The following is a 227,034-nucleotide window of genomic DNA, read 5'->3' as shown; positions in this document are numbered from 1 at the left end:
GCAGTACCGCACGGCCTTCGAGACGCGCAAAACCGGTGATGATCGGCCGGCCGAAATTCGCCGCCATCTCGAAAAACGAGCCTTTGTCGACGACGGCGTCGATGATCGGGCGCATCTTGTAGACCTGCCGACGATTGCGCGGCACGGCCTTCAGCAGAGATTCTTCCGCACGTTCGGGATCGTCATTGCAGGCGATCGTGGGCGGCAAGTCATAGACGGACGATGGCAGATAGGACAGGAAGCGCCGCGCGCAGGCGAAGGCCTCCTCTTCTGTTTCCACGGCATGATCGACGCCGCCAGCGCGCGTCTGGATATCGGCGCCGCCGAGCTCCTTCTTCTCAAGCGACTGGCCGAGGCGCGCGACCACGGGAGGCCCGGCGACGAACATCGCCGAATTCTTCGTCATCACCGAATAATGGCTGGCTGCGAGTCGCGCAGCGCCGAGGCCGGCGACTGAACCAAGGCCGAGGCCGACGACCGGCACCTGCGCCAGATTGGACGTCGTGTACCAGTACCAGCGCGTGCCGCCGACGCCGCCCGGCAGATTGGCTGCGCCCCTGGTCTCGATGGTCTTGACCGAACCGCCGCCACCGGAGCCTTCGATCACGCGAATGATCGGCAGCCGGAAGTCATGCGCCATTTCCTCAGCCATCAGCGGCTTGGCCGAAATCGAGGCGTCTGCCGAACCGCCGCGCACGGTGAAGTCGTCGCCAACAACGACGACGGGACGGCCGTCGATCTTGCCGCGACCGAACACGCAATTCGCCGGCGTCAGATGCTTCAGCTCGCCAGACGCATCGTATTCACCGATGCCGGAGACTGCCCCGACTTCGTGAAAGCTTTTTGCATCTATCAGTCTGTCGATACGTTCACGAACTGTGAGCCGGCCTTGGTCATGCTGCCGCTTGACCTTGTCAGCGCCCCCCATCTCCCGCGCGAAGGCTTCGCGCCGGGCGAGGTCGTCGAGTTCCGGCTTCCAGTTCATTCATTCCCTCCGGGAGCATTTTTTTCTGAGCTGTTGGCGCGGGAGGCGCATCTGGAACGGGCGCACTGGTCAGGCCGCTATCTGCATTCTGAACCATCATGCTGATCGTGCTGCTGAGCTGGCGCAGGATCGGAGCGATCTCGTCCTGCAGGCGCTGCTCGTCATACATGGCGGCAAGCAGACCGATGGTGACGACCACATAGGTTTGATACTGCGGCGACCAGATCGGCGTCGCAATGCCGGTGATATGCGGTGACCAAAGGCCACCTGCGAGAACGTAGCCGTTGTCACGCAGACATTCGCGGTTCCCAGCGATCTTGCCGCGCAGGATCTTGGCGTCCTCGGGCATTTCGCGCGCGATATCGTTGATCAGGGCATTGCCGACGTCTTCGTCGAGCGCTGCGGCGTAGGCGTGGCCGGCTGCAGTCCGGCCCATGGCAATGCGGCTGCCGGTGGTCGAATGCAATCCGAGCGCGTGATCGGCGCGAGCATATTCGAGATAGACCATGTGGAAACGATCGGGGATCGTGAAGCCGATCGTGCCAGGTACCTGCTCCGCCACTTCTTGCAAACGCAGGCGGATCAGGTTGCGCACCTGAAGTCCCCGCATCATCGAAGCACTCATCGCGACCGCACTCGATCCGATGCGGTACTTCTGATCTGCCGGCAGATAGGCGAGCTGGCCCATGCGCGTCAGCGTATGCGTCAGGCGCGATACGGTGGAGCGCGGCAGGCCGCAACGATTGGAGATTTCGAGATTACCAAGCCGGGCATCATGGCCCTCGAAGCAGCGAAGAATATCAAAGGCGCGCGAGACCACCTGGATCACATCGCCGTCGCCTGCCAAGTCGCTGGCGAGCATGCCTTGTTTGCTGAGCCGTTCCGAACGTCGTCCCATGATGCGTTTCCCTTAAAACGACGCATCTCGCGGGGAGCCAATCCGTTGGATTGCCCCGATGTGCGCCGCCGTCCCGTTCCACTGTGCGGAATTATATTCCACTTGCGGGCTACGCTACCTCAGGCAATCTGCGGCGACAACACCAAGCTGCTCGTTTCTTCTCATTCTTAGGAATTGTCCGGTCGCGTCGGCGCTACACCTATAGCGAGCAGCCGCCCGCGTGATCGCGGAGAACACCATGCCCGAGATCAAGATCCTCAGCGAAGTCGCCGGCCGCATCTGCTCACTGCCGCTCGCAACCGGCGATTCCGTGAACGAAGGCGACGAAGTGGCATTTGTCGAAGCCATGAAGATGGAAATTCCGGTCGCCTCTCCTGCCGCAGGTAAAATCAAATCGATGATTGTCGCGGTCGACGACGTGGTCGCGGAAGGACAGTTGCTCGGCACAGTCGAGACGTGAGCAGACATGCAGTGGCGGCCTCGACTGCCGTACCAATGTGCTGCGGCATTCTGTCTGAGATGGTGACCGCTCCCATCATGCAGCGAACGGCCTCAGGACATTGCCAGCGCCTGACGGCGATGACATGATCGCCGAACAATAAAAAACAATTCGCAAAGCGAATGCATCTGGAGGGGAAAATGCTTCACCGGCTCATCGCGCTGGCGTCCGTTGGCGTGCTCAGTTCGACCGGCGCTGTATGTGCGCAGGATATCAAGCTTCCACCGACCATGGCGGTCACCGCCTATGACACCGGCACTGCCGGCTTCAACATCGCCGTCGCCGTCGGCAAGATGATGAAGGACAAATATTCCACCGACGTGCGTGTGCTGCCTGCCGGCAATGATGTCGCGCGGCTGGCGCCATTGCGCGCCGGTCGCGCAACGATCGCCTGGATGGGCTCGGGCATCTACTTCGCACAGGAAGGCGTGTTCGAATTCGGCGTCAAGGAATGGGGTCCACAGCCAGCGCAGGTCACGCTGTCGACCATCGACTGTAATGGCGCCTCGCTCGGCGTCGCTCGTGATATCGGCGTGAAGGAGATCAAGGATCTACGCGGCAAACGCGTCGGCTTCGTCGTCGGCTCACCTGCCCTGAACCAAAACTCGCTTGCGATCATGGCGTTCGGCGGTCTCACCAAGGCAGACATCAAGCCGATCGAGTTCGCAAGCTACGGTGCAATGTGGAAAGGCATGGTGAACAACGACGTCGATGCAGCCTTTGCTACCACCATCACTGGCCCGGCCAAGGAAGTCGAGACATCGCCGCGCGGCATCATCTGGCCGCCCCTCCCCGCGGAAGACAAAGCCGGCTGGGAGCGCGTCAAGCGTGTGGCACCGTTTTTCAATCCACATGTCGCGACCTGCGGCGCCGGCATCACGGCATCAGCGCCGGTCAACATGAGCACCTACCCCTACCCCGTCGCGACCGTCTACGGCTCGCAGGCGGAAGATCAGATCTACGCGATCACCAAGGCGATGATCGTCAACTTCGACGCCTACAAGGACAACGCACCAGGCGCTTTGGGCCTCGCCGTAAAAGCGCAGTCCATGAAATGGGTCGTTCCGTTTCATCCCGGCGCCGTGAAAGCGCTCAAGGAAGCCGGCAACTGGACGCCAGAAGACCAGACACACAATGACGGACTGCTGAAGCGGCAGGACGTCTTGAAGGCGGCATGGAGCGAATACGCCAAGGCCAGTGCATCAGCCGGTGAAAAGGAGTTTCTCGACGGCTGGATGACGGCCCGCGCGGCGGCGCTGAAGAAGGCCGGCATGCCGAACGGCTTCGAATAACGTCGTTATTTTTAGCTGTAACCGCGAACAATAATCGGGGCCATTATGTCAATTTCGTCACCCGATCATGCGCGGCCCGCATCCGACATTCCCGTAAAAATGGAACTCGATGATCCCCATGGAGTCGCCGACCTCCAGGAGTCCGAGGTCTCGCGCGTTCGCGCCTTGCACGGCGTGTGGCGCTGGGCACTGATACTAGCCACCCTCGCGACCATCCTACTCTGCATCAACCAGCAATTTTCGCTGCGTTTCTTCGTCGATGTCACGCAACTCAACACCGAATATTTCTATCTGCTAATCGCGCTGATGCTGCCGTTCACGTTCCTGATCTTTCCGGGAACGTCGAAGGCCGATCTCGACCGTGTGGCATGGTACGACGTCGTATTGTTCGTCGCCACTTTCGCGGCCGCGATCTTCCTGATGATGAACATCCGCAAAGCCGCGCAATTTGGCTGGGAATTCGACGGCGCACCTAAACCCGTGATCGCTGCAGGTCTCGTGATGTGGTTCGTACTGATGGAGGCGCTGCGCCGCACCGGCGGCTGGAGCCTGTTGCTCAGCGTCTTCCCCTTCACGCTGTATCCACTGTTTGCCGACGCCAAATGGCTCGGACCGTTCCGCGGCACCCAGTCGACGCTGGAGCAGACCACGGCCTATCACGTGCTGTCGGGCGAAAGCCTGCTCGGCATTCCGATCCAGGCATTTGCCGACACCGTGATCGGCTTCCTGGTGTTCGGCACGGCGCTGATGATGACAGGTGCCGGCAAGTTCTTCATCAACATTGCCTTCGCGATGTGCGGTACCTTCCGTGGTGGCGCGGCAAAGGTGTGCATCTTTGCATCCGGCCTGCTCGGCACCGTAGGCGGCAGCATCGTGTCCAATGTGCTCACCGCTGGAACGATGACGATCCCCGCGATGAAGAAAACCGGCTTCACGCCGTCCTATTCAGGAGCGATCGAAGCCTGCGCGTCCACCGGCGCCGTGCTGGCGCCACCGGTGCTGGGCGCGACGGCCTTCGTCATGGCACAGTTCATGAACACGAGTTACGCCGACGTCGCCCTCGCCGCCACCATTCCGTCGATCCTGTATTATTTTGGCCTGTTCGCGCAGGTCGATAGCTACGCCGCGCGTCACAAGCTCGAAGGCATCCCGCGCGAGGAACTGCCCCGCTTCATGGACGCGCTCAAGGAGGGCTGGTATTACCTCTTTGTCATCGCGATCCTTGTCGTGATGCTGCTGTACTTCAAACGCGAGAGCCACGCGCCATTCTACGCCACCGCTTTGCTGGTCATCCTGCATCAATGGTCAGGCCCGGCACCGTGGAAGAAGCGCAACACCGCCGTCCTGGCGCTCTCGATTGCGCTGACCGGGCTGATGATCTGGCTTGATCTGCAGAACGCCTATCTATGGGGAATGTGCATCCTCGCTGCGCTCAATGAATTCTTCCCTGGCAAGAACTGGGGTGGCGCGCGCTGGATCCACTTCCTCGAACTCAACGGCAAGACCTTCGTCGAGCTGATCGCGATCCTCGCCGGCTGCGGGTTGCTGATCGGCGCCTTCTCGCTCACCGGCGTAATCTCGAGCCTGGCCAACGACCTTCTGGCGATCGCCGGCGGCAACGTCTTCCTGTTGCTGATCATGTGTGCCTTCACCAGCCTGATCCTCGGCCTCGGCCTGACGACGACGTCCTGCTACATCTTCCTCGCTATCCTTGTCGCACCGGCGCTGGAGAAGCTCGGCCTCAACAAGATGGCCGTACACATGTTCATCTTCTATTGGGGCATGCTGTCGTCGATCACGCCACCGGTCGCCATCGCGTCCTTTGCGGCCGCCGGCATTGCCGGCGCACCGGCGATGAAGACCGGCTGGGAGTCGATGTGGGTCGGCAGCATCATCTATTTCATCCCGTTCTTCTTCGTGCTGAATCCGGCGCTGCTCTTGCAGGGCGACAACCCTTACCTCGAAGCGTTCGGCCTGACCGGCCTTGCCTGTCTCGGCATCGTCTTCATCTGCGGCGGCATCCAGGGCTATCAGGCCTATGTCGGCGATCTGCGCCGTGCGGGCGCAATGGAATGGCCGCTACGTGTGCTGCTGGTGATCGGCGGCTTCGTGATGGCGACACCCGGAGGCGGCATCAATCCGCTGTCGCAGTGGCAGATCATTGCCCTCGCCACCTGCATTCTCGCGCCGACGGTGCTGATCGCGCTGGCGCTGATCAGGCGCGGCGATGCGCGGCTCGCGGTGTCATGACCGCGAAGGCATTCAGGTCGTTTGAAGATTGAAAGCTAGAAAAACTCTTCCGGGCAGGGATCGACGATCTTCCAGAGATCCATGCCGTTCTTGATCTTCTTCATTTCCGGCGTGAGACCGCCGTTACGCGCAAGCCAGTCTTTCACCGGCGGCGGATAATAGGCCATCAGGTCCGAGGTGCCCTCGTAGCTAATCACCTTCATGCCGAAGGTGAAGGCCTTGTCGTAATAGGCCTGATGGAAGCCCAAGCTGGCGCGCGGCGTCACGCAGACCTTGTTCATCGGCACGATTCCGAACACCAGGGTGCAGGCCGAATTGCAGATGCCGTCGATGATCACCCGCTCCTTGCGGTCGCGGATGCGCTCATACTTGGCCTTGTATTCCTCGACATAGCCGCCGTGGTCCCGGGTGATGCGCAAATCTGCCCGTACCGGGGCTACAGACAGCACCAGCAGGGACATCAGAACAGGCAGCAGCGAAAGACGCATCGCGTGATGAAACCGGTAAGGGACCCCAAGCCAACGCCCATTTTCCGGCATCAGCACACCGCCCGACTCTGGCCGGACAGTGCTAGTATTCCGTTAAGCATCGCCTTTGAGCGAAAAAAAGGCAGAAACCGGTCCTGCCTCACTCTCTGCCCTACCCGGCCTAGCCGTTCAGGAACATCCGGTAGACCGGATTTTGCGTTTCGTCCTCATAGGGATAGCCGAGGGAGGTCAGCCGCTGCGTCAGGGTCGGCCGATCGGCCTGCGGGACTTCAATCCCAACAAGCACCCGGCCGTAATCCGCGCCGTGGTTACGGTAGTGGAACAGCGTGATGTTCCAGTCCGCGCCCATCTGGTCGAGGAATTTCAGCAAGGCGCCCGGACGCTCCGGAAACTCGAAGCGCAGGATAACCTCGTCCCGCAAAGCCGGCGGTGCTCGCCCGCCAACCATATAGCGGATGTGCAACTTGGCGGTCTCGTCCGCGCTGATGTCCAGCACCTTGTAGCCGAGCGCCTGCAATTGCCCGATCAGCTCGCCCTTGTCGTTCTTCGCGCCGCTCAGCTTCAGGCCGACAAAGACATTGGCTTCCTTGGCATCGGCATAGCGATAGTTGAACTCGGTAATGTTGTGATTGCCAATGGTCTGGATGAAGCGGCGATAACTGCCGGGCTGCTCCGGAATGGTCACGCCCAGCAGGATCTCGCGGGCCTCACCGACCTCGGCACGCTCTGCGACGTGCCGCAGGCGATCGAAATTCATGTTGGCGCCGCTGTTGATGGCAATTAGCGCGCCGGTGCGCGTGGGATTGTTCGCGGCATAGCTCTTCAGTCCCGCCAGCGCCAAGGCGCCGGCCGGCTCCGCAATCACGCGCATATCCTCGAAAATATCCTTGATGGCAGCGCACATCTCGTCGGTGTCCGCCGTGATCACATCATCGAGCAATTCGCGGCAGAGACGGAATGTTTCGACGCCGGCCTGGCGCACGGCCACGCCGTCGGCAAACAGACCGACGCGATTGAGAACGACGCGCTCGCCAGCATCTATCGCGGCTTTCATCGATGCGGCATCGACCGGCTCGACACCGATGACCTTGGTCTCCGGGCGCAGAAATTTGATGAAGGAGGCAACGCCGGCCGCAAGCCCGCCGCCGCCGATCGGCACGAACACCGCCTCGATGGGATCGGGATGCTGCTGCAGGATTTCCATGCCGATGGTGCCCTGCCCCGCGATCACGTCGGGATCGTCATAGGGATGCACGAAGGTCAGCTTCTGCTCGGCCTCGAGCTTGCGCGCATGCGCCGCTGCTTCGTCGAACGTGTCGCCGAACAGCACGGCATTGCCGCCCCAATATCTGACAGCATCGATCTTGATCGGCGGCGTGGTCACCGGCATCACGATGGTTGCCTTGATCCCGAGCCGCTGCGCCGACAGCGCCACGCCTTGCGCGTGATTGCCAGCCGACGCGCAAATCACGCCGGCCGCGCGCTGCTCCGCGGACAACCCTGCAATGCGGTTGTACGCGCCGCGAATCTTGAACGAGAAGACCGGCTGCAAATCCTCGCGCTTGAGCAGCACAGGGCTCCCCATGCGCGCGGTCAGCCGGACCATCGGGTCCAGCGGTGTCTGGATCGCGACGTCATAGACGCGGCTGTCCAGGATTTTGCGAACGTAGTCAGTCACAGTTAGTCCTCGAACGTGTGGCAGAGACCGAACTGGCCACAGAACGGCTTGCCGACAGCTTGTCGGCGCAGATGGGCACCGAAATGACCGAGAAATCAAGCCTGTTTTCCAGAAAAGCACCTATGAACGCCCGACCGCCATTTCATGGATCGGCGTTAACGATGGTGTACGGCTCTCGGCGTATGTTGTCTTGCTAATCCAAACATTCCGAACCAGCGATGTCCTACGATGCAACTATCGCCAGCCGAAGATGCAGAAGCACCAAGATCGCAGACCGATCGCACGCGTCAGGTCTGGATTGATTTTGCACGCGGTATAGGCGTCATTCTCGTGGTCTATGGCCACGTACTCGGCGGCCTGATACCGCCACATCTGTTTCCTGACGGACCGCTCGCGCAGTGGATGAGCTATACGCTCTACACGTTCCACATGCCGCTGTTCTTCTTTCTCGCGGGCCTGAACGTACAGCACAGCCTCACACGCGGCGCTCGGCCGTTCCTCGCCAGCAAGGCATGGACAATCGCCTATCCCTATGTGCTTTGGTCGCTGATCCAGGGCAGCGTGATCATGCTGATATCACGCAATGCGAATATTCCGATCACCACCAGCGATCTCGCGGCGATCTGGTATCGGCCGATGGCGCAATTCTGGTTTCTATATGCCCTGATGATCTGCCACGTACTGGCGGTGCTCATTCCCAATCGCATCATCATGATTGTCTTCTCACTCGCTGGCCTGATCGTATTCATGTTGTTGCCGATCCGGCCAGATCTTGCGCTCACGATGCATCACCTGCCGTTTTATGTCGCAGGTCTCTATGCAACACGCATCGTGATGGCGTGGCAGCCTCATGGGCGAACGGGCTGGACCATGTTGACCGTGATCGCCGCCGCTTTCGCTGCTGCGGTCACCGTTGGAGGACAGCTCTCCGGCTTCGACGCAAATGGCATAGCATCGCTTCCGGCATGTATTCTCGGCATCACCAGCGTGGTGCTGCTTTGCAAATTGCTGAACGAGACGCGGCACCGCTGGCTAGCGCTGGTCGGCGTGATGTCCATGACGATCTATGTGCTGCACATCATGGCGGGATCCGGCACGCGGATCATCATGCAGATGCTGCACGTGCCGCCAATGCCGTGGGTCTATCTCCTCGCAGGCACCGCGGCCGGCGTGATCTTGCCCATGGTAGCCCATGTCGTGTTGCAGCGGTTAAATCTGCTGGCGCCACTCGGCCTCGCGCCACTGCGGAAGCGCAAACCTGCAGCCGCTCCGCTTGTCAGCCAGGTGGCCCGATCGGACTAAACTCTGCCAGTCCGCACCTGCTCCGGAGGCATCGCTGTATCCTCGGCAGGTCTGACAGTCTGGTCGTGCGGACAGGCCATCGCGAAGATCATCCAGAACAGAGCGGATATCTCACCTGACGATATACTGGTCAGGGGCAAGTGAATCAGGATACCGCCGAGCGACAGAGCACCGAGCACCACGCCTTCTTTGGTCGGCATCCGCCATGCCGCAGACGTGCTCCAGACCCCGACCCAGATATAGGCTGCCAAACAAAGCAGCCCGACGGGAATGCCGAGCGTGAGCCAGCTCGCAATGATCTGGCCATCGACCGGCATGGTGCCCGCGACACCGATATCGGTGAAGCTGAAGCCAGATCCCACCACCATGCTGTCAGGTGTATTCCACAGCGTCACGAATTCTTCGAGACGCTCGTTGCCACTGCCATCCTCGGAGCCGCTGCCGAGCGACTGCAGCCGCTCGGTGATCACATCGCCGAAGGGCGTGAACAGGACCGCCGCCATGGCTGCGCCGACGATGCCAAGTCCGGTCGCAAGCGCCCGCCGCCGTGTGGATTGAAACACCATGCAGAACACCACGGCCAGCGCGAGCGCGATCCAGCCGGTCCGATACAGCGACAGCAACAGGCCCAGTGCCGCGGGCGCCAGGGCAATCAGCGACTGCCAGCCGGGTCTCAGAAAGCCCAACAACAGCAGTCCCGTTGCGGTGAAGGTCGCGTAAGTGGCGGGCCCGTTCATCGTGCTGAAGACGCGCACCATATAGGGCAGCGGATACCCTGCCGACAGGATCGAGGCGTAGTTCATCCAGAACCGATCCCAACTCGGCGGATCGACATATTGCCATATGCCGTAGAGACCCGTCAGCGGCAGCACCACCAGAAAGATGCGCGCCATGGCATTGACGAGTTCGCCATCAGACTTTGCGCGCTGCTGCAAAGCGATGCCGTAAAGCACGGGCGCCGCCCACTTCAACGCACCTGTCGCAGCGCTCATCCAGTCATTCTGAAAAACCGACAGCATGGCACCGTAAGCGATGCAGGCCAGCACGATAGCCGGCGCGATCAGCCAGGGATCGCGCAACTGCTCGCGGGACGACAGCAACGTCCACAGGCTCGATAACGGCGTCAGGATGAACAACAGCGGCCCGATCAGCATGATGCTGGCCGCGTCGTAGCCGACCGACACATCGACCACGCGCCGCACGAATGGTGCGAAGGCAAACAGCAGGATGGCCGACTGGATATGGGCCGCGGTGCTGCGTTGCCAGGCCAGCCAGCCAGCAGCGGCGCAGCCGACCACGAAGAGCGGACGCGACAATCCGCCCAGCGCGGGACCGACCACCAAGGTCACGATCAGAAGCAGCGCAGTCGGTAGCCACCCGGACAGGACGAAATCCACCGGACCGGATTTGAGTCGGCCTTGATTCATAAACGCAGACTATCGCGATCAGCCTCCCTAACGTTAGGCAAAACCCCTACGCTCCCCCATTGCGGGGCTAGCTTTTGCGACTTTCGCCGCTATGGTGCCGCCGTCGCACTCGTAGCTCAGCTGGATAGAGCATCGGATTTCGATTCCGAGGGTCGGGCGTTCGAATCGCTCCGAGTGCACCAGAAGTTTCCAAACAAAATCAGTGAATTAACTCGGTATCGGCTTCGTTCTTTTGCCGATTTCCGTGTTGCGTCTGGTATTCGCTAAACCCCTTTGATTTCAGGCTTTCCCGTCTAGTCACGATGAGTGCACGCAACACGGACGCAACACGATATTCATGAATCGTTCTTTGCGCGGTAACAACGTCGATGCGGCAAAATGCTGTGACGACACCTTCTGAAAACCGATCCATCCTGAGGTTCGCCGAACGGCCCGATTCCCCCAGGTCTAGGGTTCGAGCGCGTGGCGGGACCGTCTTCGTGGTTGTCGACGGTCCCGCTGTTCGTGCGCGGCCGCTAACGTCTCGTCAGCAAAATAGAACTGAACCTCTGCGACAGCTCGCCGCACCTATGAAGGCCAGCAACGCAGGAGGCCATCATGCCAGTCGCACTGAAGCAGCCAACGCCCTCGATCGTCACAGCACCCACAACGTCGCCTTGGATGCATCTTGTCTGGTTCGGGGCGGCCGGACTGTTCGTATCGATCCTTGCTATGACCTACGGCTTGGATCTCAGCCCGGGTTTCTTCTGAGCAAAGGAGACCCGCCGGGGGACTGGGAAAACCGGCGGATCGATATTTCAGTCAGTTCGCCGCATCAGCCGACGCGCAGGTTTTCTGCCGACGTCTTTCCGCGGTTTTCCTGCTCTTCGTAGCTGACCTTGGCACCCTCGTTGAGCGTGCTCAATCCAGCCCGTTCCACGGCCGAAATATGCACAAACACGTCCTTGCCACCAGTGTCCGGCTGAATGAAGCCGAAGCCCTTGGTCGCGTTAAACCACTTTACCGTACCAGTCGCCACGTCGCTCTCCCTGCTGCTATCGGTACAACGTCGCATGAAGCCACCGAGAGTCAAGAAATGCACGCATAGGATTCTAGGACGGCGAGTTATCGAATGCGGCCACGCCTGCCTCTATGACCTCGATCTCAGTCTCGACAGCATCTAACGGCACGCGAAAATCGAACCCGGTCCGGCTTCGCAGGTCCTTGGCGATGCGCTTTCGATGATCCAGCAGACCGACCAGCGCCGCCCGATCACCAACCTGGACGTATGCGCTGACAATAAGCTCGATTGTTGATGCCACTGTCGCCTCCAAAGAAAACCCGCCGGGTCGCTCCGGCGGGTTTGTCGCATACCTGCTAGCAGTCCGGCATTACTGGCCCGCTGCGAGCATGGTGTAGCTGATTCCTTAACGAACAGATGCCTGCCCGTCTTCTGGCTGCTGTCAAAATCCGATGGAAGCGCGAATGATCACGATGGACTTCGCCACCTCTCTGGTGCCAGAGCTCTCCAGAAATAGGCGATCCAGCATGTACAAAATGAAGGCTGTCGACGCGAGAAGGAACACTGAAGTTCGGAAGTCGAAGAACCGCGAACGACGTCTCGCCAAATGTGAGAATCGAGGCCCCTTTGGCCTAGGCTTTGGCTCTGGCGTAATTCCCGGCCTTCGATCTCTGGTAACATGCTCCATAGCGCTAGGAAGCAGCGTTCAGATTAAACGCAGGTTAAGGGGCAAGGAAAAACCCGCCGGAGACGAATCCAGCGGGTTTGTCGTTTCGTCTACCAGCTAGCGGTACGCATTACGGTGCCGCTTGAGATGAAGCTATCGGAGGAACCTTAAAGAAGGATTCCCGACCGCAGCGCGATGATGATGCGGTCGATGGTTTGGACCGCGCGCTTCACGACACAGGCCGGCTGTCGTATTCGCCGTCCGCCACCGGAAAGTCTGCAGCGTCCCAGTGCCGCCTGCTAACCTGCGTCGACTTCGTTTGATCGATCATCCTGTCGAAGCTGCCGAGGTCGTCTTCGAGGTCGCGGTCGCCGCCGGCGAGTCCGTCGGCGTGGATCCCGCACAGCGACGGCTCGTCGTTTTCAGTGACGCCCTCGCCGCCATGCTGCAGTTCGTCACCCTCCCTATCATCGGCGCAACCGTCGCCTTCTCGCTCGTCCGTGTTGCCACCGGCCCAATGCTCTTGGCTGCGGGTGACGCCACTGTCGGTGTAGCCGTTCGGGTGGTTTTCGATGGAACCTAGTGACGGTTCATCATCCGAGTCGTCGAGCTCCCTGTCGGAGAACCAACCGCACCCATCCCCGCCATCATGCCGCCTGGGATCGGCGTCGACGCCGCATAGCGAGGGTTCAAGCTCGTTGTCGTCGATGGGGCCATCGTCGACGGCGTCCTCGAGCTCCCGGCAGACATAGTCGTCAGTCTTGTCGAGGAACTGGATGAGCCGGTGGATTTCGTCCCGGGCTTCCTTCCGGAGGCTTCCAATCGCTTGAAAGACGACCTCAGGGGAAACGTCGGTTTTGAAGTATAGCGCTTCTGGAGCCATTTCTGGCCCGTGGTGGGTGGTGTTCATGGTGGTTGCTCACTGGTTTTGGCCTTTCAGAGCCATTGCCGGAACGGCCGGCAGCCGGAGGCTGAAAACCTGCCAGTGAGACAGGTGCGACGCTTTTAAGCCCCGAAGGACTCTGGACAGCACGACGCCCTCCGGCCATAATTCGGCCGTTCGGTGCCGAGCCGCTAAGCTCGTCCGTTGAGACCACAGGTCTCATATCCGCGTGGCCCCCGATTGGCGTCGAGGGCACGATCCTTAGATGGATTGCGGGTAGTCACTGGTCAGCGTTTTCAGACGCGCTGATATGCTCCACCTGTTCGGTTAATAAATCAACTCCCCATCAGGGCGCTTTGGCGCATCTGCGCGACCTGGCAAAGGGTACTCACAATGTGCGTATCCTTTGGGAGGTCCACGGTGTGGACACCCCTTCTATCCCCCTCGGGGCGCTTTCGCACGCTGCGGAGGATCTGCTAGCTTCGCAAAAAGGGAGCGGCCATGACACCAGATCAGAAAAAGGCTTTCGACGCTGTGATGGGCTATGTCCACCGGGGCGGGATGAAAATCGCTGAAATAGCTGATCCAAATGAAAGAGCCGTCGCTATTGAGTTGGCAAGACGGGCGATCACAGAGACGGCGGCCGAACAGGGGATGACGGACTCAAAATTGATTGAAGCCTGCACATCAGGCGTTGAATTCGTTGTCAGAGAAATCGTGCAGTCAGGACAGCGGCAAGGCGGCAATGCCTGAAGCCCGGTCCACGCTGATCGGTCTTCGGGGATTTCTACCCCCGCCCCCCATGCGGTGATTGACCGCACGCCACCACTCAGGTGCATTGCTCCCAACGCGCGGGCCCGACATGTTCAAGCAACGAACCGTCTTAGTCATCGGGGCCGGAGCTGGGGTCGAATACGACATGCCCCTTGGAAGCGCTCTCGTGACGAGCACGGCCAAAGACGTTCGATTCCGCTTCGACCCCATGCGCGGCGGGAACGAGCCTATTTCGGGCAACTACGACCTCTACCGAGTGCTTTACCGACGCTACAAGGATGACCGCGATCAGTTGAACAAGTACACGGTCGCCGGCAATGCCTTGGCATCGGTCTTGTCATCCGCCGTGTCGATCGATGATGCGCTCTACCAGCTCAGCGAGACACCCGAAGCAGTAACGCTCGGCAAGATGAGTATTGTACGGCTAATCCTGAAGGCTGAGGCGGACAGCACCATCCGATTGTCGGAGCGCTACGCGAAGCCTGACGACACTGCGGGCCGAGACGGCTGGATCGAACAGATATTTTCGATGGCGATATCTGGCGTGAAGCAGAGCGAGATAGAGCTAGCTTTCGATAAGGTCACGTTTGTGAATTTCAATTACGATCGTTGCGTTGAGCACTACATCTATTGGGCGCTCCAGCGGATCGGCATTGAAGAGCTGCGGGCAGCCGACATCGTGCGCAGTCTAAAGATCATCCGTCCATACGGTGGCATCGGGTCGGTTCTGCAGAACGACGCCGATTTCGTAAAATACGGCGGCGAGACCGACTTGTTCAATGCAATTTCTCGTATCCGAACCTACACCGAAAGCGATGCTATCCACGACGGCAGCGCACTGGAACAAGAAATTCTGTCTGCGCACATGGTGATGTTTCTCGGCTTCGGCTTTCACGCCCAGAATATGGAACTGCTTCGGGTGCCGAAAAGTGACTACCGCCATGTGATGGCGACGGTGAAGAAAGTTGACCCAAACAACCGCCAAGCGATTAGCAGCGACATCGTCAAAAATCTTCGATGTCAAGATACCGCTCGCGTCGAGCTATTCGACATGACGGCCCCGCAGATGCTTCGAGATCTACGACTACGAATTCAAATGACCGTAGGCTGATGCTGCTGAGCTAAGGCAGCACCGCACCGCGCCCCTGCGAACGAAGGTGCCATTTCTATGCTTGCCAAACTCGCCAAGTAGGAGCCTGCTGCTCCCGTCTCGAATCACCGTGCGTTGCGCTGTGTGCGTGTTGCCTGAAATGGCCACTCATTCGGAGACCCAGCATGTCCGCTCTCTCGGTTTGCTCGAGCTGCCCTCACGCGAGCGGCTGCTCCAGAGTCAGCAAATGCCTGTATGAACTTGCGGCCGAAGACTACGATAAGAAATACAATTCGCCGCGGTTCATGACGCCTGGGCAAGCGAACAATGTCATTCGGAAGATGCGCGGTGGAATGACACTGAAGCATCTGCACCAAGCTGATGAAAGTGGCCTAGCGATCGTCTCGGCGAGCAAGCTTAGAAAGCACTGCGCTACTTATCCGGAGTACGGCGCCGAGGTCGATCGATTAGCGGAGATCAATCGACGTAAGGCCGACGAGAACAAAGGCTCCAAGAGGCGAAATTCAACTCATTGCAAGCACGGACATCCGCTCTCCGGGAATAATGTTGGTGTTCATATCGTCGGAAAGTGCCGGGGCCGATACTGCAAAACGTGTCAGAAACGCCGCGGAGCAACTGGCGGGATAATGCGAGCTGATGTGCTACTCAAGGTGAAGGACCTGCTGTCGCGCGGGGTGCCGATCACCCAAATCCAAAGCAAAGCACTCGGCTCAAAGTACTACGCAGTTCCGTCCGCCATCCTTGCGACTTACCGCCGGGCAAACCCTGAATTCAACCTCTTTGTTCTCGATTCAATAAAGGGCAGCAACTGCCGAGGACAACAGTTCAGACATCAGCGAATACGAAGCGCCAGAGCTCGCGAAGAAGCAAACGACTATTATAGAATACAAGCACTGGTGCCGATGCATCTACCCGACTATGTGCGAGATGATATTACCCAGAATGTAATGACGGCTCTGCTGGAAGGAAGCCTTCTACGATCAGATGTTCGATCTCGGATTGGGAGATTCGTCGCTGACCACCAGCGTATGTTCCCAACCAAGTACGCGAAATTCGGCAATGCTACCCTGGTGTCGTTGGACGAGGTTATGTTCGACACCAGCTCGACCACCCGCGGCGACACCATTTCCGAGGGGTTGTGGTCATGATTCCCGGGTCATCAGTGCATAAACAGACCCTCGCGGCGCTGATCGAGGCGCGCATCGCATTCAGGAAGCGATGGGTGCTGAGCAACTGCTATAGGAAGCCCAAGCTCCATGCCCACCACATCGCTTGGGAGCTGGAATACGACGACGAGCACAACTTCGCTCATATAGGAGCCGAATTTGTCGAGGCGGATTGGGGCCGGCCGAAGCAAAAGCCTCTGAAGGTCGCAAAGCCAGCTAAGTCCAAGGCGCGGATGCCGCGGCCGTCGTTGCGCGCATCGTCGAAGCTACTGCAGGCGGCTGAGTGAGCTACGGTCCGCGCGCCCCTCTTGGTACGCAGCACGCAGGTGCGTACCGGTGCTGCGTACCTCATCACCGTAGGATGGGCTAAGTGTCAGATGCCGTTAGGTTTCCGCCTATTCGTTTTGCGGTACGCAGTACGCATTTTCTCCAGACAGGAAAAAATCTGCGCATGGTCCGGGAGGGGAGCACCTGAAATTTTTCAGGACTCCCCCCCTATGCCTATGGGTACTGCTGCCGCTCCTCCGAGTGGATCATCGGAGGAATTCTGCGTCCTGTAGAATTTAACCCGCAGTGCGCAGAGCGCGCCTCAATCTTTTACGCCGCAATAGATCGCGTAAGCCGTGACCGTTATATTTAGAGGGATGCTGGGAGGGTCGCCCGCAGCACATTTCCAGCCGGTTCGATCGTCGAGCGGTCGATTCTGCAACAGCGTCCCATTGTGGGGTAAAGCCGGATACTGATTCATCAAGCAGCCGCCTCCGGTAAGGACGGAATTATTTAGCGCGGAAGCAGGGATCTTTGCCTCCACCATTGGATAATGTCCCGTCCCGACATTCTGGACTAGATCGCAGCTCATCTTTCGTGAACCAGCTTTTGCGATCCCAGTTTCCAACTGCTTGATGCGCTCGCCGATTTCTGATGCATACTGGATCGGCATCGCTGCATCTGCCCCAACTGGCAAAAGCAAGGTGCCCCTGCTCGTTGCCACGGTGATCTCGACGGCTGGATAGAGCTTTGTTCCACCGGGGCCTGGCTGCGCGAGCCGCTCACACGCCAAAGGCAAATACGCCGTCTTCAGCGCTCTGTTTATGTTCTTGTCCGCTACGACTGCAGGTCCCTTACCATCTTCGGCTGGAAGATTGCATGTCACCAAGCTGTTGTCGTAGTGCACGCCGACTATCGCTGCATCTTCACCACCGCGCTTGATGTCGATAGCGACGTTCGTTTTTCCGATCAGAGGATTGAAGTAGATGTCACTGGCTGCAAGCCGAATACACGTATTGAACGCCTCTAGGGAGCTTCTCACAACAGTCGATCTATCGATCTGCTCCGACGAAAACTCTGCTCGGCGCTGGTCGTAAACTTTGCAAAAATTGTTGAGTTTCTCTTCGTTACTGGAACCGCCAAAGCTGAACTTGACGGGGACGGCCTTAACGACTGCCTCGAGACCAACATTCGTCGAGTTCGACTTCTTCGAGGTATTACCCTCGCAATGCTCGGAATATATGCTTGCAGCGATCGAGTTTTCACGAACCTCCGTGCTTAAGTCCCTACCCGTGTACGTCAGGAGGCCGGTGCAAATACTTTGAGAAAAGGCCGGCGTAATCACGGCCGAAAAGAGAAATGCCACAACTACCGTGCGCTTCATTGATCCCCCCCCAAAAAAAATTGTGTGTAAACACGACCATCGTTTGCTATTTAAGGTTGATCGTCAACTGTATTAGGATGAGGGCAGACTCCACATCCAGGGAGGCGAACTTGCCGTTAGCGCAAATCATCGGTGCCCTACCTGAAGGCTGGCCGTCTTTCGACTTGGCGTCCCTGGGCGCGAGCGTGCTAACGTTCGGAATCGCGGTGGGGCTTGTGATCTGGTTGCTTGAAATCCGATCGCATGAGCGTACAGAAAAACCCGCCGAGGACGAATTCGGCGGGTCTTAGTCGCGGTGCGAATACGAAGGCCGCTTGGGGCTAGCCTCTACGTCAAAGCTTAATGAACTGATCTCCTTGCCGCTGATTAAAACGCATCACCCACTTGGGTTACACGCCGCTAGATAACGACCATACTCCCGGAGCTTCGGCTCCTCGCTAAAACCAACGCAGCGATCTTCTTAGTCAGGCTCCCAGGGCCTCGAACAGTAACCGTAGGCTCACGGTAGCGACCGCCGCCAGCTGGACCGCCAGCGCGGCGGCGAGTTCCGCTTCTTGCCTCTGATCGTGCGTGTCTGTCCACCATTGACCGATTCTGCTCTGCATATCTGATCCTGACAATACGCACTTGATGACCGAGTGCGCATCCGCTTCGCTACGGCATGCGCGTGCTTTCAATGATGATAGCGGCGATGACAGGTGTGGCGCTCATTGCGACCGCAGTATTCTTGCTGTCAGTGGCCTGGCTCTAAGTTCACAAGAGCAATAGTGGCAAGCCCAGCACCAGCAGGAAAATGACGAGGACGCCAAGTCCTAGATTATCGTCGCCCTTTACGTCTCTTGAGGCCGTCGGTTCGACCGTCGACATTTTCAGCCTGACAATAAGCCAGCCACTTATCGACGAGCCATCCAATGCCCGTCTGCTGGCGCCTTAGATATATTTGATTTCCACCCATCACCATCGTTATGGCTCTCTACGAGGCTGCTTGAAGCGTGCGAGCCTCAAGAGCTTCCATGTATTGAGCAATGGCTCTGTTTGAGAGCAGCAGCCGGCTCCTTAACCCCTGCCGGATCATGGTTTCAACCGAGCGGAGCAGAATGTGCGAGCAGAACTCTGCGTCCTCGATCTCGCCTGCCCGTTCCAGATAATCCCAGGCAATTTGGATCGCCTCTTCCATGAGGACAGCGAGGTGAACCAGTTGGCCAGGATTGTTTCTCATGCCTATTCAAACGGCACGAATTGGATTCGTTCCGCGCAAACGGGGAACACACGATTAAACCGGAGGTTACGAACATCTAACTGAAAGGACTGCCCATGAGCGCCGAGAAAACAAACCCGCCAAGCGATGACGACCGCGATAAGCAAGACTGGGGTAAGCAATCACAGAGTAATGAGCCCTGGAAACAGAACGCTCAGAATACCACTGACCCGAGCCTGCCTGATACGCCAAAGCCGGACTTGGAGAAGTGGAAAGAAACTAAAACCCACTGACAATAAAAGCCCGCCGCACCGGAGGACTCCGATGCGACGGACCTTTTCGAAGTCGCGTTGGGGCGCGGCCTCACTGATTGCTACGCACGGACTCAGGCAAAGTTTCAAAAGATAAGTCGTCGGCTGTCGGAACGTAGCGTGCATCAGCCCATTACTGCAGTACGAAACAACCACGAGGATATTCAAATGAAGAAATTTGTCATCGCTGCCGCGATTGTTGGGCTTTCCGCCACTGCGTCCTTCGCTCAATCCGGCGCTAACCCGAGTGCTCCACAGCCCGGCTCAACCGGCGCAGGCGTCAATCAACCCGGTACTACTTCAACCGGGACGGCTGTTGATCGTCCTGACACCATGAAGAAGGATGGGATGTCCGGTACGAGCGGCATGAGCAACACTGGCGCGAACAACAATATACAGCAGGGCGGCGCGTCAAAGGATGGTATGGGCCAGCAGAACAAGGGCGGCATGTCCAAGTAAGGGCTAGGAGCCAGGGCCGTCCGGACATGGCACCGGGCGGCCTTCAATGCTGCCGGCGGCCATCGCCGGTGCCGCCGAACCCGCCTTGCCAAGCCAGCGACAGATGCCGAAGAAGACCGATGACGACGTTAAGCGGTGACGCCAGCGATGCGCCCGGTCTAGGGAAAATTCAGCCTAAGCGAACTCGTCTCGAGAGTTCTGCTGGCAATATTGGCACGGGCCAACCGAACAATTTCTAGCGAATTGTCCCGGAAAATTATCTCGGCTTGATCGCGAGTAGGAGATGCGACCGTTACCGCACAAGACAAGCGGCCTTTTCCGTCAGACATTTGAAAATAGAACGTGTAACCGGCTTTCGGTTCCTGTTCTTGCATTGCGCTTCCCCAAGCTGTGACGCCCCCACGCCACGCGGCAAAGGTGTTCGCGCTTTACGGCCAGACTATGGCCCGAGCCCCCGCGGCGCGTTCGATAAGCGTCAGGGGTGTCTCTTGGCGTAGCGGCGCGCGATCATTGCATCATGAAATGAATTTCTCGCTTCCACGGCGCAGGCAGCAGCTTCGTTCGCCGCGTTTAGCTTCGCGACACTTCAAGCCATTGGGCAGATGTTCGCAATTCACCCCCGACGTAGTGCTGGACCCATCCAACGCGCAAACTACGGACAACAAAATCCGATCTCCAGTCGTAGTCTGGGCCAGGGGCGGATTCAAAATTAGCGGCTCGAAGATCCTCCACGGATTCTCCCAGAGTACTGCGCATTACTTGATCACCGCCGTTGGGAAGCCGCTATTCGTCCTCTCGCCAAGCGCGACTACATCGCACCTGCAGCACCATCGGGAGATGGCGCAGAGCTCAGATAAGAAAGAACAACCACTCCCATCAAGCAGCAAATTCCCGCACTCTCCGCGCGGGCTTTTTTCGTTCAGCCTATCCGGCACTTTCTATGGTGCGGATCGGTACTTGGCGACAAGATAGTTCAAAACGAAAAGCCGAATGCTTGAGGTGAGATTCGCCTGAACTCGATCGCGGTCTTCGCTCGCTTGCCTTAATTATTGTATGTCGCTAGTAAATTGTCATCGCTCTGGACCCGGTGAAACCCCGGGTGGCTCTTCCGGCCGCCGATCCGCCGGACCACGCACGCCGGCCCGGCAGTCGTCCATCGCATCCTGCGGTGCACTGTTTGGCGCCACTGCGGAAACTATCCATGAAATCGTCGTCCTTTCCCCGCTACCACTCCGAGTGGGTTGGCGGCGCCATCAGCATTCGCCGCGACGTTCTCGCCGGCATGGTCGGCACCTTTGCTTTGATCCCCGAAGTCATCGCATTCTCCTTTGTCGCCGGCGTCGATCCGGAAGTCGGACTATTTGCGTCCTTCGTTATCGGCATCGTCATCGCCTTCGCCGGGGGGCGCCCGGCGATGATCTCCGGTGCCGCAGGATCAGTGGCGCTTGTCGCCGCGGCATTGGTGGGCAGCCATGGCCTAAACTACCTGCTGGCAGCCACGCTACTCGCCGGGCTGCTTCAGATCGTGTTCGGCCTGCTCAAGCTCGACGTGTTAATGCGCTTCGTGTCGCGCTCGGTGCGCACCGGCTTCGTCAATGCGCTGGCGATCCTGATTTTCTCGGCGCAGGTGCCGCAGATGCTCGGCGTCACCTGGCACACCTATGCGATGATCGGGCTCGGCCTCGCCATCATCTATCTGGTGCCACGCCTGACCACCGCCATTCCCTCGCCGCTGATCTGCATCGTTGTGCTGACAGTGGTCGCCGTCGCCTTCCCGATGCCAATCCACAGCGTCGCCGATCTCGGCCGCCTGCCGAATGCGCTGCCCACCTTCAGCTTCCCGGGCGTACCGCTGACATGGGCAACGCTCAGCATCATCGCGCCCTATGCACTGGCGATGGCCGCGGTCGGGCTGCTGGAGTCCATGATGACCGCCAGCGTCGTCGACGACCTGACGGAGACCACCAGTTCCAAGGCCCGCGAATGCACAGGGCTGGGCCTCGCCAACATTGCTGCCGGCCTGTTCGGCGGCATCGCCGGCTGCGGCATGATCGGCCAGACCGTCGGCAATGTGCGCTATGGTGGTCGCGGCCGGCTGTCGACGCTGGTGGCCGGTGTCTTCCTGCTGATTGTCATGGTGCCACTGCGGCCGTGGGTTGCGCAGGTACCCGTCGCCGCCCTCGTGGCGATCATGATCATGGTCTCGATCAGCACCTTCTCCTGGGGCTCGATCCGTGACCTTGCCCGCCATCCAAAGGTCTCGGGCATCGTCATGTTGGCCACCGTCGCGGTGACGGTGGCGACCCACGATCTGGCGATAGGTGTGGGGGTCGGTGTGCTGCTCAGCGGCGTGTTCTTCGCCTTCAAGGTAACCCGGTTGATGGAGGTACAGATCAGCCATGACGCTACGACGGACACCCGGATCTACACTGTATCCGGCCAGATATTCTTCGCCAGCGCCGACATCTTTGCCGATCACTTCGACCTGCGCGACACTGTCCGCACCGTCCGCATCGACCTGACCGCGGCTCACCTTTGGGACATCACCTCCGTCGCCGCGCTCGATGAAGTCGTCGGCAAGATGCGGCGGCACGGTATAGCGATCGAGATAATCGGCCTGAACCAGGCGAGCGCCGTACTAGTGGATCGCCACGCGCCGCTGGTGCGAGACACCACTGCATCATCTGGATGAGTGCACTTTCTCGATCCTCTAGACGCTCACGGCTCGACCCAATGCTACTGCGAGCCTGCAGGTTCTCGATGACGGCGGCAACATGATTGCGGAAATTTCGCTGGACCGGCCGATGCATTGAACACAAATGATCGTTGTGGTCTGCCCCGTGACGCCCTCACCGCCATCGGGTAAATGGGATATGGCCTCTTCCGAACTCAGTGGCTTACTTGGAATCTGCGAGTGGCGATGACGAATCCCCGAATAGCCATAGCGTGTTTAATTCTCGTGGTTCTGATGGCCGCCTTTTTCGTGGCCGATGTGCACACCTCCTGCAAACAAGAGCATGGGCCAGACTATAAGTGTTATCCGGGCGGGCGCCGCCTAGTTCGCTAGGTTCGGGCTCAACCACCCAACGAGATATCGACCATGTCGTTATGCATTGCATGCCATCTTACCAGCCCCGGTAAGGTCTCCCGAGTGCTATCAATAGAGTGCGAGACCGCTTGGGTCACCTCAGCGTAGATGAAATAGGAACGCGCTACTGTGCTCTTACTTCTCGCAATCTATTGCCTCCCTTCGATAGCCGTCTTGTCAGCGGTCGCTGTGGTCATCGGGGTGTTGGGCAATGCTCGCTGGGTGAATGTCTATTACGCGCTCGTAGCACCAGGGATCTTGGCAGTCTGGGTCTACGATCGAGTGACCCACGGGCCCGACAACAGCCCGCTAGGGGCGCTTGGGTATTTGATGTTCTATTCCTGGTGCCTCGGCTACATCATTTCCTTCGGAATCTTCCGAATGACGCTTTCTTGGTATCGTGCGCGTGTGGCCGCCAGATCGGGCCATTCCCTGGTGTCCGAGCCCCGCACTCCCGAATAACGATCAGTTAGGAGCGCGCTCGATAACTTCGACGATCGCGTGAGGAAGGACCTGAGGCGTGGCCTTTGTCCAACGGATGGCCTCTGCGGGGTTTGCTGTCATCAGATCGAAGTGCCAAACCAGTGGCTCCTTGCCCGATGGCATTGGTGTGGTGACGCGAACCGTGGTCGTCTGCATTCCAGTCTCCGAATCTGTTGATACGCAGACTTTAGCGTTGCATTTGCGAATCAGGAATACATCCATGGCCCATGACGCCACGTTGGACACGCGCATTCGTGCATGAAGTTACAGTACGAGCGCCCATAGTGGCGCGATCCTGACCAACTAGTGCGGGACCCCCGGCTCGCTGTTGATTAGAAGGCAAGCATTACGATTGAGAGTATGGACGCGCCTCTGCTTCAGCTTTCAGACGAGCCTCTCGTAATCCAGCCGGCTCGACCCAGTCAAAAAGCCCTAGTATCTGATCCGACAGGCTACGGCGCTCGATTGTAAACTCTTGAGAGGTCTTGTGATTTAGAGCCCTCCAGCCGATGCGCCCGTCGTGAGTAACGTGTGTCGGCATGATGTGGACTCGAGCAGGATCTTTGTTGTCATAGATAAATTCGCGCTCCGGCCCCGGACCGACCGAGCGCATTTGTAGCGGCTCCTTCATGGAAGGGTCCTTCGCAATCTCAAATTTAGCGATCGGCATGCGCAGCAACTCGAGTTTCTCGAACAGAGCTTTGAAGTTCTCGGACTCTGATACCGCGTCCGGCTCTGACGGCTTACCAGCTTTTTTCAGGAGATCTGCAGCCTCGCGATCGCGCTGCCTGAGCGCGCGCAAAAATTCGTAACAGGCGAGAACCCATGTTTCGGACAGCATTTTTTGATAGTGAAACGCGAACATGTCGCGATCAGCCTGTTGCGGGCTGAATTCGTCTTCCATGGCCCGGAGAAGAAGGTCGATCTCGCCAGCTTGTTGTATGCTGGCCGACATTGGCGCGATGCCAGCCCGGCCGGCCAGGACATGTGAAAGTCCAACCCACTTGCGGTTTTCTGCCGGATACTTCCCTCGAGCGACATGAAAAGAACCGGTAACAAGTTGAGTGACTGTCGGCACCGAAGGCCCCCCTGATGGATCTAGACTCGCGTTCAGCAGCCAAAAGCGTGGCCAGGCGTCAACGGTCACTAGGCCAAAGTGCGGTGCCGCGGCGACGCGCTTTCACGATATTACGCTACTTTACAAACTCGCTTGCCGGATCGAGCATCCTGGTCGCCGCAGACCCAAATTCTATTGGGTGAAGCAGATTTGATTTGATTTCGATTATCGGGTTGGATGGGTCCGGCTCGTGATAATCAGCCTCGATCTTTTCAACGGTTGCACCGTAGCCACCCGGGTTGAAAACGAAGAACACGAACGGTTTGTCCGAGGCGGCGTCTAGCCGCTGTGCAACAATACGGATTTTCCCAAACTGCTTAGCTGGCTCGATCTCGGAACCGTCACCATTTCGGTACTTGATCGGCAAGGTGATTGCGATGGCAGGTAGCGGCTTTCCGCTCAAATTTCTTACTTCGCAACGATACGCCATCGAATTTGGAGCCCACCCGGTCGCTTCGCCGGGTTCGCCGTAGCCCAACATTGATCCGCCTCCCCCGGGATATAGCATCACTACTGTAAAGCCATCGGGCGGCAACTTCGTTGGCATCACGGCCGGACTGCATCCGATCGTAAGATGCACTGGATCGGCGGTGCGCTTTGCCCAAGTGTAAATCATCGGAAACGTGACGAATGTCGTGAAGCCGAGAGCTGCGCCCTCAAGACCTCTAATCCACCATGCCTGTTGCAAAAAGCTGGCCAGGACCGCGCCGCCGATCGTGACCGCAACACTACTTTTGAACATTCGTCCCCCGCCCCCGAATAAAGAACGATAATGACATTGCCAACTCGCGCGATACGAAAGGCACTAAGCTCATCTCTTCAGGTCAGCGATCAATGGCAGCTTGCTGCATTGTACAGCGTCATGCCGGTTTCCTCCAATATGACGCAGGAGTGGCCGGGATCGCCCTGCGGCGCGGGTACGCCCTTCTGAATTCGAAACATAACCAGGTGTGCGCCGTGCAAGCCGGCGGGGAATCGAATGTTCTTACGGACCAAAAATTCCCGCGGGCCGGTTCGGGTGATAGCACCTTCCTGTTCAAGCTGACTCAGGCCATGCTCACCGCGAGATCAGGCGGGAGCGTAGAGCACTCTCAGTCACCGATGATTACCGAGGAACGGGCGATGATGGGGAGACTTTACACCTGTCGCCCGCTTCCAGATACAGGAACGCATGGACGGCTCTTATTTCCGCACAGACACTATTTGGGTGGCTGCAATTCGCCCTTTAACCAGCCTACCGCTTGATCTGTTTTAAGCGGATCGGGTCGATCGCAGTCGAAACATTGGAACGTGCGCGGCCCATTGCCGCCCGGCGGCAATGCCAAGATCAGATGAGCCCCACAGTGGGGACAGGATGGTCTTTCGGCTTGACCCATAGCGGCTAAATTCTGCCGCTGGTCGCGGATTTCGTCAATTTCAAACTAAGGCCAATTGTCGGTCGCAAGGCCTAAGCAAAGTTTTCCAAACTTGGTGCATCGCCGTGTCGAAGACGGCGGGGATCCGAAACGACATCGCCCGGCTCCGGTCATCCTGAAAAGTAATTGGGGCAACTATCAAGAACGCACGCCCTCCTCGGGGCGGGCTTTTCGCTGCCTATCCGCATTGGCGTCAGTTGCCGATCGGTATTTCGCAATAAAGTGCTCTAGGACGAAAAGACGTATTGTCGATGTAAGATTGCCTCGAACCCGGTCCCGATCAATTCGCCTGGTGAGGTCTGTCGGCGAGATACGTTTTTCGCTCGCGATCTCTTTCAACGCCTCCCAAAAGGCGTCCTCAAGGCTGATACTCGTCGACGTCCCGTCGGGTCTGGTAAACGACTGCTTTCGTGGTGTTGTGGGCCTCTTCAGCTCGGGCATGTTGAAGTTCCTTCGCGCAAGCAGCAAAAAGCCGCCCGGGCATGACACCGGGCGGCTCTTGCGGCTGCCGGTCCCCATAGTCGTCCGGTGCCACCGCACTCTTATAGGCTGATCCAGCATGGTTAACGAAAGGTTTACGATGCCGATCTGGGCCCATTGTAACCAACTTGGAACTGGCTGAAAGCATGCGCATTTCCTCTGCCGGAGGACGCGTATGCCCAAATATTACTTCCCCATTGTCGACGGTACGAAGCTTGTAGATCCGGTGGGACTGGAGCTCCAAAATGAAGAGCAGGCAAAGCGGCAGGCCGAGCTAATAGCCAAGTACGTGGCGCTGACCGGCGCTAAGCCCCGCCACATCGTTGTGGAAGACGACGAAGGGACAGAAATTCACAAAGAGCCGGTGAAGCCGGAAAGCCCCATTCGATGACCCCCGTTGCATCTCCGGATCCCTTCGCTGTGGTCTATGTTAAAAACAGCTTCTGTGGCACGGCAAGGTGCTGAGAGTGGTAGGCTCCCTAAAAGGCCTCCCGCGTAAACGGACCTGCGTCTCTATGAGCTCCGCCCATGCAGAATTCTAATTCCCGCTCAAGGATCCCGCCAATCGCTGTGCTGGCCGCTTGGATCGTCGCCGTCGCGGCTGCTGGTATTTTTCTGGTGCGCTTATAGCCTCGCGCTTCTCGGCTACCCCGAACCGACCCATCGGCGCCGGCGCTCCACCCGAGATTCAACCTCAGCGGACTCGACTTTTGTTCTTCTTATGTTCTAATTGAGGGCATGAGCGATAGACCCGCAAGCTGGCGCATGCCGACGCCAAAACAGATGGAAAGGCTGGCCGCCAAGCCCGGTCGACCGGCTGAGGCACCTATCCCGGCGCCCGGCCCCGCGGACGATCTCCCGGAGGCGTATTGGGACTCCATCGTCCGGGACCCTCGCGGTCAGATCCGCACCGGCGTCCCTATTCAGCAGCGACGCCTATCCGAGATTCCGCGCCATGTGCTGCGAGTGTCCTGCCGTCGCTGTGATCGGATCGTGGAGATTCAGACCGTGGATGCAGTGCGCGTGTACGGCGCCCACGCGGTCTGGAAAGACGTCGGGATGAAGCTGCTCGATGACGGCTGCAGAGAACGGACAGGACGCCTCGAGGAGGACGGTTGCTGGCCGTCATTTGAGACAACCTAGCGCTTTTGTTTTTTTCATTTTTTGACCGCCATGCTTGGACGTCCATATGGCTCCGAAATATCACCCCACGCCCCTATCCGGCGGTGACCGAAAAGCTCTCAGAAAGGAGCTGACGAAGGCACGCGGAGTGACGCTAATGCTTGCGCGCCAGTCGGACGACTTGCGCGCGAAGGGTGAGGCGCTGATCCGGGAAGCCGATAGGCTGTCCTGCGAAAGCTGGAACGAACGCATGTGGGCGGACGGCGAGCCGGTCGACCCGTCACCGACCGTCGACCAGGCGCTCAATGGCGGTTTCCCGTGGCTCGAGATTGAATGTTCAAGATGCCGGGCCAAGCGCGATGTCAGCCTGGCGGAGCTGCCGCACGTCAACACGACATGCATTCACGATCTCGCCACCCGCCTGCGCTGTCAGCGATGTGCGAAAGGCGGCAAGCGCCCACTCGCGACATTGCTGCAGTTGGCACCCGGACAACGGCACGCGCCGGAGGGGCTGTGATGAGCGAACTTACCCGCCATCGCGCCGACGCCCCACTTGAGACGTGGATAATCCGCTACGGCGACGTAGATGTCGGCACCATCGCTCAGCAAGACTGGGATCCGAACCCGGAGAGGTCCGGTATCTGGAAATGGTCTTGCGGCTTCTACCCGCTCCATCGCGATGAATGTTTCAGAGGCCAAGCGCTCGACTTCGAAAATGCCCGCGCCGGCTTCGATGCCGCATGGAAGGTGTTCCTGCCGAGGCGCACCGAGGCGGAGTTCGAGGCCTCGCGCCGTGAGAAACAGTGGACCGCCAACAAATACGCGCTATGGGATGCTGGATATCGGAACAACAGAGGTCCAATCCAGTGCGCATGTGGCGCGATGTTCAATCCGGGCATCCACGAAGAAACCATGGGACATATCGAACACATCACCGGAAAGCCTGCGGGAATGTAATGGCCAGGAGCGCCGCATGTGCAATCTCTACTCGATGACGAAAAACCAGGACGCCATACGCCGGCTGTTTAATTTCGACGTCGACAGCACGGGCAACCTGCCCGCTATGCCGGGCATCTTCCCGGACTATCCGGCACCCATCGTGCGCAACAATGCCAGCGGCACTGAATTGGCGCTGGCGCGCTGGGGCATGCCTTCGTCTCAGTTCGCGCAGATGCAGGCGGCGAAGAAGCGCGCCGCCAAGCTCCATGACAAGGGCATGCAGATCGACTTCAAGGAACTGCTGCGGATGGAGCCGGACAGCGGAACGACGAACATACGTAATCTCGACAGCAAGCACTGGAGGCGATGGCTCGGTGTTGAATCCCGATGCCTGGTGCCCTTCACGTCCTTCAGCGAGTTCAACAAAGCTGAGGGTGGCGACATATGGTATGCGTTCGACGAGACCCGGCCTCTGGCATTCTTCGCGGGAATCTGGACGAACTGGACGTCGGTTCGGAAGGTCAAAGAGGGCGAGACGTCCAACGACATCTTCGCCTTTCTCACCACCGAACCGAACGTCGAAGTCGGCGCAATCCACCCGAAAGCAATGCCCGTTATCCTGACGAAGCCCGAAGAACTGCAAGCCTGGATGAATGCGCCGACGGAAGAGGCGACGAAGCTACAGCGCCCTCTCCCCGACGGCGCACTTAAAATTATCGCTCGCGGAAAAAAGAAAGACGAAGCGCCTACCATATGAATAAGCAGTTCGAGCAATTCGTCAAAGACCGCCCCTACGCCAGGCCAGAAGCAGCCGCAGCACGTCTATGGGAGATCGCAAAGGCCATCGGAGCAGACCGGAGAGGCATGATCCCGGTCGGTGCATGGAACGCGACCTTTCTCAATCGGGACAAGGCTAATGCGGCCGAATACGCTCTTGGCCGGGATCATCTAATCGCAGCCGGCCTCATCGAGATGCACGGCAGCGGCGGCTACATCCTGTGGGGACCGAACTGCGACCTGGCAGACCGCACCGAGATGGGCGAAGAATTTAAGCTCCCGGCCGCCTCGCTAGGGCTTCAGCGCTGAGGGCGCGCCGGCGCCGCTCGCCGACGGCATTATCAAAATGCACGAGTGCGGCGGGTTTCTTTATGTGGAAAAACCAAACGCCCGAAGGTGAACTTCCCGGCACAGATCAACCGCAGGACGCCTAGTTTACTCTTGCTGTGCTTTGAAGGCTTGGTCGGGAGGCGCGCGGGTGCCAGAATCGCGCAAGATCAGCGCGCCTCCGAGCACTAGAAGAAGAAATACGGCGGCGATTACATATGGTCTTTGCCGCATGGGACACCCTGACCGCGGTTAATTTGGCTTTGCGGGCAATTTACCAAGGTCTTTTTCAGTCATAGGCGCATCGGCCGGTTTAACTTGTCCCGCCTCCTGCTCCTTTGCCGTCTGCGCGTGTTGCATATTCATGCCAACAAACGTTACGACGATTATCATCGCGACAATCGCCGCAGCGATAGCGGCGAACTTCCCTGCTCCGCGCGGTGGCGGCGTTGGCTGACCTGTCGGCATCGAACTTTCCGTTTCAGATTAAGTCGAACACCTCCGCTCGCACGATGTTCCGCCCATTTGTGCTGCGTTACGCCGCAGGGCTGATTGCTGGTTGCGGAACGACACCGGCCGCCGATCATTGAGGCCCTTGAAAAGGAGGCTCACATGGCAAACGAAATGCATACCGACGGCCGGGACCTGCGCAGCGGCACCTACGATCCCAATACCTCCGCGGGGAAACAGCAACCTCATCAAGTGAAAGACGCCACGACGGCCCATGAGGCCGCACAGCATGGCGCAGATGTCAGAAGCCAGCCACTGCCGGGCTCTGACGACCCCATCCCGGAAGAGCTGCTTCGCGAGCGCAAGGGGCCGCTCAATTCACACACTGGCCGCCGGCCTGCAGATTGATGAGGGACCCATGAAGTTTTTCAAACCGAATGACGATGGGAACGAGCCTGCCCCGCTGATACTAGTCGGAATAGCCTTAGTTCCCCTACTCGGTGTGCTTGGATGGGTCTTTGGGTTGTTTGGCTGAGCCGTCGGTCTAAGCCAAACAACCGTAGCTCTGCTCATCGCCTTCGCGTCTGCTTATAATGGTTTAGTGCAAAAATTCGCAGAGCAGACGACAGGTTTGCTCTATCGCGGCCTTCAGCGATGACATTGATAAGCTCGGTCAGTCGCTGTTCACGTTCAGCAGCGATCTCCTTGATCGACTCCCAGAACTGATCCTCCAGACTTACGCTGGTCTTGTGTCCATCAATCATGACCGACCGCTTACGGATTGTACCCGCCGAGCCGTGGCGACTTCCCACTTACTTTTTCTCCCGCCTAACGCCCTTAAACTTCTTAGCCACTGTTGTCTTCTTAGCGGTCTTCTTTTTTGCAGCCGCGGCTTTCTTCGGGGCGGCCTTCTTCGCTTTCTTGATCGCCATGAATTCGCCGGTCGTCTTGTCCCGCTTCGTCCAGGTGGTTGCATCACCCATCGTCGTCTTGGTCTGACTGCGTTTTTTCACCGCGCCTTTGCGGGCGTTATCGCCGGTTGGTTTGTTGGTAGCCATTCGTTTTCCTCTCGAGCACCGCAATACCGCGGCCACGGAAAAACGAGAATGCGATCAACAAGTTCCAAGTCGCCGCGGAACGAATCACCTGTGACTAGCTTGAATCGACCGTCAGTTGCGTTGGAGTACCGGTATGCGTCAGTCCCGTTGGACACCCTCTATTGTGCCGAATGTTAGCGATCAGAACGTCTATTTCGTTCTGGACTGCTTCGAGCGATCGGGGTGCGCATGGCGCGAGCCTGACATCGGTCAGACTGACTTAGAGACAGTCATCCACGATCTGATGTCTGGGCAGTACAATGATCCACAACGGGTTGTTCCCTTCAACACCTTCGAGCATTGGGCCGACGACGTTTCAGAGGATGTTGCGCGCGAGATCCGGCGCCGCGCTGACGCTGCCCATCAAGACCTGAGCTCCTCGATCGAAGACTTCGTGGTGCGTCACGCCGGCCGAGAGCGCCAGTTGAATTTGAGGCTCGCATGACCGATCCCCGTGCCGTCCGCTATCGTCGTCTTGCCCTAGCGGAAAAGGATCCGGAAAAGGCTCGCCTGTTCCGCTTGCTCGCTGACGAAGCCGAGCAAGGCATTCTATGCGTGTCGCAGCGGAAGGTGAGAGGTCCCGCCCAGCAGGCCACTCCAGTGCCTGAAGCTCCCAGGCCGTAAGATGCCCTATCCTAAACCAAAAGTCCCGGAAGGTGGCGTGAAAGCGGCCTTCCCTGGATTCGTCGCGCCCGCGCTAGCGTCTTCGATCGGCAAGGTGCCGTCGGGTGACCGCTGGATCCATGAAGTGAAGTTCGACGGCTATCGCGTGCAGTTGCACATCGCCAACGAGGGCATCCATATCTACACGCGCCGCGGCCATGACTGGACCGATCGCTTCAAGAAGGTCGCGACTGATGCTTGGCATCTGAAAACCAAGTCGGCAATCATCGACGGTGAAGTCGTTGTCCCGGCCGAGGATGGCACAACGGATTTTGCTGTCCTGCAGAAAGTGCTGCGCGCCGGCCGCCCCTCCGACATGCTGGTGATGTATGCCTTCGACCTCTTGTATTTAAACGGCTACGACCTGCGGAAAGCGCCGCTGGTGACGCGAAAGGCCGAGTTGGAGAAGGTGCTCAAGGGCAGCGATATTCTGCTCAGCCAGAGCTTCGATATCGACGGCGCGCACATGCTTAAGACCGCGTGCGAGATGGGCTTGGAAGGTGTGGTCTCGAAGCGACGCGATAGCCGCTACACATCCGACCGGACCGACGCCTGGGTCAAGATGACATGCCGACAGCGCGAGACGCTGCAGATCGTCGGCTTCGCTCTGAAGGAGAACCGCTTCGACGGACTCTACGTCGGACGCCAAGATGGCGACCAACTGATCTATGCGGGCAAAGTCGATCACGGCTTTACGCCCGGCACGGTGACCGATGTTCGTAAGCGCCTCGCCCCCTTGGTGCAAAAGGCTCAAGCCTACAGCCAGAAGATCAAGAAGCCTAATGCCGTCTGGGTAAAGCCATCCCTGCTGGCGGAGATAGAGTATCGAGCGAAGTCAGCCGAGGGAAAACTTCGCCATCCGGTGTTCAAGGGATTCCGGGAGGATTTGTGATGCGTGACATCGACATCATCATGAAGGCGATGCACGACGCTCAAGCACTGCTGGGCACATACATCGAGCCCGGCAAACGCGATCCAGAGGCTGTCTTGCAGAGCATGCTCGAGATACTGGACCGGGAAGACGTCATCGCTGCTCAGGACCGGTTGAGCAAAGGGTATGGGCGCCTGAAAGTTGTACAATAACGTAGACGAAAGGGAGAGACGCGTGGCTAAGAAAGCAAAGAAAACCGCAAAAAAGGCGTCAGCCGCAGGACCTCGCCGCGATTAGACCGAAGCCGAGCTGAAAAACATGAAGACGCTGGTGAAGCAGAATACCCCGACCCGACTGATCGCAATGAAATTGAAGCGGACTGTTACCTCGGTGCAAGGCAAGGCGACCCGTGAAGGCATATCGCTCGCGCCGACAAACCGAAGCCCGAGGGATTAAGCGGGGACAAAAAAGCCCCGCGGCTGGCGGACGGCTTTTCAATGTGGTGGTGCCGGTTCGATGACATCGCCGGCCGATTAAGCTGGTAGCCGACGGCATCAACGAGATGCACGAATGCGGCGGTTGTTTAGGCGGACCGCGCCGAAGTCTTGCCTGAAGAGCCCTCCAGAGACGGCGCGGATAGGCGATTAATACCTGCCGTGGGACAGGGCGTCGCCCAATTTCTCTCTACCCCATCCGGATCTAAGCGCCTCAAAGATAAATGCATCTCGTGCGCCCTAATCATGACCGCCGCTCGCGTCCGGCCGATCGCTTTGGCGATGTCTTCGGGCGGCCGGTTTCCGGCCAATGCTCGGAGCATTGCTGTTTCCTCGTCAGTCCAACGGCGGTGGATCATCGCCATCGTTCCCTCCTAATCTCGACCTAATAGTTCTGTCTCATGCAATTGCTAGACCAATAGGCGAAATCAGGTGTGCAAACGCGCAATGGTGGTCGCCTCCTCGTAGCGGTCAATACGATCCTGCGTGAAACTAACCGTTTGCCCAAATTGGTAGGCTGCTTAGTTACGCATTCGAGCTGGAGCATTCGCCACGGTCCCGCGACTGCCGTTGGGGGCGACAACGATCGGCGATTTCCGTTCCTGGTCGCGTAAGTTCTCAGCAAATGAGAAACCGCTTGAGTAACTATTCAGCGCGCATTCATTAGACTGATCTAAACCGCTTATTGGACGCATAGTCTGGCAAGTAGGTGAGGAAAGCATGTCCTTTGACCCGATGGCCGCAGTAGTAGATTGGCTCGACGCTTATCGCTCCGGCGACCTGGAAAGTATTCTCGGTCTCTATTCCGACATTGCGACCATCGAGTGTGGTTGCGGCGGCGCGACGACAATAAACGGCCGCGAGGCTTTGCGGGCATATTGGGAGCAGCGCCTGAGAGATGCGCCGGCGGCGAGCTTGAACGATCTCCAGCCGGCGCGTGATGGTGTAGCCGTCACCTACGTCTGCCACGGCTCCAACGTCCGCGCGGACTTTGAATTTGATGCTGCCGGACAGATCTTCTTCCAGACATGCGGACCATCGAACTAAGCTTTAGTGATCCGGCGAGGGTCATCACAGTTACTCGAATATCAAAATAGCCGCCTTGGCATGACCGGCGGCGCCCTAAACTGTTTTCGCGTCGAGCACACCGTAGGTGTTAGCTTGGCACTCTCTTTATCAAGAGCTCGATTATTCAGAAGCCGCCGAGCGATTGCAATTGCTGAGACCGCGACAATCGCGCCAGCAAGGGCGTCGCAAGCATAATGAGCCCCTTCTGTGATTGTACTAGCAAACATTATTCCGTTGGCTGCAAAGGAAAGAGGGAATACCCACCTCACGTTTTTCAAGGTCCAAGGGACCATGACAGCCACGACTGCGTGAAAAGAGGGAAATCCTAACAACCCGCCTAATTTTCCGGGGATAATCGCGGGATCGTCCGATCTCAAAAGCATCAGATGTTCAACAGGGGTCGCGCCGGAAAACTGCAACGTCTGAAAAATCGTGACATCGATTGACGCAAAATGGCTGGCGGCCGGTAGTACCGTGGCGATGACGATCGTCAAAAGCAGGGCAATTGACACACCAAGCAAATAAATTCGCAGATCTTCAATCCGGCGGAGGAAGGAGAGAACAACGACTGGTGCCGCTAACTGATAGCTGATGGTGCCGTAAGAAAAATTCAAAATCGCATTTATAGTCTGATGTCGATCGACCCATAGTGCTAGCGACATCCATTCGATACCCAAAGCACGGTCGACGGCGACAAACATCGCGTCTTGCAAAGGAAAACTAAAACGTTGGGTTACGTAAGTGGTCATTGCTCCGTAGATGCATACGGTGACAAGAAATAGAATGCCGTAGACCATCATCATCAGCGTTTTGATCACTCGGCTCTCCGGGTGGAAGCGGCAAGCAAGGTCGAGCAATATAACCCCGGCAACCGAGACCAATAGGTTTGGGGGCGCCAGAAAGACTACTTCGTTCAAATACGATGCTGCGGCGACAGCGACAGCGAAGACGAGCACTATGCCTAAGCTGTAGCCCGAAACTGGGCTCTCGCGTTTCTCAAGAAAGCACACGTTGGCCCCCCGGCCGAGTGAATGCTCAGCCTTGGCGCCAAGCTTATCTTGCGTCCGGGAAGTTGTACCTACGTACCGTTTACGTTTCGTTTCCAGGTTGAGTGAAAGCCGACATAAAATCCAGCGGCGATCGGCTAGCTGATCTCTCAGGAACCGTTCATATGGGCGCCGGGCAACTTTACAGAGACGAACAGGCCGGGTCGGGTCTCGTCGCCCTCTTGGGCCTCGGTGGCTACTGGACGGTGACGCGCGCTATGCCGCCCATACCAATTGCGTTGGCTGCTGCTCGAGTCAGGTCGATGCAGCGGCCCTTGATAAACGGACCGCGGTCATTGATCCGCACCCTCACCGATCGACCGTTGGCCGTGTTCGTCACTGTGACGTAGCTGCCGAAGCGCCTGGTGCGGTGCGCGGCCGTCAGAGTGTAGGTGTTGAACCGCTCGCCTGAGGCTGTCCTGCGGCCGTGGTAGCCAGCGCCGATGCCATACTGGCTGGCGATGCAGGTTTCTTGGTCATGGTGACGTTGATCGAGACGACGCCTTCAAGGAAGTTCTGGGCAGACGCAGGCGTGACGAAGAGAGCGCACAGCAACGCTGCCGCTGAGGGGCCGATCGTCATGGATTTTCCTTTTGGTGATGCAGGCTGTTGAGGACTGAAGCTTGACCTCAGAAGCCTCGCTTTGGTTGGCCCGGCGGTAGAGCGACCTATCGCCGGGCGCTCAAAAGGAACGATGCACGTTCGCTTTTCTTACTTGAGGAGCCGGATCACTCGTTCCTCCAAGGTCGTCAAAATCCGGTCAGGCCCGACTGCATTGCCCCCAGCGCCGTCGGGCCGCTTTCATTTGCGCCGATGCGGATGCTCGCGGCGGGCTTCGAAGGCCAGTCCTAAGGCAACCGACTAGTCGTACCCGCCCCCTGCAGCGTAGCATCCTCACTCGCCTTGAGTCGCGACACGAATGGAACCTGACGAGGCTCTAGACAAATCCGCTGCGGCTCTGTTGGATAGTTGAGTAATCACACTTTGGGAGAAATTGGCGTTGCCAAAATTTCTACCAGCAAGCGGCATGGAACGCGATTTTCTGGAAGTAGTGAAGTATATTATGACCGCCATGAAAGCTTTCATCGTCGGGGCTCTTATCTTTTTCGCCGTCCTGATATTTAGCGGATCCCTTCTCAGAGCGACGACCTTGGCGTTCATTTGCGTAGTTCTGTCGTGCTTCGCTACATGGCGTCGATACCTTGAGCCCCTTTCGTTTGCTGCTTTCATAGCCGCCGCGATTTTCTGGTGCCAACCCGACGTCTTAGCTTCGGCCAAAGTTGCAATTTGTGGATCAACCTAGCGCCCGCTAGCCTAAGATCGTTCGCAACATCAACTTTGGTGAGACCGCAGCGAAAGATCGGGAAGCTCATATGAAATTGATATTTGCGCTAGTCTGCATCGGATTGCTTGGCATTCCCCTGTCCGGTTGCGGTAACGAGCCACCGAAGAATGGCAGGGACGGTCGGGACGGCGTCAATGGTAAGGATGGAAAAGACGGAGCGCCCGGCCAAGACGGAACTATTTTCCGAGTCGTCGAGAAAGCTGGATCCGCTAACTGCGAGCCAAACGAAATCGCGATCAGCGCTCTCTGCATTCCCGTCGGAAGCAAAGGAACATCTGCTCTGCCTGTTTTCCAACCTCCGACTACGAACTCGGGCGCCGTCGTTATCAACTGTCCAAAGATGACCGCCAGGATCGTCTGTACGAAGTAAGTGCAACTAGTGTCATTCCCCTAATTGCTGCGGCGGAAGGAGAACTCCTCTTCGCGGCAAAACCTCCCAGCTGAGGATGCGCTACGGGCTTTTCAGAGAGAAGAGTACCGGCGGCGAGCGCGTAAGCACTAGTGACTAGTGCTGGTCACCGCGACTCACTTAACGAGAAAGTTGATATCTCGCGTGCCGCCTGTGATCGGCCATAGCCTCTGCAGCGGATTGCACACATAGATCGACGAAGTTCTATATTTGGCTGGCCCGGCCTCGACGCCTTGAGGAACCTTCACCGGCTGAACGAAGCGGTCTTCGCCAAGCGGAAGCCCAGCGTTCACGTTCAGATCTTCCAGCTCGTAGCGAGTGTTGAAGCGGTCGATGATGAAGCGGTCGATGGACACGGCGCACGAACGGTGCCGGCGCACAACATAATCGATCCTCAGTTCGGCGCCGGCTGCGACTACCGGCGTCACCGGCTCGGCCGCGATGATAATAGTCGGTATCTCCCGATCGATAACCCAGACCCCTGCCCCGCCGCCAACAGGATCGCGAAGAAGAACACGAGCCGATATGTCACCGTGCCTTGAGCCATGCCGACACTTTTCCCAAATGAGAACCATGCTGACGAAGACCCCGAAGAACGTAACCGCGCCCCACTTGCTAATGCGCCCGAGCAGTTGCAAAGCCACCACGAGCCGGATTTCCCTCCTGAAGATTAGCCACCTCCTCCGGCCGCGCCTCGGTCAGGAAGGTCAGCGTCTCGGGCTTCGCATGCGACAGAAAATTGTGAGCGCTTCGAACCGCGGGTCACCGAGGCGACGGAGGAATTCCAGCCCGTCGGCATTCATGTCGCCGATGATGTCCGCCAGGCTGAGCAGGTTCGCCACTCGCTGGTCGGTCAGCGTCGTCAGAAGCACGCGCTGGGGCTCGGTCAGGTGGACTGGCCTTGTGGTCATTTCCTGCCTTCTTCATTTCTCTCGCCCCGTGACGGCCCTGATGGTGGAAGCAACGACACCCTCCGGCGCCACGCCGGTGATTGCGGTCTGTTGTCGCGCGGTGTTGTCGCTGGCGACGTAGCCGAGCAGCGCAAAGAGGCCGGCGGTGAAGATGGCTGTGGAGTTGAACAAAGTGGCGAGCTGGTCGGGTGGCACGCCCTTGCCAAACATCGTGTATGCGATGGCCGCTACCTGCTCGACGCCATAGAGCAGCACCAGATATCCAAGGAGGTGCCACCAGTGCCACCACGGCACCTTGCCGGTTTCGGCACGGATCGTCTTGTTGATCTCGGAGATATTGGCCCGGTCGGTAAGCCCCTTCTCCTCAGCGAGTTTCGACAAATAGGCGTACCTCGCCTGAACATCGGTCTGTGCGTCCTCGAGCGCGGCCTTGGCCGTGTCTGGATCGGCGGCGATCGCCGTTTTGACGTCCTCCGGAGTTGCCGCTCCCGGCAGGTTCAAGGCCTTCTTGATGGCGCAGATCGCGTAAGCCGAAACGGGCCCCGGGATTCCAAGCGCGGTACCGAGGATTGGCAGACCGAAATCAACTGCCGTGCCGGCGATCCACGACCATTTTCCGAGATCGATAGCCATGTCAGGCCACCTTCTTCTTGGCGGTCGCCTTCGCCTTCTTCGGGGCACGCGTCCTTGCAGATGCCTTCTGGGCCTTGCGCGCGGCCGGCTTGGTAGCTTGCACGTCAGGGGCTGCCCACATTGCAGCCGGCGCAGGCAATGCTTCAGAAGCCGCCACGACGTCCGCAATGGCCTTGTCGTGGTAGGCGGGCTCAGCCGACTTGCGGGCTCGCCACCACCGCAGGCCGAAATACCCGGCGACACCGACGGCAACCAAGCCGATCAGCACCTCCGCATAGGCCCACCAAGGCCAGCCGGCATGCGCGCCGGCCGTGATCGTGGCCGACGTAGCCGCCAGCGCAAGAGCCCCGCCGCCCTGCTCGGCGGTCATAGGCGCTTTCTTGGCGTCCGGCGTTGCGGCAGTGATCGACGCCACGTTCTGGAGCCTGGCCAGGATCGGGTCGTTGCCGGCCATCAGGCTCTTGCGGTCAGCGAGGCCATTGGTCCCGCCGTTCCACGCCTTCACGCAGAAGGAAGTCGTTGGCGTCCGCAAACTTGTTCAGGACCTTCCAGGTCCGGCTGCAGGTCGAGACGCGATGCGACCTCCGGATTCGCGACGGCTGGCAGCCCTGTCAGCCGTTCCAGCGCCGCGTAGCCATCCCGGCCGGTCCATTGCGGGCCGCCTCGACCGATGTAGTTCGAGCCGTCCGACGAGCCCGGCCGGTTGCCCATCCGGCCGCCGTAGATGTCGTTGAAGGCCTTGATCTGCCATCCCTTGCCGGTGCCGTACTTGCGCTGGACATCGGCCGCACCGCCGGGGAACCGCTTCGGCCACACCGCCGCCATCCGAGCCGGCCTGTAGCTGATGTTTTCCGTCAGGTTCGGGATCGAGAACCCGCCGCACTCATGCTCGATGTTGGCGAAGAAATACGCCAGCCGGGTTTTCGTCGCGTTGATCCCCGCCTTGGTCAGCACGTCTTGCTTGGCCACGAACGCGTCGACCACCACCTGCGGGGCGCGCGGCAATATTCCGCGGACATCCGCGGCCGTCAGCCTGATGGGCATTGAGTGCATCTCCTATGGGAAATGGATCGCGGAACCGGGGTCGGTCGCGATTTCGAATTGGTTAACCAAGCAGAAGGGTTCGAGCTGCAGCTTCTAGAAAGCGGTCAGCACCTGACCTCGGTCGAAGACAGGCTGGAGTTCCTATGGACAGAGCCGCGGCAGCGCTGTTACCTACCCGTCATAGTTGTTTTTATTGGGGGTTCTATTTTGTCCCAATTTCCACCGATCGGCGATTTCGAACGCGAGCTTTGGTCTGACGCCAGCCGGCATATCCGGAACACGCTGAAAGCCTTCATTATCGGCGGCTTTCTCTTCTTCGCTGTATTGGTTTTCAGCGCGTCGATCTTGAAGGCGACCTTGATAGCTGTCCTTTGTTTGATCGCGTCAGCGTTCGCGACATGGCGGCGATACCTCGAGCCCGTTTCCTTCTGGGCCTTCGCTGCAGCGGCTGTCATCTGGTGCCAACCTGATTTGATCGCATCGGCCAAGGTACTCATGTCCGACACCAGGCTTCTCATCTTGCGATAGTGCGTGCCCACTTCGGTGGCCATACTGCCGCATCGTACCGTTGAGATGCGGGTCACGCGGACTTAAAGCCAGGCGGCCGACATGCTTATGACCACTACTGCGGCTCGCCTGGAATCGGATCACGCCTCACACATTCAGAGCATTGACGGCTTACGTGCGGTCGCTGTCTTCCTAGTCGTTATGTTCCATGCCGGCGCGCCGCATCTCGGAGGCGGCTACGTGGGTGTCGACGTCTTTTTCGTGATCTCCGGATTTGTCATCACGAGAAACATCACGCCATCGCTCGCTCGTGGTCGTTTTTCATATTTGTCGTTTATTTCCGGGCGATTCACGCGTCTCGCGCCCGCGCTCCTTTGCGTTATAACCGCAACACTTATCGCCGGAATCTTTGTGCTATCCCCTCGTCAAATCGAGGGCCTCGCCAAAGAAGCCGCATCGGCGTTGCTCGCAGCTTCGAACATCTACTTCTATCTTAATTCAGGATATTTCGACGGCGACGCAGCATCTAAGCCGCTGCTGCACACATGGTCACTTGGGGTCGAGGAACAATTCTACCTTCTATGGCCGCTGCTTCTGCTTGTAACGTTTAGATCGAAGCTTTCCGCCATAGCGACAATTTCGGTGCTCTCTGCGGTCTCATGTTTTGCGACTATTTTGCTGGCCGATAGCGCGACCAATGCAACCTTATATCTGATGCCATTCCGCGTGTATCAACTCGGCATTGGCGCCATCATCGCGCTAACTGGGCTGTCGATTCGCAACGCGGCAGGGTCAATCATCGCGACCACTGCCTTCGTGTGCATAATTGCTTCCGCAGTTTTGGTCGGACCAACCACGTCGGTTGCTTTATCGGGCATTGTCTCCGCTACGGCCACGGCCGCGCTCATTTCGACAGCGCGATCTGCCGCCGCTGAGCGGTGCTTGGGAAACCGATTTGTAACAGCAGTCGGAAGGCGAGCGTACTCGATTTACTTAGTCCATTGGCCCATTGTCGTATTAACGCGCGGCGAGATGCGGGTGCTTGATCCAAGCGCAACCATGGCTATCCTTGTCTTTGCGAGTTTCGCGCTGGGATTTATCCTTTACGCGATAGTGGAAACTCCGGTGAGGACATTGGCCCGGGCCTCCTCTTTCCAGAAGCAGAGACTCGCAATTTCCGCCACAGCGGCGTTCCTAATACTGGCTCTGTCTGCGTCCGTCACGCTGATTTCGGTGCGAGGTGTTGTCTTCCAGAGAGACCGGGACCTGACAAAGCTTGTCGACAAAATGTATTCCGAGCGTGGGGTGATCGGAAATGCCGCGGACTACGGCCGCTGCATCATGGCCACTAACGAAACGACATTTGACATGGACTCTTGCCTGGCAAGACCCCGAGGAGAGATCGGTTTACTGGGCGATAGCTACGGCATCGACACTATCGTAGCCCTGCGCGATAGGTTCAGCCCCAAGTTAGCGTTCGCTCACGCTAGCCTCCCGGGATGCCCGCCAATAATCCATCAAAGCAAGCGATTCAACATGCCTCCAAAATGCCTGGACTTCAACGCAAAGCGCTTCCGGCTGATTGAAGCAAATGGCTTCAAATCAGTTATCTTAGCATCCATGTGGCGCGATGAGTTTGCGCCAGAGGTTGCGGATACCGTGAAGTACCTGACGGCTAAAAACATCAGAGTTTATGTCGTAGGTGTTCGCAACGCGTTCGATAAGAACCCGGTAGACATTCTATTCGTAGGAGGAAGTGTCGAGAAGGCCAATGAACTGGCGCAATCTCATTTAGTGCCGCATCTCGAAGACCAAAACCGTTCCTTTGCAGCAATCGTCCAGAACGCAGGCGGAACCTACATAGACGTTCTGCCTAGTCAGTGCACACCCGGATGCAGGGCGACGGAGCTCGATGGCACCCTGCTTTACTCCGACCAGTCCCATCTTTCACGAGCAGGCATGGACGTTCTAGGCAGCGCTATATACGCAGGAACCCGCGGTGATTTCTGAACCAGCCGATCGGGCGTCCGGCGCGATGCCGTCTCCCCACACCAACTCGGTGGAATAGCCGACGCTCAGCTCGCGCTTCCCAGCGCGCACGGCATCGACCGCGTTCTTATCTGTGATCTTGAGCCCGATCTTTAGGCGCTGACCGTCGCGCAGCACCTCGTCGCCCCTGGTGCCGACCGCGTACTTCTTCCAATTAGCCGCGGTTACAGGCTCCGGCGAATGATCGACGCACAGCGGAATCTTCGAGAAGCTCTCCAGCGACCGCTTGGAGAAAACCTCCGCCTCGTCTCGGAACACGTTGACGAACAGCAGATCAGGCTTGCCAACTTCCCGACCGGCATAGGTCTGCACGCCGGTGCGCGCCGTGCGCTCGCTTCCAGATAGCCGCTGTCGTTCAGCCGCACGTCGGCGAGCGTCACTTGGTCAGTGATGTGCATTGTTCACCTATTGCAGCAGCTTGCGGTTGCGGCGAATATCGCTTTGAAATTGAGAGGCGATTCTGAATGTTTACGAACCGACAGCAGGCATGGCTATTTGGCAGCGCGATCGTCTTGGCAATCGCCATCTGGTTGGGCTGGGCTCTATTCGGCTTTAAATTGATCGGTCTGCTCGTCGCGCAGCAGGGAACTGTCGATAAGGCTGGGCAATGGGGCGACACCTTTGGAGGATTGAATGCCATTTTCGGCGCGGTGGGCACATGTTTAGTGTTAGCCACCCTTATGGCTCAACGCCAATCACTCCGCGAACAGCAGGTGGACTCACACAAAGAGCGGTTTGACACCACGTTCTTTGAGCTTCTCAAGCTTATGCGAGAGTTGAGCAAGGTTCAGCACGGGAACAGCAATAAGCTCGTAACCGCAGTTGCGCTCAACCAGATGAACAACATTGCTAACCACGCCCGCGAAATTTCGAATGATGCGGAGCTAAGTGCACGAGTGCTTGAGACCTATCAAGCGTTCGTGCACGAAGGTTTAGAATATCATCTGAGTCCGTATTTCCGCATCGTCTACACTATACTTCGGCGGATAAGAGACGACAAAGTTTTGTCCGAAACCGAAAAGGTCGACTACGCAAATTTACTGCGCAGCCAGCTAAACAGCGTTGAAGTTGCTCTGGCCGGCTACAACGGCCTGACGCCTCAATCGAACAATTTTCTTGATCTCTTGGTCCAGTTCAGAATGTTGAAGTACCTTCCCCAGAACATTCACCGGGATGTTTTGGTCCGCCTTTATTCTTCTGACGCGTTCGCTGCGCGTGCCGACGCCTCCTCCGCAGACTGATGGTCGTCATCCACTTCCGGCAGTGGCTCCGATTCCTTGGATTCGCACCTCAGCAGCATTGCCGGCCGAGGCTAGCTGTCATCTTCGTTGGCAGGATCGAGTCGAAGACCGGAGCACTATATGAAATCAATACTCGCCCTCGCCTGCATCGCGCTGCTTAGCGTCCCTCTTACCGGTTGTGGCAGGGAGCTGCCGAAAGATGGCAAGGACGGTCGGGACGGTGCTGCCGGTAAAGACGGCAAAGACGGGGCGCCGGGCAGAGACGGGACGGTCTTCAGGGTTGTCGAGAAAACTGGATCCGCCAACTGCGAAGCAGATGAAACTGTGGCAAGCGCGCTTTGCATTCCGATCGGGAGCAAAGGGCCATCCACTGTTCCGATCTTTCAGCCTCCGGCGACAGGAAGCGGCGCGATCGTTATCAGCTGTCCTAGAATGACCACGAGGCTCGTCTGTACGAAATAGGGGCAGCTGGATCGCCTCGGCCAAATTCACCCCAGAAACCCTCGGACGTTCATGCCCAAGAAGATTGCGACCGCTGACGATCTGATCTGGCACTTCCACGAGAAGCTCGTTGGAACCAATATGAGCTACGCCCGGATAGCCATCGTCCCCAAAGGAGGTCGTGGGGACTGGAGCGCACTGACGAATGCCAGGGAGTGCCGGCAATTTCCGAAGCTTACGAGTGCGGTAACGCGCATAGAAGCGAGCTACGGGATTACTACAGCTTGAAACACGACTGACTTCACGTCGGGCGACGCTAATACCGCCGGCTGCGGTCGTTTGCTGCTAGGGTTACTGCCAGAAGGCAGGGACCGATGGCAAAGAAGCCAATTTCCAAAGCCGACCTGGCGCAGCTTTTTCGCGAGCGCATGAACGAGCACCCGGAATGTCCGCCGGCAGTATCCGTCGAGATTCGAAAGGTAAGGACCTCCGAAGGTCCGGGCTGGAGCGCGGTGACGAGTCAAGCTGATAGCCTCGCCCACTTTACATGCGCTCGTTTCGTTGGAGCCCTCACCCTTGAGCTTCGGCAGAAGTACGAGCTGTTCGAAGACTGACATTTGGTATCGACGCTGAGTGAGCTTATTCCTCGGAACTAAGTTAGCAACTGCATGTTCTATGGTCTTACCGACCAAGGCGGCATTTTGACCAGTACGATCGAGTTTTACCGACAGAGCGCCCAAACGGGCGACGAACGGAGCCTCGTTAAAGCCCGCTACTGCCGATCGATCTTGAAGGTCGCCGCGATCAGCACCGATCGGGAAGCCCGCATTCTGCTTGACGGTTTGGCCACCGAGCAGGTCACCGCGAACACGTCTGCCTTGATGGCCGAAGCTGAACGGACAGCCCTCGCCGCCATCCGCGATCTGGCTGGATATCAACACGGGCGAAGCGTCCCCCAAAGCTCCAGCGAGTGGATGCGTGCCGCGCGAGCAATCCAGTCGTGGCTGAGCGTTGACGATCAATAGGTATCGTGCGCGCGTCATGCGGGGAAATTCTGTGTTGGCGCCGTTCTACGCTTTTCTTAGTACGCAGTACGCATTTTCTCCAGAGTGGAAAAAATCTCCGCCTGAGGTGAGAGCCGGTCCTGGCGATCACTCGCGTCCGGTGATCGCTCCTCAAGACAAAGGTCGGGTTGCTCTCGCGCAGTCGTTGCGCTTGGATGGCTGAGGGGGAAATCACATGTACCGAATGGTCATCGCCGCAATGTTGGCGCCTCTTGTCGTCGGCTGCGCGACGGTCGTGCGCGATACATCAGAGACGATCAACGTGATCACAGACCCACCTGGTGCAACTGCCCGCGCTGGCGGAACGGGCTCTCTGGCGACCTGCATAACGCCATGCGCCCTCTCAGTCCGGCGCAACGACGATGTCACCATCATTGTATCGAAGGACGGCTATGAAACCGAGGCGAAGCGATTGAGCTTCGCCTCGTCCGTCGCAGGCGCCGCCTCTGTTGGTGGCAACGTGATCGCCGGCGGGATCGTGGGCATCGGCGTCGACACCTATAACCTTGCCGGCTACCACCACGAGCCAAATCCGGTACACCTCACGCTTCAGCGCGCTCGCGGCCGATAGAAGGCTGCGATATAATCGCTCGCTTCACGGCCTGTGCCTTCTCACATATCGATTCCCTCGCGCTCATCTGAACGCCATCAACCGATGTTGTTGGCATTCGCGTAGTTGAAAGCGCCCGAACCTACGAGAATCCCGGAAGTCACATTGCCAACGCAGTTGTTGGCCGCAAGGATGAAGTTGCCACACGAGTTACCAACACGAATTCCATAGTACTGATGGCCAGCCGCACGGTTCCCGATTGAATTGCCAGTGATCGTGAAACCAGTTGCGCCATCAGCGACGCTGATACCTGCAAAACCTCCGCTATTACTGAGATTATTGTCGGAAATGATGTTGTCACTAACGATGATCTGGCGCTTCGGAGCGCCATCGTAGGCATTCCCAGCACCGATAACGATGCCATTGCCATAAGCGAGGTTGATATTACAGCCGATCAACTGAACGCCATCAGCATCACCTGCAATGGTCACACCATCAGCTGAGCCAGCGGAGTTCTGCCCATTGAAATGACATGCCGAGAAACGGATGTTCATGTAGGCGTGAGGAGCGTTGAATCCATTCACAATGACCGGTTGCTTAACGTTATCGACAAGACAATTAACAAAGTAGATGTCGTCGACGTTCTTAGAGCCCGTTCCTGCAACGTGGATACCTACATTCGGGCCGCCGATGCTGACATTTGCGAACTGAAGACCATCGGCGCAATCTATATATATGCCAGTTTGGAGCGTATGCGCAGCGCCCGCAGTGGAGATGATGACACAATTGGTGAAGTAAAGGTCGAAGTGGTGCTGCCCGACAATGGCGATTCCGTAGAAGCTATCGTTAACGACTCCATAGACACTGTCTTGAATATAACGGAAGTTATCGACTACTACGCGGGCCGACGTATCGCCGTCCACATATAGGCCGGTAGCGCCGTTCCATATATCTACATTGCGGATCGTAATGTCAGTCGCGAGGCCAAGATGGATACCGGCGCCATTTGTTGTATTTATGATACCGCTGGCATTATTGATGCGCAGGCCGGTGATGCTGCAAGGACCACTCGGATTATCTATGTTTAAGATATGCCCCGACGTGTACGTTGGCGCTCTTTGGAAAACGGCAGCGTATTGACCACGTCCATATAGTGACGCCGAGACACCGACCGTGCTTCCAAGATTAACAACAGAGCCAATCAAGTAGGTCCCGTCCGGAATGTAAAGAGGCTTCCCTGTTGAGCACGCCAAGTTAATCGCGGACGCGCTATCGGCAGCCGCGGTCGGATCGGCGCCAAACATGCAGATGTCCAACTGCTGCGACGCAAGAACCCACGTAACCGCACCGCCGTTGCTTGTAAAAGATCCTGGAGAAGTCGCGCCACGGACATAAAGAGCGCCGCCAATTCCCGCAGATGCATACCCGAGCGTCCGAACGAAATTCAATACCGCTGGGATTGTTGCGGCAATCGCCATCGCGCGAGTGTCGTACTGATGCACCTGGTTGCCGAGTGCCGACGCAGACGCTTGGGCTGAATCCGCAAAATCGCTGGCTGCACTGGCGTATCCGCTAGCATCATCACGAGCAGCCAGCACATCATATAGAACGCCGCTTGCATCCACAGGCAGAGACACGAGCAATTGCAGGTGGCCGCTTTGCCACATCATCAACACCGGTGATCCGGCGACTAAGGAATGAGCCGCGAGAGACGACCCTAGAACGTTAGTGATCGATATTGGCGCACCACCGTTCATCCCAGTAATGGTAACTGCGGCTGGCCCCGTGTTGTCAAACTCGGGAGTGAGCAAAAACAATTTTGATATCGGCTGTGAGGGCACTTGAGGGCTCGCGATCGCGACGATGGCGTCAGCCGTCCCTCCGGTGACCGAGAGCGTGATCAACTCATTCGGCAGATCGGCGACACGCAACCATGAGCCAGCGCCCGAGACCCCTTGCTTTTGATAGCTGCCATTCAGCGCTGGATTAGGGTCTGTGACGACCCAGGCCATGATGTTTGCAGCGTAAGCCAGATGAGAGTCTGCCTGGGATTTTGTCGTGAAGACGACGCCGCCACCTGCGCCACCAGCGAGGGCATCGTAAACGCCGAGGACGGCGCTCCTCGGGAATCGCTTGATCGACCGTTGGCCGCCTACTATTTCGTGCCCGAGAAATTCGCTGAGCTGCGTGCCAAGGGGAACGTTTGGCGTGCGGACGCCTTCAGTCATGATGCTGATCTCCTTGGATCAATTTGTAGTTTCCATGTTCATCGAGCCGATAAACACCAATCGAAACGAGATAGCTCAGGAGGTCGGTCACGGTTGAAAACTCCCTCCCATCGGAGCCGATGTCGCGAGCAATCCGCGCCTGATGGAGGTCAATTATCGCTGCTGTATCGGCCATGGCTTTCTCCTTGATCCGCGCCAGTACATCCGTGGTCACGCAAGATTAGTGTTACGGCTGCGCGATCCGGTATGGCATCGCAGTTTCGTCACAGGCTCTGGCTGCCGCTTCGCGAGGACCTCCGGAGTCCTGACCGCCTCGGCCTCTTGAAACTTTGCTCGCGGAAACAACATCGTCTGCCAACTACAGTCGGGTTTCCAGCGCTCTGACGCGTTCGCTCAATCCGCAAAGCGACTCCTGCACAGAACGCTCCACGAACTCGTTGATAACGGGTGCAAGCGCCCGACAAAGGCTAGCAACTGAGTGCGGAACGTCAGCTCTTCTCGACTTGCCAACTAAGCGTTCATCGTCGCTGGGAGACCCGACCGTTCGATTTTCAACCATTGGCTGCTCCTGTCTCAGCGGCTAATCATCCTCCGATAGCAGGATGCCTTGGCGATGAACGTCACGCGTGACGCGCAACAGGTCAGACCGCTCCAGCGCTCGAGCGAGCGCATTGGCTATCGCCTCCGCATCTTCTGCAGACCATTCCGGGAGGAACCCTGCATCCACTAGTTTGTCAGCGATGTCGCCCAGATTGATTGTCAGAGGGAGGACGCACTTTCCCAGCGCCTTCCTGGCCCGCCGGTTGCGCTGCCTTTCCGCGGCTGACCTAGCCAATGGCTTGACTGTCACTGGAGAGGGACCGGGCGCTTGCGAGGCTGTCGATCACAGACTCGGGACTGAAATGCGCGCTATGGACACGGCGTCTCTCTGAGGCGGTCATCAGACTGAACCGATCCAAGTAGGACGCCTGCGACTCAAATGTTGGGGGATTCTCTGGATTAATTGGTTCAATTTCGGGGGTTATCGATGCCTCTTCGTGGTCCTGCCAGTGTTTTGGAACGCCCAGATAAGTGACAGGCACGTATGCCAGGATATCGTGAAGCGCTGTTCCGACACCTCCGATGCGCAGCCGCGGCTCTGGCAGCATCCCATCCCAAAAGCAATTCTCGTATGTGCCCTGCGGAAGTCGCGGTGCGTCATACCGCCACCATAGCGACGGACGCGAACCTGGCCGGTCAAGTATCCAACGCTTCAACACGACGTCTCGGAATTGAGCCCAGAGTTCGGCCGGCGGTGGTCCCTTCAGAAACAAAGGCTGGTTCGCCTCCAATCCCCACCGCTCCCAGCTCGTACCGATGTCGTCTGTGAGAGCATCATTCAGGAAAGCCCACGCGGCTTCTGATACGGTACCTGCGCCGGCTCGTGGCCGTTTTCTCGGGGGGCTATTCATTATTCCAGATCCAAGTTTAATGACTTCATGCCGGCGAAGAACGCCGATCGGGCATCTCGCTCCGCAGCAAGCAACGGATGTGGTTTCAACTGCCCGAAACGATCCGTCACTGCCTCCCCATCCTTATCGATGGCCTCACGGCAGTGCCTTCCACGCTGATGCGCTTCAAGCGTCGTGCGAAGCAGAGCCAACGACGCCTCATCTTCGAACCGATGCGCCGCAGTCCAGTCTCGCCACATTCGACGCTCCGGCGTTTCGAGATGCTTTGGCGTGCTCGGCGCCTTTGCGCCTGGCTTCGGGGGCAAACCGCCGGTCGTCCTACTCACTGAGGCCACCAGAATTTTTCAAAGGAAAAGTGGTTTCGGTGCGTGTGAAGGGATAGCGCCGGTCTGTGCGCGAACGCTTCCAGACTTTCCGATGCCCCCCCGGGGATCCATAGACGCTCATGCCGCTGCTTCCTTTCGCCCTCTAAGGGACTTGAGACGCATCTCTGCGAGCGCAGTGCTATCAAGCTGCCCGCGCTGCTCCATCTCGATGAAGTTCTGAAGATCGCTGTCACTGAGAGATTGGAGAACGTCGTACCCGTCGGCGCCCAGCTTTGACGCTATCCGTGCTTCGACACGATCTCTCCGATTGTCGGACGCCGCCCCGCTCGCTACGGCGCTCCCTAACGGGCGCGCTTCGCGGGGCGTCTGCGTGGTGGTATCGACCCGAGATATAGAGGTAGTGATGGTTTTTGCCATTCCAGTAGTGATGGTTTCCGGCACTGGAGATTTGCCGTTTCGGTGACGATTATCGGCACCGGTAACTGGCATTTTCCGGCACTGGGATTTTGTTTTCTTGGCCGCCTTATCCTTTCTTGCTGCGTCAGCGATTTGCTCCGCTTCCTCGGTCGTGGTGATCCGACGCCATTCGTGGGTGCCATCTCCGGGCAAACCCTCAGCGTCTCGATAGGTCAGGCGGAACAGGTTGGGTGTGCGGTGCTCGGCGTTGCCTGCCCGGCCGTTGACGGTGACCACAAGGAAGCCAAGCGCTTCCGCTTCTCGAATCCCGGGCGCGATAGAATGGCGATGAATGCCGTACTCATGGAATTGATTGAACGTGACCGGAAGCTTGCCGTTGTCGTTACCGCCGTGGTGGGCATGTTCAATCTCGACCCGGTCAAGCACGCGACGGCATGACAGGCTGGCGACCCTCCACGCAGGAGACTCAACCATCTCCACCAAATGGGCGGAGAATTGGCCGCTAATCTTGTTGCGACGCCGCTTAGTCAAACGGCACCGCCCGGCGCGTCGAACACGACATGCCACATTGCCGCTCGGATCGCGGCTTCCATACTTTTCAGCTCACGCTGGACGATGTGATCGGGCACACCGCGGCGCGTTAGCGCGTTCGCCTGACACTGAAGCTGCCGGGCAATATGCCGCTCCGCCTTCTCAGGCTTAAGGCACAGGGCGTACTCGGCCTGCCTTTGAATCAGGTCCACACGGCGCGCCAATGGGAACGCCAACACCTCCGCCGTCATTTCGCACCGGCGCCGTCGATCATGGCGTGCAACGCGGCCTTGGGCACCCTGATCAGCTTGCCAATTCTGATCGTCGGCAGATCGCCCCGCTTCGCAGCGACATACGAAGCGTTCTTCGTGAGCCCGAGCAGCTTGCCGGCTTCGGGCACCTTGTAGACCAAGCAGCCCGCGTCTTCGTCTTTGGTTGTCATTCTGAGACCTTTGTTGACGCTGATTTGCGTCAATATCCTCAAAATGCCCGTTTGTTCTCCTTTGTCAATTTATTATGGCGTGATACAACGTCACTTAATGGGAATTATGGGTATAAGATTGGGGTCTTCGTGACAGAAGAAGAGAAAAAGCCTCGTGGCCGTCCACGAAAATACGCTGGAAAGCGGCCGACTTGGACAATTCGCTTGGAAACCGCGGTCGGCGACCGGGTCAGAAATCTCGCAGAGGCTAAGGGGCGATCTATTTCCGAGATATGCGAGATGCTCATTACCCGCATGCTTCAGGCCGACGAATTGATCGAGGGCTACGAGGACCTGATTCAAAAGCTTACAGCTCGGGCAAACGAGCAAGAAGCACGAGCGCAAGCAGCTGAGCGCGAACTCGCCGGTGCGAGGTCGCACCTCGCCCTGGTCGAAGCGGAGATCAGTAATCAATCCAATGAGATACTGGAAAAACGGGGGATGTCGTCTTTGCGTAAGATGGACCCTGCAGAGTTCGAGACCGTCTTCGAGGCCATGTTTCAGCGTTACCTTGCAGCGAAAAAGGGTTGAGCTATGGCCACAGTTCGAAAGCGCAAGCTGCCCTCCGGTCTAATCCGCTGGCAAGCTTCCTATGTGGACGGTGGCGGCAAGCGCCGTGCAAAACTCTTTGAGCGCAAATCCGATGGCGAAGCGTGGCTTGTCGAAGTTCAGCATGATGTGAAGCGCGGCCTGCACACGCCGGGCAGCGTGTCACCGACGGTGAAGGTCGCCGCTGCGCTATGGATTAAGCGCAGCAACGAGAAGGGTCTCGAGGCCACGACGGTTCGGCAATACGAAGAGCATGTGGATCTACATATCGTGCCGTTCATCGGCAGCAAGAAGCTCTCCGACCTCACTATGCCAGCCGTCAACGCGTTCGCAGATAAGCTTCGCGAAGCGGGTCGGTCTTCGGCGATGATACGCCGCGTGGTGGGGTCCCTCGGGGCGATATTCCGAGAAGCTCGTCGCCGAGGCCTTGCCGCAAACGACCCAACTGCCGGGCTCGACCTAAACCTGGCCGATCGCGAGGATCCCCGACCCGTCATCCCCACCAAACCGGAACTGCAACTGATCATAGCCGGCGCCGCTGGCCGCTGGCGACCGCTGATCCTGACCGCGATCTTCTGCGGCCTCCGAGGCAGCGAGCTGCGCGGCCTTCGTTGGATCGACGTCGATTTCGATGCGCGCAATATCAGCGTGGCGCAACGCGCGGACGCATTCCATGCCATCGGTCGGCTGAAGTCGAAGGCGGGTTACCGGTCCATCCCGGTTCCGTCGCTGGTGATCAATAGCTTGCGGGAGTGGAAGCTGCTCTGCCCGAAGGGCGATCTCGGCCTCGTGTTCCCGACCGGCAGCGGCAATGTCGAAAGTCACAGCAACATCGCCCAACGCGGGTTCGACCCTATTCAACTCGCTGCTGGCATCACGGTCCCCACGCCCGTGCTGAACGACGCCGGCCAGCCAATCATCAACAACGCTGGCGAAGCCGTCATGAGGGACGCTCCGCGCTATGGCATGCACAGCCTGCGGCACGCGTGCGCCTCGCTCTGGATCGAGAACGGCATGAACCCCAAGCGCATCCAAAAGCTCATGGGCCATTCGACGATCCAGATGACCTTCGACACCTATGGGCATCTGTTTGCCGATGCCGAGGCTGATCAGAAAGCCGCAGAGGATATTCAAGCGCGCTTGCTCGGCGCCTAGTTGCAACACCACTGCAACATCCAGCACCTAACTATCTGAAATTGTTCAGCGCATTACGGATTTCGATTCCGAGGGTCGGGCGTTCGAATCGCTCCGAGTGCACCATGACAGGTGCCCTTAAACACTTGTGTCCATTCGGCTTTTCCAGAGACTAGACGCTCGCTTCGCGCTTAACGCGCACCTCCACAACCGCCGCGTCTGAAACCCGTCGTTGCGGTTGCACCATTCAACCGAATAAGGCTGTGCGCCGCGGCGCTCTTTGAAAACAACATCTCGATGGCGTGCTGAACCGCAAAGCCTGCCGTCAGCGGCATTTACCAGCCGTTACCACCATCCAATTTAAAATCCCCGGCGCCAAGGAAGCGTCGATGACCCCTGAAAAACCAAATGCTGGCCGCGTCGCGTTCGAGCGCGGTTTCCCTGTCTGGCTCATGGCCATTGACGGCACATGGCGCCGCAGTTGCCGCATCATGGACGTGTCCGAGACGGGCGCACGCCTTATCGTCGAGAGTTCGATTGAGGGCATCAATCTCAAGGAATTCTTCCTGCTGCTGTCGTCCACAGGACTGGCGTTCCGTCGCTGCGAGCTGGCCTGGGTCAATGGCGAGGAGATCGGCGCGACATTCCTGCGACAGGGCGCCAAGAAGAAAGCCGCCCGGCCGGCCGACACCGAATCCTGATCTCCCTGCGACAATTCTGGAACCTGGTGCCCGACACGCGGCAGCCGACGCTGCTGCCCGGGTCTGCCCAACTTTGTGGCAGGAACATTCGCGCACTCGAACTCTTGTTGTCCCGTGAACAGTTGGGTGCGTTTATCCGTTTGAACCCGGGAGCCACCGTGAAGAATTTTTCCCATGCCGCGTTTCCGCCAGACACAATCTCAGTGATGAAACAAGCGCTGGACGGGGCTGTTTCAACGCTGCCGCATCCCGTCAACTCCGCTCACGTGCAATCCATCGCCGAAAGCATCCTGCGCACCACAAGCGAGGGTGAACGCGATCCCACGATGCTCCAGACCATGGCGCTGCTGGAATTGCGGATTACCCAGCGGGACTGACGGCCGACCGATCATCACGACCTCGTGGATAACGAAAGTCGGGCTTGCTGCAGTGCAACCAGATGCCATATTCGGCGTTATCGCCTCATCACGGAGGTTGCCGCATGCCCTACGCGCTGTTTTCAAATTCGGTCAAAGTCAGCAACGCCTTCCCCAACAAATCCGATGTCTGGCGGCATGCCGTCGAGAGTGGCTTGGTGACCGAGGTCGGCCTGGGCGAGGAAGATCCGCCGCGTCGTCTTCTCGATATCGGCTATGCGATCCACGCATGTGCTGCCGATCCAGTCGAGAAATCGGCCACTACAGGCATGAGCGAGCACGACATCAGCCAGATGATCGCCGCCTGTCAGCTCAATCAGCGGTGCGCAGCCGCCGCATCGTAAATTCGATGTCGCCGTCTGGCAGCTCGCGCCAGCGCTCAACTTCGCTCATGTAAGCTTGCTTCGGGAACCGATCCAGAAACGCCCGCGCCGTCTTGCGGGCATTTTCGCGTGGCTGTGTGAAGCTCTCGCGCACATAACCGTCATCGATGGCACGCCGCTGCTGGCGCGCGGCCATTCTCTCCGCCAGATCGCGCGGGGTTCCCGGCATTGCTGCTACTCCGGACACAAGCAACGTCTGATAGATTGTCACGGATGACCGGCAGATCAAGCGTCATGTTTCACGGCGCGACAAGTTTGCGCTCAGAAGAAAGGGCGCACCGATCACTCGGCGCGCCCCTTCCCTGTTCTCGCTGAACCAGGCGCCGAGACGCCCTTCCGAAGCTCAAAGAGTGAGCCTAGCGGGCGGCCTCAGCGAGGTGACAGCGCTTGGAATTAGACACTGGACCACCTCCTTTCATTGTTCGTGACAGCCTGAGTATAGGAAAGATTCGCGCCGTGTTAAGGGGCGCGATCCAGACGAGCCATGCAATCTCGCACAGGGCGCGCGAGCCAGCCGCCGTTGTGAAGGCTTGGCCATGCATGCATCATCTTTCTCTGCTGTTGCTCCGCGCATCACCTGAGCAAGCATTGGACAGCGGTAAAATCAATCAAGGACGGAAGCGACCATTGGGCTTGCCCCACCTTGTCCATTAGGTCTCTTCCCCGATGTCCAGCAATCTCGACGCCCGGCCGAAAGGCGTGATGACGCGTCGCGCTGCCATTATTTTTCAGATCGCAACGCTCGGCACTGTCGCCATGTTCGCCAGCGCACCGACACCACTCTACCGGATCTATCAGGACCACTGGCACCTCTCGCCGGTCATGGTCACGACGGTGTTCTCCGCCTATGCGCTCAGTCTGCTGGTTGCGCTGCTGACGGTCGGGGGATTGTCGGATTATATCGGTCGCCGGCCCGTGATGTTCTCGGCGCTGATCCTGAATGTCCTGGCGCTGCTGGTTTTCATTACGGCAGATTCCGTCGTGGCACTGATCACCGCCCGCACCATTCAGGGATTTGCAACCGGCATTGCCTTCGGCACCATCGGTGCTGCCATGCTCGATCTGAACCGCGCGCACGGATCGCTGATGAACAGCCTGACGCCCGTAACGGGCACGGGGATCGGCGCGTTGCTATCAGGCGTGCTCGTCAGCTACGCGCCAATGCCGACCCAACTGGTCTATCTGCTGCTCCTCGCAGCAACGCTCATACAAGCCATTCTGCTGTGGTGGATGCCGGAAACGGTTGCGCGTCGTCCCGGCGCATGGGCGTCGCTCCGACCGATCGTGACCGTACCGCCTCACGTGCGACAACCCTTGACCCTGGTCTCGCCGGGCAACGTTGCCGTCTGGGCGTTGGGCGGATTCTACTTGTCGCTGATGCCCTCGCTGCTCCGGCTCATCACCGGATCGAATTCGCCTCTCCTTGGTGGACTCGCCGTGACGGCGCTGACCTTGAGCGGTGCCGCCTCGATGCTGGTGGCGCGCAAATGGCCTGGCACCACCATTCTGATCCGCAGCATGGTGTGTCTTATTCTCGGCGTGGTGATCACGCTGGGCGGGGTCTACACACAGAGCATCCCGCAACTATTGGTCGGCACCGTCATTGCCGGTTTCGGCTTCGGCGCCGGATTCTTCGGTAGCATCCGGACCGTTGTGCCGCTTGTCCCCGCGCATGAACGCGCTGGATTGCTCTCCGTGATCTTCATCATCTGCTATCTCGCCTTCAGCCTGCCGACTATCGTCGCAGGCTTGGCGATCCCGACGCTCGGCCTGCCGCTCACGCTCGATATCTATGGCGCCGCGGTCATTGTCCTCGCGGCGATCTCGCTGATCGCCGCGCGCGCATCGGTCCGCCGGGCGTTGTGACCAGCTACGTCATGCTACCTGGCATGAAACAACGGATCACTGTGCCGGACGACCCCTGTATCGGCCACACCATGGTGCGACCGACGCGGTTCGGCACCGTGATGACAGCTTCGTCAGGTACGTCGAGCCACATCCCGTCGATCCGCACCTTGTAGTGTCCACTGTTGGATTCCCAATCCACATCGCTGACGGCGCTGCCGTCTGCATCGGAACAACACGGACCCTTGCCGCTGCGCAGACTATCGAACCAGGCTTTCAGATCGGGGCTGGTATTGGCGAATTGTCCGCGGTCGCGCGCAGCGACCGATTGCATTAGCGGCACTGATAACAGAACCGCAATACACAAGGTCGGCGCTCCCAGCTTCAGCCAGCCTGCACGACGCCGGACGCGTCGATCGTGAGAGATAGTAGTTGGCGAACACGGCGCGTCGGCGCCGGAAGTCATCCAGTCGCTCATTTGCTTGCTCCAGCCCCCGGCCGGCACAATGATGTTCAGGTTTGTCGCGGGCAAAGTACCCGCCTCTTCCGTAGTCACTCACGCAAAGCGCATCATACGACTATCGAAGAACGGCTGCGCTTCAACTTCGCGACAGACGCCCAATCAAACGATAGGCGATTCTCCATTAGCACCGGCAGGCTCTCTTCGCACTGCAGCGAATTTGTGGTGATAACTTCAATGGCAGAGGTATTTAAGAACGCCCTCGTTGCGAAGTGCCAGGGCGGCAAGCGAGCGCACCTGCGTCACTCGGTCTTTCGCTCATGCACTAACAGCGCCCGCGAATGCGTTGACGTTGGTATACGGTCTTTGCAATACTTCTGATTGCGCAACCAAGGGACGGGTTTGCGCCATCGGGCTATTATGAAGAATGGACTCTACTCGATCCATGTCGAGCTTCTCGACGGGCGTTCAGGCAAGGGCAGCGGTGTTGTAACCTTTCGCGAAGGCGAACTGCTCGGCGGCGACGCGTACCTGTTCTACGTCGGTACCTATGTTCTCAACAAGGAAGCCGGCACCTTCAAGGGCGAGGTTTCCGTCATGCAGCACACGCCCAGCCCTGACATGAGTCCACTGTTCGGTGGCCAGAGCCAACCGGTCGGCATCGGTCTGTCGGGTACTTTCACGGATACGTCGGCGACTATGAACGGCACAGCGCTCGTCGGCAAGCACAGCCAGATATTCCGCGCGACACTGCGCAAGCTTGCGGAATTTCAGCAGTAGCAGCGTCCGCTATTCCGCAGCCATCTCCAGCGGCGCGACGCGCGGCAGGATGATCTGGATGCGCGTTCCCTGCCCCGGATCGGACTGCAGATGCAGACGACCACCGAGGCGGCTGGTGACGATGCTGTAGACGATGTGCAGGCCCAGGCCTGTGCCCCCCTGATCCCGGCGCGTCGTGAAGAACGGGTCGAAAGCACGCCGCCGGACCTCAGGGCTCATGCCGACGCCGTTATCCGCGAAAAGAATTTCCACATGATCGTTGCCGGCTTCCTGCACCTTGATCTCGACCGAGCCACCATTGCCATCGGGAAATGCATGAGCGACGGAATTGAGGAACAGATTGGTCAGCACCTGACCATACGGGCCCGGATAGCTGTTCATCGTCAGTCCTGGCTTGCAGTCGACCGAAAGCGCCAGCTTCTGTTTTCGCAATCCCGGTTTCAAACTCATCACCACCTGCTCGGTGAGATCGGCGAGATCAAAGACGCGCTGGTCGGAATAATTGCGGTCAGCGGAAACCTGCTTGAACGACTGGATCAACTCAGCCGCGCGATTGAGATTAGCAACCAATTGTGCCGCCGCGTCGCGGTTGGACTCGATGAACTCAGTCAGGGTCGAGCGGCGCAGCTCGCCGCGCGCGACCTCCTCGCCGAACAGCGCAATCTTGCGTTCCAGCGATGACGCCACGGTCAGGCTGATGCCCACGGGATTGTTGACCTCATGGGCCACGCCGGCAACCAGCCGGCCAAGCGCCGCGAGCTTCTCCGCCTCGATCAGCGAATTCTGCGTCTCACGCAGATTGCGTAGCGCCGTTTCGGCGGCGTCCTTGGCCTTGAGCATCTCCTGCTCGCTGCGCTTGCGCTGGCCGATATCGAGCGCCACGGTCACGATGTTCTGGATATCACCATCGGTCGTCAGCAAAGGCAGCTTGTTGACCAGCCACTGCCGCATCACACCGGCAGCGTCCTTGTACTCTTCCTCGTAGAAACCGAGGCCCTTCCTGGTCGCCAGCACCATCTTGTCAGGCGAGTCGGTCTTTGACGCGCCAAAGCGCATCATCAACTCGCCAGTGGTTTTCCCAATCGCCTCACCGGGCTCGATGCCGAAAATCCCCGCCATATACCGGTTCATCAAGACGTATCGCAGATCGGTGTCTTTTACGTTGATGACGGCAGGAACGGTATCGATGACCTGCTGCAGCAACCTGCGACCTTCCCTGATCGCGGCTTCGGCATGCTTCTGGTTGGTGATGTCGCGGACTGTTCCCTCATAGCGCACAACCTCGCCATTCTCGTCGCGGACCGCCGTGGCGCTGTCGGACAGCCAGAGGACCGTGTCGTGCCGTTGACGGACCTGATACTCGAATTCGCGCACCATTCCGTCGCTTGCCATGCGCTGCTGATACTCGGCGCGCGCCGCCGGATCGACATAGATGTTGCGCGAGATATCCAGCGTGGCGCGGATCAGGTCTTCCGGTGAATCATACCCCATCATCCGCGCCAGTGCCGGATTGGCATTGAGCAGCGCACCTGCCGGCGTCGTCACATAGATGCCGTCGACGGATCCTTCAAACAGCTTGCGATAACTCTCTTCCGCCAGCCTCTGCTCGGCCAACGCATGCAAGGCCGCCTCGCGCGCGGCATCGGCATCGACCAGCGTCTTGCGGAACACCTCCGCGGCGCGCGCGATGTCACCGATTTCATTCTCCAGATCCATGGCTGGGATCGGCGTGTGCTTGGCGCCACCAGCTAGCGCACGGATCGACTTGGCAATCGCCTTCAGCGGCTTCACGATCCGCCGCACCACGAACAGTGCCGCCAACAGCCCGACCAGAACGCCCGCCGTGCCAAGGATGATGCTTTGCCATCTTGCCTCGGTCAGCGTGCGCGCGAACTCGCGCGACAGCACCCGGCCACGACGGGCGCTAAGCTCCCGCAACAATTCGGTCACCCGGCCGATCAATCGGCCTTCGGCGCCAAGCACATCCCTGTCGAGATCGGCGATCTCGCTCTCGGTTTCCGAGATCGAAATGATTGCATCGGTGTAGGCATCGGCCGCCGCACGAAGTGCGGGCGTGCTGATCGGCAGCGCACGCATGCGCTGTGCGGCCTGCTCGGCTCCGATCGGATCGCGTGCCAGCAAAGCCGCCGCGATCTCGTTCTGCGCCCGGAACATGGCCTTGGCGGCATTTGAATTCGTCACATCCGGAACGGCGTTCTCGAATTGCTCGCGGAGCGGCGGGAGCGTCGCCAGCATAGCGGAGCGACGTGCAATCAGCGATGAGACGCGCTCAATCCCTTCGCGGTACTTGGTCAACCGCGCGTCGACACCGTCGATCATGTCGCGCTGCTCGGGCGCAAGCTCGATCCGGGTCTTCTTCAGGAGATCGCCCAGCGCCGTGGCAGCCTGCGAGACCTTTTCCGGCTGTGCGTCGGGATCGGTGACGAAATCGCGTGCTGCCAGCCGCAGGCTGATCAGGCGGCGGTCGATGTTTTCGGCCAGATCGCCGACGCTCTGCAGCCGCTCAAGCTCGGCGAAGGTATTGTCAATATGACGGATCGCAACCACGCTGGCGATGCTGGTGATGAGGATCACCGTCAACACCAGCAGGAACCCGCTGAAAGTCAGCTGGCCGATCGAGAGCGAGGACGATCGGACCCGCTGAAGGAATGCCGTAATGGCAGAGGACATGGTTGTGGGACCGGACTTCAGAGCGTCCCAATATATCCCGACTTCAGCCGCCGGGGGAACATGCTGGACGGCCCGATCGGGCCGAACCGTCCAGCATGGTGTTTATTTCGGCCGTATCGCGTCGGCCGTGCCCTGGATGAAGGCCTGGATCTTGACCACATCCGCTTCGGTGAGCTTGCCGGTAAAATCCGGCATCCCCTTGTCCTTGAACGGCCCGTTGAACACGATGTCCTTCAGGTTGGTGATGGTCTCGGTGGAGACATAGCCCAGGTTGGGCACATTGCCGCCCTTGTCCACGCCCGGCACACCGTGGCAGGTCGCACAGGCATTAACGTAGATCGAAGTCCCCTCCGGCACGTGAGCGGGATCGTACTTGACCCCGGTCAGCAGATTGCCGATCTGGTACTTGGTGAAGGCCGGCAACGGCGCCTTGCCGCCAATGGCGAAGGTGTAGACCGTGCCGGGCGCCTCGCGATCGGTGGCGCGCTGGGTGATGCCGAATACGCCGCCCCATCCAACCGCCACCGAGACGTATTGCACGCCATCGACCACATAGGTCGCAGGCGCCGCCACCACGCCGGTGCCGACGGGCGTCTCCCAGAGTTTCTCGCCTGTTTTGGCGTTATAGGCGATGAAGCGGCCATCGGCGGAGCCCTGGAACACGAGATTGCCGGCCGTCGTGAGCGTGCCGCCATTCCAGGGTGCGATATACTCAGCGCGCCAGGCTTCCTTCTGCTTCACCGGATCCCAGGCGATGAGACGCCCGAACGGCAGATTCTTCGGTGGCGCCGCATTGAGCGAGAAGCCGACATTCCAGCCGGTGGTGCCGCCGAATTTGTTCTCCGCCGGCGCATTCTGCACTAGCGCCTTCTCGCCCGTGAGGTTCAAAGGCACACCCTGCGCCGGCAGATAGACCAGCCCGGTTTGCGGATTGAACGACATCGGATGCCAGTTATGGGCACCGAACGGTCCGGGAATGCTGTCGAAGGATTTGTCCGGCGAGCGGGCTTCCGGCACCTCGATCGGACGACCACTGGCGTCGTAGCCGGTAGCCCAGTTCACATCGACAAAGTTCTTGGCCGAGATGAACTTGCCGTTGGTACGATCGATGACGAAGAAGAAGCCATTCTTGGGCGCGTGCAGCACCACCTTGCGCGGTGTGCCGTCGATGGTGAGATCGGCCAGGATCATCGGCTGCGTCGAGGTATAGTCCCAGTTGTCGCCGGGCGTTTCCTGATAGTGCCAGAGATATTTCCCGGTATCGGCATTCAGCGCGACGATCGAGCCGAGATAGAGATTATCGCCGCCTCCCGGACTGCGCAGATTGCGATTCCACGGCGAGCCGTTGCCGGTGCCGATATAGACCATGTTCAGGTCGGGATCGAAGGTGATCGTATCCCAGGCCGAGCCGCCGCCGCCATTGACCCAGTATTTGCCAGCCGGATCCCAGGTCTTCGCCGCGGCAGCCATCGAGTCGTCCTCGAACGGCTTGGCCGGATCGCCGGGCACCGTGAACCAGCGCCATGCCTGATTGCCGGTCTCAGCGTCATAGGCCGTAACGTAACCGCGCACGCCATATTCGGCGCCACCATTGCCGATGACGACCTTGCCGTTGAACACGCGCGGCGCGCCGGTGATCGTATAGGACATCTTGCGGTCGATGACCGTGTCCTTCTCCCAGACCTTCGTGCCGGTCGCGGCATCCAGTGCGACCAGCCGACCGTCATAAGCCCCCACGAACACCTTGCCCTTGTAGAGCGCGACGCCGCGATTCACGACATCGCAGCAGCCACGATAGCCCTTCTCGCGATCTACGCCGGGATCGAAGGTCCATAGCCGCTTGCCGGTCCGGGTATCGACGGCATGCACCACGCTCCATGGCGCCGACACATACATGATGCCGTCCACCACCAGCGGCGTCGCTTCAACGCCACGGATGGATTCCAGATTATAGGTCCACATCAGGCCGATATCTTTGACGTTCTCGGCCGTGATCTGATTGAGCTTGCTGAAGCGCGTCTCGGCATAATCGAGGCCGTAAGTCGGCCAATCCTTGGACGTCGCCGTATTGGCCGTGATCGCTGCACTATCGATTGCCGATGTAACCGCCTTTATGTGATCCGGTGTGCCCTTGGTCTGTGCGTTGGCGGCACCGCCCAACAACGTCGCGCCGAGCGCTACTGCGATGGATGTTCGGAGCCAACGGTGCAGTATTCTATGTGAGTTGAGTGTCCCGTTGAAAAATGGACGCAAGGGCGCGCCCCGACGAGCAAGCTGTCTCATGCATTTCACTCCCAATGGCCTCTGGCGGGCCTGTCGCGATGTTACGCGCAGGAGTTGAATCGTCAACAGATGAGAACAGTTCCAGATTTTTCTCTGACGCGTTTTGCATCGCAAAGATCGCGGAGATCTTTTGAACCATCTGGTGAGATATAAGCGATCAACCGCGCTTGCCCGCCCCTCACCCATCGTTATGATCGCTCGACAGAGATGCGCACAGCATCCGCAGTATCGAGGGGAAAGGCCATGAACATCACGCAGGGCCTGCGCCGTGCGCTGCAAACCAGCCCGCAGACAATAGCTACTATCGACGGTGATCGCCGCCGGACATGGCGCGAGGTTGGAGACCGCGTCGCGCGGCTCGCCGGTGCGCTGCAAAAGCTTGGCGTCAAGCATGGCGACCGCGTGGCGGTGCTGATGCTGAACTCTGACCGCTATCTCGAACTCTATCTGGGTATCGCTTGGGCCGGCGCTGTGATCGTGCCGACCAATGTGCGCTGGAGTCAGGCCGAAATTCTCGACTCCCTGCTCGACTGCCGTGCCACGGCGCTCGTCGTCGACAGCGCCTTCGCCGCCATGGGCGTCGAACTCGCTAAGGCCATGCCGCTCACGCTGGTCTATGCGGACGACGAAAAAGGTCCCGCGGAAGCGCACAACTACGATGAGCTGGTCCAATCGACAGAGCCCGTGCTGGATGCGATGCGGACACGCGAGGATCTGGCGGGTATCTTTTACACTGGCGGCACCACAGGCCGTTCCAAAGGCGTGATGCTGAGCCACGGCAATATCATGAGCAACTCGCTGCACATGATGAGCGAAGGCCTGCTGCCCTATGGCTCGGTCTATCTCAACGCCGCACCGATGTTTCACGTCGCCAATGGCGGCGTGATGTTCACCTCGCTGGCCTCTGGCGGCACCAATGTCATCGTCCGGATGTTCAATCCGGAGTTGGTAATGCAGACCATCGCCCGCGAGAAAGTATCGGCGACGTTGATCGTCCCGACCATGATCCAGATGCTGGTCGATCACCCCGCTTTCGCGACCGCCGATCTGTCATCGCTGAAAATCATGATGTATGGCGCCTCGCCGATCAACGACGCGCTGCTGAAGCGTGCGATGGCGGGCATGCCGGGCACCGAATTCCATCAGCTCTACGGCATGACCGAACTGTCGCCGCTGGCGACGCACCTGCCGTGGGATCAACATTTCGGCGAGGAAGCCACCGCCAAGAACCGTCAACGCGCCTGTGGCCGCGCGGCGATCGGCTGCGAGGCGCGTATCGTCGACGCCAATCGCAAGCCTGTGCCGAATGGTGAAGTCGGCGAGGTCGCGGTCCGCGGCCAGAACGTCATGATGGGCTATTGGGAGCGACTGGAGGAAACCGCCAAGGCCGTGATCGATGGCTGGATGCATACAGGCGACGGCGGCTACATGGACGATGAAGGCTACATCTATCTCGTCGACCGGATGAAGGACATGATCATCTCAGGCGGCGAGAACGTCTACTCCACCGAGGTCGAGAATGTCGTCGCACAACACCCGGCCGTGGCGCAATGCGCCGTGATCGGCATTCCCGATTCGCAATGGGGCGAGACCGTACACGCCTTCGTCATTCCGAAACCCGGTGCGAGTGTCAATGCCGGCGAGATCATCGCTTTCTGCAAGGAGAAGATCGCCGGCTACAAGTGCCCACGCAGCGTGGACGTCCGCAGCGAGCCCTTCCCGCTGTCGGGTGCCGGCAAGGTGCTGAAGCGCGAGTTGCGGCGGCCATTCTGGGAGAATGCCGCAGCGGCGCCGCAAGCCAGGGCGGGATAGGCCCGAACTCTACGGCGCACCGGTGAGCTCGAACACCTCGCCGTCATAGCCGGCCTCGATCGGAATCCGCAACTGGCGCTTGTCGCCATCGCGCGTGACGATGGGTGTGACGCTGACGATCGTACTGCGGCTCGCGTCGTCAAGTGCCCCCGCGACGCTGGGCTGCTTGCCGAGCTTGATCAGATTCCGCGTGGTCGGGAACGGCAGCGTGAAACGGCCCGATGCGCCGCCTTCCAGCGCTTCGCGTGGCGACAGCCAGATCGAATCCGTGGACTCTTTGCCGTCATGCATACCGACCTGTTCAGGCGGCGCCTCGGCGAGAAAGAACCAGGTGTCGAATCGCTTCTTCATGCCCTCCGGTGTGATCCAGTGCGCATAGGGCACGAGCAGATCGAGCGCGAGCCCCAGATCGTTCTCGGCAATGATATCGGCGAATTTGACCTTGCCCTCATTCAACGCATCGCGATGCTGATCGGCGATGGTGCTCGCCTTCGTCGCAGCGATCAGGTCGTTAGAGCCGCGCGGTCGCGCCAGCAGGATGCGGCTTTCCTCGAACGTCTCGCGGATCGCGGCGATCTTGAATGCCAGCATGTCGGGATCGAGGCCGTCACCGCCGCTATATAGGTTCGGCTGCGTACCGATCTCGCGATCTCCGGCATCGACGCTGCCGCCGGGAAACACCAGTGCGCCCGATGCGAATTCGATCTGATAGTGCCGCACCATCATGAAGACGTCGATGGCGTCGGTTGCACCCTTGCGCAGCAGGAGGATGGTGGAAGCAGGACGCACAACGCCGGGCTCGCTTGGCATTCAGTTTCTCCCTGATCGGCATTCTTTGATGCCTGTTGTGCCGGCGATCGCCGACCTCTCGTTTGTCATGCCCGGACTTGATCCGGGCATCCATCTTTTACTTGGCAACCCTGAAGATGAATGGCCGGGTCAAGCCCGGCCATGACACCTCTGGGGAGTTATTAACCCGCAGCACTCGACTGCGGCGCGATGTTCGCGCGTTTGTCGTAGCGCGCGACGCGCGAGAGGAGATAATCGACCTCCGCCTTCGCCTGCGCCGTGATCGCCACACCCGGCTTGCGCTGCGCGCTTGATGCAATAACACCACGCTTCTGCAGCACGTATTTGCGGACTGCCAGACCAATGCCGAGCTGCTGCTCGTAGCGGATCAGCGGCAGATGAGCATCGAACAGATCGTGCGCCTTGTCGCGCTCGCCCTTCTTCGAGAGATTGACGACGTCGATCAGAAGTTCAGGGAAGGCATAACCCGTCATCGCGCCATCAGCGCCGCGTTCCATTTCGAAATCCAGGAACACGCCGCCATTGCCGGTGAGGATCGAGGTTTCGCGCAAGCTGCCGTCCTTCTGGAAGTTGCGCAGCGCGGTGATCTTCTCCAGGCCCGGCCAGTCCTCGTGCTTCAGCATCACGCAGGACTTGGAGTCCATGATGATCTTGCGGATCACGGCGGGGGTCATCACCACGGTCAATGTCAGCGGATAATCCTGCAGCACCCACGGAACGTCGTCGCCGATGGCCTCGACAGCGCCCTTGAAATAGTTGGTGATCTGATCGTCGGTGCGCAGATGCGGCGGCGGGGCGATCATAACGCCGGCAGCGCCGGCATCCATCGACTTCAGCGCCAGCGAGCGCATGGCGGCAAAGCCCGGCGCGGAAACGCCGACGATGATCTGCATCTTGTCGCCAGCACGCTTGATGAAGCGGGTGGCCACGGCCTCGGACTCGGCCCCCTCCAGCTTCGGCGCCTCGCCCATGATGCCGAGCACGGTCACACCGTTGCAGCCGACCCGGGCATAGAAATCCGTCAGGCCGTCGATCGATTTGTCGTCGATGCGGCCGTCGTCGAGGAACGGGGTCGGTGCGATGGCGAAGGTGCCGGCGGCTTTGGCGGTCAGTTTCATCATGGGCCTCTGTGAATGGATGCCGGCATTCTACCGGGAAATATCCGGTCTGTCCGCCCGAACCGGACCCAACTGCCCCTCAAAAACGCCGTGCCCCGTGCTGGCTCGCCTCCTCCGAGAAGAATATCTCGCCGGCATGGGTCACCACGTCCTGCGCGCTCCAGCCGTCATGGGGCGGCTTCCAGCCTTCCATTTCCATCATCTTCATCTCGCGAACGCCGCGCGGGCCGGACACGCCGAGAACCTTGCCGGTCTGGCTGCCGGAGAGATCGCTGACCATGTAGAGCACCGCCGGCGCGATACCGTCCGGACCCAGGGCCGCGCCGGGATTTTCGATATAGCGCGGCAGGTCCGCGGTCATCCGCGTCAGCGCGCCCGGCGCCAGCGTCCAGACGCGGATATTGTATTTGCGGCCCTCGATGGCCAGCACATTGGACAGGCCCCAGATGCCGCCTTTGGCCGCGCCGTAATTGCTTTGGCCGAAGTTGCCGATCAGGCCGGAAGTCGAGGACGTGTTGACGATGACGCCGCCGCCGTTTTCCTTCATCCATTTGAAGGCCGGCTGGGTGACGCAGAACGTGCCTTTGAGATGCACCTTCATCACCTTGTCCCACGCCGCCTCGGACGCCTTGGCGAAGGTCTGGTCCAGCAGGATGCCGGCATTGTTGACGAGGATATCGACCTTGCCGAACGCCTTGATGGCATCGTCGAACACCGACTGGCCGCCTGATATGGTCGAGATGTCCGAGCCATTGGCGACCGCCTTGCCGCCGGCTTTGGTGACGGCGTCGACGACTTGCTGTGCCATCGAGAGATCAGAGCCTGAACCATCGCGCGGGCCGCCGAGATCGTTGACCACGACGGATGCGCCTTCGCTCGCAAACAGTTTTGCGTAGGCTTCACCGAGGCCGCCACCGGCGCCGGTGATGATGGCGACCTTGCCGTCGAGAAGACCCATGACGTTCTCCCTGCGTGGTTTTTTGTCTTCTACTACGCAATCGACGTTGCGTTCGTTTTGTCGTCCCCGCGAAGGCGGGGACCCATACACGCCGTAGCGCTAGTTGAAGCGAGGTCGTGGTGGCTCCGCCGTTTCGACCGCGCTGCCTGAGGCTATGGGTCCCCGCCTTCGCGGGGACGACAGCCGAGAGGTTTAAGCCAGCACCGTCCTGCCGCTCTTGATCACGGTGACGCCGCGTTCCTTCACCTTGGCCTCGAACGACACCACGTTGCCGTCCTTCCACAGATCCATGCTGACGGTTTCGCCGGGAAACACCGGCGACGAGAACCGCACCGCATGCTGCTTGAAGGCGGAGGGATCGTAATCGGCATAGGTCTGCAGCACGCCGCGGCAGGTGATGCCATAGGTGCACATGCCGTGCAGGATCGGCCGCGGGAAGCCGGCGCGCTTGGCGAATTCCGGATCGGAATGCAGCGGGTTGCGGTCGCCGCACAGGCGATAGATCAACGCCTGATCGGGCCGCGTGGTGATATCGACCGTCTTGTCCGGCGCGCGCTTCGGCATCGCATGCGGCTCGGGCTGGCCTTCGGACTTGCCGCCGAAGCCGCCATCGCCGCGGGCGAAGCGTGAGGCTACCAAAGTCGCCAGCGCCTCCCCAGCTTCATCGCGCAGAATGGTCTGGTGCAGGATCACCGCGCCCTTGTCGGCGCCCTTGTCGAACACGCCGAGCACACTGCTATCGGCAGTGATCTTGGCCGCGACCGGCAGCGGCTTGTGGAAGGTGATGTCGCGCTCGCCATCGACAACGAGCAGCTTATTGAGACCCATCTCGCCCGGGCCCGAGCCCCATGCGGCAACCGATGCATAGGTCGGAACGACGTTCAGCGGACGCGGCGTATAGGTGCCTTCATTGACGAAAGCGAGTTCACGCTCGTCCATCGGATCGGCGCCCATGCCGATGCCGTAGGCGTAGAGCATCACTTCGCGATCGGTCCAGGAGTACTTCTGGCCGATATTCTTCATCGTCATCAGGGCTTCGTAGTTGATGGGCATTTGAGTTCGCTCCTCGATTGTTCTTTTTGCTTTGCGGCGCCGATAATTGCGCCCTCTCCCCTTGCGGGAGAGGGCAGCACAGGCGCCCACTCCACACTTTGCAGGGAGAGGGGTAGCGGAAAGCACCGCCCTCTCCCGTCTCGAACGCCCCTGCGAAGCGAAGCTTCGCTAGAGCGTTCGATCCACCCTCTCCCGCGGCGCGCGGCTTTGCCGCGCTGGGGGAGAGGGGAAGAAAGCGAGCGCTACGCCGGCGTGAAGAACGGCAGCGGCGCGCCGTCGGTGGGCTTCCACACCAGCTTCACCTTCTGGCCGATCTTCAGCTTGTCCGGCTCACAGTCGACGATGTTGGTTTGCACCGAGGGGCCTTCCTTCAGCGTCACATAGGCGATCACGTAGGGACCGGTCGCCGATTTGCGCATGTGGCTGTAGGTGTAGATCTCGCCCTCGCCCGAGCTCTGTTCCCATTCGGTCTTGTCGGAGAAACAGAACGGGCAGATCGCGCGCGGGAAGAAATGCGCTTCGCCGCAGGTCGTGCAGCGCTTGATCATGAACTTGCCGTCCTTGGCCGCATCCCAGAACGGCTGCGATTCAGGATTGCCGGCGGGCGTCGGATACTTCTTGGCTTCAGTCATTACACGCGCTCCAGAATAGCGGTCGATGCGGCGTGACGTACGCCGAGCAGGCCTCCGGTGCCATGGGCGATCGCCAGATCGCAATTCGGCACCTGCACCTTGGGATGGGCTTCGCCGCGCAGCTGGCGAACGGCCTCGAGAATCTTGGTCATGCCGCCGCGATTGACGGGATGATTGCTGCAGAGGCCGCCACCATCGGTGTTGAACGGCAGCTTGCCGACGCCCGAGATCAGGTTGCCGTCGGAGACGAACTTGCCGCCGTCGCCCTTCTTGCAGAAGCCCAAGTCTTCGAGCTGCATCAGAACGGTGATGGTGAAGCTGTCATAGATCGATGCGTATTTCATATCCTGCGGCGTCACGCCCGCTTCCTCGAAAGCACGCGGACCGGACCACACGCCGGCGGAGTAAGTGAGGTCGAGATCCTTGCCACCGCGCGGACCCTTCATGGCTTCGCCATGGCCGATCAGGCGCACCAGCGGCTTCTTCAGGCTCTTGGCGATTTCCGGCGTGGTCACGATCATCGCACCGCCACCGTCGGAGACGACGCAGCAATCCATGCGGTGCAGCGGATCGGAGATCATCGGCGAGTTCAGCACGTCCTCGACGGTGACGACGTCCTTGAGCATCGCGTGCGGGTTGTATTGCGCGTGATGCGAGGCTGCGACCTTGATCCAGGCGAGTTGTTCGCTGGTCGTACCGTAGTCGTGCATATGACGCATGGCACACATGCCATAGGCATTGTGCGTGGTCGCACCGTAAGCGGTCTCGAAATCGGCTTCGGCGCCCTGCAGACGCGGCGGCATCACGCCGGTGCGCGGCTTGCCGGCCAGCGTGACGAGTGCGATCGAGCACTTGCCGGCGGCAATCGCCTGCGCGGCATGGCCGAGATGGATGATGTAGGAGCAGCCGCCGGTCTCGGTGGAGTCGACGTGACGCGGCTTGAGGCCGAGATAGTCGACCATCGGCCACAGGCCCCCTTGCGCATCGCCCGCGCAGAAATAGCCGTCGACGTCCTTGTGCGTCAGGCCCGCATCCTCGAGCGCGCCCTTGGCGACTTCGGCATGCAACTGCGCGATGGATTTGTCCGGCGCGTGCCGGGTCGGGTGTTCGTAGATGCCGGCGATATATGCCTTGCCCTTGATGCTCAAACGTCTCTCCGATTGGTGTTTCGTCCCAGTTCAGTTTTTTGTGACCTTTCACGGCAGCCTTGGCAAGCGACAACATTTCACGCTGCGGACGTAAATTTCACAGAGCGGAATGGATGCAACACAGCCGGGGAGCTTTTTCGCCATTGATTTAGCTGTTTACCAATCTGGTCAGCGAGCTCTGACAAAAGCGGAGGTCAGGATTTCCGGAAGTGGTGGGCTGGCCGGTGCCGACGACAGCGCGCGTTACGCGCAGGCCGCGACGTTCGATGCGGATTCAACTGTCAAACAGCCACTGCCCTTCAGACATGCGTCATCGCCCCCATTGTTTGCGGCGCGGGGGCGCCGTCGTCTCTTGCATTCCCGCCCCTTGTGAGAGGGCGTGCGGAACGCCGGGTGCCCGTTGCACCCTTGGGCCTGATGCGAATGCGGTCTTCCGCAAGGGGTAATGCATCAGGACTTTCGGAGGCGCCGAGCAAGTGCCCGACGTTCCGCCTGCGGTGTTTTTCGGTTGCTTGCACTTTGCCTCGACGAACGCTCCGATCGCGAATTAAAGTCCCAAGGCGATGGGAAGGGAGCCTCAAGCGAGTAAGCCGAACGCGTTTCGAATTGGTCGTCCGTCACACTGTCCAGGAGTCTTTCCATCCGAAGGTCGGCCGTCTCCTTGCCAGTGGCAGTGCTGGCGCAGATCCGTCCTGCCCGAAGACAGACGTCACCCCCAAACCGCGTGACGCCGCATCTCCGGCGTCCACCGCATCCCACCCCGCGAACGTGACGATCGCGATCGCCCCTCTCGGTGGGGCAGGACATAGGGGAATATAAACCTGATGGGGATGTTGTCAACGGGAGATAGGAAAAAATGTTTGGGCACTGTCTTCCCGCCCCACACTCGTCATTCCGGGGCGCGGCCGGCACTTGCCGGACGCGAACCCGGAATCCCGGCATGGGAGTCTCCGATCGCGCCGAACACTTAGAGATTCCGGGTTCGCGCTTCGGCGGCATTGCCGCCTTCGCGCGCCCCGGAATGACGAGTATGGGTGGAATGACGAGCGAGCCCTGCCCTACAGCAGCCCCAGTTCCCGCAGCTCGCGCCGCATCGGCTCCGGCATTGCCTCGATACTCGCGGCAGCCTTGCCGAGATCCGGCGGGGCGTCCTTGTCGGTGAGATAGCGCCAGCCCTGGAACGGGCGCAGCGGGCGCGGCGCGACCGTGACCGGTTTCGGCTGCATCACCAGGCGACAGCGATTGATACCGTCGCTGTCGCGGAACGGTTCGATCGCAAGAATCTTTTCGCGCAAGGCGATCTCGCCCTTGATCACCCAGTAGAGCGAACCGCCATCGAGCAGTTCGACATCGCGTTTCGGCACCATGCGGGTGATGTGGATGTGATGCTGGGGCGCGCCGCGCGCTTTTGCTGCGCGCATCCGTTCAGCGAGATAGCTCTTGAAATCCGCGATGGATTCGCAGCCGACGGCGAGCTTGATGAGATGCAGGGGCATGGGTCAGAAATCAGCAGTGCGACGCGGTTTTACAAGGCGTTATCCACCGCTCAGTTATCGGCCGGCGGAGCCTCCGGTGCAAGCTGCACGGGCGCTGGGGCGGCAGGCGCCTGTGGACGAGCGGCGGTCTTCGGTGCGGGCTGCTTCTTCGCGGCCGCAGGTGGCGGCGTTGTCGACGTCGCGCGCGGCGGAGGCGCCTGCGCATTGGCGGCGGCCGGCGGCTTCACGGGCGTTTCCGTCATGATCGAGATCGGCGGAATCGAGGACGAGGACGGGAAATCGGCCGTGGTCGGCTTGCCGGTCGGAACCGACGCCGGCAATCCGGCCAGCGCGCCCGTCGCAGCGGCTGCAGCCGCAGGCGGCGCATTCCAGCCGGGCGCATAGCGCGTCACGAGGCCCTCATAGGTGCGCTCTTCCATATTCGCGGCAATCCGCTTGTGATCGGTCAGCGCGGCATAGGCAGCGCAGCTCTCCGGCATGCAGCGATCGCGCGATTGCAGCACATAGGCAATCAGACCGTAGCGATCGCGCTCGATCGCGCGGCGCAGCCCGGCCAGTTCAGGCGTCATGGATTTATTCGCTGCCGCGACATCGCCATAGGAGGTCAAACGATTGATCTGCGCAGCCGAGGCCGATACGGCAGCCGCCACCGAATCCGCGGAGCCAAACAGCACCTTCTCGCAGCCCGCGAGCACCATATCGCCGGCGAGATCGTCGAGGCAGGACAGCGCCGGCAGCGAGGCATTCACCTGAGGCATTGCAACGACGGCGTGCGAGGCGTCCTGCCCGGCGGTTTCGGATTTGCGCAGTGTCGCAGCAGCGGCAACGCCGATCGCCAGCAGCGTGATCACGGTCAGCGCGCCATTGGCGACAGACTTCTCGGCGCGCAGCAGCGTCGCCAGCACGATCAGGGCGAAGAAGATGGAGGCAGCCAGCGCGAGCCACATCGGAAGCGTCGGCGCGCGCCAGATTTGATCGAGCGAATTCGCCCATACCCCGTTCATCGAGTCGTCCCCGCATATGTGGAAGCCATATTTCCGAAAAAAATGCTTCCAAAGAAAGTCGGGCTGCCATGAACCCGCAATATGCGGTTGTTATGGCACGGCCCCGGTCATGACGAAATCGTGGCGGCGCGGGCCTGGATTCTGATGAAATCAGAACCTTGGCCCTATCCTTTTATTTTGACGCGTTTTCTGGACGCGAACCGCTGCCCACTTCGCTCGAAAACGCTTTAGTCATCCTCGAAGCGCGGAATGACGATGGTCTCGGCGAGGCCCTCGTCGGTCCATTGCCGAAACGCCGGCAGCGCCTGCATCGTATCCATATACGCACGGGCTTCCGGCGTGACATCGATGTCGTAGGTCAGGAACCGGTGCACCACCGGCGCATACATGGCATCCGCGCCGCTGAAGGCGCCGAACAGATACGGTCCATATTTGCCGTAGCGTGCGCGGCAATCGGCCCAGATCTGCTGGATACGCCGGATATTGGCCTTGGCATCGTCGGACAGCGCCTTCGCGCGGACCGGCCGGTGCAGGTTCATACCGCATTCGTTGCGCAGCGGCATGAAACCGGAATGCATCTCGGCGGATACCGAACGCGCATGGGCGCGCGCGGCCCGGTCTTCCGGCCACAGCTTTGCATCCGGAAAACGCTCCGCGGCATATTCGATGATCGCCAGCGAATCCCACACCGTGATCTCACCATCGACGAGCGCCGGCACCTTACCTGACGGGGTCACATCGAGAATGCGCTGCTTGTCGGCGGCATCCGTGTACAGCGGGACAAACACCTCCGCGAAGGGGATGCCGCAGGCCTTCAGCGCAACCCATGGCCGCATCGACCACGACGAATAATTCTTGTTTCCGATCACCAGCGACAGCGACATCAACCACTCCTTGCGACACCGGTAAATTGCCACGCATACGCCTCTGCAAGCAAGCCGCGTACACAGGCTTGTTGCTGCATCACGGCATGCGTGGCAGAAGTGCCAACTGATACAATAGGTGCTTCATGATCAACTATTCCTGGGTCGACGTCTTCGCGCTGGGCTTCTTCATCCTGGAGTGGACGACCTATGCGATCACGCTGGAGCACACCAAATACGGCCGCGACAGCCTGTCGGCACGCATGCACGCCTATCGTGAGGTCTGGATGCGCCGTCTGCTGGAACGCGAGGCGCGCATCGTCGATACCCATATCATGACATCGCTGCAGAACGGCACCGCGTGGTTCGCCTCGACCACGCTGATCGCCATCGGCGGCTCGCTGGCGCTGCTGCGCGCCACCAACGAAGTGATGCCGATGATGCAGAACCTGCCGCTCGGCTTCAACACGACGCCCGGCATGTGGGAGATCAAGTGCTTCGGGCTGATTTTGATTTTCGTCTATGCGTTCTTCAAATTCGCCTGGTCGTACCGGCTGTTCAACTACGTCGCGATCCTGATCGGTGCGATGCCGCTGGCCTCGAAGCGCGACACACCGGAGGCCGAAGCGCATGTGGTGCGCACCACGCGGATGTTTGGCGCGGCGGCCCGGCACTTCAACCGCGGGCAGCGCGCCTTCTTCTTCGCGCTCGGCTATCTCGGCTGGTTCGTCAGCCCCTGGGTGTTTTTGGTCTCGACGGCAGCCGTGGTGATCGTGACCTGGCGCCGGCAGTTCGCCTCCAATGCCTGGCAGGCCATGGCGCCAGATGTGGATATCAGGGCTACCCCGCGAAATCCTGCGGCGTAAAATCGAGATCGAGCACTTTCCACTCGTCGTATTTGTCGGCCGGCAGCATCGCATAAGGCTGGCAGGCTTCCAGCGCCTGCTTGGCCGCCTGCATCAAGAGCGCGGCCTTCGCCGGCCGCCGGACCTCGATCACCGTGGGCTCGGCAACCAGCCGGCCATCCGGCGAGAACACGGCGCGCAGCTTGACCTTGGCGTCATCGCCGCGCGCGACGGTGGCAGGCAATTTCGAACAGCTCCGCAGATGACGCCGAAAAGCGGCGATGTCGAGCTTGGACAGGTCCGCCTGCTCCGATGCGCCGCCGCCGAAGCCTTCAGGCAAGCCCAGCATGACGCCGTATTTCACGGTAATATCGGCCTCGGGCTGCGGCGGCACCTGCTGCGAGCCCGGCTGCGGCGCCGGCGGCTGAGCCTGCAAGGCGGCCTGCTGCTGCAACGGCGGCTGCGTAGCGGGAGGCGCTGACGGAGGCGGCGTTGCGGGAGTGGCCTGCGGCTGTTGCTGGGCTTGCTGCTGAGGTGGCGGCGGTTGCTGGGCGGCCTGCTGCTGCGGTGACGGCGCGGGTTGCTGCGGCGATGTCTTGTGCGGCTGCGGCGGGGTGTTCTGCGCCGATGACTGCGGTTTGGCCGCGACGGCCTGGGTCTTCTGCTCTTCGAGGGTGGGCTTGTTGGTCAAATCAGGCAGCCGAAATTCCGGCTCAGGCTTCTTCTCTGGCTTTTTCTCCGGCTCCGGCGGCGTCTCCTCGGCCTTCTTCTCCGCCTCTGCGAGCTGCTGCGGCGTTACCAGATCGACGGCAACGCTCTCCTCATGCTGCTCCATCGGCCGCGCATCGGCGAAATAGACCCCGGCCGCCAAAGCGAGGTGGCCGACCACCGAGACGGCGATCGCTGCGCGGATGAGGTGCCTTGGTTCCATGGGGCTAATGAGACTTCTATACGCCGACTGGCCCGATCATAGCGTCGTGCCCTCCCCCGCGCCATGTCCGCCAAGCCACAGCTTGCGTCGTGCGGTGCGATCGGTCATGGCAGTGCATGGCCAAATCCCCTCCGAAGACCCCGAAGCCGTCAGCCGCCAAGCTGGCCCCGAAACCGAAGCCCTTGCCGCTCGACGAGGCGATCCTTGACGCGCTCACCCGCAACGGCGCGGGCACGCTGAGCCCTCCTGAGATTGCGCATGTGATCGAGCCCGAGGGCGATTGGCACGCGCTCTTGATGCCGATCCGCCGCGCCGCCGTGACGCTAGCGCTCGCCGACCGCCTCGTGATCTATCGCAAGGGCAAGCCGGTCGAGGATCCCAACGACTTCCGCGGCGTGTACCGGCTGGGGCTGCCGAAGGCGGAGTGACGCATCACCGCTTCTTCGGCCCCGGCAGCAACTCGCTGCTGCGGCCGGCGAGCCAATAGGTGATCAGCCCCACCCATTCGTGAACCGCGATGTCGCTCCGGCCGAGGCCGGCGCTGGCGGAATCGAAGGTCTCGGTGGCATCGATCCAGCCGCGCGTGCGCCAGTCCACCGGATAGGCTTCGACATCGAATCCGACCCTGCGGAACGCGCCGATCGCGCGCGGCATATGCCAGGCGGACGTCACCAGCAGCCAGCGCTCGCCGGGCTTCGGCGTCACCAGGCCCGCGGTGAAGGCGGCATTTTCGTCGGTGGTGCGGGAAGCGGTTTCCAGCGTGACGCGTTCCGGGGCCACGCCGAAACGCTGCAGCAGCTCGCCGGCAACGGGCGCTTCGGACAGCGACTTTTCAATCAGGCTGCCGGCGCCGCCGGTGAAGACGATGCGCGCCTGCGGATAGCGGCGCGCCAGCTCCAGCATCGCCGTTATCCGCTCGCCGGCCGAATTGATCTCTAGCGAGCCGCGTGCCGCGGACGAATCCGAATCGATGGCGCCGCCAAGCACGATGATCCCGTCGGGTGCACGGCCATCGTCCTGCCATTTCGGAAAACGCTCGGTCAGCGACAGCATCAGCACGTTGCCAATAGGCGAATAGCCGAACAGCAGCAGCAACAGGATGCCAAAGGTCACCAGCAATGTTCCGACACGCTGGCGCTGCAGCAGCACCAGCACAATGCCGATCACGCAAATGATGGCGATCGCATTGGACGGCTCCGTGAAGAAGCCGAGCATCTTGGAGAATATGAAGAACATGAGGCCCTTGGCTTGCCGGACGGTGTCACTGCATGAGCCATCCCGTCCACAAGATCAATGCGGCAAATGCCGGCTGGCCTGATGGATCAATCCCATTTCGGCGCGAAGCCGTAGTCAGTCAGCCGCCCCTTCGGATGCGCCAGATGCGAAATCCGGGACATCTCGTTTTCGGACAACATGAAATCGAACACGTCGATATTCTCCGACAGACGTTCGACCTTGGAGGTGCGCGGGATCGCCACCGCGCCCTGCTGGACCAGCCAGCGCAGGCACACCTGTGCTGCGCTCTTGCCATGCGCCTTGCCGATGTCGGAAAGCGTTTCATCGCCGCGGACATTGCCCTGGGCGATGGGGCTGTAGGCGACCATGGCCAGACCATTCTGCCGGCAGGCGTCCTGCACCTTCGCCTGGTCGAGATAGGGATGATACTCGACCTGATCGCAGACCAGCGGCGCGGGACATGCGGCGACCGCCTGTTCGATCAGCGCCACGGTGAAATTCGACAGGCCGATATGTCTGGTCAGGCCCATCTGCCTGGCATGCGCCAGTGCGCCGAGGGTTTCCTCCAGCGGCACCTGCGGGTTCGGCCAGTGCAGCAACAGCAGATCGACCTCGGTCATCCGCAGCCTGGTCAGGCTCTCCTTCACGGAGCGTTCGAGATTGTGAGGCGCGAAATGGGTGGTCCAGACCTTGGTCGTCACGAACATCTCGTTACGGCGAATGTGCGACGCGTGGATGCCCTCGCCGACATCGCGCTCGTTTTCATAGACCTGTGCGGTGTCGATGTGGCGATAGCCGAGCCGGATCGCCTGTTCGACGGTGCGTGCACAAGCGCGGCCACGCAGTTCCCATGTCCCGAGGCCAATGGCCGGGATGCGGGCGCCGTTTGCTTCCACGAACTGCATCATCTTCTCCTCTGACAGAGGAACGATACGAACGCCGACAAGCTTTTCCCGGACATGGCCGGCGCGTCAGCGCAGGCGATGATCCGCAGTGATCGTTCAGGCGTCCGCAGCAACCGGTGCAAGCGCCGCGAACACCGTGTCCGGTGCATGTGCGATCACCGCCAGCAAGGCACGGGCTGGACCGCGCGGCATGCGCTTGCCCTGCTCCCAATTGCGGATCGTCTCGACGGGAACGCCAAGACGCGCGGCAAATTCCATCTGGGTCAGCTGCGCACGGCGGCGCAGATCGCGCACTTCGGCTTCGCCGGGTCGCACCGCGACCGGCTCCGGCACGACAGGCATATCGGGAACCAGCGGCACCTCGTGCCCGTCCCGCAATTCGACGATCCGTCCGTCAGCCTTCAACCGCAAGCGCATGTTCGACCTCATTGCGCGTGATGGTCGTCGATTACCGTTAAGGAGCGGTGAATGTTCCGTACCGCCATGACGAGAAGCCGTGGGGCGTCTCCGTGATGCCAAATGACGTCTTGGCGCTGCCGCGCCTGAGGCACCGATGGCTTGGGCCAACCGTTCTTCGTTCAAGGTCGAACGATCCCGTCGGAGCCGATGAATTCGCTCCGCTATCGAAGCAGCCCTCCGTACATCCGGCAACAGTGTTACGGTCTGGCACTCAGCCCCCATGACCGCGGTATCCCGCGCAATTCAACCCATGCCTCGGAAATGTAGTGGTGGGTGATTTTGAAATTTCCGAATGGACGGCAGCTTTCGACCCATGGCGGACTCATTCAGGATAGGAGCCAGCAATCCTGTAGACGGTGACGCCAGACATTGAGCACTCCTCCTTGGACGCGTCGCTCACAGCGACGGCCTGCACCAGCCTGCCGTCCTTCAAATGGAAGGCAATCTTGAAAACCTGCCGGTAAAGGTCTCTACCTATCCGTTGGCTTGCAATCTGCTGTACAGACGTGCGGCCAAAATCCACCTCGTCGTTTACGAGAACGCCAGCGTTTTTGAGGTGAACAAAGGTCATGCTGGCTGGCCAGCCCTCTGGTCCAGCACATTTCGGATCTGCAAGAGCGGATGAGGCAGAGAGAAGTGCGATGCAGAGGCCCGCGAGGGCGATGTATCTGGACATATGCTGACCACCTGAAAGGCTGTGCTATGGCTCAATTGGAGGGGCGATCGACGCCGCTCCGTAGAAATTTCCAACCTCGATCGGGTCCAGTATATTTGCATGCCGCCAAGTATCGACGAACGCATCGATGAGGAGCTGACTCGCTGAGGCCGGTCGGTGCTCAGGCCAGACGATCAATCGTTCTCGGCAAAATCCGTCAATTTCCAGCCGGAATCATCCTTGCCGAAAACGTAGATGAGCGAGCCGCAGAAAGCAGAATAACTGACCTTACCCTCGTGGGTGTCCTTAACGGGCTTCTGCTTGGCAAGACACGTCCGCTGTGCCGGTTTGAAAGCACCCTTCCAGATCACAGGGAAATCAGCCACTTGCCGTTGATCGATGTAAAAGACCGGATATTTGACCATCTGCGAGACGGCCTGCTGGTCGCTCTTGCCGACGGCAGCATTGAATTGCGTCCAGAACGCTGCGAAACCGTCATCGCTCCCCGCCGCCAGTGCCGATCCTGCCGATATCAGCAAGCCAGCCACAAGCAGTCCCCTGCCGATCACCGATCCGATCGAATTCATGTTCGCCACTCCATACAATAATCGAGACTCCAGGTAGGACGATGGTCGATGAGATTTGGTTCAATGGCACCAACGCGCACAACCCGCGCCAATCGTGATGACCTGTTAGCGAGGAAGGAGGTCTAGCTCGTCAAGAGCTGCGAACACTGCGATGAAGAAAACCAGCACGAGAACAAGCATCGAAAACTTCAGCGAGTCTACGGTGAGTAGCGAACGAAATGCTGCAGTCATCGAGGGGCATCGCCGGCCCCTGCTCATAGAGATCAGCACTCCGGGCCTCTCATCCTTGCAAGCTTGGTTCATACACCAAGAGGAAACTTCACTCAGGCTGCTGCCGCCAGGACATCCATTGCTGCGCTAGCGGGATGGGCTCTCGCATCCAAAATGAAGGGCGACACATCTTGAGCGCAGTTAGTCGTCTGACGGCGTTTAGCTAAGATTTGATTTGGCTGCACCCGACCGACCTGCGATCCGCCGGAATTGCGATCGAACATGGGAGTGACACGATCGATCGCCTTTCCTGACCAGTCTAGACGACGCCCTTCGTCCTAAGCGCCGCGATCCGTTCGCCGTCGTAGCCGATGGTGGACAGGATTTCGTCCGTATTGGAGCCGAGCAGCGGCGGCGCGCGATAGTCGGTGATCGGCGTGCCCGAAAACATCAGCGGATTGCGCACAAGCGAAAGCGCGGGATCGAAGGGATGGTTCGAGCTCACGCGCATACCGCGGGCCTTCACATGAGGGTCCGCGAAAACCTGATCGAAATCGTTGATCGGGCCGGACGGTACGCCGACCGCCTCCAGACGCTCCAGCCAGTAGACGACGGGCTGCTTCAGGAAAAGACCGGCGAAGATGGCCATGATCTCCTTGCCATGAACGACACGGTCGTTGTTCTTCAGGAAGCGCGGATCCTTGGCCAGGTCCGGCTCTCCGAGCACTTCGCAGGTCCGCTGGAACTGGCCGTCATTGCCATTCACGAGCATCAACTCGCCATCCGTGCAACGGAAGACGCCGGCAGGCATGCCGCCATTGCCCCAGGTTCCGCGCCGGGGCGGGACTTTTCCGCTGATGAGATAGGGTTGGAGCCAATGTGAAAGGGAGGCGATCACCGTATCGAATAGACAAGCATCGATTTGCTGTCCCTCGCCGCCGCCGGCATCGCGATGATAGAGCGCCGACATCACGCCGATGGTGGCATTCAAGCCGGTCATATAGTCCACGATCGAGGGACCGACCTTCATGGGGCCCTCGCCCGGCTCGCCATCGAGATGGCCCGTCACGCTCATGAGGCCACCCATCGCCTGCAGGATCGCGTCATAGCCGGCGCGTGTGGCGTAGGGACCCGTTTGTCCGAAGCCGGTCACGGAGCAGTAGACGATGCGTGGGTTGATGGCTTTGATCGCGTCATAGTCGAGGCCATAACGCTTGAGGTCGCCGACCTTGTAGTTTTCCAACAACACGTCGGCGGTCTTGACGAGTTCGCGAACGATCTCCTGGCCTTCAGGCTTGGCCACATTGACGGTGACCGATTTCTTGTTGCGATTGGCGCAAAGATAGAAGGAGTTGTCTCGCCTGCTACCGTCCGGATCGTTCAGATAGGGAGGGCCGAACGCGCGGGAATCGTCGCCAGTTCCAGGGCGTTCGATCTTGATGACTTCCGCGCCGAGATCGCCGAGCATCTGACCTGCTATCGGGCCGGCAAGCACCCGCGTCATATCGATAACCTTGATGCCCGAGAGCGGCAGAGCCGGCATGTATTCCTCCTGTATGTTGGTTCGTCACGTCGGCCACGGAGAACGTGTGAAGCGAGCGCTTACAGGAAAATCACCCCGAGTGCACCGCTTTGTGAGCATGAGGGCTATCCCATTCAAGAGGGCACAGCTCGTGAAGCAGATAGAGGCTTATCTGGACATCGGGCTTGCGCAGCCCGATGGCACGGCAGTCGCAAAGGGCAATTGAGCATAAGATGGATCAAGACGGCTGAAACGTCGCGAATGATCCCTACTTCAGCCCGAACCACAGCGTCGCGATCCCCAGGAACGCGAAGAAGCCGACCACGTCGGTCACGGTGGTCACGAATGTACCGGAAGCCACGGCCGGATCGGCCTTGACGCGTTCGAGCACCATCGGGATCAGGATGCCGCCGAGTGCGCCGGCGATCAGATTGCAGATCATTGCAAGGCCGATGACGATGCCGAGACCGGGCGTCCTGAACCAGGCATAGGCGGCGATGCCGGTGATCACGGCAAAGGCCAGACCATTGATCAGGCCGACAAGGCCTTCGCGGATCACGATGCGCATGGCGTTGTTGGGGTTGAGCTGCCGCGTCGCCAATGCGCGCACCGCAACCGTCATGGTCTGGGTCGCCGCATTGCCGCCCTGACTGGCGACAATGGGCGCCAGCACAGCCAGCGCCACCATCTGCTGCAGCTGGTCCTCGAACAGGCCGAGCACCGACGACGCGATGAAGGCGGTGGCGAGATTGATCAGCAGCCAAGTAAAGCGGCCCTTGGCGATGGTCCAGAAATTGTCCGACAGTTCTTCGTCCGACGTGACGCCGCCGAGCGCCTTAAGGTCCTCGTCGGCCTCCTCCTCGATGACGTCGACGACGTCGTCGATGGTGATGACGCCGACCAGCCGGTCATCGGTATCGACCACAGGCGCCGCGACAAGATTGTACTTGCCGAACATCCGCGCCACTTCCTCCTGATCGTCCAACACCGAGACGCGGCGGCGGTCCTCATCGATCAGATCAGCCAGCAGCACCGGACGGCGCGCGCGCAGCAGCGCGTCCAGCGACACTGCGCCCTGCCAGCGCTGATCGGCGCCGACGGAATAGATCTCGTAGAACCGGTCCGGCAGGTCTGGCGTTTCGCGCATATAGTCGATGACCTGACCAACATTCCAGTCCGGCGGGACCGCAATGAACTCGGTCTGCATCCGCCGGCCGGCGGAGTTTTCCGGGTAAGTGAGGCTCCGCTCCAGCGCCACGCGCTCGGACAGCGGCAGCTTCTCGAGAATCTCGTCCTGGACCTCCTCGTCGACGCCTTCGAGCAGTTCGACGGCATCGTCGGAATCGAGTTCGCGGACACCCTCGGCGACAGTTTCCGGCTCCAGTTCCTCGAGCAGTTCCTCGCGGACGGTGTCGTCGACCTCGTTGAGCGCCGAGAAGTCGAAATCGGCGCCGGTCAGCTCGATCAGGGGCGCGCGCTCGTCGGCATCGAGCGCTTCGATCAGGTCACCGAGATCGGCCTCGTGCAGCTCGCCGACGATCTCCTTGAGAAATGCGGTATCGGCTACCTGAACCGCGTGCGAGATCGCCTCGACAAATTCGGGGCGAATGTCGCCGTCATCGTCGCGCATCGGCATCTTGTCGAGCGCCGACAATTCCTCGGGAGCGACCGATTGGGCGAGATCGACGTCATCGGCCATGCCGCACCTCGCCTGCTTGTTTGGGGGGTGACGGAGCTAGCGCTATCCTGTCGGAAATGCGCTAATCCATCTGTGAACAGAAGCTCGCATCAGGCATTACCCAATGCGCAATGCCTGATGCAATCGGAAAAATGCGGTGCGCCAAATCAGCGGCCGGGAAAGTGTCGTGATCGTGTTGAAGGCCGCCATTCTTGCCTTGATTGCATCGACCGTTGTCGCCCATGCCGAAGACTGCCCGCGCAAGGATACGCTGGGCACTGCGCGCGTTCTGACGGTCGATCCGAAGACCACTCCGCGGGTCGGAACGCAGAGTTTTCCGGACACGCTGCCGCTGGAAGACCGCGAGGTCGTGCTGACCTTCGACGATGGCCCGAATGCGCCGACCACGACGAAAATTCTCACGGCGCTGTCGCGCGAATGTGTTCGCGCGACCTTCTTCCTGATCGGCAACAGCGCGATGGCCAATGCGGCGCTGGTGAAGCGCATGGCCGCCGAGGGCCACACCATCGGCCATCACACCCTCGCCCATGCCGACCTCAAGAAGATCAGCAATGCGGCTGCCGTCGAACAGATCGACCGCGGCATCAGCGCCGACGAAATGGCGCTGAATGGCAAGGCCACCACCGTGCCGACCACGCCCTTCTTCCGGTTTCCCTATTTCGAGTCGACGCCAGCCCTGCTGGACATGCTGCAGTCCCGCCGGATCGCGGTGTTCGGCGCGGATTTCTGGGCCAGCGACTGGAATCCCATGACCCCGCAGCAGCAACTGGAGCTGATTACCGGCAGGCTGAAGGCGGCCGGGCGGGGAATCATCCTGTTTCACGACACCAAGGCGCAGACTGCCGCGATGCTGCCCGATTTCCTGCGCTATCTCCGGGAGAACCGCTACCGCGTCGTGCATATCGTGCCGCCGGCCGCAGGGTCCGCCCGCTCCAGTTCCCAGTAGAACGCGCGACCATCAGGATGCGGAAAATACCGTCGGCGGGCCGACATGATTAACATTGCGTTCACAGCCGCCCCGGTAACTTCACAGCCGACATCAAAGCGAGTGACGGATCGACCAATGAACAAGGCGACGACTGACCGGGCACGACGCCTTCTGTGCCTGAGCCTGCTCACCGGCCTGACCCTGTTCACCGCCGCCGCAGCCTCCGCCACCAGCGCTCTGTCGGCCGAGGCGTGCCCGGGCAATCCCGGCGCGCTCGGCACCTCGCGCACCATCGTGGTCGATCCCCGCGAACACCCCAAGATCGGCACCATGCAATATGCCGAGACGCTGCCGCTGCAGGACAAGGAGGTCGTGCTGACCTTCGACGACGGTCCGATCCCGAAACACTCGAACGCGATCCTCGATATCCTGGCTTCCGAATGCGTGAAGGCGACGTTCTTCATTATCGGCCGGATGGCGAAGGAGCATCCCGAAGGCGTGCGCAAGCTGATCGCGCTCGGCCACACCGTCGGCACCCACAGCCAGAACCATCCGCTCAGTATGAACCGCATGCCGATCGAGAAGGCGCAGCAGGAAATCGAGGACGGCATCGCCAACACCACCGCGGCGCTCGGCGATCCCGCGCTGCTGTCGCCATTCTTCCGGATTCCCGGCCTGCTGCGCGCCAGCGTCGTCGAGGACTATCTCGCCTCGCGCGGCATCCAGACCTGGAGCGCCGATTTCCCCGCCGACGACTGGCGCCATGTGTCGTCGCAGAAGGTCCATGACCTCGCGATCTCGCGCATCGCCGCCAAGGGCAAGGGCATCCTGTTGCTGCACGATATCCAGCCGCGCACCGTCGCCGCCCTGCCCGGCATCCTGCGCGACCTCAAGGCCGGCGGCTATCGCATCGTCCATGTCGAGGCGGCAACGCCGGACAAGCCGAAGACGCCCACCGAGCCGCAGCAGTGGCAGTTGCATCCGGTGTCGGAGACCGTGGCTGTCACGCGCTGGCACAAGGTGCCGACCTTCGCCTTTGCCCATGACGAGATGCTGCCCGCGCCGGCGATCTCGGCCTCCGACCAGATGCTGTCGCTAACCGAGAATTTCGATCGCATGCGCCGGCCGCGTAATGCCGTCCCATTGCCCGAACAGGCTCCGTGGCCGCGCGCCGCGACGCTGCATGCGATGACCAGCAGTGCCTCGCTGCCGGTGCCGGCACAGGAGCTGTTCGAGCTCGCCGAACATCACGGCAAGCCGATCAAGGCACTCGTGCAGCTACCACATCACGCTCAACAGACGGCGCCTGCCCGCGGCAGCGATTCAGATGCGATTGCGAAACTGATCTCGCTCGATGCCAGCGCGGCCAAACGCACCATCCCCGGCGCCATTCCGCCGGGCCTGCATCCGACGGCAGTTGCCGTCCCGCGCTGAGCGCGACGGGATCAACTGACGATCTTGGCGATGCACAGCACCACGATGATGCCGAGGAACAGTAGGTCGATATAGGACTTCATCTCGCCGGCCTGGCGCTGCTCGACCACGTCCTTCACAACCATCTTGCGTGTTGCAACGGCAGCCGGGCCCTCACCGGACAAGCCGCCGAGCCGGCGTGCTTCGAGTTCGAGCTTCTCGATCGCCTTGAAGAAGACGAAGGAGCGCAGCGCCGAGATCGCCCGCATGCCGGCATAGGCCAGCACCAGCGCCGCCACGATGGCGCGCTGCTGATAGGCGCCGACGAAGTTCAGGCTGAAATAGACCAGCGCCAGAAAGGCAAAGTTGGAGATGAAACGATAGGCATAGCTCAGATATTTCATGTCCGCTCCGGAAGATCGACGCTACCGGCCATGTCTAGCTGCCGGACGGCGGCGTTGCTACTGGCAAGTCGTTACCCGAGCGCTAAAGGATGATGACAACTGCAATGCATCTGGAGATTTATCCGCAACGCGCCAACGGACTTTTGTCAACGACGGCGCGTGACAGTCAGCGCGCTGCGGCCGGCCGAGGAGCGGCTGGCATGCTCGGCCCGGCGCGATGATGTCTGCGGCGGCTTCGGTAGCAAGATCACGACGTCATGTTCGGGCACCGTGCCATAAGCGCGACCGTGCGGCAGCGCTTCCCGCACTATACAACCTTGACAGAGGAACCTGCTTCGCCGTAACCAGCCGTCATTGCAGGGTGTCTCCCCGCCGTAAGCGTTAACGTCACTCAACGTGCTCAGCTCCGGACAGCCCCAACGTGGCTGGCCGCCTCGAAAGCACGTCGACATGAATCAGAACGCTCCTCCAAAATTCCAAACTGCGTCCAAACCTGTGCCTCTCAGCCGCGACGATCGCGCCAGCCTGATCAAGCAGGTCGCGATCGTGTTTTTCGGCTTCCTCTCGGTCGGCCTACCGCTGCCGCCGATCTCGCTCTACATCCATGACCAGCTCGGTTTTTCGGCCGGCGTGATCGGCTTCGCCATCGGCATCCAGTCGGTGGTGACCGTGCTCACCCGGCACCGCGCCGGCACGCTGAGCGACCATCACGGCGCGCGCTACGCGATCCGGCTCGGCCTGCCGCTCTCAGCGCTGGCCGGCCTGTTCTATCTGCTTGCTGCCACCCTGCCGCTGCCGGCCGAAGGCAGGCTCACGCTGCTGCTGATCGGACGCGTCGCGCTCGGCTTTGGCGAAAGCCTGTTCATCACCGGCGCCATGAGCTGGTGCATCGGACGGCTCGGCCCGCACCGCACCGGTCTCGTGATGTCCTGGCAAGGCATTGCCATGTATTCGGCTATTGGATTGGGCGCACCGATCGGGCTCGCTGTCTACGCTTCGATCGGCTTTGCCGGCGTCGGCGCGCTTGCGGCCATCTCGCCACTGATCGCGCTGGGGATCGCCTACGCCATCCCTGACGTGCCTGTGTCGGGCAATACCGAACGCACGCCGTTCTACAAGGTGATCGGACTGATCTGGCGTTCCGGCACGGTCCTGTTTCTGGCCACCATTCCCTTCGCGGGGATCACCGGCTTTCTGGCACTGACCTATGTCGAACGCGGCTGGTCCGGCGCCGGCATCGCGCTCGCCGCCTTCTCGACCGGCTTCATCTTCGTGCGCCTGGTCGGCAGCCACCTGCCCGACCGGTTCGGCGGCGCGCGCGTCGCGATGACATCGCTGGCCATCGAGGCGCTGGGCCAGGCGCTGATCTGGCTATCCACGAGTCCGATGCTCGCACTGCTCGGCGCGCTGGTCACCGGCATCGGATTCTCGCTGATCTTTCCCTCGATGGGTGTCGAAGCCACGCGCCGCGTACCCATCGAACAGCGCGGCCGCGCGGTGGCGAATTTCATCGCCTTCTTCGACCTGGCGATCGGGCTGACTGCGCCGGCAGTTGGATATGCGGCGGGCGTTTTCGGCTATGGGACGGCGTTTCTGATCGGCGCCGTCGCAGCGATCTGCGCGCTGGTGCTGGCGATGTCAGGCTGAGAGCTCGCGACGGCATTTGCGCATCACCCCTCCCTCAAGATCGACAGCCGCACTTACCCTCTCCTTCTGGTTGATATTGGATGGAGAGGTACACTTTTAAGCGACAATCTTTTGGAGGACGGAAATGCTGGAATTGCCCATTGCAGCTTCGGGACTTTCAATACTTGCATCGCTGCTCAGCATCGGGCGTTCAGTGAAAGACCTGATGGCCACCCAGAACCTCAGCACAGATCAGGCACTGGACAAATTTAAGGGAAACGCATCCGGGACCAACGCAGAGGTGCTGGCGATGAAGGGAAGCGACAGCGCAATCAAATCGATTGTCATCATCCCAGGCCAACTCCTTGATCAACTCGTGTCCGAGATCAATGGCTGCGTGGACCGACAGGTCGAAGCACGCAAGAAAGCCAAGAATCAGGCTGGCAAGGACAAGGCCGACCGTGCCGCGGCAGTATGTGTGTGTAGCGGCTTGGGCAGCATCAAGCTGCACAATAGCGGGAAGCTACCAGAGGGCACGCTTCGCGACTTGTGGAAGGCCTATGGCTGCAACTAGCCTTTGGCGACTAGCTCAAGCAGACCTTCATTGCACAAGCCATTCATCCGGATCACGAGCAGTACGATACTGACTGACCATTTCTTCAAGATGCAAGGAAAGCAGGTCTTTCACCGATAGCCGTTCAACCTCTCGGGTCAATGAGGCGCTCGGCCACATCACGCGGCACATGCCATTTCCCAAAAAAGCCACTTCGACCGCTTTCATCTCATCATGCATTTGGACGAGCCACGTCAGAACCAATATTTGTTCTTGTGACGCTGCCGTCGCCCCTGAAATCAACGGGCGATAGAAATTGTCGGGAAGGCTATCGAGATAGTACTCGGCGTCCCTGATCGCGCTTTCGATATTCGGATCATGAGATTTGCGACTGGCGGCCGGGCGACCAGCGATGAAATAGGCTCGGTCTCGAATCATTTTGTGCGGAAGTTGCATTCGACCTGCCTCAGAGCCACAACCCTAGATTAAAGCAAGAATCCGTCCAGTCTTGTCACTTTCTTGCAACAGCACACGTTCAAAGTGTTTGCAGAACAAATCACCACAACGGCGATTTTAAGGATTTCCGATTACGAAACTCCCAATCGTCAACCTATACGATTCCGTCCGAAAAAACTATCGCTAGTAGTTACAGCGACGTCACACCACCACCGAATGTTGGCTCCTGCTCCGACGGCGCGAGGTTCTGGCCGTCGCCCGGACGGAGCTGTCAGGGGCGCAATACAAATCTCAGCCTATCATCCTACGATGAGAAAAGCCGGCTCGTTTACCCGATATGGCAGCAGTCTTTTGATGTGTGTGAGGTGTGGTGCGCTCGGAGGGACTCGAACCCCCACCCTGTTACGGACTGCCACCTCAAGGCAGCGCGTCTACCAATTCCGCCACGAGCGCTAAAGAAATCCGGCGAGGGCAAATCGCCCGGCCGGATCAACCGGCGCCGATGTAACAAACCAATGATGGGGAGACAAGGCCTCTTGGCCTCTCCGGGCTACCTATCTGTGGTCAGGCGACCGGGGCAGCATCTGCTTGACCTCAACCGCAATCCGGTTGCGATCGACCATCACCACGCCTGATGCGACAGGCAGGTTGTTGGCGAGGATTTTGACCTCGTCCTGCTCTGTGGCATCCAGTTCGATGATGGCGCCGCGGCTCAGCCGCATCACCTGATGGACGGGCATAGACGTGGTGCCGAGAACCACCATGATATCGACGGTAATTTTATCGAGGGTTGGCACGTCGGCCTCAAATTCCCAGATGCAGGATCGCACAGATGCAAGATTGCGGTGCCTGCGAGATCAACATGTTATGGTTAGCCAATGGTTAATGACCGCCAAACCCTCGATTTAACGGTGTTTTCTCGCGGCCTCCCCGGCCGGCCGGTGGAATGGCGGGTATCCGATGCCCCGATTCCCTATCCGGACGCCGTCGCCGAGATGGAAGCCCGGGCGGCGGCCATTGCCGACGGCACCGCGCCGGAACTGGTCTGGCTGCTGGAACACCCCCCGCTCTACACTTCCGGCACATCAGGCAAGTCTGACGACCTGCTGGATGCCCGATATCCGGTGTTCGAGACCGGCCGCGGCGGCCAGGTGACCTATCACGGCCCCGGCCAGCGGGTGGCCTACGTGATGCTCGACCTCAAGGCGCGCCGGCCCGACGTTCGGGCCTATGTGGCGGCACTGGAAGACCTGATCATCCGGACGCTGGACGCCTTCAACGTGAAGGGCGAACGGCGCGAGGACCGCGTCGGGGTCTGGGTCGCGCGCCCCGACAAGGGCGCGGGATATGAAGACAAGATCGCCGCCATCGGCGTGCGGCTGCGGCGCTGGGTCTCGTTCCATGGCATCGCCATCAATGTCGAACCGGACCTCGCGCATTTCGACGCCATCGTGCCCTGCGGCGTGGTCGATCCGCGCTACGGCGTCACCAGCCTGGTCGATCTTGGCCTGCCCGTTAGCATGACCGATGTGGACGTGGCGCTGCGGCAGGCGTTCGGGGAAGTATTCGGCGAGAGCGAGCAGCTCGCAGCGGAAACGGCGGTCTGAGCGACCCAATCCGAATTACAGCGTCGGCAGTTGCGAGAAAACCTCGCCGTTGACGCGTAGGGCAAGCATGTCGGACGTGGCATCGCTTGTCACGACGCTATCGACGCGCGCGGCCGTTGGACCACGGTGACACGCCTCGATCATGTCAGTGACAGTATCGGCCGGCCCCGCAAACACCGCTTCCACACTGCCATCGCGGCGGTTGCGCACCCAGCCTTCGAGGCCGAGCAACGAGGCTTGTTGGCCGGCCCAGTAGCGATAGCCAACGCCCTGCACGCGGCCGAGGATCATCACGTGACGGATCACGCCACTCATCTATTTCTTGAGTCCCAGGAAATCGATGCCGCGCTGTTTCACGACGGCACCACGGGTGACGCTGTCCATCAACTCGCTTGAGGCAAGATTCTTCAGATCCTTCGGCCCCGCACCTTCGCGTACCGCTTTAAGAGTCGCATGGACGGCGGCCGTCGCCGCCGAGATCGGCGCGTGCCCTTGAATGGCGATGCGGACGCGCTGGGCGCTGAGGAAATCCCAATCCATGTCATCGGTGGGACTGCCCAGCACGATGGGCAGCGTGGTCGCGGCTGACGCCGCCTGCAGCTCGGCGCGGCTCTTGAGGCCGGTGAACATCACTGCATCGACGCCGGCGGCTTCATAAGATTTGGCTCGCGCAATCGCGTCATCCACGGAGGTGATCGATGCAGCACCAGTACGCCCCACAATCACCAGCGCCGGATCCTGTCGCGCATTCAGTGCAGCCTTGACCTTGCCGAGCCCCTCTTCCGGAGAGATCAGCTGCGCCTTCGCTTCGCCAAAGGCGGCGGGCAGCAGCGTGTCCTCGATGGTCAGGCCGGCGGCGCCGGCGGCTTCCAGCTCTTCCACCGTACGGCGGACATTGAGCGCATTGCCATAGCCGTGATCGGCATCGACCAGCACCGGCAGCGAGCCGGCGCGCGACATCCGCCGCATCTGCTCGGTGAGTTCGGACAGCGTGATCAGCGCGATGTCGGGATCGCCGAGAATGGCGAGCGACGCCGCCGAGCCGCCGAACATGCCGACCTCGAAGCCGAGGTCTTCGGCGATACGCACCGAGATCGCGTCATAGACCGATCCCGGACGCATGCAGCGATCGCCGGACAGAAGCGCCCGGAGTCCGTAACGGCGTTGCCGGAAGGTCGTCACGCGAATTCAAGAATGAGCGCATCCACCGCCAGCGTTGCGCCAGCAGCGGCATGGATTTTCTTGACGGTGCCGTCGCGTTCGGCGCGGAGCACGTTCTGCATCTTCATCGCCTCCACAACGGCGAGGGTCTCGCCGGCCTTGACGTCCTGACCTTCGGTCACGGCAATCGAGACGACGAGGCCCGGCATCGGGCACAGCAGCTTCTTGCCGGTGTCGGCCTTGACGCCCACCGGCATCAGGCGCGCAGCGGTTGCCTCCGCCTCGGTGAAGACATTGACCGCGACTTCATAACCCTGATGCGCGATGCGGATGCCCGACGTCTGAGGGCGCACCTGCATGGCCACGTTGTGTCCGTCGATGGTGCCTTCCCAGACCGGCACGCCCGGCTTCCAGGACGACGAGAGCTTATGCGGCACACCCGTCTTGCCGTCAGCACCGACGAAGGCCACCGTCACGACATCGCCGTCACGGGCCACGTCGAGCGCGATCTCCTCGCGCTCCAGCCACACGGCGCGGCGACCGGCACGGGTCACCGGACGGCCGATCAACTGGCCGGAAATCTGCCGCTTGCGTTCGCCGTAGATCGAGTCGACGGCCGCCGCCACCGCGGCGATACGGCGGGCGACTTCGCCCTCCGGCGCCCTGGCGGCGAAACCCTTGGGGAATTCCTCTGCGATGAAGCCGGTGGAGAGATTGCCCTCGCGCCAGCGCGGATGGCTCATCAGCGCCGACAGGAACGGAATATTGTGTCTGATACCGTCGATATAGAAGGCGTCGAGCGCATGAGACTGCGCCTCGATGGCGGCGGCGCGCGACGGGGCGTGGGTGACAAGCTTGGCGATCATCGGATCGTAATAGATCGAGATCTCGCCGCCCTCCTGTACGCCGGTGTCGTTGCGCACGGTGATGTTGTCGGACTTGCTCTCGGCCGGCGGGCGATACTTCACGAGGCGGCCGATGGACGGCAGGAAGTTGCGGAACGGATCTTCCGCATAGACGCGGGACTCCACGGCCCAGCCGGTCAGCGTGACGTCCTTCTGTGCAAGCTGCAGCTTCTCGCCGGCAGCGACACGGATCATCTGCTCGACGAGATCGACGCCGGTGACGAGCTCTGTCACGGGATGTTCGACCTGCAGACGGGTGTTCATTTCGAGGAAGTAGAAGCTCTTGTCCTGGCCGGCGACGAATTCCACGGTGCCGGCCGAATCGTAATTCACGGCCTTGGCCAGCGCCACGGCCTGCTCGCCCATCTTGCGGCGGGTGGTCTCGTCGAGCAGCGGCGACGGAGCTTCCTCGATGACCTTCTGGTTGCGGCGCTGAATCGAGCATTCACGCTCGCCGAGATAGATCACGTTGCCGTGCTTGTCGCCGAGCACCTGGATTTCGATGTGGCGGGGATCGACGATGAACTTCTCGATGAAGACACGGTCGTCGCCGAACGACGACTTCGCCTCGGCCTTGGCGAGGTTGAAACCCTCGACCACTTCCGAAGTCGAATGCGCGATGCGCATGCCCTTGCCGCCGCCGCCAGCGGACGCCTTGATCATCACGGGATAGCCGATCTCGTCGGCGATCTTCACAGCATGCTTGTCGTCCTCGATGACGCCGAGATAGCCCGGCACCGTGGAGACGTTGGCCTTGGCTGCCGCCTTCTTGGATTCAATCTTGTCGCCCATGGCGGCGATGGCGCCGGGATTGGGGCCGATGAAGACGATACCAGCAGCTTCCAGCGCGCGCGGGAAGGCCTCGCGCTCGGACAGGAAGCCGTAGCCGGGATGCACCGCTTCGGCGCCGGTCTGCTTGCAGGCCTCGACGATTTTCTCGATCAGGAGATAGCTCTCGGCCGCGGCCGGAGGTCCGATGAATACGGCCTCGTCGGCCATCTCGACATGCAGCGCATCACGATCGGCTTCAGAATAGACGGCGACGGTCTTGATGCCCATTTTGCGGGCGGACTTGATGACCCGGCAGGCGATCTCGCCGCGATTGGCGATCAGAATTTTTTTGAACATGAGCTGTCTTACTTGCAACCTTGAGGCGGGATCGGAAAGATGGGGTCGACGGTACAATGTGGCATGGCGCCGCAGTCGTAACAATTCTGTCGCGGACAAAAACTAGAGAAGACGTCTGGACCGGATCGGCCGAGTTCTTTCGAAGCGAGGTTTTTCATGCGCTGCGCCACCATCCTCTCCCTCAGTCTTACTTTTATATCCGCAACAACGGCTTTCGCCCAAAACAGCCCTCCCCGCAACCTCATTTTGTTCGTACCTGATGGGCTCCGGGCGCTGAAAGTGACGCCGGAAACGGCGCCTGCGATGTCCGCAGTGCGGGATAAGGGCGTCAATTTCCGAAACTCTCATTCGCTGTTTCCGACCTTCACCATGGCCAATGCGTCGGGCATGGCGTCCGGCCATTATCTCGGCGATACCGGCGTGTTCTCGAACTCGATCTATACCGGCCACCCCACCCCGGTGCAGAACAACAGCCCGATCCCCTTCATCGAACACGACCAAGTACTGGGCGATCTCGACGAGCAGTTCAACGGCGACTACCTCAATGAGGAAACGCTGCTGAAGGCCGCGCGCAAGGCCGGCTATTCCACCGCCGCGATCGGCAAGGTCGGCCCGACGCTGATGTTCGATCACACCGAACGCACCGGCAAGGAGACGATCACCATCGACGACCAGACCGGCGGCATCGACAAAGCAGGCAAGCTGCTCGGCATTCCCCTGTCTGACGAGATGAAGGACGCTTTGGCCAAGGCAGGCCTGGCGGTGGAAACACCCGGCCGCGGCGACAATGGCAAGGCGGGCGACGCCAAGACGCCTGGCACCACGGAAGCCAATATCAAGCAGCAGGCCTATATGGCCGATGTCGCGAGCAAAGTGGTGCTGCCGATGTTCAAGGCACGCAACAAGCCGTTCGTGCTCATCTTCTGGTCGCGCGATCCCGACGGCACCCAGCACAATCAGGGTGACAGTCTCAACAAAGTGACGCCCGGCATCAACGGCCCTTCCTCACTCGCCTCGATCAAGAACGCCGACGACAATCTCGCGCAGCTGCGCAAGACGCTCGACGATCTTGGGCTCAGTGCCAATACCAACATCATGATCTCGGCGGATCACGGCTTCTCGACGATCTCCAAGGAGAGCAAGACCTCGGCGACCATCAAGGGCACCTATGCGGATACGCCGGAAGGCTTCCTGCCGCTGGGCTTCCTGGCCATCGATCTCGCCAAGTCGCTCGACCTGCCGCTGTTCGATCCCAACGACAAATTCGCCGCCGTTGCCGACAATGCGTATCCGAAGGCCGGCAACGCCTATATCGGCAAGGACAAGGACAAGCCCGAGCTGATCATCGCCACCAATGGCGGCTCCGACCTGATCTATCTGCCGACCGGCGACAAGGTCCTCGCCGGCCGCACCGTGAAGGCGCTGCTGAAGCAGGATTACATCAGCGGCATCTTCGTGGAGGACTCGCTGGGCTCCTTCCCCGGCGCGCTGCCACTGTCGTCGATCAACCTGTCCGGCAAGGCTGTCACGCCGCATCCCGCGATCGTCGTCTCATTCCGCTCCTATTCGGAGGGCTGCGAAGAGCCGGCGGCGTGCCAGGTCGAGATCGCAGACACCGTGCTGCGTCAGGGTCAGGGCATGCATGGTTCGTTCGGGCGCGGCGATACCCACAACTTCATGGCGGCGATCGGTCCGGACTTCAAAGCCGGCTTCGTCGATCCCCTGCCGGTCAGCAATGCCGATACCGGCATGACTGCCGCGCATCTGCTCGGCCTCAAGCGCGAGTCCAAAGGCAGCCTGATCGGCCGCGTGATGAGTGAAGCGACGGTGACTGGCGAAACGCCGACGGCAACGACCGACGTGATGCGTTCGGCGCCTGACGATCAGGGTCTGGTCACGGTGCTGCAATTGCAGAAGGTCGGCGAGCACAAATATTTCGATGTCGCCGGTTTCCCGGGCCGGACTGTCGGCCTCGACGCGAAGTAAGCGACAGCCCAAACAAAAAACGGCGGAGCCACGCTCCGCCGTTTTCGTATTCTGACGATCTTCGACCGGCTTACATGCCGATGTCGAACACATTCGGCAGTTGCAGCGTCGCGGCGCCGACCACAGTCGTGACCAGCGTCATGATGGCGGCATTGCTGACGCGCTTGGCGCGCATCTGCGACGCGATCCATTCGAGCACTTCGATATTCACGCCAACGGCCTTGGTCGGCGCCCAGGTCTCGATGGCCACATCGGGCGACAGCGCCACCGCACGCGGCGGCACCGGCAGGCCCGACGCGGACGCAGCGTGATGGACGACAGCCTTGGCGAACAGGTCGTCGAAACGTCCGTCATCGCTGCGCTCGGCCGCCGCTTCGTTGATCGCAAACAGTGCCTCGGCCTCGTCGCGGCTGACCGGCTGGCTGGCCAGTGCCGATGCACCCAGGATGCGCTCGCACCAGGCGGCGTCATCGGCATCAAGCGCACGGGAGAAATGGATACGGCCACGGGTGGTCGGGCCTTCGCCGGTGATGACGCCGTCGCGCACGATGGCGAGGGCCTGCGCCGCAGCGCGATGATCGTTGATGGAGGACGTTTCGATGGCGCCGAATACGTCGGCAGCGGCAGCGGATGACATTTCAAGCTCTTCTGTTTGCAGCATATTTCTCAACATAGCCCAGCAATTCCATGGGCGACTTAACGCTCGGTTAAGAGATCGACAGGAGTTCTTCTTATCCCTAACCGTTGCAGTTCAGTCGCGCCGGGACGCTGCTGGGTTCGATCAGATGTGGCGATGCGGTCAGGCGGGATTGCGCCGCGCGGGAGGCAACATCACGGCATCCGATAACATCATGTTGCGTGGGTATTTTGCCGCAGCCGCCTTGCGTGAAACTGAATGCCAGCGCGCGCTGAATTTGAAGAAAGTTCTTGTCCTTTTTGCTGGACAGTTCCATTTACCAACGTGCGCCTCTATAATCGGCTCACGAAATTCATCTGTAATCAGAATGACATGAGGTCCATCATGACGCTCCAGATCAACGCCGTCGCCCCCGATTTCGAGGCCGAAACCACGGCTGGCCGCATCAAGTTCCACGACTGGATCGGCGATAGCTGGGCTCTTTTGTTCTCGCATCCGAAGGACTTCACCCCGGTCTGCACCACCGAACTCGGCGCCCTCGCCAAGCTGCAGCCGGAATTCGACAAGCGCGGCGTCAAGCTGATCGGCCTCAGCGTCGACCCCGTGCACAAGCACGCGCTGTGGGTCGACGACATTAACGAAACCCAGGGCGCCCGCCCGACCTTCCCGATGATCGGCGACACTGACCTCAAGGTCTCCAAGCTCTACAACATGCTTCCGGCCGACGTGGCGGGCGATGCCGACAGCCGTACCGCCGCGGATAATGCCACCGTGCGCAACGTCTTCATCATCGGACCGGACAAGAAGATCAAACTGGTGCTGGTCTATCCGATGACCACCGGTCGCAACTTCCAGGAAATCCTGCGCGTCATCGATTCACTGCAGATGACCGCCAAGCATCGCGTCGCCACGCCGGCAGACTGGAAGCATGGCGAGGACGTCATCATCGCCGGCTCCGTCACCAACGACGAGGCCAAGACGATCTATCCGAATGGCTGGAAAGAACCGAAGCCCTATATCCGCATCGTGCCGCAGCCGAAGTAACGCTGCGACTGATTTGCAAGAACGAAAGAGGCGCCGCGAGAGATCGCGGCGCCTCTTTTCTTTGACTCGTCCAATCGATGCTGCAGGCACTCTCCGTCGTCATGGGTCCCTTCTCCACGTCCTTGCGAGGAGCTCTCGCAACGATGCCGAGGAAGAGCAGACCCAGCGGCAGCATGGCGGCGAACGTCGTCGCGTAGCGAATCGTGTATCGCTTCAAAACCGCTTCGAGTACCAATTCAGTAATAAATGTCCTGATACTAGGCGCCTATGAGCGCAGGGTTGCAAAGCCTCTCGCGGTATTCGCGGCCGGATCAATCACCCGACATCCGCGTTGGATGAGTGATGACCGATCAATCTTCGACCTCAACACCGACGCAGGCACCTATCGTCGTCTGGTTTCGCGACGACCTTCGTCTGTCCGATCACCCTGCCCTTCATGCCGCAGCCAGGCGCAATGCGCCGGTGATCTGTCTCTACATCCTCGATGAACAGAGCAAGGCATTGAAGCCACCGCAGGCGCGCTCGATGGGCGGCGCGACGAGGTGGTGGCTGGCGCAGTCGCTGCGCGCACTCAGCGCAAGCCTCGACGCCATCGGCGGCACACTGGTGCTGCGCAAGGGCGCTGCGGCCGACGTCATTGTCGATGTGGCGCGCGCAGTCGATGCCAGCCACGTCTTCTGGAACGAGATCGCGCAGGCGCCGCATCTCGCGGTCGCCGATGGCGTTACCGAAGCGCTTGCCGACCTCGATGTCGGCACGCAGAGCTTTCCGGGTGACCTCCTGGCGCATCCTGCGACAATCCGCGCCAAGGAGACCGGCACGAAGGAGAGCCGCGGCCTGCGCGTGTTCACACCGTTCTGGCGGCGCGTTCAGACGATGGGCGAACCGGCGAAGCCGCTTCCGGCGCCGAAGAAACTAATGCCCGCGCCGAAGGTGAAGAGCGACAGGCTCGCCGACTGGGCACTAGAGCCATCGAAGCCCGACTGGGCCGGCGGTCTGCGCGAGATGTGGACGCCAGGCGAAGCGGCTGCGCAGAAACATCTGAAGCGCTTCCTGAAGGAGATCGCGGGGTATAGCAGCGACCGCGATCGGCCTGACCGCGAGATCACGTCCCGCCTGTCGCCGCATCTTCGCTTCGGCGAGATCAGTCCGCGTCAGATCTGGACCGCTGCGCATTTCGGAGCTGCAGAACATCCGAAGCACAGCAGCGACATCGCAAAGTTCATGAGCGAAGTCGGCTGGCGCGAGTTCTGCCGCCATCTGCTGTTCGATGTTCCTGATTTGGCCACGCGCAATCTGCAATCATCCTTCGATGAGTTCCCATGGAAGACCGATCGCAAGGCGCTGCGCGCGTGGCAACGCGGTCTGACCGGCTATCCGATCGTCGATGCCGGCATGCGCGAGCTCTGGCACACCGGTGTGATGCACAATCGCGTACGCATGGTGGTCGCATCTTTCCTCGTCAAACATCTGCTCATCGACTGGCGCGAGGGCGAGAAGTGGTTCTGGGATACGCTTGTCGACGCGGATGCGGGCAGCAATCCCGCCAACTGGCAGTGGGTCGCAGGCTCCGGCGCGGATGCAGCACCCTACTTCCGCGTCTTCAATCCGATCCTGCAGGGTGAGAAGTTCGATCCCGGTGGTGTCTATGTCAGGCGCTGGATACCCGAACTGACAGAACTATCCACAAAACATATTCATCAGCCTTGGACAGCTTCACCGCTCGAACTCAAAAACGCGGGAATCACTTTAGGCAAAGACTATCCGTCGCCGATCGTCGATCACAAAGTCGGTCGCGAGCGCGCATTAAAGGCGTACACAACGATACGAAATAGTTGACTGTCGATAACACACTCTTCAACACGCGCCCGAATCGGACTAACGTGAAAAAGTCGACAATGTTGGGGGATGCTATGAACGACGACACTCCAGTCCTGGAGCAAGTGACGGACGCGCTTAGCAGCGCAGCCGACGCGACTAAGGAAGTCGCCACCTCGGTGGCGAAGAAGGTCAAGAAGGCCGCAAAGAAAGTCGCAAAGAAAGTGACCCCGGCTAAGAAGACGAAGAAGTCCACCAAGAAAACTTCTGCGAAGAAATCTTCAAAGAAGAAAACCCAGAAAGCGAGACCAATGGCTAAGAAAGCAGTGAAGAAGACCGTCAAGAAGGCCGCCAAGAAGACCGTGAAGAAGGCTGCCAAGAAGACCGTGAAGAAGGCCGCCAAGAAGGCCGCTCCGAAGAAGGCCAAGAAGGCCAAGAAGGCTGCCAAGAAGAAGTAAGCTTCTTCGCAGATGTGAAAGCCTCCGGGTCCAAGCCCGGAGGCTTTTTCATGTCCGGGGTCTGGATTGACGCAGGATGGCGTCAGGCCCTGGCGCGGTTGACCAGCAATACCGCAGCTCCGCAGGCAATCATGCCGATGATGGCAACGGCATCGAGCTTTTCACCAAACAGAACGAACGCCATCAGCGCCGTCACGGCCGGCACAAGATAGAACAGACTCGCCACCTGGCTCGAGGCCTGGCGCCGCAGCAGCCAGTAGAGCAGCCCGACGGTGCCGATCGACAGCACCACCGCGAGCCACACCACCGACAGCACGAACTCCGCCGACCAGTGGATCACATTGGTCTCAAGGGCCCACGCGCCGATGCCGAGCATGACCATTGCTGCGAGTTGCTGAATGAAGCTGCCCGTGCGCCAGTCGATGCCGCCGCAATAGCGCTTCTGATAGAGCGTGCCGACGGTGATCGTGATCAGCGAAATGGCGGACGCGAACCAGCCCCAGCCCGCCTCGCCCGTCATCGGCCGACCATGCAGGATCAGCAACACGCCGGCGAGACCGAGCGCCACCCCGCCCCATTGCAGCGGCGTGACGCGCTCGCCGAGAAACCGACTGGCGAGGATCGAGGTGAGGATCGGCTGCAGACCCGGGATCAGTGCCGACAGACCGACCGGGACCTCGTGCGCGACCGCAAACACGGTACCGGCGAGATAAAGCCCCTGCACCAGCAGCCCGGCGACGATGCTGTGGCCGATGCCCGCGCGATCCGGCCACGCCGGTCGCACCCATGCGACGATCACCGCCATGATCGCGACCACCAGCATCATGCGCACGGTCAGATAGGTCAGAGGTTCAGCGCCGTTCAGCACATACTTGGTGCCGATGAAACCGGTGCTCCACAGCAGCACGAAGACGATGGGTGCTGCGCGTCCGATCAGGATTTCAAGATCGCTTTTCTGAACCTGTTTCACGGGCTGCTCAGTGCCCCATCATGTGCTAAGCGGCAATGGCTGTTTGCGCGGACCTGCCGCCTGACATCACGACACCGAGACCATTACCGAAGGAATTTGCCATGGACGTTCGCGCCGCCGTTGCCATCAGTGCCGGGAAGCCGCTGGAGATCACCACCGTTCAGCTCGAAGGTCCGCGCGACGGCGAAGTGCTGATCGAGATCAAGGCCACCGGCATCTGCCACACCGACGAGTTCACCTTGTCGGGCGCCGATCCCGAAGGTCTGTTTCCGGCGATCCTCGGCCATGAAGGCGCCGGCGTCGTCGTCGATGTCGGCCGCGGCGTCACCTCCGTGAAGAAGGGTGACCATGTCATCCCGCTCTACACGCCGGAATGCCGCCAGTGCCCGTCATGCCTGTCGCGCAAGACCAATCTCTGCACGTCCATTCGCGCGACGCAGGGTCAGGGCCTGATGCCCGACGGCACCTCGCGCTTCTCGCTCGAGGGCAAGCCTGTTCACCACTATATGGGTACCTCGACCTTCGCGAATTACACCGTGCTGCCCGAGATCGCGGTGGCGAAAATCCGCGAGGACGCGCCGTTCGACAAGGTCTGCTATATCGGCTGCGGCGTCACCACCGGCATCGGCGCTGTGTTCAATACCGCCAAGGTCGAGCAAGGCGCCAAGGCGATCGTGTTCGGCCTCGGCGGCATCGGCCTCAACGTGCTGCAGGGCCTGCGGCTCGCCGGCGCCGACATGATCATCGGCGTCGACATCAATAATGACCGAAAGGCCTGGGGCGAGCGCTTCGGCATGACTCACTTCGTTAACCCGAAGGAGTTGGGCAAGGATCTGGTCCCACATCTCATCGACATGACCAAACGCGGCGCTGACCAGATCGGCGGCGCCGATTACACCTTCGATTGCACCGGCAATGTCACGGTCATGCGTCAGGCGCTGGAAGCCTGCCACCGCGGCTGGGGCGAATCCATCGTCATCGGCGTGGCGCCGGCCGGCGCTGAAATCTCGACACGCCCGTTCCAGCTGGTGACCGGCCGCGTCTGGCGCGGCTCGGCTTTCGGCGGCGCCCGCGGCCGCACCGACGTACCGAAAATCGTCGACTGGTACATGCAGGGCAAGATCCAGATCGACCCGATGATCACCCACGTGATGCCGCTCAGTGACATCAACAAGGGGTTTGATCTGATGAAGCGCGGGGAGAGTATCCGCGGTGTGGTGACGTTCTGATAGAGCGTCGACTTGCTTAACCCTCCCCCTTGCGGGGAGGGTCGGCCGAAGGCCGGGGTGGGGGTGCCCCACGTGACGTCATACCGTGGGGTACCCCCACCCGTCCGCGCTTCGCGCGGCCACCCTCCCCGCAAGGGAGGGTTTAACGGAGCATCCCTACTCCCCCTTGAACACCACGGCGTCCACCACGACGCAGCCGTTCGTATTCAGCATCACCGGATTGAGGTCGATGCTCATCACCCTGGCGGACGTATCCGCCATCAGCTCGCCGATCCGAACCATTGCATCCACGAGCGCATCGACATCCATCGGCAGCTCACCGCGGACGCCTTCGAACAGCGGCGCGATGCGCAGCTTCGCCATCGCGCGCATGGCATCGTCCCTGGTGAAAGGCGGCAGCAGCAGCGTGGTGTCCTTGAACGCTTCGACATATTTGCCGCCGTCGCCCACCATCACCACCGGGCCGAAGACGGGATCGCGATGCGCGCCGATCACGATCTCGCGGCGACCGCCGGTCATGGCGGCGATGATGACGCCGTCGAAGCGCGAGCCGTGCTTGCGGATGATCCCTTCCATCTCGGCATAGACCTCACCGACCGCCTCGCGCGAGGCGACGCCAAGCTTGACCAGACCAAGTTCACTCCTTGGCGACGCTGGGCTGCGTCGCGGCGACCACCAGCGGCTTGCCAGTTGGGATTTTCCGAGGCGCCGATGATGGCCACGGATTTCGGATCGAGGGCGAAGCGCAGACGGCTCATTGAGGAGTCTTTTCGAAGAACGGTACGAGGCGGCCGGTGAATCGCCGATAGCCGGCTTTTACCTTGTCGCCGATCACGAGATCGTTGGCGCCGTGGGCCATCATGCGAAAGCCTTCGGCGGTGTCGATGAGCAGGATATTATAGGGCACATGCTCGCGCGCTTCCGGCGTCCCGGCGCGCAGTACGAGCGATGTCGCATAGACGGTGCCCTCGCCGCTTGCGATTTTGTCGTCGAAATCGGACGAGCCGCAGGCGGCGCAAAAACTGCGGCGGAAATACTGGATCGACTGGCAAGCGCGGCAGGACTGATAGCCGATAGCTTCAGTCCCGGTGGTCCAGTCGGCGGCAGGCTTGAGCTCGCTCATGATACGCGCTCCAGGAACATGCTGACATGGGACGACAGCACACCGCCGTCACCGTGCAGCAGCGCGACGGAAGCATCCCTGACCTGACGGTTCTCGGCCCTGCCTGTCATCTGCAGATGTGTTTCGACGAGATGCGCCATGGCGCCACCGACGCCGCAATGACCGTAGCTCAGAAGACCACCGTGCGTGTTGAGCGGCATCACGCCGTGCTGGCTGAAATAGCCGGCGCGCACTTGCGCCGCCGCCTCACCGCGGCCGGCAAGACCGAGATCTTCCAGCAGCATCGCCAGAGTGATGGTGAAGCTGTCATACACCGCGGCGTAGCGGACATCGGAGATCTCGATACCCGTCGCCTTCTTCGCGCGCGCGATGGCAATCTCGGCGCCGAGTTCGGACAGCGCCGGCGCGGCGGTGATGTGTTGGTGGGTATGCGCCTGCGCAGCGCCGCGGACGCGGATTTTCGTTGAACTGGTCGGCTCATAGCTGACAACGAAGGCCGCGCCGCCATCGGACACCGGACAGCAGTCGAGCAGTTTGAGCGGCGTGGCAATGGTCTTCGAGGCCATCACGTCGGCGACGGTGATCGGGTCGTGAAACTGCGCACCAGGATGAGTCAGCGCGTGCTGGCGCATCAGCACGGCGAATTCGGCAAGGTCTTCCTGCGTCACGCCGTATTCATGCATGTATCGGTTAGCAACGAGGCCGTAATAGGCCGGGATGGTCGGGCCGAGCGGCACTTCGTAAGTGGGATGACCGACCTGCGCCAGCGCCTGGATCGACGCATCGCGGCTCTGGCCGGTCAGCCGGTTCTCGCCCCCGACCACCAGCACATGTTTGGCAACGCCGCCCTCGACCAGCTGATGCGCCAGCATCGCCATCGCCATGCCGGTGGCGCCGCCGACCTGGATCGCATGGGCATAGGATGGCGTGATGCCGAAATGCTCGGCGAACACGGTCGCCAGCATGATATGCGGCATGGTGGTGGAATAGCCGCACAGGAAGCCGTCGATGTCGCCACGCTTGAGGCCGGCATCGGCCAGCGCCAGCTCGGCGGCGCGGCTCATCAGGTCGATGGTCGATGAGCCCTCGTGCTTGCCGTAGGGAAGAAGACCAACGCCGGTGATGTAGCTCATGACAAACACTCCGGCAGCAGTGCTCCCCTCCCGCCAAGCGAAGCGAAGCTTCGCTTGGCGGCGACGGGTCGGGGGCGGGGGTAGCCGCGGATGACGTCGCCTGTGGTTACCCCCCTCCCTGACCCTCCCCCGCAAGGGGGGAGGGAATCGAGAGGCCGGTATTGCGACGCGACCACTATCGTCATCATCAATACGACTTCGGCAAACCGAGCGCCTTTTCGGCGATGAAGCTCAGGATCAGTTCGCGGCTGATCGGGGCGATGCGTGGGATCAGCGACTCCCTGAGATAACGCTCGACATGATATTCCTTGGCGTAACCAAAGCCGCCATGGGTCATCACCGCCTGTTCGCAGGCGTGATAGCCAGCCTCGCCCGCGAGATACTTCGCCGAATTCGCGGCGGGGCCACAGGGCAGTCCCTGGTCATATTGCCAGCCGGCCGACAGCACCATCAGCCAGGCGGCTTCAAGCTCCATCCAGTTCTTGGCGAGCGGATGCTGGATCGCCTGGTTCTGGCCGATCGGGCGGTTGAACACGTTGCGCACCTTGGCGTAGTCGGCCGCCTTCCTCAGTGCAGCCTTGCCGAGACCGACGGCTTCCGCCGCGATCAGGATGCGCTCGGGGTTCATGCCGTGCAGGATATATTCGAAGCCGTGGCCCTCTTCGCCGATGCGATCCTCGACCGGAATTTCAAAATCGGCAATGAACAGCTCGTTGGAGTCGACGGCCTTGCGGCCGAGCTTTTCGATCTCGTGCACGGCGATCTTGGAGCGGTCGAGATCCGTATAGAACAGGCTGAGCCCATGCGTCGGGCTCTTCACCTCTTCAAGCGGCGTGGTGCGCGCCAGCAACAGGATTTTCTCGGCGACCTGCGCGGTGGAGATCCAGACCTTCTGGCCGTTGACGATGTAGCGATCGCCCTTGCGCACGGCGCGGGTCTTGAGCTGCGTGGTGTTGAGGCCGGTATTGGGCTCGGTCACCGCGAAACAGGATTTCTCGGTGCCGTCCACGATGGGCGGCAGCATGCGCGCGCACTGTTCGGGCGTGCCAAACACCACCACCGGATTGAGGCCGAACACATTCATATGCACAGCTGACGCACCCGACATGCCGGCGCCGGATTCCGAAATCGCCCGCATCATGATCGCGGCCTCGGTGATCCCCAAACCCGAACCGCCATATTCCTCGGGAATACAGATGCCGAGCCAGCCGGCATCGGCCATCGCCTTGTGGAAGTCGATGGGGAAACCGCCCTCCTTGTCCTTCTTCAGCCAATAGGCATCGTCGAAACGCGCGCAGATCTTCTCGATGGCGTCGCGGATGGATTCCTGGTTGGCGTCGAGGGCGAAATCCATGTGTTACAGCTCCGACGTATCTGGGATAGCGGCCTGTCGGAGCACGCCATCCTTGTGCATTTTCTCGATCTGCTCGGCAGTATAGCCGACCTCAGCCAGCACTTCGGCATTCTGTTCGCCGAGATGCGAGGCAAGGCGCGTCGGATTGACCGGGGTCTTCGACCAGGTCGCCGACACCTTCATGCTGCGGATCGCACCTTCGGTCGGATGCTCGACCTGCTGGAAGAAGTCGGTCGCCAGCATATGCGGATCCTGCATCATGCTTTCCAGCGTGTGCATCGGGGTCGACGGCACGTCGGCGTCATCGAGCAGCTTCGCCCATTCCGCCGTCGTCCTGGTCGTGAAGATGCGCGACAGTTCGGCGTTCACCGTGTCGATATGCTGGATGCGCTGCGGAAAGGTCGCGAAGCGCGGATCGTCGAACAGTTCCTCGCGGCCGACATGCTTGAGGAAGCTCTTCCACTGCTTGTCGTTATAGACCATCGCACAGATATAGCCGTCCGAAGTCTGGTACGGCCGGCGGTCCGGCGAGAGGTGACGGCCATAGCCGCCCTTGTCGAGCGGCGGATCGTAAGTGAGGCCGCCCATGTGGTCACCCATCATGAAGCTCGCCATGGTCTCAAACATCGGGATGTCGACGCGCTGGCCCTCGCCGGTCTTGTCGCGATGCACGACGCTGGCAAGGATGGCGCCAAGCGCGGTGAGCCCGACGATGCGATCGACCAGCGCATTGGGCACATAGCGCGGCACACCGTCACTGCTGATGCGCGCATTCAACGCGGGCAGCGCGGTGGCGCCCTGGATCAGGTCGTCATAAGCGGGCTTGGCGGCATAGGGGCCGGCCTGGCTGAAGCCGAACACACCGGCATAGATCAGCCGCGGATTGACCTTGGCCATGACGTCATAGCCGAGATTGAGCCGCGCCATGGCCGCCGGGCGGACATTGTAAACCAGCACATCGGCGGTCTCGACCAGCTTGAGCAGCGCCGCGCGGCCCTCTTCCTTCTTGAGGTCGATACAGACGCAGCGCTTGCTGCGATTGGTATTCAGGAAAATCGGCCCCATGCCGGGATTGCGCATCGGCCCAATTGACCGAACCACGTCTCCATCGGGAGACTCCACCTTGATCACATCGGCGCCGTAGTCACCCAGAGTCTGGGTGCAATAAGGCCCCATCATCACCGAGGTCATGTCGATGATTTTGATCCCGTGAAGTGGTCCCGTCAAAGTCGTTTGCTCCCGAAAAGCGCGTGGTCAGGCGCCAATAGCGCCCCTGTTACCTTCGTCTTAGCGGGAGCGGCTTTACGGGCGCAAGGGCGCCAGACGCGGGGCCGTATGCGTGGGATGCCGGTACGCGTCAAAGTGGTAACGACTAGCCGGCCCCCGCCGGCGCCGAAGCGCGCATCATCTCCCGCAGCTCAGTCTTGAGCACTTTGCCATAATTGTTCTTCGGCAGCGCACCGAGATGAACATAGCGCTTGGGGCGCTTGAAGCGGGCGATATTGGCGAGGCAATGCGCGTCGAGCGCAGCATCGTCGGCGGATGCGCCGGGCTCCAGCACCACACAGGCCACCACGACCTCGCCCCAGTCCGGCTCGGGCACCCCGATCGCCGACACTTCCCGCACGGCGGGATGCGTCAGCAGCGCCTCCTCGACTTCGCGCGGATAGATATTGGTACCGCCGGAGATGATGACATCCTTGGAGCGGTCGGACAGCGTGAGAAAACCGTCGTCGTCGAGCCGGCCGACATCGCCGGTGCGGAGCCATCCGTCTTTCAATGTCTCGGCATTGGCCTTGTCGTTGTTCCAGTAGCCGAGCATCACAGCCGGCCCCTTGGCCTCGACCTCGCCTGTCTCGCCAACCGGCAAAGGCTTGCCGTCGGCATCGGTGATCCGCACTTCCATCACGCTCTGCGCCGGGCCGACCGAAGCGAGGCGTTCGAGATAGCGCGGGTGTTCGGTATCGGCGTGGAAGGCGCGCGGCAGCGAGGTGATCGTCATCGGCGATTCACCCTGCCCGTAGATCTGCACGAAGCGCTGGCCCATGGTGGCAATGGCGTCGCGGATGTCGGCCAGATACATCGGCCCGCCGCCATAGACGATGGTACGGATGCCCTCGCCGCTCTCGCCACGCTTCTTCGCCGCATCGACCAGACGGCGCACCATGGTGGGCGCCGCGAACATCGCGACATCGCCGAGTTGCTTGCCGAGATTGAGCACTTCGTCCGGCTCGAAGCCCTGACTCTCCGGCACGACGTGGCGCGCGGCCATACGGATATGGATGAAATTATAGAGACCGGCGCCATGCGAGATCGGCGCGGCATAGAGGATGGCATCGCGCTGATGCACCTGATCGACATCGGCGAGATAGCACATGGACATGGCGACCAGATTGCCATGGCTGAGCATCACACCTTTGGGCCGGCCGGTGGTGCCGGAGGTGTAGAACAGCCAGGCGAGATCGTTGTCTTCGCGGGACAGCGGCACCGCGGACACCGGCTCGCCATGCTGCAATTCGTGAAACGTCTCGCTGTCGATGGACAGCATCTGCATGCCGGTCGGCAGGTCTTCCTCGACCTGAACCAGTGCCGACCGGCTGTCGTCGTCGACAAAGGCCAGCCTCGCGCCGGCATTGTCGCAGATCCACGCGGCCTCGCGGCCATGCAGCTTGGCATTGATCGGGATGACGACAGCGCCGATCCACCACACCGCATACATGCATTCGAGATATTGCGTGGCATTCGACATGAACAGCGCGACGCGGTCGCCGGGCTGAATGCCGTAATCGCGTACGAGGCCAGCACCGATGGCGGCAGCACGGCGCGCGAATGTGGCGTAGTCAGCGTGGACTGTGGTGCCGGTCAGCAGCGCCGGTGCGTCTGGATGCAGACGCGCAGACGCTGCCAGCCATTGGGCGACGTTCATGGCGCTTACTTCGCCGGCTCCAGGATCGAAACGTAATTCGCCACCGCGGCGCCGCCCATATTGAAGATACCGGCCAGTTTGGCGTTCTTGATCTGCATGCCCTCTGGCGCCTGACCCAGCAATTGCATCGCGCTCAACACATGCATTGACACACCGGTGGCGCCGATCGGGTGACCCTTGGCCTTGAGGCCTCCGGACGGATTGATCGGCAGCTTGCCGTCCTTCTGGGTCCAGCCTTCCTTGATGGCGCGCGCACCCTGCCCGCGCGGCGTCAGGCCCATGGCTTCATATTCGATCAGTTCGGCGACGGTAAAGCAGTCATGGGTCTCAACGAAAGAGAGATCGCCGATCTCGACGCCAGCGGTCTTCAGCGCCTTCTGCCAGGCCACGGTGCAGCCCTCGAATTGAAGGATGTCGCGCTTCGACATCGGCAGGAAATCCTGCGCATGGCCGGTGGCCTTGATGTTGACCGCCTTGCCCATGGTCTTGGCGGTCTCGGAATCCGTCAGCACCAATGCCGCGGCGCCGTCGGACACCAGCGAGCAGTCTGTGCGCTTCAAGGGACCGGCGACGAACGGGTTCTTGTCGCTTTCGGAGCGGCAGAATTCGAAGCCGATATCCTTGCGCATCTGCGCATAGGGATTGTGGACGCCGTTGGCGTGGTTCTTGGCGGCAATCATGGCCAGCGCATCGGACTGGTCGCCATATTTCTGAAAGTATTTTTGCGCGATGCCGCCGAACACGCCGGCGAAGCCCGCAGGCGTCTCGCCGTCTTCCGGCAGATAGGACGCGCGAAGCAGGTTCTTGCCGATCTCGGGGCCCGGCGTGCGGGTCATCTGTTCGACACCGACGACGAGCACAATCTTGGCAGCGCCGGCGGCGATCGACTTGATGCCCTGATGCACGGCAGCCGAACCGGTGGCGCAGGCATTCTCGACGCGGGTGGCGGGCTTGAAGCGCAATGCCGGATCGGCCTGCAGCACCAGCGACGCGGTAAAATCCTGCGGCGAGAAGCCTGCGTTGAAATGGCCGAGCACGATTTCATCGACATCACTGGCGGAGATGCCCGCATCGGCCATGGCTTCGGTCGCGACGCGGACCACCATGCTCTCGACAGTCTCGGCGTCGAATTTTCCGAACGGCATATGCGCCCAACCAACAATGCTGGCAGTCATGGTCGTCTCCCTGATCGATTTCAAATATTGAGCCCGTTATAGCCCGGCTTCATGGCGCTTGCAGGGTTTTCATGGTCCGCGCGCACATGGCCGTTATGCCTGCCCAGTCGCCGGAACGTATCATTGACGACGGACAGATCCAGGACCCGCCGACCGCCAGAACCATCGGCTCGCTGAGCCAGCTCGCCGCATTGGCCTCGCCGATCCCGCCCGTCGGACAAAATCTGACATCCGGAAACGGGCCCGCCCATGCGCGCAACATCGCAATGCCACCGGCCTGTTCCGCGGGGAAGAACTTGAGCACATCAAAACCGCGTTCGCGCGCCTGCATCAGTTCCGAGGCCGAGGCGACGCCCGGCAGGAATTGCAGATCGCTGGACGCTGCGATGTCCAGCAATTCGCGCGTCGCGCCGGGACTGACCGTGAACCGCGCCCCGATGGCATAGGCCTTCTGGAAATCCGCCGGCGTGAGCACCGTGCCGATGCCGACGATGGCCTCCGGCACTTCGGCGATGACGGCCTTCGCCGCTTCAACGGCAGCATCGGTGCGCAAGGTGATTTCCAGCGTGCGGATACCACCGGCGACTAACGCCCGCGCCAGCGGCACGGCGTCGGCAACACGTTCGATCGTGAGCACGGGAACGACGAATGCTGCCTTCAGCAGCTTTCGCAGATGATCCTGACGCTGACCGATATCGAGAGGCTTGTTCATGCGGATGGTCCTCTCATGATGGTGTGTCGAACGCGATCATATCGGGCATCGCCTCGCGCGGGATGATCGCGCCGGGATGGCAGACGACAGTGCCGGCGAGATAGTGACCTGCCTGTGCGGCGGCGACAGGCTGAGCGCCGCTCAGACGTGCGTGCAGATAGGCAGCGGCAAAACTGTCGCCGGCGGCAGTGGTATCGACCACCGGCTGGGTCACCGGCTCGGCCTCGACACGCTGCGGCTGGCCGTTATGCCGTATGATGCTCGCGGGGCTATCGAGCTTGAGCACCACTTCATCGGCTTCAACGCGCGACAGCAGCTTTTCCTCGGCCTCGCCAGGATAGAGCGGCAACAAGTCCTCGGCCGAGGCCAGCACGATGTCCGACACCGCGAAGGCGCTCTGGAACGCGTTGCGTGCGATATCGAGATCGGGCCAGCCGCGGGCGCGGAAATTGGTATCGAAGGCGATACGGACGCCGGCCGTGCGGCTGCGCTGGAGTGCGGCAAGCAAGCGGTCGCGCCCCGCCACGTCGAACAGCGACAGCGTGATGGCCGAGAGATAGATCAGATCATAGTCCGCAAGTGCTGCCAGCAACGCGTCGGTCTCAGGCAGACTTAACAAGCTGCGGACAGCCGACGCATCGCGCCAGTGATAGAAGCGGCGCTCGCCGGCCTCATTGGTCTCGATCATATACAAACCGGGCAGCTTGCCCTTGAGGCGCATCACCCGCTCAGTGCCGATGCCCTCGGCCTGCCAGCCGGCAATCATCTCGTCGCTGAGCGGATCGTCACCGAGCGCGGTGACATAATCGACCTCCGCGCCAAGCCGGGCGAGATAGACCGCAGTGTTCAGCGTGTCGCCGCCGAAGGATCGCGTCAGGTGCCCGTCCGGCATCTGACGCAGCTCGATCATGCATTCGCCGATGCTGGCGATCCGCATGGTGGCCTCAATCGACGAACTTGCCGCCGAGTTCATCCTCGATATGGATGCGGATGATGTCGTCGAAGGTTTTCTCGGCCGTGGTGAAGCCGAGCTTCAGCGCGCGCGCGGTGTCAAAATCGCGCGGCCAGCCCGACACGATGCCAGTGATGACCGGATCGGTCTCGCGCTTAATGCGCCCGACGACGTTCTTGCCGGCCACGCGCTCAAGCGCGGCGAGCTGCTCGCCGACGGTCACCGACATGCCGGGCATGCTGAGATTACGCCGCGGGCCCATCGCCTGAAGATCCATGGTGCCGGCGTGAACGAGAAAGCCCACGGCAGAGCGCGGCGACGCGTGCCAGTGGCGGACATCCTCGGACACCGGCAGGATGGCTTCCTTGCCGGCCAGCGGTTCGCGGATGATGTTGGAGAAGAAACCGGAGGCGGCCTTGTTCGGCGCGCCCGGACGGACGCAGATGGTCGGCAGGCGGATGCCGATGCCGTCCAGGAACCCCTTGCGGGTATAGTCGGCGATCAGCATTTCGCAGATCGACTTCTGGGTGCCATAGGAGGTCAGCGGCGTGTGAATGAACTCATCGCCGATCTTGTCGGGGAACGGCGCGCCGAACACCGCGATGGACGAGGTGAAGACCAGCCGCGGCTTGTAGCCGCCGCCGATGGCCCGGATAGCGTCGATCAGGTAGCGGGTGCCGTCGAGATTGATGCGATAGCCCTTGTCGAAATCGGCCTCCGCCTCCCCTGACACGATGGCAGCGAGATGAAAGATGACCTCCGGCTTGTGGGCGACCAGCGGCGCAGCCGTCTTTGGATCGGCGAAGTCCGATGTCACCAGTTCGATCGGGATCGACGCGCCCGCAGGCTTTGCCGGCGCCACCACATCCTGCAGGGTCATGCGGGTGATATCGCGATTGCCGAGACGGCCGTCGCGAACCAGTTTCTCTGTGAGCTTGCGGCCAACCATGCCGGCGGCGCCGAGGATGAGGATGTGCAAGGGAAAACTCCTTCTTGTTGTTCTTGGGTTCAATTCTGGCCCTCATGGTGAGGAGGCGCCTCTTTGGCGCCGTCTCGAACCATGAATGAGACTACGGCCATCCTTCGAGACGCGGTCGAAGACGACCGCTCCTCAGGATGAGGGCGGTACATTGGGTAAGCCGCCTACTCCTTCACCGCGCCTGTCATCGCCGATACGTAGTGCTCGACGAAGAACGCATAGAGGATCACCAGCGGCAGCGAGCCAACCAACGCGCCGGCCATCAGCGAGCCCCATTTGTAGATGTCGCCGTCGACGAATTCGTTGACGATGGCCACAGGCACGGTCTTGTTCTGGGTCGATTGCAGGAAGGTCAGCGCATAGATGAACTCGTTCCAGCACAAAGTGAACGAGAAGATGAAGGCCGAGATCAGGCCGGGCACCGCCAGCGGAATGATGATCTTGACCAGGATCTGCCAGCGCGAGGCGCCGTCGATCAGCGCGCACTCCTCGAGCTCGAACGGGATGGTCTTGAAATAGCCCATCAGGAGCCAGGTCGAGAACGGGATCAGCAGCGTCGGATAGACCAGGATCAGCGACAGCGGCGAGTCGAACAGGCCATAGGCCTGGATGACCGAGGCCAGCGGGATGAACAGGATCGACGGCGGCACCAGATAGGCCATGAAGATCAGCGCCCCGACTGTCTCCGCACCACGGAAGCGCAGCCGCACGATGGCATAGGCGGCGAGCACACTGGCAACGATCGACAAAAATGTCGAAGCCGCTGCCACATACATCGTATTCCACAGCCACTGCGGATAGTTGGTTTCGAACAGCAGCTTTTGAATGTGCTTGAAGGTCGGCTTGATCACCCAGAACGGATTGAACCGCTCCATGTCGATCAGTTGCTCGTCGGGTTTGATCGAGGTCAGCGCCATCCAGTAGAACGGGAACAGCAGGATCACCACGATGATGAACAACGGAATGTAGAGCGTGACGATGCGCCTCGGCAGCGACTCCAGATAGGCCATGCCCTCGCTGTGATCGTCTTTCTCGACGGTCGGCGCGACGGCTGTGTGGTGATCGACGGCGTGATCAGTCATTGTCAGTGCCTTGCTGCCACTTGCGGCGTTGCATGCCGAACCAGGAAATGGCGATGGCTGCCAGGAGGAACGGGATCATGGCGGTGGCGATGGCTGCACCCTCGCCGAGCCGACCCGAAAGAATGCCGCGCTGATAGCTCAGCGTCGCCATTAGATGCGTCGCATTCACCGGACCGCCGCGGGTCAGCGCCCAGATCAGCTGGAAGTCCGTGAAGGTGAACAGCACCGAGAAGGTCATCACGACCGCGATGATCGGCGTCAGCAGCGGATAGGTGATGAAGCGGAAGCGCTGCCACGACGTGGCGCCGTCCAGCGTCGCCGCTTCATAGAGCGACGGTGACACCGTCTGCAGACCGGCCAGCAGCGTAATCGCGACGAACGGCACACCGCGCCAGATATTGGCGAAGATCACGCTCCCTCGTGCCCAGTTGCTGTCGCCCAAGAAATTGATGTTGTGGTCGATCAGGCCCATTTTGATCAGCGACCACGAGATGATCGAGAACTGCGAGTCGTAGATCCACCAGAAAGCGATGGCCGAGAGCACCGTTGGCACGATGAACGGGATCAGCACCGCCGCGCGGATCAGCGCCTTGAACGGCATGTGGCGGTTGAGCAGCAGCGCCAGATAGAGGCCGACGGCGAATTTGATGGCGCTGGCGACGATCGTATAGAGCAGCGTATTAAACACCGAGAGCCAGAAGATGCTGTCGTCCTTCAGCCACTCGTAGTTCTCTAGTCCGACAAACACGCCGCCGCGGCCGATGCGATCATCGGTGAAGCTCATCCAGACGCCGAGGAACAGCGGATAAGCGAGAAACAGCAGCAGGAATGCCGCGGCCGGCAACATGAACCACAGTGCGAGCCAGTTGCGGTTGATCCGCAGCCGGTCCCAGGCCGAGGATCTGGGGATCACTTTCCCTGCCCCCGGCATCGATGTCTGGATCGTGGTCATTGCAAGATAGCTCCAGTCGGATGTCGGCTTCGGTCTGATGTCGTGCAGTCAGTCATGCGTCATGATCCGGTTACGGCAGGATCGCTTCGCCCTCGATCTCGACACGTGCGTGCGGATCGATCAGGGCGGAAACCTGAACCAGTGTCATTGCTGGAAAATGCTTGCCGAGCGTCGCGCCCCAGGCTTCGCCAATGGCGGCGCCGGACGTCTTGAATGCGTTGATGTCGGTGACATAGGCGCGCAGCATCACGAGTTGCTTGGGTTCGCCGCCCGCCGCCTTCAGCACGGTGACGAGATTCTCCATTGCGTAGCGCCACTGCGTCCCGAAGTCGGATCCCTCGGCGACCTCGCCCTGCCCGTTCTGCTTGCCGAGCTGTCCGGAGATGCGGACGCTCCGCGTACCGCCGGCCACCACTGCATGCGCGAAACCGCGCGGCCGCGCCCAGCCTTCCGGGAGAACTGTCTTGTAGTCGGTCTCTGGCATTCCCATTCCCATCGTTCAGGCAGCCTTTTGTGAAACGAGATTCACGGCTGTTCCGGAGAGTTGCCGGCGCGGGTCGCTCCGCGCCGGCAAGGTCGTCCTTAGGCGCGGAAGATGCGCTTCGCCGCGCGCTCGGCAGACGACATCGCGGTCTTCACGTCCTCACGGCCCGTGCAGTAATTGGCGTACATGTCGACGACCACGAAGTCGGCGATCGCCGCCGCCGCATTCTCGCTCATCTGCGCTTCGCCCGCCGGGGTCGTTGCCGTCGAAGCCACGTCGCGATATGGCGTGTTCTTCGGATCGGCGGTCCAGATCGGATTCTTCTCGAAAGCAAGCTGGAACGGCGACAGATAGCCCTGGGCTGACTCGACCCACGGATTGAACTGCTCGGGCTCCATCATGAAGGCGGTGAACGCCTTGCAAGCCTGCGGGAACTTGGTGAAGGAGAAGATCAGGATCGGGAAACCGAGATGGAGCTCACGCCGCTTGCCGTCCAGACCGACGGGCAAATGCGCGTGGTTCATGTCTTCGGCAATCGCCGGGGCTTCCTTCTTCGCGGTCACATAGACCGAGATGCCATTGGTGGTCAGATGCAGCTGGCCGGCCAGGAATGCCTTGTTGTTCGACGAGTCGTTCCAGGATGCGGTGCCGGGAATGAAGTTATCGTAGAGCGACTTGACGTATTCCAGTGACTTCGCGGTCTCCGGAGAATTGATCGTGACCTTGTTGTCCTTGTCGATCAGCTTGCCGCCATGGGCCCACAGCGCCCAGTGCACCCAGCCATTGGCATCGCCCGAAGCGTGGCCCAGCGCCATGCCGCCTGGGGTGCCGTTCTTGTTCATGCCCTTGAACAGATCCTGGAAGCCGCCGAGATCATTCGGGAACGTCTTGTGCCCGGCCTTTTCCGCAGCAGCGACGCGGTAGTTCACCAGACCGCCGGTCGCAGCGACCGGAACGCCGATCCACTTGCCGTTATGCATGCCGTACTGCTTGCCGGACTCGGCCCAGCCGCCGTTCTTCTTGCCGAGATAGTCGGCGACGTCGGAGACGTCCATGCACTTGGTCGGGAACAGGAACGGCAGGGAGTACAGGCCCCAGACCATGTCGAGGCCCTGCCCGGTATTCGCCGCGACCGAAGCCTTTGGCTGAATGTCGTCATAGGATTCGTTGGAGACGGTGATGGTGACGCCGGTCGCCTTCTGGAAGGCGTCGACGATCTTCATGAAGGCCACGTCTTCGGCTTCGACGAAGCGCTTCCAGCGCAGCAGGTTGATCTTGGCGCCGGCTTCCGGCTTCCACTGCGAGGCCTGCGCCCAGGCTTTTGCGTAGCCCAGCAATTGATCCGCGGACATGGTCGCCGCAGCAGCAAGCGTGATCGCGCCGCCCTTGAGCAGAGATCGGCGATCCGGTGTAAATCCAGTCATCTTTCGTCTTCTCCCTGTAATATTGGTTCGTTGATCGACCAATGTTTTGAAATTGATTTGGCGGAAAAGCGCGTCAGTTGACGCGCTTGCCGGTCTCCTTATCGAACAGATGCGCCGAATTCGCGCGCGGCCTGAGATGAATCTTGTCGCCCGGCGCGACCGGACGCCGATCGCGGAAGATCGCGATGATGTCCTGCGTGCCAATGCGCGCAACGACCTGGGTTTCCGACCCCATCGGCTCGACCACCACGACCTCGGCCTCGATGCCGTCATCGGCGAATTCGAGATGCTCGGGACGAATGCCGTAAGTGACAGCCTTGTCGTTCCCTGCCGCAGGCGCTGCCGTGATCGGCAGCTTCGCACCGTTGGCGGTCTCCACCCATGGCTGGCCGCCATTCACCTTCAGCGTGCCTTCGAGAAAATTCATCGCAGGCGATCCGATGAAGCCGGCAACGAACTTGTTCTCGGGGCGATCATAGAGTTCCAATGGTGCGCCCATCTGCTCGACGATGCCGTCCTGCATCACCACGATCTTGTCGGCCATGGTCATGGCCTCAATCTGGTCATGCGTCACATAGACCGTCGTGGTCTTGAGGCGCTGATGCAGTTCCTTGATCTCGGCGCGCATGGCGACGCGCAGCTTGGCATCGAGATTCGACAGCGGCTCGTCGAACAAAAACACCTGCGGGTCACGCACAATGGCGCGGCCCATGGCGACGCGCTGACGCTGACCACCCGACAACTGCCGGGGGAAACGCTCAAGCAATCGCCTCAAATCGAGAATATCGGCGGCGCGATTGACCTTCTGATCGATCTCGCTTTTGTCGGCGCCGCGCAGCTTGAGCGAAAAGCCCATATTCTGGGCAACCGTCATATGCGGATACAGCGCGTAATTCTGGAACACCATGGCGATGTCGCGCTCTTTCGGCTGGACATCATTGACCACGCGATCGCCGATCGAGATCGTGCCGGAGGTGATCTTCTCCAAGCCCGCCAACATGCGCAGCAATGTGGATTTTCCGCAGCCGGATGGCCCAACCAAAACCACGAATTGGCCATCCTCGATGGGGACCGACACGCCGTGGAGAACCTCAAAACCGCCAAAAGACTTACGAACGTCGTGAATCTGCACGGACGCCATACATTTCCCTCCCAAATGTCCCATTTTAGAGACTGCGTCCTCCGATTGCCGGAGCCGCCTGTTCTTACTTGTCTGACATCCTACCAGATTTTCTGGCGGCGTGTCGTTGGATCATAGTCGTAGAAAAACTTCGCAGATGCAAACGTTGCGAAGCAGCCAGTGGCGTGCAAACATTCGTGACCAATCAAAAGAGACGACGCACCAGAATATAAAGTGTGCGCTGCGGGAGAAATGATGACCAAGTCGACTTCGTCCACGCCGACTGCGGGGACCTCGCCTGCAAAGGCAACCAAGCGCAAACTTCGTTCGAGCGAATGGTTCAACGATCCCCACAATCCCGGAATGACTGCACTCTATCTTGAGCGCTATCTGAACTACGGCCTGACGCGTCACGAATTGCAGTCCGGCAAGCCGATCATCGGCATTGCGCAGACCGGCAACGACCTGTCGCCCTGCAATCGCCATCATCTCGAACTCGCCAAGCGCGTGCGCGAAGGCATTACCGCTGCCGGCGGTCTTGTGATGGAATTCCCGGTACATCCGATTCAGGAGACCGGTAAGCGGCCGACTGCGGCGCTTGATCGCAACCTTGCTTATCTCGGCCTTGTGGAAATCCTGTTCGGTTATCCGCTCGATGGCGTCGTGCTGACAACCGGCTGCGACAAAACCACGCCGGCCTGTTTGATGGCAGCAGCGACAGTCAATCTCCCCGCAATCGTGTTGTCCGGCGGTCCGATGTTGAACGGCTGGCACGAAGGCCAGCGTACCGGCTCCGGCACCGTGGTGTGGAAATCACGTGAACGCCTTGCCGCCGGCGAGATCGGCTACGAAGAATTCATGACGCTGGTCGCGTCCTCGGCGCCGTCGGTCGGCCATTGCAACACCATGGGCACCGCGTCGACGATGAACTCGCTGGCCGAAGCTTTGGGCATGTCACTGCCCGGCTGCGCTGCCATCCCCGCTCCCTATCGCGAGCGCGGCCAGATTGCCTATGAGACGGGCAGCCGTATCGTCGACATGGTGTGGGAGGACCTCAAGCCGTCCGACATCCTGACGCGCAAGGCGTTCGAGAACTGCATCGTGGTCAACTCTGCCATTGGTGGCTCGACCAACGCGCCCATCCATATCAACGCGCTCGCGCGTCATATCGGCGTCGAACTCGATATCGACGACTGGCAGAAATTCGGCCATGACGTACCGCTGCTGGTCAACATGCAGCCGGCCGGCTTCTATCTCGGCGAGGAATATCATCGCGCCGGTGGTGTGCCCTCGGTGGTCCGCGAGCTGATGAAGCACAAGCGCATCCATGAGGATGTGATCACCGTGAACGGCAAGACCATGGGGGAAAATTGCGCCGCCTCGCCCAAGCCGGACAACGACGTGATCTGGTCCTATGACAAACCGCTGGTGGCTGATGCCGGCTTCCTCGTGTTGCGCGGCAATCTGTTCGATTCCGCGATCATGAAGACCTCGGTGATCTCCAAGGAATTCCGCGATCGCTATCTGATCAATCCGAAGGATCCGAACGCATTTGAAGGCCGCGCCATCGTGTTCGAGGGGCCGGAGGATTATCACCACCGCATCGACGATGCGTCGCTCAATATCGATGAACATTGCATCCTGTTCGTGCGCGGCACCGGCCCGATCGGCTATCCCGGCGGCGCGGAAGTCGTGAACATGCAGCCGCCGGCAGCGCTGATCAAACGCGGCATTCTATCGCTGCCCTGTATCGGCGATGGCCGGCAGTCGGGCACATCCGGCTCGCCGTCGATCCTCAACGCGACGCCTGAAGCGGCAGCCAATGGCGGCCTCGCGATCCTGCAGACGGGCGACAAGGTGCGCATCGATCTCAACAAGGGCTCGGCGAATATCCTGATCTCCGACGAGGAGCTGAAGCGGCGTCGCGCCGAACTGATGGCCAATGGCGGATTCAAATATCCGGCCAACCAGACGCCGTGGCAGGAGCTCTATCGCAACACCGTCGGCCAGCAGGCCACCGGCGCCTGTCTCGAACTGGCGACGCGCTATCGCGATATCGCCGGCACGGTCGGGACGGCGCGGCATAATCACTAATCCCTCGGTCGTCATTGCGAGCGCAGCGAAGCAATCCAGTCTTTCATCTTGGCTTCTGGATTGCTTCGTCGCTTCGCTCCTCGCAATGACGGCGGAGAGTGAATGAAAAATTTCAGGGAGATTTCACATGTCTGACCGCTTGAAAGGCAAACGCGCCTTCGTCACCGCGGGCGCCGTCGGTATCGGCCGCGCCTGTGCACTGGCCTTTGCGCGCGAAGGGGCAACGGTGTTCGCCACCGATATCGACGACAAGGGCGTGGCGCTGCTGACCAAGGATGGTATCGCCGAGACCGCACGGCTCGACGTGCGCGACACGGCGGCCGTCGAAGCGATGGCGAAGAAGGTCGGCGATATCGACATCCTGCTCAACGCCGCCGGCTTCGTGCATCACGGCGCAGCACTGGAATGCTCCGATTCCGACTGGGATTTCTCGTTCGACCTCAACGTCAAATCGATGCATCGGACCATCCGTGCGTTCCTGCCCGGCATGCTCGCGCGCGGCAATGGTGCGATCGTCAACATTTCCTCCGCCGCCGGTGTCTTCAAGGCAGCGCCGAACCGCTATGTCTATGGCGCAACCAAAGCCGCCGTCGCCGCCCTCACCCGTGCCGTGGCTGTCGACTACATCACCAAAGGCATTCGCTGCAACGCGATCTGCCCCGGCACGATCGAAACGCCGTCGATGCTCGACCGCGCCGCGGCCGCAGGCCCGAATGGCCGCGAGCTGTTCGTGAGCCGGCAGCCGATGGGCCGCCTCGGGACCGCCGAGGAAATCGCGTCCCTCGCCGTCTATCTCGCCAGCGACGAGAGCGCCTTCACCACCGGCGTCGCACACATCATCGACGGCGGCTGGACGCTGTAACCGAGGACATCGCATCATGAACAAGATCGATTTGAACGGCCGCTGCGCCGTGGTCACGGGCGGCGCCCAGGGCTTTGGCCGCGCCATCACCGAACGTTTCGTCGCTTCCGGCGCCAAAGTGGCGATCTGGGATCAGGATATTGACCTGGCCGTAAGAACGGCGAGCGAAATCGGCGACGAAGTGATTGCCCTCAAAGTCGACGTCACCGACGTCGCTTCAATTGATGAAGCTCGTGATGCGACGCTTCAAGAGTTCGGCAAGATCGATATCCTGGTCAACAATGCCGGCATCACTGGATTCAACAAGCCGGTGTGGGAGATCGATTACGACGATTGGCGCAAGGTGATGCGCATCAATCTCGACGGCCCGTTCCTGTGCTGTAAGGCTATCGTCCCCGTGATGCTGAAACAGAATTACGGCCGCATCGTCAACATCGCCTCGATCGCCGGCAAGGAAGGCAATCCGAATGCCTCGCACTATTCGGCGTCGAAGGCCGGCCTGATCGCGCTGACCAAGTCGCTCGGCAAGGAACTCGCCGGCCACGAGATCAACGTCAACGCCATCACGCCTGCTGCCGCGAAGACCGCGATCTTCGACCAGATGACGGAACAGCATATCAACTTCATGCTGTCGAAGATTCCGAAAGGACGTTTCGTGCTGGTGCAGGAACTGGCCGCTATGGCTGCCTGGCTGGCCTCGGAAGACTGCGCCTTCTCGACCGGCGCGGTATTCGATATTTCGGGCGGACGGGCGACCTACTAAGTCGCCCTTCTCGTCAGCCCTTGCCCTTGACGCGGAAGATCACGGGCACGGTGAAGCTCAGGCCGTCGTCGGCGATCAACGGCGGCGGCGCCGGCAGCGGGTCTGAGCGGCGGACCATGGCAACCGCGGCTTCGTCGAATGCGGCGTCGCCGGAGCCCTTCACCACTCGCACAGCCAGGACCTTGCCGACTCGGTCGATCTCGAAATTCACCGTCACTTCGGCCGTCTTCTGCTGGCGCTCCTGCGGATAGCGCTTGTTCTTTTCGAGATAGGCGCTGAGCTGCTTGGACCAGATTGTCGACAGGCGCTTCTTGTCGGTGCCGATGCCGCCCTGCTGCGCCTGTGCTTTCTCGCCAGCCTTGGAGTCATCGAGCTTCTGCTGTGCGGCGGCTTCCGACGCGACGGATTCCTGCGACGCCTGCTGCTGTTTTTGCGCCTTTTCGGGTGTCTCTTCTTCCGGCTTGGTCGCTTTGCTCTCGGTCACGACCTGATCGGGTTCTTCGCTCTCGTGCGGCGTCTCCTTGGGGAGATCGCTCTGCTTCTCGACAGCCTTCTGCTCCTGAACGGCCGGGGATGCAGTCGAGGCTTCCGAATCCGGACCCTGCGGAAGATCGGTCGGCTCCACGTCCGGCGACACCATCTCCATCCCAACTTCGATGGCATTGGCGCCGAGGCCGTCGTCGTCCTCTTCCTGCTGCATCTCGAACACGGCCGCAGCGATGCCGCCGACATGCAGCAGCACGGCGACAAGCGCCGCGATCAGCCACAGTCGCCAGGACGACTTTCTATCGAGCTCGGACATAGCGCTTCCGTAACGTCAGGGCTTCGGCGCGTCAGGTGCAGCGATGGGTGCCGGCGATGCCGCAGCGGCATCCGGAACCCCTTCCAGTGCAACAAGCTTGGTCTTCTGATAGCCACCGGCACGCAGCCGTTCCATCACATCGAAGAATTCACCATAGGGCACCGCGCGATCGACGCGCAGGAAGATCGGCCGATCCTTGTTGCCGTCGCCCATCGCATCGAGCTGGCGCACCAGATCGACGCGCTTGACCATGTTCTCGCCGATCGCGACAGCGAGATCCGGCTTGATGCTCACATAGGTCGGCTTGTCCGGCTTCTTCTGCGGCGTCACCGTGGAGGACGGCAAATTGATCGGCAGGTCCACCGTCGATAGCGGCGCAGCCACCATGAAGATGATCAGCAGCACCAGAATGACGTCGATGAAGGGCGTGACGTTGATTTCGTGATTTTCACCGAAATCATCATCGTCGTCTGCACCTTCGGAAAGCGACATGCCCATGATTATTCAGCCGCTGCGCGTGCGTGTGAACTCGAATGCGTGCGATCAAGATCGCGTGACAGCAGACGACCGGCGGCGCCCTGCGCACGGCCGACGATTTCCATGTAGGCCTTCGTCACGCGCGAAAAGTGATTGTAGATGATGACCGCCGGGATCGCGGCGACGAGGCCGATGGCGGTCGCCAGCAGTGCTTCCGCGATACCGGGCGCGACGACCGCGAGATTCGTGGTCTGCGACTTCGAGATGCCGATGAAGCTGTTCATGATGCCCCACACGGTGCCGAACAGTCCGACGAACGGCGACGTTGCGCCGATGGTCGCAAGGATACCCATACCGGTGCGCACCTTGCGGCCTTCAGCGCGAACGATTTCGCCAAAGCTCGAGGCGGCGCGCTCCTTGATGCCTTCATCGCTCGAAATGCCGGCGGACATCCGCCCTTCCCGCATCGCCGCTGCCAAAAATCGCGACAGGATCGTGCCGCGCTCGCCGAGCGCCATCTGTGCTTCGGACAGCGAACGCGATTCACCGATCTTGCGGAGCGCGGCCTTCAAGCGACGCATGGCCCAGGTCAGTTCCATCATCTTGAAGATGCCGACCGTCCAGGTGACGACCGATGCGAAAGCCAGACCCACCATCACCGCCTTGACGATGATGTCCGCGCCCATGAACATTTTCCAGGGCGACAGATCGTGCTCACCGGTAGCGACCATCGGCCTGGGCGCGGCCTCCACCACCGGGCTAGCAAGAGCTGTCGAAGCGGCCGGGCTCGCCACTGGGCTGCTCGGCTGAGCAGTGACCGGGGCCGGCGCCGCAGCGGGAGCTGCCTGAGTAACCACTGGCGCCACGGGCTTTGCAGCCTGCTGCGCAATGATTGGCGAAGCAAACGCGACCACTGCCAGCACAGCCAGCGACTTAAGAACAGTTCTAAACAAGCTTATACCTCGGCCCAGTAGCGGATGAGATTATGATAGATGCCCGTCAATTTGACCGTTTCTGGGTCGTCCCTTCCGAGACGTTCAACTAGGCTCTGAATCGCGCTGTCGAGATCGAAGATCATGCTGCGCGCATGAGCATCACGTATCATGCTCTGTAGCCAGAAAAAAGACGCTACGCGCATACCTGCCCTTAGAGGCGTTACAAGGTGCAAACTGGAAGCAGGATAAAGTACGAGGTGGCCGGCCGGCAGCTTCACCTCGTGTGAGCCGTAATTGTCTTCAATGACGAGCTCACCGCCTTCATATTCCTCCGGTTCAGAGAGGAACAATGTCACTGACAGATCAGTGCGGATACGCATGCCGGTGAGATGATCACCGCGCACCGCATTGTCGACGTGCACGCCGAAGTGATGACCGTCCGAAGCGACGTAACGATTGAACAGCGGCGGGAAGATATGCAGCGGAATTGCTGCAGATAAGAACCGCGGATTCGACGTCAGCGCCGAGATGATGCGATTGCCGAGCGCGCGGGCCACATCGCTGTCCGGCGGCAGTTGCTCATTTCGTTTGACCAGAGCCGATTGCGCACCGGCAGTCGAGCGACCGTCCTCCCAACCGGCCGCATCCATGATGTGGCGGAACTCCGCCACATCACTTTTGCTCAAGACGTCAGGGATGCAGATCAGCATCCCCTAGAACTTCCCACTGAGAACAAGTGTTCCCGACCGCCCTGGCGCCACCAGTACGAATGGTGCAGCGCTGTTGTAGAAGCCGTCATAGTAAAGCTTGTTGGTCAGGTTGTTGACGAACAGCTTGAGCGTGATGTTCTGGTCGATCTTCTTCTCGACGAACATGTCGAAGCGCCAGAATTCCGGCAGGACCGTCGTGGTGGTCGTGTACAGAATGCCACCGGTGCGCTGCGACTGATAGGTCGCCTGCCCGCCCAGCTCCCAGCCATAGTCAAACTTATACTTGGTCATCAGGTTGAACGATTGATGCGCGATGTTGGCGAGATCGCGCCCGATGAAAGCAGGCGTTGCCGAGTTCAACACCTTGGATTCCATCAGAACCAGACCGCCGAAGACGCTCCAGCGATCGGTAATCTTGCCGGCGACGCCGAGATCGATGCCGCGGATTCTGTATGACGCGCCAGCCACGACCTGCGTGGTACCGGCAACGGTCAGTTGCTCACGGGCATTGCTCTTGGTGGTCTCGAACAGGGCGCCTGTCAGCAACAAATGGCGATCGAACAGTTCCCACTTGGTACCGACTTCCGCCGACTTGTTCTTTTCCGGCGCGAATACCTGATTATAGGCGCCCGTGAGGTTGAAGCCGCCATAGCGTGCGTCGGTGCCGTCCAGTTCCGCACCGACCGGGTTGGTCGACGTGGCATAGGCCGCATAGACGCTGCCATAGGGTAGCGGCTTCAACGTCAGGCCCACATTCCAGTTTACATTTCCGCTATCTGCCTTTTGCGGGAACGTGGTGGTGGTCGCAAACGGCTTGCCTGCGCTGACGCTGTAGTCATCATAGCGGATGCCGGTGTTCAGATAGACGAGGTCGTTGTAGTTCGCCGTGTTGATGGCGTAGCCCGCATTGGTATCGACCTTGATGACCGTTGGATTATTGGCACGCGTGGGCTGCGCAAAAGCCGAATAGGTCAGATACGGATTATTGATCGGAACGATCACCGAGCCGATGCTCGTGCTGCCACCCGGCAGTGACTCCGTCGTCAGGCCCGTAAAGGTGTCGATATCGACCTTCTCACGCGAGATCTCCGCACCGACGATGGTCGTGTGCCTGATCGGACCGGTGTCGAACTTGAACTTCAAGTCTGACTGGTTAGCGATCGTGTCCGTGGTCTGGTAGCGGCTGACGGCGTTGAGCTGAACCAGGCCGTAGCCGCCGGCTGGGTCAGCGACATAGTTGGGAATGCCGGCGCGGGGCGCTTCCGGCAAAGTGCCGACATAGGCCAGGGTCGAACGTTCCAGCCGCATCTTGTTGCTGAAGGTGACATCCGGCGTCAGCGCGACTTCGGTGTTCAGCGAGCCGATATCCTGACGGGCATGCTGGAAGTCGCGATTGGCGAAGCCATAGTAGTTGTTGCGGTTCGCGATGCCGGTTTCCGTTGATGGCTTGTTGGCCGCGCGGTCCCATGGAATACCGAAATCCGGGATCGAATTGAGGTCGGTGTGGATGTAGTTGGCCGTGACCTTCACGGCATCGACCGGCGTCCACTTGATGGCCGCGAAGCCTCCCCAGCGATCGTCAGTCGTGGTGTTGCGGCCAGCAACATTGGCGTCCTGGAACAGGCCGCCGGCGCGCACCGACACCGTCGGGCTCAGTACCTGATTGGCGTCAATGGTCACGCGCTTGGTGGCATCGGTGCCGAAGGCGGTATCGATATTGGTGAAATTCTTGTCGCCCGCCTGTTTGGTGACAATGTTGATCGCACCGCCGGCAGTGCCGCGTCCGGCGAAGGACGATGCCGGACCGCGCAGGATCTCGACCTGTTCGGTGAAGAAGTTTTCACGAATGCTGACGGCCGGGTCGCGGATACCATCGACGAACACGTCATTGCGGGCATCGAAGCCGCGGATGAAGAAGCGATCGCCGAAAGCGTTGCCGCCCTCACCGGTTCCAAGCGTCACGCCGGCCGTCGAACGGACGGCATCGCGCAGCGACGTCGCATTTTTGTCCTCGAGAACTTCCCGGGTGAGTACCGTGACGGTACGCGGCGTATCCAGCAGCTTCTCGGTGAATTTGCCGCCCGCAAGCCGATCACCTTTATAGGGCGCGGAGGGATCGGCATAAGGATCAGCGGCTAGTCCGCCGGCATTCGGAAACGGCACCGGCGCGACCGGCACCGGTTGAGCCCGGCGGGCGGCGCGGCGGAGCGCGGTGCGCGCGCGAATCTGGTCCGGAGTTGGCTTCGATGCCGCCGGCCGGGGCCGGGCAACCGGGGCATCCACTGTGACCGGCGGAAGGGTGGATTGCTGCGCTTCGGCACCGCTGAACGACGCAACCGCGATAAGACCCGCAACCGCAGTTACTTTGCGGCCAGAATGGGGATCGGCGCCCTCGCCGACACGAACCTCAGAAACAGCACGCAAAGACCGCGGCATTTTCGCCGTACCCATCGAATTCCCCCAAAACTGCGACGCTAGGACGCATCAAGTGCGATAATTTGTCCCATGGACGTAGTCGGCAGGAGAACGGGTGGTCAACGCAATTGGGCGAGATTGCAGGCTTCTTATGTTTGAATATGTCTAGATTGGTCGCGGCAGCTACCGGGAGGTAATATGAAACGGCCACCCTATTCGCTGCTCGGCGGCTTCATCAGCGAGAACATCTCGTCGACGGTCTGCAGCGCAGACTGCCTTACCCGATCCGTATTCTTCATGCCGGCGATGTTGATGCCACGCACGACGGCTTTGATCTCGTCCCGATAGTCGGTCAGGAAGCGCAGCGGATCCGGCGAGTCATTCGCGACCCGCGCGATCAATCCGGTAATCAAAATCTGACAGGCGATCATCCGCCCATTCAACTCGTCCATGTGCCGCTCCGGAGATTACACGTGCAAGCCGCTATGTCGGCTTCGACGAGCCTATGACGGATACGACGCGCAGTTACAACACCAGGCGCTTCTCACTGCGCCGGTGGATTGTCCAAGACGCCGCATAAAACGAGGCGCAGTGTCCTGTTGGAACGATGCGAGAAATCACGCGTAAATCATAGTGAACATGAAGATTTGGCAATGAAGCACGCGTTCAAGCGGTCGTGTGTTTACAGCATTTGAGTCGACACCTAGCTGATCAGGAGCCGCCCACGCGGGCGCGCATTGGACGCTCATGTCTGCGTCAGTGGCTGCCAAGAGATTGATGAGATCACCATGACAACGCTTATCCGTTTTCGATGGACTGGACTGATCGCTCTGACGCTGCTTGCGGCCGGCGGAACTATCGCATGGCAGCATTACGGAGCTACCGGAGCACAGCAGGCGAATGCCGACAAACCGCGCGGCCCTGCCCCCGTCCCGGTGAAAATCGCATCTGTCGAAAAAGCTGATTTCCCCGTTTATCTCGGCGGTTTAGGCACCGTGCAGGGTTTTAATACTGTCGTCGTGCGGACCCGCGTCGATGGTCAGATCGACACGATCGCTTTCACCGAAGGGCAGATCGTCAAGGAGGGTGACCTGCTCGCACAGATCGATCCGCGCCCGTTCCAGGCAGCGCTCGATCAGGCCAAGGCCAAGAAGGCGCAGGACGAAGCCAATCTCGCCAATGCCAATCTGGATTTGCAGCGCTTCACCAAACTCGGCGAATTCGCGACACGGCAACAGACAGACACACAACGCTCCACCGTGCAGCAGTTGAGCGCGCAGATCGCTGCCGACGATGCCGCGATCTCGAATGCACAGACCCAACTCGCTTACACCACGATCAAGGCTCCGATCTCCGGCCGCGTCGGCTTTCGTCAGGTCGACCAAGGCAACATCGTCAATGCTGCGACCCAGACCGGCATCGTCACTATCGCGCAGATCGAGCCGATCGCCGTAATCTTCACCGCGCCTGAACAGAACCTCATCGACATCAGCCAGTCGCTCGCGGAACATCCGCTCAAGGTGATCGCGCTGACCACCGACGGAAAGCGGACGCTCTCGGAAGGCACGCTCGCGGTCATCAACAATCAGGTGGATACGACCAGCGGCACGATCAGGCTGAAGGCGGTGTTCGATAACAAGGACCACGTGCTGTGGCCCGGCCTCTCAGTCTCGACGCGGCTGCTGGTGACCACCCTGAAGGATGCGACCATCATTCCCGACGATGCCGTTCAACATGGGGCCGACGGGCTCTATGCCTTTGCGGTCGGGGCCGACAACAAAGCCGAGCTGAAGAAAATCAAGGTCGGCCGTTCCATCGATGGCCGCACGGTGGTCGAGGACGGGCTGAGCGCCGGCGAGCGCGTTATCGTCGCCGGGCAATATAAAGTGCAGCCGGGCGCGCTGGTAGCGACGTCAGTCGCAACATCCGCAGCCACTCCGGCGAAAGGCGAATAGCCATGAACGGAGGAATTTCAGCACCGTTCATTCGCTATCCGATCGCAACATCATTGCTGATGGCCGGCATCCTGTTCGTCGGCCTGGTCTCCTATCCCCAGCTTCCCGTCGCGCCTTTGCCGCAGGTCGACTTCCCGACCATCCAGGTAGCCGCCACTCTGCCCGGCGCCAGTCCCGAGACCATGGCATCCTCGGTGGCGCAGCCGCTGGAGCGACAGCTCGCGCAGATCCCCGGCGTAGCGCAGATGACCTCCACGAGTTCGCTTGGCACATCGGCAGTCACGATCCAGTTCGATCTCAACCGCTCGATCGACGGCGCTGCCAATGACGTGCAAGCTGCGATCAATGCCGCTGGCGGACAATTGCCGAAGACGCTTCCGAGTCCGCCCACCTATCGCAAGGTCAACCCGGCCGACTCGCCGATCATGCTGCTGTCGGCGACATCGGACACGCTGCCCATTACGACGGTCAGCGACAGTGTCGATGCGCAACTGGCGCAGCAGATCAGCCAGATCTCCGGTGTCGCCCAGGTTACGATCGGCGGCCAGCAAAAGCCGGCGATCCGCATCCAGATTGATCCTGCCAAGCTGGTGGCCAAGGGGCTGCAGCTCGAAGACATCCGCAGCCAGATCGCGATCACCACTGTCGACAGCCCGAAAGGCAATATCGACGGCGCGACCCGCAGTTACACGATCTACGCCAACGACCAGTTGCCGGAGTCGAAAGACTGGAACGACGTCATCATCGCCTATCGCAATGGTGGTCCGCTGCGGGTCAGGGATATCGGCACGGCGGTGACAGGCCCGGAAGACGCCAAGCAGGCGGCTTGGGCTAATGGCAAGCGCGGCGTGTTTCTGGTGATCTTCAAGCAGCCCGGCGCCAACGTCATCGACACTGTCGACAAGATCAAGGCCGAGCTGCCGCGTCTGGTGGCCGCGATCCCGCCGACCGTGAAGATCGAGGTCCTCAGCGATCGCACGCAGACCATCCGCGCCGCCGTGCAGGATGTCCAGTTCACCCTGCTGCTGACCATCGCCCTCGTCGTAATGGTGATCTTCGTCTTCCTGCGCAGCGTCTGGGCCACCGTCATTCCCAGCGTGACCGTACCGCTCGCATTGCTCGGCGCCTGCGCGCTGATGTGGGTGTTCGGCTATACGCTCGACAACCTGTCGCTGATGGCGCTGACCATCTCGGTCGGTTTCGTGGTCGACGACGCCATCGTGATGCTGGAGAACATCACTAGATATATCGAGGAAGGCGAAACACCGATGGCTGCCGCGCTGAAAGGCGCTGGTGAAATCGGCTTCACCATCGTCTCGATATCAGTCTCGCTGGTCGCGGTGCTGATCCCGCTGCTGCTGATGGGTGGCATTATCGGCCGCCTGTTCCGCGAATTCGCAGTCACATTGACCATGACAATCTTCGTCTCGCTGGTGGTGTCGCTGACGCTGACGCCCATGATGGCGTCGCGCTTCCTGCGCGAAGAGAAACACGCCAAGCATGGCCGGCTCTATCAGCTCAGCGAGAACGCCTTTGACGCTCTGCTGCGCGCCTATGAGCGCGGCCTCGACCTCGTGCTGCGCTGGCGCCTGACGACGCTGATGGTGTTCTTCGCCACGCTCGTCCTGTCGGTCTATCTGTTCATGATTATCCCGAAGGGCTTCTTCCCGCAGCAGGACACCGGCCTGATCACCGCTTCCTCCGAAGCGTCGCAGGATATTTCCTTCGCCGACATGAAGATCCACCAGGAAGAACTCGGCAAGATCGTGCAGGCCGATCCCGACGTCGCCAGCGTCGCCATGTCGATTGGCGGCAGCGGCGGCGCGCTCAATACCGGGCGCATGTTCATTACCTTGAAACCGCGGGATGAACGTTCCGCCAATGCGCAACAGATCATCACACGGCTGCGACCGAAGCTGGAGAAGGTTCAGGGTGCACGCCTGTTCATGCAGGCGGCGCAGGATATCCGGCTCGGTGGCCGCGCCACCCGAACCCAGTTCGAATACACACTGCAGGACGCCAATCTGGCCGAACTGAACGAGTGGGCGCCGAAGATTCTGGCCAAGATGCAGACGCTGCCGGGTCTACGCGACGTCGCCACCGACCAGCAGACCAAGGGCACGACGCTGACGCTGACCATCGATCGCGACAACGCTTCGCGCTACGGCATCCAGCCGCAACTGATCGACGACACGCTGTATGACGCGTTCGGCCAGCGTCAGGTCGCCCAGTATTTCACGCAGTTGAACAGCTATCACGTCATTCTCGAGATATTGCCCGAGATGCAGGGCAAGCTCGACTCACTCGACAAGATCTATATCAAGTCGCCGACGACAAGCGACATGGTGCCACTGTCGGCCTTTGCGAAATGGACGACGGTGCCGGTGCGGCCGCTTTCGATCAGCCATCAGGGCCAATTCCCGGCGATCACCATCAGCTTCAATCTGGCGCAGGGCGTTGCCCTCGGACAGGCGACCGATGCCGTACAGGCTGCCATGCAGGATATCGGCGCGCCTTCGACCTTGCGCGGCACCTTCCAGGGCACGGCGCAGGCGTTCCAGCAATCGCTATCGACGGTGCCACTGCTGATCCTCGCAGCACTGGTTGTGGTCTATCTGATCCTCGGCATTCTCTATGAGAGCTACATCCACCCCCTGACAATCCTGTCCACCCTGCCCTCGGCGGGCGTCGGTGCGCTGGCGATTCTGATGGCGTTCGGTTTCGATTTCAGTCTGATCGCGCTGATCGGCATCGTGCTGTTGATCGGCATCGTCAAGAAGAACGGCATCATGCTGGTGGACTTCGCAATTGCTGCCGAGCGCGACGAACATCTTGAACCGGAAGAAGCCATCCGCAAGGCCGCTATCCTGCGTTTCCGCCCGATCATGATGACGACCATGGCGGCGCTGCTTGGCGGCGTGCCGTTGATGCTCGGCACCGGCACCGGTTCGGAAATCCGCCAGCCACTCGGCTACGCGATGGTCGGCGGCCTCATCGTCAGCCAGGCGCTGACGCTGTTCACGACACCAGTGGTCTATGTCTATCTCGACAAGCTTTCCAATATCATGTCGAGCTGGGGACGATCGAAGCGCGACGACGATAACCGGTCGGACAAGCAGATGCTGGCGAAACAGGCCGCCGAATAGCGCAACGGCGCGCTATACAGCTTCTTCGATCCTGGTGCCGACATAGACGGTGTTGGACACTTCCTCGTCTGCGTTCAGATTGTCGAAGGCCACGACATGCGCGGTGACGGCGCCAAAGACACTCTCCATCACGGCCGTGAATGCAGCTTCTGGTGGGTCGTTCGACCACAGCGCAAACACGCCGCCGGGCTTGAGATGCTCCGACAGACGCTGCAGCCCGGCCGCCGTATAGAGCACGGCATGGCTCGGATGCAGCAGGTTGTCCGGCGCATGGTCGATATCGACCAGTATCGCATCGAAGCGACGACCGGGTTCGTCGGGATCGAGATGACCACCCGTCGAGGTCGCCATCTTGAAGAAATCGCCATGGACGAGACGGCAGCGCCCGTCCGCCGACAATTCGCGGCCGATCGGGATCAGGCCGGCCTGATGCCATTCGATCACTTCGGGCAGTGCATCAATGACGACCAGCGAACCGACCTTCTCATGCGCGAGAACTGCCTGCGCAGTGTAGCCCAGACCGAGACCCCCAACGACGACATCCAGCCCGCTGCCGATTGGTGATGCCAAGCCAATATCCGCCAGCGCGATCTCGGCAGCCGTGAATGCGCTCGACATCAGAAATTCGTCGCCGAGCTTGATCTCAAAGATATCGATGTCCGTGCCCGGCTTCCGCCGACGTCGCAGGGTCAGGACACCCATCGGCGTCGGGCGATAATCCAGTTCTTCGAACATCATGCTCATATCCGACCATGTACATGGCACGTGCGATGCGGCAACAACGAAATGCCCCAAGTGTGCAAATCTGGACAGACACCTCCGGCGAAATGACTAAACACTTGGCGTCGTCGGCGATTCGTCGCGTCATGGTTGCGTGTTGCGTGGAGAGTGACTGCAGGCTCACTCCAGCGCGCGGGGGCGCCGCCATGAAACGCATTCTGGTCGTCGACGACGACCCACTCGTGTCCATGTCCATTAGGCTGACACTGGAACGCGAGGGCTTCGAAACCGTCTCGGCCGATGGTGGCGAGATCGGTCTATTCGTGTTGGAAGATACAAGCTTCGATGTGATGATCATCGATATCTTGATGCCGCATGATCAGGCGTCAGCCATATCGCCGTGATCGCTCTTCGCCGGCGATTTCTTCTTGCTACCTTTGGTGTTCAGGAAGCGAATATCGATCTGTGCACCGTTCACCTTGACCAGTTCGCAGCGGCGATAGGCGAGTCCGGTCGATGACAGCAGCAGGAAGAACTCTTTCAGATTGAGGCCCTCGATGGAGGTCTCGAGTATCAACTCAGCATCATGACTCGACACAGCCTTCAACACACAACTGCGCCGCCATGTGCCGTCGATGGCCATAATCCAGACATTGTAGCCACGCCCGAAAATGACGCGCCCGTTGGTTGCAACTTCTTCTGCCATGACCGCTCCTACGCCCGCATACTGGCGGGAGACGTCTTCAGTCCGGCACCCATGTCGGGCACGATCGATGGCGACGCTTGCGCACTCACCGGCAGATAGAGACCGCGACGATTGGAGCAAACCCGATAGCGGTCGGTGAGACCGACCACGGTCTCGGCTGCGCCCAGGAACAGATAGCCGTCAGTTTCGCTGGCTTTGGCAAGCCTGCCGAAGATCTCGGTCTTGGTCGCCTGATCGAAATAGATCAGCACGTTGCGGCAGAAGATGACGTCGAACTTGCCGAGATGCGCGTAGTCCTGCAGCAGGTTGAACTGCTTGAACTGAACCATCGCGCGGATGTCGGCATTGAGCTGCCACGTCGTCCCGGTCTGCTTGAAGTGTTTCACCAGCAACTGGATCGGCAGGCCGCGCTGCACCTCGAACTGGGTGTAGACGCCAGTGCGTGATTTTTCGAGCACTTCGGGCGAGAGATCCGTGGCCACGATCTCGACGCGCCACCCCGATAGCGTAGCGCCGAGTTCCTTCATGATCATGGCGAGCGAATATGGCTCCTGCCCGGTCGAGCCGGCCGCGCACCAGATCCGCAGGCTGCGCTTGCCTGCGCGCGCCTTGATCAGGTCGGGAATGACCGTGTTCTGAAAATGCTCGAACGGTGTCTTGTCGCGAAAGAAAAAGGTTTCGTTGGTGGTCATGGCTTCGACCACATCCGAGATCATCGGCTCGGAACCGGCTTTCATCTTCTGAACGAGTTCGCTGATCCCGGCGACACCGGCCTTGCGCGCCAGCGGCATCAATCTGCTTTCGAGCAAGTACTTCTTGTCGGCCGACAGCACCAGTCCGGAACGATCTTTCAGGATCTTCTGCAAATACTCATAATCGATAGGGGTCATGGTCTCTTTCTAAGACGCAACGCCGGTCCAAATAACTTGCAGCGACGACGGTATGCCGCTGCGTGCAAAAAGCGCGTAATACACGATTGCAGCAAATGACTAAGAGATCGCCAAGACGCCGCAGGACGTTGCGCAGCGCCGGGCACAAAGTTGAGAAGCGCGACCACATAACCGTTGCACGCGGTAGCCCATAACCTGCGCAAACAGAACAGCGCACCAAGCGAATGGGTGGAAGCGGCGTCAATTGACAATGAAAAAAGCCGGCGCATTCGCGCCGGCTTCGAGGACTTGATATTTGTAAGCGTCAGGCTGCGCGTACGGCGTTCAGGAACTTGCTGACCTCGACCTTCAGACGCGTGCTGTCCGAGGACAGCGACTGCGCTGCAGAGAGCACCTGCGAGGATGCCGAGCCGGTCTCGCTGGCGCCACGCTGAACGTCGGTGATGTTCGACGAGACTTGCATGGTACCCTGCGCTGCCTGCTGGACGTTGCGGGAGATTTCCTGGGTCGCAGCGCCCTGCTCTTCCACCGCCGAGGCGATCGTCGAAGCGATCTCGGACATCCGGCCGATGGTGTCCCCGATCTCCTTGATCGCACCAACCGATTCCTGCGTCGCCGCCTGGATGCCGGAGATCTGCGTCGAGATCTCGCCGGTGGCTTTCGCCGTCTGCTCGGCCAGCGCCTTCACTTCCGATGCCACCACCGCGAAGCCACGACCGGCCTCGCCGGCACGCGCTGCTTCGATAGTTGCGTTGAGCGCCAGAAGATTGGTCTGGCCGGCGATGTTGTTGATCAGCTCGACGACGTCACCGATGCGAGCGGCCGCACTGGCAAGCGCGCTGACGCGATCGTTGGTCAGGCGTGCCTGATCGACGGCCTGATTGGCGATGCTGGCCGATTCCTGCACCTGGCGGCTGATTTCGTTCACCGACGAGGCCATCTCCTCGGTCGCCGAAGCAACCGACTGCACATTGGTCGAGGCTTCCTCCGAAGCGGCTGCCACGGTCGTTGTCAGCTCCTGCGAACGTTCGGCAGTCGCGGTCAACGTGCTGGCAGAGGCTTCCAGTTCGGTCGAAGCGGACGACACCGTCTCGACGATCTCGCCGATCATCGTTTCGAATTCGCGGGTGATGCTATCGACGCGGCGACCGCGCTCGATCTTGGCTTCTGCATCAGTTGCTGCTGCTTCGTCCGCGGTACGCTTGTCGATCAGCGCCTGCTTGAAGATCTGCAGCGCGTCTCCCATCGTGCCGATCTCGGTCTTCATGCCCTGATGCGGCACGACCGCGGTCAGATCGCCCTGGCCCAACGCCTGCATCGGCTTGACGATCGATGCGATGCCGCTGGAGACGTCCCGCACGAGGTAGATGCCGATGCCGATGCCGAGCAACGCCGAGACGACGAGGATTGCGACAACCATCATGAAGGCAGCATCGTAATTGGCGAGGGCGTCTGCACCGGCAGTATCGGATCCCCTGAGATTGAGCTCGATGTCCTTGTTCAGGACTTCGTCAGCTTTCAGGCCGATCGGATTCACGGTCTTCGTGTTCAACGCATTGGCTTCCTGTGGCATCTTGCCGGCGCTCTTGCGCGACAGATCCATCACATCGAGCGTGCCCTTCTTGTAGCTGTCCCAGAGCTTGCTCCATTCCTCGTAGAGCGCGCGCTCTTCCGGCGAGGTGATCAGCTTCTCATACTTCGCGCGGATAGCGGTGTTGCTCGCCACCACCGTCTCGAGCGTTTTCTCATTGGCCAGCTTCTCCTCCAACGTCTCGGACAGCATGTGCTGACGGATCACGTTGCGATAGGTGATGACGCCGGAGCGCAGATCGCCGAGGAAACGCACGCTTGGCAGCCAGCTGGTCTGGATATCCACCGCATTGGCGTTGATCGCCTGCATCTTGCGAACCGCGACCAGGCCCAGACCCGTCATCGCAAGCAGCAAAAATGAAAGAACAATGGTGATCTTGGCGCGAATAGACAGGCTGGCGAGCATGACGAAGGGTCCCTCGGTTTTCGACCGTTGGTCCGCAATGTGCGGGGTGTCGTGGAAATGAAGCAGTCAGCAGAAGTGCAATGGCAGAGCGACGAACACGGGGTTTGACGACTTTCTTGTTATCAAGTCCCGTTCCTGCAATTTGTAGGTATTATGTAAACCGTTGGTAAAGGTGCGACATTCTGACTGAACAAAAATGAACCGAAGCTCTCTTTTTCGATGGCCTGCAATATCAGCCAGTTAGCGAAAAACATCTGAGGTTGATAGCTACAATTTCACTACTTGTGGGCGCGCGCTGGCGTAGTGTGGCGACGACGTAAGGCCTCCGGGCAAAGTAGCGAATCAAAATCGCAACTTTTGGTTCCAGCCGCCGACATACCGACCTGAAGTTTATCCGTCGCTCGACGTGGGGACGACGCGGCGTGCGAACACGACTGAGCGTGCCGGCTGGAGAATCAGGAGCGGATATTTTCCCGTCAGATTATAGCCGCCCAATTGCATCTCAATCCGAAGATAGTAGCTGCGCCCCGTGCCGGTTGATTTGGTAGGTCTGGGACGACATGCAGCTGGGACACCGGAAGGTCCTCCGATCGCCGGGCAGACTGGCTCTAGGCTGCGCCACAATCTTGATAAGAGTGCGTGCCCCCCCGCAACGGCGGCACAGCAACAGATCGACTGCTGGTAGTTTCGTTGCTCTCACATCGATACCTCCGCGGAGTGAAGTCATCGACTCAAGTCCGGTTGTCTTGCTCCGTTCCACAACTTTTACTATGCAGTACTCCGTTGCAGCGCTCCTGATGATCGCCCGGCAGCTTTCAGAGAGTTCCTTCGCCTCAGCTTGGAGCGGGCCGGTCATGGTGATGGTGCGGCCCTCAAGCACCTTTCTGGACATGTTCCGGACGACATACTGCACCCAGTCGTCATCACAGCGCTGGGCATTCATATCGAGCTGGTGTTCAGCGCAGCGCCTGGCTTGCTACTTTCCAGCAACACGGAACCAAGCCGCCTCGATCATCGCGTGCTCGTGAGAATGAGCAGCAATCCCGCCGTGCCAACCCGAGATGATCGCGGAAATCAATGAAGCTCAGCGGCAGCGCCACCGCGACATAATGGCACACCGTTGTCCCATCTGTCGGCGACGTCCTTCAAACGCAGGATGTCGAAATTTCCGTGCCCGGCGATAACAAGCTTTAGGCTCGGCAGGTGACCTATGGCTCGGACTTATCTCCAACCAGAAGTGGTGGAACGACCGGCCGACCCGTTCGTCAACCAGAGGCTGCGGCCCTCATGGGCGCAGGGACGCGAGCCGACGATCTATCAAATCGTGCGGGATGCCCAGTCCACGAGTTTCAACACTCCCAACATGCCTGGAACCTCGGAGGAAGCCGACGATTTATCAAGGCTGCAGCGGTGCATTCAGGAAATAGAGAGCGCCACCGGGCTGGAGCTCTCGGTCGCACACTTCGCGCTCGATATGACAGCCGCGGAGATGGTCAAGGCGATTGTGTCCGGGAAGGCAACCGCCAAAGCCGTGGGCGTGCAAGCCGATCTGCGTCCCATCCTGTTCCTGTTGCCGGGGTCCCTCGGTTACGGTCCGAGCATGGCCGCTTTTGCAGCGGGGCTCGGCAAGATCGCCCGGGTCGTCCCGATCAAATACCCCGACCTGGGGAGCATCCTCGCCGGAAACAACACGGTCGCCTCTATGGCAGATGCCGCGGTGGAGCAAATCCGCCGGAGCCAACCCGTCGGACATGTTCGCCTTCTCGGCCATTCCCTTGGTGGTGTGGTGGCATTCGAAGTTGCGGCGCGGCTGCTGGAAGCACGGCGGTCCATCAAGTTCCTGGGGATTCTCGATACAGCGATTATCAACGAGGGCCGCGATTACCGGGAGACGCTCGCCCGAACGTTGCGGCGGCTCCGCGCCAATCGTGTGAACATTTCGCGGATAGCCTGCCGGGCGCTCGCAAAGGTTACGGCAGCAATCGGTGGCGAGGCCCCCCTTACCTGGATGCTTCATCGCTATGCGCGAGGGAAGTTCAACGCCACCTGCTTCCGAATTAGGCTTGAGCTGCAAGAGGTGTTGCGGTCGCGAGCTTTCTACCAATGGCTGGCGTCGCCCAGGCCGTCTTTGCCGATCGGAGCTACACTGTTTCGCTGCAACCGAGATGGAGCGCCGCAATCGCTCGGCTGGGATTGCTCACTCGCAAGCCTGGACGTGATCACCGTCGCAGGCACGCATATCGAGCTCGTCGTCGAGCCCTACCTCGCCACCAACCTCCCCTTGGTCGAGAGTGCGGTCGTGCAAACCTACACGCCGGCCGAGTTTTGCAAGCGGAAAGCGCTGTCATGACCCTTGCTGCGCACATTCCGGCTGCGCGGGAGTTTGGCAACAACGTATTGGCGCTCGATCCCGCTGCCGAAGTCGAGAGGATTGTCCAGGCGCTACGCCAACAGGTCTTGGGCGTGTTAGGGCGCCGCGGCGCCGTCGTTGGTCTTTCCGGCGGCATCGACAGCTCCGTCGTCGCGGCGTTGTGCGTGCGTGCATTCGGCAACGACAAGGTCTTGGGCATCTTCATGCCCGAGCACCATTCTTCGGACGATTCGCTGAGGCTCGGCCGCAGTTGGGCGGCGCAGCTTGGCATCGATACTGTGTTGGAAGACATATCGCCCGCCCTCGAGGGACTCGGCGCCTATCGCCGGCAGGTCGAGGCAATCCGAACCGTCGTTCCCGAATATGACGACGGCTGGAAATGCAAGCTGGTGCTACCGTCGGTTTTCGCGAGCAACGGATTGAATATCACCCGTCTCACGGTTCAGAGCCGCGACGGCAGCACCCGCACCGTTCGTCTTTCGTCAAACGCCTATCTCCAGATCGTCGCCGCGACCAATTTCAAGCAGCGCGTCCGCAAGATGACGGAGTACTACCACGCCGACCGCCTCCGATACGCGGTCGCCGGCACACCGAACCGTCTCGAGCACGACCTGGGCTTTTTCGTCAAGCAGGGCGACGGAATTGCTGACGTCATGCCGATCGCCCATCTCTACAAGACGCAGGTCTATCAGCTCGCGGAATATCTCGAGGTCGAGGAGGAGATCCAGCGCAGACCACCGACCACGGATACGTTCTCGATGCCGCAGAGCCAGGAGGAGTTCTATTTTGCGCTGCCTTATCACCAGATGGATCTGTGCCTTTACGCGGTGAATCACGGGATTCCGTCAGACGAAGTCGCAGAGGCTATCGGACTGACAGCAGCCCAGGTCGATTTGGTATTCAGGGATATTGACGCCAAGCGTCGTGTCACGCGCTACCTCCACGCACGACCCCTGCTCGTCACTCAAGTGTTCGAGGACTAACCTACATGTGCGGTGTCGCGGGCATAGTGTCAGTAACCGCCGCCGCAGGGGCCCCCTCCCGCGAAGCCTTGATGCGCATGCTCGGCGCGCTGGCCCATCGCGGCCCGGACGAGCGCGGCCTATACCGGGACGAACGCGCGGGATTGGCACATGCCCGCCTGTCCATCATCGACATTTCGAGCGGTCAGCAGCCTCTCGCGGACGCGAGCGGCACGACGTGGATCGTCTTCAACGGCGAAATCTTCAACTACGTTGAGTTGCGTGAGAAGCTGATCAGGCTTGGCTACAGGTTCCGAACCCGCAGCGACACGGAGGTCATCGTCAACGCCTATCGGGCCTGGGGCGAGGACGCCTTCGAGCGGATGACCGGTCAGTGGGCGCTCGCGATCTGGGACTCGGTAGCCCGTCGTCTGGTGTTGGCGCGCGATCGCACCGGCATTTGCCCTTTGCATTTCTGCGAGCGCGAAGGTCGACTGTATTTCGCCAGCGAAGTGAAGGCCATCTTCGCGGCGGATGCAGCGATTCCCCGCACCTTCGATCCAGTCGGCATCGATCAGACATTCACTCTCTGGACCGTTGTGCCGCCGCAGAGCGTGTTTCAAGGGATCAAGGAGCTCGTCCCGGGACATTTCCGCATTTATGAAAACGGAAACATTCGCGAGAAAGCGTTCTGGAAGCCGCGATATCCCCAATTGTCCAGCTCGCGCGACGGCCAGTTTGCCGGTTCACTCGACGATGCCGTGAAGCAGGTGCGCAGCGCTTTGGAATCCGCGACGTCGCTTCGAATGGTACGCTCCGACGTAAGCGTCGGCAGCTATTTGTCCGGCGGGCTCGACAGTTCGCTTATTGCGGCGATGGGATGCCACTTCGCCGGCGAACGCTTTCAGACTTTCTCACTGCGTTTCGCTGACGCTGAATATGATGAGACCGACTTCCAGCGATTGGTCGCCCGTGTCACCGGTAGTGAGCACCATGAAGTGGTGGTTTCGCGCAGTGACATCGCCGAGATTTTTCCGCAGGTCATCTACCACACCGAGCGCCCGATCTTGAGAACGGCGCCGGCGCCGTTGTTCCTGCTGTCGCGCCTGGTGCGCGCCTGCGGCGTCAAGGTTGTGCTGTCCGGCGAAGGCGCCGACGAAATGTTTGCCGGCTACGATCTCTTTCGCGAAGGCAAGGTCCGACGTTTCTGGGGTCGGCAACCCACGTCGACACGCCGCGCGCGGCTGCTTGAGCGTCTCTACCCTTATCTCACACGCTCGCCGGTACGGCAGCAGGCAATGGCCCGGCAGTTTTTTGGGCGCAATCTGTCGGAGCACGCCGCGCCGGGCTTCGCGCATGATACCCGCTGGAGAACGACCAGCGGCATCAAACGACTGTTTTCCAGCGACATGTGCGCGGAGTCGGCAAAGCACGATGCGGTTTCCGAGTTGATCGCCGGTCTACCTCCGGAATTCACGCAATGGAGCTCCCTTGCGCAGGATGAATATCTTGAAATCCAAACACTGCTGTCGGGATATCTCCTGTCCTCTCAGGGCGATCGAATGCTCATGGCTCATTCGGTTGAAGGTCGCTTTCCTTTCCTTGACGAGGACGTGGTCGCGCTGGCGAATTCGCTGCCGCCCGCCTACAAGCTCCGCGTCCTTGACGAGAAGCACGTTCTGAAGCGCGTCGCAGAGCCGATCGTGCCGTCGGAGATCATCGCCCGCAAGAAGCAGCCATTCCGCGCGCCCGACGCTCTCTGTTTCGTTGGCCGCGATACGCCCGCCTATATCGACGACGCGCTTTCAGAAACGGCTATTCGCGAAGCAAACGTCTTCGATCCCGACGCGGTCGCGCGCCTACGGAGCAAGTGCCGGACACAGGCCGCAACCGGCAACGGCGATCTCTCGAACTCCGACAACATGGCGATGGTCGGCGTGCTATCGACCCAGCTCCTGCACCAACAATTCGTCGCAAGCCGTCCTGGTGGGCGCCACACTCTGGAGCTGACCGTCGATATCGATCGCGAGCACCGGGTTGAGGGGGCCCTGTCCTGATGCATGGTCCCGTACCGCTCCTGCATGATTACCTCATCCACTCCGCCCGTCATCTCGGTGGAAAGGTAGCGCTGGTGTGTGGCAAGCATCGCGTCAGCTATGGTGAGCTCGAGGCGCGCTCCAACGCAATCGCAAATCACCTGGTCGCGAGCGGGGTCGGACGTGGCGATCGGGTGATTATCTTCGCCGACAACACTGTCGAGACCGTTGTCAGTTTCTGGGCTGTGCTGAAGGCGAATGCCGTGGTGTGCATCGTCAATCCACTCACCAAGCGCGACAAACTTGGCTACCTGCTCAATGATTGCCAGCCGTCGGCACTTATCACCGACAAGCATCTCCTGCCTATATTCAAGGAGCCCGCGCAGGAATGCCCGTCATTGCGGCGGGTGATCGTTTCCGGGCCCATCGACGACGCCGAGCTGACGGGGCTGCCCCATGCGGTACGCTGGAGCGAGGCAGGCGCCGCCAGCCACGACGTAGCTCCCGCGCGCCGCTGCATCGATATCGATCTCGCAGCCATCGTGTACACCTCCGGATCGACGGGCGATCCCAAGGGCGTGATGCTGACGCACCGGAACATGCTGTCCGCGTGCACGTCGATCGCATCATATCTCGCGCTACGCGAAGACGAGGTCATTTTGAATGTCCTGCCGCTTGCCTTCGATTACGGCCTGTATCAAATGATCATGGCGTTTCGCACGGGAGCGCGGCTGGTCCTCGAACGGTCGTTCGCTTTTCCGGCACAGATTCTCGGGCTCATCGCCGAGGAGCGGGTGACCGGCCTGCCCGGCGTGCCGACGATCTTCTCGACACTGTCGGGGCTCAAGTCGATCAAGGAGCACGATCTCTCGAGTATCCGCTATGTCACGAACACCGGAGCTGCACTGCCGATGAAGCACATCCGTCTGCTGCAGGATCTATTCCCGGAAGCGCGCATTTATTCCATGTACGGCCTCACTGAATGCAAGCGCTGCACCTTTCTGCCCCCGGAGGATATCGATCGAAAGCCGCTGAGCGTAGGGATCGCCATCCCGAATACCGAGATGTGGATTGTCGACGAGCGCGACAGACGCGTGGGCCCGGACATAGTCGGCCAGCTTGTCATTCGCGGCGCGACGGTGATGCGAGGCTATTGGGGCAAGCCAGAGGCCACGGCCAGGAAACTCAAGGCCGGTCCGCTGCCAGGCGAGCAGGTTCTGTACACCGGTGACTACTGCCGGATGGACGCGGAAGGCTACCTCTACTTCGTTGGCCGCAGCGACGAGATCATCAAGTCGCGAGGCGAGAAGATCGCTCCCAAGGAAGTGGAGAACGTGCTGATGGATATTCCGGGCGTGAGGGAAGCCGCGGTCATTGGCGTTCCCGACGAGCTCCTTGGGCAGGCGGTTAAAGCGTTTGTCGTTATCGAACAGGGAATAACACTGAGCGAGAAGCAGATTCAGAAAGAGTGCCAGCGACGCCTCGAAAGCTTCATGGTGCCGAAGTGTATTGTGATCGTGCCTAGCCTGCCGCGAACGAATACAGCAAAACTCAACAAGAGAGCACTGCAGGAGTCGATTTCCGAATGATCCGATCGTGACTTTTCTTTACGCATTGGAGTTGAAACATGTTGCTAGTCAGGGAACCACTCGAGACCTATCGAAGGCAAGTTCGCGATTTCTTGCTGTCGAACTTCTACATTGCTGAAGCCAACTCGCTTGAGGTCGACACATCGCTGCTCGATCAGGGCATCATCGACTCGACGGGAGTGCTCGAGGTCATCGGATTCATCGAGGAGACCTTCGGCATCACGGTCGAAGATGGCGAGCTCTTGCCTGAGAACCTCGATTCCATCGAGGGAATTTCACGCTTCGTCATGAGCAAGAAGAGCTGATGCTTGTCTGCAGCGTCCAGACCGCGTCACGAACGCCACCGTAGCGGTTCAGGTTGTTGCGCCTTTGCGGTATCCCATAACGACGCGGCCTTCGCCCGTTTCGTTCGTCACCACGCTGATGCTCTCGTAGCTCTTGTTGCGCTCAAGAAGGGTTGTCACCTGCCGCTCCTGACCGGAGCCGATCTCGAACAAAAGGATGCCGCCCGGCCGTAAATATCGGACTGCGTCCTTCGTAACCCGCATATGGATGCTAAGTCCGTAAGGACCGGCTGCGAATGCCTCACGTGGTTCGAGTTCGAGCAAGGGGGCCCGGTCGCCTCTGAGCCGCGTTTCCGAAATATAGGGTGGGTTGCAGACGATCAGGTCGATGGTCCCATCCAGCGACAGACCTGAAAAAGCGTCGAACAGATCACCCTGAAACACCGACATGCGTTGCGTGAGTCCGTGATAGGCGACATTGCGACGTGCGACAGTGACACATCCATCGGTTAGATCGCTCGCCCAGACGCGTGCGTCGGGGATCTTCAGAGCGATGGCGCATGCCAGATTGCCTGCGCCGCAGCACATGTCGATCACCCGCGGCTCCGCCACGTTTAACTGACGCAGAGCATCGACAGCGCTCGCGCAAAGCAATTCGGTTTCCGGCCGGGGGACGAGCGCACCGGGTGCGACCAGCAGCTCTATTCCCATAAATAGTGTGCGTCCCTTATCGTAAGCTTTGGCGACGTTGATCACTTCGCTCATTGCGGTCACCCTGCCTGGACGTTGCGCGATAACTGTTGCATGCGGCGTGATCATGCACCGGACAGAACCATGCCCTGTCCATGTGGCAATGGCGGTAGTCACAATGAGGTAGATGGGCCGATAGCGGCAATGCAGTTGTTTTCGGCAGCGCTCCTTACGCATTTTGGCGATGCGGCGCCCCACCGGCTGCGTGGTCATCCGACGACGCAGACCTCGCTCTGACTTCGGCCACTTCGAGGCTGCGTGGTATTTGCCTGTCCCGCTTTTCAAGTTCTCATGAACGGGGCCGCGGCGATCCGGCACCCTGTCCGGCGAGCTAACGATTCGTGACGATGGCTTCGTTGGCCGTTTGCTGCTATGGCGCTCTTGGTATCAACGAGGCTGAGGCCTTACGTTGTTTTTTATATTGTCCAAGACTCTTGGCAACGCACTTGCGCCGGTCAATTTCCTGATCGGCCTCGGTGTGCTCGGCGCGATCCTTTCGGCAACACGGCTTTCTTCGCTTGGCCGCGGGCTTATGATCACAGCCGCCGTGCTGCTTGTCGTGGCCGCGTTTTCACCGGCTGGAAGATTGCTGCTCTATCCGCTTGAATCGCGCTTCCCGCCCTGGGATCCGGGACAGCGTGCGCCTGACGGCATCATCGTGCTCGGCGGCTCAATCGACGCCAATGTTTCGCTTGCGCGTGACACGCCGGTCGTCCGTCGCTCGCCCGACCGCATCATCGCAGCCGCAGCGCTGGCGCGACAATATCCGAATGCACGTGTGGTGTTTACCGGCGGCAGTCCGAGGCTGGTGTCGGATGCCAGAGAGGCCGATTACGCTGCCGCGCTCTTCGCAAGCCTTGGAGTCGACAGGTCGCGTTTGATCATGGAGCGACAATCGCGCAACACACATGAGAACGCCGAATTCACCAAAGCGCTCGTGGCGCCGAAGCCGGGCGAGCGCTGGGTTCTGGTGACATCAGCGTTCCATATGCCGCGATCGATTGGCCTGTTTCGCAAAGCGGGATTTCCGGTCGAGGCTTATCCGGTCGACTGGTGGGTCGGCGGTCGGCGCGACGCACTTTCCTTCACCACCCTCGCCCTTGACGGGCTATCGCGGACCGACATTGCGGTGCGCGAATGGTTCGGGCTCATTGCCTATCGAGTCACGGGGCGGATCGACGACTTGCTGCCCGGCGCCGATGAACATTGATTCTCCGAGCCCGAGATATGGCAAGCGGGAAGCTCCGCAGCCCGTCGGAAGCCAAAAGTCATGTACGGCCACGCCGCCGCAGGTACCGACCGGACGCCATTCGAGCCTCGTGTGGGCCATTGTTGTGGACCACCGGATTTTCTCGAAACGGCTACGGGTTAGAACTCTTTGATCTGCGAAGGGAAATTCTAGTGTGGCTGGGGAACTAGGATTCGAACCTAGACAAACAGAGTCAGAGTCTGTTGTGCTACCGTTACACCATTCCCCAAACGATTCAGAGACTTACAGGAAAATCCAGTCTGGAATCGGTCGGAACAGAGATCCTTATCTCGTTCGGGCGCGTTCTAGCCCGTCCGCCGGACAAAGCGCAAGGGCTCTGGACGGAAATGACGGCTCATTGACACCACTGGCAATGGACTGGCCGCGCCGAGCGCGGCCTGCCCGGTCGCCTCGCCCTATTCGCCCGGCCCACCGACCGGGATGGCCATCGGCTCCGGCGCTAGGCGCCTGCTGAGCGCCAGATTGACACCGCCGCCCACGACGATGCCCGCCAGCCAGCTCAGATCCGCGCCGCCGAGAAGGTTGATCGAGATCGGCCCCTGCAACGCGGGCACCAGGCCATCCTGGAACAGCCAGGTGGCGATCAGGCCGGCGAAGAACGCGATCATGCCGCTCCAGTTGATATCGCCATAGATGCTGGTCTCCGGCGACTTGTAGAGTTCGGCGATATCGATCTGGCTCTTCCGCCTGACGAAGAAGTCGGCCAACACCACCCCGGCATAGGGGCTCATCCACATCAGCAGGCTGATCAGCCAGTTGTCGAAGGCCTTGGCAAAAGACGGCGCGAAGATGAAATACACCGTCACCGCATAGCCCGCGATGCCGACGATCAGCGCCAGTGCCGTGCGCGAGAAGCGGACACCCATGCTGAGCGCTGCCAGCGCCGACGAATAAACGTTGAGGATGTTGGTGGCGATCGGGCCATGCAACACCAGCAGCAGCACGAGGATGCTGGCAACGCCGCCGAACACGGCCGAGACCATCTTCGCTGGATCGGTGTCGAGTGTCACCGACGCGATGGTGGCGCCAAGAATGGCCAGCCAGACTGACGGCACGAACATGCCGATATAGCTGTACCAAAAAACGGCCTTCGACGAGGTCGAACGCGGCACGAAGCGTGAATAGTCCGACGCCCAGGTCACCCAGGAAATGCCCCAGCCAACGCCGACGGCGGTCATCAGCAGCGACAGCATCGCCAGATGCGGCCCCGGCGGCAGCGACGTGGTGTGATTCCAGTTGACGACGCCGGGCTGGCTCCAGGCCAGCACGCTCATCAGCACCATGATCACCACCGTGACCGGCACGGTGTATTTCTCGAAGGTGCGGATCGCATAGAAACCATAGGTGCCGATCACCACCTGCGTCACCATCACGATGGTGATCACCACGAGATTAGCAAACCAGCTATCGGCGATGCCGAACTGGCCGAGAATGGCCATCGAGATCTTGACCGGGAAATAGGTGTTCACGCCGATCCAGCCGAGCGTCATCAGGAACATCAACAGGCTCGGCAAATAGGCGCCGCGGCGTCCGAAGGCCGAGCGCGCAAGGACCATCTGGTTGACGCCGGTCTTGTGGCCCATGACCGTGAAGGCGGCGAAGATCGCGGAGCCCGCCGCATTGCCGATGACGATGACGGCGATGGTTTCCCACAGACCGAGCTTGAGAATGATACCAAGCGCGCCGAGCGCCCAGTTCACCGGTGCAATATTGGCGCCGGCCCAGATCCACATCTGCTGCGGCCCGGTGGAATCCCGGTCGGCATCGGGGATCGGTTCGATACTGTGGATGTCTGCCCGCAACTCAGAGTTAGTCATGCTCGCCCCCACGTCAGAAACAACCTGACGTCAACTAAGCAAGACGCGTACCAATCTCGGCAGAGCGGTTTGCTACTTGTGGGGCACCGGCGGCGTGCCGTGGGTGTGGAACGACTCGATGGTCTTGAGGCCCCAGGCCTGCCCCTTCTTGCGCTCCTCCTCGGTCCAGACGATGGGCTTCCAGTCCGGCGCCAGGATCAGCCGTGCGCCGGCATTGGCGACTTCGACGCGGTTGCCGCCGGGCTCGTAGACATAGAGGAAGAAGGTCTGCTGGATCGCATGTTTGTGCGGTCCGGTCTCGATGAACACGCCATTTTCCAGGAAGATATCGGCCGCGCGCAGAATGTCTTCGCGGCTGTCCAGCGCGTAGGTGACGTGGTGAAAGCGTCCCTTGGTGCCGGAGTGATCGCGCGAATAGGCGAAGTCGTAGCTCTTGTTCGACATGGTCATCCACATCGCCGCTTCCGTGCCGTCATTGAGCACGATCTGCTCGGTCAGCCGGAGCCCCATATAGTGCTCGAAAAACTCGCGATTGGCCTTGATATCGACAGCAAGGCAGTTGAGGTGATCGAGCCGTCGCACATTGATGCCCCGCGCCGGATAGCGCTGCGCCTGATTTTTAAGCGCCGGCTTGAGTTCTGGCGGCGCCTCGTACCATTCGGTCTCGTAATAGAGTTCGACGATATGTCCGTCCGGGTCGCGGCAGCGAAATGCCGGCCCGTGGCCGAGGTCACCGTCGGTCCAGCCGATATCGTAGCCGGAGCCCTTCAGCGCCGCCACGCGGCGCTCCAGCGCCTGCGGGCTGCGGGCCCGCAGCGCCATATGCTCCATGCCCGACGTGTTCGACGCCGTCAGCTTCAGCGAATAGCGCTCATAGTCATCCCAGCCGCGCAGATAGACTGACTCGCCTTGCCGGCCCGACACGGTCATGCCCATCACGTCGACGAAGAATTTCAGGCTCTCGTCCGGCTTCGGCGTCAGCAGTTCGAGATGACCGAGATGGGCGAGATCGAAGATGGGTTCGGGAGTCATTGGTCGTTTCCTCCAGTATTCTAGTCGAGCTTACTCGATCCCCTCATGGTGAGGAGCGCGTCTTCGCGCGTCTCGAACCATGAGGAATTGGGCGCTCATCCTTCGAGACGCGGTCGAAGACGATCGCTCCTCAGGATGAGGGCGACGGCGCGCTATCGCAACGCGCGCGTCACGTCATCGAACAGCTCATCAACGCTGAACCTGCGGGGGATCAGCCCCTGCTGCGCAGAATAGTCTGTAATGAGAGCCAGCGAACGATTCATGGTATCCGCATCGAAAGACAGGCTCTTGCCCGTAGCAGCCGCCCTGCTCGCTTCCAGCATCCGCTGCATCTCGCGTACCACATCGGGGCGCGTATCGGACAATTGCTTGCTGACCACCACCATATGGTTGATCGGCACCACACCATGACTGGCCAACCAGGCTTTCTCTGCAGCGGCCACGTCTGGGAACAACTGCGCCACCCGTGGATCGTCGCTCTTCTCGCCGAGCGCGGCGTCCAGTTCGCCGTCGAACAACATCTGCATGATCGCCTTGCCGGCAGGCGCTTTGGTGGTGCTGTCGGCATATTCGGCGACGTGGGGTTCCTCGAAGGTGACCCATTCGATCGCATCGAGATTGACGCCGTAGTCATTGGCGAGCATGCCGCGCAGCCACGCGCCCGTTGTTGTCGTGAATGAGCGGATGCCGACGCGTTTACCTTCGAGATCCTTCGGCCCGATGATCCCAGCTGCCGGGTTGGTGACTGCAAAACCAAATTGATGCCGCGCCATCATGACGCTTGGCAGCAGCACCATCGGCTTGTCGTAGCTTTTGGCCATCAGATAGGTGACGATGGCCATTTCGGCGACGTCGAAAGCCCCGTCGCGCACCATGGGCTTGAAGCCCTTGTTGGTCGGCGTGTACACGGCAAAGTCTAGTTCGACGAGATCAGACCTGATCGCGCCGGATTTCAACGCAGCCGTATGCGGATGATCGCCGAGCAGAATACGAAGCCGCATTACAGCCTCCTTCCCAATCACGCCTGATCGGGATCGTCGACGTAAACCAGGCCCGCTTTGGCGAGCGGCTCGCGCATATTGTACATGTCGAGGCCGAGAATACCGGAAGCCAGCTTCTGCCGCTTGGCATCTTCTTCGGCAAAACGCTTCTCGCCCTTCACCGCAACCTCCGCAGCATCCTTTCGCGGAATCACCACAACGCCGTCTTCGTCGGCGACGATGACATCACCCGGCGTCACCTGCGCGCCGGCGCAGACCACCGGCACGTTCACCGCACCAAGCGTCGCCTTGACCGTCCCCTTCGCGGAGATCGCGCGCGACCACACCGGAAAGCCCATCTCGCGCAGCGTCTTGATATCGCGGCACCCGGCATCAATGATCAGGCCAACACCGCCGCGTGCTTTCAGCGACGTCGCCAGGAGATCGCCAAACATGCCGTCGGTATTGTCCGTCGTGCAGGCCACCACCAGCACGTCGCCGGGTTTGCACTGCTCGATGGCCACATGCAGCATCCAGTTGTCACCGGGCTGTGCCAGCGCCGTCACGGCGGTGCCGGCGGCCTCCGCGCCGGACCACACCGGCCGCATATAGGTCTTCATCAGGCCGAAGCGGCCATAGGCCTCGTGCACCGTGGAGACGCCGAGCGCGCCGAGCCGCTGCACGACGTCGGCATCCGCGCGTTGAATATTCCTGACGACGACGGGTTTCATGCCAGTGTCTCCACGGTCATCGGGAACAGGCGCTGATAGGCCTCGCCATAGGTCATGGCCGCGCCGGTGTTGCGGCCACCCTGCATGCCGCGCTGCAGGGCCACGCGCTCGTAATAAGCCCAGAGGTGCTTTTGCGCAGCGAGAATTTCGAACGTCTTGCGCTTGATGTCCCAGACCTCGTCGATGTTGAGGATCACCTGCGGCTTGAAATTGCACATCTCCGGCTGATGCGGCTCGAACAGAAACACCGGCGGCGCGGAGTAGCTGTATTCCGCTTCAGGCTTGTGCCCCATCGCCTGCGCGATGATGCGGGCCTCCTGTGCGGCGGCGGTCGCGGCGGGATGATCGACATTGTAGGGATCTTCGAGCGAATGCGTCAGCACGAAGCTCGGATTGAGCTCCCGATAGATATCGATCAGCCGCTCCCTGTGTGCTTCGGTCAGATGCAACGGATAATCGCCGGCATCGAAGAATTCGATCTCGGCGCCGAGCGACGCCGCCGCACGCTCGGCTTCGTCTTTCCGGCCAGCCTTGACCTTGTCGAGCGTCATGCCCGCCTGCTTCCAGGCAAATTGCGACTCGCCGCGTTCGCCATATGCAAGACAGACGATCTTCACGCGGTAGCCCTTCTTGGCATGCAGCGCGATCGCGCCGCCGGCGCGCCAGACGAAATCGCCGGGATGGGCGGAGACCACGAGGCCGGTCTTGGCTTTGGACATCGGATGTTTCCTATCGCTTAGGTATCGAATTCGAAGAGACGCGCGGGATTGTCGACGAGGATCTTCTGCTGGATCACCGGATCCGGCGCGAAGAGCGGGATCAGATCGACCAGATCGCCGTCGTTCGGCATCGCCTTGACGTTGGGATGCGGCCAGTCGGTGCCCCAGATCACGCGATCGGGCGCAGTCTCGCAGATTGTCTTCGCGAACGGCACCGCATCGGTGAAAGGCGGCCCCAGCGAGGTGACGCGCTCGCAGCCGGAGACCTTTACCCAGCATTTCTCGTCGCGCTTCATCAGGTCGATCAGGGTGCGGAACGGCTGCTGCTCCAGGCCATCGGCGGCCTTGACGCGCCCCATATGATCGATGGTGTAACGCACCGGCAGCTTTGCCAGCAGGTCGGCATAGTCAGGCAGATCGACCGCATCGAAATGCAGATCGACATGCCAGTTCATCGGCTCGATCATGTCGATGATGCGGTGAAACACTTTCATGTCCGGCGTGCCGCCAAGATGCCGCACGAAGTTGAAGCGGCAACCACGGAAGCCGCCTTCATGCAGTTCGCGCAGCCCCTTCTCCGTGATCGTGCCATCGATATTGGCCACCGCCCGGTAGCGGCCTCCGCTCACCGCAATGGCGTCGAGCGCCACGCGGTTGTCAGTCCCATGCACGCTGGCATTCACGATGACGGCGCGGCCGATGCCGAGCTTCTTGTGCAGCGCCTGGAAGTCTTCTAGCGGCGCGTCCGGCGGAATGTAGGAACCGACATAGGGATATTTGGCGCCGGGCCCGAAAATATGCGTATGCGCGTCGCAGGCCAGCGGCGGCAGCTTGAACTTCGGCACCTTGGTATGCGGATCGGGACCGGGAACAGTTGGCTTCGTCATTGTTTCGGAATTCCTGCCTTGTCGATCACGGCGGTCCATTTCGCGATGTCGTCGACCAGCCGAGCCTTCAGTTCGTCGGGAGAACTGGCTTTCGCCTCGATGCCGAGGTCGAGCAGCTTCTGCTTCACATCTGGCATCGCCAGGACCTCGCGCAGGCCCGCATTCAACCGCGCAATCGCTTCAGGCGGCGTGCCTGATGGTGCGAACAGCGCATTCCATGACACCACGTCATAACCTTTCACGCCGCCCTCGATCATCGTCGGCACGTCTTTCAGGATCACCGAACGGGATTCGCCCGTGGTCCCGACCGGACGCATCTTGCCATCCTGCAGCGCCGATTTCATCCCGACATAGTTGTCGATCATCACATCGATGTCTTCGCGCAGCAGCCCGACAATGACCTCCGGCGTTCCGCGATAGGGCACGATCTGGAAGTTGATCCCGGCGGTGGATTTGAGCAATTCCGCCGACAGGTTCTGGGTGCTGCCGACACTGATGGTGCCGACATTCAATTTGCCTGGATTGTCGCGCGCGAACTTGATGACGTCGGCCAGCGTCTTGTGCTGCGAATTCGCATTGGTGCCGACGATGAAATCGAAGAAGCCGATGCTGGAGATCGGCGCAAAGTTCTTCACGGGATCGAATGGCAGGCTCTTGAACAGCGGTACGCTGACGGCGGTGCCGTTGCTGAGCAGCGCCAGCGTATAGCCATCTGGTTGCGACGACAGCACTGCGCGCGCCGCAACGACGCCGCCCGCGCCCGGCATGTTTTCGATCACCAGACGCTGGCCGAGATTATCGCCAAGTTTCTCGGCCACGATGCGGATGGTGATGTCAGCGACACCGCCGGCCGCGAACGGCACGATCACGCGAATGGGCTTGGTCGGATAGCCGGACTGGGCCTGCGCCACAGGTACCGCGCTCGTGAGGAATATCGCACCGAGCGCCAAATGCGCGGCGCTCAGCAGATGCTTGAGCCTGATCGGGAAGCGGAGCGTCATGATGGATTGAAGACGCTTGATGCGTCCACCCTTGCCGTTTTTATGTCGGTACCCATGGCCGTCACGTCATCGCGACAGGGCTATGGACCGTTCTGCTCCCGCAGTAACCAATTCCGATATATGAAACAAATGATAAATCTGGGATAATCGTGCAGTTTCCTGCATATATCCTGCCCAGTGGATTATCCCGCAGCCTGGAAGTATTTCCGGGTCAGATCGATCAGCGCCTGCGCCGGCTTGCTCACCGGCTGTCCACGCTTGACGATGATGCCGACCGTCCGGCTGACACTTGGGTTGCGCAGCGGCACAGCGACCAGTCCGGCAGTTCCCTGCGTCGCCACTGCGATACTGGGGACCACGGCGATGCCGAGCTTCTCGAACACCATGCCCACCGCCGTCTGCAGATGCTGCACCTCGTAGCGCCAGTTCAGCTTGTCGCGGCGATGGCCGAGCGCGTCGTCGATCAGGGCCCTATTGCCGGCCTGCGGACTGATACGGATCAGCGGCATATCCTCGAGATGCGACCAGGCCACGAACTTGCGCTGCGCAAAGGCATGATCCTTCGTGCACAAAAGGACGAAGCGCTCCTTGATCAGCGGGGTGACAGCCAGATCCCATATATTGGTCGCCGTGATCGTGATGCCGAACTCTGCCTGGCCGGACTGCACCAGCGTGGCGATCTCACTGGCTGAATTGTCGTGGATCTTGATCGAAATTCCCGGATGCGCCGCATTGAACTGCTTCAGCACCCGCGGCAGGTGATAGGCGGCGATGGTCGGCAGGCAGCCGAGTGCGATGTGTTCCTGCCGCTTGCGGCCTCGCGCCCTGAGCAAATCGATGGAGTCTGAGAGTTCCCCGATCATCCGCCGTGCGGTCGGCAGCAGTTCCAGCCCGGCCGGGGTCAGTGCCACCTGCCGCGTGGTGCGGGCCAGCAGCTGAAAGCCGAGATCCTCTTCCAGTTTCTTGATCCGGTGGCTCAGCGCCGTCTGCGACAGATTGAGGTGCGCGGCCGCGCGAGAGAAGCTGCCCCGCTCCGCGATGCTCAGAAACGCCTGCAGGCCGGGAAAATCGATGCGCATGAGAGGTCCGTGCACGGCCGAAGGCGACCGCGCTGAGATAACGCGGCGACGACGACCCATGCAAGGTCAGGACGCCAGCCTATGCCGACCTCGCGGGCTGGTTAAAACCGCGTAAAGCCAGATCGCCAGCCACAAGCGACAAGGTATCCAGTGCCGGAGTTTCCGCGTTCCAGTGCGGAGCTAATTCCGCAATGCAAGTTTGACGAGCAGAGCCCACCGATAGCCCGCGGACGCGCCTTAACAATTTGTCCAGTCCCTGACCTGCATAGTCGGCCCAACCGGGGCGTGAGACGCGAATTCATCAATGACCAGTTTAAACGCAGCGGCGTCGTTCGGGCGCATTATCTCAGTTCGCGGCTCGCTGGCCCGGGTCGGCTTGCTCGCCGTGAACCCGATGACACCCTCGGAGATGCGCGGCACCGTCGGCCGCTTCGTCAGCATCCGTTGCGCCTCCTCGACCATCATTGCCATGATCACGGAAGTGTCCGCTGAGAACATGCATGCATCGGACATGTATATCGCCAGTGCCTCGGTCGATCTGCTCGGCGAGATCATGGGGCACGGAGACAAGGCCAAATTCCAGCGCGGCGTCACCAACTATCCCACCATCGACGACATCGTCGATCTGATCAGCAATCACGATCTGCGCACGGTCTATGCGCCGTCCGGCTCCGAGCAGATCAACGTGGGCACGCTGCAGCAGGACAAGTCGGTCGCCGCTTATGTCGATGTCGAGGAAATGCTGAGCAAGCATTTCGCGGTGCTCGGCTCCACCGGTGTCGGTAAATCCACCGGCGTGTCGCTGCTGCTCAATGAAATCCTGAAGTCACGCCCACATCTGCGCATTTTCCTGCTCGACGTGCATAACGAATATGGCCGCTGCTTCGGCGATAAGTCGCTGGTGCTGAACCCGCGCAATCTGAAACTGCCGTTCTGGCTGTTCAATTTCGAGGAGATCGTCGACGTGCTGTTCGCCGGTCGCCCCGGCGTGCCCGAAGAGCTCGAAATCCTCTCGGAAGTCATCCCGATCGCCAAGGGCGTCTACACGCAATACCAGAACGCCGACCGCATTGGCCTCAAGCGCATCGATCCCAAGACCATCGGCTACACCGTCGATACGCCGGTGCCTTATCGCCTGGTCGATTTGATCTCGCTGATCGACGAGCGCATGGGCAAGCTCGAGAACCGCTCGTCGCGCATCCAGTATCACAAGCTGATCTCGCGCATCGAAGCGGTGAAGAACGATCCGCGCTACGCCTTCATGTTCGACAACGCCAATGTCGGCGGCGACACCATGGCGGAAGTGATCAGCCATCTGTTCCGCCTGCCCGCCAACGGCAAGCCGATGACCATCATGCAGCTCGCCGGCTTCCCCGCCGAAGTCGTCGATAGCGTGGTGTCAGTGCTGTGCCGGATGGCATTCGATTTCGGCCTGTGGAGCGACGGCGCCTCGCCACTGCTGTTCGTCTGCGAGGAAGCGCATCGCTACGCCTCCGCCGACCGCAATATCGGCTTTGGCCCGACCCGCAAGGCAGTGTCGCGCATCGCCAAGGAAGGCCGCAAATATGGCGTCTATCTCGGCCTCGTGACGCAGCGTCCCGCAGAACTCGACGCCACCATCATTTCCCAGTGCAACACACTGTTCGCCATGCGCCTTGCCAACGAGCGCGACCAGGCGCTGCTGCGCTCCGCGGTGTCGGATGCTGCCGCCAACCTGCTCTCCTTCGTGCCGTCACTCGGCACCCGCGAAGTACTCGCCTTCGGTGAAGGCGTCGCATTGCCGACCCGCCTTCGCTTCAAGGAAGTGCCGCCGCACCAGCTGCCGCGCTCGGAAGCCACCATCGCGACAGTGCCCTCGGTCGCCGCCGGTCACGACATGCAGTTCGTCAGCGCGGTGCTGGAGCGCTGGCGCGGCGCCACCTCGCATCGCGAGGTACCGAACGATCCCGGCTTTATCGAGCGGCCGCTGGCGACGCCGAGCCGCAGCGTCGAAGCCCCGATGCTGCAACCCTCGCTCGGCCTCGATCCGGATCGCTTCTCGCTGCTCAAGAAGCCGCTACGTTAATCGCATCGGCATGCATTGCCGCAAGCGCTTTGCGGTGACGGCGTGATCGCCTATGGTCTCGTGAAACAGAAACGTTCACGGGAATGCCAGATGACCCAGCCGATTGCGCAACGCTTTCCGACACCCGCCCTCGACAAGCTGCCCGAGGACATCCGCACGCGCATTATGGGCGTACAGGAAAAGTCCGGCTTCGTGCCGAACGTGTTCCTGTCGCTGGCCTATCGCCCCGACGAATTCCGCGCGTTCTTTGCCTATCACGACGCGCTGATGGACAAGGACAGCGGGTTGACCAAGGCCGAGCGTGAGATGATCGTGGTCGCGACGTCAGCCGCCAACCAGTGCCATTATTGCGTCATCGCGCATGGTGCGATCCTGCGCATTCGCGCCAAGAACCCGACCATCGCCGACCAGATCGCCGTCAACTACCGCAAGGCCGACATCACGCCGAAGCAGCGTGCGATGCTGGATTTCGCCATGAAAGTGAGCCGGTCCGCCGAGACCATCGGCGAGCAGGATTTCGCCGAGGTCTCCGGCCACGGCTTCAGCGACGACGATATCTGGGACATCACCGCGATCTCGGCCTTCTTCGCGCTGTCGAACCGGATGGCCAATGTCACCAACATGAAGCCGAATGACGAATTCTATATGATGGGCCGGCTGCCAAAGTAACGGCACGGGGTTTAGAAGGATCTCGCATTGCTCGACTGGTCGGACATCATCCTACGTCTCGGCATCGCCGCCCTGGTTGGCGGAGCCATCGGCCTCAACCGCGATCTGCACGGCAAGCCCGTCGGCGTACGCACGCTGGGGCTCGTCAGCCTGGCCACCGCGATGATCGTGGTGCTGGCCGATCCGCTCGGCAAAGGCGGCTTCACGGATGCCGGGAGCCGGGTCATTCAGGGCATACTCACCGGCGTCGGCTTTCTCGGTGCCGGCGTGATCTTTCATGCCGAGCGGCATTTCCGTGTCCGCGGCCTGACCAGCGCCGCCTGCGTCTGGCTGACCGCCTGTGTCGGCATCATGTGCGGCGCCGGCCATTGGCGCATCGTCACCGTCTCGGTGGTGATCGCCTTCCTCGTGCTGCTGCTCGGCGGAAGGATCGAACGCGCCCTGCATCGCGTGCTCGGCGGCAAAGGCGATCCCGCGTCGGTTCCGATGGATGCGCCTCAGTCGTCGGACGCCGGTCCGCACCAGCCCGGCAAATAGATCGCATCCTTGCTTTTGGCGATCGCCAGCGCTTTCTCCAATGCCTTGGCGAAATCTGCATCGATCTCCTTGGTGGAGAGCCGGCTGCGAAACAGGTCCGCCCAGAGGAATTCGCTGAACGGCGTGGTGTCTTTGGCATAGCCGCCGGCGCGACGAATTTCGCCGGCCAGGCTGCGGAACGGATCGTCCTTCAGGCCCGTCACCGATTTCGGAATGTCCTTGAAGTGCCGTCGCTCGCCCTTGGCGTCATAGGGATAGGCCCAGCGGCGGTGATCGAGCACGCCCCAGAAGGCTTTCATATCGACCATCGTGAGATCCGCGATCACGGTGACGAGCACATCCTTCACGCCTTCGTCATGCAACGCACGTGCGAGATGATGGTGATCGACCACGTAGTGGCGCTGGTCGGGCCCGAGCACCACGGGGATCATGTGCTGGCCGAGCAGTTCGGCCTGTTTGCGCTTGGACTTATGCGCGCGCCAGCGTTTGCGCTTCTCCTTCACCTCGCGCATGCCCACCGTCATCTGCGTTGGCCGCAGCGACAGGATCGGGACCGGATGCAGCAACGGTTCGCGTGTGTTCGGCATGTGGCCTCCCATATCTAATGTCTGTCCGGAACGAACTATGGCATGGCCGCTACGCCGATGCGGATCAGTTCCACGTCATCTCTGACGATCGCCGCATCCGTGCCATGCGGACTTTATCTGCGCGAAGCGGCCGCCTCGTGTTAGACTGCGACATTGCATGCGCAGACCCACGACCATGAAGACCCAGCAGCCGATTATCAGAGAAGATGACGAGCACCGCGTGCTTCGCTTCGTGCCCCGCACCTCGGCTACGCTGCCACACCATCCCACCGCTCCTGCCGACCAACCCCGCCGCCGCCAAACGACCGGCGCCAGCGACCTGTCCCGCTATCAACAGGCACAGGACGACCCCGACGACTTCCGCCACCGGATGCTGGCCAATAGCGCAGCCTTCGGCTTTACGGTGATCCTGGTGGGTGTCGGGATCTGGCTCGCGGTCAGCATCGCGGATCTCCGCAAAACCCAGGATTGCGTGTTGATGGGCCGCCGCGACTGCGCCCATATTGTTGCGCCGCACGGCTGAGGCGCGCCAAACCCTCTTTCCACAGCCCACAGGGGCTGGTGAGCAGGCGCTCAACTGCATTGAACTGCCGCCCCCGCTCCGATATACGGGCAATCGACTCTATACGGCGGACCGGGATTGCCCCGGGGCGAAGCCCTGTCTTTGCGCGCGCCGATCGAACATTATCTTCAATATATCAAAGGCTTAGTAATGTCCTCCACATTCGATCAGGTCGCCACAATCATCGCCGAGACTTGCGACATTCCCCGCGACACGATCACGCCGGAAAGCCACGCCATCGACGATCTGGGGATCGACAGCCTCGACTTCCTGGATATCGCTTTCGCGATCGACAAGGCGTTCGGGATCAAGCTGCCGCTCGAAAAGTGGACCCAGGAGGTCAACGACGGCAAGGCGACCACCGAGCAGTATTTCGTCCTGAAGAACCTCAGCGCGCGCATCGACGAATTGGTCGCGGCCAAGGGCGCGTAACGCCCCGCCATGAACCTCGAATATTTTCACCTGATCGACCGCATCACCGACCTCAATGTCGGCGAACGGACGATTACGGTCGAAGCCAACGTACCCGAGACCAGCACCATCTTCGAGGGCCACTTCCCGGGCTACCCGCTGATGCCCGGCGTGCTGCTGATCGAGTCGATGGCGCAGACTTCGGGCTGGCTGCTGATCGCGCTGATGAAGTTCAAGCGTATGCCCTTCCTCGCCGCGGTGAAGGAAGCCAAGATGCGCACCTTCATCACGCCCGGCACGAAGCTGGACATCAACGCCAGCGTGCTGCACGAAGGCGACGGCTTCTACATGACCACTGTCAAGATCAAGGTCGACGGCAAGCTGACCTGCAACGCGCAGCTCACCTTCAAGACCGTCCCGTTCCCCCATCCGGATCTGCGCGGTCACATGGACATCGTGGCCGAGCGCATCGGATTTCCCCTACAGGCAATCACCAATGGCTGAAACCCGACCGATGACATCCGAGCCGGTGGAAGCGTGGATCACCGGCATTGGCCTCGCCACGTCATTGGGCGAAGGCCCTGACGCACACTGGGATGCGCTCAACAACAAGCGCATCAATGTCGATGAAACCGGCTTCGCTCCGAACATCGTCCACCCCCTCGCGCCGGTCTCTTACGACGCGCAGATCCCCAAGAAGGGCGATCAGCGTCAGATGGAAGCCTGGCAGCGGATCGGCACCTACGCCGCCGGCCTCGCGCTGGATTCGGCTGGCGTCAAAGGCAACAAGGACATCCTGTCGAGGATGGACATGATCGTTGCCGCCGGTGGCGGTGAGCGCGACCTGGCTGTCGATTCGGGTATCCTGAATTCGGACGGCTACGGCGCTGCGACACCGGGCCTGCTCAACGAAAAACTGCTCAACGACCTCAGGCCGACTCTGTTTCTGGCGCAGCTCTCCAACCTGCTCGCCGGCAATATCGCCATCGTGCACGGCGTCACCGGTTCGTCCCGCACCTTCATGGGCGAGGAAGCGGCTGGCGTGGACGCCGCGCGCATCGCACTGGCCCGCATCGCTGACGGCCAGAGCGACATCGCACTGATCGGCGCCGCACATAATGGTGAGCGCAAGGACCTGCTGCTGCTGTACGAATTCGACGACTTCAACCTGAAGAACAAGTTCGAAACCGTCTGGGCGCGCGAGAAGAATTCCGGCTTTGCGCTCGGCTCGGCCGGCGCATTCCTCGTCATCGAATCCAGAGCGCATGCAGAAGCGCGCGGTGCCAAGCCTCTCGCACGTCTCAAGAGCGTGGTCGCCGATCATGCCCGTCGCAAGACTCCCGGCGAAGTCACCGCTTCGCTGCAGGGGTTGTGGTCGAAGCTCGGCGCGAAGAGCGACGCTGCGATCATCACCGGCGCGACCGGCGCGGAACCCGTGACATCGGAAGAGCGCGCCTTCCTGAAGGATCATGCGGATGTCGCCATCCGCGGCACCGGCACTCTCTTCGGTCATACGCTCGAAACCCAATTCCCGCTTGGCCTCGGCCTTGCGGCGTTGGCGATCTCGCGCGGCGCAATGTTTCCGCCGAACGATTCAACCGGCCTCGAGATTGAAAAGTCCGGCAAGCCCACCCAGATTGTGGTGATCGGCGCTGGCCACTGGCGCGGCGAAGGCATGGCGCTGGTTGAAGCCATCTAGAACCCATCTGGGCTCTAGATTTTTCTTATGTTTGAGCAAGATCTTATCCGAAAACCAGCATCCACTTTTCGGGATCATGCTCAAGTTAAGCGGTCGACGCGGCCGACGGAGAGAGCATGACTGCAACGCGCGATAAATTCGGCCGACCGATCGTTGTCGTCACGGGCATGGGTGTTGCGACATCGCTCGGCGCCGGCAAGGAAGACAACTGGGCCAAGCTCACCGCTGGCGAGTCCGGCATTCGCACCATCACGCGTTTTCCCACCGACGGCATGAAGACGACGATGGCAGGCACGATCGATTTCGTGCCGGTCGAGCCGTTTTCCTCCACCGACCTCTCCGAGAAGCTCGGCGAGCTCGTCACCGAGGAAGCCATCGCGCAGGCCAATATCGGCAGCAAGGGCGACTTCCCGGGCCCGCTGTTCCTCGCGGTTGCGCCTGTCGAAGTCGAGTGGCCGCAGCGCCAGGTGTTGGCCAAGGCCGCCGGCGCCAATAGCGATATCAATTACGACACACTGCTGCGCGTCGCCGGCGGCGGCAAGTTCGTCCAGTATCACCGCCGCTTCCTGTTCGGCTCGGTTGCCGACCATCTCGCGGACACGTTCGGCACCAAGGGCTCGCCGATCTCGCTGTCCACCGCGTGTGCCTCCGGCGCCACTGCGATCCAGCTCGGCGTCGAAGCGATCCGCCGCGGCGAAGCCGATGCGGCGCTGTGCGTGGCCACCGACGGCTCGGTGAACCCGGAAGCGCTGATCCGTTTCTCGCTGCTATCGGCACTCTCGACCCACAACGACCCGCCACAGAAAGCTGTCCGTCCCTTCGCCAAGAACCGCGATGGGTTCGTGATGGCCGAAGGCGCCGGTGCGCTGGTCCTGGAAAGCCTGGAAGCCGCCACCGCGCGCGGCGCCAAGATCCTCGGCATTGTCGCCGGTTGCGGCGAACTCGCGGACTCGTTCCACCGCACCCGTTCCAGCCCGGACGGCAAGCCGATCATCGGCTGCGTGAACAACGCACTGGTGGATGCCGGTCTGACGTCGGACCAGATCGACTACATCAACGCCCACGGCACCGGCACGCCGGAAAACGACAAGATGGAGTATCTCGGCATTTCCAGCGTATTCGGTGAGCGCGCCAAGGAAATTCCGGTCTCGTCGAACAAGTCCATGGTCGGCCACACGCTCTCCGCCGCCGGCGCAGTCGAGGCGGTGTTCTCGCTGCTCACCCTGGAACACCAGCGGATCCCGCCGACGATCAATTACGATGTTCCCGATCCAGCCATTCCGTTCGACGTGGTTCCCAATACCGCCCGCGATGCACGCGTGACGGCCGTGATGTCGAATTCCTTCGGCTTTGGCGGCCAGAATGCCTCGCTGATCCTCACCGGCGAGCCCGTTTAAGGCTCCCCGGCCCCGTTGGCCGCCCCTCGCCGGTTGACGTCATGACGTGAACCGGCGATACGCAGGCCATCCGAAATCAACCTTTCTTGCCGGAGACGCGGTTCATGCGTGCGCTCAATCTTGTTGCCGATCGTGAGCTCGTCGTCGTTGACGTGCCGCCGCCCCCGCCGCCTGGTGCCGGCGAAGTGCAGATTCGCGTCAAGGCTGTCGCCCTGAACCATATCGACGTCTGGGGCTTCCGCGGCATGGCCTTCGCCAAGCGCAAGCTGCCGCTGTCGATCGGCGCCGAAGCCTCGGGCGAAATCGCTGCCGTCGGCGAAGGCGTCACCCATGTGAAGCCCGGCCAGAAGGTTGTGATGTATGGCGCACTCACCTGCGGGCACTGCAAGGCCTGCCAGGAAGGCCGTGACAATTTCTGCGAGAACGTCGGCGGGCTCTATGGCTTCCACATCGACGGCTTTTCGCGCGAACTGATGAACATGCCGGCACGTCTGGTGATCCCCGTCCCCGACGGCATCAGCTTCCGCGACGCGGCCTGCGCCCCGATCGCCTTCTCGACCGTGCAGCACATGCTGTTCGACAATGCCAAGCTGCAGCCCGGCGAGACCATTCTGGTCCATGCCGGCGGCTCCGGCATCGGTACCGTCGCCATCATGATGGCGAAGAAGATCGGCTGCACCGTGATCACCACCGTGGGCGACGATTCCAAGATCGAGGGCGTGAAGGCCCTCGGTGCGGATCACGTCATCAACTATCGCAAGGATCGCTTCGAGGGCGAGACGCGCAAGATCACCAAGAAGAAGGGCGTCGATGTCGTGTTCGAACACGTCGGCGCCGACACTTTCAACGGCTCGCTGCTGGTGATGAAGCGCGGTGGCCGTCTGGTCACCTGCGGTTCGACCTCGGGCCCGACCACGACAATCAACCTGATGCAGCTGTTCCAACAGCAATACCGCATCTTCGGATCGTTCGGCGCCACCATGAAGAACATTGCCGAGAGCCTCGACAAGATGGCCGACGGCATGCTGCCGGTGATCGATACCGAAGTGCCGATCAGCGACGTCGAGACTGCGCTGAAGCGGATGGAAACCCGCCAGGTGTTCGGCAAGATCATCGTTCACTTCTGATGCTCCGCCTGCTGCTTCGCACCAAGGCCCGCATTCGCGATGCCCTGAAGCCTGCAGGCGACGCTGCTGTCGGCGCACTGACGATCGGCATCCTGCGCACCACGCGCTATTTCGATCCAGTCAAGACCGCCAACCGGTTCGGCAAGATCACCCAGCGCATCGGCCCGCTGTTTCGCGAAGACAAGATCGGCCGCGCCAATCTCACCGCCGCCTTCCCCGAGAAATCACCGGAAGAAATCGAGAAGATCCTCGCGGGTGTCTGGGACAATATGGGCCGCATTGGTGCGGAATTCGCCCATCTCGACAAGATCTGGGACTATGACCCGGCCAATCCGACCAAGCCGAGCAATGTCGAATTCTCCGCGCGCACCGGCGAGATTTTCGATCAGCTGCGCGACGACGGCAAACCGGCGTTGATTTTCGCCAGCCATCTCGGCAATTGGGAAATTCCTGCGCTCGCCGCCGTGGCTCACGGCCTCGACGCCGCCGTGCTCTATCGCCGGCCGAACAGCGCCGCCGCAGACCGCGCCATTCATCAGACGCGCGCGATCAACATGGGCAATCTCATCCCGGCCAGCCATGACGCGCCGCTCAAGCTCGCGCACGCGCTGAACGAGGGCAAGCACGTCGCCATGCTGGTGGATCAATGGTTCACCAACGGCGTCCCGGTGGATTTTTTCGGCCGCAAGACCAACGCCAATCCGATGCTGGCACGGCTGTTGCGCCAGGTCGATTGCCCGATCCACGGTGTTCGTATCATCCGCCTGCCCGATCATCGGTTCCGCATCGAAGTCTCCGAAGAGGTGAAACCGGTGCGCGATGCCAATGGCAAGGTCGACGTTCAGGGCACCATGCAGGCGGTGACGTCCGTGCTGGAAGGCTGGATCCGGGAATATCCCGAGCAGTGGCTGTGGCTGCATCGGCGCTGGCGATAACGCTCAGCGCCCCGTCTTCACCTTCGTCCATAACCGGTTGATCACGCGTTGTGTGGCCGGATCGCGCGCCGTAATGACGAAGAGCTTCTGCAGCATCGCCTCATCCGGATAGATCGTCTTGTCGTTCAGGATCTTCGGATCGATCAGCTTCTGGCTGGCGAGATTGCCATTGGCATAGCCGAGGAAATCTGAATTCTTCGCAGCGACGTCCGGCCGGTAGAGATAGTTGATCAGCTCATAGGCCTCATTGACGTTCTTTGCATCGGCCGGGATCGCCAGATTGTCGAAGAACATCTGCGCGCCCTCCTTCGGCACCGCATAACCGATCTCGACGCCGTTCTTGGCTTCATCTGCTCGCGCACGCGCCTGAATGATGTCCCCGGACCAGCCGACCACCAGACAGATCTCGCCAGTCGCCAGCGCGCTCAGATATTCCGAAGAGTGAAACTTGCGAACATTGCCTCTGATCTTGCCGACGAGATCGGCGGCCTTTTCGAGGTCCGGTTGTTTGGTCGAGTTCGGATCAAGGCGCAGCGCATTCAGCGCCGCTGGTAGAATGTCATCGGCGGAATCCAGCATATGGACGCCGCAATCCTTGAACTTCGCAAGGTTCTCCGGCTTGAAGACGATGTCCCAGCTATCGATTTTTGCGTCGGGCCCGAGGATTTTCGCGACCTGCTTGACGTTGTAGCCGATGCCGGTGGTGCCCCACATGTAGTTCGCGGCAAACTGATTGCCGGGATCGTAGATCGCAAGACGCTTGGTCACCTCCGGCCAGGCATTGGCGAGGTTCGGCAGCTTCGCCTTGTCGAGCTTCTGGAACACCTTTGCGGCAATCTGGCGCTGCAGGAAATAAGCTGTCGGCACCACGACATCGTAGCCGGACTTGCCGGCCAGGAGCCGCGTCTCCAGCGTCTCATTGGCATCGAAGGTGTCATAGACGACCTTGATGCCGGTCTCCCTGGTGAAGGCCTCCAGCACACCGGGCGCCATGTAGTTCGACCAGTTGTAGAAGTTGACGACGCGCTCTTGCTTCTGGTCTTGCGCCTGCACCGGCAAGGACCACAGCAGCGCCGCTCCGACGACCCACGCGATCCCCTGCTTGCCCATGCGTATCAAACTCCTAGCGGCGGTGAACGGCGTTGGACAGGCGTTCCAGCGCGGTATCGAGCGTTGCGTCGTTCTTGGCGAAACAGAAACGCACCACCGAGGTCACCTTGTCCTGCTCATAAAAGGCCGACACCGGAATGGCCGCGACCTTGTAGTCGTAGACGAGACGGCGGCAGAACTCTTCGTCAGTCTCGTTCAACCCGAGCGGCGACAGATCGACTGTGAGAAAGTACGTGCCCTGCGACTTGATAACGGGAAAGCCGATGCTCTCCAGACCCGCGGCCAGCCGATCGCGGCTACGCGAAAGCTCGTTGCGCATCTGCTTGAAGTAATCGTCGGACTTGCCGAGGCCATAGGCGACCGCAACCTGCAGGTTCGGCGCGGTCGTGAAGGTCAGGAACTGATGCACCTTGGCGCAGACGCGCAACAGATGCGGCGCGGCGCAAACGAAGCCGATCTTCCAGCCGGTCAGCGAGAAAATCTTGCCGGCGGAGCCGACCTTGATGGTGCGATCGCGCATGCCGGGAATGGTGATCAGCGGGATATGCTCGTGACCATCGAAGGTCACATGTTCCCAGACTTCGTCGCAGATCGCGATCGTATCGAATTCCTGGCAGAACTTCGCCAGCAGTTCGAGATCCTCGCGCGGCGACACCACTGCAGCCGGATTGAGCGGGCTGTTGAACAGCACAGCTTTGGTCTTGTGATTGAAGACCGCGCGGAGATCTTCTTCCGTGAGACGCCAGTGCGGCGGCTTGAGGCTGACCAGACGCGGAATACCGCCGGCCTGACGAATGATCGGCAGATAGGAATCATAGACCGGCTGAAAGCACACGACTTCGTCGCCGGGCTCGACCACCGCAAGGATCGACGAGGTCAATGCCTCGGTACCGCCGGAGGTCACCATGACCTCCGTCATCGGATCAAGCGAGAGCTTGTGCCAGTGCTGGTAATGCGTGGCGATCGCCTGACGCAGCTCCGGGATGCCCATCATCGACGGATACTGGTTATAGCCGTTCAGCACCGCATCGGCGGCCGCCTGACGGATATCGTCGGGACCGGGATGATCGGGAAAGCCCTGCCCGAGATTGATGGCGTTGTGATCGCGCGCAAGCTGCGACATCGCCTCGAACACCGTGACGGGCAGCTCAGAGAAGATCTTGTTCATCGAGCGATCAGCCAACCTTTGTCGGCAGGCCTGCGGCCTTCCATCCAAGGATTCCACCGGCGAGGTGCTTGTCATAGGCAAGGCCATCGGCCTGCGCGGCCAGCGAGGCCGTCACCGAGCGCTTGCCGGAGCGACATGCGAAGACGATCTGCTTGCCCGCAGGATCGGGCAGATCGGCGCTATCGAAGCCCGACAGCGGCACCACGACGGCATCCGGATAGGCCTCGACCGCGACCTCGTTGGGCTCGCGCACGTCAACCAGCAAATACTTGCCTTCAGTGATCCCCTTGGACACTTCCTCGGGCGTCAAATCGTGAACGGTATGAGCTTCGCCTGCCACAACAACCTCCTGCCGCCCCGGTGTCCGGAGCGAATGCGAAGGGGCGGAAACGCCCCTGTTTTCGGGCGCCAACGTCGCCTCTCGCGCGGCGAAAATCAAGCGCCGGAAGAGCTTATTGTCGGGCCTGACCTTGCCCGAAAACCGCAAGCCCACTTTTCGGGATCAGGCCTAGATAGTCACCTGCGTACCCACCTCGACCACCCTCCCCGTGGGGATCTGGAAATAGTCGGTCGCGTCATTGGCGGTGCGGCTGAGCGCGATGAACAGATGATCCTGCCAGCGCGGCATGCCGGAATGCACCGCAGGCTTCAGCGCCCTGCGCGAGAGGAAGAACGAGGTCGACATGATGTCGAACTGCCAGCCGGTCTTGCGCGCAATCGCCAGGGATTTCGGCACATTCGGCGATTCCATGAAGCCGAAGCGGAGTGTGATCTTCGAGAAGGTCGCGCTGATCTCTTCCATGCGCACGCGTTCGCTCGGATCGATGCGCGGCGTCGGTGCGGTTTCGATGGTGAGAATAACGTTCTTCTCGTGAAGCACTTTGTAGTGTTTCAGACTATGCATCAGCGCCGTCGGCGCACTCTGCGGATCGCTGGTGAGAAATACCGCCGTGCCGGCCACGCGCTGCGGCGGACGTTTCTCCAACATGGCCACAAGATCGGCCAGCGGAAACTCCAGCTTGCGCGACTTCTCGAACAGCAGGCGGCTGCCGCGCCGCCACGTATACATCATGAGAATGATCACGCCGCCCATCACCAGCGGCACCCAGCCGCCGTCGAACACCTTCAAGAGGTTCGCGGTGAGGAACGTGACGTCGATCACCAGAAACGGCACAATCAGCGCCGCAGCCGCGATCGGCGACCACTTCCAGCCGCGCCAGATCACCACAAAGCCCATCATCGCAGTGACGACCATGGTGCCGGTAACCGAGATGCCATAGGCCGAGGCCAGCGAGCTCGATGACTTGAACAGCACGACAAGCACGATCACAGCGATGAACAGCAGCATATTGACGCGCGGAATGTAGATCTGGCCGGAATGCGACTCCGATGTGTGCCGGATTTCGAAGCGCGGCAGCAGGCCAAGCTGGATCGCCTGCTGCGTCAGCGAATAGGCGCCGGTGATCACGGCCTGACTCGCAATCACGGTGGCAGTCGCCGCGAGGATCACCATGGGGATCAGCGCCCAGTCGGGAAACATCAGATAGAACGGATTTTCCAGCGCAGTGGGATCATGCATCACCAGCGCAGCCTGGCCGAAATAGTTGATGGCCAGCGACGGCAGCACGAGAAACAGCCAGGCCAGCTGGATCGGCTTTTTGCCGAAATGGCCGAGATCGGCATAGAGCGCTTCGGCGCCGGTCACGGCGAGAAACACTGCGCCCAACGTCACGAAGGCGATGATGCCGTGATGAAACATGAAGTAGATCGCATGCACGGGATTGAGTGCCGCGAGCACTTCAGGATGCTTCACGATCTGCGGAATGGCCGCTACCGCGATCACGATGAACCATAGGCACATGATCGGTCCGAAGAACGTCGCGACCTTCGCAGTGCCACGCGATTGTACGGCGAAAAGCGCCACAAGGATCACGATGGTGAGTGGTACAACATAGGGATCGAAGGCGGTGGTGACGAGCTTGACGCCCTCGATGGCCGAGAGCACGGACAGCGCCGGCGTGATCACCGCGTCGCCATAGAACAACGCCGCGGCGATGATGCCGAGCATCACCACCACCGGCCCGCTCGATCCGATCGCGCGCTGGGCCAGCGCCATCAGGGCCAGCGGGCCACCCTCGCCGTTATTGTCGGCGCGCAGCAGCAGCACGACATATTTGAGCGTCACGACGATGATCAGGGCCCACAGGATCAGCGAGAGGACGCCCAGGATTGCTTCATTGTCGATGCCGGGCGCCTTGTGGCCCCCGGCCGCGACCAGCGCCTCACGGAGCGCGTAAAGCGGGCTAGTGCCGATGTCGCCATAGACGACACCGATACTGCCCATGACGAGCGAGCCGAAGCTGGCCGTCGAGTGCCCATGGGTAGGGTCCGCCGGGGATGCCGCGGCGGGAGATGCGCTATCGCTAGTCATGGAAACGGCCTCGAAGACTTCTGAATCGCAGGTCTCTGAACAGCGGGGCAGCGAGGCCGTTCCCGGCCCCGATGATCACACTCGTTATAGCGCAAATCGGGGAACCGGACATGACAAAAGATGCTTAGATCGTCACCTGAGTACCGACCTCCACCACGCGTCCGGTGGGGATCTGGAAATAGTCGGTGGCGTCGTTCGCCGAACGGCTGAGCGCGATGAACAGATGGTCCTGCCACAACGGCATGCCGGATTGCGCCGACGGCTTCAGTGAGCGCCGCGACACGAAGAATGACGTCGCCATGATGTCGAACTGCCAGCCGAGTTTACGCGCGACGACGAGCGCCTTGGGGACGTTCGGCGATTCCATGAAGCCGAAACGCAGCTTCACCATCGAGAATTTGTCGCTGATATTCTCCATGCGAACGCGTTCGGCCAGATCGACCTTCGGCGTCTGCGCGGTCTCGATGGTCAGGATCACATTGTGTTCGTGCAGAACCTTGTTGTGCTTCAGATTATGCAGCAGCGCCGTCGGCACGAATTCGGGATCGCTGGTGAGAAACACCGCGGTGCCCTTCACGATATGCGGGGGGCGCTTTTCCAGACTCTTGATGAGATCACGCAACGGCACTTCGATACGGCGCGTCTTGGTGATCAGGATCGCCGCACCGCGGCGCCAGGTCCAGATCATGCCAGCCATCAGCACGCCGAACAGCAACGGCACCCAAGCGCCTTCCAGCAGTTTCAGGAGATTGGCGCTGAGGAAGGCCAGATCGACGAACACCAGCGGCGCGATGATCGCAGCGGCAGTCGCGGCCTTCCAGTTCCACAGCTTCCAAATCACCACGAAGCCCATGATGCCGTCGGCCACCATGGTGGTGGAGACCGCGATGCCATAGGCCGAGGCCAGACCACTCGACGATTTGAACAGCAGCACCAGCAGCAGCACGCCGATCAGCAGCAGACGATTGACCCGAGGCAAATAGATCTGGCCGGCATGGGTCTCGGAGGTGAAGCGCACTTCGAAACGCGGCAGCAAGCCAAGCTGCACCGCCTGACGCACCAGTGAATAGGCACCGGTGATCACCGCCTGGCTCGCGATCACGGTGGCAGCCGTCGCCAGCGCGATCAGCGGCAACAGCATCGATTCCGGTGCCATCCGATAGAACGGATTTTCGATCGCGGCCGGGTTCGACAGCACGAGCGCGCCCTGCCCGAAATAATTGATCATCAACGCCGGCAACACGAAGAAGAACCAGCCGTACTGAATTGGCCTGCGACCGAAATGGCCAAGATCAGCATAGAGCGCCTCGCCGCCGGTCACGGCCAGGAAGACTGCGCCCAGGGTCACCAGACCGATGGTCCCGTGGGTCAGCATGAACTGCACGGCATAGTACGGATTGATCGCCTTCAGCACCGTCGGATCATCGAAGATGTGCGAGGCGCCCATTAGCGCGAGCGCCGTGAACCAGATGATCATCACCGGACCGAAGGCGGAGGCCACCTTGGCGGTGCCAATACGCTGTACCGAGAACAGCACGACGAGAATCGCGACCGTGACCGGCACGACATAAGGTTCGAGCGCAGGTGCCTTGAGCTTGAGGCCTTCCACCGCCGAGAGCACCGAGATCGCCGGAGTGATCATGGAATCGCCGATGAACATCGAGGCGCCGATCACGCCCAGTACCATCAGCGGCAAGCTCCGCCGACCCAAGGCACGCTGGCCGAGCGCCATCAGCGACAGTGTTCCACCCTCGCCATTGTTGTCGGCGCGCAGCAGGAACAGCACGTATTTCGCTGTCACGACGATGAACAGCGCCCACAGGATCAGCGAGAGCACGCCGAGCACAATGACGGGCGTCACCGGCGCGCCATGCGTTGCGCCGTGTACCGCCTCGCGGAACGCGTAAAGTGGCGACGTTCCGATGTCGCCGAACACGACGCCGATACTGCCGACCGTGAGCGACCAGAACCCGGTATGAACCGGAACTTCGATCGGTCCCTCGCCTGTTGTTTCCGTAACGGCCATTCTGCTCGTAACGCCTCTGGACAATCCGGACCCGGCTATGGCGCGCCGGGCAATGCCAGTCAACCGGGACACTAGCCTATACTGCCGCAGATCGCTTATCGGGAGCGCAGCAAAAATCGGCATTGCCCAGCAAAAAAAGAGGCTGGAGCAGTAAAAAAGGAATTGACTGTTTTACGGCTTGAGGTTTGGCGGCAGCGGGGGGTCTTCCCGCATCAGCGTAATGGTCACCCGCCGGTTGGCAGCCATGGTCGGATCATCGGGAAACAGCGGCTGGCTGTCTGCCTTGCCTGATACCGAAAAGATATGGGACGACGGCAGGCCTTCCCGTTCCAGAATCTGCCGAACGACATTGGCGCGATCGGCCGACAGATCGAATGCATCATATTCGCTGCGCGCCGGCACGAAGCCCGCGGCGGTGTGACCGACGATCGCCACGCGCAGCGGCGTTGCCTTCAGCGGCCCGGCGAGTTTCTGCAGCAGCAGACGGGTGCGCTCATAAGGAACCTTGGATCCGTCAGCAAACATCGAGCGGCCGTTCTGGTCGATGATTTCCAGATTGAGGCCCTGCTTGGTCTCCTCGAACATGATGTTCTTGGAGATCTCGTTGATCTCCGGCATGTCCTGCAGCGCCTGCCGCAGTGATGCCGAGGCGAGCGCGAATTCGCGGTCCATCTTCAGCTTGGCGCCCGCGGGACGGCCGCCCTTCTCGCTCGGACTGGTGATGTTCGACGCATCGTCCGGCGACACATGGTCCTTGTTCTTCGTCTGGCCGCGCGTCGGCAGACCATCGGATTCGATCACGCCTGAATAACGCGCATCAGATTGCACGCCGAAGGCTTCGCGGACCGAGCCGGCAACGATCTTGAGCTTGGCGCCATCAGGGCTGGAGAACGCCACCAGCATGACGAAGTAGCTGAGCAGCAGCGCCATCAGGTCGGCGAAGGTCACGAACCAGCCATGGCCGCCGTGTGCTTCTCCGCGTTTTTTCTTCGCCATCGGACGTGCTCCGAGCCTGCCTCCAGTGTGTTACGCTGGGACCGGCTCACTTTCGTCATGGCGGTGCTTCTCGGGCAGATAGGCCAGCAGCATTTCGCGCACCAGCGCCGGGCTCTTCGAGTCGCGGATCATCAGGATGCCGTCGATGATGAGCGTGCGGTTGGTCTCCTCATCGAGCACCTTGACGTGCAGTTTGTCGGCGATGGGCAAACAGATCAGGTTGCCGACGATCGCGCCATACAGCGTCGCCAGCAGCGCGACAGCCATGAACGGTCCGAGCTTGGACGGATCGGACATGTTCGAGAACATCTGCACCATGCCGAGCAGCGTGCCGATCATGCCGAAGGCCGGCGCACAATCGCCGATGGCGCGGTAGATCTTCGAGCCTTCGTCGAGATGCATGAGGAAGTTGTCGCGGTCGCGCTCAAGATTGTCGCGGATGAATTCGAGGTCGTAACCGTCGGCAACGAAGCGGATTCCCTTGGCGAGGAATGCGTCATCAGTTTCGACTTTTTCGAGTCCAACCGGTCCCTGCTTCCTCGCGATTTCCGCGATGCGGGCGAGTTCGTCAACGAGATCACGAGCGTTCAGACGGCTCAGCGTGAACGCAAATTTGGCGCCGAGCGGAATGCCGTGAAGGATGGACGAGAGCGGAAAGCGGATCAGAGTCGCAGCAAACGAACCGCCGAAAATGATGATGACGGCGTGGATGTCGTAGAACATCCCGAAGCTGCCGCCCATGAGGACCAGGGTACACAGCACAATGATGCCAGCGACAAAACCGACGAGTGTTGTGATATCCATGTCAACTCCGACGCTATACACGTATCGAACGACGCCCGTCCTGGACGGCGGCACGCCTCGAGATCAGGCCGCGCGAAGGTACCTTAGCGATACTGCGATTAAGGACGCGTTACCGCTTCACGGTTCATTAACGACAGATTAATGACGCGCAAGCGAGCGTGGAACGATACGAAGAGTACGTTCAGCAGACCGATTGAGGATGATTGTGCTGCGTCAAACAGCGCGCTGGACGACCGCGAAGGTACGTGACCCCGGCGCGTGGGTCGGGTCATCGAGAAACTCGATCGGCTTGAGGCCGGCGGCCACGCAGAAGTCGGCGATCGTATTCTTCGGCAACGGCTTTGCACCGCGCCACGACGTATCCGCCGTCAGCGGATCCTTGCCGAGCAGCGCCTTGATCCTCTGGATGACAGGTGTCGGGACGAACTTGGCGATATGCCAGAGGATCGTCGGATATTCGTGCGCCGTTCGGAAGTGAATGAGTCCAAGCGCGGATGGACGCAGGATGCGGGCAACCTCGACCAGATTGGCCTTCACGACATCATGCGACGGCATGTGCTGAAAGACCTCATATGACCACACGAAATCCGCAGTCTCGGACGCCAAGGGAAACACGACGCCATTGCCGGCGACGAAGTCGAGATTGCTGAACGCCGCTGCCGCCGCCTTGGCCTTTTCCACCATGACGTCGGACACATCGATGCCAACAGCCCTGGTGAAACGCCGGCCAAGTGCCTGCGTGAAACGCCCGACACCGCAGCCGATATCGACCGCCGTCTTGCCGACGGGATCAACTGCATATTTTGCGAGCACAGGGTCGATCAGCAGCGTCGCGCGTTCACGACCGAGTGCGAAGAATTTTTCGGGATCGTGATCCCACAGCTCGGTCTCGACGTAAAAGAACGGGTCACGATTTGCACGCTCATTCCAGGCTTTCTTCATATCCTTGGTCTGAGGCAATACCGTCTCCAATGTCCGTTTTAACGGCGGAACCGGCAGTTAGCCCGAAGCCCTCCGGCCGCGCAAGCAACCGGAGCTGGTTCGGGTTGATCGGCATCTAACCTTTATCGTTAGTCTTAATAGCCCCGGATTTCAGTGTATTTCCGACGAGCGCGCCATCGCCTCTTTCAGCTTATCGAGCGTGAATGACGGACTGCGCGCAATATCGAGAATGGGTGTCTCCCGCCGCCCGCACAGCTCTGCCGCTTCCGGCAGTTTCGCGGCGACATCGAGCGGGATTACAACCGCGCCGTGCTGATCGGCATGGATCAGATCGTCCGAACGGACACTCATGCCGGCAACGCGTATTTCATTGCCGAACTCGCTCACATGCACATGCGCATGCGACGGACCGATCGTGCCGGCGAGCGCCTGGAAGTCCGGTGCCCATTGCGGGATATCGCGGATCGAGCCATCGGTGACCACACCGAGGCAACCGAGCGCCCTGTGGACGGCGCTGTTCACCTCGCCCCAGAACGCGCCATAGCCCGCGTCGGGCCCGTCGATATCCTGGATCACGCTGATGCGCGGACCGATGCCCGTACCGACATAGTCGTAGTAAGCGAGCCGCCGCGCCTTCTGCTCCGCGGCAGGCAGACCGGACGCCATGGTTGCACGAATGGTCGCGGTGCGCGCATAGCCGACGATGGGCGGCAGATTCGGAAACGGACAAACCAGCGGACGCGTGGTGTAGCCGATCAACCGGCGCTCGGGGGCGACGATCTCCATCGCATTGCAGATGGTCGGCGTGTCGTAGCGGCCCAGTGCTTCCAGAACGGATGCAGGCAGCGGACCGGTCGCGGAATTCGTCACGGCGTTTCTCCTGTGTGATTATCGCATCCCGTCTTCGCGGGACGTCGTCATCGCTGAGTGACTTCGGATATAGCCGACTTCACTGCATGCCCAAAACGAAATGCAGCCGCTTTCGTCCTGGCTGCTATCGCAGGGGAAAACGGCTGCAGGAGTTGTTCGCGAGATGGACAATCAGTTCAGGCGTGCGGGCCGATCATCCGGTGCGATCTCAGGTGCACCCGGCGTATAGGGCGTCGATGCATGGGGCGCCGCCGGATCGACAGGGACCACCGACTGCGCGACCAGCGCGCGTTCCTGATCACGATACGATTTCCAGCCCAGCGGAAGGCTCAGCAGATACATGATCGAGAGCGCCGACAGGATGTGCCAAGGGTAGCCGATCAGCAGCGCGATGAAGAGCACGACGCCGACGAACACCGGCAGCACCAGCTCACGCGGCACCCGCATGTTCACGGCCTTGCCGGAGAACACCGGTAGCCGCGACACCATCAGGAAGCCAACCAGCAGCGTGTAGAGGGTCGTCAGGATGGCCGGCGGCATCGGCATGCCCAGGAAGCCCAGATAGATCGGCAGCATCACGGTGAGCGCGCCCAGCGGCGCCGGCATGCCCGTGAAAAAGTTCGCGGCAAAGGCCGGCTTGTCCGGATCGTCCATGGTGGCGTTGAAACGCGCCAGCCGCAGACTGCCGGCGATGGCGAACACCATCGCGGCGATCCAGCCGGCATTGCTGAGATCGTGGAGCTGCCAGAAATACAGGATCAGGCCGGGTGCCACGCCGAAATTGACGAAGTCAGCCAGGCTGTCGAGTTCGGCGCCGAATTTGGACTGGCCCTTGATCATGCGGGCGACACGGCCGTCAACGCCATCCAGCACGGCGGCGAACACGATAGCCGCAACCGCCAGTTCCATCCGCCCTTCGGTGGACAGGCGGATCGCCGTCAGGCCGGCGCAGATCGCCAGCAGCGTGATCATGTTCGGCACCAGCATCCGGATCGGAATGGTCCGGAACCGGCGGCGGCGCGTCTCGGGAGACTGGTCAGGAGGCATTTGCATGGCGTGATCCTAGCAAATCCCACCCTGCTCCGCCATTGTGGCGTCCTGCCGCCCAAATCGGCAGGAAATCGGGGTTAATCACCCCCGCGGCTATCACCCCTGGGTTATCACCCGGATTAATCGACGCGGTAGGTGCGGCCGCCGTCACCGATCCGGAAATCGGCCAGCACGGTCTCGCCGGCAATCGCGGTCTGCCCCACAGCCACCAGCGCCTTGCTGCCTTCCGGCAGGTAGATATCCAGCCGGGAGCCGAAGCGAATGAGGCCAAAGCGCTCGCCAGCGCTCAGGGTCTGGCCCTCGCGCACGAAGGACACGATCCGGCGCGCCACAAGCCCGGCGATCTGCACGACGCCGATGCGGCCGCCGGGGGTCGAAATCACCAGCGAATTGCGCTCATTGTCTTCGCTGGCCTTGTCCAGCTCGGCATTGATGAACTTGCCCGGCCGATAGGCAATGCGCTCGATCCGGCCAGCCACCGGGCTGCGGTTCACGTGGACGTTGAAGACGCTCATAAACACCGAGATGCGCAGCAGCGGCTGGTCGCCGAGGCCGAGTTCGGCCGGCGGCAGCACCGGCTGCACCATCGACACTTTCCCGTCGGCGGGCGACACCACGACACCCTCGCGGGTCGGGGTCACGCGCACCGGATCGCGGAAGAACAGCGCACACCAGACGGTCAGCAACGTGCCGATCCAGCCCAGCGGCGTCCAGATCCAGAACAGCACCAGGCTCGCCAGCGCAAAGGCGCCAATGAACGGATAGCCTTCCTTGTGGATCGGCGGGATCTGGCCACGGATGGAATTTGCGATGGACATTTAAGCTCTATCTTTCTTCCCCTCTCCCCCAAGCAGCGAAGCTGCGCAGGCGGGAGAGGGTGGCGCGACGCGTAGCGGCGTGCCGGGAGAGGGGGCTGGCGCGGAATGGCCAAGATGTTCAACGATCACCTCAAGCACTCCATCCGTGTTGTTGAACACCTCATTATTCCAGAACCGCAGAACGCGAAACCCTTGTTGTTGAAGCCATTGGTCTCGGGTTTGATCCGGTTTGCTGTCAGCATGCTGCCCGCCATCGACCTCAATGACGAGGCGCCGTTCAAGGCAGACGAAATCAACGATGTATCGCCCAATCGGCACCTGACGCTTGAATTTGAAGCTCTGAAATCGGTGGGCGCGCAGCCGATACCAAAGCTGCCGCTCGGCATCCGTCATGTTGGCGCGCAAAGCTTTGGCCTGATCCCTCGCCATGCCCCCCTCTCCCGTCTCGCCCGCTAACGCGGGCGATCCACCCTCTCCCGCCAAGCGCAGCTTCGCCGCGCTCGGGGGCGAGGGAAAGAGAAAGAATCACTCCGCCGCGTCAGGCGTCATCAGCCGGTCGTCATCGACCGGCGGTGGGGTGCGATTGGGGGCGATGGCATCATCGCCGATCTGGGCCAGCCGCTCACGGGCCTCCTGGGCCTCGCGTTGCCGGTTCCACATGCTGGCATAGAGACCGGCCGCGGCCAGCAACTGACCATGGGTACCGCGCTCGGCGATACGGCCCTGGTCGAGAACGATGATCTCGTCGGCGCCGACGATGGTGGACAGCCGATGCGCAATCACCAGCGAGGTGCGGCCCTGCGAGACCTTCTCCAGCGCGTCCTGGATCTCCTGCTCGGTATGGCTATCGAGCGCCGACGTCGCTTCATCGAGCAGCAGGATCGGCGGGCCCTTCAGCACGGTCCGCGCAATGGCCACGCGCTGCTTCTCGCCGCCGGAGAGTTTCAGGCCGCGCTCGCCCACTTCGGTCTCGTAGCCCTTTGGCGACATCCGGATGAACGGGTCGATCTGCGCCATACGGGCGGCTTCCTCGACCTCCGCGTCGGTTGCGTCCCAACGGCCATAGCGAATGTTGTAGCGGATGGTGTCGTTGAACAGCACGGTGTCCTGCGGGACCATGCCGATGGACTGGCGCAGCGAGGCCTGCGTGACATTGCGGATGTTCTGGCCATCGATGGAGATCGTGCCGCCCGATACATCATACAGTCGGAACAGCAGCCGCGAGATCGTCGACTTGCCGGCGCCCGACGGGCCGACGATGGCGACGGTCTTGCCGGCCGGCACATCGAAGGAGAGCCCCTTCAGGATCGGCCGCTCCGGGTCATAAGCGAAACGGACATCGTCGAAGCGCACAGCGCCCGATGTCACCAACAGCGGCATCGCACCCGGAATATCTTTCACTTCCGGATTGCGGTTCAGGACACCGAACATCTTCTCGATGTCGATGATCGCCTGCTTGATCTCGCGATACACCATGCCCATGAAATTCAGCGGCTGGTAGAGCTGGATCATCATGGCGTTGATCATGACGAAATCGCCCACCGTGTGGGTGCCGTTGCGCACGCCGACCGCGCACATCAGCATCGTCGATGTCAAACCGAGCGTGAAGATGATTGCCTGACCGGTATTGAGCACAGCCAGCGACGTATAGGTCTTGACGCTGGCGCGCTCGAAACGCTCAACGGTCTTGTCATAGCGCTCGGCCTCGCGCGTTTCAGCGCTGAAATATTTGACCGTCTCGTAGTTCAGCAGCGAGTCGATGGCCTTGGTATTCGCTTCGGTATCGGACTCATTCATGTTGCGGCGGATGGCGATGCGCCACTCGGTCGCCAGGTACGTATAGTACATGTAGACGACCACGGTGATCGCCACGACCAGCACATAGCGCCAGTCGAACTGCCACAGCAGCACACCCATCACCAGCAACAGCTCGACGATGGTCGGCACCAGTTGCAGGATCACCATCCGCACGATGACTTCGATGCCTGCGCGGCCGCGTTCGAGCACACGCGTCAGGCCACCGGTCTTGCGCTCCAGATGAAAGCGCAGCGACAGTTCGTGCATATGGACGAAGGTGAGATAGGCCAGCTTGCGCACCGCATGCATGGCCACCTTGGCAAAGATGCCGTCGCGCCACTGCGTGAAGATCGCCATCAGCACGCGGATCGCGCCGTAGCTGACGGTCATGGCGACCGGCGATGCGATCAGCCACAGCGTCCAGTTCGAGGACTGGACCGGAGCCGTATCAGCGCCGGTCAGCGCATCGATCGCCCATTTGAAGGTGAACGGCACTGTCAGTGTGGCCGCCTTGGCGACCAGCAGCAGCAGCATCGACCAGACGACGCGCATCTTCAGGTCGTCGCGGTCGCCCGGCCAGATATAGGGCCACAAATGGGCGAGCGTTCCGAACAGGGTGCCGCGCTCGATATAGGCCGGATTGGGAGCTGTCTCGTCGTTCAGCGCGGGATCGGAATCAGACATGCACGGCGCCTGGAACGAACGGAGCTGCGGCCCGGGGCCGGCTCAAAATGGAGGTCGATTTCATTAGAATGCATATAGGCGCTTTGCCGGAACGTCGCACCCTCGCGGAGCATTCTTTTCCTGCGGAGAGGTGTCCCGGGCAGGAATTTCCCGTATCACGTTCATTCCGTGTCTTGACGCTGTTATCCCGCAGTGCCACATGGAATCTATGAGCACAATTAAAACGATCTGCGTCTATTGCGGCTCCGGCCCCGGTACCAATCCCAGTTTCGTCGAATCAGCGGTCGCGCTCGGCAAGATCATGGCCGAGCAAGGCATCGGCCTGGTCTATGGCGGCGGCTCCATCGGCCTGATGGGCGCGGTCGCCAAGTCCGTGCTGGACAATGGCGGCCGGGTCACCGGCATCATCCCGGAATTCCTGACCAAGCGCGAAAACGCGCTGACCGCCGCCCAGGAACTGATCGTTACCCACGACATGCATGAGCGCAAACGGCTGATGTTCGAGCGATCGGACGCCTTCGTCGCCCTGCCCGGCGGAATCGGCACGTTGGAAGAGCTGGTCGAACAGCTCACCTGGCAGCAACTCGGCCGCCACAGCAAGCCGATCCTGATGGCCAATATCGATAACTTCTGGGAACCGCTGCTCGAGCTGCTCAAACACATGCGCTCGACCGCCTTCATCCGGCCGACACTGCCGCTGGACGTGCTGACGGCCGACCGTGCCGAAGACATCCTGCCCCGGCTCCGCACCGCTGCGGCGCTGGCCTCCGACGAAGCCAAGAAGCTGGCTCCGGACGTCGCGACGCGGCTCTAAGGCCTTCTACGACGTGGTGGCGTCGTCTTTCGGGAACGTCACCACCTCGATACGATTGCCATCGGCATCGGCGATGAAAGTCGCATAGTAGCGCACGCGATCATGCGGCCGGAGCGAGGGCGCGCTTTCCGAGACGCCGCCTGCGGCGATGGCTGCCGCATAAAACGCATCAACCTCATCCGTCGTCTTCGCGCGAAGGCAAAGATGCACACCGCTATCAAGCGGTAGCGGTGCCATGCCTGCACGCAGATTAATCCAGACTTCCGGATAGGTCTTGCCGAACCCAACCATTGCCGGCCGTGTTACCAGCCGGGTCATGCCAAGCCGCGCGAAACTACGCTCGTAGAAGGGCACGGCACGTTCGAGATTGCTGACCGCGATGGAGATGTGATCGATCATCGGTCTTCCCCCAGCCTTCTTCGATTTAGGCGGCCCCGGATTCGCCCAGCGTCTTCTGCATCGTGGTGTTGGCAAGCCACTCATCATTCAGCGGCACGCTGTTGCGCTGTGTCGGGATGTAGCCGCGTTTCTTGAAGAAGGGCTCAGCGGTGTCGCTGGCATCGACAGTCAGCAGCTTTGCGCCGCGCGCACCGGCCAGCCTCTCGATCGCATCGATCAGCAGCGATGCCACACCCCGGAGGGCGGCATTCGGATGCACGTAGATCAGGTCGATATGGTTGGCGCCCTTCAGCGATGCGAAGCCGACCGGCACGCCGTCCAATGTCGCAATCAGCGTGAGTTGCGACGCCAGCCGCTTGCCGAAGGCCACCTCGTCGTCGACTGTGGCGGCCCAGGCTTCCTGCTGCGCTTCGCTGTAGTCTTCGCCCGTCAATTCCTCGATGCTGGCCACATAGATCGCAGCCGCAATCGCGGTGTCATCCGGCAGGAACGGCCGCAGTGCCGGTTTCGCCTCGCCCATCGCGCTCACCAGAAATCCACCAGCTTCAGTGCCAGCGCGATCGCGCCGACGATCAGCGCCCACTTCAGCGCGATGTAATATTTCCAGTGCTTTGGAAACGGTGTGTCGGGTCGGCTCATCGCGCGATCTCCCAGGTGGTGCCTTCCTTCGAGTCCTTGATGACGACGCCCATGGCGGCAAGTTCGTCGCGAATACGATCCGACTCCTTGAAGTCCTTGCGAGCCCGGGCGGCTGTACGATCCGCAATCAAACCATCGACCTTTGCTGCATCGATCCCGCTGGCCTGTTGCTTGCGTCCATTCCATGCAGCAGCCGTTTCCGACAGGAAACCGAGCGCACGCAACGACGCTGCAAACTGGCTGCGATCGCCGTCATTGCCTGCGGCCGCACTGTTGCGAAGACCGTGCAGCGCTGCAACAGCCAGCGACGTGTTCAGATCGTCGAACATCGGCTCCATCACCTTGTCGGAGACGTCGCCACCTGTTGCATCCGCTGCGACCCAATACCAGTCATCGAGCGTCTTGGCGCTTTCTTCCAAACCTTTCACGGTCCAGTCGATCGGCGAACGATAGTGTGTCTTCAGCATGTTCAGGCGCAGCACTTCGCCCGGCCAATCTTGCAGCAGTTCACGGATCGTGAAGAAGTTGCCGAGGCTCTTCGACATCTTCTCGCCTTCGACCTGCAGGAAGCCGTTATGCATCCAGTAATTCGCCATCGCATGCGTACCGTGCGCGCAGCGCGACTGGGCGATTTCGTTTTCATGATGCGGGAAGATCAGGTCGAGGCCGCCGCCATGAATGTCGAAGATCGTGCCGAGATAGGCCTCCGCCATCGCCGAGCACTCGATGTGCCAGCCCGGACGGCCCCTGCCCCACGGACTGTCCCAGCCGGGCTCTTCCGCGGATGACTGCTTCCACAGCACGAAGTCGGTCGGATGCTTCTTGTGCGCATCTACTGCGACGCGCGCACCGGCCTGCTGGTCTTCCAGTTTGCGGCCGGAGAGTGCGCCATAGTCGGCCATCGACTGGGTGTCGAACAACACTTCGCCCGCAGCCTCGTAGGCGTGGCCGCGCGCGATCAATTCCCTGATCAAGGTCACCATATCGGTCTTGCCGTCGGGCCGCGGCAGCACGAAGTCCGTCGCCCGCGGCTGCACTGTCGGCAACAGGCAGCCCAGCGCTGCGACGTCGGCCTGAAACTGATTGGCCGTGGTCTCGGTGACACGGCGGATCGCCTCGTTCAGCGGCAGGCCCGGAAAGTCGCGCAACGCACGATCGTTTATCTTGTCATCGACGTCGGTGATGTTGCGGACATAGGTGACTTTATCAGTGCCGTAGATGTGCCGCAGCAGCCGGTACAGCACGTCGAACACGATGACCGGACGCGCATTGCCGATATGGGCGAAGTCGTAGACCGTCGGCCCGCAGACATACATCCGGACATTGTCGGCATCGATCGGCGTGAAGACGCGCTTCTCGCGGGTCAGGGTGTCGTAAAGGCGCAGTTCCATGGATGTCCGTCCCTAGCGGCCGGGCGTCCTCTCATCCCTCTTGAGATTGATCTCGTGTGAGAAAAGACGGCCTCAGCCAGCGAATCGCTAGCTCTTAATCTCGCGGCAAATGCCACAAATGGCGAGAGAACCGTTCATCGGGGCACCATGGGGCAACCCCAGGTGGCCCGTCAAGGGTGTGGAACTATGCCGCAAAGGGCTGATTTCGGCCTCAATCCCTCGCTACGCCGCCCATAGTTAATGATTATTAATCTTTGGGGCGTATCGAATGAGGGCGAATTTCCTCATTCATTCGGTGAGTTATGAAATCCATTTCAGTCGTTCTGACGGCGGCATTTGTTCTGGCCGCTTCCTCGGCCTTTGCCGATTCCCGCGTCTTCATCATCGCCAACCAGTCTGACGGTTACGGTATCGACCAGTGCCTCGCCCGCGGCGAGAAATGCGGCGCGCATGCCGCCCTGTCCTATTGCAAATCGCGCGCCTTCGACCAGGCCGTCGCCTATCGCCGCGTCGATCCCGATGAAGTGACCGGCTCGGTCCCGACGTCAGGCAGCGCCTGCCATCATGGCAAATGCGACGAATTCGTTGCGATTACCTGCCAGCGCTGACATCACGCGGCTTGCGACTTTCTTGCGTCACGCTTGCGGCCACAGTGAGGCCCCGGAAACGACGTGACCCTGCCGCGAGAAGCAGCTATGGAAAGCCGCGTTCGCCGCCGCATTTTCATCGCGCGCGTCTGGCAACGTCGGCGAGAGGTTGGCGGCGGTATCGACGCGCGATGCCGCACTACCCCGCTTGTTTCTGTCTCGCTCGCTTCTGACTCGCGCATTGGCCGGATATGTCTGACACTGTGACTGCTTCCCTTTCTCGCTGGGCTTTCGTTGGTGCCGCACTGGTTGGTGCGCTGTCGCTGGGCACTCCTGCATCGGCGCAGAACGGACCGCCCCCGGCCTATCCCGCGCAGCAGGTCTATCCGCCGAGTCAGGCGCAGCAGCAGGGCTCCGCCAATCCGATGTGCGGGCGCCTCGAGGCGCAGCTTGCGACCATCGATCGCGGCAACGGCCTCGATCCCGCGCGCGCCGAGCAGCTTCGCCGCTATGAGGACGCCGCGTCCAAACAGCAGAGCGAGCTCGACCGCGTCTCGGCACAGGCCAAGCGGATGGGCTGCGACAGTTCCGGCTTCTTCTCGCTGTTCAATGGCCAGTCGCAGCAATGCGGACCGGTCAACAATCAGATCCAGCAGATGCGCGGCAATCTGGATCAGATCACCAGCAATCTCGAACGCCTGCGCGTCGGCACGCCCGGCAGTTCGGACCGTGATACCCAGCGCCGCTCGGTGCTGCTGGCCCTCGCGCAGAACAATTGCGGCCCGCAATACGCCGCCGCTGCGCAGCGCGCCGCGCCACAGAACTCAGGCCCCGGCGGTTTCCTGAGCAACCTGTTCGGCAACAACGAGCCAAGCCCCGGCGCGGCGCCGCTGGACGGCAATATGTCGCCCGTTCCGTCCGGCACCTATCGCACCGTCTGCGTGCGCACCTGCGATGGCTTCTATTTCCCGATCTCGTTCGCGACGATCCCGGCGCGTTTCGGCGATGACGAGCGGACCTGCAAGAATCTCTGCCCGGCCTCCGACGCCAACCTGTTCACCTATCGCAATCCCGGCGAGGACATGAACTCGGCCGTCTCTGTTTCGGGACAGCCCTATTCGTCGTCGCCGAACGCTTTCAAGTATCGCACTGAATTCAATCCGTCGTGCTCCTGCAAGGCGCAAGGCCAGACGTGGTCCGAAGCTTTGAAGAATGTCGACGACAAATCGGCAGCGGAGAATGGCGACATCATCGTCACCGAGGAACGTGCCAAGCGGATGTCGCAGCCGCAAAAGGGCACGCCTGCCGCCTTGAAGAAGGGCGCAGCACCGGAGGCGCCTGCAGCAGCAGTTCCCGCGCAACCGACGGCGCCGTCCACTCCTGGCCAGATCCGGACCGTCGGCCCGCAATTCCTGCCAAATAACGCGCCGCGTTAAGCCTCGTGTCCTCGCCCGGCCAGGCAGAGCGACGACGGCCCAGCCCTAGCGTCCAGCTTCGGACAACCTCCGAACGGTAGGCTCACGCCAAACCGCGAGGGTGTTCGGATGGTCTCGACTTATCTCAACTATAATATCGTCTCCCGCAATCTCACCCAATCGCTGACGCGGATCTCGCAACAGGCCACCGTCTCGCGGGATACGGCCTATTACAAGGAGAACATCGGCAAGGTGAAAACCGTCGATGATCTCCTGAACGACTATCGGCTCTATACCTATGCAACGACGGCCTATGGTCTGGAGGACATGGCCTATGCCAAGGCCTTCCTGCGCAAGGTGCTGGAAAGCGATCTCTCCGACGCCAACAGTTTTGCCAACAAGCTGAGCGACAAGCGCTACCGGGATTTCGCAGCGGCCTTCCCCTTCGGGACCACCAGCAGCAGCAGCAACACTGCCCAGTCCGAGAACCAGGCCGACGACATGATCGGTCTGTACACGGCCGTAGCGCAGCGCGGGGTCGATGCCATCGACGCGAACAAGAACTACTACAATCTCACGATCGGAAAGATCACCAACGTCAATGGCCTGCTCGCCGACGACAAGCTGCGCGATTATGTTTTCTCGGCCTTCGGAATCGACAAGAATCGCTGGTCCCACGACACGATCAGCAAGGTGCTGAGCAGCGATCCGTCCGATCCGAACAGCTATGTCAATTCCGTTTGGGTGTCGCAGAAAGCCGACATCAATGCGAATATCACCAAAGCCCAGGCAGCGATGCTCGATGCCGCCAGCAAGATCGACACATATATGGCGGCATTGAAACAGCCGGGCGCCGATATGGCCGACCTGCGCCAGAAGATCGAGCTGGAGCGCACGCGCGGATCGATGAATGAGGTCAGCATCCTCAGCTATAAGGATGCACTCGAGACGATCGACAGCTATGTGGCGCTTGCCGGCGCTTTCGAGTTCTCGCCCGACGGCACATTGCCCACCGGAACGCCTGCCCAGACAGCCGCGCAGCTGAGCAACACCCATGCCAAATATGTCAACAGCCAGGGCGCGACCTATCTCGCAGCGGACGAAAAGTACGCGGCATCGCTCATCAAGCAGTATCGCTCCGGTCTCGCCAAGGTGACCACGGTCGATGCCTTTCTCAAGACGCCAAACGTCTATAATTTTGCTCTGAAATCATTTGGTCTCGATCCCGAAGAGGTTTCGCCGACGATCATCAAAAACGTACTCAAAAGCGATCCGGACGATCCCAAGAGCTACGTGAACAAGCTGCACGACGACCGATACGTTCAGCTCGCTCGGGCATTCAATTTCGACAGCAGCGGAAATATCACGACGCCCGTGGTGGCGCAGGACGCGGCGGAAGTCACCCAGGTGATGAAGGACTACATCATCGCCAAGACACGCTTCACGAAGGACAAGGAACAGGCCGAGCTGCGCAAGGTGGCCGACAAGGACGCGGTCTATTATCAGAAGAACATCGCCAATATCGAGAGCGTGAAGGATCTGCTCGCCGACAGGAAGCTCATCGACATCGCGCTCGTCGCCAAGGACCTCGACCCCGCCAAGGTGACCACCGCCGATCTGCGCAAGATGTTCGATTCCGACCTGAACGACCCCAAGAGCTTCGTCAACACGCAGAAGGATCCGCGTTTCGCGGAGCTGGTGGCCTCGTTCAATTTCGGCGACGACGGCGAGATCGCGCGGCTGCCGAAATTCGGGCCGCAGACCCGCGACCAGTTCATGGAAATCCAGCACAAATATCTGCAGCAGACGCTGGAGACGCAGCAGGGCGAAAGCAATCCGGGCGTGCGGCTCGCGCTCTACTTCGAGCGCAAGGCGCCGAGCATCACCTCGGCCTATGACCTGCTTGCGGACAAGGCGCTGGCGGAAGTGTTCCGCACCATCTTCAGCCTGCCGGACGAGGTCGGCGCGATGGATATCGATCAGCAGGCCAAGGTGGTGGAGAAACACCTCAATCTGAAGGACCTCGCCGATCCCGCCAAGCTGGCCAAACTGCTGAACCGTTTCTCGGCGCTGTATGACATCAAGAACAGCACTAGCGCCGCATCCTCACCCGTCGTCACCCTGTTTCAGGGCGGTGGCGTCCTGAGCGATTCAACCTTTGCGGCGGTGGCCAAAACTGCGCGGTGACGGGATCACGCGCTGATACACGACGGGTTTGTAGGGCGTCATTCGCCCTACAGCTTCATTCAAACGCTGCGCTGGTACCCTTGCCTGGCCGAGTCACCAGGTCCTCATCGGGCTTCGGCAATGGATTGGCCAGATCGCGAAACTTGTTGGTGATCGGATAGCGGCGATCCCTGCCAAAGTTCTTCCGCGTCACTTTCACGCCCGGTGCCGCTTGTCGGCGCTTGTATTCGGCGATGTTGAGCAGCCGATCGATGCGCGTCACAACGTCCTTCTCAAAGCCGGCCGCCACGATCTCTGACAGCGGTTCCTCGCGCTCGACCAGACGTTCGAGAATCCCATCGAGAATATCGTAGGGCGGCAACGAGTCCTGATCGGTCTGGTTCTCGCGCAATTCCGCGGTCGGCGGTCGCACGATGATATTGACCGGGATCACTTCGCCATCGGGACCGAGCGCGCCTTCCGGTTTCCACGAATTGCGCAAGGTCGAGATACGGAACACCTGGGTCTTGTAGAGATCCTTGATCGGATTGAATCCGCCATTCATGTCGCCATAGAGCGTGGCATAGCCGACCGACATTTCCGACTTGTTACCTGTCGTGACGACCATCGCGCCGGTCTTGTTGGAGACGGCCATCAACAGCGTACCACGGGTGCGCGCCTGCAGGTTCTCTTCGGTGATGTCGCGCGCGAGACCCTTGAAGGTATCGGCAAGGATCTTCTCGAAGCCATTGACCGCATCGGCGATGGGCAGGATCTCGTAACGGAAACCCAGCGCCTTCGCGAGCTTGTCGGCATCGTCGAGCGACACCTGCGCGGTGTAGCGGAATGGCAGCATGATGCCGCGCACGCGGTCGGCGCCGAGCGCATCCACGGCGATCGCGGCGCAAAGCGCAGAGTCGATACCGCCGGAGATGCCCATCAGCACGCCGGGGAAGCCGTTCTTGTTGACGTAATCGCGCAAGCCAAGCACACAGGCGGCGTAGTCGCCCTCGTCGCCTTCCGGTACCGGTGCGATCGGTCCGTCGCAGCGCCAGTGGCCGTCGATCTTCTCGAATGTCAGCGTCGTGATGCTCTCGGTGAAGGACGGCAATTGTGCCCCCAGCGAGCGGTCGGCATTGAGCACAAAGCTCGCGCCGTCGAACACTAGTTCGTCCTGACCGCCGACCTGATTAAGGTAGATCATCGGCAGATGGCTCTCGGTAACGCGGGCGACCTGCACCGACAAGCGCAGATCCGTCTTGCCGCGGGCATATGGCGAACCGTTCGGCACGATCAGGATTTCGGCGCCGGTCTCGGTCAGCGTCTCGACCACGTCTTCGTAGTCGGCGGACTCTTCCATCCAGGTATCTTCGCAGATCGGCACGCCGACGCGCAGGCCGCGGATGGTGACGGGTCCCGAGACCGAGCCGCGCGCGAAGACGCGCTTTTCGTCGAACACACCGTAATTCGGCAGATTGACCTTGAAACGGATCGCGGCAATGCGGCCTTCGTCAAGCAACGCGCAGGCATTGTAGAGCTTCCCGCCATCGACCCAGGGCGAGCCGATCAACACAGCCGGACCCCCGTCCGCGGTCTCGCGCGCCAGCTCCTCGATGGCCGCACGGCAGGCCGCCTGAAAGGCCGGTTTCAGCACCAGATCTTCCGGTGGGTAGCCGGCGATGAACAATTCAGGAAACACGATCAGCGTCGCGCCGTCGGCTTTGGCCTGCGCCCGCGCAGCGCGCGCCTTGGCGGCATTGCCGGTGATGTCACCGACGATGGGATTGAGCTGGGCGAGTGTGACCGTGAAGCGCGTCAATTCTGTCATGGAAACATCCAAGCCTACCGGCTCACCCTTCGCAACTGCGGGATTAGAAGATGCCTATGCGCTCACCGAGCGCATACAGCCAGGTCATGCCGGCGATCACCAGTGCGACGCCGACGGCCGCCGATCCCATGTCCTTCACACGCCCGATCTGCGGATCGTGTTCGGTGGTGAGCCGGTCGGCCAGTTTCTCGATAGCGGTGTTGAGGAGTTCGACGGTGAGCAGCAGCAAAACCACCGCCACCAGCTCGAGCCGACGCGCTGCGGTGGTGCCGATGAGAAACGACAAAGGCACCGCGAGGAGCAGTGCAAATAGCTCCTCGCGAATGGCCTGCTCCGATCGCGTCGCGAAGGTCAGGCCATTCCAGGTGTTGATGCAGGCCCTCCAGAGGCGCGACAAGTTTAGAGACCCGATGCCACCGGCAGCGGCTCCGCCCTGTCGACGCGGGATGTCTTCAGCAATTCGGCGATCAGGAACGCCATGTCGATGGATTGCTCGGCATTCAGACGGGGATCGCAGACCGTGTGGTAGCGGTCGTTGAGGTCCTCGTCCGAAATGGCGCGCGCGCCACCGGTGCATTCCGTCACGTTCTGGCCGGTCATCTCCAGATGCACGCCACCCGGATGAGTGCCTTCGGCGGCATGGATCTGGAAGAACGACTTCACCTCGGACAGGATGCGGTCGAACGGTCGGGTCTTGTAGCCCGAATTCGACGTGATGGTGTTGCCGTGCATCGGATCGCACGACCATACCACCGAGCGCCCTTCCTTCTGTACCGCGCGGATGAAGCCCGGCAGATGCTCCCCAACCTTCTCGTGGCCAAAGCGGTTGATCAGCGTCAGGCGGCCGGGCTCATTGTCCGGATTGAGGACGTCGATCAGCTTCAGCAGTTCATCCGGCTTCAGCGACGGGCCGCACTTCAGGCCGATCGGATTCTTGATGCCGCGGAAGTATTCCACATGGGCATGATCGAGCTGCCGCGTACGGTCGCCGATCCAGATCATGTGGCCCGAGGTCGCGTACCAGTCGCCCGTCGTGGAATCGACGCGGGTGAAGGCTTGCTCATAGCCGAGCAACAGCGCTTCGTGGCTGGTGTAGAAATCCGTCGACCGCAGTTCCGGGTGGCTTTCCAGATTGAGGCCGCAGGCGCGCATGAAGTTCAGCGCGTCCGAGATGCGGTCAGCCAGTTCCTTGTAACGGCGCGACTGCTGCGAATCCTTCAGGAAGCCGAGCATCCACTGGTGCACGCTGCCGAGATTGGCGAAGCCGCCGGTCGCGAAAGCGCGCAGCAGATTCAGCGTCGCCGCCGACTGGCGATAGGCCATCAGCTGGCGCTGTGGGTCGGGCACGCGCGATTCTGGCGTGAAGGCGATGTCATTGATGATATCACCGCGATAGCTCGGCAGTTCGACACCGTCGAGCTTCTCCATCGGCGACGACCGCGGCTTGGCGAACTGACCGGCGATACGGCCGATCTTCACCACGGGCAGCGCGCCGGCATAGGTCAGCACCACCGACATCTGCAGGAAGGCGCGGAAGAAATCGCGGATATTGTTGGCGCCGTGTTCGGCAAAGCTCTCGGCGCAATCGCCGCCCTGCAGCAGGAACGCTTCGCCGGCGGCCACGCGGGCGAGCGACTTCTTCAGATTGCGCGCTTCACCTGCAAAAACCAGCGGCGGAAACGTGGCAAGCTGCGCCTCGACATCGCCAAGGGCCTTGAGATCCGGGTATTCCGGCATTTGCAGCACGGGCTTGCCGCGCCAGCTATCGGGCGTCCACCGCTCGGACATCACTTCTCTCCTGAAAACCGCGCTTTATGGCTGCGGAGGCCGCGTTATACACAGCGTAGATGGGGATCGCCAGTTCGAAATCCACATTGCGCCCCAAGCCCTTGCAGCCAAAGCCGAATTCGCATTTGCTAGGCCCGGGTAAGGAACATATGGGACACCATGGGAGAAACTGCGGTGTCGGAGGCTGCACTGGACGACGCTTTTGCCGATGACATCACCTTCCAGGCGACCGACGGCTATTCGTTGGGCGCGACGCTGTACCTGCCCCGCGGCGCCCGTACCCACGCGGTTCTGATCAATTCCGCAACCGCCGTTCCCCGCAAAATCTACAGAGGCTTCGCCAGCTACCTCGCGAGCCGCGGCTGTGCCGTGCTGACCTATGACTATCGCGGCACCGGGGATTCGCGGCCCAAGGCCGATCCCCTGTCCGGCCGGTCGAACGCGCTGGTGGGCTTCAAGGCATCCATGACCGACTGGGCGGCGCTCGATGTTACCGCCGCGGTGAGCTGGATGCGCGAGCGCTACAAGGCAATGCCGCTCGCCTTTGTCGGCCATTCCTTCGGCGGTCAGGCGCTCGGCCTGATCCCCAACAATTCCGAGGTGTCGCGCGCCTTGCTCATCGCCGCACAGGCCGGCACCTGGCGGCTGATGACGTCGCCTGAGGGCTACCGCATCTATGCGCTCATGAAATTCGTCGGCGCGCCGCTGGCGCGCGTCATCGGCTATGCACCCGGCAGGATCGGCCTCGGCTACGATCTGCCACGCGACGTGTTTCTGGAATGGGCGGGCTGGGTCACCAGCGATCGCTACTTCTTCGACGACAGCAAATTGCGGGCACTGGCGAACTTTCCGCGCTACCGCGGTGAGATGCGGGCCCTGAGCTTCTCGGACGATCCGTGGGCGACACGCGCCGCCGTCGAAATGCTCTGTGCCGGCTTCACGTCGATCAAGCCGGAAATCGACAGTATCCGCCCCATCGAGGCCGGCTCGAAAAAGGTCGGCCATTTCGGCTTCTTCCGGCCGGAGCACCGCGACACACTGTGGCGCGGCGCTGCCGAATGGATCCAGATGGAAGATTAGGGGCACATCATTGAAGCCGCAGATCATCGATCCGCCCTCATCCTGAGGAGCGGTCGTCTTCGACCGCGTCTCGAAGGATGGCCACAAACACCGATACGTTGCATCTCATGGTTCGAGACGCGCGCAAGGGCGCGCTCCTCACCATGAGGGCTGGTGTTACTCCGCGGCTTCGCGCACGTAGCGTGCGGTGGGCGTGCGCATCGTCACCAGCTCCTCGGCCGCACTCGGATGCACAGCCACGGTGGCGTCGAAGTCAGCCTTGGTGGCCTTCAGCTTCACGCAGATGCCCAGCACCTGGATGAGTTCGGCCGCTTCCGGTCCGACGATATGGGCGCCGACCACGATATCCGTCGCACCGTCGACCACCAGCTTCATCAGCACGCGGCTTTCGCTGCCTGAAATCGTCGATTTGATCGACCGGAAATTGGTCTTGTAGATATCGACGTGGCTGAAGATGGCGCGCGCCTCTTCTTCGCTCATGCCGACAGTGCCGACCTCCGGCTGGGTGAACACCGCGGTCGGGATATTGCTGTGATCGACCTTCACGGTCTTCTTGCCGAACACCGTATCGGCAAAGGCATGGCCTTCGCGGATCGCCACCGGCGTGAGGTTGACCCGATTGGTGACGTCACCGACCGCGTAGATATGCGGCACATTGGTCTGCGAGAACTCGTTGACGATGATGCCGCCATGGGCGGGCTTGAGTGCAACGCCAGCCTTCTCGAGACCGAGATTGGCGGTGTTCGGATTGCGGCCGATCGCGAACAACACCTGATCGGATGCGATGCTTGCGCCGCTGGACAGATGCGTCGTGAATTCGTGCCGGTGTTTCTCGACCTTGGTCACCGTGCAGCCGGTCAGGATGGTGATGCCATCCTTTTCCATCTCGCTGCGGACATGGGCGCGCACGTCTTCATCGAAGCCGCGCAGGATGTTGTCGCCGCGATAGATCACCGTCACGTCGGAGCCCAATCCTGCAAAGATGCAGGCAAATTCGAGCGCGATATAGCCGCCGCCCTGGATCACGATGCGCCTCGGCAGTTCGGGCAGATGAAACACCTCGTTGGAGGAAATCACATGCTCGATGCCGGGAATCGCCGGCCCATGATTGGGCGCGCCGCCGGTCGCAATCAAGATATGCTTGGCGTTCACCGTCTCGCCGGTGCCGAGGCGCAGCGTGTGCGGATCCTCGAACACTGCGCGGGTCTTGACGGTCGTCGCGCCGGTCTTCTCCACATTGGACTGATAGATGCCCTCGAGCCGGGCGATCTCCTTGTCCTTGTTGGCGATGAAGGTCGACCAGTCGAACGTCGCCGTCGGGATGGTCCAACCGAAACCGGCGGCATCGTCGATCTCGCGCTGGACATGCGAGGCATAGACCATCAGCTTCTTCGGCACGCAGCCGCGGATCACGCAGGTGCCGCCGAAGCGATATTCCTCGGCCACCATGACCTTCGCGCCGTAGCCGGCCGCGATACGGGCGGCGCGCACGCCGCCAGAACCACCACCAATGACAAACAGATCGACGTCGACGTCAGCCATGATCGCTCCGAACTGGGGGCTGAGACCCGGGATGACGGGCCTCAGCTTACGCCCTTAGATTTCCTTGCCGCGCTTGCGCATTTCAGCGCGGAACAGGCCGTTGACCTGCTCCGAAAACTGCTGCGCCCACTGCTGCATATAGGTCATGCTGGCGGAAATCGACTGGGGCTCCTGCACCAGAAGTTTCTGGCCGAGCGGCGACTTGTAGAAGGTCGCAAGGTCCTTCAACTCAGCCTCGGTGAAGTCGCTGGCATAGATCTTCGCCATCTGCTCGGTGATCTCCTTGTCGCGCCCGGCCATCGTCTGCGCGATGGTGATGGCGACCTCGTTGAGATCCTTCTGATAGTTCAGATTGCTCTGCAGCAGCGAATCCTTGACGCGCTGAACCATGTTCGGCACGGCATTGGCATACATCGCGCTGGCGTTCTTCATCGCCAGAATTTCCTTGGCGTAACCGATGGCGGCGGGCGATGCCGGCTTGATCGGACGAGCCTGTCCTTCCGGAGATGCCTGCTGCGCGGAGACCGGCAGCGCGATCACTGCTACGCTGAGCGCTAGACCAGCGGACAGCAGCATGTGCGAGAGCTTCTTCATTCCAATTCTCCTTGATTGCGCCGTTACGGACGCTCGAAAACGCGAATTCCCTGCGATCCTGCCAGCATGGCGGTGCTTGCCAGGCCGATAAACAAACCGTGCTCGACCACGCCCGGAATGGCGCCGAGCAGCCCAGCCAGTCGGGGCGCATCGGTAATGGTCCCGAGCCGGGCGTCGATGATCCAGTGGCCGCCATCGGTGACGAAAGCATGGCCGTCCTTGCCGCTGCGAATGGCCATTTCGCCGTGCAACCCGCACTTGGCGAACACATCGGCAATCGCGCGGCGCGTGGCCGACAGGCCGAACGGGATCACTTCCACAGGCAGCGGGAAGCGGCCAAGGGTCGGCACCCATTTGGAATCGTCGGCGATGACAATCATGCGGTCGGACGCCGCCGCCACGATCTTCTCGCGGAGCAATGCGCCGCCGCCGCCCTTGATGAGATTCAGCGCCGGATCGACTTCGTCGGCACCGTCGACCGTGAGATCGAGCCGATCGACCTCGTCGAGTGTGGTCAACGGCACGCCGCAACGTTCGGCATCGGCCCGCGTGGCCTCAGACGTCGGAACGCCAATAACCTTGAGACCGCCCGCCACGCGTTCACCCAGCAGTTCGACGAAGTGCTTTGCTGTCGATCCCGTGCCGAGTCCGAGCTTCATGCCATCACGCACATGTTCGAGCGCCTTTGCGGCAGCCTGTCGTTTCAGCTCGTCCATATTCATCGGCGCAGCGGTCCTTGCGGTTCACAATCGGTCCCGCGGACGGGATGCGCCGCATATCTAGCGACGTTTGGGGGCAAGGAACAGGGCGAAGGGCGTGCTTTCCCGGGGAATGCAGGCCTGCATTTCAAGGGGGATGCCGGACCGCATCCGGGACCCCTTGCGGGATCGGCCGATGACCGGTAGCGATCCCTGCATGACAGATGCTTCCCCTGCTCCCCTCGTCGTTTTCGACCTCGACGGCACCCTCGTGGATACCGCCCCCGATCTCATCAGCGCGCTGAACCACGTGCTCCATCAGGAGGGGTTGGCCCCCGTCCCGCTGGAATCTGCGCGTAAAATGATCGGCCAGGGCGCCCGGCGCCTGATCGAACGTGGGCTCGAGCTTGAAGGGCGGGAAATGACCCCGGACGAGGTCACACGCCTGACCGAGGATTTCATCGCTTATTACGCGGAGCATATCGCTGACGAGTCGCGCCCCTTCGAGGGGCTGATTACGGCGCTCGACGATATGGCGGCGCGTGGCTACCGCTTCGCGGTCTGCACCAACAAACTGGAATGGTTGTCGAAGCTGCTGCTCGACAAGCTGGAGCTGACGGACCGATTCGCGGCGATCTGCGGCGCTGACACCTTCGGCGTCGCGAAGCCCGATCCGGTCATCCTGCAGCAAACGGTAGCGCGTGCCGGTGGTGTGATGTCGTCCGTTGTCATGGTCGGCGATGCCGGCCCCGATGTCGGTGTGGCGCGGCGGGCCAATGTCCCGGTGATCGGCGTTACATTCGGCTATACTGATGTCCCGATTATCGAACTCAAGCCCGACATCGTGATCGACCATTTCCGCGATCTACCGACGACTGTCGACCGCCTGTTGCCACACCGCCTCGCCTAGCCTGTTCACATCATTGAGTTTCTCAGGTTGTTGGGCGACTTCGTTAACCATCAATTAACTATAAGCGGTCTGCGTGTTGCGTCATATGTACGACGCTCCTATGGTTGCCGGGGGATGGCGGCTAGCCGCAAAACGTGACGGATATACCCATGCGTAGAGTAATAGTTTTGGCAGCGTCAGGCTTGAGCCTGGCCGGTTGCACGTCGTTCTCCATGGACGCATTCAAGTCGGCACCGGAACCGGTTACCGTGCAGTTCGACTCGGTTCCGCCCGGCGCAGAGGTGGTCACGTCGATTGGCCCGAGCTGCAAGACCCCGTGCTCGCTGCCTCTGGCAACGGAAACCGGGTTCAGCGCAACCTTTACCCTCGCAAAATTTCAGCCGATGACAGTTCCGGTGACCATTACCCGCGTTCCCGGGGACTTCACCTCGCCGGCACGGACCACGGTCGATCCGAGCCCGGTCGTCGCCGAGTTGCAGCCTGCGACACCGCCACGCCGCGCCCGCAAGGCTGCCAAGCGCGCAGCAGCGCCTGCCGCGGCCCCGGCGGCCGCCGCATCTGCGGCGGGCTCGCCGTTCCCCGCGCCTCGCTGATCCACCAAACATATACGTTGGCGTGATTGTGCCAGCTGCAACACGTGACTAGATTGAACGTGCGGCGTTTTTCGCCGCGCGAGCAATTCATGTTTTGCAGTCAGGCATCTGAATGACCGTCTCCGAGTTGAGCCCCGCCCTGGCCTCCTCTGCCATGACCGACCCGTTCGGCCGGCGGATCAACTATTTGCGTGTTTCGGTGACCGATCGCTGCGATCTGCGCTGCTTCTATTGCATGTCGGAAGACATGACGTTCCTGCCCAAGGCCGACCTGCTGACGCTGGAAGAGCTCGACCGGCTCTGCTCGGCGTTCATCGCCAAGGGCGTTACCAAGCTGCGGCTCACTGGTGGCGAACCGCTTGTCCGGCGCAACGTCATGGGCCTCGTGCGTTCGCTGTCGCGCCACCTCAAGACCGGCGCGCTGAAAGAGCTGACGCTGACCACCAACGGCTCGTTGCTCTCCAAATATGCCGCTGAACTGGCCGATTGCGGCGTGAAGCGCATCAACGTCTCCCTGGACACGCTCGATCCCGTAAAATTCCGCACCATCACGCGCTGGGGCGACCTCTCCAAGGTGTTGGCCGGGATCGACGCCGCGCAGGCAGCGGGTCTTGCGGTGAAGATCAATACCGTCGCCTTGAAGAACATGAATGAGGACGAGATCCCCTCATTGATCGAATGGGCGCACGGCCGCGACATGGCACTGACCCTGATCGAAGTGATGCCCATGGGCGATATCGGCGAAGGTCGCATCGACCAGTATGTACCGCTGTCGCTGCTGCGCACGCGCCTTGCCGGTCAGTTCACGATGACGGATCTCCCGGACGACACCGGCGGTCCCGCCCGCTATGTCCGCGTTGCCGAAACCGGCGGCAAGATCGGCTTCATCACGCCGATGACCCACAATTTCTGCGAGTCGTGCAATCGTGTCCGCATTACCTGCACCGGCACGATCCATACCTGCCTGGGCCACGAGGATGCATCCGATCTGCGCAAGCCGCTGCGGGCTTCCGCCGACAACGACCTCCTGAACGCCACGATCGACCGCGCCATCGGCCTGAAGCCGAAGGGGCACGATTTCATCATCGATCGCCGCCACAACCGGCCGAGCGTCAGCCGGCATATGAGCGTGACCGGGGGGTAACCCACCGGCGGTGCTCCGTCCTTCCCCTCGACCAATGGCCTGCGACAAACCGTCAATTTCCGATTGACGATTGCATGACGCGCTGAAATGGTGCCGCCGAATTCTTTCGCCCAGCGGAAAAAGCTGCGCTTTCTCAGTGAGAAAGACGTGATGAGCGGACAGCGGGGCGACTTTCGGGGGGAACTGTGGACGTACTCAAATTCACACGTGCGATCGATGCACTGAGCGATGTGTTCGGCTTCATCGCCAAGTGGCTCGTGCTGCTTGCCTGCCTCGTCAGCGCCGGCAATGCCACGATCCGTTATCTCTTCAACTACTCGTCGAACGGCTGGCTCGAAATCCAGTGGTACATGTTCGCGGGCATCGTATTTTTCGGCGCGGCGCAGACACTGCGCCTCAATGAGCATGTGCGCGTCGATCTGCTCTATTCGGCCGTCTCCGATCGCGCGCGGCTGTGGATCGACATCATCGGCCTCTGCATCTTCCTGCTGCCGGCGATGACATACCTCACTTACATGACGTTCCCGTTTTTCCTGAATTCCTGGAATTCGCAGGAGGTCTCCAGCAATGCGGGCGGCCTGATCCTGTGGCCGGTGAAGCTGGTGCTGCCGCTCGGCTTCGGTCTGCTGCTACTGCAGGGTGTGGCCGAACTCGCCAAGCGCATCGCCGCGCTCGCCGGCGTCGTCAAGATCGACACCCATTACGAAGCGCCGCTGCAATAGCGGCGTTCGCTTTTTCAGCCTCTCGCATTTCGACCAATCCGTTCGATAGAACCAGTTCGATAGTCAGGACCACCGATGTTTTCCTACGGCGTGTTCCCCCCGCTGATGTTCGGCACCATGATCTGCTTCATGGTGTTCGGCTTCCCGGTCGCCTTTTCGCTGGCCGCGGTCGGCCTGTTCTTCGGCATTCTCGGTATCTTCACCGGTCACTTCGATCCGTCCTTCCTGCAGGCGCTGCCGTTCCGCTTCTACGGCACGATCTCGAACGACCTGCTGCTGTCGATCCCGTTCTTCACCTTCATGGGCGCGATCCTCGAGCGCTGCGGCCTTGCTGAAGATCTGCTCGAAGGCACCGGCCAGTTGTTCGGCAAGATCCCAGGCGGTCTCGCTTATGCGGTGATCCTCGTCGGCGCCGTGCTCGGCGCCATCACCGGCACCGTTGCTGCTTCGGTCATCGCCATGGGCGTGATCTCGCTGCCGATCATGATGCGCTACGGCTACGACATGAAGCTCGCCACCGGCGTCATCGCCGCATCCGGCACCATCACGCAGCTCATCCCCCCGTCGCTGGTGCTGATCGTACTCGCCGACCAGCTCGGCCGTTCGGTCGGCGACATGTATCTCGGCGCGATCGGTCCTTCGATCATCCAGGTCGTGATCTTCATTCTCTACATCGTCGTATTGTCGATCCTGAAGCCGAGCGCGATGCCGCCGATCCCGGAACATGCGCGCGAGCCCATGAACTGGAAGCTCATCAGCCGCGTGCTGTGGGGCATGATCCCCTCGATCGTGCTGATCTTCCTCGTGCTCGGCACCATCGGCCTCGGCCTTGCGACGCCCACCGAAGCCGGCGCCATGGGCGCGGTCGGCGCGATGGTGCTCGCCGCGCTGCATCGCCGCCTGACCTGGCCGCTGATCGACCAGGCGATGACATCGACCATGCGCCTGACCTCGATGGTGGTGTTCATCCTGATCGGCTCGACCTGCTTCAGCCTCGTCTTCCAGGGCATGGATGGCGCGCGCTGGATCGAGCATCTGCTCACCGGCCTGCCCGGCGGCGCGATCGGCTTCCTGATCTTCGTGAACATCTTCGTGTTCTTTCTGGCGTTCTTCCTCGACTTCTTCGAGATCGCCTTCATCATCATCCCGTTGCTGGCGCCGGTCGCGGCCAAGCTCGGGATCGATCTCGTCTGGTTCGGCGTGCTGCTCTGCGTGAACATGCAGACGTCATTCATGCATCCGCCGTTCGGCTTCGCACTGTTCTATCTGCGCGGCATTGCACCGCCCGAAGTGAAGAGCCGCGATATCTATCTCGGCGCACTGCCATGGGTCGGGATGCAGATCATCCTGGTAATCATCGTGATCTACTGGCCCGGTCTCGTGACCTACTGGATCGACAACACGGCTGTGGATACGTCCAACGTGAAGATCGAGATCCCGCAGATCGAAATGCCGGCGATGCCGGACTTCGGACCAGCAAAATAGCGAATGACGTTACTATCGCGCTTTACGATCAGGGGATAACCGATGCTGCATGAAGGAAGTTGCCATTGCGGCAACATCGCCTTTGAAGTCGAGGGCGATTTCAATTCGGCCATCGACTGCAACTGTTCGATGTGCCGGCGGCGCGGCGGCCTGCTCGCTTTCGTTCCACGCGACAAACTGGTGCTGAAAACCGCGAAAGAGAACCTGTCGACCTATACGTTCAATCACCACGCCATTCAGCATCACTTCTGCAGCACCTGCGGCATTGCCCCGTTCGGCGAAGGAAAAGCGCCCAACGGAATGATGATGGCATCGGTCAATGTGCGCTGCTTGCCTGCGGTCGATCTGAGCGCTCTGGATATCCAGCAGTTCGATGGCAAGGATCGCTAACGCGATCAGCCGACAAACATGATCTCGGCCTCGCCGAGCTTTTCAAATCGCACCACACAGTGATCGCCGGGCCTCAGGAACGGCATGCCGGTCCAGCTGCCTGTCGTGACGACATGCCCAGCTTTCAAGCCTCCGGCATCCCGCCACATATTGGCCAGCGCGATTGCAGCGGCAAGCGGATCATCGGTCGGATGGCCGCCTTTGCGCTCCAGCACCGTCTCGCCGTTCACAACAAACGTGATGTGCAGGTTAGGCAAATCGAGATGTGACCAGTCGGTCATCTCACGCCCGAGCACCAGCCCACCATTGATCCCGCAATCGGCAAGCTGCTCCAACCGCGGCCGGCTCGTCGGCTCTCGAAACCGGCTGGAGACCACCTCGATGGCCGGCAGCACGGACACGGATTGCGCCACCTCATCGCGCGTGTAGGGCGCGCTGCGCGCCGGCAGATCGCGGGTAAAGCGGAAGGCGACCTCGCCCTCGACGCCAAGATGCGGGACTTCAGCCACAGACATATGCGCCGGGCTCGAACGAATCATCCGGGCTTCGATCAGACCGCGTGTCGGTTCGCCCTCGGGCGGCGCACCGGCCTTGAAGGCACCGATGGGCTCTCCGACCAGCGCAGCAACCCGATCCTGAATCTCGTGCGCCTCCGCAACCGAAGATGGCGTGACGGGCAGCGCTTCGATCTGCGTTCCGCTGCGGCGCGCCCCGGCAAGAATGTCGGCGGCCGTTTCGATTTCAGATTCGGTCATGGCAAATTCGGCTCCCTCCAGGAACAGAACGCTTAGCGGATTCGCGGTCCGCGCACCGGCTAAGGGAGACCGCTTCAACAAGAAGCCTGGCCTTCTCACGAAGGCCGGGCTCCTTTTTCCGAAACAGTCTTCGATCAGCTGCGGGTGCGCGAGCGGATCATGAAACTGTCGAAGCTGTACTCGGCGACCTGCCACCAAGTGTACTGGTCGCCGCGGAAGGCCACCATGCTGTCATAGACTTTCTTGAACGCCGCATTGCTGGCCGAGGTCTCGGCATAAACCTCGTTGGCAGCCTTCAGCGACGCATCCATGATGGATGCGGGGAACGGCCGCAGCTGCGTGCCACCGGCCACCAGGCGCTTCAGCGCCGGCGGATTGTAGGCATCGTAGCGTGCCTGCATGGTTTCGTTGGCGAGCGACGAGGCGGTCCTGATGATCGACTTGTAGCTGGCAGGAAGCTGCTCCCACTTAGCGAGGTTGACCATGTTGTGCAGTGTCGGACCGCCTTCCCAGAAGCCGGGATAGTAGTAATATTTGGCGACCTTCTGGAAACCGAGCTTTTCATCATCGTAAGGTCCGACCCATTCGGCAGCGTCGATGGTGCCCTTTTCCAGCGACGGGTAAATATCGCCGGCGGCCACCTGTTGCGGAACGAGCCCGAGCTTGGTGAGCACACGGCCGGCGAAGCCGCCGATGCGCATTTTGAGACCACTGAGGTCGGATGGCTCCTTCAGCTCCTTGCGAAACCAGCCACCCATCTGGCAGCCGGTGTTGCCGGCCGCGAATCCGATGACATTGTAGGCTTTGAGAAATTCATTGAAGAGTTCGGCGCCACCGCCCACCTGCAACCACGAGGTCTGCATCCGGCTGTTGAGTCCGAACGGAACCGCAGTACCGAACGCGAAGGTTGGATCCTTGCCTACATAATAGTAGGCCGCCGTGTGGCACATCTCCACGGTGCCGTTGGAAGCCGCATCCAGCGCCTGCAGACCGGGGACGATCTCACCGGCGGCAAACACCTGGATCTGGAATTTGTTGTCGGTGGCCTCGGCAACGGCCTTGGCGAATACCTCGCTGGCGCCATAGATCGTATCGAGCGATTTCGGAAAGCTCGACGTTAACCGCCATTTGATCTCCGGCGAAGATTGCGCGATGGCCGGCGCGGCAATGGCCGCGCCGGCAGCCCCCAGACCGGCAGCCTTGATGAACTCACGACGCTTCATGATGTGCTCCCTAGATGTGAATGTGTCAGCGCCCTTCTTGGCGAGGGCGTTGGGGAGCAGCATGAGCCAGGTTCCAGCGAGAAGCCACGGCGATTTGAGTGACGCAATGCAAAAAGCCCGACCTTCTCGCGAAGGCCGGGCTTCATGTTTGATCGAGGCTTAAGATCAGCCGCGGGTACGCGAGCGGATCATGAAGCTGTCGAAGGTGTATTCAGCGACCTGCCACCACAGATATTCGTCCGAACGATAGGCCTGCATCGCGTCGATCGACTTCTTGAAGTCGGCGTTCTTCGCGGAGATTTCAGCCCAGAGTTCGTTGGTGGCCTTGAGGCATGCATCCAGAACTTCATTGGTGAACGGACGCAGCTGCGTGCCACCGGCGACGAGCTGCTTCAACGCCGCCGGATTCTGCATGTCGTAACGAGCGGCCATCCAGCTGTTGGCATTGGCGCAGGCATTGGTGAGGATCGCCTGATAGCTCTTCGGCAGCGCGTTGTACTTCTCGAGGTTGGTGAAGGCGTGGACCGTCGGGCCACCTTCCCAGAAACCTGGATAGTAGTAGTACTTTGCGACCTTCTGGAAGCCGAGCTTCTGGTCGTCATAGGGACCGACCCACTCAGCAGCGTCGATGGTGCCTTTTTCGAGCGACGGATAGATGTCGCCACCCGCAAGCTGCTGCGGCACGACGCCAACCTTCTGCAGCACCTGACCGGCAATGCCGCCGATGCGCATCTTGAGGCCGGAGAGATCGGCAACGGTCTTGATCTCCTTGCGGAACCAACCGCCCATCTGCGTGCCCGTATTGCCGCAAGGGTGACCGATGACGCCAAATTTCTTGAAGAACTCGTTGCCGAGCTGTTCGCCGCCGCCCTGGTACCACCAGGAATTCTGCTGGCGTGCGTTCAGGCCAAACGGGACCGACGCGTAGATCGCGAAGGTCGGGTCCTTGCCGACATAGTAGTAAGACACAGTGTGGCACATTTCGACGGTGCCGTTCGAGGTCGCATCGAGCGCCTGCAGACCGGGGACCAGTTCTCCGGCCGCGAAGACCTGGATCTGGAATTTGTTGTCGGTCATTTCGGCGACCTGCTTCGCCATCATCTCGGCGCCGCCATAGATGGTGTCGAGCGATTTCGGGAAGCTCGATGCGAGGCGCCATTTGACCTCGGGCGCGGACTGCGCGATCGCCGGCGAGGCAACGGCGGCCACCGCGGCGCCGGCCGTCGAAACCTTCAAAAACTCACGACGCTTCATTCAAGCTCTCCTTTTGCGGGCGTTTTCCCTAGAATTCCTTTGAGCATATTCAGCGGCAAATCGTTGCGCGATTCAACCGAAGACGCTCTGGTGCAGAGGCTGTCTAACACGGTTATTCAGCCGCGGAAAACACGACGAACGTCGTTGCCAGCCCAATTGAACGAAAGTTCTATGCGACATCTCGGCCCCGGCCATCGGCCGGCTTACGCTGCCGCAATAACGCCCTGCAACCGGTCGCGGATCTGCGTGCCGATGGCCCGATAGATCGCGGCGTGCGGGCCGTTGGGCTCGCTCACGACCACCGGCGTGCCGGCATCCGACATGGCGCGGATGGACATATGCAGCGGCACTTCGCCGAGGAACGGCACCTTGAGCCGCTCGGCCTCGTGACGGGCGCCACCATGGCCGAAAATGTCGGATCGGGTGCCGCATTCCGGGCATTGGAAATAGCTCATGTTCTCGATGATGCCGAGCACGGGCACATTGACCTTGGTAAACATCGCAAGGCCGCGCCTCGCATCGATCAGCGCCAGATCCTGCGGCGTCGAAACAATCACAGCACCCTTCAGGGGCACGTTCTGCGCCAGCGTGAGTTGTGCATCGCCGGTGCCGGGGGGCATGTCGACGATAAGGACGTCGAGCGTGCCCCAGGCGACATCGCGCAGCATCTGGGTGATCGCCGACATCACCATCGGCCCGCGCCAGATCATCGCGGTCTCCTCCTCGACGAGGAAGCCGATCGACATGATCGACAGACCGAAGCGTTCGATCGGGATCATCTTCCTGTTGTCGTCCAGGGTCGGCTTTTCATTGATGCCGGTCAGCCGCGGCACCGAAGGACCATAGATATCGGCGTCGAGCAGACCGACCTTCAGGCCGAGATCGCGCAGGCCCAGCGCCAGGTTGAGCGCCGTCGTGGACTTGCCGACACCGCCCTTCCCCGAGGCCACCGCGATGATCGCGGCAACGCCAGGAATTTCAGCCTGTTTTGACATTGGCGAGTTGGCCGGGTTCGCATGCGGGCGATGCGCCGAGACCGGCTGCACGCCGCCGGACTGCGGACCATGCGAATGCCCACCGGGACCATGGGAATGCCCTGCATGGTCGTGGCGCTGCGGCGCAGGCGGTGCGCTGCCCGGCTTGCGCTCGGCGGTCAGCGCGACCATTGCACCTGTGACACCAGGGATCGCTCGCACTGCGGCTTCCGCCTGCGCGCGCACGCTTTCCCAGGCCCGCGCTTCAGCGGCGTCCACATTGATCGAAAACAGCACCTTGCCGTCGGTCACGACGATCTCGGACAAAACATCCGCATGGATCAGCGGCACGCCGCGCGGCGATGTCACCTTGGCCAGACCATCCAGAACCTGCTGCTGCGAAACGCTCAATGCGTGTCTCCCGATCGACGGACAAACTAGACCGCACAGATAGAGAACTTCCGCCCTAAGTCCATGCCGTTTCTAGGCTATGTTGAGAATTCCGAGATTGCTCTGGCACAAGACCGGCACCAGATTTTCTTTTGCAGCGCACCATAAGCGGCTGCAGCCATGAGCGGTAACGGGGGCTTTGCCGCGTCCTGTGCAGCGACTATGCTGGCGCTCCTCATCACCAGCGATCTCGCCGCCACCAACCAGGGCGGCGCCTCACTTCCCAACAGTCGACGTTCGGCAGCAAAGCCGACAGCATCCAAAGGGTACGGACATGGCCAAAGTTGCATTTATCGGTCTCGGCGTCATGGGTTTCCCCATGGCCGGTCACCTTGCCACCAAGGGCGGCCACGAGGTCACCGTCTACAACCGCAACGCAGCCAAGGCCAAAGCATGGGTGGAGAAGTTCGGCGGCAAGTCCGCAGCAACCCCGAAAGCGGCTGCCGAAGGCCAGGACTTCGTGATGTGCTGCGTCGGCAATGACGACGACCTGCGCTCGGTCACCATCGGCGCTGACGGCGCATTCAGCGGCATGACCAAGGGCGCGATCTTCGTCGATCACACCACCGCCTCCGCCGAAGTGGCCCGCGAGCTCGATGCTGCGGCGACCAAAGCCGGCTTCCAGTTCATCGACGCGCCAGTGTCGGGCGGCCAAGCTGGCGCAGAGAACGGCGCCCTGACCGTAATGTGTGGCGGCACCCAAGCGGCCTATGCCAAGGTCGAGCCGATCATCACCGCCTACGCCAAGATGCAGAAGCTGCTCGGCCCCGCGGGCTCCGGCCAGCTCACCAAGATGGTCAACCAGATCTGCATCGCCGGCCTTGTCGAGGCGCTGTCCGAAGGCATTCACTTCGCCAAGAAGGCCGGTCTCGATGTGAATGCGGTGGTCGAGGTGATCTCCAAGGGCGCCGCGCAGTCGTGGCAGATGGAGAACCGTCACAAGACCATGAATGACGGAAAATTCGACTTCGGCTTCGCCGTCGAATGGATGCGCAAGGACCTCTCGATCTGTCTCGCCGAGGCCCGCCGCAACGGCGCCAGCCTGCCGGTCACGGCCACTGTCGATCAGTTCTACGGCGAGGTCGAAGCGCTCGGTGGCAAGCGGTGGGACACTTCAAGCCTCTTGGCAAGATTGCCCCGGTAACCATCTAGGTTTCCTGAACAAATCACGGCGGAACGGCGTCCTGCAGGCGCCCTCCGTCGATACCATTTTTATTGAATATTAACCGGATTACTTCGTTCTTTAAGGCACCTCTTAATGATTGTGCGGCACAGATAGGGTCTGTGAAAAACCGCGCGCGTTTGCGTGCAGGATTTGTGTACGAGTGATGAGTGAGCCCGCCGCCAGGCCCGAGGTCGTCCAGCTTCCGGCTGAAACGCCCGTCGCTGTTCCGCCGCGCAATCGCCGGGCGGCACAACAGCGGGTGCGCGAAGCGCGCGACCGGCTGACCTCGACATCGGGAACGCGCCCCGCTTTCGATCGCGAACTGCTCCGCCAATACGCCCAGACCCGCCTCTCCGCCTCGCTCGTCATCACGCTGCTGGTGGTCGGCACAGGCATCCTGTTCGGGTTCTGGATGCAGCCGCTGCCGGCCGCCGCATGGTCATGCGGAATGCTGTGCATTCACGCGGTGATCCTGCGCGCCTGTAATCGCTATCTGGCGGAAACACCGACACCCAGCAGCACGCATAAATGGCGGCTGCGCTTTATCTTTCTGGACCTGCTCTACGGCCTGTCGTGGACGGTGATCCTGGTGCATCCGACCGGTGTCGACGTCGTCTCCAATTCGCTGATGATGTTCCTGATGCTGCTGGTGGTCGCGGTCTCCAGCATGCTCGCCGCGAGCCTGCCGATTGCGGCCTTTGCCGCCACCGCGCCCGTAACCCTCGGCGTGGCGCTGAGCTTCATCCTGCGCGGCACGTTCGACAACTACGTGCTGGCCGTTCTGGCGGTCGCAGCCGAAGGCTATTTCGCGCTTCTGGCGCAGCGGCTGCATTCGACCACGCTCGCGACACTGGAAGCCCGCGCCGAGAAGGACGCCCTGATCGGCGAGCTCGAACAGGCCAAGGCCATCTCCGACGAAGCGCGCCACCGCGCCGAAGCCGCCAATGTCGCCAAGTCGCGCTTCCTCGCGCAGATGAGCCATGAATTGCGCACGCCGCTGAACGCCATTCTCGGCTTCTCCGAAGTGATGAAGAGCGAGATCTTCGGTGGTCACGCCGTGCCGGTCTACAAGGACTACTCGGCCGACATCCATAATTCCGGCGTGCACCTTCTGAATCTCATCAACGAGATCCTTGATCTGTCGCGTATCGAGGCCGGCCGCTACGAGCTGAATGAAGAAGCCGTCTCGCTCGTGCATGTCGTCGCGGACTGCCATCACCTCCTGAAGCTGCGCGCATCGAGCCGCGGCATCACCATCCACGAAGTATTCGAACACGGCATGCCGCGGGTTTGGGGCGACGAGCGCGCTTGTCGGCAGATCGTGCTGAACCTGCTGTCGAATTCGATCAAGTTCACGCCACAGGGCGGCGAGATCTGGCTCAAGGTCGGCTGGACCGCCTCCGGCGGCCAGTATCTGAGCTGCAGGGACACCGGCTCGGGCATCGCCGAAGACGAGATCCCGATCGTGCTGGCCTCCTTCGGCCAGGGATCGAACTCGATCAAATCGGCCGAACAGGGTGCCGGTCTCGGTCTGCCGATCGCCAAGAGCCTGATCGACATGCATGGCGGCACATTCACGCTGAAATCGAAACTGCGGATCGGCACCGAGGTGATCATCACTTTCCCGCCGGAGCGTGTGATGTCCGCGCTTGCGCCGATGGCGCCCGATGGGCCACCGCTGCAACCCGATTACGAGATGAACGTCGCCGACGAAAAGCGTCGGGCCCGTAACAAACCCATCATGAATGCAGGAACCGGGCTGTGATTTCGACGCTTGCGCTAGCGAGCCGATCCGCTTCAATATTACTGGATGAGCAAAGAAACGCCGTGCATCGCAGTCTGCTTCATCGACCCCAAGACCAAGCTCTGCCTCGGCTGCGGACGCACGCTGCCGGAGATCGCGCGCTGGGGGAAAATGGACAGCGCGGAGCGTCTGGATACGATGGCGCTACTGCCGGCCCGCATGGCCGAGGCGGGGCTGGAGCCTTCGTCGACATACGCAGCGAAGAGGACATCCGCGGCCACCTGAGAGGCTCGCCATGAGTCGGGTCTTTCTTCTCGTCATCGTCATTGTCGCGACGGCAGGCGCCGCCCTCGCCTATGGCGATCCCAAGCAGATCTCCAAGGCCGGCAATCTCGTCACAGAGATTTTGCGCAAGCAGAGCCCGCCGCCACTGCGGCTGGTCGACGTCCCGCGCGGCAACACTGGCGAGTTCGGGCTTCAGGTCAGGATCAACGGCGTCCAGACGGCGATGGTGATCGATACCGGCGCAACCTCGGTGGTGCTGACTTATGAAACCGCAAAGGCCGCGGGCCTGCCGCTCGAATTGCTCGATTACAATGTCGACGTGGAAACCGCGGGTGGTCGCACCAAGGCAGCACGATTGACGCTGGATCGCCTCGCCGTCGGCAAGCTGGTCGAGCGATCCGTCCCGGCACTGGTGGTGCCGCGCGGCCAGATGAAGACCAACCTGCTCGGCATGAGCTTTCTCGATCGCCTGGAAAGCTGGGAAGTGCGCGCCGACAAGCTGATGCTGCGCGGCTATCCGTAAGCCCTTGAGAGGACCGCTCGAGTGTGGTGATACGCGGGGATCACGGCACAAAAGGGACACCGGACATCACTGCACTGATCTGGACTATGGTTGTCAGGCGATGGCAAATTTTGAGAAGTGAAAAGCAACGATCCGGCCTTTCTTCGAAGTCAGAGAAAGATCAAGATCGCTTGGCAATTTCCAATGATCGGGCCCACCATTGATCCAGGTGACTCCGTCGACTCCAGACGTAACCACAGCATCTGTGAGCGCGGCTATAATGACCTCAGTCCTGTCATGGAGCCTTCCGCCGCTCGTCATCGGCATCAATCGGCGAAAAGGCTCAAACGATATGAGGCCTCCTTCTGACATCAGCCAGTCTTTCTCTGCCGATACAGAATACCACGAACCACTTCTCGCCATTCGCAGAGGTCCAGCGTCCAGCAAGATGAGGTCTTGAACGAGGCGTCCGACGAAATATGCGCCATTGGGATCGTCGCCAACGAACGAACTTGGCTTTCTTTGAATAAGGGCAACCGCATCGTCCACGATCGCGATATCCTCTATTGTATAGGCTTTCTCCTTACTCATTCCTACGTCCGAGCATCAATAGCTAACCTCATCCGACGGACTCACGCCGCTTCGGAAACCGCCGGCTCATCCTCGACCAGCGCTATCGCATCGCGCAGTACATCGATGCCAGCGCCATGCTTGACGCCGTTCTCCGCAAGATGGCGCCGGAACGCGCGCGCACCGCGCACCGCGTGGAACGCGCCGACAAAATGCCGGGTGATCGAGTGCAGCCGCGTGCCCTGCGCAAGCTGATCCTCGATATAGGGCATCATCGCCGCGAAGGCGCCTTTCATCGTCGCATGCGGCGCGGGCTCGCCGAACAATTCGGGATCCACCGACAGCAGCCGCCACGGCTCCTGATAGGCCGCGCGGCCAAGCATCACGCCATCCACATGCGCCAGATGTTCGGCGGCTTCAGTGATGCCGATGATGCCGCCATTGATGATGATCGGCACGCCGGGCATTGCCGCCTTGAGCCGATAGACGCGGTCGTAATCCAGCGGCGGAATGTTCCGGTTCTCTTTCGGCGACAGGCCGTTGAGCCACGCCTTCCGCGCATGCACGATCAGGCCATCAGCGCCGGCGGCGACCACCGCGCGCGCCAGCGTGTCGAGCGCCACTTCGGGATCTTGATCGTCGATGCCGATGCGGCACTTGACGGTGACCGGCACATCCACCGCCTGCTTCATCGCGGCCACACCGCGCGCTACCAGATCCGGTTCTGCCATCAGGCAGGCCCCAAAACGCCCGTCCTTCACGCGATCCGAGGGGCAACCGACATTGACGTTGATTTCGTCATAGCCGAAATCCGCGCCGATCTTCGCCGCTTCTGCAAGATGTGCCGGCTCAGAGCCACCGAGTTGCAGCGCCACCGGATGTTCACTGGCGTCGAAGCCAAGCAGCCGCGCGCGGTCGCCATGGATCACGGCGCCCGTCGTCAGCATCTCCGTATAGAGCCGCGTCCGCCGCGACAGCAGACGATGGAAGACGCGGCAATGCCGGTCAGTCCAGTCCATCATGGGGGCCACGGAGAAACGGTAGTCCTGATACGTCAATCGTCCAATCCATCATCGAGAGAAGCTGTTTCCGACCATATCAGAAACAGCCATCAAGTTCAGCCTGCCGGGTTTAACCCTTGTATTCATATAGCAAGCGCGCGCGGATCGTGCCTTCGAGCGCCCGGATATCGGCGAGCACCCGCTGACTGTCCGCGGCGGACGCGTCGGCATCGAGCACGACATAGCCGACGTCGCTGTAAGACTCATAGTATTGCGCAGCAATGTTAACGGCGTGACGCGCGAGCACTTCGTTGAGCCGCCCGAGCATGCCCGGCACATTGCGCTGGACCTGAATGAAACGCGTGCCCGACGGACGCGCCGGCAGCTGCACCTGCGGGAAATTCACGGCGCCCATGGTCGAACCGCTGTCACTGTAGTCGATCAGCTTCCGTGCGACTTCGGCGCCGATACGCTCTTGTGCTTCTTCAGTGGAGCCGCCGATATGCGGCGTCAGCAGCACATTCGGCAGTCCCTGCAGCGGCGTCACGAAACGCTCCTGATTGGAGCCGGGCTCGACCGGAAACACGTCCACTGCGGCTCCCCGCAGCTTGCCGTTGCGCAGCGCTTCGGCAAGCGCGTCGAGATCGACCACGGTGCCACGGCTGTTGTTGATGAAATAGGCGCCGTCCTTCATCGCCGCCAGTTCATCGCGGCCGATCATCCCCTGCGTGGCTGGCGTCTCCGGGACGTGCAGGCTAACGACATCGCTCTGCGCCAGCAATTCCTGCAGGCTCGCGACCGGCTCGGTATTGCCATGGCGGAGCCTGTCGGTGTGATCGTAGAAGATCACGCGCATGCCCAGCGCTTCCGCCAGATTGGAAAGCTGCGAGCCGATGCTGCCGTAGCCGATGATGCCCAGCGTCTTGCCTCGGACCTCGTGGCTGTCATTCGCCGACTTGTCCCACCGCCCGTCATGCGCAGCATTGGACCGCGGCACGATCCTACGCAACAGCATGACGATTTCGCCGATCACCAGTTCGGCGACGCTGCGGGTGTTAGAAAACGGCGCATTGAACACGGGAATGCCGCTGCGGCGCGCAGCATCGATATCCACCTGGTTGGTGCCGACGCTGAAGCAGCCGATGCCGATGAGCCGGTCTGCGGCATCGAGCACGTCCTGCGTGATCTGGGTGCGCGACCGGATACCCAGAATATGAACGCCCTTGATGGCTTCCTTCAGGGCTTCGCCATCGAGCGCCTTCGGCAGGCGCGTCACGCTCGAATAGCCCGCCGCCTCGATCAGCTCGACCGCGCTGTCGTTCACGCCTTCGAGCAGAAGGATTTTGATCTTGTCTTTCGGGAGGGAAAGCTGCGGCAAAGGCAGGCTGTTCTTGGTCACGGTCGCGGCGTCCTTTGAGCAACGAATGAGATGAGAACCACGCGCGAGCGGTAAAGCTCCCGGTTGGTTCGGCTCAGATCGTCTGGTTCGATTTGGCGCCTGTTTAACGTCACCGCGCTGATCTTGCTACGGGTATCTAACCCGTTGAAATCACTTATCTCTGATCCAAGGTCATAGAGAAGCCGCCTCGCGACCGCGCTGTGGCCTGCGAGAATCTGGAGTAGCCGATCCGCCTGCGCGATTTCGCAAGGAACGGAAAAGGGCCCGGGAAATTGTCATGCGAATTCAGCGTGAGGCGCCGGAGCGCCTTCCTTCCCCAGCCTCATGGTGCCCCATTTCCGATCTCGATCCCGATACCACCGAGCACGACGATTTGCGCGGCGGACGCTCACCATGGTTTGCCGGCCTGCAGCACGCCCCCCGTCAGCCCCTCACCGAAGACATCACATGCGATGCACTGATCGTCGGCGGCGGCATCACCGGCGCTCTGATGGCCGAGCAACTGACGCAGCAGGGACTGGATGTGGTGATCGTCGATCGCGAATTGCCTGGGCGCGGCAGTACAGTAGCGAGCACGTCGATGCTGCTGTGGGAGATCGATCGTTCACTGCAGGAGCTGACACATCTCTATGGCTATGAGCGCGCCGCGCGTGCCTATCGCGGCAGCTATGACGCCGTCCATGGATTGAAGGCACTGGTCCGGACGCTCGACCTGCGATGCGACATGCGCGCGAAGGACTCGCTCTATCTTGCCGCAGGCGAGAGTGCCAAAGGGCTGATCGAGGAACACGCGCTTCGCGAGCGCGCCGGCCTGCCCGGCACACTCCTTGATCACAAGGCCCTCCTGTCCGAATACGACATTGCCCGGGCGGGTGCCATCGTCTCGCCGGACTCGGCAGATTCCGATCCGTTGCGACTGGCACTGGGACTGCTGAATGTCGCGACGGCGCGCGGCGCGCGATTGTTCGAGGCGGAGACGGCCACGTTCGACTCCGCAGGCCACGCCGTCGGCGTTCAATTGACGGACGGCCGTACCGTCGAGGCGCGCCACGTCGTGCTGGCGACGGGCTATGTGATGCCCGACATCGTAAAAACGACCCTGCAAAAGCCGTCATCGAGTTGGGCGATCGCGACAAAACCGCAGCCGGACAGACTCTGGCGTGACGGCGTGCTGATCTGGGAAGACAGCAAAGATTATCTCTACGCCCGAACCACCGCATCCGGCCGCATCATCATCGGCGGCGAAGACAGCGACGAGATCATAGATCCCGATGCACGCGATGCCCTGATCCCTGCCAAGGCGCGTGCGCTGAAGGAGAAGCTCGCAGCGCTCTGGCCACGCGCCGAGCTTGCCATCGACTATCGCTGGGCCGGCACCTTCGACACCACGCGCGATGGCCTGCCCCTGATCGGCCCTGTGCCCGGCCATCCGCGTCTCTATGCCGCCTATGGTTATGGCGGGAACGGCATCACCTTCAGCTATCTCGCAGCGCAACTGATTGGCGGGATGATCGCGGGCAAACGCTCGCCATTGCTGGATGACTTCGCGCTGCAGCGCGATATCGCCTGAAACTTAGCGCGCTCGACTCGGCGAATTCAGCTATCCCCGTGTGATCAAAACGCAGGCGGCGAACGCCCCGTTTTGCGTCAGCGACCCTGATTGACTTCCAAAAGGCGATTGTTAGCATACAAGTGAATTTTGGCCCTCCTGCCCGGGGTTTTCCGCATGAAGCCGGCGCCGTTCACCAGGCACGTTCCACGCACCGTGGATGAAGTTGTGAGTGCATTGGCCGAGTTTGCACCGCTCGACGGCCGCATTCTGGCGGGCGGCCAGAGCCTGGTGCCGATCATGGCGTTCCGCATGGCGCGGCCAGCACACTTGATCGATATCAATGAGGTCGAAGGGCTCGACCGCCTCGCTGTCGACGGCGACTATCTCTCGATTGGCGCGCGGGTGCGCCACAGCGCATTCCACAAGCCTTTCATCGACGGTCCGCTCGGTAAGCTCCTCGCTTTCGTGGTCAGCCACATCGCGCATTATCCGATCCGGATGCGCGGCACGTTTTGCGGCAGCCTCGCCCATGCCGACCCTGCATCGGAGTGGTGCCTCGTCGCGGCAACGCTGGACGCCAATCTAGTGGTGAAAAGTGTGCGCGGCGAACGCATCGTGCCCGTCACCGATTTCCTCGAAGGCATCATGTCGACATCGCTGGCCGAGGATGAGTTCCTCGCCGAAGCGCGGTTGCCGCTGCTACCCGACGATACCAAATTCGGCTTCTACGAATTCAGCCGCCGTGCGGGCGATTTTGCGATGTCTGCCGCACTCGTTACCTATCGCCTTGTTGATGGCGTGATCGCCGATGCGCATGTCGGCATCGGCGGTGCCGAGGATCGCGCGCGACGCATTCTCGAAGCCGAAGATGTCTTGAACGGTAACGCGCCCTCGCCGGACCTGTTCGTCGCCGCCGGTGAAGCCGCAGCGAATGCAATCGAACCCCTGGAGGATATTCAGACCACGGCCGAATATCGCTGCGATCTGGTCCGCGCCGTGACGCGCCGCGCGCTGGAGCGGTCGACGCAATGACGATCCACACCAAGGGCACCGGCACGACCTGGGTTGGGCGCTCGATCCGCCGGCTCGAAGATCCCGCCCTCGTCACCGGCCGCGGCCGCTTCACGGCGGATATGCCAGCCACACACTGGGTGCGCTTCGTCCGCAGCAGCGTGGCTGCCGGAACGATCGAGAATATTACGGCACCAGAGGGCACAGGCATCGTCACGGCCAAGGACCTCGCAAAGCTGAAGCCGATCCGGCCGATGCTGAGCAAGTTCAATTATGTCGCGGTCGGTCAGCCGATCCTTGCCGATGGAGTCGTGCGGTTCACAGGTGAGTCCATCGCGGCCGTCTACGCGTCGAGCAAGGATCAGGCGGAGGACATCGCCGATCAGGTCGAGGTCGAGATATCCGAAGGCGCACCGCTGATCGACGCGATGGATGCGCTCGCCGAGGACGCTCCGCTGGTTCACGCCGACACCAAGCACAACGTGATCGTCGAGGGTCGCATCGCGACACCCGGCTTCGAGGATGTTTGGAAGACCGCACACAAGGTGCTGCATGTTGAAGCGCGCTCGCACCGTCAGAATGCGACGCCGATGGAGGCCCGCGCAGGTCATGCCTCCTATGACGCATCGACCGGTCGCGTGACACTGACCTGCACCACACAGATGCCGCATCTGACGCGCACGGCGGTGTGCGACATCCTCGGCATTCCGGAATCGGATCTGCGTGTCATCGCGCCTGACGTCGGCGGCGGCTTCGGCCAAAAGATGTCGCTGGCGCCGGAATATGTGCTGCTGGTCTGGCTGGCGCGCAAATTGCGCAGCTCCGTGGCCTGGACCGAGGATCGCCGCGAAAACCTGATTGCGAGCTTTCACAGCCGCGATCAACACGTCCAGCTCGAAGGCGCATTCGACAAGAGCGGAAAGCTGCTCGCTTTGCGCGGCGACATTGTCGCCAATATCGGCGCCTATTCCTGTTTCCCGACGACCTGCGGCGTCGAGCCCTTGATGGCACTGGCCGAGCTCCCCGGCCCCTATGACGTCCGCGCCTATGACTGTCGCTCGCGCGGCGTGATGACCAATACCTGTCCGATGGCGCCCTATCGCGGCGTCTCGCGGCCGGTCATCACCTTCGTGCTCGAACGCTTGATGGACAAGGCTGCCGCAGCCTTCGGCATAGAGCCGACCGAACTACGCCGCCGCAATCTGATCGACAAGTTCCCCTACACGTCGGCGACCGGGCTCGTCTTCGATGACGGTAGCTACAAGGAAACCATGGAGATGGCCATCAAGGCCATCGACCTCGACGCATTCCGCAAGCGCCAGAAGCTCGCGCGCGATGCCGGCCGCTATCTCGGTATCGGCTTTGCCACCTTCTCCGAGCGTACTGGCTATGGCAGCCCGGCTTTCGCGGCACGCGGGATGGAGATCACTCCGGGCTTCGAGACCGTGTATCTGACCATCGATCCCTCGGGCTTCGTCGAAGCGCGGATCGGCTCGTCGCCGCATGGCCAGGGACTGCGCACATCACTGGCGCAGATCATCGCCGACGAGATCGGCATCGATCCGGAATTCATCAAGGTCGTTCACGGCGACACAGACCGCTCGCCCTATGGCTGGGGCACATTCGCCAGCCGCTCTCTGGTGCTGTCGGGCGGCGCCAGCCTGCTCGCCGCGCAAAAGATCCGCGCCAAACTGCTGAAGATGGCGAGCCGTCTGCTGGAAGCCGCGCCCGAGGACATCACGCTGCAATCCGGATCGGCGCATGTCATCGGCACCGATCGCTCCGTCACCATCGCGTCGATGGCGCGTGCGGCCTATCACCAGACCCACATCTTCAAGGGCGAGATCGAACCGGGCCTCACCGAGACCGGCACCTACGATCCGTCGGGCACCTTCTCCAACGCCTGCCATGTCGCGATTGTCGAGGTCGATATCGAGACCGGCCGCGTCGAGATGGAGAAATTTCTGGTCGCGGAGGATGCCGGGCTGATCATCAATCCGATGATCGCCGATGGTCAGGTCCATGGCGGGGTCGCTCAGGGCATCGGCAACGCGCTGCTGGAAGAGATCATCTATGACGAGACCGGCAACATCCTGACCAGCACGCTGGCGGATTTCCTACCGCCGACGACGCACGAAATTCCCGAGATCGAGTTGCATCACATCGAGACCCTGACCGGTAACTCCATCACCAAGGCCAAGGGCCTCGGCGAAGGCGGCGCCATCGGCGCGCCGGCAGCGGTGATCTCCGCAATCAACGACGCGTTGTCCTGCTTCGGAATCTCCATCGACGAAATGCCGGCAACGCCGCAGCGCATTCGTGCGGCGCTGCGCGCAAGCGGAAAATTGCCAAGCAACGGAAAACTTGCATGAGCGACAAGACCGACATCACCCTCATCATCAACGGCCAGTCCCACGCCATCTGCGTCGAGTCGCGCCGGACCCTCGCCGACGCGATCCGCGAGGATTGCGGTCAAACGGGTACGCATATCGGCTGTGAGCACGGCGTGTGCGGCGCCTGCACGGTGCTGGTGAATGGCGAACCGGTGCGCTCCTGCCTGATGTTCGCGCAGCAGGCGGACGGCAAGCAGATCCGCACCGTCGAAGGCCTCGCCAATGGCGACGAGATGCACCCGATGCAGCGCGCTTTCATGGAGAACCACGGCCTGCAATGCGGTTTCTGCACACCCGGCTTCCTGATGCTCGCCGTCGGCGTGCTGGAGCGCGAACCGGATATTTCCGACCATGATCTGGTCGACGTGCTGTCGTCGAACCTGTGCCGCTGTACCGGGTATCAGAACATCATCAAGGCGGTCCGCGCCGCCGCGGTGGAGATGCGTCAGTCGTGAGTGCTGCCGCGAAAGCAACCTTGGTCGGCAAGTCCGTCCTCCGCAAGGAAGACGGCCCGCTGCTGCGCGGCCAGGGTAAATTTGCTGCGGACATCAATTTCCCGAACCAGCTTTACATGCGCGTGGTGCGTTCGACCTATGCCCACGGCAACATCGTCTCGGTCGACCTCGCGCCGGCGCTCGCCATTCCCGGCGTGGTCGCCGCATGGAGCTTTGCCGATGTCTCCGAGATCCCGCCAATCGACTTTCGCCTGACCCGGCTGGAGCAGCTCGCCGCCTATCGCCAGACCATTCTGGCCAAGGACAAGGTGCGCTATGTCGGCGATCCCGTCGCCGTCGTGTTCGCCGAAGATCCCTATCTTGCCGAAGATGCCGCCGAGCATGTCGACGTCGAGATAGAGGAACTGCCGGTGATCCTGCAGGCCGATGGCGAGGTCGGTGAGTTCCGCGACGGACTACCGACCGAAACCGCGCTGATCGAGAAAGGTTATGGCGACGTCGATGGAGCGTTCGCCAAAGCGCATGCCGTAGTCAGCCTTTCGCTCTCCATCGGCCGTCATTCCGGCGTTCCCCTGGAGACGCGCGGGGCCATTGGCCGTTACATCGCCGAGACAGACATGCTGGAAATGTACGGCGCTGCGAAAGTGCCGCACTGGAATCGCGACCAGCTTGCGAAAATGTTTGGCCGCACCGCTGCCAACACCAATCTGTTCGAAGGCCATGTCGGCGGCGGCTTCGGCATTCGCGGCGAGATGTATCCCGAAGACGTACTGGTGTGTCTGGCCGCGCTGCGCCTCGGCCGCCCCGTGAAATGGATCGAGGATCGCCGCGAGCATCTGATCGCGGCCAATCACTCGCGGCAGCAGACCCATCACATCCGCGCGGCGATCAATCGCGACGGCAATATTCTGGCCATCGACAACGAGTTCTTCCACGATCAGGGCGGCTATATGCGCACGCATGCCGCCACCGTGCCCGACCTCGCGGCTGCGATGCTGCCCGGCCCCTATCGCATTCCCGCCTATCGCGTGCTCGGCCATATCCGCCTGACCAACAAGACGCCTGGCGGCACCTATCGCGCGCCCGGCCGCTATGAGAGCACTTTCGTGCGCGAACGCTTGCTGGATGCGGTCGCGGCCAGAGTGGGGATCAGCGGCGTCGAGGTCCGTCGCCGCAACCTCATCGCGACCAGCGAGATGCCGGTCACGCGTGCATTGGAAACGCTCGGCACCGACATCGTGCTGGATTCAGGCGACTACCCGAAGCTGCTGGACAAGGCGCTGAATGGCATCGGCTGGGACGACCTGCAGACGCAGATTACGTCGCGTCGCAAGGCGGGCGAACTGGTCGGCTCCGGTGTCGCCATGTTCGTCGAGAAAAGCGGTCTTGGCCCGTTCGACGATGTGCGGATCAATGTCGGGACCGACGGGCTCGTGGAAGTCGTCACCGGCGCCGCTTCGGTCGGCCAGGGCGTCGAAACTGTCATCGCTCAGATTTGCGCAGAGAAACTCGGCGCCAGCTATGACAATGTCAGCGTGATCCACGGCCAGACCAACCGTATCGCCAGAGGCCTCGGCGCCTTCGCCTCACGCGTCTCCGTGATGACGGGCGAAGCGACGCGGCAAGCCGCGCTGAAGCTGCGCGACAAGGCTCTCGCGGCCGCAGCTGAATTGATGCAGTTGACGACCGATCAACTCGATATCGTCGATGGCGAGATTGTCCGCCTCGATGGCAGTACCGGCCCATCGATGACGCTCGCCGAGATCGCGAAAGCGCTCGAACCGGGAGGCAATCTGGTCGGTGATAGCGAACCTGGCCTGTTCGCCGAAGCGTCGTTCGAATCCAAGCACATGACCTACCCTTACGGCGTCCATGTCGCGGTTGTGTCGCTCGCCCGCGACACTGGCGGCATCAGCGTCGAGCGGTATCTTGTCGCCTATGACATTGGCAAAGCGATCAACCCGATGCTGGTCGATGGCCAAATCGTTGGCGGCGTGGCCCAAGGCATCGGTGGTGCGCTTTATGAAGAGTTCACCTATGACGACCGCGGCGAACCGCTGGCGGTAACCTTCGCCGACTATTTGATGCCGACGGCCCGCGAAGTACCTGATGTCGAAGTGATTATTTCCGAGGATGCGCCGAGCCCGCTCAACCCGATGGGGCTCAAGGGCGCCGGCGAAGGCGGCACCAATGCCGTCGGCGCAGCGATTGCAGCGGCGATCGACGACGCGCTCGGCCAGCCCGGCGCCATCACGCAGCTGCCGGTCTCGCCGCAACGGATCAAGGCGCTGCTCAATAGCAAAATGTGATCAGGTAATCTTCTTCAGCAACCGCGTCAGCGTGCGCTGCTCTTCGGCCGTCAACGGCCGCAGCGTCTTGGCGCTGACCTCCGCTGCAACGCGGATTGCCGCATCGACCACACGGGCGCCCTTCTCGGTCAGCGACACTGCACGGCGACGGCGATCCGTAGGGTCGCTACCGGTGGTGATGAATCCGCGCAGGCCCAGCCGATCCACAACCCCCTTGATGGTCGCGGCATCGAGATAGACCAGCCGCCCCAGATGGTTCTGTGAACTCGGGCCGACCTCATGCAGCTTCGCCAGCACGGCGAATTGCGTCTGGGTCAGATCCTCGATCATGTTGGACATGAAGATGGAGGTGTGGCGCTGCATCGCCACGCGCATCAGGAAGCCGACCTGGGAGTCGAGGACATAGTCCGGCGATGGCTCCGCGGTCGGAAGGGCCTTCAGCTTGGTCGGTTTCTGCGCCATGTCGTCCCCGATGATCTCTTGCTAGTTATGAACGATCTTCGGTTGCCGCGACAGTTGAAGTTTTGGTCGTTACACCGTCAAATAAGCGCGTTGAATGTCAATATTCTCCGCAAGCTCGGCCATCGTGCCATTCCATTGGATCTGGCCCTTTTCGAGGACATAGGCCCTGTCCGAGACCAGCTCGGCGAAATGCACGTTCTGCTCCGAGAGCAGAATCGACACCCCTGCCTTTTTCAGTTCGAGAATGGTATTGGCCATCAGTTCGACGATCAGCGGGGCAACGCCCTCGGACGGCTCGTCCAGCAGGATCAGCAGCGGGTTGCCCATCAGCGTCCGCGCGACTGTGAGCATCTGCTGCTCGCCGCCGCTCATCCGGCCACCCGGCCGGTTCGGCATTTCGCCCAAGTTCGGGAACAGTGCCAGCAACTTCTCTTCGGTCCAGACCGGCGCCGGCACGCCGTCACTGAACTTGCGTGGCGGCTGGTGGCCGATATCAAGATTTTCCAGCACCGTCAGATCGGAGAAGATACGACGGTCTTCCGGCGTGAAACCGAGGCCGAGCCGCGCGATCTCGTAAGGCTGCCGGCCGGAGATATCGTGGCCATCGAACCGGATCTTGCCGGTAGACTGCGCCATCAGGCCCATGATGGCTTTCATGGTCGTGGTCTTGCCGGCACCGTTGCGGCCCATCAGTGCGACGACTTCGCCGCGCCCGACATTCAGGCTGAGGTCATAGAGGATCTGCGCGGCTCCGTAAGACGCACCGAGATTTTCGACCGAGAGCATCGGGGCGCTCATCAATGTGCCTCCGATTTCTGGAATGTCTTGCCGGTGCCGAAATACACTTCCCTCACCTGCGGATTGTCGCGGATCGACTTCGCATCGCCGTCGGCGATCAGCCGGCCCCGCGCCAACACGATGATGCGATCAGCGAAGGCAAAAACCACATCCATCGAATGTTCGGTGAACAGCACGGAGATGCCCTTCTCGATCACCAGGCGTTTCACCAGCGCGATCAGATCGTTACGCTCCTTGGGCGCCATGCCGGCGGTCGGCTCGTCCATCAGCAGCAGCCGTGGATCGTTGGCGAGCGCAATCGCCAGTTCGACGCGCTTGACGTCGCCATAAGCCAGCTCGCGGCTCGGCCGATCAGCGGCATCCTGCATGCCGACCTGGGCCAGCAGCTCCAGCGCACGCTCGCGATGCAGCGAGGATGCCGGCTTCCACAGTCGGTAGACCTGATTGGCGTGGGAGATCAGCGCCATCTGCACATTCTCGATGACCGTCATCGAGTTGAAGGTGGCGGCGACCTGAAAGGTACGACCGATACCAAGGCGCCAGATATCGCGTGGCTTCCTGCCATTGAGCTTGGCGCCCTCGAACCAGATCTCGCCGGAATCCGGCGGCAGCTGGCCGTTGATCATGTTGAAGCAGGTCGACTTGCCGGCGCCATTGGGTCCGATCAGCGCGAGGAACTCGCCGCGCTTGATATCAAACGAGACCTCATTGACGGCACGGACGCCGCCGAAGGATTTCGAGAGCGAACGAATGGCGAGGTCGCTCATGATGCGGCCTTCCGGCGTGTGATCAGTTTCACGAAGCCGCCGACGATGCCGCTCGGGAACGCCAGCACCAGCAACAGGATGATGCCGCCGAGCAAGGCCCGCCAGTATTCCGTCGAACGCATCATGAAATCCTGCAGCACCGCATAGACCGACGCACCGACAATCGGGCCGGTCAGCGTCTGGATGCCGCCGAGAAGAACCATGACGAGACCATCAATGGAGCGGCTGACGCCGATGGTCTCCGGCGAGATCGAGCCCTTGGCGAAGGCGAACAGCCCACCGGCAATACCGCAGATGCCGCCGGCAATGGCGAAGGCAAGCCAGTGCACGCGCTTGACGTCGAGACCGATCGCTTCGGCGCGCAAGGGAGAGTCACGCCCTGCCCGCATCGCGTAACCGAATGGCGCGAACAGGAATTTGCGGAGCAGCAACACCCCGAGCGCAGCGAGTGCGAGTGTGAGGAAATAGAATGCTCCACGGCTGTCGAATGGCACCGACGGCCATACCCCGAGCACGCCGTTGGAGCCGCCTGTGAGTGTTTCCCACTGGAACACGGCCGCCCATACGATCTGGGCGAAGGCGAGCGTAAGCATCGCCAGATAGACACCGGACAGACGCACGGCGAACCAGCCGAACAGCAGCGCGCCGACCAGCGCCAGCACGGGCGCCGCTGCCAGCGCCAGCCCCATCGGCGCAGCAAACCATTTCACCAGCAGCGCTGCGCCGTAAGCACCGAGACCGAAATAGGCCGCGTGACCGAACGAATGCATGCCGCCAGGACCCATAATGAAATGAAGGCTGGTCGCGAACAGCACGGCAATCAATACGTCGATGCCGAGCACGAGCGTATAGGGCGAACTCTTGGCGATCAGTGGCAGGCACACGAGAACGACAAGAAGGATGAGGCCAGCGATCTTTGTGGCCGCAGTCGCCGGACGTAGCGGCTCTTCAGGCTCGGCGACACTGCGCACGGCTACCTGCTCCCGACCGAGCAGACCATATGGTCGCGCAATCAGCACTGCAGCCATCACGAGGAATTCAGCCACCAGCGTGAGCTTCGAGAAGTTCACCGTGAAGCCGCCGAAATTGACCACGCCGAGGCCGATGCACAGCGCCTTGACCTCGGCGATGATGACCGCCGCGAGATAGGCGCCGGAGATCGAACCCATGCCACCGACCACGACGACGACGAAGGCGTCGCCGATCACGATCAGGTCGGTCGCCAGCGTTGCCGGCTCGCGCGCAATCTGCAGCGCGCCGCCAAGGCCAGCGAGCAAAGCGCCGAGCGCGAACACGCCCGTGAACAGCATGGCCTGGTTGACGCCAAGCGCGCCGACCATTTCGCGGTCCTGCGTCGCCGCGCGCATCAAGCGACCGAAGCGGGTCTTGGCCAGCGCCAGATGCAGCATCCACAGCACGAACGGGCCGACGAAAATCAGGAAGATATCGTAAGTGGGCAGCCGGCGGCCGAGCACCTCGATGGACCCGGTCAGGCCTGGCGCGCGCGGGCCAAGCAAATCCTCAGGACCCCAGATCCACAGCGTCGCGTCGTTGATAACGAGCACCAGCGCGAAAGTGGCGAGCAATTGAAACAGCTCAGGCGCGCGATAAATCCGCCGCAGCAGAAGGATCTCGATCGCAGCGCCGATCAGGGCCACCAGCAATGCGGTCAGAACAATGCCGCCCCAGAAGCCGACGGCACCGCCGACCTTGGTGGCGATGCTGTAGGCGATATAGGTCCCGATCATATAGAGGGACCCGTGAGCGATATTGACGATCCGGGTGACGCCGAAGATCAGCGACAACCCGGCAGCCACGAAGAACAGGCCGGAGGCGGCCGACAGGCCGTTCAGCGCCTGAAACAGAAACGCGTTGAAACTCATCGGAGGAATCCCCCTCCCCGCGTTGAACGTGCGGGGAGAGTATCAACGGCGATCATCGTCGTGCTTCCTGTTACTCGGTCGCGGGACGGAGCTTCTTCACTTCTGCGTCGCTGGGCAGCACAGATGCACCATCGACATATTTGAAGTCGCTCATGGTGCCTTTGCCGCCTTCAAGCGCGATCTTGCCGACATAGGCCCCCATGGTCGCCTGGTGATCGCTGGCGCGATACATGAACGGACCGAACGGGCTGTCGAGCTTCAGACCTTCAAAGGCCGTAATCAGCTTGTCCGTGTCGGTCGAGCCTGCCTTGGCGATACCGGCAGCCAGAGAAGTCATCGTGACATAGCCGACGATCGAACCAAGACGCGGATAGTCGTTGTACTTCTTCTGATAGGCCGTCAGGAACGCCAGGTATTCCGGGGTCTTGATCTTGTCCCAGGGATAGCCGGTAACGATCCAGCCGACCGGCGCTTCTTCCTTCACCGGATCGAGATATTCCGGCTCTCCCGACAGCAGGCTCACGACGGTGCGATCCTTGAACACGCCGCGTGTGGTGCCCTCGCGCACCAGCTTGGAGAAGTCCGCGCCGAACAGCACGTTAAAGATCGCGTCCGGCTTGGCATCGTCGATGGCCTGCACCACGGCGCCGGCATCGACCTTGCCGAGCGGCGGTGCCTGCTCGGTGACGAATTCGATGTCAGGCTGCTTGGCCTTCATCATTTCCTTGAAGGTCGCGACCGCGGCCTGGCCGTATTCGAAGTTCGGATAGACCAGCGCCCAGCGCTTCTTCTTGGCAGCCAGCGCATCCGGCAGCAGCATTGCGACCTGCATATAGGTCGTGGCACGCAGGCGGAACGTATACTTGTTGCCGTTCTGCCAGGTGATCTTGTCGGTCAGCGGCTCTGCGGCGAGAAAGAACACTTTCTTCTTGCCGGCGAATTCGGTCACCGCGAGACCGATATGCGAGAGGAACGTGCCGGCGATAATGTTGACGCCTTCGCGCGTCACCAGCTCATCAGCCACACGCACTGCATCGCCCGGCGTCGAGCCGTCATCGCGCGAAATCACTTCAAGCTTCTTGCCGAGCACGCCGCCCTTGGCATTGATCTGTTCGATCGCAAGCTCCCAGCCCTTCTTGTAGGGATCGAGGAACGCGGTCTGTGTCTTGTAGCTGTTGAGCTCACCGATCTTGATCGTGTCCTGCGCGAGAACCGCGTGGCCGAATGACAATGTCAGTGCGCCGGCCATTGTGCCGGCAATCGCGAGTGAGTGAAGGGAACGAGCCGTCATCATGATCGAACTCCGTTGTGATCGACGTTTGCGATAGAAGTGATTCTCGCCGAAGCCTTCGCAAGAAACGGATCAACCGTTCGCTCTTGCGTCGCTTGCAGCCCCATGTTTGCAACGCGAATTAGTTTGTACGCAAATAGTCCGGCGCACCCTCTTCGTTGTCAAGACCGGTCTTGGTGCAACATGCCTAGCACATCGCCGAAGTTTTGATCATCTGATGTCGGCCGATGCGCACGCATCTGCGACCGAATTTCGCAGAGCTGCGCGGCAGCGATATTCCGCCGCCGCGCGTTCTGTTTTGACGACTACCGGTCGCGGAAGCGATCCATCAGCGCCTTGTCCTGACCGCCATCGATTTCGATCATGGTGCCGTTCGCCATCTGCACGAGTGGTGACGCGAGCATGACGACGAGATTTGCAACTTCCTCGACTTCCGCGATGCGGCCGAGCGGGATCGAAGCCGGCGCCAGCTTGTCGGCTTCCTCGTAGGAGATCTTCATGTCGCGCGACATGGCGTTGACAAGGCCGGCCCAGCGCTCGGTACGAACCGGGCCCGGATTGACGGCGCAGAACGAGATATTGTGACGGCCGTACTGACCTGCGAGCGACAGGGTCATGTTCTGACCAGCAGCGTTCGCAGCACCCGGTGCGATTTCCCAATAGGATGGCTTGACGCCGTCATTGCCGATCAGATTGACCACGCGGCCACCACCCTGCTTGACCATGATGGGCAGCGCGTAGCGCAGGCAGCGCACATAGCCCATGAATTTGAGCTGCAGCGCCTGTTCCCAGTCGGCTTCGGTGAGCGTCTCGATCACACCGCCCGGCGCCGAACCGGCATTGTTGATCATCAGATCGATGCTGCCGAGTTCCTTGGCGGCCTTCTCGACGAAAGCCTTGGCATCCGCATCCTTGGTGAGGTCGGCGGTAATCGCGACGACCGTCACCCCGTAGGCATTGCGGATTTCTTCAGCAGTTTTCTCGAGCGGCTCCATACGGCGGGCGCAGATGGCAACATTGACGCCCTCCTTTGCCAGCGTCATGGCAATCGCCTTGCCTATACCTTCGCTGCCGCCGGTGACGAGAGCGCATTTGCCTTTGAGTTGGAGATCCATGTGCGTGTCCTTCTGAGGTTGGCGGAAGTGAAAACGAAAATTCTTAGGTCAATCAGCTTCCTGTAAAGCGCGGGGGTCGTTTCTCGGCAAAGGCCTTGCGGCCTTCGGCGTAGTCGGCGCTGGCGTCCGCCGCGGCATAGAACTGCTCGGCTTCAGCCAGGAGTTCGGCGTTGTTGGTGCACAGTGCACGGATCGCAGCCTTGGCCGCCTTGATCGTCAGCGGCGCATTGCCGGCGATCTTCCTTGCAAGCTCCCCAGCCAGCGATTCAATATCAGCCTTCGGTGCAACGACATGCACCGCGCCCAGCGCATGAGCGCGCGTGGCAGACAGACGATCCGCCGTAAACAAGACTTGCCGCGTCGCACCGGCGCCGAACACGCGAATGAAGCGCGCGATACCGCGCGGATCGTAGCCCAGACCAAGCTTGGCGGCGGGTACTGCGAAGAAAGCATCATCCGCAGCAACGCGCATGTCGCAACTCGCAGCAACGGATGACCCGGCGCCCATGCAGCCCCCATAGATCAGACCGATGGTCGGCTGCGGGATCGCTTCAATGGCCAGACAGGTATTCTCGACCAGATCATCATAGGCGCGGGCATTGCCCTCGCCTGATCGAGCCGTGGCAAAGTCGGAAATGTCTGCGCCCGCGGAAAACATCAGCTCGCCCTCGCCGCGGATGACCACGACACGGATGTCCTTGCGGGTGGCGACGTCGTCGGCAAAGGCAGCGATCTTGTTCCACATCGCCGTGGAGATCGCGTTGCGTCGTGCCGGATTGGCCAGACGCAGCGTTGCGATGCCGTCCGCAATATCAATGACGATATCGCCGGGCGTGCTCATCGCTCAGGCCGCCGGCTTGTGCGACATCCAGCGACCGGACTCGGCCGCCGGGAAAAGCTCAGCCAGCGCTGCATTGAAGGCCGCCGGCTCTTCGCTGGTGATGGTATGGCCGGCACGCGGCAATACCAGAAGACCTGCTGTCGGCACCGTGCGCTTGAGAAAGATGCTGGGATCGAGGCACCAATCGTCCTCGTCGCCAACGATGATCAGCAGTGGCGGCGTGAATGTCTCGAGTTGCGGCTTCATCTCCCACAGCATCGGCCGCTTGGCCTGCAGCTCGCGCATGGTCAGCGCATGCCCGACCGGGGAGTGATCGGCCAGCATCCGCGCGAATTCGGCAAAACCGCGCGGGTCCTTGTTCTTGTGGGTTTGACGCGTCGCACCATCGGCGTAACGCGCCGCAGCGGTCGGGAAATCGACCGTCTCGAACATTTTTGCGGTCTCGCGCGAGGCTGCACGGCCCTGCTCCACAAAGGCAGGATCGGGACTGGAGCCGTAACCGCAGCTTGCAGCGGTCACCGACAAACAACGATCCGGATAGTGAATGCCGACATGCAGCGCCGTCGATGCGCCCATGGAATGACCGACGATATGCGCCTTGTCGATCTTCAGTGCATCCATCAGTGCGATGACGTCATCGCGTGCAATATCCTGGCCGTAACGCGCTGGATCGGTCGGTACATCCGATGGCGGATAACCGCGCTGGCTGTAGGTGACGCAACGATAGGAGCGCGAGAAGTAACGAAGCTGCGGCTCCCAGGTGCGGTAATCTCCCGCATACTCATGAACGAAAACCACAGGACTCCCGGTGCCGACTTCCTCATAATAGAGTTGCGTCCCGTCGGGCGTCGTCACGTGCGGCATCGTCGCCTCCTGCAGTCAGAGCAGATTTCATTTGCACACAAACGAAATGCTAGTAGCGTTATTTCATGACTGCAAGAGGATTTAGTGGATTCAATTTTGGCATATCATTTGCAAACAAACAAATATCGCACCGCCGCATAAACCGATCGAAAAGCCACGCGCCACAACGTTTCTTGAGGAGATGTCATGACCGGACTTTCGCGACGCGCCTTCACAATGGGCACGGCTGCTACGCTGATGAGCAGCGCGCTCGCAACAAATTCGCAGGCGCAGGCGCCGACAAAAATCCGCGTGGGTAGCCTGACACTTCCCGTCTTCGCGCCGATCATCATCAACATCATGAAGGCGCAGAAGTTCGATACCAAGAACGGTTTCGAGGCCGAAGTTCAGGTCTATCCTTCTTTCTCCTCTTATTATGCGGGCCTCGCCACCGGCGAAATCGACACGCTGATCGGCGGCCCCACCTACTTCCAGAAGCTGCGCCTCGAAGGCGTGCCGCTGCAAATCGTCGCAACAGGTGCCACGCTCGCCGATCTCGTCATCATCACCAAGGACCCGACCATCAAGTCGCTGGCCGACCTCAAAGGCAAGCAACTCGCCGCCGACATGGGCAGCGGGCAATTCCAGATCCTGTCGATCTACGCGAAATCCAAAAAGATGGACCTCGCCAAGGACATGACATTGGTCAACGCGAACTTTGCTGTAGCGCGTGCGCAGCTTGCCGCCGGCCGCGTCGATGCCGCGATGATCATCGAGCCGATCGCCACCATGATGATGAAGGACGATCCGTCGCTGAAGATCATCTTCAACGCCAATGACGGATGGAAAGAGATTGCCGGCACCACCGGCTGGGAGCTGGTTTATGCCATGCGCGAGGATACCATCAAGAAAGCCCCGGATGCGCCCAAGAAATTCGTCGCGGCGCTTGCGGACGTCACCAAATATCTGCGCAGCGATCCGGATGGTGCCGACAAGATTGCGGTCGAGACCGTGAAGCTGCCGCCCGGCATCCTGAAGGAAGCCGTGCTCGCCAAGCGCTGGGACTTCGACGCCAAGCCAGCCTGGGACGCCACCGAACGCAAGAGCATCTGGGATACGTTCGAGCGCGCCGTCGCCGCCGGCTTCCATCCAAAGCTGCCTGACGAAGCGATCATCTATGCCCCCTGACGAGCCGAGACGTGCCACGCCATTCGAGGAACCGATCTTCGAAAGGTCACCGCGAAGCCTGATGATCTCCAGCCTGCCGCGCGAGACGATCATATCGATCGTGCTCTTCGCAGCGGTCTGGCAGGTCATGTCCTATCTGGCGCCGTCACTGGGCATCCCCGCTTTCGCAATCCCGGGCCTTGGCCGTATTGCCGAAAGCCTGACCAAGATCACCCCGCTCGACGTCGCGGTGACGCTCGGCCGCGTGCTGCTGTCGCTGGTCGTGTCCTTCGTCATCGGCCTCCTTGTCGCGGTGCTGATGTATCTGTCGGACAGCATCGAGAAATATTTGCGCCCGATGGTGCGTATCCTGATGGCCGTACCGGTCGTCTCCTGGATCCTGTTCGCGGTGTTGTGGTTCAAGGGCGTTGAGTTTCGCATCGTCTTCGTGCTGGTCGTGGTCTGCGCGCCGGTCTTCACAGTCGATGCGCTCGACAACATGCGCGAGGTGTCGCGCGACCTGAAACAAATGATCCGTTCCTTTCGGCCCACACCGCTGCAGTTTTTCCACAAGCTGATGCTCCCGGCGATCATGCCAGGGATCATCACAAGCTGGAAGATCACGCTCAGCCTGGCCATTCGCGTCGTCACCATCGCTGAACTCGTCGGCGCAGTCACCGGCATCGGGCATCAGCTCTCGGTCGCCCAGGAGTTGTTCTCGGTGGCCGACGTGTTTGCCTGGACGCTGGTGCTGGTCGTGCTGCTGTTCTTCCTCGAAGCATTGCTCGTCAGGCTCGAAACGCACGTATTGCGGTGGCGGGCATGACGGCAGCTTCAGCGCCCATCGAGATCGCGCAGTTGCGCAAGGTATTTCGCCAGACCACCTCCGGCCAGTCGATCACAGCCATCGACCAGTTGTCGCTGCGGATCGAGCCCGGCGAACTCATCGCCATCGTGGGCAAGACCGGTTGCGGTAAGTCGACCCTGTTCGATCTGTTGATCGGCCTCGAACATCCCACCGCCGGCAGCATCAGCATCGGCGGCAAGACACCCTATGATGACTTCAACGCCTTCCGCGGCAAGATCGCGACGATCTTCCAGCAGGACCGGCTGTTTCCGTGGCGCTCCGCACTCGACAACGTCAAGCTTCCGCTCGAACTGATCGGCATCGCCGAAGATGTTCAGCAGGAGCGCGCGCTGACGTGGCTGAAACGGCTGGGATTGGAAAAATTCGCTAACGCCTATCCGCGCGAACTTTCCGGCGGCATGCGCCAGCGCGTGGCGATTGCGCGCGCCTTTGCGGTGCAGCCGGAAATCCTGCTGGCGGATGAATCCTTCAGCGCGCTCGATGAAGTTACGGCCAATGAGCTGCGAAAGACCTTCGTCGATCTGGCTCGCGAGTTTAAATCGACCGCGATCCTGATTACGCATCAGCTCGAAGAGGCCATGGCGGTGGGCGACCGCATCGTCGTGTTCGGCAAGTCAGCGGCGCTTTTGGCGGACGTGCGAATGTCGGACTGGGATCGTGCGGACTATCCCCTGCTCCGCGAGGCGATTCAGAATACACTGCAGGCAAACGCACCTGATGCGAGACTAAGGCGCTAGACAACGATCAACCGACCTCTCCACGTATTGCCCGGGCGTGTCCCGGGCATCCACGACTTGGCCGCTAGTCCAGACGGACGTGGATGGCCAGGACGAGCCACGGCCATGACGGTGTGGACCTAAACTACATCACCCCATGATCGCCTTCGCCGCGTTCCCCATGGCTTCCACCGAGGCATCGCCCGTATCCGTGAAGCACAGGATACGACACGGGCATGACTCCAGCCCGTCATAGCGCCATGGGAAGGCGCCGATCAGGCAACGCTGGTTCAGCATCAGCTCGATGTCGCCGCCGATATTCTCCGCATGCAACAAGCCTTCCTGGAACGCGTAATTGTGGAAC

General features: G+C 60.9%; 227 protein-coding genes, 3 tRNA genes, 1 pseudogene and 1 other annotated feature (2 of these 232 only partly in view). Of the genes and pseudogenes, 93 read left to right on the top strand and 138 right to left on the bottom strand.

The features are described 5' to 3' along the window. On the bottom strand, positions 1-985 hold the 5' portion of the coding sequence (locus AB7828_RS03630; protein ID WP_184516056.1) for an acyl-CoA carboxylase subunit beta. The gene continues 572 nt to the left of window position 1, outside the view; 985 of the gene's 1,557 nt are visible here — the first part of the coding sequence; its start codon is at positions 983-985; the stop codon falls past the left edge of the window. Further along, positions 915-1,883: an IclR family transcriptional regulator gene (locus tag AB7828_RS03625; RefSeq protein WP_441229424.1), complete on the bottom strand. Its 969-nt coding sequence runs from the start codon at positions 1,881-1,883 to the stop codon at positions 915-917. The genes AB7828_RS03630 and AB7828_RS03625 overlap by 71 nt, the downstream gene beginning before the upstream one ends. A 238-nt stretch (positions 1,884-2,121) precedes the next feature. Here AB7828_RS03625 and AB7828_RS03620 point away from each other — a divergent pair, with 238 nt between their 5' ends. The 3 genes from AB7828_RS03620 to AB7828_RS03610 all read left to right on the top strand — a co-directional run bounded on the left by AB7828_RS03620 (position 2,122) and on the right by AB7828_RS03610 (position 5,924). Further along, the gene (locus AB7828_RS03620; RefSeq protein WP_068730696.1) at positions 2,122-2,343 is read left to right on the top strand and encodes an acetyl-CoA carboxylase biotin carboxyl carrier protein subunit; all 222 of its coding nucleotides are present in this window, start codon (positions 2,122-2,124) and stop codon (positions 2,341-2,343) included. Positions 2,344-2,522: 179 nt separating this feature from the next. Beyond that, positions 2,523-3,674, top strand: coding sequence for a TAXI family TRAP transporter solute-binding subunit (locus AB7828_RS03615; RefSeq protein ID WP_441229423.1), 1,152 nt, complete (start codon positions 2,523-2,525; stop codon positions 3,672-3,674). Between the two features lie 45 nt (positions 3,675-3,719). Beyond that, positions 3,720-5,924: a TRAP transporter permease gene (locus AB7828_RS03610; RefSeq protein WP_441229422.1), complete on the top strand. Its 2,205-nt coding sequence runs from the start codon at positions 3,720-3,722 to the stop codon at positions 5,922-5,924. A gap of 35 nt (positions 5,925-5,959) precedes the next feature. Here AB7828_RS03610 and AB7828_RS03605 read toward each other — a convergent pair whose 3' ends face one another. Together AB7828_RS03605 and ilvA are read right to left on the bottom strand one after the other, a co-directional pair. Then, entirely contained in the window at positions 5,960-6,412 is a 453-nt protein-coding gene (locus AB7828_RS03605) for a hypothetical protein (RefSeq protein ID WP_441229421.1), read from the bottom strand. A 160-nt stretch (positions 6,413-6,572) separates the two neighbouring features. Then, a complete protein-coding gene (gene ilvA / locus AB7828_RS03600) occupies positions 6,573-8,090 on the bottom strand; it encodes a threonine ammonia-lyase, biosynthetic (RefSeq protein ID WP_184516047.1) in 1,518 nt (505 codons plus the stop codon). A gap of 228 nt (positions 8,091-8,318) precedes the next feature. Between ilvA and AB7828_RS03595 the strand changes: the two genes are divergently transcribed. Continuing rightward, positions 8,319-9,392 carry an acyltransferase family protein gene (locus AB7828_RS03595; protein ID WP_441229420.1) on the top strand — a complete coding sequence of 358 codons (1,074 nt, stop codon included), beginning with the start codon at positions 8,319-8,321 and terminating at the stop codon, positions 9,390-9,392. On the opposite strand, the gene AB7828_RS03590 is transcribed toward AB7828_RS03595, so the two are convergent. Beyond that, entirely contained in the window at positions 9,389-10,819 is a 1,431-nt protein-coding gene (locus AB7828_RS03590; RefSeq protein WP_441229419.1) for an O-antigen ligase domain-containing protein, read from the bottom strand. The two genes, AB7828_RS03595 and AB7828_RS03590, sit on opposite strands and share 4 nt — an antisense overlap. A gap of 105 nt (positions 10,820-10,924) precedes the next feature. On the opposite strand from AB7828_RS03590, the gene AB7828_RS03585 reads away from it, so the two are divergent. Continuing rightward, positions 10,925-11,001: transfer RNA gene (locus AB7828_RS03585), tRNA-Arg, on the top strand. Between the two features lie 415 nt (positions 11,002-11,416). Beyond that, positions 11,417-11,569: a hypothetical protein gene (locus AB7828_RS03580; protein ID WP_158596709.1), complete on the top strand. Its 153-nt coding sequence runs from the start codon at positions 11,417-11,419 to the stop codon at positions 11,567-11,569. 64 nt (positions 11,570-11,633) lie between these two features. On the opposite strand, the gene AB7828_RS03575 is transcribed toward AB7828_RS03580, so the two are convergent. From AB7828_RS03575 to AB7828_RS03565, 3 genes are all read right to left on the bottom strand, one after another. Further along, complete coding sequence (locus AB7828_RS03575) at positions 11,634-11,837, bottom strand: cold-shock protein (protein ID WP_068738889.1); 204 nt, start codon at positions 11,835-11,837, stop codon at positions 11,634-11,636. Positions 11,838-11,910: 73 nt separating this feature from the next. Beyond that, on the bottom strand, positions 11,911-12,120 hold the full coding sequence (locus AB7828_RS03570; protein WP_441229418.1) for a hypothetical protein: 210 nt from the start codon (positions 12,118-12,120) through the stop codon (positions 11,911-11,913). 595 nt (positions 12,121-12,715) lie between these two features. Further along, positions 12,716-13,396: a hypothetical protein gene (locus AB7828_RS03565; protein WP_441229417.1), complete on the bottom strand. Its 681-nt coding sequence runs from the start codon at positions 13,394-13,396 to the stop codon at positions 12,716-12,718. Positions 13,397-13,870: 474 nt separating this feature from the next. On the opposite strand from AB7828_RS03565, the gene AB7828_RS03560 reads away from it, so the two are divergent. The 4 genes from AB7828_RS03560 to AB7828_RS03545 all read left to right on the top strand — a co-directional run bounded on the left by AB7828_RS03560 (position 13,871) and on the right by AB7828_RS03545 (position 16,707). Then, positions 13,871-14,122, top strand: coding sequence for a hypothetical protein (locus tag AB7828_RS03560; protein ID WP_441229416.1), 252 nt, complete (start codon positions 13,871-13,873; stop codon positions 14,120-14,122). Positions 14,123-14,231: 109 nt separating this feature from the next. Beyond that, a complete protein-coding gene (locus AB7828_RS03555; RefSeq protein WP_441229415.1) occupies positions 14,232-15,254 on the top strand; it encodes a hypothetical protein in 1,023 nt (340 codons plus the stop codon). A 164-nt stretch (positions 15,255-15,418) separates the two neighbouring features. After that, a complete protein-coding gene (locus tag AB7828_RS03550) occupies positions 15,419-16,402 on the top strand; it encodes a hypothetical protein (protein WP_441229414.1) in 984 nt (327 codons plus the stop codon). Next, complete coding sequence (locus AB7828_RS03545) at positions 16,399-16,707, top strand: hypothetical protein (protein ID WP_441229413.1); 309 nt, start codon at positions 16,399-16,401, stop codon at positions 16,705-16,707. The genes AB7828_RS03550 and AB7828_RS03545 overlap by 4 nt, the downstream gene beginning before the upstream one ends. Before the next feature lie 302 nt (positions 16,708-17,009). Here AB7828_RS03545 and AB7828_RS03540 read toward each other — a convergent pair whose 3' ends face one another. Both AB7828_RS03540 and AB7828_RS03535 read right to left on the bottom strand, forming a co-directional pair. Next, complete coding sequence (locus AB7828_RS03540; protein WP_441229412.1) at positions 17,010-18,071, bottom strand: hypothetical protein; 1,062 nt, start codon at positions 18,069-18,071, stop codon at positions 17,010-17,012. A 973-nt stretch (positions 18,072-19,044) separates the two neighbouring features. After that, positions 19,045-19,290, bottom strand: coding sequence for a hypothetical protein (locus AB7828_RS03535; RefSeq protein ID WP_441229411.1), 246 nt, complete (start codon positions 19,288-19,290; stop codon positions 19,045-19,047). A 95-nt stretch (positions 19,291-19,385) separates the two neighbouring features. Here AB7828_RS03535 and AB7828_RS03530 point away from each other — a divergent pair, with 95 nt between their 5' ends. From AB7828_RS03530 to AB7828_RS03520, 3 genes are all read left to right on the top strand, one after another. Continuing rightward, positions 19,386-19,562: a hypothetical protein gene (locus AB7828_RS03530; RefSeq protein WP_441229410.1), complete on the top strand. Its 177-nt coding sequence runs from the start codon at positions 19,386-19,388 to the stop codon at positions 19,560-19,562. Between the two features lie 186 nt (positions 19,563-19,748). After that, positions 19,749-20,039 carry a hypothetical protein gene (locus AB7828_RS03525; RefSeq protein WP_441229409.1) on the top strand — a complete coding sequence of 97 codons (291 nt, stop codon included), beginning with the start codon at positions 19,749-19,751 and terminating at the stop codon, positions 20,037-20,039. A gap of 1,077 nt (positions 20,040-21,116) precedes the next feature. Next, positions 21,117-21,172, top strand: a sequence feature (sul1 is cis-regulatory element that is thought to sense ions involved in sulfur or methionine metabolism; They are found in Alphaproteobacteria). A gap of 68 nt (positions 21,173-21,240) precedes the next feature. Beyond that, a complete protein-coding gene (locus AB7828_RS03520) occupies positions 21,241-22,731 on the top strand; it encodes a SulP family inorganic anion transporter (RefSeq protein WP_439088927.1) in 1,491 nt (496 codons plus the stop codon). Between the two features lie 861 nt (positions 22,732-23,592). On the opposite strand, the gene AB7828_RS03515 is transcribed toward AB7828_RS03520, so the two are convergent. From AB7828_RS03515 to AB7828_RS03500, 4 genes are all read right to left on the bottom strand, one after another. Continuing rightward, positions 23,593-23,766 carry a hypothetical protein gene (locus AB7828_RS03515; RefSeq protein WP_439059760.1) on the bottom strand — a complete coding sequence of 58 codons (174 nt, stop codon included), beginning with the start codon at positions 23,764-23,766 and terminating at the stop codon, positions 23,593-23,595. A 190-nt stretch (positions 23,767-23,956) separates the two neighbouring features. Then, the gene (locus AB7828_RS03510) at positions 23,957-24,688 is read right to left on the bottom strand and encodes a hypothetical protein (RefSeq protein WP_441229408.1); all 732 of its coding nucleotides are present in this window, start codon (positions 24,686-24,688) and stop codon (positions 23,957-23,959) included. Positions 24,689-24,803: 115 nt separating this feature from the next. Then, the gene (locus tag AB7828_RS03505) at positions 24,804-25,469 is read right to left on the bottom strand and encodes a hypothetical protein (protein ID WP_441229407.1); all 666 of its coding nucleotides are present in this window, start codon (positions 25,467-25,469) and stop codon (positions 24,804-24,806) included. Between the two features lie 811 nt (positions 25,470-26,280). Next, positions 26,281-26,583, bottom strand: coding sequence for a ribbon-helix-helix domain-containing protein (locus AB7828_RS03500; protein WP_439068321.1), 303 nt, complete (start codon positions 26,581-26,583; stop codon positions 26,281-26,283). Positions 26,584-26,797: 214 nt separating this feature from the next. Here AB7828_RS03500 and AB7828_RS03495 point away from each other — a divergent pair, with 214 nt between their 5' ends. The 5 genes from AB7828_RS03495 (at position 26,798) to AB7828_RS03475 (ending at position 29,769) form a co-directional block, all read left to right on the top strand. Then, positions 26,798-27,013, top strand: coding sequence for a DUF6894 family protein (locus AB7828_RS03495; protein ID WP_439076998.1), 216 nt, complete (start codon positions 26,798-26,800; stop codon positions 27,011-27,013). Positions 27,014-27,811: 798 nt separating this feature from the next. Next, positions 27,812-28,261 (top strand): hypothetical protein, encoded by a 450-nt coding sequence (locus AB7828_RS03490; RefSeq protein ID WP_441229406.1) that lies wholly within the window; start codon positions 27,812-27,814, stop codon positions 28,259-28,261. Further along, entirely contained in the window at positions 28,261-28,701 is a 441-nt protein-coding gene (locus AB7828_RS03485; RefSeq protein WP_441229405.1) for a hypothetical protein, read from the top strand. The genes AB7828_RS03490 and AB7828_RS03485 overlap by 1 nt, the downstream gene beginning before the upstream one ends. Before the next feature lie 16 nt (positions 28,702-28,717). Continuing rightward, complete coding sequence (locus AB7828_RS03480; protein ID WP_441229404.1) at positions 28,718-29,440, top strand: SOS response-associated peptidase; 723 nt, start codon at positions 28,718-28,720, stop codon at positions 29,438-29,440. Then, positions 29,437-29,769 carry a hypothetical protein gene (locus tag AB7828_RS03475; RefSeq protein ID WP_441229403.1) on the top strand — a complete coding sequence of 111 codons (333 nt, stop codon included), beginning with the start codon at positions 29,437-29,439 and terminating at the stop codon, positions 29,767-29,769. The genes AB7828_RS03480 and AB7828_RS03475 overlap by 4 nt, the downstream gene beginning before the upstream one ends. Before the next feature lie 270 nt (positions 29,770-30,039). Here the strand turns inward: AB7828_RS03475 and AB7828_RS03470 are convergent, their stop codons facing one another. Next, positions 30,040-30,255 (bottom strand): hypothetical protein, encoded by a 216-nt coding sequence (locus AB7828_RS03470; RefSeq protein ID WP_441229402.1) that lies wholly within the window; start codon positions 30,253-30,255, stop codon positions 30,040-30,042. Positions 30,256-30,399: 144 nt separating this feature from the next. On the opposite strand from AB7828_RS03470, the gene AB7828_RS03465 reads away from it, so the two are divergent. Beyond that, positions 30,400-30,645 (top strand): hypothetical protein, encoded by a 246-nt coding sequence (locus AB7828_RS03465; RefSeq protein WP_441229401.1) that lies wholly within the window; start codon positions 30,400-30,402, stop codon positions 30,643-30,645. Between the two features lie 161 nt (positions 30,646-30,806). Here AB7828_RS03465 and AB7828_RS03460 read toward each other — a convergent pair whose 3' ends face one another. Beyond that, positions 30,807-31,049: a ribbon-helix-helix domain-containing protein gene (locus tag AB7828_RS03460; RefSeq protein ID WP_309943231.1), complete on the bottom strand. Its 243-nt coding sequence runs from the start codon at positions 31,047-31,049 to the stop codon at positions 30,807-30,809. Beyond that, positions 31,050-31,295 (bottom strand): hypothetical protein, encoded by a 246-nt coding sequence (locus AB7828_RS03455; protein WP_441229400.1) that lies wholly within the window; start codon positions 31,293-31,295, stop codon positions 31,050-31,052. Between the two features lie 133 nt (positions 31,296-31,428). Between AB7828_RS03455 and AB7828_RS03450 the strand changes: the two genes are divergently transcribed. The 4 genes from AB7828_RS03450 (at position 31,429) to AB7828_RS03435 (ending at position 34,409) form a co-directional block, all read left to right on the top strand. Continuing rightward, a complete protein-coding gene (locus AB7828_RS03450; protein WP_441229399.1) occupies positions 31,429-31,779 on the top strand; it encodes a hypothetical protein in 351 nt (116 codons plus the stop codon). Positions 31,780-31,959: 180 nt separating this feature from the next. After that, entirely contained in the window at positions 31,960-32,889 is a 930-nt protein-coding gene (ligD, locus tag AB7828_RS03445; RefSeq protein WP_441229398.1) for a non-homologous end-joining DNA ligase, read from the top strand. Continuing rightward, positions 32,889-33,080 (top strand): hypothetical protein, encoded by a 192-nt coding sequence (locus AB7828_RS03440; RefSeq protein WP_441229397.1) that lies wholly within the window; start codon positions 32,889-32,891, stop codon positions 33,078-33,080. The genes ligD and AB7828_RS03440 overlap by 1 nt, the downstream gene beginning before the upstream one ends. A 1,002-nt stretch (positions 33,081-34,082) precedes the next feature. Continuing rightward, positions 34,083-34,409 (top strand): nuclear transport factor 2 family protein, encoded by a 327-nt coding sequence (locus tag AB7828_RS03435; protein ID WP_441229396.1) that lies wholly within the window; start codon positions 34,083-34,085, stop codon positions 34,407-34,409. Between the two features lie 41 nt (positions 34,410-34,450). Here the strand turns inward: AB7828_RS03435 and AB7828_RS03430 are convergent, their stop codons facing one another. From AB7828_RS03430 to AB7828_RS03390, 9 genes are all read right to left on the bottom strand, one after another. After that, positions 34,451-35,248 (bottom strand): phosphatase PAP2 family protein, encoded by a 798-nt coding sequence (locus tag AB7828_RS03430; RefSeq protein WP_441229395.1) that lies wholly within the window; start codon positions 35,246-35,248, stop codon positions 34,451-34,453. 424 nt (positions 35,249-35,672) lie between these two features. After that, positions 35,673-35,939, bottom strand: a complete 267-nt coding sequence (locus tag AB7828_RS03425; RefSeq protein ID WP_441232191.1) for a septal ring lytic transglycosylase RlpA family protein — start codon at positions 35,937-35,939, stop codon at positions 35,673-35,675. After that, positions 35,858-36,058, bottom strand: coding sequence for a hypothetical protein (locus tag AB7828_RS03420; protein ID WP_441229394.1), 201 nt, complete (start codon positions 36,056-36,058; stop codon positions 35,858-35,860). Before AB7828_RS03420 ends, AB7828_RS03425 begins: the two co-directional genes overlap by 82 nt. A gap of 1,288 nt (positions 36,059-37,346) precedes the next feature. Further along, entirely contained in the window at positions 37,347-37,874 is a 528-nt protein-coding gene (locus AB7828_RS03415; protein WP_441229393.1) for a hypothetical protein, read from the bottom strand. Positions 37,875-37,937: 63 nt separating this feature from the next. Continuing rightward, on the bottom strand, positions 37,938-38,141 hold the full coding sequence (locus AB7828_RS03410; RefSeq protein ID WP_441229392.1) for a hypothetical protein: 204 nt from the start codon (positions 38,139-38,141) through the stop codon (positions 37,938-37,940). A 12-nt stretch (positions 38,142-38,153) separates the two neighbouring features. After that, positions 38,154-38,774 carry a hypothetical protein gene (locus AB7828_RS03405; RefSeq protein ID WP_441229391.1) on the bottom strand — a complete coding sequence of 207 codons (621 nt, stop codon included), beginning with the start codon at positions 38,772-38,774 and terminating at the stop codon, positions 38,154-38,156. Position 38,775: 1 nt separating this feature from the next. Continuing rightward, positions 38,776-39,279 (bottom strand): hypothetical protein, encoded by a 504-nt coding sequence (locus AB7828_RS03400; protein WP_441229390.1) that lies wholly within the window; start codon positions 39,277-39,279, stop codon positions 38,776-38,778. Next, positions 39,276-39,818 (bottom strand): hypothetical protein, encoded by a 543-nt coding sequence (locus tag AB7828_RS03395; RefSeq protein WP_441229389.1) that lies wholly within the window; start codon positions 39,816-39,818, stop codon positions 39,276-39,278. The genes AB7828_RS03400 and AB7828_RS03395 overlap by 4 nt, the downstream gene beginning before the upstream one ends. Before the next feature lie 167 nt (positions 39,819-39,985). Continuing rightward, the gene (locus tag AB7828_RS03390; protein ID WP_441229388.1) at positions 39,986-40,369 is read right to left on the bottom strand and encodes a hypothetical protein; all 384 of its coding nucleotides are present in this window, start codon (positions 40,367-40,369) and stop codon (positions 39,986-39,988) included. Positions 40,370-40,427: 58 nt separating this feature from the next. Between AB7828_RS03390 and AB7828_RS03385 the strand changes: the two genes are divergently transcribed. Then, on the top strand, positions 40,428-42,335 hold the full coding sequence (locus tag AB7828_RS03385; RefSeq protein WP_441229387.1) for an acyltransferase family protein: 1,908 nt from the start codon (positions 40,428-40,430) through the stop codon (positions 42,333-42,335). Here AB7828_RS03385 and AB7828_RS03380 read toward each other — a convergent pair. Next, positions 42,294-42,695: pseudogene (locus AB7828_RS03380) on the bottom strand (DUF2213 domain-containing protein); the annotation flags it as partial. The gene AB7828_RS03385 and the pseudogene AB7828_RS03380 sit on opposite strands and share 42 nt — an antisense overlap. Positions 42,696-42,838: 143 nt before the next feature. Between AB7828_RS03380 and AB7828_RS03375 the strand changes: the two are divergent. The 4 genes from AB7828_RS03375 to AB7828_RS03360 all read left to right on the top strand — a co-directional run bounded on the left by AB7828_RS03375 (position 42,839) and on the right by AB7828_RS03360 (position 45,691). After that, entirely contained in the window at positions 42,839-43,615 is a 777-nt protein-coding gene (locus AB7828_RS03375; RefSeq protein ID WP_441229386.1) for a putative phage abortive infection protein, read from the top strand. Between the two features lie 815 nt (positions 43,616-44,430). Beyond that, positions 44,431-44,670, top strand: a complete 240-nt coding sequence (locus AB7828_RS03370; RefSeq protein WP_441229385.1) for a hypothetical protein — start codon at positions 44,431-44,433, stop codon at positions 44,668-44,670. A 54-nt stretch (positions 44,671-44,724) separates the two neighbouring features. Next, positions 44,725-45,081, top strand: coding sequence for a hypothetical protein (locus AB7828_RS03365; RefSeq protein ID WP_441229384.1), 357 nt, complete (start codon positions 44,725-44,727; stop codon positions 45,079-45,081). Positions 45,082-45,295: 214 nt separating this feature from the next. Then, on the top strand, positions 45,296-45,691 hold the full coding sequence (locus tag AB7828_RS03360; RefSeq protein ID WP_441229383.1) for a translation initiation factor 2: 396 nt from the start codon (positions 45,296-45,298) through the stop codon (positions 45,689-45,691). 77 nt (positions 45,692-45,768) lie between these two features. Here AB7828_RS03360 and AB7828_RS03355 read toward each other — a convergent pair whose 3' ends face one another. The 6 genes from AB7828_RS03355 to AB7828_RS03330 all read right to left on the bottom strand — a co-directional run bounded on the left by AB7828_RS03355 (position 45,769) and on the right by AB7828_RS03330 (position 51,065). After that, the gene (locus AB7828_RS03355; protein WP_441229382.1) at positions 45,769-47,898 is read right to left on the bottom strand and encodes a hypothetical protein; all 2,130 of its coding nucleotides are present in this window, start codon (positions 47,896-47,898) and stop codon (positions 45,769-45,771) included. Continuing rightward, on the bottom strand, positions 47,891-48,073 hold the full coding sequence (locus AB7828_RS03350) for a hypothetical protein (protein ID WP_441229381.1): 183 nt from the start codon (positions 48,071-48,073) through the stop codon (positions 47,891-47,893). Before AB7828_RS03350 ends, AB7828_RS03355 begins: the two co-directional genes overlap by 8 nt. Before the next feature lie 1,275 nt (positions 48,074-49,348). Beyond that, complete coding sequence (locus AB7828_RS03345) at positions 49,349-49,588, bottom strand: hypothetical protein (protein ID WP_441229380.1); 240 nt, start codon at positions 49,586-49,588, stop codon at positions 49,349-49,351. A 204-nt stretch (positions 49,589-49,792) separates the two neighbouring features. Further along, positions 49,793-50,518, bottom strand: a complete 726-nt coding sequence (locus AB7828_RS03340; protein ID WP_441229379.1) for a hypothetical protein — start codon at positions 50,516-50,518, stop codon at positions 49,793-49,795. 101 nt (positions 50,519-50,619) lie between these two features. Continuing rightward, positions 50,620-50,874: a DUF6074 family protein gene (locus AB7828_RS03335; RefSeq protein ID WP_441229378.1), complete on the bottom strand. Its 255-nt coding sequence runs from the start codon at positions 50,872-50,874 to the stop codon at positions 50,620-50,622. After that, on the bottom strand, positions 50,871-51,065 hold the full coding sequence (locus AB7828_RS03330; protein ID WP_441229377.1) for a helix-turn-helix domain-containing protein: 195 nt from the start codon (positions 51,063-51,065) through the stop codon (positions 50,871-50,873). Before AB7828_RS03330 ends, AB7828_RS03335 begins: the two co-directional genes overlap by 4 nt. Before the next feature lie 204 nt (positions 51,066-51,269). On the opposite strand from AB7828_RS03330, the gene AB7828_RS03325 reads away from it, so the two are divergent. The 5 genes from AB7828_RS03325 to AB7828_RS03305 all read left to right on the top strand — a co-directional run bounded on the left by AB7828_RS03325 (position 51,270) and on the right by AB7828_RS03305 (position 54,248). Further along, positions 51,270-51,635: a hypothetical protein gene (locus tag AB7828_RS03325; protein ID WP_441229376.1), complete on the top strand. Its 366-nt coding sequence runs from the start codon at positions 51,270-51,272 to the stop codon at positions 51,633-51,635. A 3-nt stretch (positions 51,636-51,638) separates the two neighbouring features. Then, entirely contained in the window at positions 51,639-52,808 is a 1,170-nt protein-coding gene (locus tag AB7828_RS03320) for a tyrosine-type recombinase/integrase (RefSeq protein WP_441229375.1), read from the top strand. Positions 52,809-53,176: 368 nt separating this feature from the next. Then, positions 53,177-53,488 (top strand): pilus assembly protein PilZ, encoded by a 312-nt coding sequence (locus tag AB7828_RS03315; protein WP_089267262.1) that lies wholly within the window; start codon positions 53,177-53,179, stop codon positions 53,486-53,488. Between the two features lie 158 nt (positions 53,489-53,646). Further along, positions 53,647-53,865, top strand: a complete 219-nt coding sequence (locus AB7828_RS03310; RefSeq protein WP_093759133.1) for a hypothetical protein — start codon at positions 53,647-53,649, stop codon at positions 53,863-53,865. A gap of 104 nt (positions 53,866-53,969) precedes the next feature. Then, positions 53,970-54,248, top strand: a complete 279-nt coding sequence (locus AB7828_RS03305; protein ID WP_441229374.1) for a hypothetical protein — start codon at positions 53,970-53,972, stop codon at positions 54,246-54,248. Here AB7828_RS03305 and AB7828_RS03300 read toward each other — a convergent pair. Beyond that, entirely contained in the window at positions 54,217-54,456 is a 240-nt protein-coding gene (locus tag AB7828_RS03300) for a hypothetical protein (protein WP_093758827.1), read from the bottom strand. The two genes, AB7828_RS03305 and AB7828_RS03300, sit on opposite strands and share 32 nt — an antisense overlap. A 497-nt stretch (positions 54,457-54,953) precedes the next feature. Between AB7828_RS03300 and AB7828_RS03295 the strand changes: the two genes are divergently transcribed. Beyond that, the gene (locus AB7828_RS03295; protein ID WP_441229373.1) at positions 54,954-56,153 is read left to right on the top strand and encodes an MFS transporter; all 1,200 of its coding nucleotides are present in this window, start codon (positions 54,954-54,956) and stop codon (positions 56,151-56,153) included. Positions 56,154-56,157: 4 nt separating this feature from the next. Here AB7828_RS03295 and AB7828_RS03290 read toward each other — a convergent pair whose 3' ends face one another. Further along, positions 56,158-56,610 carry a hypothetical protein gene (locus tag AB7828_RS03290; protein WP_089267260.1) on the bottom strand — a complete coding sequence of 151 codons (453 nt, stop codon included), beginning with the start codon at positions 56,608-56,610 and terminating at the stop codon, positions 56,158-56,160. 402 nt (positions 56,611-57,012) lie between these two features. On the opposite strand from AB7828_RS03290, the gene AB7828_RS03285 reads away from it, so the two are divergent. Next, the gene (locus AB7828_RS03285) at positions 57,013-57,372 is read left to right on the top strand and encodes a GrlR family regulatory protein (RefSeq protein WP_089267259.1); all 360 of its coding nucleotides are present in this window, start codon (positions 57,013-57,015) and stop codon (positions 57,370-57,372) included. 9 nt (positions 57,373-57,381) lie between these two features. Here AB7828_RS03285 and AB7828_RS03280 read toward each other — a convergent pair whose 3' ends face one another. Together AB7828_RS03280 and AB7828_RS03275 are read right to left on the bottom strand one after the other, a co-directional pair. Continuing rightward, entirely contained in the window at positions 57,382-60,063 is a 2,682-nt protein-coding gene (locus AB7828_RS03280) for a PAS domain S-box protein (protein ID WP_441229372.1), read from the bottom strand. Positions 60,064-60,165: 102 nt separating this feature from the next. Next, a complete protein-coding gene (locus tag AB7828_RS03275) occupies positions 60,166-62,226 on the bottom strand; it encodes a PQQ-dependent dehydrogenase, methanol/ethanol family (RefSeq protein WP_441229371.1) in 2,061 nt (686 codons plus the stop codon). 363 nt (positions 62,227-62,589) lie between these two features. Between AB7828_RS03275 and AB7828_RS03270 the strand changes: the two genes are divergently transcribed. Then, complete coding sequence (locus AB7828_RS03270; RefSeq protein WP_439063673.1) at positions 62,590-64,158, top strand: long-chain-fatty-acid--CoA ligase; 1,569 nt, start codon at positions 62,590-62,592, stop codon at positions 64,156-64,158. Positions 64,159-64,167: 9 nt separating this feature from the next. On the opposite strand, the gene AB7828_RS03265 is transcribed toward AB7828_RS03270, so the two are convergent. The 9 genes from AB7828_RS03265 to AB7828_RS03225 all read right to left on the bottom strand — a co-directional run bounded on the left by AB7828_RS03265 (position 64,168) and on the right by AB7828_RS03225 (position 73,261). Continuing rightward, positions 64,168-64,968 (bottom strand): NUDIX hydrolase, encoded by an 801-nt coding sequence (locus AB7828_RS03265; protein WP_439063672.1) that lies wholly within the window; start codon positions 64,966-64,968, stop codon positions 64,168-64,170. A 161-nt stretch (positions 64,969-65,129) separates the two neighbouring features. Beyond that, entirely contained in the window at positions 65,130-66,086 is a 957-nt protein-coding gene (locus AB7828_RS03260) for a dihydrodipicolinate synthase family protein (RefSeq protein ID WP_439064612.1), read from the bottom strand. A 79-nt stretch (positions 66,087-66,165) separates the two neighbouring features. After that, positions 66,166-67,044 (bottom strand): SDR family oxidoreductase, encoded by an 879-nt coding sequence (locus tag AB7828_RS03255; protein ID WP_439063671.1) that lies wholly within the window; start codon positions 67,042-67,044, stop codon positions 66,166-66,168. Between the two features lie 192 nt (positions 67,045-67,236). Then, positions 67,237-68,097 carry a MaoC/PaaZ C-terminal domain-containing protein gene (locus AB7828_RS03250; RefSeq protein ID WP_441229370.1) on the bottom strand — a complete coding sequence of 287 codons (861 nt, stop codon included), beginning with the start codon at positions 68,095-68,097 and terminating at the stop codon, positions 67,237-67,239. 242 nt (positions 68,098-68,339) lie between these two features. Further along, positions 68,340-68,729 carry a Zn-ribbon domain-containing OB-fold protein gene (locus AB7828_RS03245; protein WP_439063669.1) on the bottom strand — a complete coding sequence of 130 codons (390 nt, stop codon included), beginning with the start codon at positions 68,727-68,729 and terminating at the stop codon, positions 68,340-68,342. Further along, entirely contained in the window at positions 68,729-69,877 is a 1,149-nt protein-coding gene (locus tag AB7828_RS03240) for a thiolase domain-containing protein (protein ID WP_068730675.1), read from the bottom strand. The genes AB7828_RS03245 and AB7828_RS03240 overlap by 1 nt, the downstream gene beginning before the upstream one ends. Positions 69,878-70,935: 1,058 nt before the next feature. Then, entirely contained in the window at positions 70,936-71,373 is a 438-nt protein-coding gene (locus AB7828_RS03235) for a DUF1489 family protein (RefSeq protein ID WP_089267250.1), read from the bottom strand. 50 nt (positions 71,374-71,423) lie between these two features. Then, the gene (locus AB7828_RS03230) at positions 71,424-72,377 is read right to left on the bottom strand and encodes a hypothetical protein (protein WP_441229369.1); all 954 of its coding nucleotides are present in this window, start codon (positions 72,375-72,377) and stop codon (positions 71,424-71,426) included. 227 nt (positions 72,378-72,604) lie between these two features. Further along, a complete protein-coding gene (locus AB7828_RS03225; RefSeq protein WP_120290250.1) occupies positions 72,605-73,261 on the bottom strand; it encodes a glutathione S-transferase family protein in 657 nt (218 codons plus the stop codon). Positions 73,262-73,389: 128 nt separating this feature from the next. On the opposite strand from AB7828_RS03225, the gene AB7828_RS03220 reads away from it, so the two are divergent. Beyond that, positions 73,390-74,106, top strand: coding sequence for a DUF599 domain-containing protein (locus AB7828_RS03220; RefSeq protein WP_441232190.1), 717 nt, complete (start codon positions 73,390-73,392; stop codon positions 74,104-74,106). On the opposite strand, the gene AB7828_RS03215 is transcribed toward AB7828_RS03220, so the two are convergent. After that, positions 74,081-75,016, bottom strand: a complete 936-nt coding sequence (locus AB7828_RS03215) for a hypothetical protein (RefSeq protein WP_441229368.1) — start codon at positions 75,014-75,016, stop codon at positions 74,081-74,083. The two genes, AB7828_RS03220 and AB7828_RS03215, sit on opposite strands and share 26 nt — an antisense overlap. Before the next feature lie 116 nt (positions 75,017-75,132). On the opposite strand from AB7828_RS03215, the gene AB7828_RS03210 reads away from it, so the two are divergent. Beyond that, positions 75,133-75,444 carry a DUF3253 domain-containing protein gene (locus AB7828_RS03210; RefSeq protein WP_175367311.1) on the top strand — a complete coding sequence of 104 codons (312 nt, stop codon included), beginning with the start codon at positions 75,133-75,135 and terminating at the stop codon, positions 75,442-75,444. A 4-nt stretch (positions 75,445-75,448) separates the two neighbouring features. Here the strand turns inward: AB7828_RS03210 and AB7828_RS03205 are convergent, their stop codons facing one another. The 7 genes from AB7828_RS03205 to mgtE all read right to left on the bottom strand — a co-directional run bounded on the left by AB7828_RS03205 (position 75,449) and on the right by mgtE (position 82,289). Beyond that, positions 75,449-76,252, bottom strand: a complete 804-nt coding sequence (locus AB7828_RS03205) for a YdcF family protein (protein ID WP_441229367.1) — start codon at positions 76,250-76,252, stop codon at positions 75,449-75,451. An 86-nt stretch (positions 76,253-76,338) separates the two neighbouring features. Then, positions 76,339-77,157, bottom strand: a complete 819-nt coding sequence (locus tag AB7828_RS03200) for an aldo/keto reductase (protein ID WP_441229366.1) — start codon at positions 77,155-77,157, stop codon at positions 76,339-76,341. A 96-nt stretch (positions 77,158-77,253) separates the two neighbouring features. Continuing rightward, positions 77,254-77,586: a helix-turn-helix domain-containing protein gene (locus AB7828_RS03195; RefSeq protein ID WP_089267244.1), complete on the bottom strand. Its 333-nt coding sequence runs from the start codon at positions 77,584-77,586 to the stop codon at positions 77,254-77,256. A gap of 352 nt (positions 77,587-77,938) precedes the next feature. Next, a complete protein-coding gene (locus tag AB7828_RS03190) occupies positions 77,939-78,292 on the bottom strand; it encodes a hypothetical protein (protein WP_439083594.1) in 354 nt (117 codons plus the stop codon). A gap of 173 nt (positions 78,293-78,465) precedes the next feature. Beyond that, positions 78,466-78,858: a hypothetical protein gene (locus tag AB7828_RS03185; protein WP_439083595.1), complete on the bottom strand. Its 393-nt coding sequence runs from the start codon at positions 78,856-78,858 to the stop codon at positions 78,466-78,468. A gap of 529 nt (positions 78,859-79,387) precedes the next feature. Further along, complete coding sequence (locus AB7828_RS03180) at positions 79,388-80,611, bottom strand: CaiB/BaiF CoA transferase family protein (protein ID WP_441229365.1); 1,224 nt, start codon at positions 80,609-80,611, stop codon at positions 79,388-79,390. Positions 80,612-80,858: 247 nt separating this feature from the next. Beyond that, on the bottom strand, positions 80,859-82,289 hold the full coding sequence (gene mgtE, locus AB7828_RS03175) for a magnesium transporter (protein WP_439076948.1): 1,431 nt from the start codon (positions 82,287-82,289) through the stop codon (positions 80,859-80,861). 166 nt (positions 82,290-82,455) lie between these two features. Here mgtE and AB7828_RS03170 point away from each other — a divergent pair, with 166 nt between their 5' ends. Beyond that, complete coding sequence (locus AB7828_RS03170; RefSeq protein ID WP_441229364.1) at positions 82,456-83,235, top strand: polysaccharide deacetylase family protein; 780 nt, start codon at positions 82,456-82,458, stop codon at positions 83,233-83,235. Between the two features lie 117 nt (positions 83,236-83,352). Further along, positions 83,353-84,651: a polysaccharide deacetylase family protein gene (locus tag AB7828_RS03165; RefSeq protein ID WP_441229363.1), complete on the top strand. Its 1,299-nt coding sequence runs from the start codon at positions 83,353-83,355 to the stop codon at positions 84,649-84,651. A gap of 11 nt (positions 84,652-84,662) precedes the next feature. Here the strand turns inward: AB7828_RS03165 and AB7828_RS03160 are convergent, their stop codons facing one another. Next, on the bottom strand, positions 84,663-85,034 hold the full coding sequence (locus AB7828_RS03160) for a hypothetical protein (protein WP_120290268.1): 372 nt from the start codon (positions 85,032-85,034) through the stop codon (positions 84,663-84,665). A 450-nt stretch (positions 85,035-85,484) separates the two neighbouring features. On the opposite strand from AB7828_RS03160, the gene AB7828_RS03155 reads away from it, so the two are divergent. Together AB7828_RS03155 and AB7828_RS03150 are read left to right on the top strand one after the other, a co-directional pair. After that, positions 85,485-86,681 (top strand): MFS transporter, encoded by a 1,197-nt coding sequence (locus AB7828_RS03155; protein WP_441229362.1) that lies wholly within the window; start codon positions 85,485-85,487, stop codon positions 86,679-86,681. A gap of 124 nt (positions 86,682-86,805) precedes the next feature. Next, entirely contained in the window at positions 86,806-87,234 is a 429-nt protein-coding gene (locus AB7828_RS03150) for a hypothetical protein (protein WP_184515913.1), read from the top strand. Positions 87,235-87,261: 27 nt separating this feature from the next. On the opposite strand, the gene AB7828_RS03145 is transcribed toward AB7828_RS03150, so the two are convergent. From AB7828_RS03145 to AB7828_RS03135, 3 genes are all read right to left on the bottom strand, one after another. After that, the gene (locus tag AB7828_RS03145; protein ID WP_139285848.1) at positions 87,262-87,669 is read right to left on the bottom strand and encodes a hypothetical protein; all 408 of its coding nucleotides are present in this window, start codon (positions 87,667-87,669) and stop codon (positions 87,262-87,264) included. A gap of 368 nt (positions 87,670-88,037) precedes the next feature. Continuing rightward, positions 88,038-88,122, bottom strand: a tRNA-Leu gene (locus AB7828_RS03140). A 101-nt stretch (positions 88,123-88,223) separates the two neighbouring features. Then, positions 88,224-88,466 (bottom strand): FliM/FliN family flagellar motor switch protein, encoded by a 243-nt coding sequence (locus AB7828_RS03135; RefSeq protein ID WP_068730739.1) that lies wholly within the window; start codon positions 88,464-88,466, stop codon positions 88,224-88,226. Between the two features lie 81 nt (positions 88,467-88,547). On the opposite strand from AB7828_RS03135, the gene lipB reads away from it, so the two are divergent. Further along, entirely contained in the window at positions 88,548-89,276 is a 729-nt protein-coding gene (lipB, locus tag AB7828_RS03130; protein ID WP_439076867.1) for a lipoyl(octanoyl) transferase LipB, read from the top strand. 15 nt (positions 89,277-89,291) lie between these two features. On the opposite strand, the gene AB7828_RS03125 is transcribed toward lipB, so the two are convergent. Genes AB7828_RS03125 through AB7828_RS03115 form a run of 3 tightly spaced genes read right to left on the bottom strand, consistent with a single transcriptional unit; the run spans position 89,292 to position 92,470 of the window. Further along, positions 89,292-89,591 carry an acylphosphatase gene (locus AB7828_RS03125; RefSeq protein WP_439076865.1) on the bottom strand — a complete coding sequence of 100 codons (300 nt, stop codon included), beginning with the start codon at positions 89,589-89,591 and terminating at the stop codon, positions 89,292-89,294. Further along, entirely contained in the window at positions 89,592-90,458 is an 867-nt protein-coding gene (locus AB7828_RS03120) for an isocitrate lyase/PEP mutase family protein (RefSeq protein WP_320443900.1), read from the bottom strand. It lies immediately after the preceding gene. Continuing rightward, the gene (locus AB7828_RS03115) at positions 90,455-92,470 is read right to left on the bottom strand and encodes an acetyl-CoA carboxylase biotin carboxylase subunit (protein WP_093758858.1); all 2,016 of its coding nucleotides are present in this window, start codon (positions 92,468-92,470) and stop codon (positions 90,455-90,457) included. Before AB7828_RS03115 ends, AB7828_RS03120 begins: the two co-directional genes overlap by 4 nt. Positions 92,471-92,626: 156 nt before the next feature. Here AB7828_RS03115 and AB7828_RS03110 point away from each other — a divergent pair, with 156 nt between their 5' ends. Beyond that, the gene (locus tag AB7828_RS03110) at positions 92,627-94,456 is read left to right on the top strand and encodes an alkaline phosphatase family protein (protein ID WP_441229361.1); all 1,830 of its coding nucleotides are present in this window, start codon (positions 92,627-92,629) and stop codon (positions 94,454-94,456) included. A 70-nt stretch (positions 94,457-94,526) separates the two neighbouring features. On the opposite strand, the gene AB7828_RS03105 is transcribed toward AB7828_RS03110, so the two are convergent. Both AB7828_RS03105 and AB7828_RS03100 read right to left on the bottom strand, forming a co-directional pair. Continuing rightward, positions 94,527-95,093, bottom strand: a complete 567-nt coding sequence (locus AB7828_RS03105; RefSeq protein ID WP_441229360.1) for a hypothetical protein — start codon at positions 95,091-95,093, stop codon at positions 94,527-94,529. Positions 95,094-95,193: 100 nt separating this feature from the next. Beyond that, positions 95,194-95,409, bottom strand: a complete 216-nt coding sequence (locus AB7828_RS03100; RefSeq protein ID WP_309944381.1) for a hypothetical protein — start codon at positions 95,407-95,409, stop codon at positions 95,194-95,196. 68 nt (positions 95,410-95,477) lie between these two features. Here AB7828_RS03100 and AB7828_RS03095 point away from each other — a divergent pair, with 68 nt between their 5' ends. The 3 genes from AB7828_RS03095 to AB7828_RS03085 all read left to right on the top strand — a co-directional run bounded on the left by AB7828_RS03095 (position 95,478) and on the right by AB7828_RS03085 (position 98,413). Further along, positions 95,478-96,137 (top strand): peroxiredoxin, encoded by a 660-nt coding sequence (locus tag AB7828_RS03095; protein ID WP_089267220.1) that lies wholly within the window; start codon positions 95,478-95,480, stop codon positions 96,135-96,137. Between the two features lie 342 nt (positions 96,138-96,479). Continuing rightward, positions 96,480-97,976 (top strand): cryptochrome/photolyase family protein, encoded by a 1,497-nt coding sequence (locus tag AB7828_RS03090; protein WP_441229359.1) that lies wholly within the window; start codon positions 96,480-96,482, stop codon positions 97,974-97,976. 74 nt (positions 97,977-98,050) lie between these two features. Next, positions 98,051-98,413 carry a hypothetical protein gene (locus AB7828_RS03085; protein WP_068730647.1) on the top strand — a complete coding sequence of 121 codons (363 nt, stop codon included), beginning with the start codon at positions 98,051-98,053 and terminating at the stop codon, positions 98,411-98,413. An 82-nt stretch (positions 98,414-98,495) separates the two neighbouring features. On the opposite strand, the gene AB7828_RS03080 is transcribed toward AB7828_RS03085, so the two are convergent. Beyond that, positions 98,496-99,383: a DMT family transporter gene (locus tag AB7828_RS03080; RefSeq protein ID WP_441229358.1), complete on the bottom strand. Its 888-nt coding sequence runs from the start codon at positions 99,381-99,383 to the stop codon at positions 98,496-98,498. 101 nt (positions 99,384-99,484) lie between these two features. Here AB7828_RS03080 and AB7828_RS03075 point away from each other — a divergent pair, with 101 nt between their 5' ends. After that, positions 99,485-100,612: an S-(hydroxymethyl)glutathione dehydrogenase/class III alcohol dehydrogenase gene (locus tag AB7828_RS03075; RefSeq protein ID WP_120291114.1), complete on the top strand. Its 1,128-nt coding sequence runs from the start codon at positions 99,485-99,487 to the stop codon at positions 100,610-100,612. A gap of 156 nt (positions 100,613-100,768) precedes the next feature. Here AB7828_RS03075 and AB7828_RS03070 read toward each other — a convergent pair whose 3' ends face one another. From AB7828_RS03070 to AB7828_RS03000, 15 genes are all read right to left on the bottom strand, one after another. Beyond that, positions 100,769-101,242, bottom strand: coding sequence for an acetate--CoA ligase family protein (locus tag AB7828_RS03070; protein ID WP_439062642.1), 474 nt, complete (start codon positions 101,240-101,242; stop codon positions 100,769-100,771). Positions 101,243-101,366: 124 nt separating this feature from the next. Beyond that, entirely contained in the window at positions 101,367-101,735 is a 369-nt protein-coding gene (locus tag AB7828_RS03065) for a Zn-ribbon domain-containing OB-fold protein (RefSeq protein WP_441229357.1), read from the bottom strand. Continuing rightward, positions 101,732-102,868 (bottom strand): thiolase family protein, encoded by a 1,137-nt coding sequence (locus tag AB7828_RS03060; protein WP_441229356.1) that lies wholly within the window; start codon positions 102,866-102,868, stop codon positions 101,732-101,734. Before AB7828_RS03060 ends, AB7828_RS03065 begins: the two co-directional genes overlap by 4 nt. Positions 102,869-103,055: 187 nt before the next feature. Then, positions 103,056-104,222, bottom strand: coding sequence for an acyl-CoA dehydrogenase family protein (locus AB7828_RS03055; RefSeq protein ID WP_089267210.1), 1,167 nt, complete (start codon positions 104,220-104,222; stop codon positions 103,056-103,058). 3 nt (positions 104,223-104,225) lie between these two features. Then, positions 104,226-105,449 carry a CaiB/BaiF CoA transferase family protein gene (locus AB7828_RS03050; protein ID WP_441229355.1) on the bottom strand — a complete coding sequence of 408 codons (1,224 nt, stop codon included), beginning with the start codon at positions 105,447-105,449 and terminating at the stop codon, positions 104,226-104,228. A gap of 145 nt (positions 105,450-105,594) precedes the next feature. Then, on the bottom strand, positions 105,595-107,148 hold the full coding sequence (locus tag AB7828_RS03045) for an AMP-binding protein (protein WP_441229354.1): 1,554 nt from the start codon (positions 107,146-107,148) through the stop codon (positions 105,595-105,597). A 5-nt stretch (positions 107,149-107,153) separates the two neighbouring features. After that, on the bottom strand, positions 107,154-108,323 hold the full coding sequence (locus AB7828_RS03040) for an acetyl-CoA acetyltransferase (RefSeq protein WP_441229353.1): 1,170 nt from the start codon (positions 108,321-108,323) through the stop codon (positions 107,154-107,156). Between the two features lie 49 nt (positions 108,324-108,372). Then, the gene (gene eda / locus AB7828_RS03035; RefSeq protein WP_441229352.1) at positions 108,373-109,035 is read right to left on the bottom strand and encodes a bifunctional 4-hydroxy-2-oxoglutarate aldolase/2-dehydro-3-deoxy-phosphogluconate aldolase; all 663 of its coding nucleotides are present in this window, start codon (positions 109,033-109,035) and stop codon (positions 108,373-108,375) included. A gap of 13 nt (positions 109,036-109,048) precedes the next feature. Continuing rightward, positions 109,049-109,972 (bottom strand): sugar kinase, encoded by a 924-nt coding sequence (locus AB7828_RS03030; protein WP_441229351.1) that lies wholly within the window; start codon positions 109,970-109,972, stop codon positions 109,049-109,051. Positions 109,973-109,979: 7 nt separating this feature from the next. Then, the gene (gene denD, locus AB7828_RS03025; protein WP_184515802.1) at positions 109,980-110,966 is read right to left on the bottom strand and encodes a D-erythronate dehydrogenase; all 987 of its coding nucleotides are present in this window, start codon (positions 110,964-110,966) and stop codon (positions 109,980-109,982) included. 164 nt (positions 110,967-111,130) lie between these two features. Then, positions 111,131-112,048 (bottom strand): carbohydrate ABC transporter permease, encoded by a 918-nt coding sequence (locus tag AB7828_RS03020; protein WP_441229350.1) that lies wholly within the window; start codon positions 112,046-112,048, stop codon positions 111,131-111,133. Next, positions 112,041-113,000, bottom strand: a complete 960-nt coding sequence (locus AB7828_RS03015) for a carbohydrate ABC transporter permease (protein WP_120291092.1) — start codon at positions 112,998-113,000, stop codon at positions 112,041-112,043. The genes AB7828_RS03020 and AB7828_RS03015 overlap by 8 nt, the downstream gene beginning before the upstream one ends. A gap of 70 nt (positions 113,001-113,070) precedes the next feature. Then, positions 113,071-113,484: a RidA family protein gene (locus AB7828_RS03010; protein ID WP_439076838.1), complete on the bottom strand. Its 414-nt coding sequence runs from the start codon at positions 113,482-113,484 to the stop codon at positions 113,071-113,073. A gap of 98 nt (positions 113,485-113,582) precedes the next feature. Continuing rightward, positions 113,583-114,908, bottom strand: a complete 1,326-nt coding sequence (locus tag AB7828_RS03005) for an ABC transporter substrate-binding protein (RefSeq protein WP_175367345.1) — start codon at positions 114,906-114,908, stop codon at positions 113,583-113,585. Between the two features lie 73 nt (positions 114,909-114,981). After that, positions 114,982-116,049 carry an ABC transporter ATP-binding protein gene (locus AB7828_RS03000; RefSeq protein ID WP_089267200.1) on the bottom strand — a complete coding sequence of 356 codons (1,068 nt, stop codon included), beginning with the start codon at positions 116,047-116,049 and terminating at the stop codon, positions 114,982-114,984. A gap of 234 nt (positions 116,050-116,283) precedes the next feature. Here AB7828_RS03000 and AB7828_RS02995 point away from each other — a divergent pair, with 234 nt between their 5' ends. From AB7828_RS02995 to AB7828_RS02985, 3 genes are all read left to right on the top strand, one after another. Further along, positions 116,284-118,122 carry an IlvD/Edd family dehydratase gene (locus AB7828_RS02995; protein WP_184515794.1) on the top strand — a complete coding sequence of 613 codons (1,839 nt, stop codon included), beginning with the start codon at positions 116,284-116,286 and terminating at the stop codon, positions 118,120-118,122. A gap of 127 nt (positions 118,123-118,249) precedes the next feature. Further along, complete coding sequence (locus tag AB7828_RS02990; protein ID WP_068730627.1) at positions 118,250-118,984, top strand: SDR family oxidoreductase; 735 nt, start codon at positions 118,250-118,252, stop codon at positions 118,982-118,984. Between the two features lie 16 nt (positions 118,985-119,000). Then, complete coding sequence (locus AB7828_RS02985) at positions 119,001-119,747, top strand: SDR family NAD(P)-dependent oxidoreductase (RefSeq protein WP_441229349.1); 747 nt, start codon at positions 119,001-119,003, stop codon at positions 119,745-119,747. Positions 119,748-119,760: 13 nt separating this feature from the next. Here the strand turns inward: AB7828_RS02985 and AB7828_RS02980 are convergent, their stop codons facing one another. The 6 genes from AB7828_RS02980 to AB7828_RS02955 all read right to left on the bottom strand — a co-directional run bounded on the left by AB7828_RS02980 (position 119,761) and on the right by AB7828_RS02955 (position 125,538). Then, the gene (locus AB7828_RS02980; protein ID WP_089267197.1) at positions 119,761-120,549 is read right to left on the bottom strand and encodes an energy transducer TonB family protein; all 789 of its coding nucleotides are present in this window, start codon (positions 120,547-120,549) and stop codon (positions 119,761-119,763) included. 15 nt (positions 120,550-120,564) lie between these two features. After that, positions 120,565-121,047 carry a TonB system transport protein ExbD gene (gene exbD, locus AB7828_RS02975; protein WP_093758879.1) on the bottom strand — a complete coding sequence of 161 codons (483 nt, stop codon included), beginning with the start codon at positions 121,045-121,047 and terminating at the stop codon, positions 120,565-120,567. A gap of 2 nt (positions 121,048-121,049) precedes the next feature. Beyond that, positions 121,050-121,979 (bottom strand): tonB-system energizer ExbB, encoded by a 930-nt coding sequence (gene exbB, locus AB7828_RS02970; protein WP_441229348.1) that lies wholly within the window; start codon positions 121,977-121,979, stop codon positions 121,050-121,052. A gap of 2 nt (positions 121,980-121,981) precedes the next feature. Next, positions 121,982-122,671 carry a Fe2+-dependent dioxygenase gene (locus AB7828_RS02965; RefSeq protein WP_441229347.1) on the bottom strand — a complete coding sequence of 230 codons (690 nt, stop codon included), beginning with the start codon at positions 122,669-122,671 and terminating at the stop codon, positions 121,982-121,984. 3 nt (positions 122,672-122,674) lie between these two features. Continuing rightward, positions 122,675-125,122 carry a TonB-dependent receptor gene (locus tag AB7828_RS02960; RefSeq protein ID WP_441229346.1) on the bottom strand — a complete coding sequence of 816 codons (2,448 nt, stop codon included), beginning with the start codon at positions 125,120-125,122 and terminating at the stop codon, positions 122,675-122,677. 176 nt (positions 125,123-125,298) lie between these two features. Then, a complete protein-coding gene (locus AB7828_RS02955; protein WP_441229345.1) occupies positions 125,299-125,538 on the bottom strand; it encodes a hypothetical protein in 240 nt (79 codons plus the stop codon). Positions 125,539-125,874: 336 nt separating this feature from the next. Between AB7828_RS02955 and AB7828_RS02950 the strand changes: the two genes are divergently transcribed. Continuing rightward, complete coding sequence (locus tag AB7828_RS02950; RefSeq protein ID WP_441229344.1) at positions 125,875-127,041, top strand: efflux RND transporter periplasmic adaptor subunit; 1,167 nt, start codon at positions 125,875-125,877, stop codon at positions 127,039-127,041. Between the two features lie 2 nt (positions 127,042-127,043). Then, positions 127,044-130,187, top strand: coding sequence for a multidrug efflux RND transporter permease subunit (locus tag AB7828_RS02945; protein ID WP_231080913.1), 3,144 nt, complete (start codon positions 127,044-127,046; stop codon positions 130,185-130,187). Between the two features lie 12 nt (positions 130,188-130,199). Here AB7828_RS02945 and AB7828_RS02940 read toward each other — a convergent pair whose 3' ends face one another. Beyond that, positions 130,200-130,925, bottom strand: a complete 726-nt coding sequence (locus AB7828_RS02940) for a spermidine synthase (protein WP_441229343.1) — start codon at positions 130,923-130,925, stop codon at positions 130,200-130,202. Positions 130,926-131,113: 188 nt separating this feature from the next. Here AB7828_RS02940 and AB7828_RS02935 point away from each other — a divergent pair, with 188 nt between their 5' ends. Beyond that, positions 131,114-131,311 carry a response regulator gene (locus AB7828_RS02935; RefSeq protein ID WP_158596832.1) on the top strand — a complete coding sequence of 66 codons (198 nt, stop codon included), beginning with the start codon at positions 131,114-131,116 and terminating at the stop codon, positions 131,309-131,311. Here AB7828_RS02935 and AB7828_RS02930 read toward each other — a convergent pair. The 3 genes from AB7828_RS02930 to AB7828_RS02920 all read right to left on the bottom strand — a co-directional run bounded on the left by AB7828_RS02930 (position 131,287) and on the right by AB7828_RS02920 (position 134,499). Next, on the bottom strand, positions 131,287-131,613 hold the full coding sequence (locus tag AB7828_RS02930) for a pilus assembly protein PilZ (RefSeq protein WP_068730616.1): 327 nt from the start codon (positions 131,611-131,613) through the stop codon (positions 131,287-131,289). The two genes, AB7828_RS02935 and AB7828_RS02930, sit on opposite strands and share 25 nt — an antisense overlap. A gap of 8 nt (positions 131,614-131,621) precedes the next feature. Further along, positions 131,622-132,503: a CheR family methyltransferase gene (locus AB7828_RS02925; protein WP_441229342.1), complete on the bottom strand. Its 882-nt coding sequence runs from the start codon at positions 132,501-132,503 to the stop codon at positions 131,622-131,624. 304 nt (positions 132,504-132,807) lie between these two features. Beyond that, positions 132,808-134,499 (bottom strand): methyl-accepting chemotaxis protein, encoded by a 1,692-nt coding sequence (locus AB7828_RS02920; protein WP_441229341.1) that lies wholly within the window; start codon positions 134,497-134,499, stop codon positions 132,808-132,810. Between the two features lie 1,210 nt (positions 134,500-135,709). Between AB7828_RS02920 and AB7828_RS02915 the strand changes: the two genes are divergently transcribed. Genes AB7828_RS02915 through AB7828_RS02895 form a run of 5 tightly spaced genes read left to right on the top strand, consistent with a single transcriptional unit; the run spans position 135,710 to position 141,762 of the window. Beyond that, entirely contained in the window at positions 135,710-136,849 is a 1,140-nt protein-coding gene (locus AB7828_RS02915; protein WP_441229340.1) for a thioesterase domain-containing protein, read from the top strand. Further along, on the top strand, positions 136,846-137,853 hold the full coding sequence (nadE, locus tag AB7828_RS02910; protein ID WP_184515767.1) for an NAD(+) synthase: 1,008 nt from the start codon (positions 136,846-136,848) through the stop codon (positions 137,851-137,853). The genes AB7828_RS02915 and nadE overlap by 4 nt, the downstream gene beginning before the upstream one ends. Positions 137,854-137,858: 5 nt before the next feature. Next, on the top strand, positions 137,859-139,889 hold the full coding sequence (asnB, locus tag AB7828_RS02905) for an asparagine synthase (glutamine-hydrolyzing) (RefSeq protein ID WP_184515764.1): 2,031 nt from the start codon (positions 137,859-137,861) through the stop codon (positions 139,887-139,889). Next, positions 139,889-141,457, top strand: a complete 1,569-nt coding sequence (locus AB7828_RS02900; RefSeq protein ID WP_441229339.1) for a class I adenylate-forming enzyme family protein — start codon at positions 139,889-139,891, stop codon at positions 141,455-141,457. Before asnB ends, AB7828_RS02900 begins: the two co-directional genes overlap by 1 nt. A 38-nt stretch (positions 141,458-141,495) precedes the next feature. Continuing rightward, positions 141,496-141,762: an acyl carrier protein gene (locus AB7828_RS02895; RefSeq protein ID WP_184515761.1), complete on the top strand. Its 267-nt coding sequence runs from the start codon at positions 141,496-141,498 to the stop codon at positions 141,760-141,762. A 48-nt stretch (positions 141,763-141,810) separates the two neighbouring features. Here the strand turns inward: AB7828_RS02895 and AB7828_RS02890 are convergent, their stop codons facing one another. Next, positions 141,811-142,506, bottom strand: coding sequence for a N5-glutamine methyltransferase family protein (locus tag AB7828_RS02890; protein ID WP_441229338.1), 696 nt, complete (start codon positions 142,504-142,506; stop codon positions 141,811-141,813). Between the two features lie 394 nt (positions 142,507-142,900). On the opposite strand from AB7828_RS02890, the gene AB7828_RS02885 reads away from it, so the two are divergent. Then, positions 142,901-143,701 carry a YdcF family protein gene (locus AB7828_RS02885; protein WP_184515758.1) on the top strand — a complete coding sequence of 267 codons (801 nt, stop codon included), beginning with the start codon at positions 142,901-142,903 and terminating at the stop codon, positions 143,699-143,701. Positions 143,702-143,895: 194 nt separating this feature from the next. Here AB7828_RS02885 and AB7828_RS02880 read toward each other — a convergent pair. The 9 genes from AB7828_RS02880 to AB7828_RS02840 form a co-directional block, all read right to left on the bottom strand. Continuing rightward, a tRNA-Gln gene (locus tag AB7828_RS02880) sits at positions 143,896-143,969 on the bottom strand. A gap of 187 nt (positions 143,970-144,156) precedes the next feature. Continuing rightward, entirely contained in the window at positions 144,157-145,578 is a 1,422-nt protein-coding gene (locus tag AB7828_RS02875; RefSeq protein ID WP_441229337.1) for a cytosine permease, read from the bottom strand. 72 nt (positions 145,579-145,650) lie between these two features. Beyond that, the gene (locus tag AB7828_RS02870; protein WP_068730601.1) at positions 145,651-146,610 is read right to left on the bottom strand and encodes a catechol 2,3-dioxygenase; all 960 of its coding nucleotides are present in this window, start codon (positions 146,608-146,610) and stop codon (positions 145,651-145,653) included. 152 nt (positions 146,611-146,762) lie between these two features. Next, on the bottom strand, positions 146,763-147,566 hold the full coding sequence (locus AB7828_RS02865) for an ABC transporter substrate-binding protein (RefSeq protein WP_244628492.1): 804 nt from the start codon (positions 147,564-147,566) through the stop codon (positions 146,763-146,765). A 62-nt stretch (positions 147,567-147,628) separates the two neighbouring features. Then, positions 147,629-148,321 (bottom strand): 4-carboxy-4-hydroxy-2-oxoadipate aldolase/oxaloacetate decarboxylase, encoded by a 693-nt coding sequence (locus AB7828_RS02860; protein WP_441229336.1) that lies wholly within the window; start codon positions 148,319-148,321, stop codon positions 147,629-147,631. Then, positions 148,318-149,040 (bottom strand): PIG-L deacetylase family protein, encoded by a 723-nt coding sequence (locus AB7828_RS02855; protein WP_184515746.1) that lies wholly within the window; start codon positions 149,038-149,040, stop codon positions 148,318-148,320. The genes AB7828_RS02860 and AB7828_RS02855 overlap by 4 nt, the downstream gene beginning before the upstream one ends. Before the next feature lie 17 nt (positions 149,041-149,057). Beyond that, positions 149,058-149,927, bottom strand: coding sequence for an amidohydrolase family protein (locus AB7828_RS02850; RefSeq protein WP_184515743.1), 870 nt, complete (start codon positions 149,925-149,927; stop codon positions 149,058-149,060). Beyond that, a complete protein-coding gene (locus tag AB7828_RS02845; protein WP_184515740.1) occupies positions 149,924-150,928 on the bottom strand; it encodes a Bug family tripartite tricarboxylate transporter substrate binding protein in 1,005 nt (334 codons plus the stop codon). The genes AB7828_RS02850 and AB7828_RS02845 overlap by 4 nt, the downstream gene beginning before the upstream one ends. Before the next feature lie 182 nt (positions 150,929-151,110). Next, entirely contained in the window at positions 151,111-152,007 is an 897-nt protein-coding gene (locus AB7828_RS02840) for a LysR family transcriptional regulator (RefSeq protein ID WP_439063616.1), read from the bottom strand. Between the two features lie 304 nt (positions 152,008-152,311). Between AB7828_RS02840 and AB7828_RS02835 the strand changes: the two genes are divergently transcribed. From AB7828_RS02835 to AB7828_RS02825, 3 genes are all read left to right on the top strand, one after another. Next, the gene (locus tag AB7828_RS02835; RefSeq protein WP_089267173.1) at positions 152,312-154,072 is read left to right on the top strand and encodes an ATP-binding protein; all 1,761 of its coding nucleotides are present in this window, start codon (positions 152,312-152,314) and stop codon (positions 154,070-154,072) included. Positions 154,073-154,162: 90 nt separating this feature from the next. Then, complete coding sequence (locus tag AB7828_RS02830; RefSeq protein WP_439076806.1) at positions 154,163-154,741, top strand: peroxidase-related enzyme; 579 nt, start codon at positions 154,163-154,165, stop codon at positions 154,739-154,741. A 27-nt stretch (positions 154,742-154,768) separates the two neighbouring features. Then, on the top strand, positions 154,769-155,278 hold the full coding sequence (locus AB7828_RS02825) for an MgtC/SapB family protein (RefSeq protein WP_120291040.1): 510 nt from the start codon (positions 154,769-154,771) through the stop codon (positions 155,276-155,278). Here AB7828_RS02825 and AB7828_RS02820 read toward each other — a convergent pair. Further along, the gene (locus AB7828_RS02820) at positions 155,239-155,865 is read right to left on the bottom strand and encodes a ParB-like protein (RefSeq protein WP_093758901.1); all 627 of its coding nucleotides are present in this window, start codon (positions 155,863-155,865) and stop codon (positions 155,239-155,241) included. The two genes, AB7828_RS02825 and AB7828_RS02820, sit on opposite strands and share 40 nt — an antisense overlap. A gap of 175 nt (positions 155,866-156,040) precedes the next feature. On the opposite strand from AB7828_RS02820, the gene AB7828_RS02815 reads away from it, so the two are divergent. The 7 genes from AB7828_RS02815 (at position 156,041) to AB7828_RS02785 (ending at position 161,996) form a co-directional block, all read left to right on the top strand. Then, positions 156,041-156,388: a hypothetical protein gene (locus tag AB7828_RS02815; RefSeq protein WP_089267170.1), complete on the top strand. Its 348-nt coding sequence runs from the start codon at positions 156,041-156,043 to the stop codon at positions 156,386-156,388. Positions 156,389-156,577: 189 nt separating this feature from the next. Beyond that, entirely contained in the window at positions 156,578-156,859 is a 282-nt protein-coding gene (locus AB7828_RS02810) for an acyl carrier protein (RefSeq protein ID WP_002711294.1), read from the top strand. A gap of 9 nt (positions 156,860-156,868) precedes the next feature. Next, positions 156,869-157,342, top strand: a complete 474-nt coding sequence (locus tag AB7828_RS02805) for a 3-hydroxyacyl-ACP dehydratase FabZ family protein (RefSeq protein WP_068730591.1) — start codon at positions 156,869-156,871, stop codon at positions 157,340-157,342. After that, positions 157,335-158,537 carry a beta-ketoacyl-ACP synthase gene (locus AB7828_RS02800; protein WP_120291038.1) on the top strand — a complete coding sequence of 401 codons (1,203 nt, stop codon included), beginning with the start codon at positions 157,335-157,337 and terminating at the stop codon, positions 158,535-158,537. Before AB7828_RS02805 ends, AB7828_RS02800 begins: the two co-directional genes overlap by 8 nt. 116 nt (positions 158,538-158,653) lie before the next feature. Further along, positions 158,654-159,934: a beta-ketoacyl-ACP synthase gene (locus AB7828_RS02795; protein WP_089267167.1), complete on the top strand. Its 1,281-nt coding sequence runs from the start codon at positions 158,654-158,656 to the stop codon at positions 159,932-159,934. Positions 159,935-160,038: 104 nt separating this feature from the next. Then, complete coding sequence (locus tag AB7828_RS02790) at positions 160,039-161,061, top strand: zinc-binding dehydrogenase (protein WP_120291036.1); 1,023 nt, start codon at positions 160,039-160,041, stop codon at positions 161,059-161,061. Further along, a complete protein-coding gene (locus AB7828_RS02785; protein WP_089267165.1) occupies positions 161,061-161,996 on the top strand; it encodes a lipid A biosynthesis lauroyl acyltransferase in 936 nt (311 codons plus the stop codon). Before AB7828_RS02790 ends, AB7828_RS02785 begins: the two co-directional genes overlap by 1 nt. A gap of 3 nt (positions 161,997-161,999) precedes the next feature. Here the strand turns inward: AB7828_RS02785 and AB7828_RS02780 are convergent, their stop codons facing one another. From AB7828_RS02780 to AB7828_RS02720, 13 genes are all read right to left on the bottom strand, one after another. Beyond that, positions 162,000-163,106 carry a polyamine ABC transporter substrate-binding protein gene (locus AB7828_RS02780; RefSeq protein WP_441229335.1) on the bottom strand — a complete coding sequence of 369 codons (1,107 nt, stop codon included), beginning with the start codon at positions 163,104-163,106 and terminating at the stop codon, positions 162,000-162,002. Positions 163,107-163,119: 13 nt separating this feature from the next. Continuing rightward, positions 163,120-164,274, bottom strand: a complete 1,155-nt coding sequence (locus AB7828_RS02775; RefSeq protein WP_441229334.1) for an aminotransferase — start codon at positions 164,272-164,274, stop codon at positions 163,120-163,122. 7 nt (positions 164,275-164,281) lie between these two features. Further along, entirely contained in the window at positions 164,282-164,614 is a 333-nt protein-coding gene (locus tag AB7828_RS02770; RefSeq protein ID WP_093758906.1) for a rhodanese-like domain-containing protein, read from the bottom strand. Positions 164,615-164,782: 168 nt separating this feature from the next. After that, positions 164,783-166,705, bottom strand: a complete 1,923-nt coding sequence (locus AB7828_RS02765) for a potassium transporter Kup (RefSeq protein WP_441229333.1) — start codon at positions 166,703-166,705, stop codon at positions 164,783-164,785. A gap of 124 nt (positions 166,706-166,829) precedes the next feature. Beyond that, positions 166,830-168,731 carry a potassium transporter Kup gene (locus AB7828_RS02760; RefSeq protein WP_089267162.1) on the bottom strand — a complete coding sequence of 634 codons (1,902 nt, stop codon included), beginning with the start codon at positions 168,729-168,731 and terminating at the stop codon, positions 166,830-166,832. 171 nt (positions 168,732-168,902) lie between these two features. After that, positions 168,903-169,727 carry an OmpA/MotB family protein gene (locus AB7828_RS02755; protein WP_068730582.1) on the bottom strand — a complete coding sequence of 275 codons (825 nt, stop codon included), beginning with the start codon at positions 169,725-169,727 and terminating at the stop codon, positions 168,903-168,905. Positions 169,728-169,757: 30 nt separating this feature from the next. Beyond that, the gene (locus AB7828_RS02750; protein ID WP_068730581.1) at positions 169,758-170,531 is read right to left on the bottom strand and encodes a motility protein A; all 774 of its coding nucleotides are present in this window, start codon (positions 170,529-170,531) and stop codon (positions 169,758-169,760) included. A 213-nt stretch (positions 170,532-170,744) separates the two neighbouring features. Continuing rightward, complete coding sequence (locus tag AB7828_RS02745; RefSeq protein WP_441229332.1) at positions 170,745-171,491, bottom strand: class I SAM-dependent methyltransferase; 747 nt, start codon at positions 171,489-171,491, stop codon at positions 170,745-170,747. Between the two features lie 132 nt (positions 171,492-171,623). Continuing rightward, positions 171,624-172,343, bottom strand: coding sequence for an RraA family protein (locus AB7828_RS02740; protein WP_441229331.1), 720 nt, complete (start codon positions 172,341-172,343; stop codon positions 171,624-171,626). A gap of 171 nt (positions 172,344-172,514) precedes the next feature. Next, the gene (pssA, locus tag AB7828_RS02735) at positions 172,515-173,390 is read right to left on the bottom strand and encodes a CDP-diacylglycerol--serine O-phosphatidyltransferase (RefSeq protein ID WP_441232189.1); all 876 of its coding nucleotides are present in this window, start codon (positions 173,388-173,390) and stop codon (positions 172,515-172,517) included. Positions 173,391-173,512: 122 nt separating this feature from the next. Next, positions 173,513-174,211 carry a phosphatidylserine decarboxylase gene (locus AB7828_RS02730; protein WP_439063602.1) on the bottom strand — a complete coding sequence of 233 codons (699 nt, stop codon included), beginning with the start codon at positions 174,209-174,211 and terminating at the stop codon, positions 173,513-173,515. After that, positions 174,212-174,604 (bottom strand): endonuclease domain-containing protein, encoded by a 393-nt coding sequence (locus AB7828_RS02725; protein ID WP_349636631.1) that lies wholly within the window; start codon positions 174,602-174,604, stop codon positions 174,212-174,214. A gap of 132 nt (positions 174,605-174,736) precedes the next feature. Beyond that, entirely contained in the window at positions 174,737-176,692 is a 1,956-nt protein-coding gene (locus AB7828_RS02720; protein WP_439063601.1) for an ABCB family ABC transporter ATP-binding protein/permease, read from the bottom strand. Positions 176,693-176,900: 208 nt separating this feature from the next. On the opposite strand from AB7828_RS02720, the gene AB7828_RS02715 reads away from it, so the two are divergent. Continuing rightward, positions 176,901-177,506, top strand: a complete 606-nt coding sequence (locus tag AB7828_RS02715) for a TIGR00730 family Rossman fold protein (protein WP_089267321.1) — start codon at positions 176,901-176,903, stop codon at positions 177,504-177,506. 6 nt (positions 177,507-177,512) lie between these two features. Here AB7828_RS02715 and AB7828_RS02710 read toward each other — a convergent pair whose 3' ends face one another. The 3 genes from AB7828_RS02710 to cysS form a co-directional block, all read right to left on the bottom strand. Beyond that, positions 177,513-177,905 (bottom strand): VOC family protein, encoded by a 393-nt coding sequence (locus AB7828_RS02710; RefSeq protein ID WP_441229330.1) that lies wholly within the window; start codon positions 177,903-177,905, stop codon positions 177,513-177,515. A gap of 25 nt (positions 177,906-177,930) precedes the next feature. Further along, on the bottom strand, positions 177,931-178,425 hold the full coding sequence (locus tag AB7828_RS02705) for a GNAT family N-acetyltransferase (protein WP_441232188.1): 495 nt from the start codon (positions 178,423-178,425) through the stop codon (positions 177,931-177,933). A gap of 115 nt (positions 178,426-178,540) precedes the next feature. After that, positions 178,541-179,935 (bottom strand): cysteine--tRNA ligase, encoded by a 1,395-nt coding sequence (gene cysS, locus AB7828_RS02700; RefSeq protein ID WP_441229329.1) that lies wholly within the window; start codon positions 179,933-179,935, stop codon positions 178,541-178,543. A gap of 302 nt (positions 179,936-180,237) precedes the next feature. Between cysS and AB7828_RS02695 the strand changes: the two genes are divergently transcribed. The 3 genes from AB7828_RS02695 (at position 180,238) to AB7828_RS02685 (ending at position 184,124) form a co-directional block, all read left to right on the top strand. Continuing rightward, positions 180,238-180,543, top strand: coding sequence for a hypothetical protein (locus AB7828_RS02695; RefSeq protein WP_089267154.1), 306 nt, complete (start codon positions 180,238-180,240; stop codon positions 180,541-180,543). Positions 180,544-180,773: 230 nt separating this feature from the next. Continuing rightward, positions 180,774-181,958 carry a DUF2865 domain-containing protein gene (locus AB7828_RS02690; RefSeq protein WP_175367379.1) on the top strand — a complete coding sequence of 395 codons (1,185 nt, stop codon included), beginning with the start codon at positions 180,774-180,776 and terminating at the stop codon, positions 181,956-181,958. Positions 181,959-182,066: 108 nt separating this feature from the next. Further along, positions 182,067-184,124: a DUF1217 domain-containing protein gene (locus AB7828_RS02685; protein WP_441229328.1), complete on the top strand. Its 2,058-nt coding sequence runs from the start codon at positions 182,067-182,069 to the stop codon at positions 184,122-184,124. 55 nt (positions 184,125-184,179) lie between these two features. On the opposite strand, the gene AB7828_RS02680 is transcribed toward AB7828_RS02685, so the two are convergent. Genes AB7828_RS02680 through AB7828_RS02670 form a run of 3 tightly spaced genes read right to left on the bottom strand, consistent with a single transcriptional unit; the run spans position 184,180 to position 187,719 of the window. Continuing rightward, positions 184,180-185,931 carry an NAD+ synthase gene (locus AB7828_RS02680; protein WP_441229327.1) on the bottom strand — a complete coding sequence of 584 codons (1,752 nt, stop codon included), beginning with the start codon at positions 185,929-185,931 and terminating at the stop codon, positions 184,180-184,182. Between the two features lie 43 nt (positions 185,932-185,974). Continuing rightward, positions 185,975-186,328, bottom strand: coding sequence for a diacylglycerol kinase (locus tag AB7828_RS02675; protein WP_120291006.1), 354 nt, complete (start codon positions 186,326-186,328; stop codon positions 185,975-185,977). Between the two features lie 2 nt (positions 186,329-186,330). Beyond that, positions 186,331-187,719, bottom strand: a complete 1,389-nt coding sequence (locus AB7828_RS02670) for a class II 3-deoxy-7-phosphoheptulonate synthase (protein ID WP_093758919.1) — start codon at positions 187,717-187,719, stop codon at positions 186,331-186,333. Positions 187,720-187,878: 159 nt separating this feature from the next. On the opposite strand from AB7828_RS02670, the gene AB7828_RS02665 reads away from it, so the two are divergent. Next, entirely contained in the window at positions 187,879-188,799 is a 921-nt protein-coding gene (locus tag AB7828_RS02665) for an alpha/beta hydrolase family protein (RefSeq protein ID WP_441229326.1), read from the top strand. A gap of 156 nt (positions 188,800-188,955) precedes the next feature. Here the strand turns inward: AB7828_RS02665 and gor are convergent, their stop codons facing one another. Genes gor through rpiA form a run of 3 tightly spaced genes read right to left on the bottom strand, consistent with a single transcriptional unit; the run spans position 188,956 to position 191,657 of the window. Continuing rightward, positions 188,956-190,341, bottom strand: a complete 1,386-nt coding sequence (gene gor / locus AB7828_RS02660; RefSeq protein WP_439076788.1) for a glutathione-disulfide reductase — start codon at positions 190,339-190,341, stop codon at positions 188,956-188,958. Between the two features lie 54 nt (positions 190,342-190,395). Beyond that, complete coding sequence (locus AB7828_RS02655; protein ID WP_089267146.1) at positions 190,396-190,935, bottom strand: DUF2059 domain-containing protein; 540 nt, start codon at positions 190,933-190,935, stop codon at positions 190,396-190,398. A gap of 23 nt (positions 190,936-190,958) precedes the next feature. Beyond that, positions 190,959-191,657, bottom strand: a complete 699-nt coding sequence (gene rpiA / locus AB7828_RS02650; protein ID WP_175367384.1) for a ribose-5-phosphate isomerase RpiA — start codon at positions 191,655-191,657, stop codon at positions 190,959-190,961. 193 nt (positions 191,658-191,850) lie between these two features. Here rpiA and AB7828_RS02645 point away from each other — a divergent pair, with 193 nt between their 5' ends. The 6 genes from AB7828_RS02645 (at position 191,851) to AB7828_RS02620 (ending at position 196,877) form a co-directional block, all read left to right on the top strand. Further along, positions 191,851-192,543 carry an HAD family hydrolase gene (locus AB7828_RS02645; protein ID WP_441232187.1) on the top strand — a complete coding sequence of 231 codons (693 nt, stop codon included), beginning with the start codon at positions 191,851-191,853 and terminating at the stop codon, positions 192,541-192,543. Positions 192,544-192,692: 149 nt separating this feature from the next. Then, positions 192,693-193,136, top strand: a complete 444-nt coding sequence (locus AB7828_RS02640) for a hypothetical protein (protein ID WP_441229325.1) — start codon at positions 192,693-192,695, stop codon at positions 193,134-193,136. A 112-nt stretch (positions 193,137-193,248) separates the two neighbouring features. Then, positions 193,249-194,280 (top strand): GTP 3',8-cyclase MoaA, encoded by a 1,032-nt coding sequence (moaA, locus tag AB7828_RS02635; protein ID WP_439058091.1) that lies wholly within the window; start codon positions 193,249-193,251, stop codon positions 194,278-194,280. Between the two features lie 185 nt (positions 194,281-194,465). Further along, positions 194,466-195,002 carry a TRAP transporter small permease subunit gene (locus AB7828_RS02630; protein WP_089267141.1) on the top strand — a complete coding sequence of 179 codons (537 nt, stop codon included), beginning with the start codon at positions 194,466-194,468 and terminating at the stop codon, positions 195,000-195,002. A gap of 75 nt (positions 195,003-195,077) precedes the next feature. Further along, positions 195,078-196,487 (top strand): TRAP transporter large permease, encoded by a 1,410-nt coding sequence (locus AB7828_RS02625; protein ID WP_120290994.1) that lies wholly within the window; start codon positions 195,078-195,080, stop codon positions 196,485-196,487. A 42-nt stretch (positions 196,488-196,529) separates the two neighbouring features. Then, positions 196,530-196,877, top strand: coding sequence for a GFA family protein (locus AB7828_RS02620; protein ID WP_184515675.1), 348 nt, complete (start codon positions 196,530-196,532; stop codon positions 196,875-196,877). A 5-nt stretch (positions 196,878-196,882) separates the two neighbouring features. Here AB7828_RS02620 and AB7828_RS02615 read toward each other — a convergent pair whose 3' ends face one another. The 4 genes from AB7828_RS02615 to apbC all read right to left on the bottom strand — a co-directional run bounded on the left by AB7828_RS02615 (position 196,883) and on the right by apbC (position 201,494). After that, the gene (locus AB7828_RS02615) at positions 196,883-197,827 is read right to left on the bottom strand and encodes a 2-keto-4-pentenoate hydratase (protein ID WP_441232186.1); all 945 of its coding nucleotides are present in this window, start codon (positions 197,825-197,827) and stop codon (positions 196,883-196,885) included. Continuing rightward, positions 197,767-198,855, bottom strand: a complete 1,089-nt coding sequence (locus AB7828_RS02610; protein WP_441229324.1) for a TRAP transporter substrate-binding protein — start codon at positions 198,853-198,855, stop codon at positions 197,767-197,769. The genes AB7828_RS02615 and AB7828_RS02610 overlap by 61 nt, the downstream gene beginning before the upstream one ends. Positions 198,856-199,020: 165 nt before the next feature. Next, entirely contained in the window at positions 199,021-200,109 is a 1,089-nt protein-coding gene (locus tag AB7828_RS02605) for a TRAP transporter substrate-binding protein (RefSeq protein WP_089267138.1), read from the bottom strand. Between the two features lie 203 nt (positions 200,110-200,312). Next, positions 200,313-201,494 carry an iron-sulfur cluster carrier protein ApbC gene (apbC, locus tag AB7828_RS02600; RefSeq protein WP_068730555.1) on the bottom strand — a complete coding sequence of 394 codons (1,182 nt, stop codon included), beginning with the start codon at positions 201,492-201,494 and terminating at the stop codon, positions 200,313-200,315. A gap of 313 nt (positions 201,495-201,807) precedes the next feature. Here apbC and AB7828_RS02595 point away from each other — a divergent pair, with 313 nt between their 5' ends. The 4 genes from AB7828_RS02595 to AB7828_RS02580 all read left to right on the top strand — a co-directional run bounded on the left by AB7828_RS02595 (position 201,808) and on the right by AB7828_RS02580 (position 205,250). After that, positions 201,808-202,677, top strand: coding sequence for an NAD(P)-dependent oxidoreductase (locus tag AB7828_RS02595; RefSeq protein ID WP_175367388.1), 870 nt, complete (start codon positions 201,808-201,810; stop codon positions 202,675-202,677). Between the two features lie 184 nt (positions 202,678-202,861). Further along, complete coding sequence (locus tag AB7828_RS02590; RefSeq protein ID WP_093758930.1) at positions 202,862-204,463, top strand: sensor histidine kinase; 1,602 nt, start codon at positions 202,862-202,864, stop codon at positions 204,461-204,463. A 45-nt stretch (positions 204,464-204,508) separates the two neighbouring features. Next, on the top strand, positions 204,509-204,727 hold the full coding sequence (locus tag AB7828_RS02585) for a DUF1289 domain-containing protein (protein WP_068730727.1): 219 nt from the start codon (positions 204,509-204,511) through the stop codon (positions 204,725-204,727). Positions 204,728-204,737: 10 nt separating this feature from the next. Continuing rightward, a complete protein-coding gene (locus tag AB7828_RS02580; RefSeq protein WP_441229323.1) occupies positions 204,738-205,250 on the top strand; it encodes a TIGR02281 family clan AA aspartic protease in 513 nt (170 codons plus the stop codon). A gap of 93 nt (positions 205,251-205,343) precedes the next feature. Here AB7828_RS02580 and AB7828_RS02575 read toward each other — a convergent pair whose 3' ends face one another. The 3 genes from AB7828_RS02575 to serA form a co-directional block, all read right to left on the bottom strand. Then, the gene (locus AB7828_RS02575; RefSeq protein WP_441229322.1) at positions 205,344-205,820 is read right to left on the bottom strand and encodes a hypothetical protein; all 477 of its coding nucleotides are present in this window, start codon (positions 205,818-205,820) and stop codon (positions 205,344-205,346) included. A 41-nt stretch (positions 205,821-205,861) separates the two neighbouring features. Continuing rightward, positions 205,862-206,857 (bottom strand): tRNA dihydrouridine(20/20a) synthase DusA, encoded by a 996-nt coding sequence (gene dusA, locus AB7828_RS02570; RefSeq protein WP_441229321.1) that lies wholly within the window; start codon positions 206,855-206,857, stop codon positions 205,862-205,864. A gap of 73 nt (positions 206,858-206,930) precedes the next feature. Continuing rightward, positions 206,931-208,199, bottom strand: a complete 1,269-nt coding sequence (gene serA / locus AB7828_RS02565) for a phosphoglycerate dehydrogenase (RefSeq protein WP_441229320.1) — start codon at positions 208,197-208,199, stop codon at positions 206,931-206,933. 277 nt (positions 208,200-208,476) lie between these two features. Here serA and AB7828_RS02560 point away from each other — a divergent pair, with 277 nt between their 5' ends. The 5 genes from AB7828_RS02560 to AB7828_RS02540 all read left to right on the top strand — a co-directional run bounded on the left by AB7828_RS02560 (position 208,477) and on the right by AB7828_RS02540 (position 215,919). After that, a complete protein-coding gene (locus tag AB7828_RS02560; RefSeq protein WP_441229319.1) occupies positions 208,477-209,769 on the top strand; it encodes an NAD(P)/FAD-dependent oxidoreductase in 1,293 nt (430 codons plus the stop codon). Between the two features lie 156 nt (positions 209,770-209,925). Next, positions 209,926-210,783 carry an FAD binding domain-containing protein gene (locus tag AB7828_RS02555; RefSeq protein WP_441229318.1) on the top strand — a complete coding sequence of 286 codons (858 nt, stop codon included), beginning with the start codon at positions 209,926-209,928 and terminating at the stop codon, positions 210,781-210,783. After that, the gene (locus AB7828_RS02550; RefSeq protein WP_441229317.1) at positions 210,780-213,134 is read left to right on the top strand and encodes a xanthine dehydrogenase family protein molybdopterin-binding subunit; all 2,355 of its coding nucleotides are present in this window, start codon (positions 210,780-210,782) and stop codon (positions 213,132-213,134) included. Before AB7828_RS02555 ends, AB7828_RS02550 begins: the two co-directional genes overlap by 4 nt. Further along, positions 213,131-213,610: a (2Fe-2S)-binding protein gene (locus AB7828_RS02545; protein ID WP_441229316.1), complete on the top strand. Its 480-nt coding sequence runs from the start codon at positions 213,131-213,133 to the stop codon at positions 213,608-213,610. The genes AB7828_RS02550 and AB7828_RS02545 overlap by 4 nt, the downstream gene beginning before the upstream one ends. Next, on the top strand, positions 213,607-215,919 hold the full coding sequence (locus AB7828_RS02540) for a xanthine dehydrogenase family protein molybdopterin-binding subunit (RefSeq protein ID WP_441229315.1): 2,313 nt from the start codon (positions 213,607-213,609) through the stop codon (positions 215,917-215,919). The genes AB7828_RS02545 and AB7828_RS02540 overlap by 4 nt, the downstream gene beginning before the upstream one ends. Here the strand turns inward: AB7828_RS02540 and AB7828_RS02535 are convergent, their stop codons facing one another. The 8 genes from AB7828_RS02535 to AB7828_RS02500 all read right to left on the bottom strand — a co-directional run bounded on the left by AB7828_RS02535 (position 215,920) and on the right by AB7828_RS02500 (position 223,940). Beyond that, positions 215,920-216,381, bottom strand: a complete 462-nt coding sequence (locus AB7828_RS02535) for a MarR family winged helix-turn-helix transcriptional regulator (protein WP_120290968.1) — start codon at positions 216,379-216,381, stop codon at positions 215,920-215,922. It abuts the gene before it with no gap. Positions 216,382-216,450: 69 nt separating this feature from the next. Next, on the bottom strand, positions 216,451-217,179 hold the full coding sequence (locus AB7828_RS02530; protein ID WP_441229314.1) for an ABC transporter ATP-binding protein: 729 nt from the start codon (positions 217,177-217,179) through the stop codon (positions 216,451-216,453). Next, a complete protein-coding gene (locus AB7828_RS02525) occupies positions 217,179-217,946 on the bottom strand; it encodes an ABC transporter ATP-binding protein (RefSeq protein ID WP_116660388.1) in 768 nt (255 codons plus the stop codon). Before AB7828_RS02525 ends, AB7828_RS02530 begins: the two co-directional genes overlap by 1 nt. Continuing rightward, complete coding sequence (locus AB7828_RS02520) at positions 217,943-219,829, bottom strand: ABC transporter permease (protein WP_441229313.1); 1,887 nt, start codon at positions 219,827-219,829, stop codon at positions 217,943-217,945. Before AB7828_RS02520 ends, AB7828_RS02525 begins: the two co-directional genes overlap by 4 nt. Before the next feature lie 70 nt (positions 219,830-219,899). Beyond that, complete coding sequence (locus tag AB7828_RS02515; RefSeq protein ID WP_089267318.1) at positions 219,900-221,120, bottom strand: ABC transporter substrate-binding protein; 1,221 nt, start codon at positions 221,118-221,120, stop codon at positions 219,900-219,902. 305 nt (positions 221,121-221,425) lie between these two features. Then, the gene (locus AB7828_RS02510) at positions 221,426-222,235 is read right to left on the bottom strand and encodes an SDR family NAD(P)-dependent oxidoreductase (RefSeq protein WP_089267123.1); all 810 of its coding nucleotides are present in this window, start codon (positions 222,233-222,235) and stop codon (positions 221,426-221,428) included. Between the two features lie 52 nt (positions 222,236-222,287). Then, on the bottom strand, positions 222,288-223,076 hold the full coding sequence (locus AB7828_RS02505) for an enoyl-CoA hydratase-related protein (RefSeq protein ID WP_441229312.1): 789 nt from the start codon (positions 223,074-223,076) through the stop codon (positions 222,288-222,290). A 3-nt stretch (positions 223,077-223,079) separates the two neighbouring features. Next, positions 223,080-223,940 (bottom strand): alpha/beta fold hydrolase, encoded by an 861-nt coding sequence (locus AB7828_RS02500; RefSeq protein ID WP_089267317.1) that lies wholly within the window; start codon positions 223,938-223,940, stop codon positions 223,080-223,082. A gap of 186 nt (positions 223,941-224,126) precedes the next feature. On the opposite strand from AB7828_RS02500, the gene AB7828_RS02495 reads away from it, so the two are divergent. The 3 genes from AB7828_RS02495 to AB7828_RS02485 all read left to right on the top strand — a co-directional run bounded on the left by AB7828_RS02495 (position 224,127) and on the right by AB7828_RS02485 (position 226,691). Next, the gene (locus tag AB7828_RS02495) at positions 224,127-225,107 is read left to right on the top strand and encodes an ABC transporter substrate-binding protein (protein ID WP_441229311.1); all 981 of its coding nucleotides are present in this window, start codon (positions 224,127-224,129) and stop codon (positions 225,105-225,107) included. 61 nt (positions 225,108-225,168) lie between these two features. Then, positions 225,169-225,912, top strand: coding sequence for an ABC transporter permease (locus AB7828_RS02490; RefSeq protein WP_441229310.1), 744 nt, complete (start codon positions 225,169-225,171; stop codon positions 225,910-225,912). After that, entirely contained in the window at positions 225,909-226,691 is a 783-nt protein-coding gene (locus tag AB7828_RS02485) for an ABC transporter ATP-binding protein (protein ID WP_441229309.1), read from the top strand. Before AB7828_RS02490 ends, AB7828_RS02485 begins: the two co-directional genes overlap by 4 nt. Positions 226,692-226,820: 129 nt before the next feature. Here the strand turns inward: AB7828_RS02485 and AB7828_RS02480 are convergent, their stop codons facing one another. Beyond that, positions 226,821-227,034, bottom strand: partial view of a cyclase family protein gene (locus AB7828_RS02480; protein WP_441229308.1) — the 3' portion only. The gene runs 635 nt beyond the window's last position; the window shows 214 of its 849 coding nt (coding positions 636-849); its start codon lies beyond the right edge, outside the window; it ends in the stop codon at positions 226,821-226,823.

Origin of the sequence: Tardiphaga sp. 215_C5_N2_1 (genome assembly GCF_052076055.1) — a bacterium.
Lineage (GTDB): Bacteria > Pseudomonadota > Alphaproteobacteria > Rhizobiales > Xanthobacteraceae > Tardiphaga > Tardiphaga robiniae.
The sequence above is the reverse complement of the archived record's forward strand: the minus strand, read 5'-3'. Positions and strand labels throughout refer to the sequence as shown.

Coding starts and splice junctions, on each gene's coding strand:
- AB7828_RS03045 (WP_441229354.1), bottom strand. CDS start 107,148: ATGAACGTCGCCCAATGGCTGGCAGCGTCTGCGCGTCTGCATCCAGAC.
- AB7828_RS03390 (WP_441229388.1), bottom strand. CDS start 40,369: ATGGCCACCGAAGTGGGCACGCACTATCGCAAGATGAGAAGCCTGGTG.
- AB7828_RS02595 (WP_175367388.1), top strand. CDS start 201,808: ATGGCCAAAGTTGCATTTATCGGTCTCGGCGTCATGGGTTTCCCCATG.
- AB7828_RS03365 (WP_441229384.1), top strand. CDS start 44,725: ATGTTCTATGGTCTTACCGACCAAGGCGGCATTTTGACCAGTACGATC.
- AB7828_RS02515 (WP_089267318.1), bottom strand. CDS start 221,120: ATGACGGCTCGTTCCCTTCACTCACTCGCGATTGCCGGCACAATGGCC.
- AB7828_RS03465 (WP_441229401.1), top strand. CDS start 30,400: ATGGCAAACGAAATGCATACCGACGGCCGGGACCTGCGCAGCGGCACC.
- AB7828_RS02555 (WP_441229318.1), top strand. CDS start 209,926: ATGAAGCCGGCGCCGTTCACCAGGCACGTTCCACGCACCGTGGATGAA.
- cysS (WP_441229329.1), bottom strand. CDS start 179,935: ATGGAACTGCGCCTTTACGACACCCTGACCCGCGAGAAGCGCGTCTTC.
- AB7828_RS02850 (WP_184515743.1), bottom strand. CDS start 149,927: ATGACGAAGCCAACTGTTCCCGGTCCCGATCCGCATACCAAGGTGCCG.
- AB7828_RS03475 (WP_441229403.1), top strand. CDS start 29,437: ATGAATAAGCAGTTCGAGCAATTCGTCAAAGACCGCCCCTACGCCAGG.
- AB7828_RS03490 (WP_441229406.1), top strand. CDS start 27,812: ATGGCTCCGAAATATCACCCCACGCCCCTATCCGGCGGTGACCGAAAA.
- AB7828_RS03615 (WP_441229423.1), top strand. CDS start 2,523: ATGCTTCACCGGCTCATCGCGCTGGCGTCCGTTGGCGTGCTCAGTTCG.
- AB7828_RS03055 (WP_089267210.1), bottom strand. CDS start 104,222: ATGGATTTCGCCCTCGACGCCAACCAGGAATCCATCCGCGACGCCATC.
- AB7828_RS03165 (WP_441229363.1), top strand. CDS start 83,353: ATGAACAAGGCGACGACTGACCGGGCACGACGCCTTCTGTGCCTGAGC.
- AB7828_RS03040 (WP_441229353.1), bottom strand. CDS start 108,323: ATGACTGCCAGCATTGTTGGTTGGGCGCATATGCCGTTCGGAAAATTC.
- AB7828_RS03125 (WP_439076865.1), bottom strand. CDS start 89,591: ATGAGTGGCGTGATCCGTCACGTGATGATCCTCGGCCGCGTGCAGGGC.
- AB7828_RS02965 (WP_441229347.1), bottom strand. CDS start 122,671: ATGCTGATCTGCATCCCTGACGTCTTGAGCAAAAGTGATGTGGCGGAG.
- AB7828_RS02765 (WP_441229333.1), bottom strand. CDS start 166,705: ATGACTAGCGATAGCGCATCTCCCGCCGCGGCATCCCCGGCGGACCCT.
- AB7828_RS03230 (WP_441229369.1), bottom strand. CDS start 72,377: ATGAACGGGGTATGGGCGAATTCGCTCGATCAAATCTGGCGCGCGCCG.
- AB7828_RS02995 (WP_184515794.1), top strand. CDS start 116,284: ATGACCAAGTCGACTTCGTCCACGCCGACTGCGGGGACCTCGCCTGCA.
- AB7828_RS02525 (WP_116660388.1), bottom strand. CDS start 217,946: ATGAGCGACCTCGCCATTCGTTCGCTCTCGAAATCCTTCGGCGGCGTC.
- AB7828_RS03590 (WP_441229419.1), bottom strand. CDS start 10,819: ATGAATCAAGGCCGACTCAAATCCGGTCCGGTGGATTTCGTCCTGTCC.
- AB7828_RS03225 (WP_120290250.1), bottom strand. CDS start 73,261: ATGTCGCTGTCGCTGGTGATCGGAAACAAGAATTATTCGTCGTGGTCG.
- AB7828_RS03085 (WP_068730647.1), top strand. CDS start 98,051: ATGAACGACGACACTCCAGTCCTGGAGCAAGTGACGGACGCGCTTAGC.
- AB7828_RS03435 (WP_441229396.1), top strand. CDS start 34,083: ATGTCCTTTGACCCGATGGCCGCAGTAGTAGATTGGCTCGACGCTTAT.
- AB7828_RS03185 (WP_439083595.1), bottom strand. CDS start 78,858: ATGAATTCGATCGGATCGGTGATCGGCAGGGGACTGCTTGTGGCTGGC.
- AB7828_RS03540 (WP_441229412.1), bottom strand. CDS start 18,071: ATGAAGCGCACGGTAGTTGTGGCATTTCTCTTTTCGGCCGTGATTACG.
- AB7828_RS03555 (WP_441229415.1), top strand. CDS start 14,232: ATGTTCAAGCAACGAACCGTCTTAGTCATCGGGGCCGGAGCTGGGGTC.
- AB7828_RS02855 (WP_184515746.1), bottom strand. CDS start 149,040: ATGTCCAAAGCCAAGACCGGCCTCGTGGTCTCCGCCCATCCCGGCGAT.
- lipB (WP_439076867.1), top strand. CDS start 88,548: ATGGTTAATGACCGCCAAACCCTCGATTTAACGGTGTTTTCTCGCGGC.
- AB7828_RS02625 (WP_120290994.1), top strand. CDS start 195,078: ATGTTTTCCTACGGCGTGTTCCCCCCGCTGATGTTCGGCACCATGATC.
- AB7828_RS03580 (WP_158596709.1), top strand. CDS start 11,417: ATGCCAGTCGCACTGAAGCAGCCAACGCCCTCGATCGTCACAGCACCC.
- AB7828_RS02585 (WP_068730727.1), top strand. CDS start 204,509: ATGAGCAAAGAAACGCCGTGCATCGCAGTCTGCTTCATCGACCCCAAG.
- AB7828_RS02960 (WP_441229346.1), bottom strand. CDS start 125,122: ATGGGTACGGCGAAAATGCCGCGGTCTTTGCGTGCTGTTTCTGAGGTT.
- AB7828_RS03395 (WP_441229389.1), bottom strand. CDS start 39,818: ATGCCCATCAGGCTGACGGCCGCGGATGTCCGCGGAATATTGCCGCGC.
- AB7828_RS03100 (WP_309944381.1), bottom strand. CDS start 95,409: ATGGAACTGTCCAGCAAAAAGGACAAGAACTTTCTTCAAATTCAGCGC.
- AB7828_RS03450 (WP_441229399.1), top strand. CDS start 31,429: ATGCGTCAGTCCCGTTGGACACCCTCTATTGTGCCGAATGTTAGCGAT.
- AB7828_RS02890 (WP_441229338.1), bottom strand. CDS start 142,506: ATGAGCGAAGTGATCAACGTCGCCAAAGCTTACGATAAGGGACGCACA.
- AB7828_RS03385 (WP_441229387.1), top strand. CDS start 40,428: ATGCTTATGACCACTACTGCGGCTCGCCTGGAATCGGATCACGCCTCA.
- AB7828_RS03115 (WP_093758858.1), bottom strand. CDS start 92,470: ATGTTCAAAAAAATTCTGATCGCCAATCGCGGCGAGATCGCCTGCCGG.
- AB7828_RS03350 (WP_441229381.1), bottom strand. CDS start 48,073: ATGGCCGATACAGCAGCGATAATTGACCTCCATCAGGCGCGGATTGCT.
- AB7828_RS03280 (WP_441229372.1), bottom strand. CDS start 60,063: ATGTCCTCTGCCATTACGGCATTCCTTCAGCGGGTCCGATCGTCCTCG.
- AB7828_RS02870 (WP_068730601.1), bottom strand. CDS start 146,610: ATGACTCCCGAACCCATCTTCGATCTCGCCCATCTCGGTCATCTCGAA.
- AB7828_RS02685 (WP_441229328.1), top strand. CDS start 182,067: ATGGTCTCGACTTATCTCAACTATAATATCGTCTCCCGCAATCTCACC.
- AB7828_RS02720 (WP_439063601.1), bottom strand. CDS start 176,692: ATGTCTGATTCCGATCCCGCGCTGAACGACGAGACAGCTCCCAATCCG.
- AB7828_RS02715 (WP_089267321.1), top strand. CDS start 176,901: ATGAGCACAATTAAAACGATCTGCGTCTATTGCGGCTCCGGCCCCGGT.
- AB7828_RS02860 (WP_441229336.1), bottom strand. CDS start 148,321: ATGAAACCCGTCGTCGTCAGGAATATTCAACGCGCGGATGCCGACGTC.
- AB7828_RS02760 (WP_089267162.1), bottom strand. CDS start 168,731: ATGGCCGTTACGGAAACAACAGGCGAGGGACCGATCGAAGTTCCGGTT.
- AB7828_RS03160 (WP_120290268.1), bottom strand. CDS start 85,034: ATGAAATATCTGAGCTATGCCTATCGTTTCATCTCCAACTTTGCCTTT.
- AB7828_RS03095 (WP_089267220.1), top strand. CDS start 95,478: ATGACGCTCCAGATCAACGCCGTCGCCCCCGATTTCGAGGCCGAAACC.
- AB7828_RS03625 (WP_441229424.1), bottom strand. CDS start 1,883: ATGGGACGACGTTCGGAACGGCTCAGCAAACAAGGCATGCTCGCCAGC.
- AB7828_RS03535 (WP_441229411.1), bottom strand. CDS start 19,290: ATGAGAAACAATCCTGGCCAACTGGTTCACCTCGCTGTCCTCATGGAA.
- moaA (WP_439058091.1), top strand. CDS start 193,249: ATGACCGTCTCCGAGTTGAGCCCCGCCCTGGCCTCCTCTGCCATGACC.
- AB7828_RS03520 (WP_439088927.1), top strand. CDS start 21,241: ATGAAATCGTCGTCCTTTCCCCGCTACCACTCCGAGTGGGTTGGCGGC.
- AB7828_RS02725 (WP_349636631.1), bottom strand. CDS start 174,604: ATGACGGATGCCGAGCGGCAGCTTTGGTATCGGCTGCGCGCCCACCGA.
- AB7828_RS02835 (WP_089267173.1), top strand. CDS start 152,312: ATGACCAGTTTAAACGCAGCGGCGTCGTTCGGGCGCATTATCTCAGTT.
- AB7828_RS02590 (WP_093758930.1), top strand. CDS start 202,862: ATGAGTGAGCCCGCCGCCAGGCCCGAGGTCGTCCAGCTTCCGGCTGAA.
- AB7828_RS02795 (WP_089267167.1), top strand. CDS start 158,654: ATGACTGCAACGCGCGATAAATTCGGCCGACCGATCGTTGTCGTCACG.
- AB7828_RS03480 (WP_441229404.1), top strand. CDS start 28,718: ATGTGCAATCTCTACTCGATGACGAAAAACCAGGACGCCATACGCCGG.
- AB7828_RS02785 (WP_089267165.1), top strand. CDS start 161,061: ATGCTCCGCCTGCTGCTTCGCACCAAGGCCCGCATTCGCGATGCCCTG.
- AB7828_RS02530 (WP_441229314.1), bottom strand. CDS start 217,179: ATGAGCGCCCCGATGCTCTCGGTCGAAAATCTCGGTGCGTCTTACGGA.
- AB7828_RS03000 (WP_089267200.1), bottom strand. CDS start 116,049: ATGGCGTCCGTGCAGATTCACGACGTTCGTAAGTCTTTTGGCGGTTTT.
- rpiA (WP_175367384.1), bottom strand. CDS start 191,657: ATGAATATGGACGAGCTGAAACGACAGGCTGCCGCAAAGGCGCTCGAA.
- AB7828_RS03355 (WP_441229382.1), bottom strand. CDS start 47,898: ATGACTGAAGGCGTCCGCACGCCAAACGTTCCCCTTGGCACGCAGCTC.
- AB7828_RS03150 (WP_184515913.1), top strand. CDS start 86,806: ATGCTGGAATTGCCCATTGCAGCTTCGGGACTTTCAATACTTGCATCG.
- AB7828_RS03545 (WP_441229413.1), top strand. CDS start 16,399: ATGATTCCCGGGTCATCAGTGCATAAACAGACCCTCGCGGCGCTGATC.
- AB7828_RS03300 (WP_093758827.1), bottom strand. CDS start 54,456: ATGCCGGGAACCCCGCGCGATCTGGCGGAGAGAATGGCCGCGCGCCAG.
- eda (WP_441229352.1), bottom strand. CDS start 109,035: ATGAACAAGCCTCTCGATATCGGTCAGCGTCAGGATCATCTGCGAAAG.
- AB7828_RS02820 (WP_093758901.1), bottom strand. CDS start 155,865: ATGCCGAACACACGCGAACCGTTGCTGCATCCGGTCCCGATCCTGTCG.
- AB7828_RS02780 (WP_441229335.1), bottom strand. CDS start 163,106: ATGGGCAAGCAGGGGATCGCGTGGGTCGTCGGAGCGGCGCTGCTGTGG.
- AB7828_RS02580 (WP_441229323.1), top strand. CDS start 204,738: ATGAGTCGGGTCTTTCTTCTCGTCATCGTCATTGTCGCGACGGCAGGC.
- nadE (WP_184515767.1), top strand. CDS start 136,846: ATGACCCTTGCTGCGCACATTCCGGCTGCGCGGGAGTTTGGCAACAAC.
- AB7828_RS03455 (WP_441229400.1), bottom strand. CDS start 31,295: ATGGCTACCAACAAACCAACCGGCGATAACGCCCGCAAAGGCGCGGTG.
- AB7828_RS03470 (WP_441229402.1), bottom strand. CDS start 30,255: ATGCCGACAGGTCAGCCAACGCCGCCACCGCGCGGAGCAGGGAAGTTC.
- AB7828_RS03375 (WP_441229386.1), top strand. CDS start 42,839: ATGTTTACGAACCGACAGCAGGCATGGCTATTTGGCAGCGCGATCGTC.
- AB7828_RS02665 (WP_441229326.1), top strand. CDS start 187,879: ATGGGAGAAACTGCGGTGTCGGAGGCTGCACTGGACGACGCTTTTGCC.
- AB7828_RS03250 (WP_441229370.1), bottom strand. CDS start 68,097: ATGCCCATCAACTACGAAGCCCTGATGACGATGAAGAATATCGGCCAG.
- AB7828_RS02680 (WP_441229327.1), bottom strand. CDS start 185,931: ATGACAGAATTGACGCGCTTCACGGTCACACTCGCCCAGCTCAATCCC.
- AB7828_RS03105 (WP_441229360.1), bottom strand. CDS start 95,093: ATGTCATCCGCTGCCGCTGCCGACGTATTCGGCGCCATCGAAACGTCC.
- AB7828_RS03075 (WP_120291114.1), top strand. CDS start 99,485: ATGGACGTTCGCGCCGCCGTTGCCATCAGTGCCGGGAAGCCGCTGGAG.
- AB7828_RS03235 (WP_089267250.1), bottom strand. CDS start 71,373: ATGCCCCTGCATCTCATCAAGCTCGCCGTCGGCTGCGAATCCATCGCG.
- AB7828_RS03005 (WP_175367345.1), bottom strand. CDS start 114,908: ATGACTGGATTTACACCGGATCGCCGATCTCTGCTCAAGGGCGGCGCG.
- AB7828_RS02775 (WP_441229334.1), bottom strand. CDS start 164,274: ATGAACAAGATCTTCTCTGAGCTGCCCGTCACGGTGTTCGAGGCGATG.
- AB7828_RS03605 (WP_441229421.1), bottom strand. CDS start 6,412: ATGCGTCTTTCGCTGCTGCCTGTTCTGATGTCCCTGCTGGTGCTGTCT.
- AB7828_RS03560 (WP_441229416.1), top strand. CDS start 13,871: ATGACACCAGATCAGAAAAAGGCTTTCGACGCTGTGATGGGCTATGTC.
- AB7828_RS02810 (WP_002711294.1), top strand. CDS start 156,578: ATGTCCTCCACATTCGATCAGGTCGCCACAATCATCGCCGAGACTTGC.
- AB7828_RS03530 (WP_441229410.1), top strand. CDS start 19,386: ATGAGCGCCGAGAAAACAAACCCGCCAAGCGATGACGACCGCGATAAG.
- AB7828_RS03255 (WP_439063671.1), bottom strand. CDS start 67,044: ATGGGTCTTCTCGACGGCAAGGTCGCCATCATCACCGGCGCCGGTGGC.
- AB7828_RS03205 (WP_441229367.1), bottom strand. CDS start 76,252: ATGTTCTTCATATTCTCCAAGATGCTCGGCTTCTTCACGGAGCCGTCC.
- AB7828_RS03065 (WP_441229357.1), bottom strand. CDS start 101,735: ATGAGCGAGCTCAAGCCTGCCGCCGACTGGACCACCGGGACTGAAGCT.
- AB7828_RS03610 (WP_441229422.1), top strand. CDS start 3,720: ATGTCAATTTCGTCACCCGATCATGCGCGGCCCGCATCCGACATTCCC.
- AB7828_RS03290 (WP_089267260.1), bottom strand. CDS start 56,610: ATGAGCGACTGGATGACTTCCGGCGCCGACGCGCCGTGTTCGCCAACT.
- AB7828_RS02945 (WP_231080913.1), top strand. CDS start 127,044: ATGAACGGAGGAATTTCAGCACCGTTCATTCGCTATCCGATCGCAACA.
- AB7828_RS02730 (WP_439063602.1), bottom strand. CDS start 174,211: ATGTCCATCGCAAATTCCATCCGTGGCCAGATCCCGCCGATCCACAAG.
- AB7828_RS03015 (WP_120291092.1), bottom strand. CDS start 113,000: ATGACCACGATCCAGACATCGATGCCGGGGGCAGGGAAAGTGATCCCC.
- AB7828_RS02705 (WP_441232188.1), bottom strand. CDS start 178,425: ATGGGCGAGGCGAAACCGGCACTGCGGCCGTTCCTGCCGGATGACACC.
- AB7828_RS03010 (WP_439076838.1), bottom strand. CDS start 113,484: ATGCCAGAGACCGACTACAAGACAGTTCTCCCGGAAGGCTGGGCGCGG.
- AB7828_RS02980 (WP_089267197.1), bottom strand. CDS start 120,549: ATGTCCGAGCTCGATAGAAAGTCGTCCTGGCGACTGTGGCTGATCGCG.
- AB7828_RS03020 (WP_441229350.1), bottom strand. CDS start 112,048: ATGACTGATCACGCCGTCGATCACCACACAGCCGTCGCGCCGACCGTC.
- AB7828_RS03195 (WP_089267244.1), bottom strand. CDS start 77,586: ATGAGGTCGAACATGCGCTTGCGGTTGAAGGCTGACGGACGGATCGTC.
- AB7828_RS02490 (WP_441229310.1), top strand. CDS start 225,169: ATGATCTCCAGCCTGCCGCGCGAGACGATCATATCGATCGTGCTCTTC.
- AB7828_RS02690 (WP_175367379.1), top strand. CDS start 180,774: ATGTCTGACACTGTGACTGCTTCCCTTTCTCGCTGGGCTTTCGTTGGT.
- AB7828_RS03180 (WP_441229365.1), bottom strand. CDS start 80,611: ATGCCGGCTCTGCCGCTCTCGGGCATCAAGGTTATCGATATGACGCGG.
- AB7828_RS02500 (WP_089267317.1), bottom strand. CDS start 223,940: ATGCCGCACGTGACGACGCCCGACGGGACGCAACTCTATTATGAGGAA.
- AB7828_RS02840 (WP_439063616.1), bottom strand. CDS start 152,007: ATGCGCATCGATTTTCCCGGCCTGCAGGCGTTTCTGAGCATCGCGGAG.
- exbD (WP_093758879.1), bottom strand. CDS start 121,047: ATGGGCATGTCGCTTTCCGAAGGTGCAGACGACGATGATGATTTCGGT.
- AB7828_RS02805 (WP_068730591.1), top strand. CDS start 156,869: ATGAACCTCGAATATTTTCACCTGATCGACCGCATCACCGACCTCAAT.
- AB7828_RS02915 (WP_441229340.1), top strand. CDS start 135,710: ATGGCTCGGACTTATCTCCAACCAGAAGTGGTGGAACGACCGGCCGAC.
- AB7828_RS03440 (WP_441229397.1), top strand. CDS start 32,889: ATGCGTGACATCGACATCATCATGAAGGCGATGCACGACGCTCAAGCA.
- AB7828_RS02710 (WP_441229330.1), bottom strand. CDS start 177,905: ATGATCGATCACATCTCCATCGCGGTCAGCAATCTCGAACGTGCCGTG.
- AB7828_RS02505 (WP_441229312.1), bottom strand. CDS start 223,076: ATGAGCACGCCCGGCGATATCGTCATTGATATTGCGGACGGCATCGCA.
- AB7828_RS03620 (WP_068730696.1), top strand. CDS start 2,122: ATGCCCGAGATCAAGATCCTCAGCGAAGTCGCCGGCCGCATCTGCTCA.
- AB7828_RS03370 (WP_441229385.1), top strand. CDS start 44,431: ATGGCAAAGAAGCCAATTTCCAAAGCCGACCTGGCGCAGCTTTTTCGC.
- AB7828_RS02645 (WP_441232187.1), top strand. CDS start 191,851: ATGACAGATGCTTCCCCTGCTCCCCTCGTCGTTTTCGACCTCGACGGC.
- AB7828_RS03210 (WP_175367311.1), top strand. CDS start 75,133: ATGGCCAAATCCCCTCCGAAGACCCCGAAGCCGTCAGCCGCCAAGCTG.
- AB7828_RS03405 (WP_441229391.1), bottom strand. CDS start 38,774: ATGGCTATCGATCTCGGAAAATGGTCGTGGATCGCCGGCACGGCAGTT.
- AB7828_RS03030 (WP_441229351.1), bottom strand. CDS start 109,972: ATGCGGATCGCCAGCATCGGCGAATGCATGATCGAGCTGCGTCAGATG.
- AB7828_RS03320 (WP_441229375.1), top strand. CDS start 51,639: ATGGCCACAGTTCGAAAGCGCAAGCTGCCCTCCGGTCTAATCCGCTGG.
- AB7828_RS03265 (WP_439063672.1), bottom strand. CDS start 64,968: ATGCCAAGCGAGCCCGGCGTTGTGCGTCCTGCTTCCACCATCCTCCTG.
- AB7828_RS03110 (WP_441229361.1), top strand. CDS start 92,627: ATGCGCTGCGCCACCATCCTCTCCCTCAGTCTTACTTTTATATCCGCA.
- AB7828_RS03145 (WP_139285848.1), bottom strand. CDS start 87,669: ATGCAACTTCCGCACAAAATGATTCGAGACCGAGCCTATTTCATCGCT.
- AB7828_RS02510 (WP_089267123.1), bottom strand. CDS start 222,235: ATGGATCTCCAACTCAAAGGCAAATGCGCTCTCGTCACCGGCGGCAGC.
- AB7828_RS02670 (WP_093758919.1), bottom strand. CDS start 187,719: ATGTCCGAGCGGTGGACGCCCGATAGCTGGCGCGGCAAGCCCGTGCTG.
- asnB (WP_184515764.1), top strand. CDS start 137,859: ATGTGCGGTGTCGCGGGCATAGTGTCAGTAACCGCCGCCGCAGGGGCC.
- AB7828_RS02985 (WP_441229349.1), top strand. CDS start 119,001: ATGAACAAGATCGATTTGAACGGCCGCTGCGCCGTGGTCACGGGCGGC.
- AB7828_RS02620 (WP_184515675.1), top strand. CDS start 196,530: ATGCTGCATGAAGGAAGTTGCCATTGCGGCAACATCGCCTTTGAAGTC.
- AB7828_RS03595 (WP_441229420.1), top strand. CDS start 8,319: ATGCAACTATCGCCAGCCGAAGATGCAGAAGCACCAAGATCGCAGACC.
- AB7828_RS03285 (WP_089267259.1), top strand. CDS start 57,013: ATGAAGAATGGACTCTACTCGATCCATGTCGAGCTTCTCGACGGGCGT.
- AB7828_RS02930 (WP_068730616.1), bottom strand. CDS start 131,613: ATGGCAGAAGAAGTTGCAACCAACGGGCGCGTCATTTTCGGGCGTGGC.
- AB7828_RS02520 (WP_441229313.1), bottom strand. CDS start 219,829: ATGAGTTTCAACGCGTTTCTGTTTCAGGCGCTGAACGGCCTGTCGGCC.
- AB7828_RS02790 (WP_120291036.1), top strand. CDS start 160,039: ATGCGTGCGCTCAATCTTGTTGCCGATCGTGAGCTCGTCGTCGTTGAC.
- AB7828_RS02900 (WP_441229339.1), top strand. CDS start 139,889: ATGCATGGTCCCGTACCGCTCCTGCATGATTACCTCATCCACTCCGCC.
- AB7828_RS02695 (WP_089267154.1), top strand. CDS start 180,238: ATGAAATCCATTTCAGTCGTTCTGACGGCGGCATTTGTTCTGGCCGCT.
- AB7828_RS03260 (WP_439064612.1), bottom strand. CDS start 66,086: ATGAAACTGACCGCCAAAGCCGCCGGCACCTTCGCCATCGCACCGACC.
- AB7828_RS03305 (WP_441229374.1), top strand. CDS start 53,970: ATGCCCTACGCGCTGTTTTCAAATTCGGTCAAAGTCAGCAACGCCTTC.
- AB7828_RS02535 (WP_120290968.1), bottom strand. CDS start 216,381: ATGGCGCAGAAACCGACCAAGCTGAAGGCCCTTCCGACCGCGGAGCCA.
- AB7828_RS02950 (WP_441229344.1), top strand. CDS start 125,875: ATGACAACGCTTATCCGTTTTCGATGGACTGGACTGATCGCTCTGACG.
- AB7828_RS03345 (WP_441229380.1), bottom strand. CDS start 49,588: ATGTGGCGAGACTGGACTGCGGCGCATCGGTTCGAAGATGAGGCGTCG.
- AB7828_RS03330 (WP_441229377.1), bottom strand. CDS start 51,065: ATGACAACCAAAGACGAAGACGCGGGCTGCTTGGTCTACAAGGTGCCC.
- AB7828_RS03315 (WP_089267262.1), top strand. CDS start 53,177: ATGACCCCTGAAAAACCAAATGCTGGCCGCGTCGCGTTCGAGCGCGGT.
- AB7828_RS02955 (WP_441229345.1), bottom strand. CDS start 125,538: ATGGACGAGTTGAATGGGCGGATGATCGCCTGTCAGATTTTGATTACC.
- AB7828_RS02610 (WP_441229324.1), bottom strand. CDS start 198,855: ATGAAGCGTCGTGAGTTCATCAAGGCTGCCGGTCTGGGGGCTGCCGGC.
- AB7828_RS03500 (WP_439068321.1), bottom strand. CDS start 26,583: ATGCCCGAGCTGAAGAGGCCCACAACACCACGAAAGCAGTCGTTTACC.
- AB7828_RS02815 (WP_089267170.1), top strand. CDS start 156,041: ATGAAGACCCAGCAGCCGATTATCAGAGAAGATGACGAGCACCGCGTG.
- AB7828_RS03295 (WP_441229373.1), top strand. CDS start 54,954: ATGTCCAGCAATCTCGACGCCCGGCCGAAAGGCGTGATGACGCGTCGC.
- AB7828_RS03060 (WP_441229356.1), bottom strand. CDS start 102,868: ATGAGCTACATCACCGGCGTTGGTCTTCTTCCCTACGGCAAGCACGAG.
- AB7828_RS02485 (WP_441229309.1), top strand. CDS start 225,909: ATGACGGCAGCTTCAGCGCCCATCGAGATCGCGCAGTTGCGCAAGGTA.
- AB7828_RS03485 (WP_441229405.1), top strand. CDS start 28,261: ATGAGCGAACTTACCCGCCATCGCGCCGACGCCCCACTTGAGACGTGG.
- AB7828_RS02990 (WP_068730627.1), top strand. CDS start 118,250: ATGTCTGACCGCTTGAAAGGCAAACGCGCCTTCGTCACCGCGGGCGCC.
- ligD (WP_441229398.1), top strand. CDS start 31,960: ATGCCCTATCCTAAACCAAAAGTCCCGGAAGGTGGCGTGAAAGCGGCC.
- AB7828_RS03515 (WP_439059760.1), bottom strand. CDS start 23,766: ATGCAGACGACCACGGTTCGCGTCACCACACCAATGCCATCGGGCAAG.
- AB7828_RS02560 (WP_441229319.1), top strand. CDS start 208,477: ATGCGAATTCAGCGTGAGGCGCCGGAGCGCCTTCCTTCCCCAGCCTCA.
- AB7828_RS03155 (WP_441229362.1), top strand. CDS start 85,485: ATGAATCAGAACGCTCCTCCAAAATTCCAAACTGCGTCCAAACCTGTG.
- AB7828_RS03505 (WP_441229407.1), bottom strand. CDS start 25,469: ATGTTCAAAAGTAGTGTTGCGGTCACGATCGGCGGCGCGGTCCTGGCC.
- pssA (WP_441232189.1), bottom strand. CDS start 173,390: ATGCCTCCTGACCAGTCTCCCGAGACGCGCCGCCGCCGGTTCCGGACC.
- AB7828_RS03215 (WP_441229368.1), bottom strand. CDS start 75,016: ATGGAACCAAGGCACCTCATCCGCGCAGCGATCGCCGTCTCGGTGGTC.
- AB7828_RS02750 (WP_068730581.1), bottom strand. CDS start 170,531: ATGGATATCACAACACTCGTCGGTTTTGTCGCTGGCATCATTGTGCTG.
- AB7828_RS02920 (WP_441229341.1), bottom strand. CDS start 134,499: ATGCTCGCCAGCCTGTCTATTCGCGCCAAGATCACCATTGTTCTTTCA.
- AB7828_RS02895 (WP_184515761.1), top strand. CDS start 141,496: ATGTTGCTAGTCAGGGAACCACTCGAGACCTATCGAAGGCAAGTTCGC.
- AB7828_RS03200 (WP_441229366.1), bottom strand. CDS start 77,157: ATGCAGTTCGTGGAAGCAAACGGCGCCCGCATCCCGGCCATTGGCCTC.
- AB7828_RS02655 (WP_089267146.1), bottom strand. CDS start 190,935: ATGAAGAAGCTCTCGCACATGCTGCTGTCCGCTGGTCTAGCGCTCAGC.
- AB7828_RS02925 (WP_441229342.1), bottom strand. CDS start 132,503: ATGACCCCTATCGATTATGAGTATTTGCAGAAGATCCTGAAAGATCGT.
- gor (WP_439076788.1), bottom strand. CDS start 190,341: ATGGCTGACGTCGACGTCGATCTGTTTGTCATTGGTGGTGGTTCTGGC.
- AB7828_RS02640 (WP_441229325.1), top strand. CDS start 192,693: ATGCGTAGAGTAATAGTTTTGGCAGCGTCAGGCTTGAGCCTGGCCGGT.
- AB7828_RS02875 (WP_441229337.1), bottom strand. CDS start 145,578: ATGACTAACTCTGAGTTGCGGGCAGACATCCACAGTATCGAACCGATC.
- mgtE (WP_439076948.1), bottom strand. CDS start 82,289: ATGGCCGATGACGTCGATCTCGCCCAATCGGTCGCTCCCGAGGAATTG.
- AB7828_RS02550 (WP_441229317.1), top strand. CDS start 210,780: ATGACGATCCACACCAAGGGCACCGGCACGACCTGGGTTGGGCGCTCG.
- AB7828_RS03565 (WP_441229417.1), bottom strand. CDS start 13,396: ATGAACACCACCCACCACGGGCCAGAAATGGCTCCAGAAGCGCTATAC.
- AB7828_RS03190 (WP_439083594.1), bottom strand. CDS start 78,292: ATGTCCAGATACATCGCCCTCGCGGGCCTCTGCATCGCACTTCTCTCT.
- AB7828_RS02940 (WP_441229343.1), bottom strand. CDS start 130,925: ATGATGTTCGAAGAACTGGATTATCGCCCGACGCCGATGGGTGTCCTG.
- AB7828_RS03270 (WP_439063673.1), top strand. CDS start 62,590: ATGAACATCACGCAGGGCCTGCGCCGTGCGCTGCAAACCAGCCCGCAG.
- AB7828_RS03550 (WP_441229414.1), top strand. CDS start 15,419: ATGTCCGCTCTCTCGGTTTGCTCGAGCTGCCCTCACGCGAGCGGCTGC.
- AB7828_RS03495 (WP_439076998.1), top strand. CDS start 26,798: ATGCCCAAATATTACTTCCCCATTGTCGACGGTACGAAGCTTGTAGAT.
- AB7828_RS03525 (WP_441229409.1), top strand. CDS start 19,749: ATGAAGAAATTTGTCATCGCTGCCGCGATTGTTGGGCTTTCCGCCACT.
- AB7828_RS03420 (WP_441229394.1), bottom strand. CDS start 36,058: ATGACGATCGGCCCCTCAGCGGCAGCGTTGCTGTGCGCTCTCTTCGTC.
- AB7828_RS03245 (WP_439063669.1), bottom strand. CDS start 68,729: ATGACTGAAGCCAAGAAGTATCCGACGCCCGCCGGCAATCCTGAATCG.
- AB7828_RS02495 (WP_441229311.1), top strand. CDS start 224,127: ATGACCGGACTTTCGCGACGCGCCTTCACAATGGGCACGGCTGCTACG.
- AB7828_RS02605 (WP_089267138.1), bottom strand. CDS start 200,109: ATGAAGCGTCGTGAGTTTTTGAAGGTTTCGACGGCCGGCGCCGCGGTG.
- AB7828_RS02800 (WP_120291038.1), top strand. CDS start 157,335: ATGGCTGAAACCCGACCGATGACATCCGAGCCGGTGGAAGCGTGGATC.
- AB7828_RS02830 (WP_439076806.1), top strand. CDS start 154,163: ATGACCCAGCCGATTGCGCAACGCTTTCCGACACCCGCCCTCGACAAG.
- AB7828_RS02575 (WP_441229322.1), bottom strand. CDS start 205,820: ATGAGTAAGGAGAAAGCCTATACAATAGAGGATATCGCGATCGTGGAC.
- AB7828_RS02755 (WP_068730582.1), bottom strand. CDS start 169,727: ATGGCGAAGAAAAAACGCGGAGAAGCACACGGCGGCCATGGCTGGTTC.
- AB7828_RS02845 (WP_184515740.1), bottom strand. CDS start 150,928: ATGACGCTCCGCTTCCCGATCAGGCTCAAGCATCTGCTGAGCGCCGCG.
- AB7828_RS03335 (WP_441229378.1), bottom strand. CDS start 50,874: ATGACGGCGGAGGTGTTGGCGTTCCCATTGGCGCGCCGTGTGGACCTG.
- AB7828_RS02935 (WP_158596832.1), top strand. CDS start 131,114: ATGAAACGCATTCTGGTCGTCGACGACGACCCACTCGTGTCCATGTCC.
- AB7828_RS03410 (WP_441229392.1), bottom strand. CDS start 38,141: ATGACCACAAGGCCAGTCCACCTGACCGAGCCCCAGCGCGTGCTTCTG.
- AB7828_RS03360 (WP_441229383.1), top strand. CDS start 45,296: ATGTACCGAATGGTCATCGCCGCAATGTTGGCGCCTCTTGTCGTCGGC.
- AB7828_RS02545 (WP_441229316.1), top strand. CDS start 213,131: ATGAGCGACAAGACCGACATCACCCTCATCATCAACGGCCAGTCCCAC.
- AB7828_RS03090 (WP_441229359.1), top strand. CDS start 96,480: ATGACCGATCAATCTTCGACCTCAACACCGACGCAGGCACCTATCGTC.